At 53.7% G+C, this 229567-nt stretch carries 221 protein-coding genes, 5 tRNA genes, 2 other RNA genes, 3 pseudogenes and 1 riboswitch (1 of these 232 cut by a window edge); of the genes and pseudogenes, 131 read left to right on the top strand and 100 right to left on the bottom strand.

What is annotated here, in order from left to right; all coding sequences use genetic code 11:
- Window positions 1-214: 214 nt before the first annotated feature.
- The 12 genes from RHJ02_RS04315 (at window position 215) to RHJ02_RS04260 (ending at window position 10187) form a co-directional block, all read left to right on the top strand.
- Window positions 215-847, top strand: coding sequence for an MORN repeat-containing protein (locus RHJ02_RS04315; RefSeq protein WP_206201218.1), 633 nt, complete (start codon window positions 215-217; stop codon window positions 845-847).
- Complete coding sequence (locus RHJ02_RS04310) at window positions 817-2100, top strand: folylpolyglutamate synthase/dihydrofolate synthase family protein (protein WP_315862899.1); 1284 nt, start codon at window positions 817-819, stop codon at window positions 2098-2100. The genes RHJ02_RS04315 and RHJ02_RS04310 overlap by 31 nt, the downstream gene beginning before the upstream one ends.
- A gap of 3 nt (window positions 2101-2103) precedes the next feature.
- Entirely contained in the window at window positions 2104-2286 is a 183-nt protein-coding gene (locus RHJ02_RS04305; protein WP_302676693.1) for a hypothetical protein, read from the top strand.
- Window positions 2287-2460: 174 nt separating this feature from the next.
- Window positions 2461-2853, top strand: a complete 393-nt coding sequence (locus RHJ02_RS04300) for a Fur family transcriptional regulator (protein ID WP_206201216.1) — start codon at window positions 2461-2463, stop codon at window positions 2851-2853.
- Window positions 2854-2890: 37 nt separating this feature from the next.
- A complete protein-coding gene (locus RHJ02_RS04295) occupies window positions 2891-5248 on the top strand; it encodes a GH116 family glycosyl hydrolase (RefSeq protein ID WP_310800495.1) in 2358 nt (785 codons plus the stop codon).
- A 181-nt stretch (window positions 5249-5429) separates the two neighbouring features.
- Window positions 5430-6071 (top strand): L-threonylcarbamoyladenylate synthase, encoded by a 642-nt coding sequence (locus tag RHJ02_RS04290; protein ID WP_206201215.1) that lies wholly within the window; start codon window positions 5430-5432, stop codon window positions 6069-6071.
- A 187-nt stretch (window positions 6072-6258) separates the two neighbouring features.
- The gene (locus RHJ02_RS04285) at window positions 6259-6975 is read left to right on the top strand and encodes a DUF3782 domain-containing protein (protein ID WP_310800494.1); all 717 of its coding nucleotides are present in this window, start codon (window positions 6259-6261) and stop codon (window positions 6973-6975) included.
- 345 nt (window positions 6976-7320) lie between these two features.
- The gene (locus tag RHJ02_RS04280) at window positions 7321-7770 is read left to right on the top strand and encodes a hypothetical protein (RefSeq protein ID WP_206201212.1); all 450 of its coding nucleotides are present in this window, start codon (window positions 7321-7323) and stop codon (window positions 7768-7770) included.
- Window positions 7771-8928, top strand: a complete 1158-nt coding sequence (locus RHJ02_RS04275; RefSeq protein WP_206201211.1) for a HAMP domain-containing sensor histidine kinase — start codon at window positions 7771-7773, stop codon at window positions 8926-8928. It abuts the gene before it with no gap.
- Window positions 8925-9515 (top strand): PepSY domain-containing protein, encoded by a 591-nt coding sequence (locus tag RHJ02_RS04270; RefSeq protein WP_206201210.1) that lies wholly within the window; start codon window positions 8925-8927, stop codon window positions 9513-9515. Before RHJ02_RS04275 ends, RHJ02_RS04270 begins: the two co-directional genes overlap by 4 nt.
- A gap of 105 nt (window positions 9516-9620) precedes the next feature.
- Window positions 9621-9716: a photosystem I reaction center subunit XII gene (psaM, locus tag RHJ02_RS04265; RefSeq protein ID WP_011056052.1), complete on the top strand. Its 96-nt coding sequence runs from the start codon at window positions 9621-9623 to the stop codon at window positions 9714-9716.
- A 144-nt stretch (window positions 9717-9860) separates the two neighbouring features.
- Window positions 9861-10187, top strand: a complete 327-nt coding sequence (locus tag RHJ02_RS04260) for a hypothetical protein (RefSeq protein ID WP_149820046.1) — start codon at window positions 9861-9863, stop codon at window positions 10185-10187.
- Between the two features lie 7 nt (window positions 10188-10194).
- On the opposite strand, the gene RHJ02_RS04255 is transcribed toward RHJ02_RS04260, so the two are convergent.
- From RHJ02_RS04255 to RHJ02_RS04230, 6 genes are read right to left on the bottom strand one after another with little or no spacing between them, the layout of a single operon-like run.
- Window positions 10195-10962 (bottom strand): E3 ubiquitin ligase family protein, encoded by a 768-nt coding sequence (locus RHJ02_RS04255; protein ID WP_206201209.1) that lies wholly within the window; start codon window positions 10960-10962, stop codon window positions 10195-10197.
- A gap of 44 nt (window positions 10963-11006) precedes the next feature.
- A complete protein-coding gene (locus RHJ02_RS04250) occupies window positions 11007-11729 on the bottom strand; it encodes a DUF3120 domain-containing protein (RefSeq protein ID WP_225901652.1) in 723 nt (240 codons plus the stop codon).
- Between the two features lie 45 nt (window positions 11730-11774).
- Complete coding sequence (locus RHJ02_RS04245; protein WP_206201208.1) at window positions 11775-12461, bottom strand: phosphate ABC transporter permease; 687 nt, start codon at window positions 12459-12461, stop codon at window positions 11775-11777.
- A 6-nt stretch (window positions 12462-12467) separates the two neighbouring features.
- Window positions 12468-13421, bottom strand: coding sequence for a protein translocase subunit SecF (gene secF / locus RHJ02_RS04240; protein WP_206201207.1), 954 nt, complete (start codon window positions 13419-13421; stop codon window positions 12468-12470).
- Window positions 13418-14848, bottom strand: a complete 1431-nt coding sequence (gene secD / locus RHJ02_RS04235; RefSeq protein WP_206201206.1) for a protein translocase subunit SecD — start codon at window positions 14846-14848, stop codon at window positions 13418-13420. The genes secF and secD overlap by 4 nt, the downstream gene beginning before the upstream one ends.
- A 2-nt stretch (window positions 14849-14850) precedes the next feature.
- On the bottom strand, window positions 14851-15834 hold the full coding sequence (locus RHJ02_RS04230; protein WP_206201610.1) for an alpha-ketoacid dehydrogenase subunit beta: 984 nt from the start codon (window positions 15832-15834) through the stop codon (window positions 14851-14853).
- A gap of 183 nt (window positions 15835-16017) precedes the next feature.
- On the opposite strand from RHJ02_RS04230, the gene RHJ02_RS04225 reads away from it, so the two are divergent.
- The 5 genes from RHJ02_RS04225 to RHJ02_RS04205 all read left to right on the top strand — a co-directional run bounded on the left by RHJ02_RS04225 (window position 16018) and on the right by RHJ02_RS04205 (window position 19823).
- The gene (locus tag RHJ02_RS04225) at window positions 16018-16659 is read left to right on the top strand and encodes an L-threonylcarbamoyladenylate synthase (protein WP_302678944.1); all 642 of its coding nucleotides are present in this window, start codon (window positions 16018-16020) and stop codon (window positions 16657-16659) included.
- Window positions 16660-16759: 100 nt separating this feature from the next.
- The gene (bioD, locus tag RHJ02_RS04220) at window positions 16760-17395 is read left to right on the top strand and encodes a dethiobiotin synthase (protein ID WP_310744867.1); all 636 of its coding nucleotides are present in this window, start codon (window positions 16760-16762) and stop codon (window positions 17393-17395) included.
- A gap of 93 nt (window positions 17396-17488) precedes the next feature.
- Complete coding sequence (locus tag RHJ02_RS04215) at window positions 17489-18049, top strand: glutathione S-transferase family protein (RefSeq protein WP_206201204.1); 561 nt, start codon at window positions 17489-17491, stop codon at window positions 18047-18049.
- Window positions 18046-18504, top strand: a complete 459-nt coding sequence (locus RHJ02_RS04210; RefSeq protein WP_149820062.1) for a DUF3531 family protein — start codon at window positions 18046-18048, stop codon at window positions 18502-18504. Before RHJ02_RS04215 ends, RHJ02_RS04210 begins: the two co-directional genes overlap by 4 nt.
- On the top strand, window positions 18495-19823 hold the full coding sequence (locus tag RHJ02_RS04205; RefSeq protein WP_310800492.1) for a 16S rRNA (cytosine(967)-C(5))-methyltransferase: 1329 nt from the start codon (window positions 18495-18497) through the stop codon (window positions 19821-19823). Before RHJ02_RS04210 ends, RHJ02_RS04205 begins: the two co-directional genes overlap by 10 nt.
- On the opposite strand, the gene RHJ02_RS04200 is transcribed toward RHJ02_RS04205, so the two are convergent.
- The 3 genes from RHJ02_RS04200 to lysS all read right to left on the bottom strand — a co-directional run bounded on the left by RHJ02_RS04200 (window position 19795) and on the right by lysS (window position 22508).
- Window positions 19795-20601: a CPBP family intramembrane glutamic endopeptidase gene (locus tag RHJ02_RS04200; RefSeq protein WP_206201202.1), complete on the bottom strand. Its 807-nt coding sequence runs from the start codon at window positions 20599-20601 to the stop codon at window positions 19795-19797. The genes RHJ02_RS04205 and RHJ02_RS04200 overlap by 29 nt on opposite strands.
- A gap of 28 nt (window positions 20602-20629) precedes the next feature.
- On the bottom strand, window positions 20630-20911 hold the full coding sequence (clpS, locus tag RHJ02_RS04195) for an ATP-dependent Clp protease adapter ClpS (RefSeq protein WP_024123996.1): 282 nt from the start codon (window positions 20909-20911) through the stop codon (window positions 20630-20632).
- A gap of 76 nt (window positions 20912-20987) precedes the next feature.
- Window positions 20988-22508: a lysine--tRNA ligase gene (gene lysS, locus RHJ02_RS04190; protein WP_310453295.1), complete on the bottom strand. Its 1521-nt coding sequence runs from the start codon at window positions 22506-22508 to the stop codon at window positions 20988-20990.
- 132 nt (window positions 22509-22640) lie between these two features.
- Between lysS and ppk1 the strand changes: the two genes are divergently transcribed.
- The gene (gene ppk1 / locus RHJ02_RS04185) at window positions 22641-24839 is read left to right on the top strand and encodes a polyphosphate kinase 1 (RefSeq protein ID WP_310800491.1); all 2199 of its coding nucleotides are present in this window, start codon (window positions 22641-22643) and stop codon (window positions 24837-24839) included.
- Here the strand turns inward: ppk1 and RHJ02_RS04180 are convergent.
- The gene (locus RHJ02_RS04180; protein ID WP_206201199.1) at window positions 24836-26650 is read right to left on the bottom strand and encodes an ABC transporter ATP-binding protein; all 1815 of its coding nucleotides are present in this window, start codon (window positions 26648-26650) and stop codon (window positions 24836-24838) included. The genes ppk1 and RHJ02_RS04180 overlap by 4 nt on opposite strands.
- Window positions 26651-26688: 38 nt before the next feature.
- Window positions 26689-27462 carry a 1-(5-phosphoribosyl)-5-[(5-phosphoribosylamino)methylideneamino]imidazole-4-carboxamide isomerase gene (hisA, locus tag RHJ02_RS04175; protein WP_206201198.1) on the bottom strand — a complete coding sequence of 258 codons (774 nt, stop codon included), beginning with the start codon at window positions 27460-27462 and terminating at the stop codon, window positions 26689-26691.
- A gap of 359 nt (window positions 27463-27821) precedes the next feature.
- Here hisA and RHJ02_RS04170 point away from each other — a divergent pair, with 359 nt between their 5' ends.
- A complete protein-coding gene (locus tag RHJ02_RS04170) occupies window positions 27822-29069 on the top strand; it encodes a YcjF family protein (protein WP_206201197.1) in 1248 nt (415 codons plus the stop codon).
- Here the strand turns inward: RHJ02_RS04170 and RHJ02_RS04165 are convergent.
- Window positions 29037-29810, bottom strand: a complete 774-nt coding sequence (locus RHJ02_RS04165) for a WecB/TagA/CpsF family glycosyltransferase (RefSeq protein ID WP_255521499.1) — start codon at window positions 29808-29810, stop codon at window positions 29037-29039. The genes RHJ02_RS04170 and RHJ02_RS04165 overlap by 33 nt on opposite strands.
- A 108-nt stretch (window positions 29811-29918) precedes the next feature.
- On the opposite strand from RHJ02_RS04165, the gene RHJ02_RS04160 reads away from it, so the two are divergent.
- Window positions 29919-30485, top strand: coding sequence for a J domain-containing protein (locus RHJ02_RS04160; RefSeq protein ID WP_225901650.1), 567 nt, complete (start codon window positions 29919-29921; stop codon window positions 30483-30485).
- Here RHJ02_RS04160 and RHJ02_RS04155 read toward each other — a convergent pair.
- The 4 genes from RHJ02_RS04155 to ndhC are packed head-to-tail and all read right to left on the bottom strand — an operon-like array spanning window position 30482 to window position 32830.
- The gene (locus tag RHJ02_RS04155; RefSeq protein ID WP_206201194.1) at window positions 30482-30766 is read right to left on the bottom strand and encodes a DUF3288 family protein; all 285 of its coding nucleotides are present in this window, start codon (window positions 30764-30766) and stop codon (window positions 30482-30484) included. The genes RHJ02_RS04160 and RHJ02_RS04155 overlap by 4 nt on opposite strands.
- 29 nt (window positions 30767-30795) lie before the next feature.
- Window positions 30796-31920, bottom strand: coding sequence for a DNA-processing protein DprA (gene dprA / locus RHJ02_RS04150; RefSeq protein WP_310744864.1), 1125 nt, complete (start codon window positions 31918-31920; stop codon window positions 30796-30798).
- Between the two features lie 6 nt (window positions 31921-31926).
- A complete protein-coding gene (locus tag RHJ02_RS04145) occupies window positions 31927-32433 on the bottom strand; it encodes an NAD(P)H-quinone oxidoreductase subunit J (RefSeq protein ID WP_310800490.1) in 507 nt (168 codons plus the stop codon).
- 34 nt (window positions 32434-32467) lie between these two features.
- Window positions 32468-32830 carry a photosynthetic/respiratory NAD(P)H-quinone oxidoreductase subunit C gene (gene ndhC / locus RHJ02_RS04140; protein WP_149820086.1) on the bottom strand — a complete coding sequence of 121 codons (363 nt, stop codon included), beginning with the start codon at window positions 32828-32830 and terminating at the stop codon, window positions 32468-32470.
- Between the two features lie 114 nt (window positions 32831-32944).
- Here ndhC and RHJ02_RS04135 point away from each other — a divergent pair, with 114 nt between their 5' ends.
- Window positions 32945-33934, top strand: a complete 990-nt coding sequence (locus tag RHJ02_RS04135; RefSeq protein ID WP_310800489.1) for a carbohydrate kinase — start codon at window positions 32945-32947, stop codon at window positions 33932-33934.
- Here RHJ02_RS04135 and RHJ02_RS04130 read toward each other — a convergent pair.
- The 7 genes from RHJ02_RS04130 to RHJ02_RS04100 form a co-directional block, all read right to left on the bottom strand.
- Window positions 33876-34124 (bottom strand): hypothetical protein, encoded by a 249-nt coding sequence (locus tag RHJ02_RS04130; RefSeq protein ID WP_190278043.1) that lies wholly within the window; start codon window positions 34122-34124, stop codon window positions 33876-33878. The genes RHJ02_RS04135 and RHJ02_RS04130 overlap by 59 nt on opposite strands.
- A 272-nt stretch (window positions 34125-34396) precedes the next feature.
- Window positions 34397-35539 carry a magnesium-protoporphyrin IX monomethyl ester (oxidative) cyclase gene (gene acsF / locus RHJ02_RS04125; protein ID WP_149820092.1) on the bottom strand — a complete coding sequence of 381 codons (1143 nt, stop codon included), beginning with the start codon at window positions 35537-35539 and terminating at the stop codon, window positions 34397-34399.
- Window positions 35540-35625: 86 nt separating this feature from the next.
- Window positions 35626-35994 (bottom strand): Npun_F0494 family protein, encoded by a 369-nt coding sequence (locus tag RHJ02_RS04120; RefSeq protein WP_302678931.1) that lies wholly within the window; start codon window positions 35992-35994, stop codon window positions 35626-35628.
- Between the two features lie 11 nt (window positions 35995-36005).
- Window positions 36006-36680, bottom strand: coding sequence for a hypothetical protein (locus tag RHJ02_RS04115; protein ID WP_310438472.1), 675 nt, complete (start codon window positions 36678-36680; stop codon window positions 36006-36008).
- Window positions 36681-36853: 173 nt separating this feature from the next.
- Window positions 36854-37597, bottom strand: coding sequence for a dienelactone hydrolase family protein (locus RHJ02_RS04110; protein ID WP_310453300.1), 744 nt, complete (start codon window positions 37595-37597; stop codon window positions 36854-36856).
- Window positions 37598-37607: 10 nt separating this feature from the next.
- Complete coding sequence (locus tag RHJ02_RS04105) at window positions 37608-37793, bottom strand: hypothetical protein (protein WP_149820101.1); 186 nt, start codon at window positions 37791-37793, stop codon at window positions 37608-37610.
- A 41-nt stretch (window positions 37794-37834) separates the two neighbouring features.
- Window positions 37835-38419, bottom strand: coding sequence for a thylakoid membrane photosystem I accumulation factor (locus tag RHJ02_RS04100; protein WP_225901648.1), 585 nt, complete (start codon window positions 38417-38419; stop codon window positions 37835-37837).
- Window positions 38420-38597: 178 nt separating this feature from the next.
- Between RHJ02_RS04100 and RHJ02_RS04095 the strand changes: the two genes are divergently transcribed.
- Genes RHJ02_RS04095 through RHJ02_RS04080 form a run of 4 tightly spaced genes read left to right on the top strand, consistent with a single transcriptional unit; the run spans window position 38598 to window position 41419 of the window.
- On the top strand, window positions 38598-39359 hold the full coding sequence (locus tag RHJ02_RS04095) for a DUF4382 domain-containing protein (RefSeq protein ID WP_310800488.1): 762 nt from the start codon (window positions 38598-38600) through the stop codon (window positions 39357-39359).
- Window positions 39356-39838: a carboxypeptidase regulatory-like domain-containing protein gene (locus RHJ02_RS04090; protein ID WP_310744861.1), complete on the top strand. Its 483-nt coding sequence runs from the start codon at window positions 39356-39358 to the stop codon at window positions 39836-39838. The genes RHJ02_RS04095 and RHJ02_RS04090 overlap by 4 nt, the downstream gene beginning before the upstream one ends.
- Window positions 39796-40527, top strand: a complete 732-nt coding sequence (gene cbiM / locus RHJ02_RS04085; protein WP_310744860.1) for a cobalt transporter CbiM — start codon at window positions 39796-39798, stop codon at window positions 40525-40527. Before RHJ02_RS04090 ends, cbiM begins: the two co-directional genes overlap by 43 nt.
- Entirely contained in the window at window positions 40490-41419 is a 930-nt protein-coding gene (locus RHJ02_RS04080) for an AEC family transporter (RefSeq protein ID WP_206201185.1), read from the top strand. The genes cbiM and RHJ02_RS04080 overlap by 38 nt, the downstream gene beginning before the upstream one ends.
- 13 nt (window positions 41420-41432) lie before the next feature.
- Here the strand turns inward: RHJ02_RS04080 and petM are convergent, their stop codons facing one another.
- Both petM and RHJ02_RS04070 read right to left on the bottom strand, forming a co-directional pair.
- A complete protein-coding gene (petM, locus tag RHJ02_RS04075) occupies window positions 41433-41534 on the bottom strand; it encodes a cytochrome b6-f complex subunit PetM (RefSeq protein WP_011057256.1) in 102 nt (33 codons plus the stop codon).
- Window positions 41535-41585: 51 nt separating this feature from the next.
- Window positions 41586-41948 carry a hypothetical protein gene (locus RHJ02_RS04070; RefSeq protein ID WP_310800487.1) on the bottom strand — a complete coding sequence of 121 codons (363 nt, stop codon included), beginning with the start codon at window positions 41946-41948 and terminating at the stop codon, window positions 41586-41588.
- Between the two features lie 110 nt (window positions 41949-42058).
- On the opposite strand from RHJ02_RS04070, the gene bchD reads away from it, so the two are divergent.
- Complete coding sequence (gene bchD / locus RHJ02_RS04065) at window positions 42059-44071, top strand: magnesium chelatase ATPase subunit D (protein WP_310800486.1); 2013 nt, start codon at window positions 42059-42061, stop codon at window positions 44069-44071.
- Between the two features lie 67 nt (window positions 44072-44138).
- On the opposite strand, the gene groL is transcribed toward bchD, so the two are convergent.
- Window positions 44139-45770 carry a chaperonin GroEL gene (gene groL / locus RHJ02_RS04060; RefSeq protein WP_206201182.1) on the bottom strand — a complete coding sequence of 544 codons (1632 nt, stop codon included), beginning with the start codon at window positions 45768-45770 and terminating at the stop codon, window positions 44139-44141.
- Between the two features lie 184 nt (window positions 45771-45954).
- Between groL and RHJ02_RS04055 the strand changes: the two genes are divergently transcribed.
- The 9 genes from RHJ02_RS04055 (at window position 45955) to fni (ending at window position 53451) form a co-directional block, all read left to right on the top strand.
- The gene (locus tag RHJ02_RS04055; protein WP_206201181.1) at window positions 45955-46554 is read left to right on the top strand and encodes a CAP domain-containing protein; all 600 of its coding nucleotides are present in this window, start codon (window positions 45955-45957) and stop codon (window positions 46552-46554) included.
- A 63-nt stretch (window positions 46555-46617) separates the two neighbouring features.
- Window positions 46618-46863: a chlororespiratory reduction protein 7 gene (locus RHJ02_RS04050; RefSeq protein ID WP_206201180.1), complete on the top strand. Its 246-nt coding sequence runs from the start codon at window positions 46618-46620 to the stop codon at window positions 46861-46863.
- Between the two features lie 179 nt (window positions 46864-47042).
- Window positions 47043-47513 (top strand): SRPBCC family protein, encoded by a 471-nt coding sequence (locus RHJ02_RS04045; protein ID WP_225901696.1) that lies wholly within the window; start codon window positions 47043-47045, stop codon window positions 47511-47513.
- A 19-nt stretch (window positions 47514-47532) separates the two neighbouring features.
- Entirely contained in the window at window positions 47533-48420 is an 888-nt protein-coding gene (gene argB / locus RHJ02_RS04040; RefSeq protein ID WP_310453304.1) for an acetylglutamate kinase, read from the top strand.
- Between the two features lie 116 nt (window positions 48421-48536).
- Window positions 48537-48827 (top strand): hypothetical protein, encoded by a 291-nt coding sequence (locus tag RHJ02_RS04035; RefSeq protein WP_206201177.1) that lies wholly within the window; start codon window positions 48537-48539, stop codon window positions 48825-48827.
- A 117-nt stretch (window positions 48828-48944) separates the two neighbouring features.
- The gene (ctpC, locus tag RHJ02_RS04030) at window positions 48945-50246 is read left to right on the top strand and encodes a carboxyl-terminal processing protease CtpC (protein ID WP_206201176.1); all 1302 of its coding nucleotides are present in this window, start codon (window positions 48945-48947) and stop codon (window positions 50244-50246) included.
- A 23-nt stretch (window positions 50247-50269) separates the two neighbouring features.
- Complete coding sequence (locus tag RHJ02_RS04025; protein WP_206201175.1) at window positions 50270-51160, top strand: cation diffusion facilitator family transporter; 891 nt, start codon at window positions 50270-50272, stop codon at window positions 51158-51160.
- Window positions 51161-51216: 56 nt separating this feature from the next.
- Window positions 51217-52353, top strand: a complete 1137-nt coding sequence (locus tag RHJ02_RS04020) for a geranylgeranyl reductase family protein (protein WP_206201606.1) — start codon at window positions 51217-51219, stop codon at window positions 52351-52353.
- 69 nt (window positions 52354-52422) lie between these two features.
- Window positions 52423-53451 carry a type 2 isopentenyl-diphosphate Delta-isomerase gene (gene fni / locus RHJ02_RS04015; protein ID WP_310800485.1) on the top strand — a complete coding sequence of 343 codons (1029 nt, stop codon included), beginning with the start codon at window positions 52423-52425 and terminating at the stop codon, window positions 53449-53451.
- Here fni and RHJ02_RS04010 read toward each other — a convergent pair.
- A complete protein-coding gene (locus tag RHJ02_RS04010; RefSeq protein ID WP_206201173.1) occupies window positions 53448-54158 on the bottom strand; it encodes a DUF2232 domain-containing protein in 711 nt (236 codons plus the stop codon). The two genes, fni and RHJ02_RS04010, sit on opposite strands and share 4 nt — an antisense overlap.
- A 140-nt stretch (window positions 54159-54298) precedes the next feature.
- Here RHJ02_RS04010 and egtC point away from each other — a divergent pair, with 140 nt between their 5' ends.
- The 6 genes from egtC (at window position 54299) to RHJ02_RS03980 (ending at window position 61341) form a co-directional block, all read left to right on the top strand.
- Window positions 54299-55081, top strand: coding sequence for an ergothioneine biosynthesis protein EgtC (gene egtC / locus RHJ02_RS04005; protein ID WP_310744856.1), 783 nt, complete (start codon window positions 54299-54301; stop codon window positions 55079-55081).
- Window positions 55056-56189 carry an SUMF1/EgtB/PvdO family nonheme iron enzyme gene (locus RHJ02_RS04000; RefSeq protein WP_206201171.1) on the top strand — a complete coding sequence of 378 codons (1134 nt, stop codon included), beginning with the start codon at window positions 55056-55058 and terminating at the stop codon, window positions 56187-56189. The genes egtC and RHJ02_RS04000 overlap by 26 nt, the downstream gene beginning before the upstream one ends.
- A gap of 251 nt (window positions 56190-56440) precedes the next feature.
- Entirely contained in the window at window positions 56441-57967 is a 1527-nt protein-coding gene (locus RHJ02_RS03995; RefSeq protein WP_206201170.1) for a peptide ligase PGM1-related protein, read from the top strand.
- A gap of 35 nt (window positions 57968-58002) precedes the next feature.
- Window positions 58003-58144: riboswitch (cobalamin riboswitch) on the top strand.
- 32 nt (window positions 58145-58176) lie between these two features.
- The gene (locus RHJ02_RS03990; RefSeq protein ID WP_310800484.1) at window positions 58177-59208 is read left to right on the top strand and encodes a sirohydrochlorin chelatase; all 1032 of its coding nucleotides are present in this window, start codon (window positions 58177-58179) and stop codon (window positions 59206-59208) included.
- 74 nt (window positions 59209-59282) lie between these two features.
- On the top strand, window positions 59283-60917 hold the full coding sequence (locus RHJ02_RS03985; RefSeq protein WP_310454388.1) for a 2-isopropylmalate synthase: 1635 nt from the start codon (window positions 59283-59285) through the stop codon (window positions 60915-60917).
- The gene (locus tag RHJ02_RS03980) at window positions 60898-61341 is read left to right on the top strand and encodes a hypothetical protein (RefSeq protein ID WP_302676738.1); all 444 of its coding nucleotides are present in this window, start codon (window positions 60898-60900) and stop codon (window positions 61339-61341) included. The genes RHJ02_RS03985 and RHJ02_RS03980 overlap by 20 nt, the downstream gene beginning before the upstream one ends.
- A gap of 4 nt (window positions 61342-61345) precedes the next feature.
- Here the strand turns inward: RHJ02_RS03980 and RHJ02_RS03975 are convergent, their stop codons facing one another.
- The 7 genes from RHJ02_RS03975 to RHJ02_RS03945 all read right to left on the bottom strand — a co-directional run bounded on the left by RHJ02_RS03975 (window position 61346) and on the right by RHJ02_RS03945 (window position 70703).
- Window positions 61346-63694, bottom strand: a complete 2349-nt coding sequence (locus tag RHJ02_RS03975) for an AAA family ATPase (protein ID WP_310800483.1) — start codon at window positions 63692-63694, stop codon at window positions 61346-61348.
- A gap of 17 nt (window positions 63695-63711) precedes the next feature.
- On the bottom strand, window positions 63712-64728 hold the full coding sequence (locus tag RHJ02_RS03970; RefSeq protein WP_310800482.1) for an NAD-dependent epimerase: 1017 nt from the start codon (window positions 64726-64728) through the stop codon (window positions 63712-63714).
- A 27-nt stretch (window positions 64729-64755) separates the two neighbouring features.
- Window positions 64756-66033, bottom strand: a complete 1278-nt coding sequence (tviB, locus tag RHJ02_RS03965; RefSeq protein ID WP_190278335.1) for a Vi polysaccharide biosynthesis UDP-N-acetylglucosamine C-6 dehydrogenase TviB — start codon at window positions 66031-66033, stop codon at window positions 64756-64758.
- Between the two features lie 69 nt (window positions 66034-66102).
- A complete protein-coding gene (locus tag RHJ02_RS03960; protein WP_302678915.1) occupies window positions 66103-67257 on the bottom strand; it encodes a glycosyltransferase family 4 protein in 1155 nt (384 codons plus the stop codon).
- Window position 67258: 1 nt separating this feature from the next.
- Window positions 67259-68263 (bottom strand): EpsG family protein, encoded by a 1005-nt coding sequence (locus RHJ02_RS03955; protein ID WP_310743422.1) that lies wholly within the window; start codon window positions 68261-68263, stop codon window positions 67259-67261.
- 71 nt (window positions 68264-68334) lie between these two features.
- Window positions 68335-70293, bottom strand: a complete 1959-nt coding sequence (asnB, locus tag RHJ02_RS03950) for an asparagine synthase (glutamine-hydrolyzing) (RefSeq protein ID WP_310800481.1) — start codon at window positions 70291-70293, stop codon at window positions 68335-68337.
- Between the two features lie 5 nt (window positions 70294-70298).
- Window positions 70299-70703: a glycosyltransferase family 4 protein gene (locus RHJ02_RS03945; protein WP_310800480.1), complete on the bottom strand. Its 405-nt coding sequence runs from the start codon at window positions 70701-70703 to the stop codon at window positions 70299-70301.
- A gap of 118 nt (window positions 70704-70821) precedes the next feature.
- Here RHJ02_RS03945 and RHJ02_RS03940 point away from each other — a divergent pair.
- From RHJ02_RS03940 to RHJ02_RS03890, 11 genes and pseudogenes are all read left to right on the top strand, one after another.
- Window positions 70822-71477: pseudogene (locus tag RHJ02_RS03940) on the top strand (IS630 transposase-related protein).
- Window positions 71478-71513: 36 nt separating this feature from the next.
- Window positions 71514-72305 (top strand): FkbM family methyltransferase, encoded by a 792-nt coding sequence (locus tag RHJ02_RS03935; RefSeq protein ID WP_310821874.1) that lies wholly within the window; start codon window positions 71514-71516, stop codon window positions 72303-72305.
- A gap of 2 nt (window positions 72306-72307) precedes the next feature.
- Window positions 72308-73426 carry a glycosyltransferase family 4 protein gene (locus RHJ02_RS03930; RefSeq protein ID WP_310800478.1) on the top strand — a complete coding sequence of 373 codons (1119 nt, stop codon included), beginning with the start codon at window positions 72308-72310 and terminating at the stop codon, window positions 73424-73426.
- Window positions 73416-74150 (top strand): class I SAM-dependent methyltransferase, encoded by a 735-nt coding sequence (locus tag RHJ02_RS03925; RefSeq protein WP_310800477.1) that lies wholly within the window; start codon window positions 73416-73418, stop codon window positions 74148-74150. The genes RHJ02_RS03930 and RHJ02_RS03925 overlap by 11 nt, the downstream gene beginning before the upstream one ends.
- Window positions 74151-74246: 96 nt before the next feature.
- Window positions 74247-75320: a glycosyltransferase gene (locus tag RHJ02_RS03920; RefSeq protein WP_310821869.1), complete on the top strand. Its 1074-nt coding sequence runs from the start codon at window positions 74247-74249 to the stop codon at window positions 75318-75320.
- Window positions 75321-75531: 211 nt separating this feature from the next.
- Window positions 75532-76506: a glycosyltransferase family 2 protein gene (locus RHJ02_RS03915; RefSeq protein ID WP_310800475.1), complete on the top strand. Its 975-nt coding sequence runs from the start codon at window positions 75532-75534 to the stop codon at window positions 76504-76506.
- Window positions 76507-76714: 208 nt separating this feature from the next.
- Window positions 76715-77338: a class I SAM-dependent methyltransferase gene (locus RHJ02_RS03910; RefSeq protein WP_310800474.1), complete on the top strand. Its 624-nt coding sequence runs from the start codon at window positions 76715-76717 to the stop codon at window positions 77336-77338.
- A 42-nt stretch (window positions 77339-77380) separates the two neighbouring features.
- A pseudogene (locus tag RHJ02_RS03905) lies at window positions 77381-77759 on the top strand (nucleotidyltransferase substrate binding protein).
- A gap of 17 nt (window positions 77760-77776) precedes the next feature.
- On the top strand, window positions 77777-78109 hold the full coding sequence (locus RHJ02_RS03900; RefSeq protein ID WP_310800472.1) for a nucleotidyltransferase domain-containing protein: 333 nt from the start codon (window positions 77777-77779) through the stop codon (window positions 78107-78109).
- Window positions 78097-80061, top strand: a complete 1965-nt coding sequence (gene asnB, locus RHJ02_RS03895) for an asparagine synthase (glutamine-hydrolyzing) (protein WP_310800471.1) — start codon at window positions 78097-78099, stop codon at window positions 80059-80061. Before RHJ02_RS03900 ends, asnB (RHJ02_RS03895) begins: the two co-directional genes overlap by 13 nt.
- Window positions 80058-81323, top strand: a pseudogene (locus tag RHJ02_RS03890) (glycosyltransferase family 4 protein). The gene asnB (RHJ02_RS03895) and the pseudogene RHJ02_RS03890 overlap by 4 nt, the downstream one beginning before the upstream one ends.
- 84 nt (window positions 81324-81407) lie before the next feature.
- Here the strand turns inward: RHJ02_RS03890 and RHJ02_RS03885 are convergent.
- The 4 genes from RHJ02_RS03885 to RHJ02_RS03870 form a co-directional block, all read right to left on the bottom strand.
- Window positions 81408-81481, bottom strand: a tRNA-Pro gene (locus tag RHJ02_RS03885).
- 38 nt (window positions 81482-81519) lie between these two features.
- On the bottom strand, window positions 81520-82404 hold the full coding sequence (locus RHJ02_RS03880; RefSeq protein ID WP_310744844.1) for an alpha/beta fold hydrolase: 885 nt from the start codon (window positions 82402-82404) through the stop codon (window positions 81520-81522).
- Complete coding sequence (locus RHJ02_RS03875) at window positions 82405-83154, bottom strand: creatininase family protein (RefSeq protein WP_310744843.1); 750 nt, start codon at window positions 83152-83154, stop codon at window positions 82405-82407.
- A 9-nt stretch (window positions 83155-83163) separates the two neighbouring features.
- Window positions 83164-84414 (bottom strand): MFS transporter, encoded by a 1251-nt coding sequence (locus RHJ02_RS03870; protein ID WP_149820181.1) that lies wholly within the window; start codon window positions 84412-84414, stop codon window positions 83164-83166.
- A 531-nt stretch (window positions 84415-84945) separates the two neighbouring features.
- Between RHJ02_RS03870 and RHJ02_RS03865 the strand changes: the two genes are divergently transcribed.
- Genes RHJ02_RS03865 through RHJ02_RS03850 form a run of 4 tightly spaced genes read left to right on the top strand, consistent with a single transcriptional unit; the run spans window position 84946 to window position 86790 of the window.
- Window positions 84946-85338, top strand: coding sequence for a hypothetical protein (locus RHJ02_RS03865; RefSeq protein WP_149820183.1), 393 nt, complete (start codon window positions 84946-84948; stop codon window positions 85336-85338).
- 11 nt (window positions 85339-85349) lie between these two features.
- Complete coding sequence (locus RHJ02_RS03860) at window positions 85350-85796, top strand: hypothetical protein (RefSeq protein ID WP_149820185.1); 447 nt, start codon at window positions 85350-85352, stop codon at window positions 85794-85796.
- 11 nt (window positions 85797-85807) lie between these two features.
- Window positions 85808-86275 carry a hypothetical protein gene (locus RHJ02_RS03855; RefSeq protein ID WP_286668631.1) on the top strand — a complete coding sequence of 156 codons (468 nt, stop codon included), beginning with the start codon at window positions 85808-85810 and terminating at the stop codon, window positions 86273-86275.
- A gap of 11 nt (window positions 86276-86286) precedes the next feature.
- Window positions 86287-86790 carry a hypothetical protein gene (locus RHJ02_RS03850; protein ID WP_149820187.1) on the top strand — a complete coding sequence of 168 codons (504 nt, stop codon included), beginning with the start codon at window positions 86287-86289 and terminating at the stop codon, window positions 86788-86790.
- A 72-nt stretch (window positions 86791-86862) separates the two neighbouring features.
- Here RHJ02_RS03850 and clpB read toward each other — a convergent pair whose 3' ends face one another.
- Window positions 86863-89478, bottom strand: coding sequence for an ATP-dependent chaperone ClpB (clpB, locus tag RHJ02_RS03845; protein WP_310800470.1), 2616 nt, complete (start codon window positions 89476-89478; stop codon window positions 86863-86865).
- A gap of 227 nt (window positions 89479-89705) precedes the next feature.
- On the opposite strand from clpB, the gene RHJ02_RS03840 reads away from it, so the two are divergent.
- Window positions 89706-90284, top strand: a complete 579-nt coding sequence (locus RHJ02_RS03840) for a photosystem I assembly protein Ycf4 (RefSeq protein WP_310743412.1) — start codon at window positions 89706-89708, stop codon at window positions 90282-90284.
- A 2-nt stretch (window positions 90285-90286) separates the two neighbouring features.
- Here the strand turns inward: RHJ02_RS03840 and psbN are convergent, their stop codons facing one another.
- Window positions 90287-90418 carry a photosystem II reaction center protein PsbN gene (gene psbN, locus RHJ02_RS03835; protein WP_206201138.1) on the bottom strand — a complete coding sequence of 44 codons (132 nt, stop codon included), beginning with the start codon at window positions 90416-90418 and terminating at the stop codon, window positions 90287-90289.
- An 86-nt stretch (window positions 90419-90504) separates the two neighbouring features.
- Here psbN and psbH point away from each other — a divergent pair, with 86 nt between their 5' ends.
- The 5 genes from psbH (at window position 90505) to RHJ02_RS03810 (ending at window position 93795) form a co-directional block, all read left to right on the top strand.
- Window positions 90505-90705, top strand: coding sequence for a photosystem II reaction center phosphoprotein PsbH (psbH, locus tag RHJ02_RS03830; RefSeq protein WP_149820192.1), 201 nt, complete (start codon window positions 90505-90507; stop codon window positions 90703-90705).
- A gap of 3 nt (window positions 90706-90708) precedes the next feature.
- The gene (locus RHJ02_RS03825; protein WP_206201137.1) at window positions 90709-90942 is read left to right on the top strand and encodes a TatA/E family twin arginine-targeting protein translocase; all 234 of its coding nucleotides are present in this window, start codon (window positions 90709-90711) and stop codon (window positions 90940-90942) included.
- Between the two features lie 5 nt (window positions 90943-90947).
- Window positions 90948-91565 (top strand): aminoacyl-tRNA hydrolase, encoded by a 618-nt coding sequence (gene pth, locus RHJ02_RS03820; RefSeq protein WP_206201136.1) that lies wholly within the window; start codon window positions 90948-90950, stop codon window positions 91563-91565.
- A 73-nt stretch (window positions 91566-91638) separates the two neighbouring features.
- Complete coding sequence (locus RHJ02_RS03815) at window positions 91639-92856, top strand: ABC transporter permease (RefSeq protein ID WP_206201135.1); 1218 nt, start codon at window positions 91639-91641, stop codon at window positions 92854-92856.
- Between the two features lie 120 nt (window positions 92857-92976).
- On the top strand, window positions 92977-93795 hold the full coding sequence (locus tag RHJ02_RS03810) for a carbohydrate ABC transporter permease (RefSeq protein WP_206201134.1): 819 nt from the start codon (window positions 92977-92979) through the stop codon (window positions 93793-93795).
- On the opposite strand, the gene RHJ02_RS03805 is transcribed toward RHJ02_RS03810, so the two are convergent.
- Genes RHJ02_RS03805 through RHJ02_RS03795 form a run of 3 tightly spaced genes read right to left on the bottom strand, consistent with a single transcriptional unit; the run spans window position 93792 to window position 97337 of the window.
- Window positions 93792-94559, bottom strand: coding sequence for a TrkA family potassium uptake protein (locus tag RHJ02_RS03805; protein ID WP_206201133.1), 768 nt, complete (start codon window positions 94557-94559; stop codon window positions 93792-93794). The genes RHJ02_RS03810 and RHJ02_RS03805 overlap by 4 nt on opposite strands.
- Entirely contained in the window at window positions 94556-95605 is a 1050-nt protein-coding gene (locus RHJ02_RS03800; protein ID WP_302676762.1) for a TrkA family potassium uptake protein, read from the bottom strand. The genes RHJ02_RS03805 and RHJ02_RS03800 overlap by 4 nt, the downstream gene beginning before the upstream one ends.
- A gap of 4 nt (window positions 95606-95609) precedes the next feature.
- Entirely contained in the window at window positions 95610-97337 is a 1728-nt protein-coding gene (locus RHJ02_RS03795) for a succinate dehydrogenase/fumarate reductase flavoprotein subunit (RefSeq protein WP_206201603.1), read from the bottom strand.
- Window positions 97338-97636: 299 nt separating this feature from the next.
- On the opposite strand from RHJ02_RS03795, the gene RHJ02_RS03790 reads away from it, so the two are divergent.
- From RHJ02_RS03790 to RHJ02_RS03740, 11 genes are all read left to right on the top strand, one after another.
- Window positions 97637-98092: a GNAT family N-acetyltransferase gene (locus tag RHJ02_RS03790; protein WP_399373362.1), complete on the top strand. Its 456-nt coding sequence runs from the start codon at window positions 97637-97639 to the stop codon at window positions 98090-98092.
- Window positions 98058-99431, top strand: coding sequence for a D-alanyl-D-alanine carboxypeptidase/D-alanyl-D-alanine-endopeptidase (gene dacB / locus RHJ02_RS03785; protein ID WP_310744839.1), 1374 nt, complete (start codon window positions 98058-98060; stop codon window positions 99429-99431). Before RHJ02_RS03790 ends, dacB begins: the two co-directional genes overlap by 35 nt.
- Window positions 99432-99657: 226 nt before the next feature.
- Entirely contained in the window at window positions 99658-99933 is a 276-nt protein-coding gene (locus tag RHJ02_RS03780; protein ID WP_206201130.1) for a helix-turn-helix domain-containing protein, read from the top strand.
- Between the two features lie 8 nt (window positions 99934-99941).
- Window positions 99942-100130 (top strand): hypothetical protein, encoded by a 189-nt coding sequence (locus RHJ02_RS03775; RefSeq protein WP_310743407.1) that lies wholly within the window; start codon window positions 99942-99944, stop codon window positions 100128-100130.
- A 514-nt stretch (window positions 100131-100644) separates the two neighbouring features.
- Window positions 100645-100917 (top strand): RNA-binding protein, encoded by a 273-nt coding sequence (locus tag RHJ02_RS03770; RefSeq protein WP_149820749.1) that lies wholly within the window; start codon window positions 100645-100647, stop codon window positions 100915-100917.
- Between the two features lie 39 nt (window positions 100918-100956).
- Complete coding sequence (locus tag RHJ02_RS03765; protein ID WP_206201128.1) at window positions 100957-101508, top strand: DUF3172 domain-containing protein; 552 nt, start codon at window positions 100957-100959, stop codon at window positions 101506-101508.
- Window positions 101509-101517: 9 nt separating this feature from the next.
- On the top strand, window positions 101518-102321 hold the full coding sequence (locus RHJ02_RS03760) for an MlaE family lipid ABC transporter permease subunit (RefSeq protein ID WP_206201127.1): 804 nt from the start codon (window positions 101518-101520) through the stop codon (window positions 102319-102321).
- A gap of 11 nt (window positions 102322-102332) precedes the next feature.
- A complete protein-coding gene (locus tag RHJ02_RS03755; RefSeq protein ID WP_206201126.1) occupies window positions 102333-102713 on the top strand; it encodes a DUF1818 family protein in 381 nt (126 codons plus the stop codon).
- 30 nt (window positions 102714-102743) lie between these two features.
- A complete protein-coding gene (locus RHJ02_RS03750; RefSeq protein WP_206201125.1) occupies window positions 102744-105623 on the top strand; it encodes a GAF domain-containing protein in 2880 nt (959 codons plus the stop codon).
- Entirely contained in the window at window positions 105620-107410 is a 1791-nt protein-coding gene (gene feoB / locus RHJ02_RS03745; protein ID WP_310800469.1) for a ferrous iron transport protein B, read from the top strand. Before RHJ02_RS03750 ends, feoB begins: the two co-directional genes overlap by 4 nt.
- Complete coding sequence (locus tag RHJ02_RS03740; protein ID WP_206201601.1) at window positions 107401-108171, top strand: precorrin-2 C(20)-methyltransferase; 771 nt, start codon at window positions 107401-107403, stop codon at window positions 108169-108171. The genes feoB and RHJ02_RS03740 overlap by 10 nt, the downstream gene beginning before the upstream one ends.
- A 162-nt stretch (window positions 108172-108333) precedes the next feature.
- On the opposite strand, the gene RHJ02_RS03735 is transcribed toward RHJ02_RS03740, so the two are convergent.
- The 9 genes from RHJ02_RS03735 to RHJ02_RS03695 form a co-directional block, all read right to left on the bottom strand.
- Window positions 108334-108789 (bottom strand): NUDIX domain-containing protein, encoded by a 456-nt coding sequence (locus RHJ02_RS03735; protein WP_206201123.1) that lies wholly within the window; start codon window positions 108787-108789, stop codon window positions 108334-108336.
- Complete coding sequence (bcp, locus tag RHJ02_RS03730) at window positions 108786-109256, bottom strand: thioredoxin-dependent thiol peroxidase (protein ID WP_206201122.1); 471 nt, start codon at window positions 109254-109256, stop codon at window positions 108786-108788. The genes RHJ02_RS03735 and bcp overlap by 4 nt, the downstream gene beginning before the upstream one ends.
- A gap of 80 nt (window positions 109257-109336) precedes the next feature.
- Window positions 109337-110461 (bottom strand): hypothetical protein, encoded by a 1125-nt coding sequence (locus RHJ02_RS03725; RefSeq protein WP_206201121.1) that lies wholly within the window; start codon window positions 110459-110461, stop codon window positions 109337-109339.
- Between the two features lie 3 nt (window positions 110462-110464).
- Window positions 110465-111763 carry a hypothetical protein gene (locus RHJ02_RS03720; protein ID WP_310800468.1) on the bottom strand — a complete coding sequence of 433 codons (1299 nt, stop codon included), beginning with the start codon at window positions 111761-111763 and terminating at the stop codon, window positions 110465-110467.
- Window positions 111764-111894: 131 nt separating this feature from the next.
- Entirely contained in the window at window positions 111895-112488 is a 594-nt protein-coding gene (locus RHJ02_RS03715; protein ID WP_149820771.1) for a peroxiredoxin, read from the bottom strand.
- Window positions 112489-112583: 95 nt separating this feature from the next.
- The gene (locus tag RHJ02_RS03710) at window positions 112584-113429 is read right to left on the bottom strand and encodes an amino acid ABC transporter permease (protein WP_310800467.1); all 846 of its coding nucleotides are present in this window, start codon (window positions 113427-113429) and stop codon (window positions 112584-112586) included.
- Window positions 113430-113451: 22 nt separating this feature from the next.
- A complete protein-coding gene (locus RHJ02_RS03705) occupies window positions 113452-114246 on the bottom strand; it encodes a TlyA family RNA methyltransferase (RefSeq protein WP_310743404.1) in 795 nt (264 codons plus the stop codon).
- Complete coding sequence (locus tag RHJ02_RS03700) at window positions 114243-115865, bottom strand: ABC transporter substrate-binding protein (protein ID WP_206201116.1); 1623 nt, start codon at window positions 115863-115865, stop codon at window positions 114243-114245. The genes RHJ02_RS03705 and RHJ02_RS03700 overlap by 4 nt, the downstream gene beginning before the upstream one ends.
- 14 nt (window positions 115866-115879) lie before the next feature.
- A tRNA-His gene (locus RHJ02_RS03695) sits at window positions 115880-115952 on the bottom strand.
- Window positions 115953-115998: 46 nt separating this feature from the next.
- Between RHJ02_RS03695 and RHJ02_RS03690 the strand changes: the two genes are divergently transcribed.
- The 3 genes from RHJ02_RS03690 (at window position 115999) to RHJ02_RS03680 (ending at window position 119757) form a co-directional block, all read left to right on the top strand.
- A complete protein-coding gene (locus tag RHJ02_RS03690) occupies window positions 115999-116382 on the top strand; it encodes a DUF4359 domain-containing protein (protein WP_206201115.1) in 384 nt (127 codons plus the stop codon).
- A 188-nt stretch (window positions 116383-116570) separates the two neighbouring features.
- The gene (locus RHJ02_RS03685; protein ID WP_310800466.1) at window positions 116571-119189 is read left to right on the top strand and encodes an AAA-like domain-containing protein; all 2619 of its coding nucleotides are present in this window, start codon (window positions 116571-116573) and stop codon (window positions 119187-119189) included.
- A gap of 163 nt (window positions 119190-119352) precedes the next feature.
- On the top strand, window positions 119353-119757 hold the full coding sequence (locus tag RHJ02_RS03680) for an ATP-binding protein (RefSeq protein ID WP_255521495.1): 405 nt from the start codon (window positions 119353-119355) through the stop codon (window positions 119755-119757).
- Window positions 119758-119777: 20 nt separating this feature from the next.
- On the opposite strand, the gene RHJ02_RS03675 is transcribed toward RHJ02_RS03680, so the two are convergent.
- The 6 genes from RHJ02_RS03675 to RHJ02_RS03650 all read right to left on the bottom strand — a co-directional run bounded on the left by RHJ02_RS03675 (window position 119778) and on the right by RHJ02_RS03650 (window position 126157).
- Window positions 119778-120689, bottom strand: coding sequence for a branched-chain amino acid transaminase (locus RHJ02_RS03675; protein WP_206201112.1), 912 nt, complete (start codon window positions 120687-120689; stop codon window positions 119778-119780).
- 91 nt (window positions 120690-120780) lie between these two features.
- On the bottom strand, window positions 120781-121791 hold the full coding sequence (locus RHJ02_RS03670) for a DUF389 domain-containing protein (RefSeq protein WP_206201111.1): 1011 nt from the start codon (window positions 121789-121791) through the stop codon (window positions 120781-120783).
- A 45-nt stretch (window positions 121792-121836) separates the two neighbouring features.
- Window positions 121837-122301 (bottom strand): MEKHLA domain-containing protein, encoded by a 465-nt coding sequence (locus RHJ02_RS03665; protein ID WP_206201600.1) that lies wholly within the window; start codon window positions 122299-122301, stop codon window positions 121837-121839.
- Between the two features lie 3 nt (window positions 122302-122304).
- On the bottom strand, window positions 122305-123459 hold the full coding sequence (locus RHJ02_RS03660) for an alanine--glyoxylate aminotransferase family protein (RefSeq protein WP_302678879.1): 1155 nt from the start codon (window positions 123457-123459) through the stop codon (window positions 122305-122307).
- A gap of 34 nt (window positions 123460-123493) precedes the next feature.
- Entirely contained in the window at window positions 123494-124507 is a 1014-nt protein-coding gene (locus RHJ02_RS03655) for a type I glyceraldehyde-3-phosphate dehydrogenase (protein WP_206201109.1), read from the bottom strand.
- 87 nt (window positions 124508-124594) lie between these two features.
- Window positions 124595-126157 (bottom strand): photosystem II high light acclimation radical SAM protein, encoded by a 1563-nt coding sequence (locus tag RHJ02_RS03650; protein ID WP_310453340.1) that lies wholly within the window; start codon window positions 126155-126157, stop codon window positions 124595-124597.
- 214 nt (window positions 126158-126371) lie between these two features.
- On the opposite strand from RHJ02_RS03650, the gene RHJ02_RS03645 reads away from it, so the two are divergent.
- Both RHJ02_RS03645 and RHJ02_RS03640 read left to right on the top strand, forming a co-directional pair.
- Window positions 126372-126725 carry a DUF1830 domain-containing protein gene (locus RHJ02_RS03645; RefSeq protein ID WP_302678877.1) on the top strand — a complete coding sequence of 118 codons (354 nt, stop codon included), beginning with the start codon at window positions 126372-126374 and terminating at the stop codon, window positions 126723-126725.
- The gene (locus RHJ02_RS03640) at window positions 126722-127399 is read left to right on the top strand and encodes a RibD family protein (RefSeq protein WP_310438087.1); all 678 of its coding nucleotides are present in this window, start codon (window positions 126722-126724) and stop codon (window positions 127397-127399) included. The genes RHJ02_RS03645 and RHJ02_RS03640 overlap by 4 nt, the downstream gene beginning before the upstream one ends.
- Before the next feature lie 44 nt (window positions 127400-127443).
- On the opposite strand, the gene RHJ02_RS03635 is transcribed toward RHJ02_RS03640, so the two are convergent.
- The gene (locus tag RHJ02_RS03635) at window positions 127444-128187 is read right to left on the bottom strand and encodes an HAD family hydrolase (RefSeq protein WP_310453339.1); all 744 of its coding nucleotides are present in this window, start codon (window positions 128185-128187) and stop codon (window positions 127444-127446) included.
- A gap of 60 nt (window positions 128188-128247) precedes the next feature.
- Between RHJ02_RS03635 and RHJ02_RS03630 the strand changes: the two genes are divergently transcribed.
- The 14 genes from RHJ02_RS03630 (at window position 128248) to RHJ02_RS03565 (ending at window position 144519) form a co-directional block, all read left to right on the top strand.
- Entirely contained in the window at window positions 128248-128850 is a 603-nt protein-coding gene (locus RHJ02_RS03630) for an aminodeoxychorismate/anthranilate synthase component II (RefSeq protein ID WP_310453338.1), read from the top strand.
- A 52-nt stretch (window positions 128851-128902) separates the two neighbouring features.
- On the top strand, window positions 128903-129652 hold the full coding sequence (locus RHJ02_RS03625; protein WP_302678872.1) for an MBL fold metallo-hydrolase: 750 nt from the start codon (window positions 128903-128905) through the stop codon (window positions 129650-129652).
- Window positions 129653-129711: 59 nt separating this feature from the next.
- Window positions 129712-130683 carry an ABC transporter ATP-binding protein gene (locus RHJ02_RS03620; RefSeq protein WP_302678871.1) on the top strand — a complete coding sequence of 324 codons (972 nt, stop codon included), beginning with the start codon at window positions 129712-129714 and terminating at the stop codon, window positions 130681-130683.
- A gap of 16 nt (window positions 130684-130699) precedes the next feature.
- Window positions 130700-131503: an ABC transporter permease gene (locus tag RHJ02_RS03615; RefSeq protein WP_190278347.1), complete on the top strand. Its 804-nt coding sequence runs from the start codon at window positions 130700-130702 to the stop codon at window positions 131501-131503.
- A gap of 12 nt (window positions 131504-131515) precedes the next feature.
- Window positions 131516-133057, top strand: a complete 1542-nt coding sequence (locus tag RHJ02_RS03610; protein ID WP_302678870.1) for a Gldg family protein — start codon at window positions 131516-131518, stop codon at window positions 133055-133057.
- 225 nt (window positions 133058-133282) lie between these two features.
- Window positions 133283-134365 carry a photosystem II q(b) protein gene (gene psbA / locus RHJ02_RS03605; protein WP_181495653.1) on the top strand — a complete coding sequence of 361 codons (1083 nt, stop codon included), beginning with the start codon at window positions 133283-133285 and terminating at the stop codon, window positions 134363-134365.
- A 100-nt stretch (window positions 134366-134465) separates the two neighbouring features.
- Window positions 134466-135272 carry a hypothetical protein gene (locus tag RHJ02_RS03600; RefSeq protein ID WP_310800465.1) on the top strand — a complete coding sequence of 269 codons (807 nt, stop codon included), beginning with the start codon at window positions 134466-134468 and terminating at the stop codon, window positions 135270-135272.
- Between the two features lie 7 nt (window positions 135273-135279).
- Window positions 135280-136479, top strand: a complete 1200-nt coding sequence (gene hemW, locus RHJ02_RS03595; protein ID WP_310800464.1) for a radical SAM family heme chaperone HemW — start codon at window positions 135280-135282, stop codon at window positions 136477-136479.
- A gap of 37 nt (window positions 136480-136516) precedes the next feature.
- Window positions 136517-138445 carry a molecular chaperone HtpG gene (gene htpG / locus RHJ02_RS03590; protein WP_310453335.1) on the top strand — a complete coding sequence of 643 codons (1929 nt, stop codon included), beginning with the start codon at window positions 136517-136519 and terminating at the stop codon, window positions 138443-138445.
- Window positions 138446-138470: 25 nt separating this feature from the next.
- Complete coding sequence (locus RHJ02_RS03585; protein ID WP_206201098.1) at window positions 138471-139937, top strand: site-2 protease family protein; 1467 nt, start codon at window positions 138471-138473, stop codon at window positions 139935-139937.
- On the top strand, window positions 139938-140699 hold the full coding sequence (gene larB, locus RHJ02_RS03580) for a nickel pincer cofactor biosynthesis protein LarB (protein ID WP_310438080.1): 762 nt from the start codon (window positions 139938-139940) through the stop codon (window positions 140697-140699). It begins immediately after the preceding gene.
- 42 nt (window positions 140700-140741) lie between these two features.
- Window positions 140742-141038 (top strand): 30S ribosomal protein S20, encoded by a 297-nt coding sequence (gene rpsT, locus RHJ02_RS03575; protein WP_149820827.1) that lies wholly within the window; start codon window positions 140742-140744, stop codon window positions 141036-141038.
- Between the two features lie 5 nt (window positions 141039-141043).
- On the top strand, window positions 141044-141841 hold the full coding sequence (locus RHJ02_RS03570; RefSeq protein WP_310800463.1) for a TatD family hydrolase: 798 nt from the start codon (window positions 141044-141046) through the stop codon (window positions 141839-141841).
- Between the two features lie 239 nt (window positions 141842-142080).
- Window positions 142081-144519 (top strand): phosphoketolase, encoded by a 2439-nt coding sequence (locus RHJ02_RS03565; protein ID WP_206201095.1) that lies wholly within the window; start codon window positions 142081-142083, stop codon window positions 144517-144519.
- Window positions 144520-144557: 38 nt separating this feature from the next.
- On the opposite strand, the gene hisF is transcribed toward RHJ02_RS03565, so the two are convergent.
- Window positions 144558-145352, bottom strand: a complete 795-nt coding sequence (hisF, locus tag RHJ02_RS03560) for an imidazole glycerol phosphate synthase subunit HisF (RefSeq protein ID WP_149820833.1) — start codon at window positions 145350-145352, stop codon at window positions 144558-144560.
- Window positions 145353-145367: 15 nt separating this feature from the next.
- Window positions 145368-146027: a hypothetical protein gene (locus tag RHJ02_RS03555; protein WP_310800462.1), complete on the bottom strand. Its 660-nt coding sequence runs from the start codon at window positions 146025-146027 to the stop codon at window positions 145368-145370.
- A 123-nt stretch (window positions 146028-146150) separates the two neighbouring features.
- Between RHJ02_RS03555 and mrdA the strand changes: the two genes are divergently transcribed.
- The 3 genes from mrdA to RHJ02_RS03540 all read left to right on the top strand — a co-directional run bounded on the left by mrdA (window position 146151) and on the right by RHJ02_RS03540 (window position 151085).
- Window positions 146151-147929: a penicillin-binding protein 2 gene (gene mrdA, locus RHJ02_RS03550; RefSeq protein WP_206201093.1), complete on the top strand. Its 1779-nt coding sequence runs from the start codon at window positions 146151-146153 to the stop codon at window positions 147927-147929.
- A 77-nt stretch (window positions 147930-148006) separates the two neighbouring features.
- On the top strand, window positions 148007-148966 hold the full coding sequence (locus RHJ02_RS03545; RefSeq protein WP_310743395.1) for a M23 family metallopeptidase: 960 nt from the start codon (window positions 148007-148009) through the stop codon (window positions 148964-148966).
- 10 nt (window positions 148967-148976) lie between these two features.
- Complete coding sequence (locus RHJ02_RS03540) at window positions 148977-151085, top strand: M3 family metallopeptidase (protein ID WP_310744814.1); 2109 nt, start codon at window positions 148977-148979, stop codon at window positions 151083-151085.
- Between the two features lie 8 nt (window positions 151086-151093).
- On the opposite strand, the gene RHJ02_RS03535 is transcribed toward RHJ02_RS03540, so the two are convergent.
- A complete protein-coding gene (locus RHJ02_RS03535) occupies window positions 151094-151306 on the bottom strand; it encodes a DUF2949 domain-containing protein (protein WP_206201090.1) in 213 nt (70 codons plus the stop codon).
- Between the two features lie 201 nt (window positions 151307-151507).
- Here RHJ02_RS03535 and RHJ02_RS03530 point away from each other — a divergent pair, with 201 nt between their 5' ends.
- The 3 genes from RHJ02_RS03530 to ssrA all read left to right on the top strand — a co-directional run bounded on the left by RHJ02_RS03530 (window position 151508) and on the right by ssrA (window position 154552).
- Window positions 151508-152317 (top strand): TPM domain-containing protein, encoded by an 810-nt coding sequence (locus RHJ02_RS03530; RefSeq protein ID WP_310743393.1) that lies wholly within the window; start codon window positions 151508-151510, stop codon window positions 152315-152317.
- Between the two features lie 91 nt (window positions 152318-152408).
- Window positions 152409-154112 carry a helicase HerA domain-containing protein gene (locus RHJ02_RS03525; RefSeq protein WP_310743392.1) on the top strand — a complete coding sequence of 568 codons (1704 nt, stop codon included), beginning with the start codon at window positions 152409-152411 and terminating at the stop codon, window positions 154110-154112.
- A 54-nt stretch (window positions 154113-154166) separates the two neighbouring features.
- Window positions 154167-154552: a transfer-messenger RNA gene (gene ssrA, locus RHJ02_RS03520) on the top strand.
- On the opposite strand, the gene RHJ02_RS03515 is transcribed toward ssrA, so the two are convergent.
- Window positions 154550-156352 (bottom strand): N-acetylmuramoyl-L-alanine amidase, encoded by a 1803-nt coding sequence (locus RHJ02_RS03515; RefSeq protein WP_206201087.1) that lies wholly within the window; start codon window positions 156350-156352, stop codon window positions 154550-154552. The two genes, ssrA and RHJ02_RS03515, sit on opposite strands and share 3 nt — an antisense overlap.
- 274 nt (window positions 156353-156626) lie before the next feature.
- On the opposite strand from RHJ02_RS03515, the gene RHJ02_RS03510 reads away from it, so the two are divergent.
- Window positions 156627-157118 carry a metal-binding protein gene (locus RHJ02_RS03510; RefSeq protein ID WP_310800461.1) on the top strand — a complete coding sequence of 164 codons (492 nt, stop codon included), beginning with the start codon at window positions 156627-156629 and terminating at the stop codon, window positions 157116-157118.
- On the opposite strand, the gene RHJ02_RS03505 is transcribed toward RHJ02_RS03510, so the two are convergent.
- On the bottom strand, window positions 157115-157360 hold the full coding sequence (locus tag RHJ02_RS03505; protein WP_149820848.1) for a DUF6439 family protein: 246 nt from the start codon (window positions 157358-157360) through the stop codon (window positions 157115-157117). The genes RHJ02_RS03510 and RHJ02_RS03505 overlap by 4 nt on opposite strands.
- Before the next feature lie 143 nt (window positions 157361-157503).
- Between RHJ02_RS03505 and RHJ02_RS03500 the strand changes: the two genes are divergently transcribed.
- Entirely contained in the window at window positions 157504-158088 is a 585-nt protein-coding gene (locus RHJ02_RS03500; protein WP_206201085.1) for a GerMN domain-containing protein, read from the top strand.
- Here RHJ02_RS03500 and RHJ02_RS03495 read toward each other — a convergent pair.
- The gene (locus RHJ02_RS03495) at window positions 158058-159308 is read right to left on the bottom strand and encodes an APC family permease (protein WP_206201084.1); all 1251 of its coding nucleotides are present in this window, start codon (window positions 159306-159308) and stop codon (window positions 158058-158060) included. The genes RHJ02_RS03500 and RHJ02_RS03495 overlap by 31 nt on opposite strands.
- 103 nt (window positions 159309-159411) lie before the next feature.
- Here RHJ02_RS03495 and RHJ02_RS03490 point away from each other — a divergent pair, with 103 nt between their 5' ends.
- From RHJ02_RS03490 to RHJ02_RS03465, 6 genes are all read left to right on the top strand, one after another.
- A complete protein-coding gene (locus tag RHJ02_RS03490) occupies window positions 159412-160377 on the top strand; it encodes a hypothetical protein (RefSeq protein WP_310800460.1) in 966 nt (321 codons plus the stop codon).
- Between the two features lie 62 nt (window positions 160378-160439).
- A complete protein-coding gene (locus tag RHJ02_RS03485) occupies window positions 160440-161387 on the top strand; it encodes a F0F1 ATP synthase subunit gamma (RefSeq protein ID WP_310800459.1) in 948 nt (315 codons plus the stop codon).
- A 91-nt stretch (window positions 161388-161478) separates the two neighbouring features.
- Window positions 161479-162468, top strand: coding sequence for a glycosyltransferase family 4 protein (locus RHJ02_RS03480; RefSeq protein WP_225901691.1), 990 nt, complete (start codon window positions 161479-161481; stop codon window positions 162466-162468).
- A gap of 74 nt (window positions 162469-162542) precedes the next feature.
- Entirely contained in the window at window positions 162543-163592 is a 1050-nt protein-coding gene (locus RHJ02_RS03475; protein WP_310800458.1) for a SpoIID/LytB domain-containing protein, read from the top strand.
- A gap of 19 nt (window positions 163593-163611) precedes the next feature.
- Window positions 163612-164232, top strand: coding sequence for a hypothetical protein (locus tag RHJ02_RS03470; RefSeq protein ID WP_310800457.1), 621 nt, complete (start codon window positions 163612-163614; stop codon window positions 164230-164232).
- Between the two features lie 10 nt (window positions 164233-164242).
- Window positions 164243-165940 (top strand): hypothetical protein, encoded by a 1698-nt coding sequence (locus RHJ02_RS03465; RefSeq protein ID WP_310800456.1) that lies wholly within the window; start codon window positions 164243-164245, stop codon window positions 165938-165940.
- A 29-nt stretch (window positions 165941-165969) separates the two neighbouring features.
- Here RHJ02_RS03465 and RHJ02_RS03460 read toward each other — a convergent pair whose 3' ends face one another.
- Window positions 165970-166605 (bottom strand): TMEM165/GDT1 family protein, encoded by a 636-nt coding sequence (locus tag RHJ02_RS03460; RefSeq protein WP_310744809.1) that lies wholly within the window; start codon window positions 166603-166605, stop codon window positions 165970-165972.
- Window positions 166606-166650: 45 nt separating this feature from the next.
- On the opposite strand from RHJ02_RS03460, the gene RHJ02_RS03455 reads away from it, so the two are divergent.
- Window positions 166651-168093 (top strand): TldD/PmbA family protein, encoded by a 1443-nt coding sequence (locus RHJ02_RS03455; protein ID WP_206201078.1) that lies wholly within the window; start codon window positions 166651-166653, stop codon window positions 168091-168093.
- Window positions 168094-168098: 5 nt separating this feature from the next.
- On the opposite strand, the gene RHJ02_RS03450 is transcribed toward RHJ02_RS03455, so the two are convergent.
- Both RHJ02_RS03450 and RHJ02_RS03445 read right to left on the bottom strand, forming a co-directional pair.
- Window positions 168099-168180 (bottom strand) — tRNA-Leu (locus RHJ02_RS03450).
- A 24-nt stretch (window positions 168181-168204) separates the two neighbouring features.
- Complete coding sequence (locus tag RHJ02_RS03445) at window positions 168205-169872, bottom strand: hypothetical protein (protein ID WP_310744808.1); 1668 nt, start codon at window positions 169870-169872, stop codon at window positions 168205-168207.
- Between the two features lie 113 nt (window positions 169873-169985).
- Between RHJ02_RS03445 and RHJ02_RS03440 the strand changes: the two genes are divergently transcribed.
- Window positions 169986-170059 (top strand) — tRNA-Arg (locus RHJ02_RS03440).
- A gap of 113 nt (window positions 170060-170172) precedes the next feature.
- Here RHJ02_RS03440 and fba read toward each other — a convergent pair.
- The 5 genes from fba to RHJ02_RS03415 all read right to left on the bottom strand — a co-directional run bounded on the left by fba (window position 170173) and on the right by RHJ02_RS03415 (window position 175096).
- A complete protein-coding gene (fba, locus tag RHJ02_RS03435) occupies window positions 170173-171252 on the bottom strand; it encodes a class II fructose-bisphosphate aldolase (protein ID WP_181495590.1) in 1080 nt (359 codons plus the stop codon).
- A gap of 159 nt (window positions 171253-171411) precedes the next feature.
- A complete protein-coding gene (locus RHJ02_RS03430) occupies window positions 171412-171657 on the bottom strand; it encodes a type II toxin-antitoxin system HicB family antitoxin (RefSeq protein ID WP_206201077.1) in 246 nt (81 codons plus the stop codon).
- A gap of 2 nt (window positions 171658-171659) precedes the next feature.
- Complete coding sequence (hemG, locus tag RHJ02_RS03425; protein WP_302676816.1) at window positions 171660-173063, bottom strand: protoporphyrinogen oxidase; 1404 nt, start codon at window positions 173061-173063, stop codon at window positions 171660-171662.
- 24 nt (window positions 173064-173087) lie between these two features.
- Complete coding sequence (locus RHJ02_RS03420; protein ID WP_011056228.1) at window positions 173088-173291, bottom strand: DUF2811 domain-containing protein; 204 nt, start codon at window positions 173289-173291, stop codon at window positions 173088-173090.
- A 554-nt stretch (window positions 173292-173845) separates the two neighbouring features.
- Window positions 173846-175096: a Ycf66 family protein gene (locus RHJ02_RS03415; protein ID WP_310800455.1), complete on the bottom strand. Its 1251-nt coding sequence runs from the start codon at window positions 175094-175096 to the stop codon at window positions 173846-173848.
- A gap of 343 nt (window positions 175097-175439) precedes the next feature.
- On the opposite strand from RHJ02_RS03415, the gene murC reads away from it, so the two are divergent.
- The 3 genes from murC to RHJ02_RS03400 are packed head-to-tail and all read left to right on the top strand — an operon-like array spanning window position 175440 to window position 178848.
- Window positions 175440-176864, top strand: coding sequence for a UDP-N-acetylmuramate--L-alanine ligase (murC, locus tag RHJ02_RS03410; RefSeq protein ID WP_206201596.1), 1425 nt, complete (start codon window positions 175440-175442; stop codon window positions 176862-176864).
- Window positions 176861-177766 carry a UDP-N-acetylmuramate dehydrogenase gene (gene murB, locus RHJ02_RS03405; protein WP_206201074.1) on the top strand — a complete coding sequence of 302 codons (906 nt, stop codon included), beginning with the start codon at window positions 176861-176863 and terminating at the stop codon, window positions 177764-177766. Before murC ends, murB begins: the two co-directional genes overlap by 4 nt.
- A 5-nt stretch (window positions 177767-177771) precedes the next feature.
- Entirely contained in the window at window positions 177772-178848 is a 1077-nt protein-coding gene (locus tag RHJ02_RS03400; protein ID WP_206201073.1) for a glycosyltransferase family 2 protein, read from the top strand.
- A 1-nt stretch (window position 178849) separates the two neighbouring features.
- On the opposite strand, the gene RHJ02_RS03395 is transcribed toward RHJ02_RS03400, so the two are convergent.
- The 6 genes from RHJ02_RS03395 to RHJ02_RS03370 are packed head-to-tail and all read right to left on the bottom strand — an operon-like array spanning window position 178850 to window position 184636.
- The gene (locus tag RHJ02_RS03395; protein ID WP_310800454.1) at window positions 178850-180565 is read right to left on the bottom strand and encodes an NAD+ synthase; all 1716 of its coding nucleotides are present in this window, start codon (window positions 180563-180565) and stop codon (window positions 178850-178852) included.
- 18 nt (window positions 180566-180583) lie between these two features.
- Entirely contained in the window at window positions 180584-181294 is a 711-nt protein-coding gene (locus RHJ02_RS03390) for an NrtR DNA-binding winged helix domain-containing protein (protein ID WP_206201071.1), read from the bottom strand.
- A complete protein-coding gene (locus tag RHJ02_RS03385) occupies window positions 181291-181851 on the bottom strand; it encodes a nicotinate-nucleotide adenylyltransferase (RefSeq protein ID WP_206201070.1) in 561 nt (186 codons plus the stop codon). The genes RHJ02_RS03390 and RHJ02_RS03385 overlap by 4 nt, the downstream gene beginning before the upstream one ends.
- Complete coding sequence (locus tag RHJ02_RS03380) at window positions 181848-183161, bottom strand: nicotinate phosphoribosyltransferase (protein ID WP_310800453.1); 1314 nt, start codon at window positions 183159-183161, stop codon at window positions 181848-181850. The genes RHJ02_RS03385 and RHJ02_RS03380 overlap by 4 nt, the downstream gene beginning before the upstream one ends.
- A 23-nt stretch (window positions 183162-183184) precedes the next feature.
- Window positions 183185-184174, bottom strand: coding sequence for an o-succinylbenzoate synthase (locus RHJ02_RS03375; RefSeq protein WP_310743383.1), 990 nt, complete (start codon window positions 184172-184174; stop codon window positions 183185-183187).
- A 12-nt stretch (window positions 184175-184186) separates the two neighbouring features.
- On the bottom strand, window positions 184187-184636 hold the full coding sequence (locus RHJ02_RS03370) for a hypothetical protein (protein WP_206201067.1): 450 nt from the start codon (window positions 184634-184636) through the stop codon (window positions 184187-184189).
- Between the two features lie 158 nt (window positions 184637-184794).
- On the opposite strand from RHJ02_RS03370, the gene recJ reads away from it, so the two are divergent.
- On the top strand, window positions 184795-187047 hold the full coding sequence (gene recJ / locus RHJ02_RS03365; RefSeq protein WP_310438056.1) for a single-stranded-DNA-specific exonuclease RecJ: 2253 nt from the start codon (window positions 184795-184797) through the stop codon (window positions 187045-187047).
- Between the two features lie 290 nt (window positions 187048-187337).
- On the opposite strand, the gene RHJ02_RS03360 is transcribed toward recJ, so the two are convergent.
- Window positions 187338-188090 (bottom strand): YebC/PmpR family DNA-binding transcriptional regulator, encoded by a 753-nt coding sequence (locus RHJ02_RS03360; RefSeq protein ID WP_310438055.1) that lies wholly within the window; start codon window positions 188088-188090, stop codon window positions 187338-187340.
- A gap of 85 nt (window positions 188091-188175) precedes the next feature.
- The gene (locus tag RHJ02_RS03355; RefSeq protein WP_011056031.1) at window positions 188176-188316 is read right to left on the bottom strand and encodes a photosystem II reaction center protein K; all 141 of its coding nucleotides are present in this window, start codon (window positions 188314-188316) and stop codon (window positions 188176-188178) included.
- Between the two features lie 79 nt (window positions 188317-188395).
- Here RHJ02_RS03355 and tadA point away from each other — a divergent pair, with 79 nt between their 5' ends.
- A complete protein-coding gene (gene tadA / locus RHJ02_RS03350; RefSeq protein WP_206201064.1) occupies window positions 188396-188890 on the top strand; it encodes a tRNA adenosine(34) deaminase TadA in 495 nt (164 codons plus the stop codon).
- Here tadA and folK read toward each other — a convergent pair.
- Complete coding sequence (folK, locus tag RHJ02_RS03345) at window positions 188811-189392, bottom strand: 2-amino-4-hydroxy-6-hydroxymethyldihydropteridine diphosphokinase (protein ID WP_206201063.1); 582 nt, start codon at window positions 189390-189392, stop codon at window positions 188811-188813. The two genes, tadA and folK, sit on opposite strands and share 80 nt — an antisense overlap.
- Window positions 189393-189461: 69 nt before the next feature.
- On the opposite strand from folK, the gene btpA reads away from it, so the two are divergent.
- Window positions 189462-190352, top strand: a complete 891-nt coding sequence (gene btpA / locus RHJ02_RS03340) for a photosystem I biogenesis protein BtpA (RefSeq protein WP_149820900.1) — start codon at window positions 189462-189464, stop codon at window positions 190350-190352.
- 2 nt (window positions 190353-190354) lie between these two features.
- Here btpA and hisG read toward each other — a convergent pair whose 3' ends face one another.
- From hisG to queF, 5 genes are all read right to left on the bottom strand, one after another.
- Window positions 190355-190990, bottom strand: coding sequence for an ATP phosphoribosyltransferase (gene hisG, locus RHJ02_RS03335; protein WP_206201062.1), 636 nt, complete (start codon window positions 190988-190990; stop codon window positions 190355-190357).
- A 3-nt stretch (window positions 190991-190993) separates the two neighbouring features.
- On the bottom strand, window positions 190994-192220 hold the full coding sequence (locus RHJ02_RS03330) for an ATP phosphoribosyltransferase regulatory subunit (RefSeq protein ID WP_206201061.1): 1227 nt from the start codon (window positions 192218-192220) through the stop codon (window positions 190994-190996).
- A 6-nt stretch (window positions 192221-192226) separates the two neighbouring features.
- A complete protein-coding gene (locus RHJ02_RS03325; protein ID WP_310743381.1) occupies window positions 192227-193168 on the bottom strand; it encodes a DnaJ domain-containing protein in 942 nt (313 codons plus the stop codon).
- A gap of 168 nt (window positions 193169-193336) precedes the next feature.
- Window positions 193337-193408: transfer RNA gene (locus RHJ02_RS03320), tRNA-Gly, on the bottom strand.
- A gap of 19 nt (window positions 193409-193427) precedes the next feature.
- The gene (gene queF / locus RHJ02_RS03315) at window positions 193428-193826 is read right to left on the bottom strand and encodes a preQ(1) synthase (protein WP_149820908.1); all 399 of its coding nucleotides are present in this window, start codon (window positions 193824-193826) and stop codon (window positions 193428-193430) included.
- 143 nt (window positions 193827-193969) lie between these two features.
- On the opposite strand from queF, the gene RHJ02_RS03310 reads away from it, so the two are divergent.
- Complete coding sequence (locus tag RHJ02_RS03310; RefSeq protein ID WP_302678836.1) at window positions 193970-194209, top strand: hypothetical protein; 240 nt, start codon at window positions 193970-193972, stop codon at window positions 194207-194209.
- Between the two features lie 4 nt (window positions 194210-194213).
- Here the strand turns inward: RHJ02_RS03310 and RHJ02_RS03305 are convergent, their stop codons facing one another.
- Complete coding sequence (locus RHJ02_RS03305) at window positions 194214-194663, bottom strand: fasciclin domain-containing protein (protein ID WP_302678835.1); 450 nt, start codon at window positions 194661-194663, stop codon at window positions 194214-194216.
- Between the two features lie 162 nt (window positions 194664-194825).
- Between RHJ02_RS03305 and RHJ02_RS03300 the strand changes: the two genes are divergently transcribed.
- A complete protein-coding gene (locus RHJ02_RS03300) occupies window positions 194826-196211 on the top strand; it encodes an NAD-dependent succinate-semialdehyde dehydrogenase (protein ID WP_310438054.1) in 1386 nt (461 codons plus the stop codon).
- Here RHJ02_RS03300 and RHJ02_RS03295 read toward each other — a convergent pair.
- Entirely contained in the window at window positions 196208-198151 is a 1944-nt protein-coding gene (locus tag RHJ02_RS03295; protein WP_310743379.1) for an ABC transporter ATP-binding protein/permease, read from the bottom strand. The two genes, RHJ02_RS03300 and RHJ02_RS03295, sit on opposite strands and share 4 nt — an antisense overlap.
- Before the next feature lie 73 nt (window positions 198152-198224).
- Between RHJ02_RS03295 and RHJ02_RS03290 the strand changes: the two genes are divergently transcribed.
- From RHJ02_RS03290 to RHJ02_RS03265, 6 genes are all read left to right on the top strand, one after another.
- Entirely contained in the window at window positions 198225-198890 is a 666-nt protein-coding gene (locus RHJ02_RS03290) for a 1-acyl-sn-glycerol-3-phosphate acyltransferase (protein WP_206201055.1), read from the top strand.
- 485 nt (window positions 198891-199375) lie between these two features.
- Window positions 199376-200140, top strand: a complete 765-nt coding sequence (pflA, locus tag RHJ02_RS03285) for a pyruvate formate-lyase-activating protein (RefSeq protein ID WP_206201054.1) — start codon at window positions 199376-199378, stop codon at window positions 200138-200140.
- A 39-nt stretch (window positions 200141-200179) separates the two neighbouring features.
- Window positions 200180-202837 (top strand): bifunctional acetaldehyde-CoA/alcohol dehydrogenase, encoded by a 2658-nt coding sequence (gene adhE / locus RHJ02_RS03280; RefSeq protein ID WP_310800452.1) that lies wholly within the window; start codon window positions 200180-200182, stop codon window positions 202835-202837.
- Window positions 202834-203538 carry a lipoate--protein ligase family protein gene (locus RHJ02_RS03275; protein WP_225901641.1) on the top strand — a complete coding sequence of 235 codons (705 nt, stop codon included), beginning with the start codon at window positions 202834-202836 and terminating at the stop codon, window positions 203536-203538. The genes adhE and RHJ02_RS03275 overlap by 4 nt, the downstream gene beginning before the upstream one ends.
- A 53-nt stretch (window positions 203539-203591) precedes the next feature.
- Window positions 203592-204092 carry a hypothetical protein gene (locus RHJ02_RS03270; RefSeq protein ID WP_302676832.1) on the top strand — a complete coding sequence of 167 codons (501 nt, stop codon included), beginning with the start codon at window positions 203592-203594 and terminating at the stop codon, window positions 204090-204092.
- Window positions 204093-204102: 10 nt separating this feature from the next.
- The gene (locus tag RHJ02_RS03265; RefSeq protein ID WP_310800451.1) at window positions 204103-204990 is read left to right on the top strand and encodes a hypothetical protein; all 888 of its coding nucleotides are present in this window, start codon (window positions 204103-204105) and stop codon (window positions 204988-204990) included.
- A gap of 19 nt (window positions 204991-205009) precedes the next feature.
- Here the strand turns inward: RHJ02_RS03265 and nadA are convergent, their stop codons facing one another.
- From nadA to ffs, 4 genes are all read right to left on the bottom strand, one after another.
- Window positions 205010-205969: a quinolinate synthase NadA gene (gene nadA / locus RHJ02_RS03260; protein WP_206201049.1), complete on the bottom strand. Its 960-nt coding sequence runs from the start codon at window positions 205967-205969 to the stop codon at window positions 205010-205012.
- 72 nt (window positions 205970-206041) lie between these two features.
- Complete coding sequence (gene crtD, locus RHJ02_RS03255; RefSeq protein ID WP_310800450.1) at window positions 206042-207538, bottom strand: C-3',4' desaturase CrtD; 1497 nt, start codon at window positions 207536-207538, stop codon at window positions 206042-206044.
- 78 nt (window positions 207539-207616) lie between these two features.
- Window positions 207617-208261 (bottom strand): bifunctional phosphoribosyl-AMP cyclohydrolase/phosphoribosyl-ATP diphosphatase HisIE, encoded by a 645-nt coding sequence (hisIE, locus tag RHJ02_RS03250; RefSeq protein WP_206201047.1) that lies wholly within the window; start codon window positions 208259-208261, stop codon window positions 207617-207619.
- A gap of 23 nt (window positions 208262-208284) precedes the next feature.
- Window positions 208285-208381, bottom strand: an RNA gene (gene ffs, locus RHJ02_RS03245) — signal recognition particle sRNA small type.
- 120 nt (window positions 208382-208501) lie between these two features.
- Between ffs and RHJ02_RS03240 the strand changes: the two genes are divergently transcribed.
- The 6 genes from RHJ02_RS03240 to cobS all read left to right on the top strand — a co-directional run bounded on the left by RHJ02_RS03240 (window position 208502) and on the right by cobS (window position 217757).
- Window positions 208502-209173 (top strand): PHP domain-containing protein, encoded by a 672-nt coding sequence (locus RHJ02_RS03240; protein ID WP_225901640.1) that lies wholly within the window; start codon window positions 208502-208504, stop codon window positions 209171-209173.
- Complete coding sequence (locus RHJ02_RS03235; RefSeq protein ID WP_206201046.1) at window positions 209170-209409, top strand: hypothetical protein; 240 nt, start codon at window positions 209170-209172, stop codon at window positions 209407-209409. Before RHJ02_RS03240 ends, RHJ02_RS03235 begins: the two co-directional genes overlap by 4 nt.
- Window positions 209410-209449: 40 nt before the next feature.
- A complete protein-coding gene (locus RHJ02_RS03230; protein WP_310438052.1) occupies window positions 209450-212590 on the top strand; it encodes an FHA domain-containing protein in 3141 nt (1046 codons plus the stop codon).
- A gap of 81 nt (window positions 212591-212671) precedes the next feature.
- Window positions 212672-215509 carry a DNA polymerase I gene (gene polA / locus RHJ02_RS03225; RefSeq protein ID WP_310800449.1) on the top strand — a complete coding sequence of 946 codons (2838 nt, stop codon included), beginning with the start codon at window positions 212672-212674 and terminating at the stop codon, window positions 215507-215509.
- The gene (locus RHJ02_RS03220; RefSeq protein ID WP_310743375.1) at window positions 215398-217029 is read left to right on the top strand and encodes a pitrilysin family protein; all 1632 of its coding nucleotides are present in this window, start codon (window positions 215398-215400) and stop codon (window positions 217027-217029) included. The genes polA and RHJ02_RS03220 overlap by 112 nt, the downstream gene beginning before the upstream one ends.
- On the top strand, window positions 217026-217757 hold the full coding sequence (gene cobS, locus RHJ02_RS03215) for an adenosylcobinamide-GDP ribazoletransferase (protein WP_310743374.1): 732 nt from the start codon (window positions 217026-217028) through the stop codon (window positions 217755-217757). Before RHJ02_RS03220 ends, cobS begins: the two co-directional genes overlap by 4 nt.
- Here cobS and RHJ02_RS03210 read toward each other — a convergent pair.
- Together RHJ02_RS03210 and RHJ02_RS03205 are read right to left on the bottom strand one after the other, a co-directional pair.
- Complete coding sequence (locus tag RHJ02_RS03210; RefSeq protein ID WP_206201041.1) at window positions 217688-218401, bottom strand: ComF family protein; 714 nt, start codon at window positions 218399-218401, stop codon at window positions 217688-217690. The two genes, cobS and RHJ02_RS03210, sit on opposite strands and share 70 nt — an antisense overlap.
- Before the next feature lie 18 nt (window positions 218402-218419).
- On the bottom strand, window positions 218420-218707 hold the full coding sequence (locus tag RHJ02_RS03205; RefSeq protein ID WP_206201040.1) for a Mo-dependent nitrogenase C-terminal domain-containing protein: 288 nt from the start codon (window positions 218705-218707) through the stop codon (window positions 218420-218422).
- A gap of 560 nt (window positions 218708-219267) precedes the next feature.
- Here RHJ02_RS03205 and RHJ02_RS03200 point away from each other — a divergent pair.
- Window positions 219268-220158 carry a universal stress protein gene (locus tag RHJ02_RS03200; RefSeq protein ID WP_206201039.1) on the top strand — a complete coding sequence of 297 codons (891 nt, stop codon included), beginning with the start codon at window positions 219268-219270 and terminating at the stop codon, window positions 220156-220158.
- 59 nt (window positions 220159-220217) lie between these two features.
- On the opposite strand, the gene RHJ02_RS03195 is transcribed toward RHJ02_RS03200, so the two are convergent.
- The 4 genes from RHJ02_RS03195 to RHJ02_RS03180 all read right to left on the bottom strand — a co-directional run bounded on the left by RHJ02_RS03195 (window position 220218) and on the right by RHJ02_RS03180 (window position 222915).
- Window positions 220218-220532 carry a DUF5132 domain-containing protein gene (locus RHJ02_RS03195; RefSeq protein ID WP_190278082.1) on the bottom strand — a complete coding sequence of 105 codons (315 nt, stop codon included), beginning with the start codon at window positions 220530-220532 and terminating at the stop codon, window positions 220218-220220.
- Window positions 220533-220663: 131 nt separating this feature from the next.
- Window positions 220664-220870, bottom strand: a complete 207-nt coding sequence (locus RHJ02_RS03190) for a glycogen debranching protein (protein ID WP_206201038.1) — start codon at window positions 220868-220870, stop codon at window positions 220664-220666.
- Between the two features lie 81 nt (window positions 220871-220951).
- Window positions 220952-222127, bottom strand: a complete 1176-nt coding sequence (gene bioF, locus RHJ02_RS03185) for an 8-amino-7-oxononanoate synthase (RefSeq protein WP_310743373.1) — start codon at window positions 222125-222127, stop codon at window positions 220952-220954.
- 35 nt (window positions 222128-222162) lie between these two features.
- Window positions 222163-222915, bottom strand: a complete 753-nt coding sequence (locus RHJ02_RS03180; protein ID WP_206201036.1) for a response regulator transcription factor — start codon at window positions 222913-222915, stop codon at window positions 222163-222165.
- Between the two features lie 232 nt (window positions 222916-223147).
- On the opposite strand from RHJ02_RS03180, the gene RHJ02_RS03175 reads away from it, so the two are divergent.
- On the top strand, window positions 223148-226129 hold the full coding sequence (locus RHJ02_RS03175; RefSeq protein WP_206201035.1) for an FHA domain-containing protein: 2982 nt from the start codon (window positions 223148-223150) through the stop codon (window positions 226127-226129).
- Here the strand turns inward: RHJ02_RS03175 and RHJ02_RS03170 are convergent.
- Window positions 226126-227364: an aspartate aminotransferase family protein gene (locus RHJ02_RS03170; protein WP_206201034.1), complete on the bottom strand. Its 1239-nt coding sequence runs from the start codon at window positions 227362-227364 to the stop codon at window positions 226126-226128. The two genes, RHJ02_RS03175 and RHJ02_RS03170, sit on opposite strands and share 4 nt — an antisense overlap.
- A 156-nt stretch (window positions 227365-227520) precedes the next feature.
- On the opposite strand from RHJ02_RS03170, the gene nrdJ reads away from it, so the two are divergent.
- Window positions 227521-229567, top strand: partial view of a ribonucleoside-triphosphate reductase, adenosylcobalamin-dependent gene (gene nrdJ / locus RHJ02_RS03165; RefSeq protein WP_310800448.1) — the beginning only. Its footprint extends 2318 nt past the window's final position; 2047 of the gene's 4365 nt are visible here — the first part of the coding sequence; it begins with the start codon at window positions 227521-227523; its stop codon lies off the right edge, out of view.

The raw sequence follows: 229567 nt of genomic DNA, 5'->3' as shown, positions 1-229567 counted from the left end.
TGCTCAAGACGCTATCAAGGGAGCACTATACCACCCTTTGCGTCTCGCAAGAGAGTGTTTGACCACCCTCCTGAGGACTTGCTTATTCAAAGTGCTGCAGGCACAGAGACCGATTCCAAGACAAAGCTTTGAGTTTCCTCCCCAAGTTTGCATAGGAGACAAGCTGTGCCAGTTAGAGAAGTTGCAATTGTCCACCCTTGTGGAGTGTCCAGTAATGACTCATCTGTACAACCCAAATCCTGCTGTTATTTACCGCTGGGTGATGAGTTCTTGCCTTGTTGGTTTAGGATGTGCAACCCTGCACTTAGCTCCTGTAACTGCCCAAATTGCCGTCTATGAAGGGCGGCGTGTCACCGGGGATGTTACCATGACACTTCCCGACGGCAGCACCTACAAAGGGGAATTGCTCAATGGTCGCTTTAATGGCCAAGGTATCCTCACAATGGCCAATGGCAACCGCTATGAAGGGGAATTTCGCAATGGCCGCTACCACGGTCAGGGGGTGCTCACCTATGCCGATGGGGGACGCTACGAAGGGGGGTTTGTGGATGGCATCTTCAATGGCAAGGGCACTCTCCAACTGGCCAATGGTCAACGCTACGAGGGCACGTTTCTCAATGGTCAATACCATGGGGAGGGGGTGCTCACCTTTCCCGACGGTACCCGCTATGAGGGGCAGTTTCTAGCGGGCAAGTATCATGGAACTGGAACGCTCTCCTTCGGAGATGGCACAAGCTATGCCGGACAGTTTCGCAATGGCTTATTTGAAGGACAGGGGGTCTTTACGCTACCGGATGGCTCCCGCATTGTGGCCACATGGCGCAATGGTCGCCGCGAACCCCGCTAATCTGCTTCAATCAGGCTGTGAGTGATCCGCTGACGGCGGCGCTAAGTCCCTACGCCCGCTTTGGGGTGCGCCTTGGCCTTGAACCCATCCAAGCGCTGCTGAGTGCTTTGGGGTCTCCCCAGTTACAGGTGCCCTTGATCCACGTTGCGGGGACAAATGGCAAAGGGTCGGTGTGTGCCTATTTGGATAGTGTTTTGCGGGCGGCGGGCTATCGCACGGGGCGTTATACTTCACCCCATCTGTTGAGTTGGTGTGAGCGCATTTGTGTCGATGGTGAACCCATTGCCCCTGAGGTCTTTTTGACCTTGATTCAACACATTGAAGCGGTACTGCCACAGGTGGCTTATCCCCCCAGTCAGTTTGAAGTGATCACGGCGGCGGCATGGTTGTATTTTGCCCAGCAGCGGGTGGATGTGGCGGTGATAGAGGTGGGCTTGGGGGGGCGCTTGGACGCCACCAATGTATGTCAGCCCCCTTTGGTGAGTGTGATTACCTCCATCGGTTGGGATCATTGGCAGCGGTTGGGCAATACCTTGGGGGCGATCGCTGGCGAAAAAGCAGGTATTCTCAAGCCGGGCGTGCCAGCCGTCATTGGCCCTGTTCCCCCCGAGGCAGAGGCGGTGATTGCGCAGCGTTTGGAAGCTTTGGGGTGCCCAGCGATCTGGCCAGAACCAGCGCAGTGGTGTGCAAAGCGGCCGGGATGGGCGATTTGGAGGGGGATGGAGTACCCCTTGCCCTTGGCTGGAGAAATGCAGTTGGTCAATTCAGCGATCGCGATCGCCACGCTACAACAGTTACAATCTCAAGGCTGGCAGATTTCCCGAGAAGCGATTCAACAGGGAATGGCACAAACCCGCTGGCCGGGACGACTGCAATGGTTACAGTGGCAAGGGCGCAAACTGCTCATTGATGGTGCCCACAATGCTCCTGCCGCCGCCTACCTACGGCAATACGTGGATCAACTGGGCTGGACAGAGGTGACATGGGTGGTGGGGATGCTCGCCAATAAGGATCATGAGGGGATTCTCAAACATCTCCTGCGAGGGGGCGATCGCCTGTGGTTGGTACCCGTACTGGATCACGCTAGCGCTGACTTAGAGGACTTGAAGGCACTTGCCTACACCTGTTGCCCTGAGTTAGGGGAATGCCGTCTTTTTAAGGAGGTGACTGAGGCACTCGATAGGGCAGGCGATCGCTGTGTGGTCTGTGGCTCCCTTTACTTAATTGCTGGCGTTTTGGGAAAGAACTCATAATTGATGTGGGACACTCGCTTTCAAGGAGACACTTATTTCTACGGCACAGAGCCAAACGATTTCCTCAAAGCCCATGCCCATGACTTTGTGCCCCAAGGGCAAATTCTCTCCCTCGTCGAAGGGGAAGGGCGTAATGCCGTCTATCTTGCTCAGCAGGGATATGCCGTCACGGCTGTGAATGCCTAGGACTGGCGAAAGCCCAGCGCCTTGCTCAAGAACGGGGAGTCGCCATTACTACCTATCACTGCGATCTGCGGGATGTTGACCTTGGTGAAAATGCGTGGGATGGGATGATTGCTATTTTTTGCCATCTGCCACCGGAGCGGAACGGTAAAATCAAGGTAATGTTGTCCTATTGCTATGCCGCCGCGACGCACCCGTAGCCAAGTCATTATTCTCGATGCCCTTAGAGCCAGTGGCCGAGCGCTCTCGGCACAGGAACTATTTTTGGAACTACGGCAGCGGCAAACTCCCCTAGGACTGGCAACGGTTTATCGCACCCTCGATAGTCTGCGCATCAATGGTGAGGTGCAAGCACGGGCGTTGCCCAGTGGCGAATTGGTCTATAGCCTCGTGCAGCAGGATCAACACTACCTCACCTGTTTGCACTGTGGGGCATCGATTCAGATTAACTGCTGCCCAGTCCAGCACTTAGAAGCTGAGCTACAACAGTCCTACCATTTTGAGATTTTCTACCATACCCTTGAGTTTTTCGGTCTTTGTGCCAAGTGCCAAGTGACGGTGCAGCGCTAAAAGGGTATTCTGGATCAGATAGGTCTTCAGAAAGGGTGTGATTGAATTTGCCAACTGTACCTGGACACGGGCGATCGCCCAAGGCTGGGAAAATCCCTACCGCGTTCGCTATGCCAGCAATTTAGACGATGGCCCTTGGCATGGCATGCCGCTGGGGGGGTTTGGCGCAGGTTGCATTGGCCGTTCTTCTGCTGGGGATTTTAATTTCTGGCATATTGACGGCGGAGAGCACATTTTTGGCACCCTAGCGGCCTGTCAATTTAGTCTTTTTGAGCAGGGAGAGCAGACACAGGCCTATGCCCTAGGGACTCCCCCTAGCGATGGCCGCCTCAGCACTTGGCAATGGTATCCGGCTGGCAAAGGTATCTACGCTGCCCGCTATCCCCGCAGTTGGTTTGTCTATGAGGGGGTCTTTAAGGCTGAGATCACCTGCGAACAGTTTTCACCGATTCTGCCCCACAACTACCAAGAAACCAGTTACCCCGTGGCAGTGTTTCTGTGGACGTTTAGCAATCCCACGGATCAGCCCCTCACCCTCAGCTTGATGTTCTCGTGGCAAAATACCGTCGGTTGGTTTCGCAATACCACCCCTTCCTCTGCCATTGAAATCCGCGATGATGGCAGCCCCGTCTATACCTACATGCCCCCTTGGGGTCAAAGTGACGGCAATTTTAATGAACTGATTCAAACGGAGTCCTACCAAGGTTGGCGACTGCGCCGTACGCCCCACCCGAACCCACCCCAAGAAGGCGATGGTGAATGGGCAGCATTGGTTCCCACAGGCCTTGGTGAGTTTTTTGGCTGTAGTCGCTGGCAGCCAGAGGGGGATGGGGCACAACTGTGGCAATCATTTTCGGGGGATGGTTCCCTACCAATTGTCAATGATCCAACCCCAGCGGCAGCGGGAGAACAGGTGGCCGCCGCCTTTGCGGTGCGCTTTGCCTTGGCACCTAGGCAAACAAAACAAATTCCCGTGGTCTTGGCGTGGGACTTTCCTGTGACTGAGTTTGGTAAGGGCGTGATCTATTACCGTCGCTACACGGATTTTTGCGATCGCAGTGGCACCAATGCTATCACCCTTGCCGCCCGTGGCCTAGAGCATTACAAGGAATGGCAACAGCAGATTCGCACTTGGCAAGCGCCAATTCTCACCCACCCCGATTGGCCCGACTGGTTCAAGATGGCTCTGTGCAATGAGCTGTACGTCCTCAGTAGTGGTGGAACGCTTTGGAGTACCGCCAGCGATCGCGACCCCGTGGGGCAGTTCGCCGTTCTAGAATGCCTTGACTACCGCTGGTATGAAAGTCTGGATGTGCGGCTCTATGGCTCCTTTGCCCTGCTGCAACTGTGGCCAGAACTGGAAAAATCCGTAATGCGTGCCTTTGCGCGGGCGATTCCCACCGCTGATCCCACCCGGAGAATCATTGGCTACTTCTATCGCGGTGACCCCGAAACCGCCTACAAAGCCCCTCGCAAACTGGCCAATGCTGTACCCCACGATCTCGGTGCGCCCAATGAGCATCCTTGGGAAAGGACGAACTACACTGCTTATCAGGACTGCAATCTTTGGAAGGATTTAGCTTCTGACTTTGTCCTTTTGGTCTATCGCGACTTTTTGTTTACTGGGCAGACGGATCTCGAGTTTGCGCGCGAGTGCTGGCCGGCAGTGGTGGCGGCCTTGGCCTATTTGAAACAATTTGATCGCGATGGCGATGGCCTGCCAGAAAATGGCGGTGCCCCGGATCAAACCTACGATGACTGGAAGCTACAGGGGGTCAGTGCCTACTGTGGTGGCTTGTGGTTGGCAGCCCTCGAGGCAGCGATCGCCCTCGGCACGATTCTCCAACAACCGCAGGTGGAGACCTACCGCCAGTGGCTCAAGCAAGCTCGCCCCCGCTACCATCAACTGCTGTGGAATGGCGAGTACTACCGTCTTGATACCGGCAGTGGTTCCGATGTGATCATGGCGGATCAGCTCTGTGGTCAGTTCTATGCCCAACTCTTGGGTTTGGCGGATATTGTGCCCCCAGACTGTTGCGATCGCGCCCTGCGGAAAATTTACGACACCTGTTTTCTCGAATTTCACAATGGCCAGTTGGGTGCCGCCAATGGTCTTTTGCCCAATGGTCAACCCGAAAACCCCCACGCTACCCATCCCCTTGAAGTCTGGATAGGGATTAACTTTGGCTTGGCCGCCTTTTTGTGGCAGCGGGGAATGACCCACGAAGCATGGCGCTTAGCCGAGGTGGTGGTACGGCAAATCTACGAGAATGGTCTGCAATTTCGTACACCGGAGGCGATTACGGCCAATCGGACGTTCCGTGCCTGTATGTATCTGCGACCCATGGCCATTTGGGCACTGGCTCTCGTCAGCCGGGGATCACGAGCCACCTAAAAGTTTTGTAACCTATTTTACATTGTTTCAGTTTTCTAGGGTAATTGAAACTGCACTCCCTGCGATCGCCTTATCCGTCTCATCATCACATCTTATCTTTCCTCAATTCCCTCTAAAGGCCATAGGGTGTAGGCTCAAGATCAAGAAACAATAGCTTTTCACTGGTTCTGGAGTACGCACCATGACCCCCTTAGCGCGATCGCTAGCTGCCCATCCCACTAGCTTTGCCACTATTGAGCGCTATTTACAGCAAGAAGAAGTGATTATTTTGCCCATGGCTACCGTCTATAGCTTTGTGGTGAATGGCACCAGCCCAAGGGCAATAGCGAACCTACGCCGTCTCAAACACTTTAGTACAGAGCAACCTCTGGCTATTCTCACGCGGAGCGATCGCGCTGCTGAAGTGGCAGAACTCTCTCGAGATGCTAAAACCATGGTGGATCACTTTCCCTATCCTGTGACCATGATTGTCAAGGGTAAACCCCACCTCGATCCACAAATTATGCAGGGGTTTAACTGTGTTTATCTGGCCTGTCCCGACCAGTTCATTTACGATCTAGTGGGGGCTTTGCCCTTCTTTTTAGTGGCAGCAACGGTCAAGGTGGGAACGGAACTGATTGTCAACTTTGAGGATGCCCAAAAATACTACGGCGAGCAGGTACCGCTGATTGTGGATGGCGGCCGCTGTCGCTATGGGCGGCGGGGCACACTCGTGGACTTTACGCTGGCATACCCAACAATCATGAACTTTGGTCCTGTATCGGTGGATGACTTACGACCCATCTTGCCCCATATTATTTTGCCCTCCCATTTAATGAAGTAGATATAGTTCATTTGAGAAGCAGCCCCTTTGACTCCCCACTATGTACGACCGACCAGAACCTGAAGCGGGAGCTATGATGCAAGATCAGCCGAAATAGACTTAAAGATAGCAGGGAGGGTGTAGTCGTCCTTTTGAAGCGGAAATCTTTAGAATGGGGTTACAAGTCGTCTCATAATAGCCAATTTTAATGGAGCGAGAAGAAATTATTGCGCTCATTCAGCGTGAGCTACCGCAGCTTGTGGCTCAAGACCCCAGCTTGAGAGATTTCATCCTGCGCACGGTCTTGGACGTTTCTTTGCCTCGCCGTGAGGCAGATATCAAGTTTGACCGTATCCTCACGGAACTACAGCGCGATCGCGAGGAACAGTCACGCCGCTGGCAAGAACAGGCCAAGCGTTGGGAAGAACAAGACCGCAAGTGGCAAGAACAGGCCAAGCGTTGGGAAGAACAGGACCGCAAATGGCATGAGCAACTTGCAGAGATTCGGCGTCTTGACAAGCGGTTTGACAGTACAATTGGTGCCCTTGGTGCTCGCTGGGGAATTGCTTCAGAAACCAGCTTTCGCAACGCCCTCGCTGGCATTTTGACGGAATCCTTTGGGGTTGAAGTTTTGAACTTAACCCTCTACGACCATGAGGGTGAAGTCTTTGGCCGCCCTGATCAAGTAGAGCTAGACTTGATTATCAAAAATGGCTTAACCATTGCCTGTGAAATCAAATCTTCTATTGATAAGGCAGGGATGTATATTTTTGACCGTAAGGTAAATTTCTATGCGCAGCATCACCAGCGCCAAATTGACCGCAAAATTGTGATCTCGCCAATGGTTGATCCGCGTGCACGACCTGTGGCTGAGGCGCTAGGGATTGAACTCTATAGTTATGCCGACTCAGTGGAGGGCTTGTAATGAACGATTGAGTGATCCTGAATACTTTGGGAAGAAGCTATTGGACGAGTTGCAATATTTGCAACTGGAACTCAGTCGTCGCTGCTCGATAGGGCATTGGAGCCTTGATTGGCCGCCAGAGCTACTGGTCACTTAGAATGTCAAGTTTTGTTGCAGAATTCAACACTTCTGCGTAGTACTCTTATGTGAAATAACTAAGAAATTATATCACTAGTAAGTTGAGACTCGAAATTTTGTAACCTATTTTACATTGTTTCAATTTGTGAAGCTGCGACAATGGTGACCAATGGGCTGCCCGTTTATGATAGGGGATAGCGCGTCAACAGCCACTTCTTTAGATAACCTATGGATAATCTCAGCCAACGTTACCTACGTCTGTGCCAAGCCTATAGCCAACTGGCAGAACGCTATACCAAACTTGATATTGACCACATGACGCTGCGGGAGAAGCTCGTCCCCTTTTTGATGGCGTTCAAATATTACAAACAAATGACAGAGCAGCTCACGGCTGAAAAAGAGGCGATGCAGCGGGAACTTAATGATTTGCGCGATCGCTACCAGTTGCTCGTGAGTCAAAATGGCAATGCCCCCATCAATGAAGAACTGTTCAGTGCCCTTGCTGAAGCAGAGGAGCAGATGGGACTCATTGAAGAAACCCTCAAAGAACAGGACGCTGACCCCGACCCCAACCTCCTTCCCCTTGAAAAGCAATTGCTGGAAGAATATACAAGGGGGAGTGGTGACTTTCAAGCGCTGCTCCCGCAAGCGTTGAGTCACTCCGGGGGGACTACCTAGATGCTCTGGCCAGCCAGTGAAGAATTTGCTGCCCTCTGTCGTGCCCAATTAGAACTTGTTGTCAATAGCTTGGGTGCCTCTTCGCTGGCGGTCTATCTGAGTGAAACGCTCAACGACTCCCCCTCGTGGTCTCCCGTTGCTGTCTATCCAGAGGCAGCAGCAGCCCTGAGCTTACCAATTCCCCCAACACTGCCACCGCCAACCCAAGCAGCAGAGACCCCGTTAAGCTATCGCCCTCAACAGGTCGTTTCGTCCTTGGCCAATCAACTGATCCTGCCCCTGATGTACCAAAATTGGGTCTTGGGGGTACTGGTGGCGCAGCGGCAACACCGTCCTTGGCTGGCGGCAGAGCAGGCACAATTGCAACAGGTGGCGCAAACACTGGCGATCGCCTGCGTCTTGGATCAACGGCAACAATGGCTCAGCCACTCCCCTGCCAACCCACTGGATCAACAGCAACAGCGCTTTGATGACCTGCTCCATCAACTGCGCAATCCCGTGGCCGCCATTCGCACCTTTGTCAAGCTTCTGCTCAAACGGTTGGAACCTGATCACCAGGGGCGCCCTCTCGCCGAAGGCATTGCCAAGGAAACAGAGCGGCTCATGGCATTGTTGGAGGACTATCGCCAACAGCGCAACGAGATTCCCGCCCTCACGGGCAGCCAGCCCCTACCCCTTGCGGGTAAACCCCTCGATCTAGCTGAAACCCTCTCACCGCTGATCACCGCCGCCCAAGCCCGTGCGGAAATGGAGGGCAAAACCTTTGTCGTGGAGAGACCGCCCCAACTGCCGCCCATCTGGCTAGAGGAACGGGTGCTTCAGGAGGTTGTGGGCAATCTGCTGGATAATGCCTTTAAGTACACCCCCAAAGGCGGCACCATTGGTTTGCGCTTGACCCTCACGCCCGCAGTCTTAGAATTAACCGTTTGGGATACCGGCTGTGGGATTCCTTTGGAGGTGCAGTCACGGCTCTTTGAACGGGGCTACCGCGGGATTCAAGCCGACAGTGGGATTGAGGGCAGTGGCCTGGGGTTGGCGATCGCTCAGGATTTGCTGCGTCCCTATGGCCTCAGTCTGCGGGTCACGAGTCCCTACGAGGGCGATCGCGGTACGGCCTTTACACTGACGATTCCCTTGCCAATGAAGGTGGAACGATGAGTGCTCTGAAACAGCGTCTTGCCAAGATCAGCAGTCAGGGGCATCAATTCCTTGTGGTGATCTTTGCCCTACCCCTATTGATCTCCGCCACAACGGGAATCGCCCATCGTCTTGGGCGCAGTTGGTTTGGGCTATCTAAAGACTTTGGGCGAGCAATGATGACCCTTCATGAAGGCCGCTATCTGGGGGAATGGGGCGTGCCGCTCTATGTGTTGGTCATTGGTCTGGGCTTGCTGGGAATCATTGCCACGGGTTTGGCTCTCCTGTGGGGGCGATCGCTCCCGGCGCAGTGGTCAGCGCGGCGGCTGCATCATCTTTTGGCTGCCATTGCAGCATTGCCCTTGCTTGTGAGTGCCACGACGGGAATGGCCTATCGTCTTGGCCGCAACTGGTTTGGCCTCTCCAAAGAACAAGCGGCGATTTTCCTGAGCCTGCATCAGGGAACCTATTGGGGCGAGGTGGGGCGTCCCTTCTATGTTCTTTTGGTGGGTCTGAGTTTGTTGACACTTCTGGCCACGGGACTCTCGATGCTGACTCTCCTGCGACGGCTGCCCCACTGGCGTCCTAGGGTGACCCCGGAAACCTAGCTGCGAAATGTTACAAACTATGAGCAAGCGTTGCCAAAGGTAAGCGCCTATGGAGTAATAAATACAGCACTTGATCGCGACTGTTATTCCACAAAGGAGTTGTTCATGGCGCTGACCGATACCCAAGTTTACGTTGCCCTTGTGATTGCGCTGCTACCTGCGGTGTTGGCATTTCGGCTGTCCACTGAGTTGTACAAGTAGTTGCACCTGTCATCGCTAACTGGCTGCATAACGTCATTTCTCCAAACTAAAATTTATCAGGCGGTTCCCGATGTTGTCGGTAAGACAAAGGGGCTGCTTTTTTCTTTTTATACTGATAGACAACTCGCCGTTCATGGTTTAGTCATGGTTCACTCTCCTCGAAAAATTCCTGCGATCGCTTGGGAAGCGGGTGCCAAAATTGCAGTGAATCTGATCCTGCTCGCCTTTGCCCTAGGGGCGATCGCCAAGCTGGTGCCCTATCAACTCAGTCAACTGCAAAAGCTCCATGCCCTCGAAGCAGAAGTGGCGCAGCTGGAGGCACGAGTTAAGGAGTTGCAATTGGAACAGGAGCGCGATCGCCAACCCCAAGCACGGCAGCGCATTGCCCAAGAGGAGGCCAATTTAATTGCTGCTAATCAGCGGCGGATCATCTGGGTACAACCTAAAAACCCCAAGCAAGAACCGGACTAAGCCCAGCCTACAACAAGGCCAAGACTAAACCACAGACACCACAGAGGGCAGCACTGAGGGACGCATAAGTCATTTTCCGTTTTTGCCGCTTGTACTGCTGGCTAAGTTGATCCTCAACACTCAGGGAAATGATGAATTTTTGTCCCCGCTTTTGTGGCTTTTGCAGGCGGAGTACCCCCCCCTGATCCGAGGCCATGCCCACCACTGAAACAGGTTGCCCCAAGGGCAGCACCCACTCCTGATAGCGATAACCCAGCGTCGTCGTGCTACCAAAGCGCCAATTCAATGACAAGAACCCCAAGGAAAAGGCAAAGGAATGGGGTTTATCCGCAGGCCGCAGTTCGTCTAAGACCTGCATTGCTTCAATCTCAGCACCGAGGGGGTTTACCTCAATTTCCCCCTGATGATCTCGCAGAAAAAATAGGGTTGACTGCTCATGGCGGCCAATAATTTCCGACTGGCGTTCTCGACGATTGTGGCGATCGCTCCCCTCTTTTTCATACTCGCGGCTGATGATTGTTTTGTAATAAACACAGGGAATACGCTTCACTTCCGAGAGCAAGGGTTGAGACGTGGTGACTTGGCCAACCACCTGCACGTACTCGCGCCAACTGCCGCTACCGATTTCCTGAGCCACCTGTTGCTGGCATTGCTGTAACTCACGAATAGAGCTAGGGTTGGCCACCTTCATTGCCTTTAACTTCAGCCGATAATAGCCCTCAAGGGCAAAGAGAAAGGCCGACCCCGTTAAGCAAAGGTGAGCAATAACCCCCATGACTGGCGCTCAATCCCTCTCTGATGGTTTTAGAGAGAACTGTCTTAACTCAAGGATAATAAACCAATGGTGAGGCCAAAGAGACCATCAACAACGAGCGTACTCAAGACAGCGCCCATAAATCCCCACACAGGCAAAACAGCGGGATAGCCACGACGAATCTGGGATTCAAAGAGGGGCAGCAAACCAATGAGGAGCAAACTCAGGCTCAAGAGAACCCCCCACACTTGGCCACTAAAGGTCTGGGCTTGGGCGATCGCCTGTGCCAGCATCTCCTGAACGGAAATCACATCCCCTTCAAGGTACATGATGGCTCGCCAATGGGGGATCACATCAATCAGGTAAAAGTAGGCATCGGTGATGGCGGTGCCCAGAAAAGAACCCAAAAAAAAGAACACCCCCACCAGTTGCTGCCGCTGCCGTAGGTGCCAGAGCATGAGCGGAATGGGGAGCGCCTCAATGGGCAAGTGCCACAGGGGTTCCCAGCGCAACCATCCCCAGTAGAGCGACCCTGCCCCCCAGCACCAGCTAAATCCATAGAGCATCTCCCCCCAATAGCGGCAGTGGGGTTGGCGTTGGAGATAGAAACTAAGACCTAGAAGCAGCGGCGTCAGAGCCAAACTCAGCCAAGGCTGTGTCCGCACGAGGGGCGCTTCAATAAACACGGGAACCGACACCAAGAAGGCAGCAAAGCCAAAAAGGAACCAAGCCAGCCGTGAGCCAAGGCGCAGCGCAGGAAAAACCGAGGGGGAGGTAAGAGCAGTCAAGGGAATATCAGGAATTGTTAACTTTTATTTCTTTCCTTTAAGGTATCACAGGCTGGAACGTCGTGGTCGGGGCGATCGCCGAGGGGCTTTTGAACGCGCTTTGCGCCGCAGTGTTTCTGATAGATCAATAAAGACATCCCGCTGCAAAATGGGGTAGGTGCCAATCCAGAGGCGATGGCGGGGCAGGAAAACTTCAGAAATCAGTTCAATCTCTGCCAGATCAGGACGACGGGAGAGAACCAGCATTTCCGCTGCATCGCCGGGGCGAATCCCTCGATGTTGACGCAGTAACTTGGCCTGCACTCTGGTTTCAAAGCCGGTTTTATCACCAATCTCCAGATTCAAGCAGCGTTCACGGTTCTCGATAATCACCAGTTGCCCCTTGTCGTTCACCGTCTCCTCTTTGCCCACCAATTCTTCGGTGACATAGACATCCAAGACGCGCCCGCGCCAAAAACCCCCATAGGGAAACCGCCGATGGCGACGATTGCGAAATGAGGCCAACACTGCCGGTGCCCAGAGCCAATAGAGACCTGCAATCAGACCCAAAACCAGTTGGGTGCTATCCCCTAAAAAATTCAAACCAAAAGCAACAATGGCCACCGCCACCACAGAGAAGGTTAAGCGTCGTAGAAAGTCCTGAAGTTTGCCCCAAACATAGCGATACTGGGAACCCGTGGCCACCAGTGGCACCAATTGACGGACTTTTTCTTGGGTGAGGGGAATGAGCACAACCAGTTAGGGCGTAGGCGTTGTCTCCAGTGTATTCGTGGCGGGACGAGGCGGCTGGCGATCGCGCCACCAAGCAAGGAGGGTACTGGCAATAAAAATACTGGAATAAGCCCCCGTCGTGAAACCAATGATCAGCGCTAGGGCAAAGTAGCGCAGCGTGTCACCGCCAAAGATGAAGATCGTAATCAGGGGCAGTAGGGTCGTTAGGGTGGTATTAATCGAGCGGCCAAGGGTTTGCACAACCGCCTGATCCACCACCTCTTTAATGCCGAGGTCAGGGTTGAGCTTCAGGGTTTCCCGCACGCGATCGTAGATCACCACCGTATCGTTCACAGAAAAACCAATGATCGTGAGCAGCGCCACAATAAAGAGGCTATCAATTTCCACCCCTGCCACGAGTCCCAAAATGGCAAACACCCCCGTGGTCACCAACACATCGTGGACAAGGGCGACAAGGGCAAAACAGGCATAGTCAAACTGAAAACGCAGCGTGAGATAGATCGTAATGCCAATAAACGACACCAAGAGCGCCAGCAACCCCGATCGCAGGATTTCTTCGCCAAGGGTAGGGCCAACGGTCTCAATCTGCGTTTTCTGGGGGTCAAAGTCACCAATTTTCTGCGTGAGGGCAGCACTGAGGCGAGTGCGCTGATCCACATCGAGGGGTACCGTTCGAATACTCACCCCGTACTGATCAATAATTTGCAGGCTGCTGTTGCCTAGGCCTTGCTGATTAAGCACTTGACGCACCGCATCAATATCAATCGGCTGAGAACAGGTCTGCGTAGCGCTACAGGCCAGTTCAAATTGCAGCCGTGTGCCACCGATAAAATCCAAGCCCAAGCGCAGGGGACTCCCTAGGGACACCCAAGAGATGGCCATTGCCACAAGGCCACTGAGAATGACTACTAAGGATAACCCCCACCAGAGCGATCGCTGGCGATTGACACTAAAGCTCATCGAAAGCTCTCCAGTTTTGGACAGAACCAATTGGGCTGACGCAGACTGGGAATGCTAATGGCGTAAAACAAGAACGTGCGACTACAGGTCAGCGCCGTAAACATACTAATGCCGATCCCGATGGCAAGGGTCACGGCAAAACCGCGCACAAACCCTGTCCCCAAGGCAAAGAGGGCAGCACAGGCAATCAAGGTGGTGACATTGCTATCGAGAATACTGGCAAAGGCGCGATCGAACCCCGATTCAACGGAACGGTAGAGGGTTTTGCCTGCCCGTAATTCCTCGCGGGTGCGCTCAAAAATCAGCACATTGGCATCCACCGCCATACCAATACTGAGAATAAAGCCCGCAATCCCCGGCAGTGTCAGCGTCACCCCAAACAGCAGAAACGCCGCGTAGGTAAAGATGGCGTAGAGAATCAGGGCAATATCGGCAATCAATCCCGGCAGGCGGTAGTAGGCCACCATAAAGATCAGCACCAGCACCAAGCCCGCCAAACCGGCATAGAGGCTATCGCGAATGCTATCTTGACCCAGCGAAGCCCCCACCGTGCGGTTTTCCACCACCTCGAGGGGAACGGGCAGCGCCCCCCCTTGTAACTGAATGGCTAAATCATTGGCAGTTTGGGCAGTGAAGCCACCGGAAATCTCTGCACTGCCGCCAACAATCCCTGTTTCTGCATATTCCACCGCTACCGTTGGCGCACTAATCAGGCGATCGTCAAGAAAAATCCCCAGGCTGCGCCCCGTGCCAGCAATCTCCTTGGTCAGTTGGGCAAAAAGTTCAGCCCCTTGGCTGTCAAAACGGACAATCACACTCCAGTTCGGGGATCCCGGGGCGACGGGACTGGCAAAGGCTTCCCTGAGCATTGCGCCTGTCAAATCCGAGGGCGTGAAAAGGCGGGCGATCGCCTGCTGGCTTTTTTCAAGGGATTCACGGTTTTTGGCCAGCTTTGCCTCAATCTCCTTCAGGGCATCAGGATGATTGGCATTTTGAGCCTGCTCCGCCAAGAGTTGCGCCTGTTCCAAGAGCAGTTGCGACTGAAGTTGCCGCTCAATTTGCAATTGGGTCTCTGTGCCCGGCTTCTGGGCGGCAAAGAGCAGTTGTGCCGTCCCCTTGAGAATCCGTTCCGCCTGCTGAGGATCGGTGACCCCCGGCAATTGCACCAAGAGCTTGTCATCCCCAGCAGTTTGCACCACAGCTTCGGCAACACCCAAGCCATCAATCCGCCGTTGCACCACCCCTTGCACTGCCGCCAGCACTTGGGGCGTAATTTGGGGCACCTTATCCGTTGTTTGCACCTGCAACGTCAGTTGGGCACCCCCCCGCAGATCTAAGCCCAGTCGAGCCGGTGTGCGCACAATGACCCACGTGGCGGCCATCAGCAAGACCAAAATGACAATCAGCCAGCCGCGATATTTACCCATGGTTAGACCTGTCCCTGCACCAGCTGCTGCACGGCCGCTACAATTTGGGGCGGTTGCACAATTGTGAGATTCTCTAGGGTACCGTTGTAGGGGGTGGGAATATCTTGGGAGGAAAGGCGGACCACAGGCGCATCCAGTTCGTCAAAGTAGCGTTCCATAATCGAGGCCGAAAGCTCAGCCCCAATGCCACCGGTTTTCATGCACTCTTCGACAATCACCACCCGATGCGTTTTACGAACCGAGGCACCAATTGTCTCAAAGTCCAAAGGCTTTAGGGAAATTAGGTCAATCACTTCGGGGTCGTAGCCCTCTTTTTCAAGGGTTTTCACCGCTTGCAGCACATGGTGGCGCATCCGCGAGTAGGTCAAAATGGTAACATCTTCGCCACTGCGGACAATCTCAGCTTTATTGAGGGGCAGCAGGTATTCCTCTTCGGGAAGGTCTTCCTTGAGGTTGTACAGGAGTACATGCTCAAAGAACAGCACTGGGTTGGGATCACGAATCGCCGATTTGAGCAAGCCCTTGGCGTTGTAGGGGGTTGAGCAGGCAACAATTTTTAATCCGGGGACTGCTTGAAAGTAGGCTTCAAGACGCTGCGAGTGCTCTGCCCCCAATTGCCGGCCAACACCGCCGGGACCGCGAATCACAATCGGAATTTTAAAGTTGCCGCCAGAGGTGTAGCGCAGCATGCCAGCATTGTTGGCGATTTGATTGAAGGCCAAGAGCAAAAAGCCCATGTTCATGCCCTCGACAATGGGACGCAAGCCGGTCATTGCTGCCCCGATCGCCATGCCGGTAAAGCTATTTTCAGCAATGGGGGTATCCAATAGACGCAGTTCACCATACTTTTTGTAGAGGTCTTTGGTGACTTTGTAGGAGCCGCCATAATGTCCCACATCTTCCCCCAGCACAAACACTGTGGGGTCACGCTCCATTTCTTCATCAATGGCAGCACGAAGGGCATTAAACATTAAGGTCTCGGCCATGGTTGCGCGGCATACACTCATTAAGGACTATTTCCTAGGGTAGTTGAAACTGCACCGCTTGCGATCATGCTTATCAGACTCATCATTAAACGCAATCTATTCTCAACTCCCCCTAAAACCTATTGAGCATAGACTAGAGATCAAGGGCGCATTTACTGCCTAATGATTTTCGGAGTACCAAACATGACCACCTTGGCGCGATCGCTCCCCGCTGATACTCGCAGCTTTCAAACCATTCAAACCCACTTGCAGCAGGATCATGTCATTATTCTGCCCATGGCCACGGTCTATAGCTTTGTCGTCAACGGCACGAGTCCAAGGGCGATCGCGAAGCTGCGTCGTCTCAAGCACTTTAGTACGGAACAGCCCTTAGCCATTCTCACCCGGGGCGATCGCGCGGCTGAAGTGGCAGACCTCTCCCAAGAGGCAAAAACCCTGCTGGCTCACTTTCCCTACCCCGTCACTATGATTGTCAAGGGCAAGCCCCACCTAGACCCACAAATTACGCAGGGTTTTGATTGTGTCTATCTCGCTTGTCCCGATCGCTTTATCTACGATCTCGTGGGTGCCTTGCCCTTCTTTTTGGTGGCAGCAACGGTGAAAGTGGGGACGGAACTCATTGTCAGCTTTGAGGACGCCCAAAAATACTATGGCGAGCAAGTGCCGCTGATTGTGGATGGGGGGCGCTGTGCCTATGGACGGCGGGGAACCCTCGTGGACTTCACCCTTGAATACCCAACCATTATGAACTTTGGCCCTGTGTCTGTGGATGACTTGCGACCAATATTGCCCAACATTATTTTGCCGTCACATTTAATGAAATAGATATAATGATTGAGCATTTTCGCGTTAGGGGGGCGTCACTATTTCTCAGCATTGCCAGTCCCTACTGATTACGGGTGTGGATACCGGTGTGGGCAAAACGATGATCACGCGGGCACTGTGGTCTTACGCCCATCGCTATCGTCCCCAAGAACGCTGGGGCATTCTCAAACCAATGCAGAGCGGTACTGCGGTCGAAATTGGAGATGGTGACTACTACTGCCAAACCCTGCCCCTACAACAAACCGCCAGTGAAGTGTGTCCCCTCAGTTTTGCAGCGCCCCTAGCGCCTCCCATTGCCGCCGAGTTGGAACAGCGCACGATTGATTTAGCCCCTGTGTGGCACACCTACCAGCAGCTTCAGCAGCGATTTGATTACCTTTTAGTTGAAGGGATTGGCGGTCTAGGGTCGCCCATGACTTGGGAGTGGACGGTGGCGGACTTGGCAGCCGCTTGGAAGTTGCCGATTGTCTTGGTGGCAACGGTGCGCTTGGGGGCGATCGCCCAAATTGTGGCCAATATTGCCCTTGCACGGCAGTACAAGCTGGACATTCGCGGTCTGATTCTCAACTGTGTCACCCCCTGTAGCGACACGGATATTGCGCAGTGGACACCACCAGAATTTCTCAGCCGTTTTACCCAAGTGCCCGTGCTGGGGGTGCTGCCCTGTGGTCAACACTCCAATGAGGAGTTGGCGGAAATGGTCGCCGAATGGCCGCTGCATCTGCTTTGGCGTTGAGGACGGCGAGGCAAGAAATCATTTTGCGGCCGATCAAAGCGCATAATAAAAGTGACTTAGATTAATTGACACAACAGATCGCTGAACTGACCTATGCTAAAGCTCTATGGCGGTGCCAAATCCCGTGCCAGTATTGTTCGCTGGTATTTAGAAGAATTGGGAATTCCCTATGAATTTGTGCTGATGGATCTACAAGCCGGGGAGCAACATCAGCCCGACTTTCTCAAACTCAACCCCATGGGTAAAGTGCCCGTAATCGTAGATGGTGATGTCGTGCTCTGGGAATCGGGGGCGATTTTGCTTTATCTTGCCCAAGTTCACGGTGAATTACCTAAGGATGCGGCTGCCGCTGCCCAAGTTTATCAGTGGGTGCTGTTTGCCAATTCCACCTTGACACAGGCAATGTTTCCGCCTGAAACGCGCGATCGCCAGCTGCCGCGACTACTCAAAGGCATTGAGACCGCCCTCATGGGGCAATCCTACATTCTCGGCAATGACTTTTCCGTTGCCGATGTCGCCCTCGGGTCAGTGCTGGCCTATCTACAGATGCTCTTTCAGGTGGATTTGAGTCCCTATCCTGCGGTGGCGGACTACGTGGCTCGCTTGCAACAACGGCCTGCATTCCAGAAAGGCTTACTGGGGGCTGGGGTATGAATGTCATCTTTCGTGAGGTCGATCCCTTTGATTTATGGATTTGGGTGGAATTTGCCGCACCGCCTTCATCCGTTGAGCAGCAGTACCTTGAGGAAGTGTTTAACTCGTGGTTTTTCCTCGGGAAGCTGGGGGGATTCAATGCTGAGAATCTCCAAGTCCAGGAAACGGGGTTAGACCTCAGTTACCTAGAGTACGATCGCGCCCAAGCCGACAGTTCGATGATGGCCGTGATGCACAATATGGGCGAGTTTGAATACAACGATCGCTGGGCACGCTGCTGGTTTGACTTGGGCACCAGTGACGCTTTAGCCTTGGATGTCCTGATTAATGCCCTCAATCAATTCAGTGAGGACTATGTGCCCTTAAAAACGCTCGTGATTGGCGGTGACAACCCCGAATGGCCGATCGCCACCAGTGAACAGCGGGAAATGATTGAACAATCGGCGTGGAACTAAATGCGCGGCGTCTTGCCCTCGATGCCCTAGAACGGGTGGCCAAGGGAGCCTATGCCGATGTGGCACTTCATCAGGTGTTGCAGCAGCGGTCTCTCAAGGAAGGCGATCGCGCCCTGATCACTGAACTGGTCTATGGGACTATCCGCCAACAGCGCACCCTAGATACCCTTGTTCAGGGGTTTTGTCAGCAACTGCCGCCCTTGAAGGTACAGTTAGTGTTGCGCCTTGGCCTCTACCAACTGCGCTATCTGGATCGCGTTCCCCCCCATGCTGCCGTGGACACCAGTGTTGAACTGGTCAAAGAGATGGGTTTAGGCGGCTTTGCCAAACTGGTGAATGGGGTCTTGCGCCGTTACAGCCGCTCCACCACCGATCCCCTTGAGGCTCTCATTGCTCCCCTGCCCTTGGTCTCCCAACTGGGGTGTCGCTATAGCTTTCCCGATGAGCTGATTGCATCTTGGTTGGAGCGTTTAGGACAACAGGAGTGTATTGCCCTTTGTCAGTGGTTTAATCATCCCCCCCGCCTCGATCTACGCCTCAATCCATTGCGGACAACGACTAACCAACTGATTGCTGACTTTGAGGCAGCAGGTTATAGCCTGAAACCGATTCCCGACTTGCCCCAAGGACTCGTCCTGCCCCACTGTGGCCAACCCATGCAGTCACTCCCTAGTTATGCCGCAGGCCACTGGTCAGTTCAGGATCGGGCAGCGCAGTGGGTCAGTCATTTGCTGGCTCCGCAGCCCGGTGAAGTCGTGATTGATGCCTGTGCAGCCCCGGGGGGTAAAACCACGCATATTGCTGAGTTGATGGCTGACCAAGGCCGCGTCATTGCCTGCGATCGCACCCCCAGTCGCCTGCGGAAGTTGGCGCAAAATCGCGATCGCCTCGGCCTGAAGAGTATTGAAATTCACACCCTTGATAGTTCAACAGCAGGGGATTTTGCAGCGATGGGCGATCGCGTTCTTTTAGATGTGCCCTGCTCCGGTACAGGTACCCTCCACCGCCATGCCGATAGCCGCTGGCAACCCCTGAGAACACGCTTGGCTGAACTAGTGCCCCTGCAAGCTCAACTCTTAGCCAATGTTTGCCAGTGGGTGAAACCCCAAGGTTTGCTTGTCTATGCCACCTGTAGCCTAGAACCTGCCGAAAATGAAGCCCAGATTCAACACTTTTTAGCTCACCATCCCCAGTGGCACATTGAGCCGCCACCCCCAACCTTTCCCCTCAAAGCTACCCCCGAAGGCTGGATCACCGTGTGGCCGCAACGGCACGATATGGATGGCTTTTTTATGGTGCGGTTGCGACGCGGTAGCTAAGCCCCAAAGCCACCAAAATTAAAAGACCTACCCCCATCAGGCCAGCGATCGGGTTGCCATTGATGCCGGTTAGCCACTCTGGCGCTACCCCCGTATAGCTCACCAATTTGCCCACGTTGACACCAAAATAAGCCCAGACCAAGCCACCGTGGAGTCCCATGGGAAAGCCCAATCGTCCGCCAAAGATCCATTTACTCAAACCAAGAATCCAGCCCAACAGTGCCAAGCCGAAAAACTGCGGCCATGTGGCCAAAATGACCTCCAAGGGATGCAGATAGTGCAACGCGGCAAAGATCAGGCCATTGAGCACCAAGGCAAACCATGGTTGGTACTCTAGCTCTAGCTCCTGCAACAGCCAGCCGCGAAACAGCAATTCCTCAGCAAAGCCCACAGCAACACCGGTGAGGACGCCATCCAACAGCAGTAGCCCAAAGCGATCCGGTAGCCCCTGCCACGTTATCCAGCCCAAGAGTCCTTCGATGAGAAATAGCAGGGCAACCAAAAACATCCCCGCCAGCCAGCCCAGCAGGGTATCCCGCCCAAAGTTCCACCCCCCCTTAAGGCCATAAAACACTAGGGGCGATCGCTGTTGGTGTACCCGCCGTCCCCAGACTCGCAGCAAGAGAATAAAGATGAGGTACAACAGCCCCATATTGACAAAGCTGGCAGCACCGCCCTCTCCCCAGAGAAAATAGATGCTCAAACCGATGGGCAGCCACAGCAGCACCAGCGTTAGGGCAAAACTAACGATGCGAATCCAGAAGGGACGGCGGATCATTTGCCGCCAAAATTGAGCGAAAATTGGCCTATTCAGTCGGTTCAATGGTACTCGTCAGCCCTGCCATTTTCAGGCCTTCACAATAAAATTCGGCATGCTCAAGGGCACAGGTGATCACCAAGGCCACCCCCGTCAGGTGCGCCTCCATCATGATATCCACGGCTTGCGGTTGGGTGAGGCTCGGCACCGTCTTCAGCAATACCTCCACCACATACTCCATGGAATTGACATTGTCATTGTGAAGGAGCACACGATAGCGGGGCGCCAACTTGCGAACGGTTGCTGGTTTTTCAATGGTTTGCACTGACATTGTTGGCCATGCCTCCATTCAGTGGACATTCAGTATCAGGAATTCAGCAAATATGCTTAAGATTTTAGCAAACGGATCAAACTTGACCACTTGCCGATTCCGGACGCAACAGTGGGAAAGCAATCACATCGCGAATACTGGGGGAATCCGTCAGCAACATCACCAAGCGGTCAATACCAATCCCTAGGCCTCCTGTGGGTGGCATTCCATGCTCTAGAGCTGTGAGGAAATCTTCATCAACACTGTGGGCTTCCAAATCCCCAGCCGCTTTGCGCCGTGCCTGTTCCTCCAAGCGTTGCCGTTGATCCAATGGATCCGTTAACTCCGAAAAACTATTGGCGTGTTCGCGACCAACGATAAATAATTCAAATCGCTCCACCAGTCCCGGTTGGCTGCGGTGGGGCTTGGCCAAGGGGGAAATCTCCACAGGATAGTCAAGAACAAAGGTGGGTTGAATCAATGTCGGTTCAACAGTCTGCTCAAACACTTCGTTAAGCACTCGGCCAATCGTGTCACAGGCGTCTAAGTCTTTTACCCCTGCTTTTTGGGCTGCTTTCTTCGCCGCTGCTAGATCGCACAATTGGCGAAAATCAATCCCAGTGGCTTGCAACACTGCATCGTGCATGGTCACCCGTCGCCATGGCGGCGTCAGATCAATCGTTTCCCCTTGATAAGTCATCTTGAGCGTGCCCAACACCTCCATCGCTGCTGTGGTGATGATTGCCTCCGTCAGCGTCATCATATCGTTGTAGTCGGCGTAGGCCTGATAGACCTCAATGGACGTAAATTCAGGGTTGTGCTTGGTTGAGATGCCCTCATTGCGAAAGATGCGCCCCAGTTCATAGACCTTCTCAAAACCACCGACAATCAGGCGCTTCAGGTGCAGTTCTGTGGCAATGCGCAAATAAAGCTGCATCTCCAGCGTGTTGTGATAGGTAATGAAAGGACGAGCCTCGGCTCCCCCGGCTTCCGCCTGTAGCACCGGCGTTTCAATTTCAATAAAGCCTTGTTCATTGAGGTAGCGGCGAATGGCGGCGGTGATCAGTGCTCGCTTGCGGAACGTATCGCGTACGTGGGGGTTGACAATGAGATCCACATAGCGCTGACGATAGCGTTTTTCCACATCCGTGAGGCCGTGCCACTTGTCCGGCAGAGGCAGCAATGACTTCGTGAGCATGGTGTAGGATTCCACCACAACCGAGAGTTCACCCTTTTCTGTGCGCTTGAGGGTGCCCACAGCGCCAAGGATATCGCCGACATCCGTCAGGTGTTTCAAATCGGCAAAGGCGGCTTCCCCCATGCCTTGGCTAATGGTTTGCTTATCGAGGTAAAGCTGAATTGTGCCGCTGTCGTCCTGAAGTGTAAAAAAGGCCAGCTTGCCAAAGACGCGCCGCGCCATAATCCGACCGGCGACACTGACGCGATCGCCCACCGCTTCGCCAGCGGCCAAGTGAGCATATTTTTCTTGCAGAACTGCTGCAGTATGGGTGCGCTCCCAACGATAGGCATAGGGGTTCATGCCCTGTGCTTGCAGTGTTTTGGCTTTCTCAATCCGTGTTGCCCGAATTTCGGCTCCCGTTGCCCCCACGTCGGCCATATTGGTAGAAACTCTCCACGATTAGCAAACCTTAACCTTCTCATTGTACGCTCTGGAATCGGTACCAACGCTGCTAAAGGGGAATCGAGTACAGTGGATGCTAGTGCAACCGACAACGTAGAACAAACGGCTATGACCCCTGCGAAGTCCCCTCGCCGTAAAGTGTCTAACCCCATTGACCTCCAGAATCCGCAGTACTACTTCAACCGCTCCCTGAGTTGGCTGGAATTTAATAAGCGGGTACTCCACGAGGCCTATGACCCCCGCACACCGCTCCTAGAGCGGCTGAAATTTATGGCCATTTTCAGTTCCAACTTAGATGAATTTTTCATGGTGCGGGTGGCGGGTTTGAAGCAGCAAGTGGAAAGTGGCATTGTTCAAGGGGGAGCCGATGGCATGCCCCCAGCGGAGCAATTACAAGCAGTGCGGCAATATCTGCTACCAATCGTTACTGAGCAACACCGCTATTTCGACCAAGAATTGCGTGCTCTCTTGGCCAAGGAAGCCATTTTTCTCACCCGCTTTAATGAGTTGACCCCTGAGCAGCAGGCCTACCTCAACGACTACTTCCAAGCGCAAGTTTTTCCGGTGCTCACCCCCTTAGCAGTCGATCCGGCGCACCCCTTTCCCTATATCTCTAGCCTCAGCCTCAACCTTGCGGTTCTGATCCGTGATCCCGAATCTGGCCAAGAGCGACTGGCACGGGTGAAGGTACCGAATCGGTTTCCGCGCTTTGTTGCTCTGCCCCCGCATTTGCACTCACCCCAAGGTGCCCATTGGGTTGGGGTTCCCCTCGAAGAAATGATTGCCCACAACCTTGGGGCTCTCTTTCCGGGCATGGAGATTCAGGCCTACTTTGCCTTTCGCATTACCCGTAGTGCTGATCTTGAACTGGAAACGGACAAGGCGGATGATTTACTGATTGCCATTGAACAGGAAATTCGCAAGCGTCGCTTTGGCTCGGTGGTGCGTCTAGAGGTGCAGCGGGGCATTCCACCGCTTCTGAGGCAAACCCTGATGGAAGAGATGGATCTTGAGGAGATTGATGTCTATGAACTGGATGGTCTGTTGTGCCTCAATGATTTGTTTGCCTTTATGAGCTTGCCCCTGCCCCACTTGAAGGATTCGGAATGGCACCCCCAAGTGCCTCCCCGTTTTCAGCGGGTGGAAGAGCGGGAGTCAATGTTTGACACCACCAGTGAGATTACAACTTTGGGCACCGACTACTGGGAAGCCGTGGCCAATGAACTATTTAGCCTGATTCGGGAGGGAGATATTCTGGTGCACCACCCCTACCATTCCTTTGCGGCAACGGTGCAGCGCTTTATCACCTTGGCGGCCCACGATCCCCAGGTGCTGGCGATTAAAATGACCCTCTATCGCACCTCAGGGGACTCGCCGATTGTCAGTGCCCTGATTAAAGCCGCAGAGAATGGCAAACAGGTGGCGGTCTTGGTGGAACTGAAGGCGCGCTTTGACGAGGAGAACAATATCCTCTGGGCACGGAAGCTGGAAAAAGTGGGCGTCCACGTGGTCTATGGCGTACCGGGTCTCAAGACCCACACAAAAACGGTTTTGGTTGTGCGCCAAGAGGCGGGGCAAATTCGTCGCTATGTCCACATTGGCACGGGCAATTACAATCCCAAAACTGCTGGCCTCTATGAGGACCTAGGGCTGTTTTCCTGCCGTGACGAGTTAGGAGCGGATCTCTCGGAACTCTTTAATGTGCTCACGGGCTATTCCCGCCAACGGGATTATCGCCAGCTTCTCGTTGCCCCGGTCACAATGCGCGATCGCACGCTGCAATTGATTTACCGTGAGATTGAACACGCCCGCAATGGTCACCCCGGCCGAATTATTGCCAAGATGAATGCGATCACAGATACGCAGGTGATTCGTGCCCTCTATGAGGCGTCCCAAGCAGGGGTAGAAATTGATCTAATTATTCGTGGCATGTGCTGTCTGCGGCCGGGGGTACCGGGGGTGAGCGATCGCATTCGGGTGATTAGTATCATTGGCCGCTTTTTGGAGCACTCACGGATTTTTTACTTTGGCAACAATGGCGAGCCAGAGTACTACATTGGCAGTGCCGACTGGCGATCGCGCAACTTAGACCGCCGCGTTGAAGCCATTACCCCCATTCAAGATCCAACCATTCAACTGGAACTCAAAGAGCTGCTGGAAATTATGTTGGCAGACAATCGCCAAGCGTGGGAGCTGCAACCCGATGGCACCTACCAGCAACGACAGCCAGCCTCCGGCGAACCCGAACGCGGTACCCACCGTGTTTTAATGGCACGTACCCTCAAGGAAGTAGAAGCGAGCCGCTAGCTAGCGCCTGCATACCCTTGCGCCATGGCTCGAAAGTCTGGACTGTTTTGCAGGAGTTCTTGGTAGCTCCCGACAGCCGCCACTTGGCCATTGGCCATTAGGTACAGGCGATCGCACGCCATGACAGTGCTGAGGCGGTGGGCAATCATAATAATGGTTTTTGCACCACTAAGGGCTTGAATCGCATCCATCACTCCCGCTTCCGTTTGATTGTCAAGAGCCGCTGTTGCTTCATCCATAATGAGCACTGAGGGGTTGTGGTAAAGGGCGCGGGCAATGCCAATTCGCTGGCGCTGTCCTCCCGAAAGGCGCACCCCCCGTTCACCCACAACGGTATCTAGTCCCTCAGGCAGAGTACGGACAAACGTGGATAACTGAGCCGCTTCTACCGCCGCCCACAAAGCCGTTTCATCAATGGCCTCTGCCGGTAAGCCAAAGGCAATGTTGTGGCGCAGCGTGTCATCGGAAAGATAAATGGTTTGGGGAATATAGCCAATCTGCCGTTGCCATTGGGCAAGGTTGTGGTAAATACTCTCACCATCCACACGAATATCCCCTTGAGAAGGTTCTAGGAGTCCCAAAATTAGATCGACAATCGTGGTTTTCCCTGCCCCTGAAGATCCGACAAAGCCAATCATTTCCCCCTGTTTAATTGTGAGAGAAACCCCACAGAGGGCTGGCCGAGGGGCATTGGGATAGGTGTAGTGCAGATCAATTAGTTCGAGGCGATCGCAAAAAGGCTTGATCGTAACAGGTTCTGGCTGATGAATTTCTAGCGATCGTGCCTCTAAAATGTCATCGTAAATAATATCTACAGAAGCAGAGTAAAAAATGACACTATTCAAACTCACCATCAATCGGCTGGCCGAGGGCAAAAGTCGAAACGCAGCAGCCGCAAATAGAGAAATCAAAGGTAAGACCTGAGCCATTGACCCCTGCTGAATCAGTGTCAGAATGATAATCAGAATAATGACTGTGACCGCAAGGGTTTCAAAATAGGAGCGGGGCAGTTGGTTAATAAAATTCAAGAAGAAGTTGGCCTTGCGATCCTCAATCAGATTTTCTTCATAGACATCGAGAAAGATCTGCTCACGACCCAAAACCTTGACTTCCTTAATACCCCCTAAGCCTTGATTAATACTTTGCACCACTTTTTGGGCGTAGTGAACCCGTTGAGCACCGATTTTTTTCAGTTTTTTACGGAAGAACCTAAAGAAGAGATAAGATAGAATCGCTAGAATTGCAATGACAACTAAGGAAATAAATGGATTACTCAATATAATTACTGTAAAAATAGCAAAAACAATCAAAGATTCTGAAATAATAATTAGCAAAGGTAGTAAGTAGCCATTAAAAATATTAGTGGTTTCATTGTTGGCATTTTGAATGAGTTTTGCTGTATTATTTTGCAAGTGAAAAGTATAGGGCTTAAAGAGATAGCTGCGCAAGAGCATCACTGAAAATTTGCGCTGCTTTTCATTCAAAAACTTAAACTGAAGATAGTTGCTCCCTGCAATAAATAGGTTTTTACAAATAAAGAGGATAGCGAAGCTAATGCTGAGAATGAGCAGCCATTGATACTCTTCCTGTGGGGTTAAGGGGGCTGCACTGTGACGCCAAAACAGAAGATCATTGAGGCGACTGGGCTTTTCAATAACGGCAATAAAGGGTAGCACCAAGCCTACCCCCAAGGCTTCCCAAATACTGCCAATGAGCATCAAGACACCAATGCCTGCCAGTTGCCAGCGATCGCCCCGATCCAGTAGTCGCCAAATTTTGCCAAGGGAGCGCAGTGCAGGGTGCTTTAACATTCCGTTTTAGGGGTAACAACGCCTTGATCTTAGGCTACTTATGCCCAAGTCGTGCTTCCCAAATCTGGCGGAATATCTTGCCAGCGACCTTGACCGACAGCCCGAACCGCTTCCCGCAAATCCACTGCTTTGGTATAAAGTGCCTTACCGACGATCACCCCCGATAACCCTTGGGGACTGAGGGCAAAGAGACTGAGAATATCTGTGAGGGAACCCACGCCACCCGATGCAATGACCGGGCGATCGGTTGCCGCCAATAACTGCCGCAGTGCTGGAATATTCGGCCCTTGGAGAGTGCCATCCCGCTGAATATCGGTGTAAACCAACCCTGCTACCCCCATTGTTGCCATTTTTTGGGCAAGATCGGTGGCCAAGATCGTTGAGGTGTCTAGCCAACCCCGCGTTGCCACATAGCCATCGCGAGCATCCAGCCCTACCCAAATGCGTCCGGGGTATTCTGCGGCCAAACTGGCCACTAGCTCTGGATCCTCAAGAGCCACGGTACCCAAAATGGCACGATTGACACCTTGGAGAAAGAGATCAGCCACTGCTTGGCGCGATCGCAAGCCACCCCCCACCTGCACAGGAATTTCAAGGGAGGCGACGATCTTGGCAATCAGATCATAATTTCGCGGTTCGCCCGTTTTGGCTGCATCTAGGTCAACCACATGCAAGCGGGGAGCACCCAACCGCTGCCAGTAGAGGGCAACTTTTAGAGGATCATCATGAAAAACCTTGACCTTACCATAGTCCCCTTGCACTAGGCGCACACATTTGCCGTCAAGTAAATCAATGGCGGGGATAACATCCATTGGCGTCAGAAATCCTTATTGAAAAATTGAAAATTTGAGCGTAACTCCCATCCTAGCAGTCACAAGGGGTGAAGCGCATCGGAGGATTGCTAACATAGTCCCCTTCGTTCCTGAATTGACAAGAGCCACCCATTGAAGGCCGCGCCCTGTCTAAATTCCTGTGGCGATCGCGTGATTATGCAACAGATTTAATGGGATTCCGTTTGAACATGTCCCCCAGATCCTCGCGCAGCAGGTGGGGAAACCTTCATAGGCGGACAGAAAATTCAGGCTGCATTTCCTCGAGCCTTGGGAATTTGAGTGCTGCTCACCAGTCACGGTAAGCTAACAAACAAAGGATTTGCTTGGGGTACAAGGACATGGCTGTTGCTGCCGCCATTATTCTCTTGTTGTTGAGTGGCTGGGTGAATGACCATCCGTGGGGATGGCTGCTGATTCTTGGTCTAGGGTTGGGCTATTGGTACTGGCGGCGATCGCCCGCTGCGCCAAACCCGGCTCCCCCTCAACCTTCTCTGCATCCTCAATTACTGGAAAAGCAACTGGCAGACACGCGGAGCCTTTTGCAGGAACTTCCCATAGAGCGCCAAGCCTCCCTACAATCAGCCCACAGCCAACTCCAACAGCGGTTAGATAGCCCAACGGTTGAGGTGTGTGTTCTCGGGCAATCGGCCTATGCTCTCAATCGGGTGTACGATGCCGTCGCTACCCTACCCCTCGATAGCTGTACGTTTCAGCAGCAAACATTGGCAACGGTGCCCCAGGCAGACTTAGTGCTTTTGACCGTAACGGGTGCCCTTACCGCCAGTGAGTTTGAGATGCTGCGGGTATTGCAAGCAAGCCATTATCACGTTCTTGTGGTGTGGTATCCAGAAATGGTGCAGGAGCGCGATCGCCCGAAGGGCGCGCTTTGCGATCGCGTGGCAGTGCATTTACAGCAGCAACTGCAACAACTCCAGATTGGACAAGATCAACTCATTCCCTTTACACCCCACAATCCCCAAGAACTCACCTCCGCAGTGCTGCACTGTCTCACCCAACAGCGAGCGAATCTGGTCTTAGCCGGCACCTATCGCCGTGCCCAACAACTCCATCAACAGGCGCAATCCGCCCTCAACCAGTATCGCCAAGAACGAGCCACCCCGATCATTGAACGCTACCAATGGCTGGCAGCGGCGGCAACGGCAGTGAATCCTCTTCCGCTTCTGGATCTCGTCATGGCCGGGGGGCTATTGGTGCGCCTCACGTGGGATCTCGGTCAAATCTACCAACGCTCCTTTCGCTTGGCGGATGCTGAACCCCTTGCCAAGGAGCTATTGCGGCTAATGGTGCAGTTGGGGGCTGTGGAACTGGGCACCCAATCCCTAGGACAGTGGCTCAAGGGCAATTCCCTCACCTATTTGGCAGGGAGCTGTTTACAGGGGGCAACGGCAGCCTATGTGTTGCGCTTGAGTGGCTTGAGTTTGATCCATTACTTTGAGACTGCTCCCCAAGCAAAATCTCTGCCCTTGGTGACTCGATTGCAGCAAAGCCTTCAGTGGGCACAGCAACAGGTGGGACGCTCTCCCTTGCAAACCCTAGGACAGTCTCTTGCCTTGCCGTCGGCCTAGCCAGTAACGCAGGAGTTGAGCGGCAAAAAGCACAACAAATGCGGGATTGTTCAGCAGATAGCGTTGCCAGAGGCGGCGGGGTTCTTGCAGGAGTCGAAAGAGCCACTCCAGACCGATCGCCATCATCCAGCGAGGCGCTTGCGCCACAACGCCACTGTGAAAATTAAAGGCCGCTCCCACACCCACCAAGACAATGGGCAGAAAAGGGCTTTGGCGAGCCATCCACTCCTCCTGCTTGGGACAGCCAAGGCTGACAAGAACCAGATCAGCACCGCTATCAAGAATGCGCTGGCGATCGCTGGCCTCCTCCTCAGGGGTCAAAGGACGAAAGGGAGGCGCGTAGGCACCCACAAACTGCATCTTGGGAAAGCGCTCTCGCAGATTTCGTTGCAGCCGCTCTAACACGAGGGGTTCACTGCCATAGAGGAAAATACGCCAGCCTTCCTCTTGGGCGCGATCGCACAACGCCAGCATCAAATCCGGACCATAGACCCGCTCTGCTTGCGGAAAGCCCAAAAGCCGTAAGCCCCACACCAAGGGCATGCCGTCAGAGGTCACCAGTTGGGCACCATTCACCACCCGTTGAAAGGGCGATCGCCACACCCCCGTCATCACCACATGAACATTCGCGGCAACCACATAGCCCCCCTTGCCTTGAGCAATCCACTCAGCGATTAGATCACAGGCTTGGTTGTAGGTGGTGACATCAATCCGTGTCCCTAAAATGTGCGCCGACTCCACGCTGGGGCTACTCCGCATGTTTCACTTGATTCCAGCGTAGGACATTGGTTGCAGAACCGAAGTGAACATCCGACAATGCAAAGCAGATGTCATGTTGTGCCCTGCGGAATGAATTTAGAAGAGTGCTATCGCATTCTGGAGTTGCCACAAGGGGCGTCCTTAGCTCAAGTGAAATCCGCCTACCGACGGCTAGCACGACGCTATCATCCCGATGTCAACCCCGGCGATCGCACTGCCCATGAGAAGTTTATTCTCCTCCAACAGGCCTATGAAAAATTAGTACGAGGACTGCCCACCTTTCGGCCTACCCCTGTTAAATCAGAACCCCAATCTCGCCCACCGCAGCCACCGCCGCCTCTCTCTGCCTTTGAGATTGAACTGAAGCACGCTAGCTATCGCCAACTTCAGGAATTTCTCAAATATCGCTGCTATCAACGTGCCATATCCCTTGTGGAAGGGTTGGCCAGTCGGCTGCCTCAAGATGCCGAAGTACGCCAGTGGCAAGCCGTCACCTATCAGTGCTGGGCGAGGCAACTCATTCGCGATCGCCAACCCCAAGCGGCACGGGAATACCTGCATCGCGCGCTGAAAGCCGATCCGGATAACCGACTCCTTTGGCAAGAAGCAGAAAAGGACTTTCGTACCCTTGATCGCCTCTACGGCAAAGAAATCTAAGTCCAATCCTCCCGTTTATTGCTGCCCAGCTTGTAAACACCGCCGCGAGCGTGAATGGCACGGGTACGCTCAAACAGTTCTTCCTCCGTGAGTTGCCATTTTTCTAGCAGCTCTGCCATTAACTTCTTATTGGTTTCGGCACCGGGGAAGCCATCATAGCGAATCAGCAATCGCCCCAATTCCGCCAAGTTGTAATCACTGATGCCCTCTTGTCCCAAGCGCTCGAGGACTAACCGATCTTGGGCTTCACGGGGATGTTGTAGGTTCTGGGAGTTTGTCATTTTACCCTCCAAGATTTATTGATGAAACTTTAACGGCTAGTTTTGCGATAGCGATTCCCCGGCTGCTGCTCGACCCAACCCGTTAGCTCCAAGTGCATTAGTTCTGCCATCACCACCCCTGTTTCCAAGGGTACGCGCTGCACAATGTCATCAAAGGCAACACTATTGCTGCCTTGGCTCAGTTGTTGAATCGCCTCGAGAATCTGTTGCTGGGGGGGCGATAGCGTTGGCGGTGGGGCTGAGAAGGGTGTTGGATCGAGGGGGGGTGTATGCCCCAATTGTTCGAGGAGAGCTTCTTCTCCCAAGATAATCTGTGCCCCTTGATTCACCAGACTCAGGGCACCCTTGGCACGGTGGTTATCGAGATGCCCCGGCAGCACATAGACATCACGACCATACTCGGCAGCATAGCGAGCAGTGATCAGGGCACCGGATTTGTAGGGAGCCTCTGCAATAATCACCGCACGGCACAGACCAGCAATGATGCGGTTGCGACGGGGAAATTGGGGGCGATCGGCACCCACGCCCCTAGGATACTCGCTCAAGAATCCCCCGCGTTCACGAATCTGGTAATAAAGCGAACGATTTTCCGGTGGGTAGATCATATCCACACCCGTGGCTAAGACGGCCAGTGTGGCACCTCCAGCTTCTAAAGAGCCGCGATGCGCCGCGCCATCAATGCCTGCGGCCATGCCGGAAACAACAATAAACCCAGCTTGGGCAAGGGCATACCCCAGCTTGTGCGCCCAACGCTGCGCATATTCTGAAGGATCACGGGTGCCGACAATGGCAACAGTTGGTGTGGATTGACTGAGAATTTCTAAAATGCGAGTCCCGCCATAGTAGAGCAAGGGCGGCGGATCGGGAATTTCGCGCAGCAGTGGTGGATAGCGAGGGTCACTCAGCACCCAATGGTGGGGATTTTGCTGGCAGTGGTGCTCGTAGAGAGCTAGGGGTTGGCACTGCTGACGATAGTGGGCGATCGCCCCTTGGAGCTTTGGGCCAATTCCTTCCACCTCTGCCAAGGCAGCTAGGGGGGCTTCCCAAGCCTTTTGCAAATCGCCAAAGTGCTGCCAGAGGCGTTTGAGTAACACCGAGCCAAGGCCGGGTACCTGTGACCAACTGTACCAATAGGCAGCATCAGCGGGAACCAAGGGAGCTTAGTAGGCTTCCTGCAACTCGTAGAAGTCAGGGGTGATGTAATCTTTGCGCAGCGGCCAGCCCACCCAATCCTCGGGCATAAGGATGCGCTTCAAATTTGGGTGCCCCTCATAGACAATGCCAAACATATCGTAGGATTCCCGCTCTTGCCAGTCGGCGGTTTTCCAAATCCAATAGACGGAAGGCACACGGGCATCATCCCGAGGGACAAAGACTTTAATCCGCACCTCTGGGGGGCGATCGGCATTATCACTGAGCTTGATCAGGTGGTATGTGCTCACCAAGTCTTGGCCGGGACCCGAATCATAGGCGGCTTGGCACTGCAAATAGTTAAAGCCGTCGGCATAGAGGGCTTGGCACACCGCCAGCAGGCGATCGCGATCCACTTTGATGATTTCTACGCCAGAGGCATCGGTACCGAGGGATTCCACACTCAGGTTTTGAGACTGGAGAAGGCGGCATACAGAGCCAGCTTCAACAATGGGGGCTTCGGGGGTGTCACTCATGTTCGCTGCTCCAACCTAAAGGCAATCAACTCACTCAAGACCATTCGAGGGCACGTTTGCGCCACGCATAAACTAGAGCCACGACCAGAATGGCAATGAAAATCAAGGCTTCAATAAAGGCCAGTAAGCCCAACTGATGGAAGGCCACCGCCCAAGGATATAAAAAGACCGTTTCCACATCAAAAATGACAAAGACGAGGGCAAACATGTAGTAGCGCACATTGAACTGAATCCACGCGCCACCAATGGGTTCCATCCCCGATTCGTAGGTCGTCAAGCGGATCATCCGCCCGGATTTGGGACGCAATAGCGCAGAGGCAGCTAAAGCCAGTACGGGTACCAGACCACAGATAATCAAAAAGCCAAGAAAATACTCGTAACCACTGAGAACAAACACGGTTGCAGTGTCCCTCGATCTTGGAATTGCTACCATTTTGACACACTCCCCTAGCGATCGCTAGGCTAGGGATCAATAGAAAAAACTAAATTGCCCTATAGCGAATCATTAGCGATGTCCCAACCCACTGTCCTCTGTGCTGGCGAAGTCCTCTTTGACTGTTTAGAAGTGCCCCCTGATCCCCCGCAGTGTTTTCTGGGGGGTGCCCCGGCCAATGTGGCCTGTGGTTTGGTGAAGTTGGGGGTGAGTGCGGCCTTTTTGGGGGCTGTGGGGGACGATGCCTTAGGGGAGCAAGCCTGTGCCGAATTAGCCGCTTTGGGCGTCAATATCGAAGCAGTCGAGCGGGTCGCTGGGGTGCCGACGCGGCAAGTGCGCGTTCAATTGGTGGGGGGCGATCGCCAGTTTGTGGGATTTGCGCCAGCGGGAACTTCTGTCTTTGCCGATATGCAGTTCTCTGGCCAGCAAGTCTCGCCATCGTTCCTAGCTGGGGCACAATTTTTCGTCACCGGCACGCTCGGACTAGCCAGTGAACCCACCGCCACCACCATTGAACATCTAGTCCAGCAACTGCGGCAAAACGGTGCCTTTATTCTCATTGATGCCAACTGGCGACCAATCTTCTGGCGGGATGCGAGTGCTGCTCCTGAACGCATTCGTCCTTTTTTAGCACAGGCGCATTTCCTGAAACTGGCCAAGGAAGAGGCGGAATTATTTTTCTCTGACAGTGATCCCCAAGTTGTCTATCGTGCCCTTTGGGGGACGGCACCTGACCATGCCGTGGTTATTACTGACGGGGATCAAACTATTCACTACTGCTGGCACGAAAATCAAGGGGAATTACAACCACCCGCCATGCCCGTTGTGGATACCACTGGTGCCGGCGATGGCTTTGTTGCGGGTTGGATTGCCCAATTATTACAGGGCAGCCCGGAAACCTACCGTGACCCCCAATGGCAGGCTGCTTGTTTAGAATTTGCCACAGTGGTGGGGGCGCTCGTGACGACAAAACGGGGGGCGATCGCTGGTCAACCCACCCTTGCTGAGGTCACTCAATGGCTTCGGGATCATCCTCAAAGAAAAATACGGACGCACTCACCGCCCTAGCAGTGGTTGATGGGCTTGTCGCGATCGCTGGCTGATGTTCACGGCTAGGGATGGCTGCCGCCAAGGGACAGGCCCGCCAAAACCCCCGCACCGGCACATTCAGTTTTTCACAGGTACCACCACGCCGCCCTTCGGAATAATAGAAGCGGCAAAAGCGGCAAGTTGTGGGAGTGAGAATTGGGCTGTCCATCGCGGGGATCAACTCCGAAGTAAAATCTTTAGGCTCTCTACCTTCCATCCTATGAAATTGTCCTCAGCGACTTTTGCAGCGATCACAGGGTCAAAGAGGCCTAGGAAGCAGGTTTTAGCGATCCCCAGTGGTCAAAAGTGCTTTTAGATTCTTTTCATACTCCCGCAACACTCCGTAATAATACGGACATCAATTGTAGGAAAAGTGAAAAAAAGGTTACGCCCGCAGACGTAACCCATGGAGATCAGTATATTTTTAAGCCGCAGAGGAAATTAACGCACCGCCGCCGTTGTGGGTGCCTTGGCGGGGATCAAGAACAACTTGATCATTTGCCACACATTCGAGAGATAGAGGGGAAGTTTCTTCAGAAAACCGCCATTTTGCTTGCTAATTTCTGTCAGCTTGGCATTGTTTTCGACACACCGCTCTAACCGCTGATAAAATTCTGGATGATCGACATCGAGAATCACCGGAAAAACACGGCCTGCGGTTTCATTGGTTTTGGCAATCACCTCACGATCATACTCGCGGGCATCTAGGCCAATCGCAGCATAGAACTTCGCCCGTTGCAAATCGTTGAGGTACATTGTGGCAAAGACCGAGAGCAGGAAGAAGCGGCACCACAGTTTCGGCGGTAACCAGCAGACCATGAAGTAGCGTGCCCATTTCTTACCCGAGAGGGACAGGGGAATTTCCTTAATCTTTTGCCAGAAGGTGCGCGGCCGATCCAGCATTTGCGGCTGGGCACGCATCACGGCATCAAAGAAGTCACCGTGGCGGTTTTCATCTTGGCACCAGTTCTCAAAGAAGCGGAAGATGGGGTAGATGCGATGTTCGGGGTGCTTCTCCAGATGGCGATAGATCGTAATGTAGCGCCAGTAACCAATTTTCTCGGAGAGGTAGGTGGCGTAGAAGATGAATTCCGGTTCAAAGTAGGTGTAACTGCGGTGCTGCGTCAAAAAGCCAAGATCCAGCGATAGGTTAAAGTCGGCCATCGCTTTATTCAAGAAGCCAGCGTGGCGGGCTTCATCGCGAGACATCAGGGCAAAGCATTCCGCCAATAGGGGGTTGCGATCCTTGAGCTTGCGGCTGAGTTCTTTGTAGAGGAGAAAGCCAGAAAATTCCGCTGTGCAGGAGCGCTCCAAAAATTCAATAAATAACTGGCGGGTTTCGCCATCAATGTGATCCCAAGACTGTTCAAATTCTGCATCCCGCACAAAGTGGTGGCGGTTGTAGTCGCAGCGGAATTCCTCAAGGATGGCCTGAAGTTCTGCTTTGTTTTCAGTAATGTCCATATTGGCCATCGCTTCAAAGTCAGTGGTATAGAAGCGGGGCGTGAGGATGGTTTCCTTGGCGGGGGCTTTAATGCCCGGCCGCAGTTCTTCAAACTCTGGTTTGGCGACGGTATTAACCATAAAAAGCTGCGTCTCGCTCTTGCTAACGGCACTCATAAAGCATGGTAGCGAAAATCACCGATGCGTTACAGGTCGTTACAGAACCGTTACATTCCCCACCAGCGGCTGAGTTGATTGCGCCAGCGATCGCCCCAAGAGGCCGCCCATGTGGGTTGGCGATAACGTTGAATCAACTGTTGCCCCAAGGGAGTGAGGCGATAGCGATCGGTGAGGCCTTGGCCATCCACTTCGCGGCGCAGTAAACCGACGCGGATCAACCAGTCCAACTCTGCTTCTGCTAGGAGCACAGGCAAGGGCGATCGCGTGAATCCCGATTGAAGACCCGCTTCGCCCACAATTTCTAGGAGTGCCACACTCCGCTGCTGCATTGTCTGAAACAAGAGGGGCAAAAAGGGACTACAGCGCAGGGCGCGATCGCCCCGTTCCAAAACCTTCGGAGAATACGCGATCGCCACTGCCACCAAACCTACAGAGAATTTAAGTGGCTGGTATCAATGAAGGTTGCCCGGTCATTCACTGACGTACCAGGGGCGGGGGGTGTGCGGGGCGATTGAGCTGCGGGAGAGGTTGATGGCGAAGAGGGAGTTTCTGCCTCCTGACGACGGCGATCGGGTAAGACCACGCGCTCCATGATGAACTCAATCGTGCCCTTGCGCAGCCATCCCCGTGCTACCAAAATATCGCCGAGTCTTGCCCCTGTGGCTCGCTGATCGGCTAAGGCAACTTCAATTTGTGCGGGTGTCACCAATTCTGCTTCAACCAGATAGTTCCCCAAGCGTTTCGTGTAGCTGTCATCATGGGGACGCTGGATAAAGGGGGGCTTTTTCGCAGGTGCCTCAGTCTCTGCTGCCACGCCTGGCAGGCTGTCAAAGTCACGTTGATCCCCCGCTAGGGCAACCAAGCATTCTTTGATTTTCATCAGAATTTCCGCTGCTCGCCGGGGTTGATTTTGCTGGGCTGCCTGCTCCAAGAGCCGTGCTTCTGCCTCAATCAGCGTTTGCCGGGATGCCACTGCTGCAACTTGTAAAATGCGTGCCTGCTGCTGAAGGACAGCCATATCTCGTTCAAGAAGGGCTTTTTTGCACTGCTTGAGAACAAGGGATCCCTGCTTCAGCAGAACTTTGTGGGTAGGAGTAGTCATAGACAGCAACAGCGGGGATAAAGAACATGACTTAAAAGAATATTAAAGCTTGGCAACTGCCTTTGGCATTGTTTAGGCGATGGGGAACACGCAATCTACTTTTACTATAGCCCTTTGTATTGAACCCATTCCGCTGCAACTGCGTCAAATGTAAAGGTTCTGTAAAGATAGGGTCACTGTTGCTGCCGTAGGACGGTGTTGAAGAGTTCTTTGACTTGTTCCCACGCATCCCGTGCTGCTGCTGCATCGTAGCTATCCCGTTGATCGCAGAAGAAGCCATGATCCGCTGGATAGATGAAGATGTGGTGACGAATGCCGTGGTGGCGCAGCGCCGTTTCAATTTGCTTCACCTGTTCCATGGGAATACTTTGGTCGCGATCGCCAAAGAAGGCATAGAGCGTGCCGCGAATTTTCGGTGTGATTTCAATGGTGGGTAGGCCACCGCCGGGGGTCATGGTTGTCATCCCGGCGCCATAGAATGAGGCCGTGGCTTTAATGTCCGGTAACTGAGCCACCAGATAGGCCACATGACCGCCAAAGCAAAAGCCAATCGTACCAATGGCATCCCCATCCACATTTTCAAGGCCGCGCAGATAGGCAATGGTCGCTTGGGTGTCACTAAGGAGTTCCTCGGCTTTGGTTTGGTTTTTGTACTGCCGCCCCAAATCAATATCAGCGGCGGTGTAGCCCGTTTCAAAGCCGGGGGCAAAGCGTTGGTAAATGGCGGGGGCGATCGCCACATAGCCTTCGCGGGCAATACGTTCGGTCACATCGCGGATATGGGCATTGACGCCAAAAATTTCCTGAAAGACAATCACTGCCGGATAGCGGCCGGGGGCAACAGGCTCGGCTAAGTAGGCATCAATCAGCAGATCGCCATTGACCACCTTGACCCAACGACTGGTAATCTCCACCATCGTGAACCTCCTAGGCAGGAATGTCGAGGTCTGGAAACGTGCGCTTGAAGTCGCTAATCAATTCATCGAGTTCGGCGAGGGCGGATTCAATGTCAATGGTGAGGGTGCCATGACCGGGGAGTTCCAAGAGCTTTTTGAGGCTCTCCCGTTTCGCCAAAACAACTGCTAGACGTTCCTGTAGGGTGGGTAACTCCATCTTGTACCTCGCTATCTTGTACCTCACTGCAAAGCTCACTATTACTCTACCGTTTCGTTGGCCAGCTTCTTCCCTTTGACAGGTGGCGGGGGCACCAGTTCCACATTGATTTCATTCACAGGGCGCGGCCGCAGTTCCAGAGATTGCGATCTCGGCAGCAAATCAAACACTTCCCGAAACGTGTCATCGAGGGTTTCAAAGGGCACCACACCGATAAATTCCTGCCGCAATTGGCCTTGGCGATCGAAAATCAGGGTTTGCGGCACCCGGCCTTTGTAGTAGTAGCCCGCTTCATTGGCGGAGAACTGCGCCCCAAAGGGTAAGGCATCGACATCAATAGCGATGAAATCGGTGACGCGACCATAGTACCCCTGCAACTGGGAAATGGTGGAGGCAAACTGCTTGCAGTCGCGGCTATCGTTCACATAAAACAGCAGCAATGTGGCGCGATCGCTCTGACGCGATTTCTCTAGGGTGACCTTTGGTGGCACTAAGGAGCCATTGCCGGCGTAAAGAGCAAAGATATTCCCATCGTAGCGATCGTCTTGTAACCCCGCCCAACTCGGCGCTGTCCACAGTCCCCACAGCAGGAGGACAAGTCCTAACCAGCCCCAAACCCGTTTCATTTTTCGCTCCATCACGCTCTGTAAAGACACTATACCGCCACGCCATCCCCCTCCCGTGCATTGTAGAACCAATGCCACCCCTTCTAAGGTAGGAAGAGTGTCTTTATTGCTTTTGCCAATAGCTACAGGGGTGCTCTTTCTGGGGCTTTTTTCGGCGTGATCAGGCGTGATCAAAGGAATGAATCTATACCAACGTTTAGGGATAGTCACGATTTTCAGTACAGTGCTACTGGCCAGTTGTGCGCCCGCCTCGCAAAAGGGCACTCTCCAGCTCTATGCCAATGGTGAAGAGCGCTTGCAAACGGGATGGACAAGCAAAGATGGCTGGAAGCTCGAGCTTGACCATGTCTATTTGACGTTGGGTACGGTGACTGCCTACCAAACCCATCCCCCTTTTGATCCTGAGGCGGGCGATCGCCCCGACAGTGAAGTGACGGTTGTGTTTAGCGATCCTATGACGGTGGATTTGGTGAGTGATCAGCGTCCCCTTGTAGGCAGTGCTGCGGCGGCGGTGGGTCACTTCAATGCCCTGCAGTGGCAGACCCTCGCACCGAGTTTACAACTGGTGGGAACAGCGCAGCGGGGCAATGTCACTCTCCCCTTTGACATTACGTTGGATCAGCCCTTGGCCTTTGTTTGTGGCGACTACATTGGCGATGAACGCAAGGGAATAGTCACAGCGAACAGTTCCGCTGAGCTAGAGATTACGCTCCACTTTGATCATCTTTTTGGTGATGGCGCTGAACCAGCAACGGCGGAGATCAATCGCGACGCGGTAGGCTTTGACCCCTTTGCTGCCCTAGGCACTCCTGAGGGAGTCACGGTTGACTGGACAGGATTACAGCAAAAACTCAGCCCCCAAGAATTTCAAACACTGCTGACAGCTTTGCGGAGTTTGGGTCATGTCGGCGAAGGTCACTGTCGGGAGGTTTCCTCATGAAAACAGTTTTAGCGAGTGTGGCTACCTTAGGACTGATAGTTCCCCAAGCCCTTGCCCATGGGGTTGAGTTGCGCTACAAACCGCAACAGGTGATTCACATTACAGCGCGCTATGACAGTGGCGAACCGATGGCAAATGCTAGGGTACAGGTCTTTGCCCCCGATCGCCCCCAAGAACCAGCAATAACAGGAACCACCAATACCCAAGGGGAGTTTCAATTTGTGCCCGATCGCCGCGGTCAGTGGCAGGTGCAGGTACGTCAAGGGGGACATGGCGGCCTACTCACGATTCCGATAGCAACCGATGCCCAAGCAACGGCTGAGGTTGCTCTTACCGCCGTCCCAGAACCGCCAAGGACGGTTTCCCTGAGTCAATACACTCCCGCACAAATCACGGTCATGGTCTTGGCAGTGCTCTGGGGTGCCATTGGCACAGCTTGCTTTGCTTGGTCGCGGCGGCGGCTGCCAGTGGAGTCGTAGTCATGCACATCCCCGATGGTTTAGTGCCGCCCCTGTGGTGTGGACTGGGTTATGCCGGTAGCGGTGGTCTCCTGTGGTGGTCTTGCCGCCGTTTGCAGCGGGCAACGGTGGATCCGCTGGCGATCGTGCCGCGATTAGCTCTATTAACCGCTGCCTTTTTTACCGCCTCTGCGGTTTATATCCCGCTGCCTCCCGCCAGTGTGCACCTCATGTTCCTTGGCAGTCTGGGGATTCTTTTGGGGGAAGGGGCAATGATAGCCGTGGTGGTGGGATTATTTCTACAGGCGGTGATGTTTGGTCATGGCGGTCTGACGACTTTGGGCCTCAATGCGCTGATCATGGGGATTCCAGCGCTCCTTGCCGCTGCTGTTTTTCGGGGGCTGTGGCATCGCTGTCCGCCAAGGGGGCGATCGCTCCTCGGGTTTATCCTTGGGGCGGGGGCTGTGCTGTTGGCTGTTCTCTTATTTGGCGCAGTGATTCTCCTGAGCCTGCCAGCACCCTTGGATCAACAGCGGGAATGGCTAGCGATCGCTGCGATTGGGATTGGCCATTTGCCCCTTGCTATGTTGGAGGGAGTGGTCACGGCTTCACTGCTGGTCTTTTTGGCCAAAGTCAAGCCAGAATTCCTGTCCCAAGGCGTATGCTTTTCCCGTGAAAATTCTCCTTACCCTACTGCCGACCCTCGCTGAACTCTACGGATTAATCTTTCTGTGCATGGGCATTGGCTATGGCAGTAGCCGTTTTTTGCCACCAACGACGGGGGCTTGGCTGGCGCAAGGGTTGTTCTGGGTGGGGACGCCCCTAACGGCATTTAGTTTTATTGTCACCACCCCGATTACGGGTCACAGTACGTTGGCTCCGCTATTGGCGTGGCTAGGAATGGGGATCGGCGTCAGCTTGGCGTGGCTGTGGTTGCAGCAATATCCCGCTCACACGCGGCAGGAGCAGGGCAGTTTTCTCTTGGCGACCATGGTGGGCAACACGGGTTTTATTGGCTTTCCAATTACTTGGCGACTGCTGGGGCAAGAGCACTTCAGTTGGGCGTTGTTTTTTGATCTGATGGGGACGCTCCTCATTTCCTATAGTGCTGGCATTGGCGTGGCGGCGAGTTTTGGCGATCGCGCCATTTCCATCGCAAAACTGCTGTGGCACATTGGCCGGAATCCAACCCTTTGGTGTGTCGGCATCGGACTGCTGCTACGACAACATCCCCTACCCGCGATCGCCCAACAGGGACTTTTAACCTTGGGGTGGTTAATGGTGATTGCTGGATTGATCTATATGGGCATCTGCCTCGGTGAGGCTCCCCTCAAGCTCCGCTGGGAACGCATCATTCCCTGTCTGACGATTAAGATGCTACTGGTACCGCTCCTGTTGGGTCTCGGATTAACCCTCGTAGGCATCAGCGGCCGGCCCCGTCTAGGGATGGTACTCCAAGCTGGCATGCCCCCCGCCTTTATGACCCTAATTCTGGCGGATGTATATCACTTGGACCGGGCTTTCGCTGCCAGTGTGATTTTAACCAGCCTCTTTGCCTTAATTCTTCTATTGCCCCTGTGGCTGGTGCTCTTTGCCGGGTAGGGGCATTTGGTGGCTAATCGTCGGGAGTCAAGCGCAACAGCAGGTAGCCTGCGCCTAAACCAACCAGAACCAGGGTAAACGTAATTACCGCAGTATTGAAAATCTCTTCTGCCATAGGGCGGCCTCAGCTAACAAGAACTCATTGTAACCAATTTGGCTCCTTTGCTTACCACGGCTCCAAAACAGGTTCCCGCAGTAGCTCATGGGTACCACGATTCACGGTCAAGAACATCCCGCGGGGTGTTTTGGTCAATAGATACGTGTACTCACCATTGACGGCTTCAAAATAGTACCCTTGAGGACTCCAATCCCGCAGGGGCAGCCGAATTGATAGGCGCGGATCCTGCTTGTGTCGTGCCATATAGTAGGCGGGGCGATCGCCCCCACAGATATTCACCCAATAGCTACGAGTCTCCGTGGCCACAAAGGTACTTTCATAGGAGCGACAGGAAAGGGGGCGTGCCAGTGCCGCCAGTGGTGTCATCGTCAATAGGGCAACAGCCGCTAGGGTGGAGCCAACAAACCTCATGGTCATCTCGCCGCAATTTCTCACTCCAGTCTAGCCAAGGAGGCGGGAAAGGGTTTCACCCTCGGTAAGATAGATGATGACGACTGCTGTTTACCTTCAACAGGGATGCAATGACGCTCGCGATCGCCCCCTTTCCGATTACCGCCATTGTTGGTCAAGAAGCCATTAAGCTTGCCCTGCTGTTGGCCGCCGTTGATCCCGGTTTGGGGGGGGTGATCATTGCCGGGCGGCGGGGGACTGCCAAATCTGTTCTTGCGCGGGGTATTCATGCCCTATTGCCCCCCATTGAAGTCATTGATCAAGGGGAGATCCCAGTACCGATCATTGCCAACCCCGATCCCGAACGTCCCCAAGACTGGGATAGCCGCTTGCAGGCTTGGCGCCAAAGTCATCCCGATGTCCCTTTGACCACCAAAGTGATTCCAGCCCCCTTTGTGCAAATTCCCCTAGGGGTCACCGAAGATCGCCTCTTGGGAGCTGTGGATGTGAGTCAATCGGTGCAGCGGGGTGAAGCGGTCTTTCAGCCCGGCCTCTTGGCGGCAGCCCACCGCGGCGTGCTCTATGTGGATGAAATCAATCTCTTGGATGAACAATTGGCCAATGTGCTGATGGCCGTGCTGAGTGCTGGGCGCAACCCAATTGAACGGGAGGGGATTAGTCTGGATCACCCCTGTCGTCCCCTGTTGATTGCCACCTTTAATCCCGATGAGGGAGAAGTGCCGCCCCATCTGCTGGACCGGTTTGCGATCGCCCTATCGGCGGATACGGTTCTGGGCTTAGATGAGCGGGTTGCAGCGGTGGATCATGCCACCCAATTTGCTGATTCGCCCCAAGCCTTTTTGCAGCAGTACGATGCTGAGCTAGAGGATCTGCGCACCCAAATTATTCTGGCGCGAGAATGGCTCAAGGAGGTAAAAATTCAACGGCAGCAAATTGCCTATCTGGTCACCGAAGCCCTACGGGGCGGTGTTCAAGGCCATCGAGCAGAACTCTTTGCGGTGCGGGTGGCCAAAGCCCATGCTGCCCTGAATGGCCGCAGTGAAGTGAATGCCGAAGATCTACGCCGCGCTGTTGAACTAGTGATTGTGCCGCGAGCCACGCAACTGGAACCGCCGCCGGAGCAACCACCGCCCCCACCTCCACCACCGCCCCCGCCGGAGAATCAGCAGTCTAACCCCGAAGAAGAACCCGATGAGCCAGAGACGCCACCGGAAGAGCAGCAGGAAACGCCACCCATTCCTGAGGAATTTGTCTTTGAGGCCGATGGCACGGTCTTGGATGAGTCAGTGCTCTACTTTGCCCAACTGACCCAACGCCAAGGGAAATCGGGGAGTCGCAGCCTGATTTACTCCCAAGATCGCGGTCGCTATATCCGCCCCATTTTGCCCCGTGGCCGAGGGGGTCGAATTGCTGTGGATGCCACCCTGCGCAGCGCCGCTCCCTACCAAAAATCCCGTCGCCTACGCCAACCCCAACGCCGCGTCATTGTTGAAAACAGTGATCTGCGAATTAAACGTTTGGTACGCAAAGCGGGTGCCTTGATTATTTTTGTCGTGGATGCCTCTGGCTCCATGGCACTGAACCGCATGAATTCTGCCAAGGGCGCTGTTTTACGCCTATTGACCCAAGCCTATCAAAACCGCGATATGGTGGCGCTGATTCCCTTTCGTGGCGAGCAAGCAGAGGTGCTCCTACCCCCCACCCGATCCATTGAAGCGGCGCGGCGACGCCTTGAAACCCTGCCCTGTGGGGGTGGCTCTCCCCTTGCCCACGGCCTGACCCAAGCGGTGCGAGTGGGTTTGAATGCCAAGCAAAGCGGTGAGATTGGTCAAGTGATGATTGTGGCCATTACCGATGGTCGGGGCAATATCCCCCTGAGCCGTTCCCTTGGCGAAACTATTCCGCCGGAGACCAAGCCCGATGTCAAAGCGGAAGTACTGGAAATTGCCGCTAAAATTCAAGCCTTGGGTCTGAAGCTCTTGGTGATTGATACCGAGAATAAGTTTGTCTCCACGGGGATGGGCAAGGAATTGGCCCAGCAAGCAGGGGGTAAGTATTACCATCTGCCCAAGGCCACCGATCAGGCGATCGCCCAAGTGACGCAGAATGCCCTGCAATTTTAGCCACCAATAAAAAACCCTCCCCCCAGTTAGAGAGGAGAGAACCTAGCAAACTATTGGGGCAGTAAGCCTACATCATGCCGCCCATGCCCCCCATACCGCCATCCGCAGGAGCTGCCGGTTTCGGTTCCGGTTTTTCGACCACAAGGGCTTCTGTCGTCAGTACCATGCCGGCGATCGAACCAGCATTTTGCAGGGCAGAGCGTACGACTTTGGCAGGGTCAATAATACCGGCACTAACGAGATCTTCATAGGTGCCCGTTGCAGCATTAAAGCCATAGTTAAAGTCACCGGCACGGACATTCTCGACGACTACGGCTCCTTCAACACCAGCATTGTCAGCAATTTGAGCCACCGGGGCTGCCAAGGCACTGGCAACAATGCGTGCCCCCGTTTGTTCCTCGGGACTGAGGCTAGGCAGCAGGGCATCAATGCGACTGGCCAAGTGAAGCAAGGTCACACCACCGCCGGGCACAATCCCTTCAGCCACTGCCGCTTTGGTGGCATTGAGGGCATCTTCGAGGCGGAGTTTGCGATCCTTCAATTCCGTTTCGGTGGCAGCCCCCACTTTGATCACCGCTACGCCGCCCACGAGCTTGGCAATGCGCTCTTGCAGCTTTTCTTTGTCGTATTCGGAGTCGGTCTCGGCCAACTGCTTCTTGAGCTGTTCGACCCGCTTTTGAATATCGGCTTTATTGCCTTTCTCGGACACAAGGGTGGTGGTGTCTTTGGTCACGGTGACGGAGGCGGCTTCTCCCAGCATGGTGATTTCCACATCATCTAGGGTCAGTCCCACTTCCTCAGAAATGACTTGACCGCCCGTGAGAATGGCAATGTCTTGGAGCATTGCTTTACGCCGTTCGCCAAAGGCTGGGGCTTTCACGGCAACCACATTGAGGACACCCCGCAGTTTATTCACCACCAATGTGGCGAGGGCTTCGCCTTCTACATCTTCAGCAATGATCACGAGGGGACGACCACTGCGAGCCACTCTTTCTAGGGTGGGAATCAGATCTTGGATACTGGTAATTTTTTTGTCCGTCAACAGCAGATAGGCATTGTTGAGTTGAACAATCATCCGCTCTGGATCGGTGACAAAGTAGGGGGAAATGTAGCCGCGATCAAACTGCATCCCCTCAACAATTTCCATTTCTGTATTCAGGGATTTCGATTCTTCAATGGTGATCACGCCATCTTTGCCGACTTTGGCCATGGCTTCACCAATCATGGCTCCCACTTCGGGGTCATTACCGGCAGAGACGGTGGCCACTTGGGCAATCATATCCCCTTCAACGGGTTTGGCCACTTCGGCAATGCCCTCGACAATGGTTTTGATCGCTTTTTCCATACCGCGCTTGAGGGCAATGGGGTTAGCACCGGCAGCCACGTTTTTCAGGCCTTCACGGATCAGGGCTTGGGCAAGGAGGGTGGCAGTGGTTGTGCCATCGCCGACGACATCATTGGTTTTGGCGGCCACTTCCCGAATCAGTTGGGCACCCGTATTTTCGTAGGCATCTTCCAGTTCGATTTCCTTGGCGATCGTCACGCCATCGTTAACAATTTGCGGTGCGCCATACTTTTTCTCAAGCACCACGTTGCGCCCTTTGGGGCCAAGGGTAATTTTCACGGCATCGGCAAGGGCATTAATTCCGCGTTCGAGCGATCGCCGGGACTCTTCATGAAATGCGACTAATTTTGCCATGGGTGGCTATCCTTTAGTAACTTGGAGGTCATGATTGAGGGACTGCAAACTTAGCAGGCTTCAAGCCATTGTTTACAGTACTGTGGAAAACCAGTTGAGGGCAATGGCAGAAAATGTAGGGGATTCCGCACTTGCTCGCGTACACTGACAATAGACTGACAATAGATTAACAAGCTTCGCAGCCATGGCTGGCCGCCACCTCAATCAACAACGCCTACAGGTCTTCTTGTACGTCACCTTAATGCTCGGCATTGCCCTTGCAGCGGCCAAGGAGTATTTTTACTTGAACAATGGCCAAGGGGGGCAAGATTGGCAAATTGGTGCTCCACAGGTGGATGTCATTGCTGCTCAGCCAAAACGCTCCCTTGCGGAAATACGAGCCTTTGCCCTGCAATTGGTGAATCGCGATCGCCAGCTCAATGGACTGCCGCCCCTTGTTGCCGATGAATTACTCACAGAGGCAGCACAACGCCATGCCGAAGATATGCTCAAACGCCAATACTTTAGCCATACCAATCCCGATGGGCAATCCCCAATGGATCGCTTTATCGCCTTGGGGGGACGCGGTGGCGTCGGTGAAAATATCATGGAGCAGAAGGGCACCCCCGGATTGGTGCTCAACTATAAGCTGATTGAGCGGTTCCAAAAAGGCTGGATGTATAGTGAGGGGCACCGCCAAAATATCCTGCGGCCTGAATTTACCCGCTTTGGCTTTGGCATTGCTTTGAACTCAGCTCACGGAGAAGTCTATGCTGTACAGATGTTTGCACTGCCAGCCCAGTAAAGGCAGAGCGTTGCTGCGCGGATCATTTCCAATGTAATCAATGTCAACTTAACCGCATTCGCTATGTTCACTGAAGAGATGTATGTTGTCCTTGAATCTACTGTCAGCGATGAGACCTTTCTCACACCGATGGAGCTACAGGCCAAGCTGGTGGAGTATTTAACAGGAACCGATGTTTCCCTAACGCCGGATCTACTTGCTTTGCCCGATGTGGAAAGTCGTGCCCACCACCTCATGACAACGGGTTGTGAACTGCAATTACCCAATGGTGGCTACCTTCAGTGGTATGCCGTGCGTTTAGAAAAATAATCGTTACACAGAGTTACGAAACTCCTGCTCGGAAAATTCCGTTCTAATATAGATAAGGCTCTTGGATCAATCAAGGGTTCAGACGATTATTTATTCTTTCGTGGTGTCCAAATCGTCAGGAATAGCAGGGTAACGAGACTGTGGCCGATCGCCGTCGTCAACAAAAGAAAAAACCGCAAATGACCTACAGTTGGCCGTTGGCGGGCACCTACCAAGCCCTTAGCTCGGCATCGGTGGATTTGATCTGGCGCAAAGTGGTGAATTTGGCCGATGTGTCGTGGCATCCCTTGATTTTGCGCACCAATGTGCCCTACGGACTCGTACCCAAGCCGGGGTTTATTTTCCAAGCCATGACCCGTTGGATTCCGTGGCCGATTCAGATTTTTGTCGAACGGGTATCACCGGGAAAACTGTTGAGTATTCGCATTTTGGTCTTGCCGGGGGTAGAGGAACGGGTAACCTATCGTTTAGAATCAACGGTCTGGGGGAGTCAGATTTCCTGCTCAGTGATGTTGCGGGGGTGGCTGGCGCCGCTGATTTGGTCACTGATTCGCGATTCTGCGGCAGGGTTGGCTGCCCGCTTAGCAGTTGCGGCTGAGGAAGATCCCCCCTCTGCTCAGCCCCCCATTGATCCCTGCTTAGGTTTTTAGACGGACAAAAGAAAACTCTATGCTCAGCGATAGCGATCGCGTTCGTGTTCTCAGTGAAGCCCTGCCCTATCTCCAAGCCTTTGCCGGACGCACCTTTGTCGTTAAATACGGCGGTGCCGCCATGAAGGAGGAGCACCTCAAAGACTCGGTGATTCGCGATATTGTCTTTCTTTCCTATGTGGGGATTCGGCCGGTGGTGGTTCATGGGGGTGGCCCTGAAATCAATGCGTGGTTAACTAAGCTCAACATCGAACCCCAATTCAAAAATGGGCTGCGCGTCACCGATGCCGCAACGATGGATGTGGTGGAGATGGTCTTGGTGGGTCGGGTCAACAAGGAAATTGTCACCCTGATTAATCAGGCGGGCGGTAAAGCGGTGGGGCTGTGCGGCAAAGATGGCAACCTGATTCGTGCCCGTGCCCAAGGAGAAGAGAGCATCGGCTTTGTGGGTGAAGTCCAAGGCGTGGATACCCGCGTGATTACGGCACTAGTGGAGAAGGGGTATATTCCCGTCATCTCCAGTGTGGCTGCCGATGATACTGGGCAAGCCTACAACATCAATGCTGATACTGTTGCTGGCGAGATTGCGGCGGCTTTGGGGGCTGAGAAGCTGATTTTACTGACGGATACCGCAGGCATTTTACGGGATTATCGTGATCCGAGTACTCTCATTTATCGCCTTGATATTGCCGAAGCGCGGCAACTCATTAAAGAGGGGGTTGTCTCTGGCGGGATGATTCCTAAAGTCACCTGTTGCGTGCGATCGCTCGCTCAAGGGGTGAAAGCAGCGCACATTATTGATGGCCGGGTGCCCCACGCCCTGTTGCTAGAAATTTTTACCGATTCGGGGATTGGCTCAATGCTCGTGGGTTCCAATGCAGCCTACGATCGCGCCTTCACTGATTGAAACTTTTTGCATGAAGAAGGGCGTCCTAGGGTATGACGAGGATGTCTTAGCGTCAGGGTCTATTACCTATGAAATTCTTCTCTTTAATCTTAATTAGTAGCAGCTTAGCCACTAGCTTGAAACTGCCAGCACGCGCCATTCCCCAACCCTACCCCCCAGTGGCGGTGAATAGTTTTATGAATACCTGCATCGAGCGTGGCCGGCGATCAGCGCCCATTGTGCCCCGTTCAGTGATGAATAACATTTGTCAGTGCTCCATCAACTACATTCAAGAGCGATTGAGCTACACTGATTTTCAAACCCTTGATCCCAATGGCAGTCAACCGCAATCTCCTAGCCAACAGCGGGCACAGCGGGTTCTCGATGAAAGTGTGAACTACTGCATTCGCCAACAACTGGGGGTCTAGGCACTTTTTGACCCTGCTGCGCGTCGGAAAACTTAGCTGGCGATCGCCAACGGCCAAGGCAAGTCTTTGTGCTAGATTGGGCGTAGGCTAAAGGATCGAAAATTTAGGACGAATCATATGGGAATCACACACCGCACGCTCGTTGTCAGTACGACAGTGGTCATGACGGCATTGGTTGCTGTCACGGGTGCGGGTCTGCACTGGTCCCGTAGCCTAGCGGGTTTCCGCCAAAGTCCTAAGGAACTGGTGGATGAAGTATGGCAGGTCATTGACCGTGAATACGTTGATGCCACCTTCAATGGCAATGACTGGCGTGCCGTGCGGCGGGAGTTTCTCTCTCGGAACTACACCAAACCCGAGGATGCTTACAAAGCGGCACGGGAAATGCTCGAGAAGCTCAATGATCCCTACACCCGCTTTATGGATCCGGAGCAGTTTCGCTCCATGCAAATTGAAACCTCTGGTGAACTCACAGGGGTAGGTATCACCATTACCCAGGACGAAAAGACCAAAGAAATCACCGTGGTTTCCCCCATTGAAGGGAGTCCCGCCGCTGAGATGGGTTTAATGGCCAAGGATGTGATCCTGAAAATTGATGGCAAATCCACTAAGGGCATGGATCTCAACCAAGCTGTCAGCATGATCCGTGGCCCGGTGAATACAAAAGTGCGCCTGACGATCCAGCGGGGCGATCAAATCTTGAACTATGAGATCACCCGTGCCCGCATTGAAATTCATCCCGTTCGCCACAGCCTACGCCAAACTCCCCAAGGGCCTGTCGGCTATATTCGCCTTGTCACCTTTAGCTCCAATGCAGCAGCAGAAATGCGCGCTGCCATTCGGGAGTTAGAAAAGCAAGGCGTTGAAGGCTATGTTTTGGATTTACGCTCCAATCCGGGTGGCCTACTCTTTGCTAGCGCTGAAATTGCCCGCATGTTTCTACCGCAGGGCGATATTGTCTCTACGGTCAATCGCCAAGGGGAAGCAGAACGCTTACGTGCCGGTCGCGGCTTCTTGACCAATAAGCCCCTTGTGGTGCTCATTGATGGCGGCTCGGCCAGTGCCAGCGAAATCCTCGCAGGTGCTCTACAGGATAATGGCCGTGCCGTGTTGGTGGGAACACGCACCTTTGGGAAAGGCTTGGTGCAGTCCGTCCAGCCGGTGGGCGACGGGGCAGGGATTGCAGTGACGATCGCCAAATACTTTACCCCCAGTGGTCGTGATATTAACAAGAAAGGCATTGAACCCGATATTGAAGTCACACTCACGGAGCAGCAGCGGGAACAACTGACGCGCGATGACATTGCCACCGATCGTGATCCTCAATTTACACGGGCGCTAGCCGTTCTCAATGAACGCATCCTAGCAGAGCGACGCAATACCCAATCAGCGCGTCCTCCCCAGACAGCCAATCCTTAAGTTCACTCAGTTAGGTGAGCACCGTGGCCGACCACCGCCGACAAGCCCAGCGGGTATTGTTCTTGGCGCTAGGGGTCAATGTTGCCCTGACGGCCATTAAAGCCATTGTTGGTGTTCTCAGTCGCTCATTGAGTTTACAGGCCGATGCCCTGCATAGCTTGACCGATGCCGGGAGTAGCATACTGGGCTTAGTGGCCATGCAGTGGGCTAACCCCCATCCCGATCGCGACCATCCCTACGGTCACCAAAAGTTTGAAGCCCTCGGTGCATTGGGGATTGCCGCCTTTCTGGGCATGGTGTGCTTTGAGATTTTACAAAGTGCGGTTGAGCGCCTGCTGCATAAAAGCAGTGCCGTGACGATCACAGGGGCAGAACTGTGGATTGTGATCCTTGTCCTTGGCATGAATATCGGCCTTACTCTCTATGAACACCACATGGGGCGCAAGCTGAATAATTCCGTGCTCATTGCTGATGCCAAGCATACCCTGAGCGATGTCTGGACAACGATTATTGTTCTTTTGGGGTTGATTGGGGTGTGGACGTTCAATTGGGATTGGCTGGATGTGGTGTTGGCATTTCCCGTCGCGGCCCTTGTGTTTTGGAGTGCGTGGGAAGTTCTCAAAAGCAACATTCCTTGGCTGGTGGATGAGATGGCGATCGCCCCCGAAGCTATCCATGAGCTAGTGATGACCGTGCCCGGTGTGGTTAATTGCCATGACATTAGCTCGCGGGGAATGGTGGGACGGCAAGTGTTTATTGAGATGCACTTAATTGTCGAGGCGGAAGATATTCCCACGGCCCATGACATTACTGAGCAAATTGAAGCCCTGCTGCAAGACCGCTATGGGCCGGCTCGCATTGTCATCCACGTCGAACCCCCCGACTACGAATCCAGTCAGATCAGCTTCTCTTAAGTGATTTTTGCTATTTTTTGAGCATCTGCGCAAAGCAACTGAGGAGTGACCCTGTGGTGTACGACTGCATTGTTGTTGGTTCAGGCCCTGCGGGCGGTGCGGCTGCCTATCACTTGGCTAGGCAAGGCTGGCGGGTGTTGGTTCTGGAAAAGGAAGCTCTGCCCCGCTACAAGCCCTGTGGGGGAGGTGTGTCGCCCCAAGTGCAAGCTTGGTTTGACTTTGACTTTACTCCTGCTATCTCGCTGAAGCTGACGCAAATGGTCTGTACGTGGCAGGGTGGGGAAGCGCAAGTGCTGGAACTGCCCCCAGAGCAAGCGGTGTGGATGGTGCGCCGCGATGTGTTTGATCATTTTCTGATTCAACAGGCGCAGCAACAGGGGGCGCAGGTAGCGGCTCAAACTCCCGTTACAGGTCTAACGTGGGGGGGCGATCGCTGGCAGGTGCATACGTCCAAGGGGGATTTCACAGCGCAGTATTTGATTGGCTGTGATGGTGCCAAAGGTTCAATGGCCAAGTGGTTGGGCTTCCAACATCGTCAGCAGCGTATAGGAGCAGCCATTGAGGTTGAAGCAGCCATGCCCAATCATTCCCTGAGGGCAGCCCACTTTGACTTTGGTCGCGTTCACAATGGCTACATTTGGAACTTTCCTAAACGGGAGGGCTACTCGATTGGTGTGGGCACGTTTTCCCTAAAACGCAAGCAAAATCTGAGGGCGATCGGGGCAGCATATGCTGAAACCTTTGGCGTTGATTTCAGTCAAGTCAAGGTCTATGGCCACCCCCTCTACTGTTGGCAGCGGCACCAGCGCCTGCACACCCAAAATGCCCTCCTTGCCGGGGAAGCGGCCTGTATCGTTGATCCGTTTACTGCCGAAGGCATTCGTCCCTCGCTGTTGACCGGCATGTTGGCCGCCCAAGCCATCGATCGCGCCCTCAATGGTGATCCAGAGGCTCTCGCAGACTATTCCCGTCAAGTCCAACAGGCGTGGGGAGCAGATATGGTCTGGGCAAAACGTCTAGCAACTCTTTTTTATCGGATGCCCCACATGGCCTATGAAGTGGCCATCAAACGTCCTAGCGCCCTGCAACGGATGGGGCAAATTCTCTGCGGTCAGTTGCGTTACCGCGATGCAGCAGCCAATGGCCTGAAATTGTTGGCAGCGGGGTTGAGAGTGCCGACGGTTTTCCGTTAATGCCGATAGGGATGCTCCCTGAGCTGCCTTCTATAATGTTGGTGCAGCCTAACTTTAGGAACACGAGTGGTGAGCAGTCCCATTGAGCAGCGCAAGGCCGAGCACCTCGAGCTTTGTATTCAAGGTGATGTCAGTCATCAAGAAATCACCACCGGTTTCGAGAAGTATCGCTTTCGCCATTGTGCCCTGCCCGAACTGGACTTTGCCGAGATTGATCTGAGCGTCGAGTTTTTGGGCTGGCGACTCGCTGCCCCCCTGCTGATTTCCTCCATGACCGGTGGCACCCCCCAAGCGGGAGACATCAATCGCCGTTTAGCCCGGGTGGCGCAACAAAAGGGAATTGCTATGGGTGTCGGTTCCCAGCGAGTGCTGCTGGAGCATCCAGAGGTGGCGACCACGTTTGCCATTCGTCAAGAGGCACCCACTATCCCCCTCTTAGCCAATCTTGGCGCGGTGCAGTTGAACTATGGCTGTGGCGTCAATGAATGCCAAAAGATTATTGATCTCCTAGAGGCGAATGCCTTGATTTTGCACCTCAATCCCCTACAAGAGGCCGTCCAAACGGGGGGCGATCGCAACTTCAAGGGACTGTTGACGAAAATTGGTGTTCTCTGCCGTGCCCTGCCGGTGCCGGTGATTGTGAAGGAAGTGGGCAATGGTATCAGTGCCGACGTGGCCAAGCAACTCGTGGAGGTGGGAGTAGCCGCTATTGACGTGGCGGGGGCAGGGGGAACCTCTTGGGCTAAGGTGGAAGCAGCGCGTGCTCAGGATGGGCGTCAGCAGTACCTCGGAGAGGCCTTTGCCGAATGGGGCATGCCTACGGCGCAGTGTCTGGAGCAAATTCATCCTGCCCTACCAGATACGCCCCTAATTGCCTCCGGCGGACTTCAAAATGGCATTGATGTGGCCAAGGCCCTTGCCCTCGGTGCTGGTCTTGCCGGTTTAGCGCGCCCCTTTTTGCAGGCCGCCCATCAATCAGAGGAGACACTTGCGCAACGCATTGATTTTATCCTTGAGGAATTGAAAACCGTGCTGTTTTGTACCGGCAGTGCCACTCCCCAAGCCCTCTATCAGCGTCGCTGTCTCGAAAGGATCTAGCGGGGGTCTTCAAGGATCGTGCGCAGCCACGGGGGCGGATCCGGAATCGGATTGCCCAATCGCTCCAACAGTGTCCATGCCAAAATATGCACCACTAAGGCATACACCGTGGACTGGAAAAAGACAAGTAGCAGTGCCACGACTTGGATCAGGGTCACCGTTGGCTCCAGCAGCAGGTTGAGGTTGACCAGCACCCAATCAATGAAATTCGTGACCTGCTGATTGAAGTAAATCCAGAGGTTTTCCCCGAGCAGAATGGACACAAGACTAATCTGAAAGAAAAATCCTGCGGTGCCAATCACAGCGCCACTGAGAATTGAGCGTCCCCAGCTCTCTTTTTTTGCCCAACAGCCGCCAAAAATCACCCCCATCATGCCGTGGGGCAAGAGAAATTGCAGACTGCGGGGTGGCCCCATCAACACAGAAAGGAGCAAGGCACTGACAATCGCCGCCATCCAAGCCGCTCGGCGGTTCCAGCGTAAATACACCAAGGCAATGGGAATTGGAAAAAATAGGCGCAAGACTGGACCAATGGGCAAATAAAAGTTAATCACCCACAGCAGGGCAGCGGTACTGGCAAGGAAGGCTGTTTCTGTGATCACCAAGGTGCGCTGAATTTGCGATCGCCCCAAGGCTTGGGACTGCTCAGGGGGCACAATGGCTTCGACGTCGGGAAAATCATCCTCTAGGGAATCCGTTGGGTTCATTGATTGCAGATAACCTTTTTTCTCTACACTCTAGCAAGCTTTACTGCCAGCTCTCAAACTGGATATAGCGCCCTGAAAAATCCTTTGCTGAAAGTTAGAATCGGGGGTAAGGTATTCCTATCAAGCTTACATGTTAATTTATGTGCCGTCTTTATGCCTATATGGGGCGCAAAACGTCCCTTGCCCATGCCTTGGTGGATGCTCCCCATTCCCTGTTGGTGCAAAGTTATCAACCCCGCGAAATGACGGCGGGACGCTTAAATGCCGATGGCTTTGGGGTGGGCTGGTATGCTGCCCGCCAAGATGTGCCCCCCTTTCTTTATCGGCAAACGCTGCCCATGTGGCATGATATTAACTTTACTGAGCATTTAAGCCGCTACATTCAATCTGCCTGTTTTTTGGCCAATGTCCGCAGTGCCACACCGGGTCAACCCGTGCAGATGACGAATACGCAGCCCTTTCGCTGGGGACGCTGGCTGGGGGTGCACAATGGCTTTATCGAGAACTTTCGCCAAACCCTCTACCGCCCTATGCGCGATCGCCTGTCGGATATTTGTTACAACATTGTTGAAGGCTCTACAGACTCTGAGCACCTCTTTGCCCTGTTTTGCAATGAATTGGTGTTGAATCCGCAACTGTCACCGTTGATGGTACTGCGGCAAACACTGCAAATTGTTTTTTCCCTAGCGCAGGCAGCGCGTACCAGTGTCAGTGCCGCCATGATTCTGACTGATGGCGTCTATATTCTCGCCACCCGCTGTGCGCGGGGCACACCACCCCCCACCCTGTACTGGAGTCAGGATGCCGAGAAAATTCAACTCACCTCAGAGCCGGTAGATCAGCAAACGGAGTGGTATCCTTTACCCGAAAATAAACTGCTGTTGATGAGTTTGCAGAGTGAACCAGAGATTTATACCTTCTGAGACCTCAACCCCGTTTAATCCTTGGGATCGCGAAGCCCTTTGGCAAGCCTTTCAGAACCAGCGGCAATTTACACGCCAACTTGTGGCTGAGTTGAGCGAGGCCGTCCTTTGTGCGCAGCCCCATCCCCTCTATAGTCCCGTGGGGTGGCATTTGGGACACATTGGCTACACAGAAGCTTTTTGGCTCTTGCCGGAATCCTCAGGGGTGAGCGATCGCGATCGCTATTGGTATGCCGCCGATGGCCGCCCCAAGGCCGAACGACAGCATCTACCGCCGCGTGGCCAGCTACTTGACTACTTAGCAGAGATTCGCCAAAAGACGGGCGATCGCCTCTACAGTCTTAGCGACGAGCAGTGGCAACGGGAAGTCCGTCTCTGGTGGTGGATTTTGCAGCATGAAGCCCAACACAGTGAAACAATGCAAATGGTGCTGGCGATGCAGGGGATTTTCACCACCTTGCCCCCTCTCCTATCCTCGCCTCAGTCTTGGCAACGGATTGCCGCTGGCAGTTATGTCATTGGCAGTGAAGACCTCTTAGCCCTTGATAACGAGCAGCCAGTCCAGAGTGTCGAACTACTTCCTTTTACGATTGATGCGGCACCGCTGACCTGGCGGGAATTTCTCACCTTTGTGGAAGCGGGTGGTTATCAGCGGCGGGAATGGTGGTCCAGCAGTGGTTGGGAATGGCGCGAAGCAGAGGGGATCACAGCACCCTTTTACCCCGTTCCTGAGGATTTGGACTTACCTATGTGGGGACTCAGTTTCTATGAGGCTGAAGCCTATGGCCATTTCCAAGGCAAACGTCTCCCCAGTGAACGGGAATGGGAGATTGCTGCTCAGCAGGGACTCTTGAATCAGGGCTACGTTTGGGAGTGGACGCAAAGTCCCTTTGCCCCCTATCCGGAGTTCCAGAGCTATCCCTACCGGGGGTATTCTGCGCCCTACTTTGATGGCAAGCATTTTGTTCTAAAAGGCGGTAGTCACTGGACGCGCCCCATTCTCAAGCGACCCTCATTTCGCAATTGGTATAGCCGCACCACCCGTGAGGTGTTTGCCGGCGCCCGCTATGTTCAACTAGAAGCACTCCCGATTGAGTCTGAGGCCTAGATCTGGGTGAAGTGGGTTAATTTTGTGCCCAAGTTCCCCGTGATCCTGTGATCCTTTTCACGGGCACTCTCCTTAGGCTTCGCCAGAATCAGACTATCAACTATCCTCTTGCGAGGCATCTTATGAGAAACATTGAAGCTGAGCAAACGAAGCACCGTTCCTCAGTAAAGAAAGTTTGAACAAGATGCCCCCCAAGCGATGAGTGCGACTCAAACTCCCTAAACTAGGGACAAGGGCATAGGGGCGTTTTGATGTCAATTGCTGAGGAATTCCGCCAACTGCAAACGCGACTCTTGGAGTGCTGGGACGGGACAGAAACGTTTATTCCTGAACTACCCAAGGGTCCCGGCGGCATTGAGCGCGATATTGTGGTGGTGCCTTCCCTGAGCTTTCCCCAACCGGAGCTGGCCAAGATCACCGGCTATACCCACTACGAGGAGCGGCAACTCTATACGCTGATCCAGTTGCGGAATCCGCGTACCCGCATGATCTACGTGACGTCCCAGCCACTGCACCCCAGCATTATTGACTATTATCTGGATTTACTCCCCGGCGTACCCAGTTCCCATGCCCGCGATCGCCTGCTGCTGCTGGCCACCTACGATCGCTCCGATAAACCCTTGACTGCGAAAATTTTAGAGCGGCCTCGCCTTTTGGAGCGTATCCGTCAAGCCCTGCGTCCCAACCAAGCCTACATGGTGTGTTTTAACTCCACCCCTTTGGAGCGGGAACTGGCGGTACGCTTAGGCATTCCCCTCTACTCGACGGATCCCGACCTCCTCTACTGGGGAACCAAGGCGGGCAGTCGGGAACTTTTTGCGGCCGCAGGCATTCCCCATCCGATGGGCAGCGGTTTTTTGCAGGGGGTACCGGAACTGGTGCGGGCGATCGCTCACCTCCAACAGAAATCTCCTGAACTGCAACGGGTGGTGGTGAAACTCAATGAGGCTTTTTCCGGAGAAGGCAATGCTCTTCTTGATCTGCGCCCACTGCGCCCCCTTGGCAGCCCACACACCCCCGATCATCTACAACGGATTGAAAATAGCCTAGAGGAGATGGTCTTTCAGGCGCCTAATGAAACTTGGCTCTCCTATCGGCAGCGATTTATGGATCTGGGTGGCATTGTCGAAGCCTTTGTGGAAGGGACAGTCAAGCGATCGCCCAGTGTCCAAGGCTGTATTACCCCCAAAGGCAGTGTTGAAATCGTCTCCACCCATGAACAGTTACTCAATGCCCCCACAGGTCAAATTTTCATTGGCTGTGAATTTCCCGCCCATGCCGACTATCGCCAACAACTCCAAGAATTGGGGCAAAAGGTAGGGACGTACTTGGCACAGCAGGGGGTGATCGGCTGTTTTGGTGTGGACGTTGTTGCAACCCAAACAACAGCAGGGTGGGAGCTTTACGCCATTGAAATTAACTTGCGCAAGGGTGGTACTACGCACCCCTTCATGACCTTAAAATTCCTCACCGATGGCCACTATGAGCTAGCCTCTGGACTGTTTTACAGCAAGCACCGCCGTCCCAAGTATTACATTGCCTCCGATAACCTCTGCCAACCCCACTATCGCGGCCTCCTGCCCAATGATCTCTTGGATATGATTGCCCGCTATCAACTCCACTTTGACTCCAGCACCGAAACGGGCACTGTCTTTCACCTCATGGGGGCACTCTCGGAATTTGGTAAGCTGGGACTCGTCAGCATTGGTAACACCCCCGAAGAAGCCCAAGCCATCTACGACCAGACCATTGGCGTTCTCGATGCTGCGGCGCTATAGGTCTCTCATGTGCCCACCCCCTGCATAGACAGGGGTCTGAGAATCTCGCTACAATTGGCAACGTTCACTGTGAAGAGCAGCCTGTAGGGAAAATCCAGTGCAAGTCTGGTGCTGTGCCGCAGCTGTGATGGGGAACCCCCCTCAGCCAGAATGCCTACTTGCTGTGGTTCACTCTGTTTGCCTGCGTCGCACGGGCATGGAGTTTCAACGTGGTTGTTACGCTCAACGATTCCATTCTCAATCCCCTCGGTTTTAGCCTCGATTTACCCCCTCTCCCCCAATCTCGACCGCTTTTACTCGTCGGTCATGGGACGCGCGATCCGGAAGGTCGCCAAGCATTTTTGGACTTTGCCCAAGCCTATTATCAACTGGATCCCTGCCGGCCTGTTTTTCCCTGTTTTCTGGAGTTAACGGAACCCTCGATTTTTGAGGTGCTCAGCCAGTGTGCTGCCGCAGGCCATACAGACTTGTCAGTGCTGCCAGTTTTACTCTTTGCTGCTCGCCACAATAAGTTTGACGTTACCAATGAGTTGGATCGGGCACGGCGGGCGTTTCCGCAATTGCGCTATCACTATGGCCGCCACTATGGCATTGCCCCCGAAATTTTAACCCTGTGGCGATCGCGCCTTGAACGCTTGGACTCACCAGAATTTAATCCCCAAGGCATTGGCCGCGAAGAAACCGTTCTCCTAGTGGTGGGACGCGGCTCCAGTGATCCCGATGCCAATGGCGATGTTTTTAAGCTAGCCCGCATGCTCTGGGAAGGCAGTGGCTACAAAACCGTTGAGGTCTGCTTTATTGGCATTACCCATCCCCGCCTACCCGAAGGATTTGGGCGGGCGAATCTTTACCAGCCCCGCCGCGTCATTGTCCTGCCCCACTTCATGTTTACAGGGGCACTAGTCAAGAAAATCTATACCCTTACCGCAGAAGCCCAAGCCGCCTATCCCAGTGTTGAATACGTGAACCTACCGGAAATTGGCCTGCATCCGCAACTATTTTATCTCACGCGGCAGCGGGAAATTGAAACCCATACGGGGCAGGTGGCCATGAACTGTGAAGCCTGCAAATTCCGCTTGGTGGCAGGCCATAGCCATCATCACCACCATCATCAGGATCATGAGCACCCCTCCCACAGCCATGATCACGGGGGTCATCACCCTCACCACCATCACCATGGATCAACCGTGGACTTGGATCACTTGCCCAGTTACCACCAACGCATTTGGCAAGTTCCCTAAGCATCGCTCCCCAGCGAAAATGTTAGAGTAAATGATGACTGCTACTCTTTCTCAAGCTTAGATAGGGCTTGTCTATGCGTATTAAATATCCTCCCCAGACGGTTGACCGGGTGTTAATTTTTGATACCACCCTGCGGGACGGTGAACAGTCGCCGGGTGCCTCGCTGAATGTGGATGAAAAACTGGCGATCGCCCGTCAACTGGCGCGACTGGGGGTGGATATTATTGAAGCAGGCTTTCCCTTTGCCAGTCCCGGTGACTTTGAGGCGGTGCAGCGGATTGCTGAAACCGTGGGCACCGAAACGGGGCCGGTGATCTGTGGCTTGGCTCGTGCCACCCGCCAAGATATTGAAGCAGCAGCAAAAGCCCTCAAACCCGCCTACTATCCGCGGATTCACACCTTTATTGCCACCTCGGATATCCACCTAGAGTACAAACTGAAGAAAACCCGCGCTGAGGTACTGGAAATTGCCCCCGAAATGGTGGCCTATGCCAAGTCCTTTGTGGATGATGTTGAGTTTTCCCCTGAGGATGCCGGGCGTTCGGATCCTGAGTTTCTCTATCAAGTTTTGGAACGGGTGATTGACGCCGGTGCCACAACAATTAACATTCCCGACACGGTGGGTTACACCACCCCCGCCGAGTTTGGCGCCCTGATCAAAGGCATCAAGGAAAACGTGCCGAATATTGATCGTGCCGTCATTTCAGTCCATGGTCACAACGACTTGGGCTTGGCCGTTGCCAACTTCCTCGAAGCAGTCAAAAATGGGGCACGGCAACTGGAGTGTACGGTTAACGGCATTGGGGAGCGCGCCGGCAATGCTGCCCTTGAGGAATTGGTGATGGCTCTCTATGTGCGGCGGCAGTACTTCAATCCCTTCCTAGGCCGTCCCCCCGAATCGGAAGCACCCCTGACCAATATCAACACCCGCGAAATTTACAAAACCTCCCGCTTGGTCTCCAATCTAACGGGCATGCTGATTCAGCCCAATAAGGCGATCGTCGGTGCCAACGCCTTTGCCCACCAATCAGGCATTCACCAAGATGGCGTCCTCAAGCACAAGCAAACCTATGAAATCATGGACGCCCAGCTCATTGGCCTTGCCGATAACCAAATTGTTTTGGGTAAACTCTCTGGTCGCAATGCCTTTGCCACCCGCCTGCGCGAGCTGGGCTTTGAACTCAGTGAAACGGAACTCAATAAGGCGTTTTTGCGCTTTAAGGAACTGGCCGACAAGAAAAAAGAAATCACTGACTGGGATCTAGAAGCTATTGTTAAAGATGAAACCCAAGCCATTGATGTTCAAGGCTACCAGCTGGAATTTGTGCAGGTCTCCTGTGGCGATCGCGCCCGCCCCACCGCCACCGTAACCGTCCGTCTGCCCAGTGGTGAGGAGCTGACAGATGCCGCTATTGGCACAGGCCCTGTGGATGCCGTCTATCGTGCCATTAACCGCGTGGTGCAAATTCCCAATCGCCTCATTGAGTATTCCGTGCAGTCAGTGACCGCGGGAATTGATGCTATCGGTGAGGTGACCATTCGCCTGCAACACGGGGATCGCATTTACTCGGGCCATGCCGCCAATACAGATATTATTGTTGCTTCGGCTCATGCCTATATGAATGCCCTCAATCGTCTCTATCGCGGGCTCCAGCAGCAACGCCTCCACCCCCAGACCGCTGAGGTTCATGGTGGAACCACTCCCTAAGCCCCTTGAGCACCACGGCATCTACCCCTGCCCCATTTGCCGCCATGGCCAAATTGCCCCAATGGTGCTCATGGAAACCCATGCCTGTAACTTTTGCCGCCACATTTTTACCCTTAATCCTGAGCGCCAAACGGCTCGCCTTGAAGATGGGGCGATCGCTTTTCGCTGGCAGTGGACAGGTACAGGCTGGCGATCGCTCCACCGCCCCTCTTCTCAGGTCACCGTTGTTGGCCTTGTGTTAGCTATTTTGCTCATCATTTTACCGCCAACCCTCATCTGGCTAGCCTATGCCCTGTTTCCGCCCCTAGAAGCAGGAGTTTGGCGCTGGCTTCCCCTTCTTTGGACCGGCCTCACCTTAGCTGCCCATGCCCTACTCTTTGGGCCTGTTTTAATGGCTATTTTGTCCCCCGAAAGGGAGATGTGAGACCTTAGACAGCGAGGGGTGCCACCGCTGACTCAGCAGCACTGTTCTGATAACCTCTGAAATCTCGGTGGTTGACAGCTACACCATTGACGACAATCCCAAGCAGCTTTTGCTGTAAGCTCAGATCACAAGCCTGCAGTGCCTGAGCAAAAGCTTCGCGTCGCGTTTTCTTTAACCGCACAACCAAGAGCGCCCGCTCCACCGCTGCCAGAACCCGATGCGCCTCCGCAGCAGCCAAGATCGGCGGCACATCCAGAATCACGCAGTCAAAGGTGTCCTTAGCGCCCTCCAAGAAATCAAACCACCGCGCAGAACTCAGCAGTATCATCGGCTCTTGCTGAACCTGACCCGCCGTCAGTACCCAGAGTCTTTCCGCACGGTTTGCCAAAAGACTGAACCAGTGGGGAAAAGGCATTTCCCCTTGCAACAACTCCCCTAGGCCTGCGACATTGGGAATGCCAAGTCCTTGATGCATGCTGGGCTGACGCAAATTGGCATCCACCAGTAAGACCCGTTTTCCCATCGCCGCTGCTGCAACCGCAAGGTAAATCGCAAGGGTCGTTTGTCCTTCTTTGCCCGCTGTACCCGTTATTGCCAAAGAGCGCGGCAATCCCAACGACTCTAGCTGCGTCAACAGGAAGTAAAAACTTTCCCTAAAAGCAGGTGTGGCACTCGGCAAACGGTGCTGCAATCCCCAGAGCGTCAACGGTGTTTCTAGGCGACTAAAGGCCAATTGATCAAATGTCTTCGTCAGAGGAATCTCGCCAAGAATCGGCAAGGGAGTTTGTTGGCGAATCTGCTCCACTTCTAGGAAGCGATCATCCAACCAATCGATCACTAGAGCCAAGAATAGCCCCGACACTCCCCCCAGCATCAAAGCTATCACCAATGCCACTAATAAACGCTGGGTTACCTGATATTCTTCCTTGTTGTCAATATCTGAGAGGACTCGCCATGTGAAGTCTCGTTGCGCAATCTGCAGTTGGAGGGACTGTCGAGTTTGCAGTAATAACCTCAGAGATTCCTGTGCTGCTGCAAAACGTTGCTCAATCTTGCGGTAAGGATTGGCAAGGCGTATTACTCGCGATATCTCTGCCTCGGTGGCCTGAATTTGGTTGCTTAATTCAGCATCCGCCCTCCGCAGCGCTTCAAGCTCAATTCTAGTCTCTATGTACTTCTCGATTAGAGACCCAGAAACGGCACTTTGATAACCAATCAGCGTTTCGGGTTGACGAACTTGATCCTGATTTCTAATCGTAATCTGTCGCGCTTCCTGTCTGGCCTGCTCTAGCAGTAGTCGTTTTTCTTCCTGTAGCGCTTGCACCGTCGGTGAGTTTTCATTCACCTTGGCCTGCTCCCCAGCTAGCTTGGTTTCCGTTTCTGTTAATTTTAAGAGCAACTCCTGATAGCTTTGAGAAGCAGCTAGATTGGCGGCAGCAAGTGCTTCAGTAGGAGACAACCTTAACTGTGCTTCGAGGGAGTTAAACGTTGCCTGAGCTGACTCCAATTTTACTCTATTTTCATTTCTTGCAGAGATCAAATTATCCAAAAGACTAAGATAAGTTTCAAGATCGCTCCTGCCAGAGGTTGCAGAGGTAAACTGGGAAGCAACTAAGTCAGGTCGTACTACCCGATTCTGAAAGCGAAATTGGTTAAGTTGATCCTCCAGATCATCAATTTGACTCAGGGTCTTCTGAATTTCTTGGTTAACATAGCGCAGATTATCCGCTATTTGGTTCTGCTTTTCTTCTTCACTAAATCTTTTTAATTCTTCAACAAGGATTCCTAGGAGTGATTCTATCTTTTCTTTTTCTCTTGCAGAAAATTGGATTTCTATAATCTTTTGACTTGACTGATCTAGTAGTCTATTACCTGAGGTTAGTTTCGCTGGCTGAATTTTCAAGGATCTAATAAAAGATTGATACGAATATTTTTTTGGATCTAGATCAGGATTTGCTACTAAAAATTTCTCATAAATTGGACGCAAAACAATGTCGCTATTGAGTACCTGAACCAAAGTTGCCACATCACCTTTTGTTTCAGCTGACAAAAGGGGCAGGGATATTGGAGCAAGCTGACGGAGTGACTCTAAAGATGTTCCTGGCCGAGCGCCTGAGGATTGGATAGGTTCAACCTGCACCAACACAGAGTGTCGATAGCTTCTCAAAAAGAGGTAAGAGTATCCCAAAAAGCCAATTGAGACTAGTGCACCTGCCAATATGCCAACTGCTGAGCGCCGCTTCAGCCCGCGAAGTACTTGATCAATGGTCACTTTATCAATTGGCTGCGGCTGCCACAAACTTGCCCGAGCGGCTTCAGAGGGCAAAGACAGATGGTTATTTTCACTTGACATAGGGCAAACTCAACTCGTTAGATACCATAGTACTCACGATACCAGTGGACAAATCGCTGTACGCCTATCTCAACAGGAGTTGTGGGTTCGTAGCCTGTGTCTGCCCTAAGTTCGAGCACATCCGCGTAGGTATCGGGGACATCGCCCGGTTGCAGAGGCAGAAGATTTAACTGCGCTTTCTTCCCAAGATAGGTTTCTAAGAGTTCAATATACCGTAGGAGTTCGACGGGGCGGTGGGCACCAATGTTGTAAACACGCCAAGGTGCGAGACTAGTGGCCGGATCAGGATTTTCGCCACTCCATGAAGGGTTGGGTGTGGCAGGTCGATCCAGCACCCGTAGAATCCCCTCGACAATGTCATCAATGTAAGTAAAGTCGCGGCGATGGTTACCATAGTTAAAGACAGGCAACGGTTCATTATTCAAAATGGCTTTCGTAAACTTAAAGAGTGCCATGTCGGGGCGCCCCCATGGGCCATAGACGGTAAAAAAGCGCAGTCCAGTAGTGGGCAGGTCATAGAGGTGGCTGTAGGTATGTGCCATCAGTTCATTGGCTTTCTTGGTGGCCGCATAGAGACTCAAGGGGTGATCAACATTATCGTGAACCGAAAAAGGCAGTTTTTTATTGGCACCATAGACGCTTGAGGTGCTGGCATAGACGAGATGCTCTACCTGATGGTAGCGACAGGCTTCCAAAATGTGGATAAAACCTACAATATTACTGTCAATATAGGCCAAGGGATTCTCAATCGAGTAGCGTACACCCGCTTGCGCTGCTAAGTGGATGACCCGTTGGGGGGTAAAGTCTCTAAAGAGTTGGTTCACCCCTGTACAATCTACGAGGTCAATTTTTCTGAATACAAATTGCTCACCTGCCGTAAAAGGGCTGAGTCGCTCAAGGCGAGCTTTCTTAAGGTTGACATCGTAGTAGTTGTTCAGATTATCGAGACCAATCACGCGATCGCCCCGCTTAAGTAGTTCCAGTGCTACTGCATTGCCAATAAACCCAGCAACACCCGTCACCAAAATATCCATCTTGATTCCTCAAATGACAAAAAGTAGCTAAAGGCGACCGTCCACATCTTCCTTCGATAATACCCACTTCACATCATAAAGAACTCCCGGTGTTTTCAAGAGAGCACGAATGCCAGTACTACCCATTTCATGAAACTGCTGGTGGGCAACAGCAATAATGATTCCATCCCACTGATGAGATAACTCTTCAATAAGGGAAATTCCATATTCTCTCTTGGCCTGTTGGGGATCTACCCAAGGATCGTAAATATCAACCTCTAGGCCATAACTTTGCAGTTCTTTGATAATGTCAACGACACGTGTGTTGCGTAAATCGGGGCAATTTTCCTTAAAGGTTAGTCCCATAACAAGTACACGAGCATTAGGTAAGTCAATTCCCTTTTTGACGAGTAACTTCAGAAATTGCGCTGCTACATAAAAGCCCATGTTATCGTTGATACGGCGACCAGCCAGAATCAGTTCAGGGTGATAATTGCAAGCTGCTGCTTTGTAAGTTAGATAGTAGGGATCAACACCAATACAGTGGCCACCGACCAATCCCGGACGAAAGGGCAAGAAATTCCATTTTGTGCTTGCAGCAGCTAACACTTCTTCTGTATCAATGCCCAATAGGTGAAAAATAATAGATAGCTCATTCACAAAAGCAATATTAATGTCTCGTTGAATATTTTCAATTACTTTTGCCGCTTCGGCCACTCTAATCGAGCTTGCCTTGTGTGTTCCCGCTGGAATAATTGATGCATATAGGCGATCAACTAAATCAGCAACTTCAGGTGTTGAACCAGAGGTAACTTTTTTAATTGTGGTTAAACGATGATTATGATCCCCCGGATTTATTCGTTCAGGGCTATAACCAACAAAAAAATCTTGATTAAATTTTAGTTTGGATTCCTGCTCAAGGATGGGAACACAAACTTCTTCTGTTACACCCGGATAAACAGTAGATTCGTAGATAACTATAGACTGAGGTGATAAAATCTGACCAACACTCTTGGAAGCTTTTCTTAAAGGTTCAAGATCTGGAACTTTGTAATAATCTATTGGAGTGGGAACAGAAATAATAAAAATATTACATTTTCTTAAATCTTCGAGATAGGTTGTGTACATTAGCAAGGAACACGCTTGCAAATCAGTGTCACTGACTTCTCCTGTTCTGTCATATCCCTGCTTAAGTTCAGCGATACGTTGGCTATTAACATCATAACCAATAGTATAGTACTTCTTGCCAAATTCAACGGCCAAAGGAAGACCAACATAACCTAAGCCAATCACAGCAATCTTAAAAGTATCAGAAAAATTAAGCATCATGCACTCACCTTCGCTAATTTCGGCATCTTTCACTTTTTTGAAAAGAGTTGCAATATCCTAATAAAACTAACATGAACTGAGCAATTTGAGGTATTGAGCATTAATCTTTTTGACATCAAATAAGTCCAAAGCCATTTGATAGCTATGATACCCCATTGAAGGAATCAAACTAGGTTGTTCAATAAATTTCCGCATTGCAGTTATCAAGGCATTCACATCCCGAGGCGGAATAAGGTAACCATTATAGCCGTCAATAACCGTTTCACGGCAGCCTGGCACGTCCGTAGTAATCACTGGTCGACCCATAGCCATTGCTTCTTGCGTACTGCGGGGAACACCCTCACGGTAGGAAGGTAAGACAAACACACTAGTACTGGGTAGATACTCTTTGATATTAACAAAGCCAAACCACTCAACTATACCAAGCTCTGTAAATTCCTTAATTTGTGCTTCAGATAAGCTCCCCGGATTGCTATCTAGTCCACCAATTAACCAAAATCGAACTTGAGGATACAGAGCTTTTAAGTATTTAGATGCCTCTAAAAACTCTAATACTCCTTTTTCAATGAGTAATCTTGCAACTAAAGTAAATGTTAATGGACGAGAAAAAGGCTCGCAATACGACCATTCTTGAAGATTAACGCCTGTCCCTTTAATGATTAAAGTTTTACAAGGATTTAGGCCACATGCTTGAGTAATTTCATGACAGTCATCTTTATTTTGAAAGATAATTTTATCCGCAATAGGTAAGCATATCCTGTATAAAAAAATGAGAATGATCTTCAATTTTTTTGATTTTAATTGATGGTCAGGAGTAAATGCATAACCTAAGCCCGTGAATAATGCAGAGCGGAATTTTATACCAACAAATCTCGAGGCTAGTAATCCCCAAATAATTGGCTTCGAGCTAATAGCCAAGAGACTATCAGCATTAATTTTTTTTATTGTTTTAATAATAGAGAAGAGAGATTTAATTTCTTGACAAGGATTCATGCCATTACGAACAAGGTAAAAATGATGACATATGGCACCTATTTCACTTAGTTTTGAAATTTCTGCTTCTGTATAATCTGGAGCTAAACAATGAACCTCAGCACCTGTATGAATTAACTCTAAAATCAAATCTCTTCTGAAATTAATTAACATCTGAGCATTGTTGCAAAGCAATATCAATGACAACCCATCTAGCTTGGGTATTCCATAGTGATCTTTGATTGCCATCTTAAATAAAAGGATACATGCGATAGGGTAACCACGCGAAAGCATGATCAGCAAATTGCAGCCATACCCATAATACTAAAAAACTGTAACCAAGTACTAGAAGCATCCATCGATAAAATATTTCTCGGCTTTGAATGAGAAAGAGGTAGGGCAGATTTCCTAGAACATAGATCTGAATAGGTATTAGGTACAGCGCAAGGCGATCGGCAGCAGTTGAAGAACCTGTTAGCAAGAGTGCAAAAGAAAAAATAACTAGCCAAGATAAAGCAAGATAAACTTTTGAAGAAGTTCTAAAGAAATTATGCCCTGTATAGTATTCGATTAAAAAAATAGTTGCAGGTAAGAGATTCATGGATAGTCGAATTAAAGCACCTGAAGATGACATTCCTGCTCCGATATAGTGAACTAAAAATTTATCGCTGATGCTAGTAATCGCAATTGCACCAGATAGAGCTATCAATAATAATGCTGACACAAGTAGAATATTAATTATTTTTCCTGTTTTTAGTGAGTCAAATAAAAACATTAATATCGGCACTAATATCAGAAATATTGCTGTCTTATGAAACAGTAATGCCAAAATAAAAAACAGAATTGAATTTATTTTTTTATTGGATTCTAATGCCATTAACGCTAGTAGCTCTAAAGCGATCGCTCCTGCTTGGCGAGTATAACCCATTGCTACAACAGTCGTTAAGTATGGGAAAGCAACTGTTAAACCCAAGTAAGGATTTTTCAGTTTTTGACAAAAAGCAAATAAACAGCTTGTGTAAATCACTGCAACACATAAGTTTACAAAATAAATTTCCTGATTAAGGGCAGCAGCAATCTTATTAATCCAGTGATAGGCAGGGTCACCAAGTAGGGCTTCAAAGCCTACCCATGGCTGATATCTAGAAGCTTCTAATATATCTATATACGTCAACCAGTCTCCACCAACTTCAAATCTCAGACCAATAAAAGCGACATAAATACTAAAAAGAAATACCCAATACCACTTCGGCATTTCTATAACCGATGGTGTTAGCGTGAGTAAGAAAACAAAGAAATAGGGAAACATATGCTAGGGCTAGATATTCAGAAACAGTGCTCTAACCATGACTGAAACATTAATACTTCCCATAGTTGTCCTGCCCAGTTGCGTTTTCCTGTTTGATGCTCCTGCCAGTATTGCCAAACAAGGTCAGGGTGTAGGTAGCCCTCCTGCTGAAGACGGGTTGGGTTCAACAAAGTTGCTCCCCAGTCTCGCAGTTCAGAACGCAACCACTGAGCTAGGGGAATACCAAACCCCATTTTAGGGCGTTCAATCAAAGGCGGCGGGACATAGCGATACAAAAGTTTACGGAGTACCTGCTTGCCCTGCCGCTGTCTGATTTTCATGTCAAGGGGGAGTGTCCAAGCAAACTCAACAATTCGATGATCTAGAAAAGGAATACGGGTCTCAAGACTCACTCCCATGGCGGCGCGATCGACCTTGACAAGGATATCATCGGGAAGATATGTCAAAAGATCAAGTGCCATCATATAGGATTCAAAAGGCAGTTGATGGCTCAGTTGGTCAAGCTTTTCTTGGATTAATAATGGTTCTTGACTATTAAGGACGAACTGGGAAGGTAAATCAATCAGTGATAGAAAAGAAAGATAGACTTCTTTGTCAGAGGTCATTTCACAGAGCTTAGCCAGCTTAGCGATTTTATCCCCTATGGTTGTATATCTTAAATTCTGAGGCAGAAAGATACTAAGTCCCCCAAAAAGCTGATCCCATTGTCTAGGGGATAGTTTTTTCAGCAAAGATGCAAGGGTGCGGCGCACTGGTTTCGGCAAGCGTTCTATTTTTCCCAAAATCGCAGGGGTCAAAAGGTACCGCACGTATCCGCCAAATAGTTCATCCCCCCCATCACCGGACAAGGCAACTGTCACCTCTTGGCGCGCAATCATTGACACAAGATGGGTAGGGATTTGAGAGGAATCAGCAAAGGGTTCGTCGTAAAGGTGGGTAAGTTTGGGAATGACATCCCGCGCCTCTTGACCTGTAAGGTAATATTCAGTGTGATCGGTACCCAAGTGTTGGGCAACTGCTTTAGCATATTGGGCTTCGTTATAGGCGTCTTCATAGAAGCCAATGCTAAATGTTTTAACGGACTGGGAAGAAAGGCTTTGCATCAAAGCCACAACTGTTGAGGAATCGACGCCCCCGGACAAAAATGCGCCTAGGGGAACATCTGCTAAGAGCTGCCCTTTGAGACTTTGACACAAAAGACGCTCTAATTCAGTTGCTGCTTCGTCCTCTGTTCCTTGAAAAGGCTGGGCAAGCCCTTTAGCAATAACGCTTTCCAATAACCAATAGGCTTGGGGTGTGCCTTGAGTATTGGGTCTGAGAGATTCAGCAGACCACTGGAGATAGGTACCTGCTGGTAACTTCCAGATATGTTCATAGATGCTGTAGGGAGCCGGAATCCAACTGTAGCGGAAATACAGCGCTAAGGCATCGCGATTAATCAAGTTAGCAAAGGCTGGGTAAGCCCGAATCGCTTTGAGTTCTGAGGCAAAAACCAAGGCTCCATTGACCCAACCGTAGTAGAGGGGCTTTTCACCAATGCGATCCCTAGCTAGGGTTAATGCACGAGTCTTGCGATCCCAGAGGGCAAGGGCAAACATGCCAACTAGCTTTTCTAGGGCTGTGGTCACGCCCCAATGGCTAAAAGCCGCCAGTAGCGTCTCGGTATCGGAATGTCCGCGCCAAGGGGGGGCTGCACCAAGCGCTGTTAACTCCTGACGCAGTTCAAGGTGGTTGTAAATTTCACCATTAAAGACGAGGACATAACGGCCACACGCAGAAGCCATCGGCTGATGTCCTGCGGGGGAAAGATCAAGAATTGCTAGACGACGGTGGCCTAGGGCGATACCTGCCGCCTCATCTATCCAGACTCCCTCATCATCAGGGCCGCGATGGGAAAGGGTGCCATTCATCTTGCGGATAGTTGCTGCCCAGTCACCTAAAAAGGCAGCGTTGAGAAAACCAACTAGGCCACACATAAGCCTTAGAGGACTCCTTGAGCTTTGGCTACTACAGACTCTAGCAGATGCGCCAATTTGGGTGCTGTCACTTGAAGAGCGTAGTGCTGCTCAACTCGGCGACGGCCTGCAAGACCCATCCTAGTGCGCAAGTCAGCATTTTGAATTAAGGTTTCAAGGGCAGTTGCCCATTCTTCATTTGTAGAAGCTAAAAAGCCATGGACACCATGCTGAACAATATCAAGATTGGCTCCGACAGGAGAAGCAACAACAGGTAACCCGCAAGCCATATACTGAATCAATTTGAGGCCACACTTACCGCGCTCCCAAGGCTCATCGGGAAGGGGCATAATGCCAATATCGCACTGGGCAATGTCTTGAGCTTCTGTTTCTTCTGACCATGGAACAGAGATAACTTCAGTTTTTGGCAAGTGAAGATTATGGGTACCGATCGCGATTAACTGAATTTTATAGCCATTTCGAAAGGAGATGAGATATTTTCAAGAGGGATAGGCTATACTCAAAGCGTCATGAATGTTACTCAAGAATATGAGCTATAGCTTGGACTTACGAGAGCGGGTTGTCTCCTATATCAAGCAAGGTGGCAAAATCAGTGAAGCCACTCAAATCTTTCAGGTGAGCCGCGCCACTATCCATCGCTGGCTGAAGCGAGACGACTTAGCCCCCACAGTTGTCCCCCGTCGTCCTTGGAAGCTGGATTGGGCGGCCTTAGCAGCCGATGTTGCTGCCCATCCCGATGACCGTTTAATCGACCGTGCCCAGCGATCGAGTGGAGTCTGAGTATGGGTGGTCAGCGCGAGGCCAACGAATTGATGGAGAGCGAGCGGGGAAGCGTCAGAAAAGAGAGAGTTTAGTCGCAGGACGGTATAGACACCAGAAAGACTTCATCGCCCCAATGCTGTTTTCAGGATATTTGAATGCGTTATGTGAGTTGGTTGAGTCAGTACTGTTTGCCGGCGTTAAAGAGACCGTCGTTGTTGATGATGGATAATGCACCGATTCATCCGAAAGGGGCGATTCAGGCAGTGGTGAAAGCGGCGGGTCACGAGGTGTTATTTTTACCGAAATACTCTCCTGATTTGAATGTGATTAAGCACGACTTCAGTGCGCTGAAGCGAGCGCGGAGGTATGCAGGGTCAAACAGTTCGATTGATGAGTTGATTCGCAAGTATTGTGCTGGATAATGTCTCATTCTTTATTGGAATAGCTATATTCGAAAAATGCATGCCAAATGGCACCCAAACACCGAAGTGATTATCGATGACTTCGGTAAAGGGCGAGATTTGAGATTTGCCTGTCGCCTGGGCGAGCACATGGGGAGCCAAATCTATTGGCGTGGCACATATTCCGGCTCGCAGCTCCAAGTGTTGGCTTTATTTTTGCCGCCTGGCGGGGTGTTTATCGATTTGGGTGCCAACCAAGGCGAGTTCACCATTTTCGCGGCAGGTTTGGTTGGCAAGGAAGGGCACGTATTTGCTTTCGAGCCGTCACCCATCATACGAAAACAGCTCTTAAAAAACATTCAGTTGAACGGCTTCGAGCAAGTCAGCATTGAGCCGTTTGCTGTCGCCGACAAGCCCGGCCGTTTGTCCTTGTATTCACCAATCGGTACGTTTGATGATGGCACGATAAACGATGGATTGCCCACCCTGTATCCAAAGGCTAGGGCGGCGGCCAGCACCGCGACAGAAGTTGAGGTGACTACACTGGATGCGTGGCTATGGGAGCGGAACCTAGACCGTGTCGATGTGATCAAGATGGATATCGAAGGTGCAGAATTGCCCGCCTTACAAGGCAGCTTGGGGCTTATCCAGCGTTTTCGGCCTGTGGTGATCATCGAGCTCAACGCCGCCACTTATCGCGCTGCGGGCTATACCATGCAGGATCTGATCGCCTGGCTGTGGGCGCAGAATTACGATATTTTTAAGATTGAGGAAAACGCTGGTCTGTCGCATTTGAATCCCGATCGACTAGCAGCATTTCAAAACCTCCTTGCCCGCCCAAGAGTTTGAATATGCGAGTGCTTTTTTTTATCTCCTCCCTCTCTTCCGGTGGCGCCGAGCGTGTTGTAGCCAATCTTGCAAATTATTGGGCGGAGAAAGGCTGGGAAGTGACTGTTGTCACTTTATCCGATGGCGCGGACGATTTTTATGAACTATTACCTTCAGTGCACAGAATAAAGCTGGGTCTGCAACAAAATAGTGGCAATGTGCTGAAAGGCTTGATCAACAACCTGCGCCGTGTGTCTGCCCTGCGCCGGGTGTTGCGCCAAGTGCAACCGGATGTCGCACTGGGCATGATGGATTTGTCCAATATCCAGCTCGCGTTAGCGGCAACCGGCCTACATGGCTTGGTGACCGTCGGTTCGGAGCGTATCCATCCGCCGCAGATGCCTTTGGGTGTGGTTTGGGAAACCCTGAGATCCTATTTCTATGGACGGTTAGATGCGGTAGTCGCGCTCACCGATGAATCCGCTACTTGGCTGCGTCAAAATACCCGAGCGCGCAAGGTGCCGGTGATCCCGAATGCAGCAAGCTATCCCTTGCCGGCGCAAGCGCCATACATGATGCCGCCGGTCAAGACCGGTAATACAAAACTACTGCTGGCGGTCGGCCGTTTGAGTCGGCAAAAGGGCTTTGATCTCCTGATTGCTGCGTTTCAAGGCTTGGCGGCGGCATTTCCGGATTGGCGTCTAGCCATACTGGGCGAGGGGCCGCTGCGGAACGAACTTGCGGCGCAAATCAAGAATGCCAGGCTGGACGAGCGCATCCTGCTGCCTGGGCGGGTGGGCAATATAGGTGATTGGTACCAAGCGGCGGATCTTTATGTAATGAGTTCCCGCTTTGAGGGATTCAGTAATACCTTGGCTGAGGCTTTGGCTTATGGCTTGCCCGCGGTAAGCTTTGATTGCGATACCGGGCCGCGCGACACCATCCGTCATGAAGTGGATGGCCTGCTGGTGCCGCCTGGCGATGTGGCCGCGTTAAGTGCGGCATTGAGCCGATTGATGGGCGATGAGGCCTTGCGCCAGCGGTTTGCTGCCCGCGCCATCGAGGCACGTGAGCGATTTTCGATGGTTAGCATTGCAGGGATGTGGGAAGCGTTATTTGAGGAATTGCAACATGGAAAATAATCAGGAATCTCGCCTTGGGCGGCTTTATCGGCAAACTTATGAGGCACTTTGCGGCAAACATCCGCACTTGCGTCCTTGGCATTTTCAATGGCTGGATACGGTTTATCTGGTGCGTACCCTAAAGTTGCGGCTGCCGCAATTGACGGGACGGGTGCTGGATGTCGGATGTGGTGACAAGCCTTATCGCCCGCTGTTCGCGCAAGCGACCGAGTATGTCGGAATCGATGTTGCGGGGAGGGAGGCAGATTATATAGTTGCGCCCGATGCGGTGTTTCCGTTTGATGACGCCTCCTTTGATGTGGTGCTTGCGACGCAAGTGGTCGAGCATGTGGAAAACCTACCGCACACGCTGGGGGAGATTTCGCGTGTGTGCAAGCCGGGCGGGATGATTGTGTTGTCGTTTCCGTTTTTGTACAACGAACATGGCTCGCCCTATGATTTTCAACGCTTTACTAAGCATGGTGCAGCGCGTTTGCTGCCGTATGAGGTTCACACGCTGGAATGCCAAGGCGGGTTTGGCAGCACGGTGGTGATTTTGACCTTGAACTGGCTAGAAAATAGCTTCAACGCCAATAAGCTGACTCGGCTGCTTAAGGCGCTGACCCTGCCGCTGTGGATACCGTTTTGTCTGGTTATGAACGGCTTGGGGTTGCTGCTGGATCAAATAGACCGGACGGAGAAGTTTTACAACAATGTGTTTGTGATGTTTCGTAAACTGCTATAACGAAATCGAATGAATTTGTCTTCATTAGATCCTCGGGGGCGATCCCGTATCGCTATTTTTTTACCCTCCCTCACCGGCGGCGGTGCCGAGCGGGTGATGGTGACGCTAGCCAACGGCTTTGCGGCGCGGGGGTACGCCGTCGATCTGGTGCTGGCCAGCGCTGTGGGGCCGTATCTCAAGGATGTTGCGCCCGCCGTGCGGGTGGTGGATTTGCGTGCCGGGCGGGTCATTAAGGCCCTGTGGCCGCTCATACGCTATCTGCGGTGCGAACGGCCGTTGGCGATGCTGTCGGCCATGAACCACGCCAATGTGGTGGCAATTCTGGCCCGGCGGCTTGCGGCAGCCAGCACAAGGCTGGTCGTGTCGGAGCGCACCACCATTAGCGTGCAAGTGGCGCGTGCGCGCGGTCTTTCGGCGCGGGCGGTTTATGCCCTGGTGCCGCGGCTTTATCCCAAGGCGGATGGGATTGTTGCCGTCTCGCGCGATGCGGCGCGCGATCTGGAGCGCTTCGCCAAGCTACCTGCGGGCAGCGTCCGCGCCATCTACAACCCCTTCGATCTCGAACGCATCGCGCAGCTGGCCAATGAGCCGGCGCCCCATCCCTGGCTGGGGCCGGGACAGGCGCCCGTGGTGCTGGCGATCGGCCGCCTGACGGAGGAAAAAAACTTCACCGCGCTGCTGCAGGCCTTTGCCCAGCTCCGCGCACGGAGGGATGCGCGTTTGCTCATCTTGGGCGAAGGCGAATTGCGAGAAGAGCTGGAGCGTCTGGCCCATGCCCTAGGCTTGGGGTCGGATGTGCTGCAGATGCCGGGGTTTGTGGCCAACCCGTTTGCGTATCTCTCGCGAGCCGCGCTGTTCGTCTTGTCCTCGCGCTGGGAGGGGTTGCCGAGTGTGTTGATCGAGGCCATGGCCTGCGGCACGCCGGTGGTGAGCACCGATTGTCCAAGTGGCTCGCGGGAGATTCTGGAAGATGGGCGCTGGGGGCGCCTAGTGCCGGTGGGGGATGTAGAGGCTTTAGCCCGGGCGATGGAGGAAACCCTGACAATGCCGAGAGATCAGTTGCCTGACGTGCGTCAGCGCGCGCAGGACTTCGACCAGACGCAGGCGATCGATGCTTATCTCGATGCAATGGGTTTGCCCCCGTGGGCAGACGAGAAGGGTCGCGAGTGAAAGTCCTGCACATCATCACCAGCCTTTCCGACGGCGGTGCGGGGAGCCGTTTTGTTCCTCATGATGTGGAATGATTTTTAGTGCACATACCATGTCACTGCATTCATAGAAGCAAGAAGGAACTTTTCTAGTTGTCCCAAAAGCACATTGTTCAAGGTGCAAGCTATGTTGTGGCTCAAAATAAAAATATGGTAGTTCTTCGGGGTGTGATGTGATTAGCATTTCGGTTGTTATTCCGCTCTATAACAAGGCTCCTCACATAGATAAAGCGCTGGATAGTGTGCTGGCGCAGACTAGTCCGCCCGATGAGATCATCGTCGTCGATGATGGATCGACGGATGGAGGTGCTGAGCTTGTCGTTCCCTACATCGAAAAACACGGTGTGCGATTGATCCGCCAGGCAAATGCGGGTGTAAGCGCAGCGCGAAACTGCGGCGTCTCCGAATCAAATGCAGAGTACATCGCTTTTCTTGATGCCGATGACTTCTGGCTGGATAAACACTTAGAAATGCTTAGGAAGCTTATCGAATCGTTTCCTGATGCTTCTCTGCTGAGCACTGCTTATGTGCTCGAGCGAGGAGGCAGGCAATATCGCCCGAGTTCTTCATATGAGGATGGTTTCTTTGGCTTGGTTGACGATTTCTTCGTGCGTTATGCACATGGCCTATGCTTGATCAACTCTATAACGGCATGCGCTAAGAAACGGGATCTCTTAGAGATTGGCGGTTTTCCTGTGGGTGTGCGCCGCGGAGAGGACATTGTTTGCTGGATCAATATGGCTCTGAAGTATCCAGTGGCCCATGCGGAAGTGGTGACAGCTGTTTACTACCAAGACGCGGTCAATCGCACCGACCACCGCCTTCGTGAAACCGAGCCACCTGGCTCATTGCAGCACATAGCTGCGCTTTTGAAGACGGACTGGCTGACCGATGAGCAGCGTAAGGGGCTTGCGTTGCTCTTTGACCGCATCGCATTTTTCACCGCGGCAGGCTTTCGCGCCCAAGGGGATTGGGCGGGGCTTGCGGCTATCCGCCGGCTGGCCTGGGCCACGGGGCGATATCGCGTAGGGATGCTAGCCGCGGCGTTGCACTGGACGCCGGCCTTACTGCTACGGGCAGCGAAAACAATTCGGCATCCGCGCGTCAGGAGGAAGGCAGCTTGTGTACGAACGAAAGCAGGTGGGTAACAGATAGATCATGTGTGTGTGCAATAGAAACTGATTTGACAACTTTGAGAACTCACTTCGCGTTTGGGAAAAACTGGGCTGCCTATGCCGAGAAGGTGACGGCGGCCGAGATTGCGGAGGCCGAACGAGGGCTGATCCGCTTGCTGGGGTCAGACCGCCTGGACGGACAGCGCTTTCTCGATATCGGCTGCAGGTCGGGGAGGTGGTGGTGGTGGACCTCGACCCCGATAGTGTAGCCACCACCCAAGCGCTGCTCGATCGGTATGCCCCTCGGGGAGCCGCCTTTCGTGTGGAGGTGGTTAGCGTGTTCGATCTGCATCCTGAGGCGATGGGCGCCTTCGATACGGTCTATTCTTGGGGTGTGCTGCACCACACCGGGGACATGGAGCGCGCCATTCAGTGTGCTGCGGCCATGGTAGGGAAAGAAGGCCGGTTTGCGTTTGCCCTGTACCGGCGGGTGTGGATGGATCCCTTCTGGCGGTGGGAGAAACGTTGGTATGCGCATGCGTCCCAAGAGGTGCAGCGCCGCGCCCGCGCCATCTACGTGGCCTTGTCTCGCTTGCGCTTTGCGGTCACGGGCAGAAGTTTCACCCGATATGTCAATGAGTACCGTTCCAAGCGCGGGATGGATTTCCACCATGACGTGCATGACTGGCTGGGTGGCTGGCTCTACGAGTCGATCTCGCCTGAAGAGGTCGAGCGGCAGATGAAGATGTTGGGCTTCCGTGCGGAGCGGGTTCTGGCCAGGCCGGGGCAGTTGTGGGGGCGCAACCCTGGGTTCTTCGGCTCGGGCTGTGACGAGTACGTATACCGCCGACAGGGGGTGTTGTAGGTACGCTACCGAGTGGATTGACGTTACATGGGGAGCCGAGCAATGACAGATCCCGACATTCGCTGGAAAGAGCGCTTCGACAACTTTCAGCGGGCCTTGCGCCAGCTCACGGCAGCGGTGGGTCTGTCTCGTGTGCGCCCTCTGTCGGATTTAGAGCGGCAGGGGTTGATCCAGGGGTTCGAGTTCACCCATGAGCTTGCTTGGAATGTACTCGAGGACTATTCACGCAGCACAGTGCGCGAGGCCTTCAAGCACGGGCTGATCGAGGTTGGGGAGGTGTGGATGGACATGTATCGACAAGCGCAGCCTCTCCAGCCACACCTACAACGAGGCGATCGCACTGGCGGTGGCGCAGGCGGTGGTGGAGCGTTACCACTCGGTGTTCCTGAACCTCGGACGTCGCCTTTCGGAACTTACATGAGTGAGGAGGACTAGAGCTTGCCAGCCGCCACCATAGCGGCCATCCGCGCTATCTTAGAACAGGAACCCAAGGTGGAAAAGGCCATCCTGTTCGGTTCCCGCGCCAAGGGCATGCACCTGCCGGGGTCGGATATTGATCTGACCTTGGTGGGTGAGGGGCTGTATATCGACACCCTAGGGCGGCTGGGGTACGCCTTTGAAGAGTCTTCAATCCCGTATCAGGTGGATTTGGTTTGGCTTGCGACGGTGGATCATCCGCCCTTGCTTGAGCATATTGAGCGGCTAGGACAACTTTTGTACGAACGAAAGCCGGTGAGTAGCAGACAGGACATGAATCCATGTGCGGATTAACTGGTTTCTGGTACAAAGACGGTGTAGCGTGGGATGAGGCAGCAGCCATTGCCCGCCGCATGGCCGACACTCTGATTCACCGCGGTCCTGATGATGCGGGGGTGTGGGTGGATGAGGCAGTTGGCATCGCCTTGGCGCACCGGCGGCTTGCTATCCTAGACCTTTCGCCGGCGGGTCATCAGCCAATGGTGTCACCCTCTGAACGTTTTGTCATTGCTTTCAACGGCGAGATCTATAACCATTTGGCTCTGCGCAAGGAACTTGAAAAAACCGATGCTGGCAGTGCCTATTGGCGTGGCCATTCGGATACCGAAACCCTGCTGGCGGCCTGCGAGGCTTGGGGTGTGGAGGAGGCACTGAAGCGCAGTGTCGGTATGTTTGCTCTTGCCCTCTGGGATCGCAAGACTCGTACATTAACCCTAGCTAGAGATCGCATGGGGGAAAAACCTCTCTATTATGGCTGGGTCAAGGGGACACTGGTGTTCGGCTCGGAGCTGAAGGCAATCCGTACCTTTCCCGGTTTTGACCATAGCATTGAGCGGCGGGCACTCGCACTTTTGCTGCGCTACAACTACATTCCCACACCGTGGAGCATCTATGAGGGCATCTGGAAGCTGCCGCCAGGGTGCTATGTACAGTTTGCTGCAGGCTCCTTGCCCATTGGCAGCCGCGGCGACATCCGAACCTACTGGTCGCTGCGGAAAGTGGCGCAGTGGGGGTTGCATCATCCCTTCAAAGGATCAGCGCAAGACGCCATCGACGAACTGGAAGGGCTTGTCCGCAGTGCGGTGGCGGGGCAGATGGTGGCTGATGTGCCCTTGGGGGCGTTCCTTTCGGGGGGAATCGATTCTTCCACCGTGGTGGCGCTCATGCAGGCTCAAAGCCCACAGCCAGTGAAGACCTTTACCATTGGCTTTCATGAGGGCGACTACAACGAGGCCGAGCACGCCAAAGCGGTGGCGCGGCACTTGGGCACGGAGCATACGGAACTGTATGTGACGCCCAAAGACGCAATGGCGGTGATTCCACGGCTGCCCGCACTCTATGACGAGCCCTTTGCCGATTCATCCCAAATTCCCACTTTTTTGGTCTCTGAGCTGACCCGCCAGCAGGTGACGGTGAGCCTGTCGGGGGATGGCGGCGATGAGCTCTTTGGCGGCTACACCCGCTATTTCTGGACCCGGCGGTTGTGGCGGCGCCTGGCGATGGTGCCACGCCCACTGCGGCAGCTGGCGGCATCTGGGGTGCGGGCGCTTTCCCCCGCGGCGTGGAACAGGCTGTATGGGTTCGCAGCGCCCTTGTTGCCGCACCGCCTGCGCTTTCGGCTGCCTGGTGATAAACTGCATAAGGCAGCACGGTTATTTTCAGTGCGCCGCCCGGAGGAAATCTATCTGCGCCTAGTCTCCCACTGGGAGTCTCCCACCGAAATCGTGCTAGGTGTGACAGCAGAGCCACCCACCCCCCTTACTGATCCAGCCGCTTGGCTTGAGGATTGCGATTTTGAGCAGCACATGCTGTATCTTGATAGCATCACCTATCTTCCCGATGACATCCTAGTCAAGGTGGATCGGGCGGCGATGGGGGTGAGCTTGGAAACACGCGTGCCACTTTTGGATCACCGTGTGGTAGAGTTTGCTTGGCAGCTGCCGTTGGCAATGAAAATCCGTGGAGGTCAGAGCAAATGGCTGCTGCGGCAGGTGCTTTACCGCTATGTCCCCAAGGAACTCATCGAGCGGCCCAAAATGGGCTTTGGCGTGCCCATCGAACACTGGTTGCGTGGACCCTTGCGGGAATGGGCGGAGGATTTGCTTTCGGAGGCGCGGTTGAAACGGGAGGGTTTCCTAGCACCAGCACCGATCCGGCAACGCTGGCAAGAGCATCTCTGCGGCCAGCGCAATTGGGTGCATTATTTGTGGGATGTGCTGATGTGGCAGGCGTGGCTGCAACAATGATCGGTTACTTTAGATCCGATAGACTGCTTGGCTGGGTTTTCCCGGCAGCAATGCGCGGAAGCAATACCTCACACACAACAGTGGCAGAGGAAGATGCAGCTGAGGGGGGTGCGCCCAGAAAAGAGGCCTTCAAGGTTGCCCTGATCAGCAATGCCGCCTATTCCGTGATCAATTTTCGTCTGCCATTGATCGCGGAGTTGGTGCACAGGGGGTGCACCGTCGATGTCTTGGCGCCCACTTGGTCTCAACAAGAACGGCAAAAAGTGGAGAGTTTGGGTGCCCAGTGCCTTTGTTACCCCTTGGAACGCAAGAGTTTGAACCCCTTGGGTCATCTGCGAACATTCCTGAAGCTGGTGGGCATCTTTCGTACCAACCGTTACGATGCCTTGCTGAGTTACACGGCCCAGGCCAATGTTTGGGGAACCCTAGCCGCAGCCTGGGCAGGGGTACCGCGGCGGGTGGCGATGGTGGAAGGGTTGGGCTATGCTTTTACGGCTGATCCTGAGGGACGCAGTCCACTCAAGCGCAGGGTTTTATCCTGGGTGCTGACGCAACTGTATCGCTTGGCATTCCCCTTGGCGCATCGGGTTGTGGTGCAAAACCCGGACGATTTATGTTTGTTGCAAAAAATCTGCGGCTTACCAGCCGAGAAATTTCAATTGATACTGGGCACGGGTGTCGCGCTGGACGAGTGGCCCATGCAGCCTGCGCACCTGCAGCCATTGACTTTTACCATGGTGGCGCGGCTGCTGCGCGAAAAGGGGGTCATGGAGTTTCTGGCCGCCGCCCGGCAGGTAAAGGGGGAGTATCCGTTGATCCGCTTTTGTTTACTGGGCTCCTTGGATGACAATCCTGGCGGCTTGTCGACTGCAGATTTACAGCCTTGGCTGGAGGATGGCACGGTGGAATGGCCTGGAGCAGTAGATGTCAAGCCTTGGCTGGCGCAGACCAGTGTATTTGTGCTGCCTTCTTATTATCGGGAAGGGGTGCCGCGCAGCACCTAGGAGGCCATGGCCATAGGGCGGCCAGTCATTACCACTGATGCACCCGGCTGCCGCGAGACGGTCATCGATGGTGTCAATGGATTCTTGGTACCACCGCGGGATGTTGCAGCACTGGCAAACGCTATACGTCGCTTCATTGAACAACCCGAGCTCATTCCATCCATGGGGCGCGCAAGTCGGCGTCTGGCGGAGGAGCGGTTTGATGTGGGGCGGGTCAATGGGGTATTGCTGCCACTGTTGGGTGTGGAAAATGGGTGATGAGTTTTGAAAGCCATGCCCTGAGGCGTGTACAATAAGCCCCAGAGCTGTATCACGCGGCAGCTGGGGATTGCTAACAATGAATCGGAGCGGCGGGATTTGAACCCACGACCCCCACTACCCCAAAGTGGTGCGCTACCAAGCTGCGCTACGCCCCGTTAAGCTTTACCAGTATAACACGAGTTCAGAGAACATCCTAGTCAGTGATGGAAATTTTGCGCAACCATTTCAGACTGTGGGCATTCACCTGCTCAGGTGCTTCATCTTGAGGGCAATGGCCCACCTCTGGTAAGGCGACAAACTCCTGCACACAGGGAAATTGAGCTAGCTTCTGCCCTTCATCAATGGGTTCCCAAGGGTCGGCGGCACCCCACAGAAAATAGGTGGGGCAGGTAATCTGGGGTAGCAGGTCTTCGGGTAAGGGACCTTGGGAATAGCGAACAAAGGCTAAGAAGACCTCGGCAGCCCCCACGTCTTGGGCAGGGGTGAGTAATATCTCTACCAGTTCATCGGTGACGGCGGCAGTGTTGGCATAGGCTTGGTGGAGAATACGGCGCACAGTACGGGGTTGGGCAATTTGGCGGAAAAAGTAGGTGCCAAGGGTGCGATTGCCTAAAAGTTGCTGGAGTAGGCTGGTTCCCCAACGGCGGTACCAAGGGAGTTGCGATCGCTTGCGATCGTGGAGCTGACGCAAAGAGCAGTTCAGCAGGATCAGTTGACTGACCCATGCAGGCTGGAAAACAGCGGCCTGTAAAGCAACGACGCAGCCAATGGAGTTGCCGATTAAAACCGTGGGCTGACCAATGACCTCGCGGCAAAAGTCTAGAACCAAGGTTGCCCACGTCTCAAATGTATAGGGGATGACCGAGGGAGCGGGTTTGGCGGAGCCACCAAAGCCCAGTAAATCAATGGCATAGACTTGATGGTGAGCTGCGAGGGCAGGGATGTTTTTGCGCCAATGCAAGCTAGAGGCACCAAAGCCGTGAATCAGGAGTAGGGGGATGCCCTGAGTCCCTTGATGCCGATAGAGAATCGGGTAACCGTGCCAATGCCACGTTTGAGCTGGGAGAGAGAAAGTCATTTAGTCGGCTTGCAGAAATTGACGGTAGCGATCGCTCAACTCCTGAACAGCCCGCTCATAGAATTGCTGTCCATGCTCAGGGGTGGCCAAGCTGGAATCTGCCCCCATACGACCATCGGGATAACGGCGGCGAAAATCTGCGGCACCGTAGATGGCATGACTGGTGTTGACTTCGGGATTGAGGGGAACGCGTTTAATGGCCTCTGGATAGAGAAATTGGGTCACCGCCACTTCACTGGGGGTGGCATGGGAACCCTCGCGATCGCCATACAATTCCCGTGCTAGTTGCATCACTGAGGAACACATAAACCAATTGGCCAACTCACAGCGCACCTGATCCGCCTCGGGAATGTGCAAATCGGCTAAGACTGCATAGGTTTCCGCAAAGGCCGCCTTCACTGTCGCGATATTGCCGCCATGACCATTAATAAGAAAGAAACGTTGAAAGCCTGCCCGTACCAAGCTCACTAAATAGTCGCGAATGACGAAAATCAAGGTACTAGGACGCAAACTAATCGTGCCGGGGAAAGCCGTATGGTGTAAGGCCATGCCCACGGAAATTGTCGGGGCAACAAGGGCATGAGTTGCTTCTCCTACCCCTTTGGCGATCGCCTCGGCACAGAGGGCATCAGTACCAATGAGACCCATAGGGCCATGCTGCTCCGTGGAGCCAATGGGAATAATCATCCCCTTGGAAGTGTTGAGATAGGCTTCGACCTCTGGCCAAGTACTCAAGTGTAGTAGGGGCATTCCTGTCTCCTAAATCGCATCCTCAAGAACGGCTCGTGTATTCCGCCATGCCCAAATGCCCGCGATCGCCACCACGCCCCCCATCCCCACCATGACCACTGTGAGGCCAAGGAAGTCCGAAAGAATCCCGGCGATCGCCAAGGGCACACTGAGGGCAATATTGACAATGTTATTTTGGAAGCCAAAGACCTTACCCCGCATCGTCGCCGGCGTCCGAACTTGAATGAGGGTCTGCATGGGAATACCAATTAAAGATGCCCCCATTCCCAGCAAAATACTTAAGCCCAGACCCACCCACAGATGATGCACAAAGGCAAAGACCAGCAGGACGGCTGCCATCACCAAAAAGCCAATCAAAGGCAGCGGTCGGTGATGCAATTTTTCCCCCCATTGGCCCAAAACCCCCGCCCCTAAAATTAACCCCAGCCCTGCGGCGGCCAAGAGAAAGCCAAACTGATTAGGACGCAGGCCAATTTCTTGGGCTAAACTGACGGCCAACACCGTCAAGGCGGCAAAGACACAATAGAGGATCGTTAACTGGAGCATGGCATTCCCCAAGAGGCGATTTTTGCGCACGTAGTGAAACCCCTCCTGCAAGTCCTGCCATACATTGAGGTGGCGATCGCGCTCATGAACTGCTTCTCGGTAGCGAATCGAGGCTAAAACCAATCCCGCCATAACGTACAGCGCACCGACAACGACTTCACGGGCATAGACACCCCCTATGGCCACAGCACCACTCAGCAATGGCTCACCGATGGCAAACCCCACTACAAGTGACCCCATCATTGTTGTGATAAAGAGGGCATTCGCTGAGAGCAGATTTTCCTCCTTCACTAGCAGGGGAATCGCCGCCTGTTCTGCCGGGGCAAAGAATTGCGTAAGAATGGACTCAGAAAAGGCAATCAGGAGCAGCAGCGTAAACCGCTTCGGAATAAAGATCAGAGCAAAAACCAGTAGCCCGCGCAGAATATTGGTAATGCTCATTAGCTCCCGCTTCGGGTAGCGATCCACAAAGGTGCCCGCCGTTGAACCAAAGAAGACCGCTGGTAGCGTATTGGCAATCATTACGGCTGAGGCCTTAGAGCCGGGCAGTTCATAGCTGGCGTCATAGGAAACCGCCAGTGTAATTAGGAGGACGAGAAAAATTTTGTCCGCCAGTTGGGAGATGATTTGACCGCCCCATAACTTGAGGAAATTCTTGTTCCGCATCAGAGCAGCAAACCCTTCTGGACGGGGCTTGGGACCAGAACTTACCATTGCTGTTGCTCACTGACCATGAACACAAGTTTCCTCACCGTTACCAAAGATTGGGGCTGGCAGTCTGAATCCAATATACCGTCAGACCCTTGCCGGCGTTTGCCCTGTCTCTGTATCCTTTGAGGTTCGTTTTGGGCATTCTGAGGAGTACAGGTCGCAAAAATCACCAGATAGGAGGAAGTAAAAATACGAAAAATCACCCTTGCCTGTGTAGCATATAACACCCTACCATCTGAGAGTTAATAACCATTTAATTTTCTGCCAATAAGAAATTATCGTTTTAGAAGCAGAACTAAATCATCGTCGCAATCTGGCTTGGCTGGAGGAGCAATTGGGAAATACCAAGGAGGCGATCGCCAGCCTGACGATGGTACTGAAGCACGTCAGTTTATTGCAGACACATTACCCCAGACTTGGCTATAACTCGGCTTCCCAGCCAACCACCAAAATTATTCGGCATTTATGGAGACGTTAAAAACGGAAATTGCTGGGTCACTCTAGAATAAACTTAAGTCCCCTTGAACTCCACCCATGAGTGAACCCGTCACCCAATCGCAACTGACAGAAGTCCTCGAGACCATGAAAGCCATGCAGTCGCAACTGGCGGAACTTACCCTTGAGGTGAAAGTCGGTCACGCGGAAATCCGTGAGAAATTTAACACGATTGATCAAAAATTCCAGACTCTGGAGGCCAAGTTTGAAGAGAAACTGAACACGCTGGAAGCAAAATTTGATGAGAAATTCAACACCATAGAAGCCAAAATCGAGGCGGTTCGCTTGGAAGTGCAAACCAATCGTGAGCAGTTAGTGGACTTAGGGAAGCGTCAAGGTTCAACGGAAAACCGCCTTTGGGCACTATTAGTGGCGCTCTTTTTGATGGTGGCGGGACTATTGGCCAAGATTACCCTGTTTGACCAAGTCTAAGGATGAGCAGCATGAGTGAACCCGTCACCCAATCGCAACTGACAGAAGTCCTCGAGACCATGAAAGCCATGCAGTCGCAACTGGCGGAACTTACCCTTGAGGTGAAAGTCGGTCACGCGGAAATCCGTGAGAAATTCAATACGATTGATCAAAAATTCCAGACTCTGGAGGCCAAGTTTGAAGAGAAACTGAACACGCTGGAAGCCAAGTTTGAAGAGAAGCTGAACACGCTAGAAGCAAAATTTGACGAGAAGTTTAACACGATTGACGAGAAATTCAACACCATAGAAGCCAAAATCGAGGCGGTTCGCTTGGAAGTGCAAACCAATCGCGAGCAGTTAGTGGACTTAGGGAAGCGTCAAGGTTCAACGGAAAACCGCCTCTGGGCACTGCTAGTGGCGCTCTTTTTGATGGTGGCGGGACTATTGGCCAAGATTACCCTGTTTGACCAAGTCTAAGGATGAGCAGCATGAGTGAACCCGTCACCCAGTCTCAATTCGCAGAAGTCCTCGAGACCATGAAGGCTATGCAGTCCCAACTGGCGGAACTTACCCTTGAGGTGAAAGTCGGTCACGCGGAAATCCGTGAGAAATTCAATACGATTGATCAAAAGTTCCAGATAGTAGATGAGAAATTGAATGCTATAGAAGTCAGATTTGAAGAAAAGTTCAACACACTAGAAGCCAAGTTTGAAGAGAAGCTGAACACGCTGGAAGCCAAGTTTGAAGAGAAGTTTAACACGATTGACGAGAAATTCAACACCATAGAAGCCAAAATCGAGGCGGTTCGCTTGGAAGTGCAAACCAATCGCGAGCAGTTAGTGGACTTAGGGAAGCGTCAAGGTTCAACGGAAAATCGCCTTTGGGCACTGCTAGTGGCACTCTTTTTGATGGTGGCGGGACTATTGGCCAAGATTACCCTGTTTGACCAAGTCTAAGGATGAGCAGCATGAGTGAACCCGTCACCCAGTCTCAATTCGCAGAAGTCCTCGAGACCATGAAGGCCATGCAGTCCCAACTGGCGGAACTTACCCTTGAGGTGAAAGTCGGTCACGCGGAAATCCGTGAGAAATTCAATACGATTGATCAAAAGTTCCAGATAGTAGATGAGAAATTGAATGCTATAGAAGTCAGATTTGAAGAAAAGTTCAACACACTAGAAGCCAAGTTTGAAGAGAAACTGAACACACTAGAAGCCAAGTTTGAAGAGAAGCTGAACACGCTAGAAGCAAAATTTGACGAGAAGTTTAACACGATTGACGAGAAATTCAACACCATAGAAGCCAAAATCGAGGCGGTTCGCTTGGAAGTGCAAACCAATCGCGAGCAGTTAGTGGACTTAGGGAAGCGTCAAGGTTCAACGGAAAATCGCCTTTGGGCACTGCTAGTGGCACTCTTTTTGATGGTGGCAGGACTGTTGGCCAAGATTACCCTGTTTGACCGAGGCTACTAAAACGCTTGGTCAAAAAAAGAGGGCTGAGGGGAAAGCCCCAACCCAACCCTCTTGAATCAGTTTTAGTTGCACCTAAACAGTTGCCAGTTCCGCTTGACGCTGGAAGCTGAGGCGTTCGTTCTCGCCCACATCCACCAGAATCGTATCGCCATCGAAGAAGTCGCCCCGTAGGATAGCTTTGGCAATGGGGGTTTCCAGTTGTTTCTGGATGGCACGTTTCAGCGGACGGGCACCATAGACGGGGTCGTAACCCACTTCGGCCAAAAAGTCGATCGCCTTCTCTGTGAGGGACAAGGTAATGTGGCGATCGCTCAAGCGTTGCTGCAACCGCTGCACCTGCAATTGAACAATTTGCCGCAATTGATCCTTGCGCAGGCTGTGGAAGATGATAAATTCATCCACGCGGTTGAGGAATTCAGGGCGGAAGTGGGCGCGCATTGCCTCCATGACGCGATTGTACATTTCCCCGTAGCGGCTGTCATCGCCGGCCACATCAAGGATGTACTGAGAACCAATGTTGCTGGTCATGATGATGATGGTGTTCTTGAAGTCCACCGTCCGCCCTTGGGCATCAGTGACACGGCCATCATCGAGAATTTGCAGGAAGATGTTGAAGACATCGGGATGGGCTTTCTCGATCTCATCGAAGAGAACCACGGCATAGGGACGGCGGCGAATGGCTTCTGTGAGTTGACCGCCTTCGTCATAGCCCACATAACCGGGGGGCGCCCCAATTAACCGCGATACGGCGTGTTTCTCCATGTACTCCGACATGTCAATCCGCACCATCGCCTCTTCGGTGTCGAACATGAAGGCCGCCAAGGCTTTGGCCAATTCCGTTTTACCGACACCCGTTGGCCCAAGGAAGATGAAGCTGGCAATGGGACGGTTGGGATCCGCTAGTCCGGCACGGGAGCGCTGAATGGCTTCTGCCACTGCGGTGACGGCCTCATCTTGACCGACAACCCGCTTGTGCAGCTCTTCTTCGAGGTGCAGCAGTTTTTGGGCTTCCGACTCCACCAGTTTGCTGACAGGGATGCCCGTCCACTTGGAGATGATTTCAGCAATGTCGGCCTCGGTCACTTCATCCCGCAGCAGAGAGCGACCCCCCACTTGAATCTCCCGCAGTTTGGCTTCGGCTGCCGCCAGTTGTTTGTGGAGTTCTGTGAGTTTGCCGTACTTCAGTTCAGCGGCACGGTTGAGGTCGTAGTTGCGCTCCGCTTGCTGGATCTCGATGTTGACTTTTTCGATTTCTTCTTTGATGGCTTGGAGACGGTCAATGACCTCTTTTTCTGCTTGCCACTGGGCATTGAGGCGGCTTTGCTCCTCCTTGAGATCCGCTAGCTCTTTTTCCAGTTTCTCAAGGCGATCGCGCGAAGCTGCCGAGGTTTCTTTTTGCAAGGAGAGCCGCTCCATTTCCAGCTGCAGGATTTTGCGGTCAATCTCATCCAGTTCCTCCGGCTTGGAGGTAATCTCCATTTTCAGTTTCGCGGCGGCTTCATCGACCAAGTCAATGGCTTTATCGGGCAAGAAGCGATCGCTAATGTAGCGGGTTGAGAGCGTAGCTGCTGCCACCAAGGCGGTATCGGAAATTTTCACGCCATGGTGGATCTCATAGCGTTCCTTGAGACCCCGCAAAATCGAGATCGTGTCCTCAACGCTGGGCTGATCCACATAGACCTGCTGGAAGCGCCGCTCTAAGGCTGCATCCTTTTCAATGTACTTGCGGTACTCATCAAGGGTGGTGGCACCAATACAGCGCAGTTCCCCCCGCGCCAACATCGGTTTGAGCAGGTTGCCGGCATCCATCGCCCCTTGGGTTGCCCCGGCACCAACGACAGTGTGGATTTCATCAATAAAGAGGATGATTTGGCCGTTGGAGTCGGTGACCTCCTTGAGAACTGCTTTGAGGCGCTCTTCAAATTCACCGCGATACTTGGCACCGGCAATCAAGGCACCCATGTCGAGAGCAATCAACTGGCGATCGCGCAGGGAATCAGGCACATCCCCCGCCACAATCCGCTGTGCCAAGCCTTCAGCAATGGCGGTTTTACCAACGCCGGGTTCACCAATGAGCACTGGGTTATTTTTGGTACGGCGGGAAAGAATCTGAATCACACGGCGAATTTCATCATCACGGCCAATGACGGGATCCAGTTTCCCTTGACGAGCCAAGAGCGTCAGATCACGGCCATATTTTTCCAGCGCCGCATATTTGCCCTCTGGGTTTTGATCCGTCACTTTTTGGGAGCCGCGAATTTGCTGAATCGCTTCCCGTAGGGCTTTTTCGCTCAGGCCGACCTCCTGAAGAAGTTTTTTGCCAAAGCGATCGTCTTGGGCAAAGGCCAATACCAAGTGCTCAATCGAGATAAACTCATCGCCAAACTGTTTGCGTGCCTCTTCGGCGCGATCGAGGAGCTTGTCAAGGCTCTGTCCTAGATAGACGCCACTGGGATTACTGATTTTCGGCTGACGGTTAATGAATTCATCGGTGAGATCGCGAATGCGCTGCACCGAACAGCCAGCTTTTTGGAAAATTTGTGTCGCTAGACCCTCTTGCTCGAGCAGCGATTTCATCAGGTGTTCACTTTCGAGATTCTGGTGCTGTGCCTGCTTGGCTAGATCTGGTGTGCGGGCGATCGCGGCCCATGCTTTTTCGGTAAATTGATTTGGATTGGATGGTTGCATAGCTGACCCTTTGACCCCTTTTTCCAGTTTTTAACTATTTATATTGTATGAATTGCAAGAAAAACGCTTTTTCGGACTTCCCTACTCTACAGGTAGAATTAGCCACCCAAGAGTAGTTCTAGCCTAGCTTTTATGCAGAGGATTGTGGAGGCACAGAAATTCTTCCTTTAGGAATACCCCCAATTTCTCTTAATATGTAAAGTGCTTTAACTTTGGCAACGGAAGCTATGACGAACTCCCCTGTAACTGAGCCATCCCCGCGTCAAGAGTCGATTCTGCGCTATACGGTGCTGGGTTCCCGTCGCCCTAGTAACTACTTTTGGGCAACAGCGGTCTCCATTGGTGGCTTGGGCTTCTTTTTGGCTGGTCTTTCTAGCTATTTGCACCGCAACCTACTGCCCATTGGGAACCCAATTGATTTGGTCTTTATTCCCCAAGGTATTGCCATTGGCTTTTATGGGGTGGCGGCGCTGCTGTTGGCAACGTATCTGTGGCTGGCGATCGCTTGGGATATTGGCGGTGGCTTTAACGAGTTCAACAAAGAAACGGGCGTTGTGCGCATTTTCCGCTGGGGTTTTCCGGGGAAGAATCGCCGCATTGAGGTCAGCTGCCCCATCAGCGATGTCCAATCCGTGAGAATTGTGATTAAAGAAGGGCTAAACCCGAAACGCGCCCTCTACCTTAAAATCAAAGGTCGCGGCGAAGTCCCCCTAACGCGCGTAGGTGCGCCCTTGCCGTTGGCAGAACTCGAAACCCAAGGCGCCACAATCGCCAGCTTTTTGGGTGTCCCCGTTGAGGGACTCTAGCTTTAGTCTTCGTGATCGTCAAAAGGATCCGCTAACTCCTTGGAAGGAGGGCCAAAGGAGAGGTAGATAGAGTAGCCGGTCACGCCAATGCAGATGGCAGCGAGAGCAATGCTAAGAACTGTTGCAGGTTCCATAGAAGCGTTCTCAATGGGAGCAAGATGTGCTTCTATAATATTACGAAACATTAAAACTCTGTTCATCTCGTTCAAAAAAGGGATTTATGGCACGACGGACTTGGCTAGGGGATCTCCTGCGCCCCTTGAACTCTGAATACGGTAAAGTTGCCCCCGGCTGGGGTACCACTCCCTTGATGGCGGTCTTTATGGGGCTGTTCCTTGTCTTTTTGCTGATTATTTTGCAAATCTACAACTCGACACTCATCCTCGATGGTGTTAACGTGAGTTGGAAAGCACTAGGATAACCCATGAACGTTTTTGGTATCGGTCTGCCGGAACTGATTGTGATTCTGGTGGTGGCGCTTTTAATCTTTGGCCCTAAAAAGCTGCCGGAAATTGGTCGCAGCCTTGGCAAAACCAAGCGTGCCTTTGAGGAAGCCTCCCGTGAATTCCAAGATGAAATGAAACGGCAGACCGCTGCCCTCGAACAGGAACAGCAGGCCAAGGCAGAATCGGAATCATCGCGGGAACCCTCTGCTTAGGTGGCATGGTTCTCCAACCCTGTGTGATTGTCGGCCTTGGGAATCCGGGGGCAGAGTATGCGACGACGCGCCACAATATTGGCTTTCGTGTCCTTGACGCCCTTGCCGATCGGTATAAGGTGCAGTTGACCCCGCAGCGGCGCTTCTTGGGAGAGGTGGCCGAGGTTCCGATTCATGGTCAAAAGGTACGCCTCCTCAAACCCACTACCTATATGAATAGTTCGGGGCAGTCTCTCCATGCCCTGCTGAATTTTTATAAGCTGCCCCTTGAGCGAACCCTTGTCGTCTATGATGATGCCGATTTGCCCTTGGGGCGGCTGCGCTTGCGCTTGAGTGGCTCGACGGGCGGACACAACGGCATTAAGTCAATTATTCAACACTGTCATTCGCAGCAGTTTCCCCGCCTCAAGGTGGGCATTGCCTTTGGCGATCGCCTGCAGCAACAAACCGGGCCGCGCAATGCTGTGCCCTTTGTTTTGGGACATTTTTCGGCTGCTGAACTCGCCATTTTACCTGCTGTGCTTGACCTTGCCGTGGATGCGATTGAATTAAGTATTCAGTCTGGGGTGGAGGCAGCGATGAACCACTTCAACGGCAAAAGCATTCCCCTACCGCAATCCTGAACCCCCCACTAGAAGTCTGAGGAAAAAGAAGATCTCAAGTTAGATTAAAAACAGGTGTTTTCGGCGCAGAATCATGGACATTGCTGAAAGTGTGCGCATGGCGATCGCCACCCTCAAGGCCAATCGACTGCGTAGTGGCCTGACGATGCTGGGGATTATTATTGGCAACGCAGCGGTGATTGCCATGGTCGGCGTGGGTCAGGGGGCACAGCGCTATGCCGCCAGTCAGTTTGAATCCCTTGGTCCGAATACGCTTTTTATTGTGCCGGGGACGCCCCAAGCCCGCAACCGCACGTTTAATGTGCCGCAAACCCTTGTCCTTGAGGATGCTAAGGCGATCGCCACCCAAGTGCCCACCGTTAAGGAAGTGGCACCCCAAATTCAAGTGCAACAACGGGTTACCTATCGAGGACGCAACACGAATGTGCTGATTGTGGGGACCACCCCCACCTTTCCTTCAGTGCGCAGTTTTACAGTGGCGCAGGGGCGCTTTATCTCCGATAAGGATGTGGAACGGCATCGCCGCGTCGTCATTTTAGGCTCGGATTTGGCGAGGAAGCTCTTTATTAACGAAAATCCTGTGGGTCAGCAGGTACGGATCAAGAATCTTTCCTTTGAAGTGATTGGCGTCATGGCCGAAAAGGGTGCTTTCCTTGGCAACAATCAGGATGAGGCCGCCTATATTCCCATTACGACGATGTCTTCCCGTATTGTGGGGCAGCGCTCCCCCTATGGGATTTCCCTAACCTTTATCTCGGTATCTGCCCGTGATGAACAGAGCATTGATGCGGCTAAGTTTCAGATTACCAACCTCCTGCGGCTGCGCCATCAAATTGTTGATGAGGACGATTTTACAATTCAAACCCAAAAGGAAGCTCTGCAAATCATTGGCAATATCAGCAATGCCTTGACCTTGATGTTGGCGGCGATCGCCGGCATTTCCCTGCTGGTGGGGGGGATTGGCATTATGAACATTATGCTGGTCTCGGTAACCGAACGCACCCAAGAAATTGGCCTGCGCAAGGCCATTGGTGCCACACAGCGGGATATACTGGCACAGTTTATGATTGAGGCGATGATCCTCTCGGCTCTCGGTGGTCTCATTGGCACGGGAGTGGGCGTAGGTGGTGTGATGCTAGTGGTGATGTTGACCCCCTTGGAGGCTGGGGTTGCTCCCGTTGCTGTGGCTCTTGCTGTGGGCGTTTCGGGCAGTATTGGCCTCTTCTTTGGGGTGGTTCCCGCTCAACGGGCGGCGCGGCTGGATCCGATTGTTGCCTTGCGCAGTGTCTAAAAGTACCCTTGGGAAATTACCGATGGAAACGACAACTCTAGACTGGATTGCTGGCGGCCTTGCGATCGCCATTGTCATTGGTGGCCTGTTGATGATGTTTACCAATCTTTGGACACGGCGATGACCTTGCGGCGAGGCTTGACCTACCTGCTGTTGGTGGCGATCGCGATCGTCATGCTGCTGCCTTTGGTGTGGCTCACCAGTACCGCCTTCAAGTCTGCCAATGAAGATATTTTTGCCTTTCCGCCCCGCTGGCTGCCCGCCGAACCAACCTGGGCGAATTTTGTCACGGTTTGGCAAACGAATCCCTTTGGCCAGTACCTGTTCAACAGTACACTGGTGGCAGTCTTAACGGTGGCCTGCAATCTCCTGACCTCGGCCTTAGCCGCCTATCCCTTGGCACGGCTGTCCTTTCGCGGACGTGAGGTGATCTTTACGGCCATTTTGGCCACGATCATGATTCCCTTTCAAATCATCATGATTCCCCTGTTTATTTTGGCGGTGCAGTTGGGGCTGCGGAATACCTATCTGGGAATGATTCTGCCGAGTTTGGCCTCTGCCTTTGGCATTTTTCTGTTGCGACAGGCCTTTATGGCGGTGCCCAAGGAACTAGAGGAAGCGGCTCGCCTCGATGGCTGCTCAGAATTGGGGCTGTGGTGGTTTGTGATGCTGCCGGCCATTCGCCCTGCCCTTGTTACCCTTGGCATTTTTGTGTTTATTGGTGCTTGGAGTGATTTTCTCTGGCCCCTGTTGGTCTTGGATCAGCCAGAACTTTATACCCTGCCCATTGGCGTGGTCACCTTGGCGGGGACGTTTTCTTTGGATTGGCGACTCATTGCCGCTGGCTCGGTGATTTCAATTGTGCCCGTGTTCATTGTGTTTATTTTCTTGCAACGATATATCATTCCCTCCCAAACCACTGCTGGCCTGAAGGGCTAGCTTCCTAGGCCGCGATAGCGAATTGGCTGGCGGTGGGCATATTGGCGAAAGAAGGTTTTAATTTCCGCTGCTCGGCCAAGGGCAATCAGGGTATCCCCCGGCCCTAGGGGCAAGGTTAAGGGGGGATGGGTCACCAAGGCACCGTTCTGATGGCGGACAGCAACAATAATAAAGCGGCCTCGGCCTTTCGCTTCCACATCGGCGATCGCTAGCCCCACCAGCGAGGACTCCAAGGGCAGCGTAAACTCCTCAATCTGAAGATCGAGCTGGCTGAGTAGCTCAATCAAGTGACTGCGCTCATCCTTTTCCTCAAGAAAATCCAAGACTGTCGGGCGAGTAATGAGCTGCACCATGCGTTGGGCACTGATACTCGAGGGCAAGACCACATGATCGGCACCGGCAAAACGCAGTTTGGACTCTGTGGCTGGCAATTCACCATAGGCCAAAATTTGTAAGTTGGGATTGAGGCGACGGGCAATCAGGGTGATAAAGACATTACTGGCATCATCGGCCAAAACCGCCACTACAGTGCGAGCGCGATCCACCCCCACCGCCAACAGCTCATTTTCATCCATGAGATCGTCACCGCGATAGAAAAGGTGCCCTGACTGCTGGGCAAGCCGTAGTCGCTGCCGCTGGTTGTCAATCACGACAAAGGGGATTTGGGCAGCAGCCAAGTTCATCGCTAAGGTGCGACCAAGGGGACCATAGCCGCAAATGATGACGTGATCCTTAAGGTCAGCGAGATGAGCGGGGGTTGTCATTGGGAGTGGCGGGAGCGGGCAGTATATTTGCGAATGAGCTTGGGGGTATCTTGAGCATGCCCCAATAGAATCAATGTATCGCCCACTTCCACAAGGGGATTGGCGCGGGTCGGGAATAATTGGCCATCACTTTTGCGCAGGCCAACAATAATAAATGCCCCTTGGCCGCGTACCTCAAGTCCTGTCAAGCGCGTACCCACGTAGGGGTAATCGGCAGTAATCTCCAGTTCCTCAAGGTGAGCATCAATGTGGCTCAAGAGGTCGTTGAGGGTCTCGCGATCGCCCGTTTGCTCAAGAAAGTCAATGCGTGGCCGCCGAATCAGGTTAGTCATTTGAATGGCACCAATTTTTGTCGGCAAGACTACGTGATCCGCTCCTGCCATACGTAGCTTTGCTTCTGTGCTTGCCAAATTCGCCCGCGCCACAATCAGCAGGCTCGGATTCAGGGAGCGCGCTGTCAGCGTAATAAAGACATTGATCGTGTCATTGGGCAGCACCGTCGCTAGGGCGATCGCCCGCTCGATCCCCACCACGCGCAGCGTTTCTTCCTCCGCCGCACTCCCCAAATAGGCCAAATAGCCCAACTGTATCGCTAGATCAATGCGCTGTTCATTGACATCCAAAATCACAAAGGGGGTTTTTAATGCCGATAATTCCTGAGCCATTACCTGACCAATGCGGCCAAAGCCACAGACAATGACATGGCGGTTGAGTTTGTTGATGTCGCGGCTCGCCCGCTGAATATCCAGTAGGCGTTTGATCTCCCCTTCGGTAAACAGTTGCACCACCGCACCGATGGTATAAACCGTTGCTGCACTGCCGGCCACAATGATCAGCATGTTAAAGAAGCGTTGCGCCGGCGTAATCAGGGGTCGCACTTCACTGTAGCCAATGCCAAAGACGGTGATCACGTACATGTAAAGGGCATCGAGCCAGTTCCAGCCAAAACTGGTGTAGCCCACCACCGCCACCAACATGATCAGAACAAAGAGGGTGATGCCAATAATAAAACGGTTGAGGGCAGGGGTCGCAGGTAACCGTCGCATGGCTTTAATACTTGCGCTCTTGGGGGGGAAACATGGTGATGGTGACGGGCAGATAGTCAATCCTCATGCCGTCGCTGTGGTAGGTGGCTAGGGTGTGGCGTAGGAAGTTGACATCATCCCGCTGCGGATAGTCTTCACGGAAGTGGGCACCACGACTCTCTTGGCGAGCAAGGGCGCTGCTCAAAATCACTTCCGCAACCACGAGGATATTTGCTAACTCAAACGCCTCTAACAGCTCTGTGTTCCAGTAGCGCTGGCGATCGTCGAGACGAATCCGCGCATAGGCTGCTTTCAGCCGCTGCAATTCTTCCAAACCTCTCTGCATCAGAGCCGCGGTGCGAAATACGCCACAGTATTGGGTCATACAATCTTGAACCTGCTGCCGTAGTTGGGCAATGCGTAAATCCCCCGCTTGACTAAAGAGGTGCTGAATCTGTTGCTCCGCTGCCTGTAGATACGGCTGGGGGTCAAATTGGGGTTGGGGCAAGCTCGGTAAATCTTGGGCGATCGCCCCACCGGTACGGCGGCCATAGACCACACATTCTAGGAGGGAATTACTCCCCAAGCGATTGGCACCATGCACCGAGACACAGGCACACTCACCAGCGGCATAAAACCCGGTCACCAGTTCCGTGGCATTGGCACGCACCTGACCATTGACATTGACCGGAATCCCCCCCATTGAATAGTGCACCGTCGGACGTACAGGAATCGGCTCCACCACGGCATCTACCCCCGCCAAGCGATGGGCTTCCTCCCAACAGAAGGGAATGCGACTCATGATTGTTTCGCGACCCAAGTGGCGGACATCGAGATAAACAAAAGGCCCGCCGGCTGAGCCATCACTGTGGCTGCCGCGCCCTTCGCGAATTTCGATGGCGATCGCCCGCGAGGTAATATCACGGGGAGCCAGTTCCATGCGACTGGGGGCATAGCGTGCCATAAAGCGTTCCCCCTCGGCATTGACCAAATAAGCCCCTTCACCGCGCACCGCCTCAGAAATCAAAACCCCCGCTGGATACAACCCCGTGGGGTGAAATTGGACAAACTCCATATCCTCAAGGGGCAAGCCTGCCCGTGCCGTCATCGCTAAGCCATCCCCCGTGGAGGCAAAATCATTAGAGGTGGTATTAAAGACGCGACCATAGCCCCCTGTGGCAAAAAGAATGGCAGGTGCCCGCAGAATGTCCAGTTGACCCGTTTCAATGTGGTAGGCAACGACCCCCTTGGCCTGCTGATCCTCGACAATCAGCCGCAGCACATACCACTCACTAAAAAAGGTGACGTTGTATTTCAGGAGATTGCAGTAGAGTTCGTGGAGAATGGCATGACCAGTTTTGTCGGCTGCATAGCAAGTGCGCTGGTGCGTGTGACCACCAAAGGGACGTTGGGCAATGCGGCCATCGGGCAGGCGAGAGAAGAGCACCCCCAAATGCTCAAGGTCAATCACCACATCGGGCGCTTCTTGGGCAAGAATGGCGACGGCATCCTGATCCGCAAGAAAGTCTGACCCCTTGACGGTATCAAAGGCATGGCTTTCCCAAGAGTCTTCGCTGTCGACATTTTTCAGCGTAGCGGCAATGCCCCCTTGGGCAGCAACGGAATGGGAACGAATGGGATGGGTTTTGGACACAAGGGCAATCGGGGTCTCTGGGGCCAGGCGGCAAATTTCCAAAGCAGCACGACAGCCTGCTAAGCCACCACCGACAATCACAACGCCAAAGTCTTGCATCGTCCGTTTGTCCAGCATCTTTTCCTATACTAAGTTGGCGCTTAAGAGAGCGGCGGCGGCAGCAAAGATGAAACAAAGATAAAAACAGTAGCAAAATGATCTTGCGAGCCTCACGCTGAATCGTTAGAGTGGCAGTACAGTTCTTTTGGGGGCACAGCGGTTTCGATGCTTTTGTGCGTGTTCTCTCTCTGTGAAAAGGACTGTAATTTTATGGGAGGCAGCTGTCCTTGAGTGCATTTTTTCTTCACTATGGGGATTGTGGGGTGCGCCATTGGTGCGATCGCGATCGCGCAGCGGTCATGCACCTCATTGCTAATGTCCTCAGTGAGTTTGGCCTTTCTTGGCAACCCGAAGGCGCCGATGCCGATGTGGTTCACGTTGAAGATTACTACCACCGCCGGGGCGGACAATTTTGGGTGGTGGAGCGAGCCTCGGAAGTTGTGGGCACGATCGCCTTCTATCCCATTCAGCGGGGCGAAGCGGCTGTCGAAATTCGCAAAATGTATCTCCATCCCCGCGTACGCGGCCAAGGCCTAGGGACATTTCTCCTGCACCATCTGGAGGTAGCCATTGCAGCGGCCGGCTACCGCAAAATCTGGATTGAAACGGCCTCAATCATGACTACAGCCGTCCATTTGTACGAAAAGGCGGGCTATCAGCCGGCGACGGGTGTGGAAACGCAGCGTTGCGATCGCGTCTATGTCAAGGATCTAGTGCCCCATGGCATGGCTTCGATGGCTTCTGCCCCCTGCTAGTTTGATTGTCCTGGTGGTTTCACCTGCCGCCTTCGGTCTCTGCCGCCAAGACTTGGCTCGTGCCCTGCAACAGGAAATTCAAAATCCCCAATGGCAACGGGGTCAATGGGGCATGGTGGTGCGGGATTTAACCACGGGGGATCTTCTCTACGACTACCAAGGGGAAAAGCTCTTTCTGGTGGCCTCGAATGTCAAGCTAACGACAGTGGCTGCCGCCTTAGACTATTGGGGAGCTAATCATTTCTTTGAGACCACCCTCAGCGCGCGATCGCCCGACAGGACAACCCTGCGTCTTCAGGGCAGTTTTGACCCTAGTTTCAGCAGCCAAGACCTGCAACAAATGGCACTCCGCCTTAGCCAACAGGGCATTCGCCAGATTCCAATCTTGGAAATCGGCGGTGTAACTCCTGTGAGGATGGAACCCACATGGGCGATCGAAGACCTGACGATGGGCTATGCAGCGGTAGTGACGCGCTTTAGTCTCAATCAAAATGCCCTGAACCTAGAGGTCATACCACAACAGTTGGGGCAACCCTTAGCACTACGGCAGCCGCAGACTCATTTTCGAGTGGTCAATGAGACCCGCACCGTGACCCCCTCTGAGCCAGAATTTCTGGAAAGTGAGGTGCGCGGCCAGCAGATCATTGTGCGGGGTCAACTCCACATTGGCAGTGAACCGGCAAAACTGCGCATTCCTCTCAGTGAGTCGATCCCCTATCTTCAACAACAGGTGCAGCGGGCCTTTGCCCAAGCCGGTATTCAAGTGCAGCAAATTCGCCTTGTGGAGACAGCAGACCCCCTACCGGATGTGTTGGTGCGCCATGCCTCACCCCCCCTAGAAGCGTTAATTTTGCCGGTTCTCCAAGAGAGTGACAATTTCTATGCAGAAATGCTCCTTGCGGCTCTGGAGGCAGCACAACCCGGCTATCGCCAACGCTATTTAGAGCGCATCGGTGTCCAAGCAGCGGTTTTAGTAGATGGTTCGGGACTCTCGCGGCAAAATTGGCTGACGCCCAATGGTTTAGTCACACTGCTGCAACATATAACGCAAACAAAGGATGCCTCGCTGTGGCGGCGATCGCTCCCCCTTGCCGGACGATCCGGCACCCTGCGACAGCGCTTTCGTGATACAGCGGCTCAGGATCGTGTCTGGGCGAAAACCGGCACATTGCGGGGGGTGGTTGCCCTAGCGGGCTACGTGGAACCGTTGCAGGATCGCCCTTTCGTCTTTAGTCTTGTGGTCAATCAAGGGGGGGAGGCCACGGCTCAACTCCGTGCTGGTTTGGATCGCATAGTTGTTTTGCTGGCGCAATCGCAGAACTGTCCTCACCGCCCATAGAAAAACCCCACATCCATTCAGTAGCTCGAACTACAGCCCGAGACAGGTTCAAAACTGCAAGAGCGGGAGAGGATCGCGTACCCGTCACGTGTCTCATATTCTAAAAAAGGGTTGTATTTATTGATTCTGCTAATACCAGCTCTTTGTAACATTGAGCTTAATAAATAGGTCTTAAACGAGGCAATTGTCTATCCTAAAACTGAAGTCATCCCAGTAGGAGACCTTCATGGCTCGCCCGCTCGTCCTCACAATTACAGAAAGCTCTGAAGAACTGCAGCGGCGCCTACAACATGAAACCAATGCCCGACAGCAGGAACGCTTGCAGATGCTCTACTGGCTGAAGCAAGGACTTGTCCACAGCTGCCCACAAATTGCCCAATTGCTCCATTGCAACGAGTCCAGCATTACTCGCTGGCTGAACGCCTATCGCCAAGGAGGACTTCAGCGGTTATTGGCAGTCAAGACGCCCCCGAAGCCGCCCGCATCATCCCCCCAACAGTGATGCCACAGTTGCAGAAACGCCTACAAGACCCCAGCGGGTTTGACAGTTACAAGGCTATTGTGCAGTTGCTGCGACAGGAGCATCAGCTTGAGGTCGCCTACCCGACGGTGCATCGCATTGTGCGCAATGTTGTGCCTGTGTTTGCCCCCGAGGTCAATCCCATGGAGCGGTTGTGGCAACATCTGCGAGCAGCATGAGCATGGCAGTCCTTCGAGACCCTAGAAGCCGTGCGTCAAAACCTGCAAGCTGTATTGTTACAACTGATGGCGGCAGTGATTCGTTCTTTGACGGGCTGGTTCATTCTCATTTAATCTACTTCCCCGAAGAGAAGCAAGAGTACCTTGAATATAGCCTCTCCCAGAGCGGATTGCAACCCCCTGTTCCGAGGGATCCCTTGCGAGGGGGGTGAAATTATTTTCTACAAGACCACTGAAAATACTCAAATCCTCTCCTAGAGAGACTCCGGTGGATTCCACGAGAGAATGGGCTTGCGGCAATTTGCTGAATCTGTCGGACGCGGCTCAAACCCTGTGCAAAGGGCTGTAGGTGACATTAAGGGAGGAATTAATTTCTTTTTAACCTTGATATATTTTGGGGCTGATAGAAAACGTTAATTTTCTTTGCAAGGTGTTGGGTTCTGTAGTCTGGATCGCATGGGTAAGGGAAAGCGAGAGGCTATGATGATTGTCAAATTGCTTCTGAGTTCGGGTTATGACACTGTACATCGGCAACCTCTCCTATGAGGCGACAGAAAACGATCTTCGCGAAGTTTTTGAAAAATATGGTGCTATTCGCCGGATTGTGTTGCCGGTGGATCGAGAAACAGGCAAACGGCGTGGCTTTGCTTTTGTCGAACTGGTGGATGAAACTCAGGAGGCCGCTGCCATTGATGATCTCGACGGTGCAACATGGCTAGGACGGGTGCTCAAGGTCAACAAGGCGAAGCCAAAACAAGCAGGGGGGCAGTCAAACCCTGCCTTCTAAGGGCATACTGGTAGGGAAGTGCTGTTCACTCTTCCTGCTATGCCTCGACGTTCGCCATCCCCACCGCGTCCGCGTCCCCAAACTCGTCGGCCTCCCCAGCCAGAATCGAAGTCACCAGTGAATACCCGCACTCTGGCGGTGTTGGGAGGGGTTTTTATTATTGGCGTTGGTGTGGGTGTCACCTTTAGCAAAACCACCACCCTCAATCCTGATAACGTGGCCTCAACGCAGTTTATTGATCAGGCGGCGCCCAATCCTGATATTTGCGTGCAATTTGGTGCGAGCGCGATCGCGGTGGATACGCGGATTTTTGTCACTTTTAACCCCTTTTCGGTCTTTGTTTCCCAACCGGTGATGCAACCGGGCTGTGTGCTGCGTGCCAATAACGTTGCCCTGCTAGAACAGCGACAACTCATTACCGGTGAGCAATTGCGCAGTTGTCGGCAGCGGCTGAATACCTTTGGCTATGTGGGCAACCTTGAAGCCAATCCTGAAATCAGCTGTGTTTATCAGAGCACAACAGATAAAAACCTCTTCCTCAAACTCTCAGGCTTGGGTAATGGTGCTGCGGGTGAAACCGGTAATTTCTAGGGCGCAACAATGAAGGCGAGGAAGTGGCCACGGCTGCGCTGGCGTGCAAGTCAGGGCATACAACGCTTGGGCACAGCCTTTCTCTTGGCGGGTCAAGTCACCTATCATTTGCTGCGGGGGCGGATTCCGCTGCGCAACTCGATCGAGCAAATGGCCTTGGTGGGGCCTGCCTCCCTCAGTGTTGCCCTAATTACAGCGGCCTTTGTGGGCATGGTGTTTACGATTCAGGTCGCCCGTGAATTTATTACCTTTGGTGCCACCTCTGCGGTGGGTGGGGTGCTGGCGATCGCCCTAGCGCGGGAACTGGGGCCGGTGCTGACAGCGGTGGTACTCGCCGGGCGAGTTGGCTCTGCCTTTGCGGCTGAAATTGGCACCATGAAAGTCACTGAGCAAATTGACGCCCTCTATATGCTGGGCACGGATCCGGTGGATTATCTGGTGGTGCCACGGTTTATTGCCTGTGTGTTGATGTTGCCGATTCTCAATATCTTGGCATTGGTAACAGGGCTGTGGGGTGGGCTAGTGATTGCCGATTATCTCTACGGCATTCCCCGTGGGGTCTATATTGAGTCCATTCAGAACTTTCTGCAAACTTGGGATCTGTGGAGTTCAATTATCAAGTCAGGCATTTTTGGCGGTGTGGTGGCCATCATTGGCTGCAATTGGGGCATTACAACTACAGGGGGCGCCAAGGGGGTCGGTCAATCCACTACGGCGGCTGTGGTGATCTCGCTATTGGCGATCTTTATTCTCAACTTTTTCCTGTCTTGGGCCCTCTTTGGCGGCAGCAGTAGCCTCGTACCCACGTTTTAGAGGGCTAGTCTGTGGAACTGCGGGTGGGGGAAGGTTGGCGGGTGGGCTGGCGCAATGATCAATTCTATGCCGCTCTGGTGGGCGCTGAGGATTGGGCCACGGAACTTACTGCAGTAGAATTCAAGGCATTTGTGGATTTATTTCGCCAACTCCACGGGCAGCTTTTGGCGATCGCCCCCGAATTGATGGCAGAGGAAATGATTACCCTCAGTGGCGGCAACGATGCTGTGCATTTGGAATTGGAGGGCTATCCCCATGCCTATAGCCTGCATCTGATTGTGTTGGGCGATCGCCGGGTTGAGGGGACATGGCCTGCCCCTGTGCCCCCAGACTTTCTCCTTGCCTGCTGTGAGTTGCAGCACAGGATTGCGGAGAGGCAAAGTTTAGAATAGAAGACATCCTTCTCGGTTGCGATCGCCCCTATGACCTCTGTCAAATCCTCGAAGGTCAGCCCCGCTTTGGCGGCACTGGTTAACACCATTAAGCAACTGCAACAGCAAGAGCAAATTGGTGGACTCATTGCTCCCTTGGTGAGCTTTGTCCAAGAAATCCTCGGCATGTCCTTTGCTTGGTTGGGACTATACAATGAAGCCGCCAAACAACTCATTGGCCAAGGGGGAACCACGCCCGTTGGCGATCATCCTTTTCTGAAGCAGAAACTGACCCTTGCCGCCGGTAGTCTTCTCGATCAGGTGTTGATCAACCGCAAGCCGATTAGTTTGCCCAGTCTCAAGGAGGAACCCCGCCTAGGCGAGTTACGAGAAGCCGCCACCCGTTTGGGCATTCAAGGCACGGCCATCTATCCCATTGTCCGCCATCGTCAACCCCTCGGCATTCTCATGATCGGTTCTACCACTTGGGGCGATACCCTGCGGGGCGATGATTTGGCCCACATGAGCTTACTGGTGAGTGCCCTTGGGGCGGAATTGGAACGCTTGACCGCGGCAAAACCAGCCCCTGAAACCAAGCAAGCGGCGGCGCCCACAATGACGAGTAATGATCCAGTGCGCCATCTCCTCCAAGAGGCCAGCCGTGCCCCTAGCTTGGGTCAACGCATTGAAGCCCTGTTGCTGGCAGTGCACCAATTCTGTCAACCTCAACGTACCAGCCTCTTTTGGCGAGATTTGGAGCAACCCCTCTATCGGCGGCGCAGTTACACCGTTGGTAAACCCCAGAGCCGCGAGAGCCAGCGGCAACCCTTAGCGATTACACAGCAGGAGTTAGCAGGTTGTTATACTGCCCTTGCCAGCGGCCAAACCGTGAGTGTCAGCGATAGTCAAAGTGTGGTCAGTGCTACCGCACCCTTACGGTTAATGCAAATGCTGAATTGCCGTGCCCTTGTGGCAACCCCGATTCTGGTGGGCACGGATGTCGTGGGCTTTCTCACATTCGAGCGCAGTGAGCCTTACCCTTGGAATGACAATGAAAAGAAACTTCTCCAAGTCACCGCAGAGCTATTGGCCTTGGCAGCCCCCACTGAACGCCTCGAGCACCTCCTAGCACAGACCCAGCAGGCCCAAAGCTTGGTGAGTGAGTTGGCGCAAGCGATTTGTGATGAGCAGGACTGGAAGCGGGTGCTCCAGCATGCGGGCGAAAGGTTAGCGGCAGATTTAGGGGTGCAGTGGGTCTTTTTGTTAAGCTACAACTCCCTGACCCAAGTCTTTGATGTCCTGTTTCAGTATCCGGCGCCCCGGGGGCGCGATCGCCATCCGCCCTTCCCGCCCTTACAAAAAATGGATTGGCAACTTCTGGAAACGGCAACCACAGCCATTGCCCTTGAGGACTGTAGCCATGAACTGCGCCTCTACTCTTGGAAAGAGGTTCTCGACAAGCTGCATATCCAGTCCCTTGTGGTAGCAACCACCACCCCCGGCCATTCTTTGGAAGCACTGCTGTTAGTGGGGCGCACTGAACCAACGGCTTGGGGCAAAAGTCAGCAAACCCTTGTACAGGAGGTGGCGCGTACCCTTGGCCTCATTAGCCATCAGTGGCAACTGCAAAACACCAATACGCAGCAGGAGCAAGTGCGATCGGCGATGCTGGCGGGGTTAACGGCACTGCAACGCACCCAAAACTTGGAGCGCATTGAACTGACGGGCTTACAGCAGCTCATGAACTTAATGCAGGTACCCCTTGTGGCCTTAGTCACCTGGCGACCCGGTCAGACAGTTGGCTCGATTGTCGCGCCGCCCCCTAGCCATCCCAAATTTGCGATTCGCAACGACGCGGAAATTGCCATCTATGAGGATCCGCTGATCCACAGTGCCCTGATGGCCTCCCAAGCCGATGTCACCAGTAATCCCTACACTTGGTTGATTCAAACCACAGCAGCAGAACTAGATCCGCGTACGCGGGAATGGCTCTCAGGGCCAGACATTGGTCAAATTTTGGCGATCGCCCTACGCACTGATCCCGAATACGAACCTTCAGGGGTTCTCATTGTCGCTGATCGTCGCGATCGCCAGTGGTCAACCTTGCACCTAGAGGCCTTCATTACCCTTGTCAACCATTTGGCTTGGGCACACCGCAGTACTTCCCTCATTCAAATGCTCACCCAAGGCTGGCAAACCCTTGAAACCCTCAACTGGTACAAGCACCGTCGCCTTGAACAGGTCTATGGTCAACTTGCGAGTCTCTGCCATCAGCTGATGCAATCGGTTCAGCAACACCCTGAGGCAGCTCCCCTGCTGCGGCGGTTGGGCACGCTCCTGCAAACCCAGTTGGAATCCCTCCATCCCCTCTTGAGCCATGAGGTATGGCAACTGGACAAAACGACTGACACAGCAGGCCTAGCGGTGCTCCTCAAGCGAGTGATGGATCGCATCGAAAATTGGAAGCAGCGCAAACAACTGTGGATTCAAGTTCACAATCAACCTGTCCTCACCCTCAATGGTGACATTAGCAAGCTGGAGTTAATCCTTTATGAGTTGTTGCTTTTTGCCTGCCAGCGATCGCCCTCCCAAGGCCGCATTGACATCTGGTGCCAACAAATTGAAGGCATGGGTCAGGGGGGCAAAATGCAGTCTTGGCTGGAACTGTCAATCACCGACAATGGGGAAATAGAGCCACAGTTACTCATTAAACTGCACCAACTCGAACATCTCGACTGGCTTGCTCCCTCCAGCCTTGATCAGCCCCCCGGACGACACCTCAAAGTCTGCTTTAACCTGTGTCAACGCCTAGGCTATAACCTCGATATGTATAAATTGGAGGATGGCCGTTTCCTGAGTCGTCTGCTCATTCCCCTGAATAGTGGCGACACGGGTACCTTTGAATTGCAATCCTCACAGCCGCGCCAATGACCCCAAGCACGATCGCCCTTCTTGGCCTCCCGAACACGGGTAAATCCACATTTTTCAATCGCATTGCCGCTGCCCGTGCCCATGTAGGCAACTGGCCGGGGATTACGGTGGACTTAGCAGAAGCCGAGATTTCCCTCAATGGTGAAATGGTTAAACTGGTGGATTTGCCGGGCATCTACGATCTGGCGGGGACGGCTGCCGATGAAACCCTTGTGCGTGAGTTTTTCCAACAGGTGCCGGTGCGGCTGGTGTTGGTGATTCTCAATGCCAGTCAGATTCAGCATCAATTGCGCTTAGCCCTTCAGGTGAAGGCTTGGGGGCTACCAATGGTGGTGCTCCTGAATATGGCCGATGAAGCGCGGCAACTGGGGATTCAGATTGATACCGAGAAATTGAGCGATCGCCTTGGGGTGCCGGTGGTGGCCCTCAGTGCCAAATATGGTGGGGGGTATTGGGAGGCCTACGCAACGATTTGCCATGCCCTCAAGGAAGCACCGATTCCCCAAGCCCCGCTCTTCAAGCCAACGTTGCCAGAAATTGAACCGGGGGCGATCGCGCCCCTATTGGCGGGCACCGTTACTTTCCCCAGTCGCACCGTTCGCAGACTAACAGAACAGTTGGATCACTGGTTGCTACACCCTTTGTGGGGACTGCCCCTCTTTTTTGCGGGGCTATACCTTGTCTTTCAAGTGGTATGGGTGCTAGGGCTGGGGGTTCAAGGCTGGCTCAGTGATGCGTTTGAGACCTTTCAGGGACAGGTGCTGGCGCCATTCCTGGCGCGGCTGCCCCCCTTGCTCAGCAGTTTGCTCATTGAGGGCATCTATGGCGGTATGACCACGGTGGCAGCGTTTGTGCCCTTAGTCACCATCTTCTTTATTGTGATGGCGATCGTTGAGGATAGTGGCTACCTTGCCCGTGCCGCCTACCTGATGGATGGCCTGATGGCACGCTTGGGTTTAGATGGACGCAGTTTCGTCCTCAGCTTGATGGGCTTTGGCTGCAATGTCCCCGCCCTGATGGCCACCCGCATTATTCGCTCGCCGGGGCTGCGGCTACTGACGATGCTGATCATTCCCTTTTCCCTCTGCTCAGCGCGGCTACAGGTGTTTGTCTTTCTCATTGCCTGTTTGTTTCCCCCGCAGTGGGGGGCAGTCGTCCTGCTGTCTCTCTATGGCTGGAGTATTCTGGCGGCCTTGCTCACTGCCCTCTGTTTTCAGGGCTATTTCCCGAATACGGATCCCTTTTTGCTGGAGTTGCCCCCCTATCGCTGGCCGACGGGGCGACAGGTGATTCTGCGGGCCTGGGGCGAGGTGCGGCATTTTCTCTCGCGAGCCACGGGCTTCATTATGATAGGTGTCTTGGTGGTGTGGGCATTGACCCATTTACCCCTGAATGCAACGCCCTCAAGTCCAGAAACGTGGGCGGGTCAACTGGGGATAGCGCTACAGCCGCTTTTGGCACCGGTGGGCATTACACCTGCCCTAACGATCGCCCTGATTGTCGGCTTTGTGGCCAAGGAGATTGTGATTGGTGCGTTGGCGGTGATCTATCACCTTTCGGGTACCTCGTTACAGCAGGCGATCGCCCAAGATTTAACGCCCCTACAGGCCTACAGCTTTATGCTTTTTACTCTCCTGTACACCCCCTGCTTGAGCACCCTTGCCACCCTCTGGAGTGAATCGAAACGCGGGCAGTTTACGATTTTTGCGACCCTCTATGCCTTGGTGATGGCGTGGGTGGTGAGTGGCAGTGTCTATCAACTGGGGCACTGGTGGGGATGGGGCTAATGGCCACCCTTTGCGGCATTGGCGTAGGGCCGGGGGATCCTGAACTCATTACCCTCAAGGGTTGGCGACGCCTACAGCACGCAAGGGTGATTGCCTTTCCGGCGGGACTACAGGGACGGCGCGGCATTGCCGAGGAGATCATTTCTCCCTACAAAGACCCCCAGCAAATGTATCTGCCCCTCGAATTCCCCTATGTTCTTGCAGAAGATGTCTTAGAACAAGCATGGCAAAAGGCGGCAGAGCAAGTCTATGCCTATCTCGCTCAAGGCATTGATGTGGTCTTTGTCTCTGAGGGGGATGTCAGTTTCTACAGTACGTTTTCCTATCTGGCGGCAGCCGTCCAGAGCCTTGACCCCCATATTGCGATTGAAGTGATTCCGGGAATTTGCTCGCCTTTGGCCGCAGCGGCTAGCTTAGGGGTGCCCCTGACCTTGGGGAGCGATCGCCTAGCGATTTTGCCAGCAATGTACCACGGGGATGACCTCGAGCGGGTGTGGGCATGGGCGGAGGTGGTGGTTTTAATGAAGGTGCGATCGGTCTATGGCCACGTCTGGCATTGGCTCAAGGAACACCACCTCTTGGAACAGGCGGCAGTGGTGAGCTGGGCAACAACCCCTCAACAGCAAATCTACACCCCCCTGACGAACTATCCAGAGTTAACCCTGCCCTACTTTTCGCTGCTCATTGTTTGGCAGCGGCGCCCCATCTTGCAGAATTTCGCGAGTGCTGAAGTCAATCCTATGTACAACAGTACCCAATGATTCTTTATCGGTGCTACGGGGGTGGGCGTCTCCTCACGATAGATCAAGTGGTGTGAATTCTCTTAGCGTGTCTCTGTACCTTCATTTGCATTAGTAGCCGTTTGTTCCACTAAACGAAAGTGCGATATCGTTAAATAAGACTTAACAATCTAGCTTTGGTGTTCATGTCAATCCTAGATGTCCACTCAAATAGTCCTGTAACTGTTGGGCATGGTCGTGGGCGAGATCGGCTAAGGGGAGGTCACTGAGGGGAAAGGCTTGTACTGCACGCACTTCCTTGACATCCAAAACCTGCGGCTCACCGACAACGCGGGCAGCGATCGCGATACACACGGCATGAACACGGGGATCTCGCTTTGGGTCAGAGTAAACCCCCACTAAGCCTTCAAAGCTCTTGAGGCGCAATCCTGTTTCTTCCGCGAGTTCGCGAGCGCCGGTATCGAGAATCGTTTCTCCCCAATCCATCATGCCCCCCGGCAGCGACCATTGACCCGTATCGCGGCGTTGGATCAAAATCAGGCGATCGCCCGCTGTCAAGGCAATCACCGACACCGCCACAAAGGGATGCCGCCAAAATCGCTTTAGGAAAAAACGGACAACTCGCCAGAACCAATTCACGCTTGTAGCTGCTCCAGATCCGCCAGCACTTGCGCCACATGGGCATCGGGCTTCACCCGCCGATAAATAGCCGCAATTTTGCCCGTGGGATCGATGAGAAATGTATCCCGATAAACACCGAGATATTCCTTGCCCATGAACTTTTTCGGGCCATAGCTACCGTAGGCTTGGGCAACGCTGGTGTCCACATCGGCCAGCAGGCGAAAGGGCAAGTTAAGCTTTTGCTGAAATTTGGCGTGGGAGGCGACACTATCGGGGCTAATGCCTAGGATAACGACGTTGCGATCGCCCAAGGTGGCACTGACATCGCGGTAAGCACAGGCTTCTTTGGTGCAGCCGGGGGTATTGTCACGGGGATAAAAGTAGAGAATCACCCACTGACCTTGAAAGTCAGCCAAACGCACCCGCTTACCCGTAGCATCCGCCAGTTCAAAGGAAGGGGCGATCGCCCCAACGGTCAGGGACATTTCTGAGCAATTTCCAATGGTTGGCCATATCTATCTTCCCCCAGTTTGGCGCCTGCTGTGGTGGCCAAGGGGTGTAGCCTTTAGCCCTCAGAGATAAAGAGGCGAATGAACAGGTACAGCATGAGCTGGCGATAACGATAGAGCAGGAAGGCGATCGCCGGTGTCAGAACCACAAAAAAGCCGTAGAGGCCAACCACCGTTGCTAAATCAGTGTGCAGAAAATCGCGAGCCAAGCGAACAAAATCGTGATCAATGCCCCCTTTGCCCATCAGGTACATCTCTCGAAACACAGGATTAAACTGCAACTGCCAAGCAAAGCGCATATTAAAAAACACAATGAAAAACCCCACCATACCGTAGAGGGGACGTTCAATGGGATAGCGGCAGCCCCAACCACTGAGGGCACGGTAGAGAAAAATGACGGCAAAAATGAGTTCAAAGCCATGCCCCATCGCTACAAAGAGCATTTCATGGACTGGACTAAAGGCCACAAGGGTATAAAGCAGCGTAAAGACCCCAAGGCAAATAAGGGTCAGCCGATTGTGACGGTAGAAATAGGCCAAGGCCAGCAATACCGTATAAATAAGCAGGATGATGCCGCCCGCGCGATCGCCATGGAGAGTGACGCCACCACCGTAGCGAAAATCAAAGGCGGGAACCGCTGGATAGCCAAAGAGCCACGCCATTACTGCATGACCCATTTCGTGGACAAGGGTAATCAGCGGACTGAGCAAAAACGTCACCTGCTCTGACGTAAGAAGAAGGAGTGATAGACCCAACCCCGCCGCGATCACTTGCCAATCTTTAGTGCTGAGGGGTTGGACAGGAATGCCAAACTCTTCCTTGCGAGGAGGAGAAGGGAGGGAGAGAGTCTGACGTAGATGCTCCCCCTTGGCAAGGCGTTGTAACTCATGGCGACTGGTGAGATCAAGCACCGCTTCCCAGAGTTCATGGCTGTCTTGGCAAACCGTGATCAGGATGCTGCTGTGGGCATAGCTTGGCCAGTGGATCAGTTCGCGAGCGAGTAGTGTGAGCACAATTGCAGTCGGGACACTCGTTGGACACTGCAGGCGCAACAAGAGACATTCGCGCCGCTGGTTTACGGTCACTGCGATTTCTTTAGGGGCAAGTGCCGCTTCTAGGAGGGCTTGAATGGCCTCGAGATCTCCTGTGGCAGCCGCTGGGCGCAGGGAGGAGCGGGTCATGATCTACTCCGATTCCAGTCGGCGTAACCATTCGCGATCGATGGCTTCCGATTGGGCGAGTTCCTGCTCCACTAAATCTTGATCGGAGCGATAGATGACATCCTGTTCACGGATTTGCCGCTGCTGGGCATAGGCTTGAGCTGCCCGTACTTTGGCACGCAACTGCGGTGTGGGATTGGCCAGAATATTGGCGTAGTGGTAGCGGCGGGCATTGCGATCGCGAATGCGTTGATTTTGCCACAGTAACCAGTAGTACCGCCCCAAGGGAATACCCAAAAAGCCAATACCATAGCCCAGCAAAATCCAAAAGATGGAGGCCACAAAGGCCACCAGCCCCCCCAGTTCTTGGGCGATTGCCCCATCTCCCAAGAGGTACCACAGCATCAGCGCCCCGATCAGATTGACACAGCCCAAGCCAATGGCCACCATAATTTGCCAAGCGGGTGCCCGACTAAAGCGCCAGAGCTGTTCTTCCAAGATGGGGGGAAGCGTCTGCCGTTGACCTTTGCGAGTTTGAGCCGTCGTTTGTAACTCAGGAAAGCGATAGATCATCTGCCCTGTCTCTGTGACTTCGGGGCGACCGTTAAAGTGGGTGAGCACCGGCAGCATATACCACTCATCGTCCCCCGGATCTGTTTCTAAATCGAGATAGGGGGCAATTTGCTCTGCCGTGACTGCCCCGCCATTGTTGCGGATCACTTGGCCAATGAGTTGCCAGCGGCGTTCTTCGAGGTCGGCATTGGGATTGCCATCGCCAAAGAGGAAAGAATAGACCCCCTCAAAGAAGTTCATTTCCTCGTCATTGTCCTGTGACCGGGGGCGCGATCGCTGGGGAGAAGGATCGCCAAAGAAATACCAAAAGTCGGGAAAGACCCAAAAACTGATGCCACCGCCCCCCCAAGAGCCACCTTGGCCGCGATCCTCACCGTCTCGCCCTTGACTAGAAAGGGCAATCAAAATGATGGCGATCGCCAGAAAAATCAGAACTATCGAAACAATGAGAAAAATGCCAAAGGAAATGCGAATCAGATAGAAAACAACACCCCAAACCCGCTGCGCCACCGCCCGCAGTCGCAGTTGCCAGTATTTTGCTTGCAGGATACTGCGAAAATTTCTTGGGAAGACGTAGGCAATATCGCCACTTTCGGCCACTTGTAGCGTGCCGCCAACATCGGCAGCCAAGGCCATTAATCCTTTTTCAGCCGTTTGCAGTGGTAATCCCACCGTACCCGCCACATCCCCTGCGGTCACTCGGTACCCCAGTGTTTCTACAGCTTGCATTAGGCGGCGATCGACCGTCATGTTTGCCTCCCTTTTCGGCAAAAGGCCTCCTGTTCCACCCTAACGTTTTCCTACGGGTCTTGGCGAGACAAAAAAAGAACCCACCCCAAGGGCAGGTTCACAGCACGGATCAGTCTGAGACAGAGGGGCAATTAGCCCACCGCTTCAAAATACACTTTGGATTTGACAGGGTCAGGGTTCATCGTTTTGTCGCCGGGTTGCCAGCCAGCGGGGCAGACTTCGTCGGGGTGAGCTTGGACGTATTGAATCGCTTGTAGCACCCGCAGAGTCTCATCAACGCTGCGGCCAAAGGCCAAGTTATTGATCGTTGCGTGTTGGATAATCCCTTCTTTGTCAATGATGAAGAGACCGCGCAGTGCCACCCCTTCCTCGGTCAGCACGTTGTAGGCGGTGCTGATTTCTTTTTTCAGGTCAGACACGAGGGGATATTTGAGATCGCCCACACCACCAGCTTTGCGATCGGTTTGCGTCCACGCCAAGTGGGAGAACTGGCTATCCACAGACACGCCAAGGATTTCGGTGTTCAGTTTGGCGAATTCATCGTAGCGATCGCTAAAAGCGACAATTTCTGTGGGGCAAACAAACGTGAAATCCAAAGGATAGAAGAACAAAACAACGTACTTACCGCGATAGTCCGAGAGCTTGACGGTTTTGAACTCTTGGTCATAAACAGCAACCGCTTCAAAATCCGGGGCGGGCTGACCAACACGCAGACAGTCAGACATAGAAAACCTCGTACTCCTAACTACGACAGGTTGAATAGAGCTGTTCACATTTTTTAACAGCTATGCTTACTATATCATACTCATAACGGTTTTGATTATGAAATAGCCAATCGCTGCCACCGTTGCTCAAGGAAGCGGGAGAGCCGTGACAGAGGAAAACAGAGGGCAAAGTAGAACATCGCACCCAAGACATAGATAAAGAGCTTCCGCTGCGGATCGGTAATGGGATTGGCAAAGGTGCTCGTCATATTTTGCAGTTCGGGCACGCCAATCACCACTAGGAGGGCGCAGTCCTGCATCAGCGTAATGAAGTTATTGGTAAAGGGAGGCAGGATAATCAAAATGGCTTGGGGCAGGATAATCCGCCATAGGGTTTGCCGACCCGAGAGGCCAAGGCTGAGGCTGGCTTCCGTTTGTCCCTTGGGAACCCCCTCTAGGCCACTGCGAAAGACCTCACTCAAATAGGCACCATAGTTAAAGCCCAAGCCAAGAATGCCGTAGAAAATGTAGTTAAAAAGCGGCGACACCAAGCGGTTGCTTTGCAGCACGGTCATGACATCAAAGGCAATTTGCCGAGGATCAAAACCCCATTGACTCAAGAGCCCACCAATGCCAAAGCCCCACACCAGCAGTTGCACCAAGGTTGGGGTACCGCGCACAAATTCAATGTAAACCGTACTCAGCCAGCGCAATGGCGGGACAGGATGCAACCTCGCCCAGGTGGCGATCGCCCCCAAGATGACCGCCAAGAGCAAACTAAAGACTGAGATCAAAAACGTCGTAATTGCCGCCTGCAGGAGAAACGGCGCGTACAGTATCAACGTCTCACGAAAGTAATAAAGGTAGCCACAAAAGGCAAGAATGCCCAGCCCTAGGCACACCAAAAAGATGCCATTGAGCCATTTTGCCCAAGGAGGAATAAACGGTGCCACTTGCTGCATTCTCGAAAAGCCATCATTTTTGTCAGGATGATGATACCATCTCGTTCTCTAGGGAAGCATTCCCCACAGCATGACAAAAAAAATAAGCAAGGAATTCTTGATTGCCCGCAGGCCCTAAAATCGGCGAGGGAGTCACACCGTGGCACTGCCACCCCAACGCTTCGGCGGCGGCAATCACCTGATCCACGGCTTCTTGACGCGCCTTGGCATCGCGCACCACACCATGTTTGCCGAGGCGATCGCGCCCCACCTCAAACTGTGGCTTAATTAGCGCAATCAAGTCTCGCGGCGGCAGCAGTAATTCCCATAGGGCGGGTAAAACTTTAGTCAGGGAAATAAAAGAGACATCCACCACGCCGAGATCGGGGCGGGGCGCATCGTCAGTGTAGAGATCAGTGGGGGTTAAATAGCGCAGGTTGGTGCGTTCCCTGAGGATAACGCGCGGGTCTTGGCGCAGTTTCCAATCCACTTGGCCATAGCCGACATCAATGCCATAGACCCGTTTGGCGCCCGCTTGCAACAGACAATCCGTAAAGCCGCCCGTGGAAATACCGCCATCTAAACACACGCGATCGCGCACCACCACAGGAAAGACCCCTAGGGCATGGGCAAGTTTTTCACCCCCCCGCGAAACATAGGCGGCTTTTGCCTTCACCTGAATCGTGGCATCCACTGCCACCAGCGTGCCCGGCTTATCAATGGGGACATGGTTTACCTGCACTTCCCCAGCGCGAATCCAACGTTGTGCCTGTTGGCGGCTCTCACACAGGTGCCGCTCCACCAGAAGACTATCCAAGCGTTGCTTTCGGGGACTCATTGATCTTTTGGTGCTTTCTGCAGGGGGGCAAAGGCAAAGAGCTGGTTGACATCAAGGATTAACCCGCGCAACTGGGGTTGGGCAAAGAGGGTGGTTTCACTCTGCCACAGGGGCAAAAAGGCCACGGCCTCGGCATTGAGTTCCTGAAGCTGACGCAATAGTACCCCACGGCGTTGGGGATTAGCCTCACGGCGACTGGCAACAATGAGATCATTGGCCTCAGGGCTATAGAAAAACGACCCCCACGCCGCACTGGCACCACTTTCACAGCCTGTTTCCACAGAACCATGCTCGCAACTCAGGAAAGGTTCAAGGTAATTGTCAGCATCGTAAAAATCACCATACCAATCGAGCAAGACCAAGGGGTAAGCCCCACTGTCTAAATTGCGGTAGATCGTAGCCGAGTCAGCGCTGTCCAATTGCACCTGCACGCGATCGCCCAAATCCCGCTCTAGTGAAGCTTTAAGAACCGTTGCCGCCAGCACATTACTGGGAACATTGGCACGGTACCAGAGATTGACGACGAGGGGTTGCTGCGCTGAAATAGAGGTCTTTGCTAGCCAGTGAGCTATTTGAGCGGCGTCTCCATCTCCATAGCGATCGCGAAAAATCGGCTCACTCTCAGGAAATAAACTCGGCACCAGCGAGTACAGGGGTTCTGCTTCCCCCAAAAAGACCCGTTCCGCGAGGCGTTGACGATTGACACTGGCCGCCAAAACCTGCCGTGCTGCCAATTGATCCCAAGGGGGTTGGCGCAAATTAATGCTTAGGACGGTGACAGCGTTACCTGCCCCGGTAATGACCTGCCAGTGCTTTGTTGCTGCTTGAGTCTTGAGGGCGCGAATTTGATTGGGATCGAGCGCACCGATCGCCACATCCACTGCCCCCGTGCGAAAGGCATTGTAGAGATTAGCGCTACTGGAAAAGATTTGCAGGCGAATCCCCGTATTTTGGGGCTTGGTTCCCCAATAGTCGGCAAAGGGTTCAAGGCGTACCCCATCGGTACCGTAGGCCGCTAAACGGTAAGGGCCTGTGCCCACAAATTGCGTCGGCAAAAAGCGATCGCCCGCTGCACCATAGGCTGTCGGCGAAACGGCACACAAGCCACTAAAGGCCAGTAAATGGGGAAAAGCCACAAAGGGTTCCTTGAGGCGAATTTCCAGTAAGTCCTCCGCGATCGCCTGAATTTCTTTAACGCGCCCGGCCAAGAGGGAGGCGGGTTGGCCACCACTATTCATAAATCGCTCAAGGGAAAAGGCCATGGCGGCTGCATTAAACGGTGTGCCATCGTGGAAGCGAACCCCCCGCCGCAGGGGAATGCGGTAAGTCAGGCCATCCTCGCTCACTTCAGGTAGCGCTGTGGCCAGTTGGGGAATGAGGTCTTTGCCTTCGTAGGTATAGAGGCGATCGCCCAAATTCAACAGCAGTAGTCCCGCCAAATTTTCGTAGGCATCAGCGGGGTCTAGGGTGCGCAGGCGAGCCGTGGTACCAATGACAATACTGTCATCCCCTTGGCGAGGCTCATCACCGCCACAGGCAACCAGCAGCAGGCTCAACAACAGTACCAGACATCCCCACAGTAGCCGTCGTGTCACGGACACACCCGCTCGGTACATCATCCACTAGAATAAAGGGCGAGCGATGGGACTCGAACCCACGAATGGTGGAACCACAATCCACTGCCTTAACCACTTGGCTACGCTCGCCATGCTTCCTGAGCTAGTCCTCTAGCATAGCATAGAGAACTCTCTTATGAAAGTGCCTCTCCTTGCCCAAGTCATGGCACGCCCTCTTTGGTGGGGCGGTGGCGCCTTCTTGCTCTTGGGGATCATTGCGGCGGTTCTGACGAATCCCACCCCTGCCGACTATCAACGCCGCGCCGCAGCGGAAATCAATACCTTCCTTTTGACTCAAGTGTGTCCAGAGATCATCAATCGCGATAGCGCGATCGCCCAAGTGGCTTTGGAAGTCTGCGATCAACTGGAATCCCGCCCAGCAGAAGACATTGAACGCTACATCGCCTACAACACCCAATCCTATAACCTTGGCGTTGCCACCCTCTTTGTGACAGAGTTGCCCATTGACACCGTCTGGAGCCTCGGCCTCTTTGGTCAAATTATTCCCCTCAGACTGTAAGCTTCCTCTCTCCTTGATTTCAGCAGCAGGTGCAAAATGCAAATACCCATTTCCCCAGACCTCTGCTTGGCAGCAGGGTTGCTTTTAGAACCAGTGGCGTTCGCCAGCTAGTGAGCCTTCGGCAGGGGGCGGGAAAGACTATGCCAAAATATATCAACAACCGCAGAAACCAGTAAAACGTAATTACCATGATTGGGAAAACCCTTGGCGGGCGCTACAAATTGATTCGAGTTTTAGGGGCTGGGAACTTTGGCCAAACGTTTCTCGCTGAGGATATTCACCGTCCCATTCGTGCCAAGTGTGTGGTTAAGTACCTGCGCCCCGCCCGTACGGATGCGGCCTTTCTCCCTTTGGCGCGATCGCTCTTTCAGCGGGAGGCACAAATTCTAGAGCGGCTGGGCAGTCACGAGCAAATCCCCCGCCTCCTTGCCTACTTTGAGGAAGACAACGAATTTTACCTTGTCCAAGACTTCATTGAGGGTCAAGTCCTACGGCACGAATTGTTGCCGGGCTGTGCGTGGTCAGAGGCACGGGTGATGGCGTTGCTCCAAGATGCCCTGCGGGTTTTGGCCTTTGTGCATCAATGTGGTGTTATCCACCGCGATATTAAACCCGATAATCTGATTCGTCGCCAATCGGATCACCGCTTAGTGCTCATTGATTTTGGGGCAGTGAAGGAGATGGGGGTCTCCATTGGTGGCGGTACCTTGGTGGGAGAGACCAATCCACAGACAATTGCCATTGGCACACCAGGGTATATGGCCCCAGAGCAAGCCCAAGGGCGTCCGCGTCCGGCCAGCGATCTCTATGCCTTGGGGATGGTGGCGGTACAGGCATTGACGGGGTTGAGTCCTCTGCAACTCACCCAAGACCCCTACGGTTGTTGGTGTTGGCAAGCTGCTGAACCAGTGAGCGATCGCCTAGTGCAGTTTGTCAATAAACTAATTCACCCTTCTCCCTACGAGCGCTTTACCACGGCTACCGATGCCCTTGCCAGCCTGCAACAGGTGGAGATGCCCAAATCCTTTTGGTTTCGCCTTGGCAAATTTCTCAAAACTCCTGTTCAAGACCTCTGGCGATCGCCCGAAGGGCGCGCTGCGCGATCGCTAAAGGCAGGTGGGGGTGCTTCTACAGTGCCGCCCCATCCACTACCCGCTGTTGCCACGCTGCCGCCACAAGTCACCGACCCGAAACCAGTGTCCTCTCCAGCGGCAGCCACCGCCGCCCTTTCCAACCAAGGTCGCCATGTTTTTATCAGTCACTCCAGTGACGGCACCGATTTGCAGTTGGCCAGTGCCCTCCAAGAGGTGTTGCAAAAAGCGGGTCACCAACCCTTTATGGCCAGCCAAAGTATCCGCCTTGGGGAGGCATGGGCACAGCGGATTGATCAGGAGCTAAAGCGGTGTGATTTCTTTGTTCTGTTGCTCTCACAAACGGCGGCGCAAAGTGAAATGGTGCTTGAGGAAGTCCGCACGGTCAAACAGTTGCAAGCCCAACGGGGCGATCGCCGTCCCTTTATCTTGCCTGTGCGGGTCAATTTCCCCCTTGATATGCCCTTGAACTATGAGTTGCGGGGCTACCTGCATCGCCTACAACAGCGCTTCTGGCGATCGCCAGCGGACACCGACACCCTGCTGCAAGAGATTCTCGACTTGGTGAATGCGACCACTGCCCCTGTAGCCACCAGTAGCGATGCTGCCCAAGAAACCATTGCTGAATCTGCGCAAATTGGCACATTGGTGGGTGATGGTGCGCCTGTTCCCGTGGCTGAGCCAGAACTCCCAGAAGGGCAGGTGGAAGTGGCCTCGGCATTTTATATTGAGCGGCCACCCATTGAGCAACGCTGTCGCGAAACCCTCTTGCAACCCGGCTCCCTGATTCGCATCAAAGCCCCCCGCCAAATGGGCAAAACCTCACTCATGGCACGGCTGCTGTACCGCGCCACCCAAGAGGGCTATGGCACTGTTCCCCTCAGTTTCCAACTGGCAGATGCCCAAGTCTTCAGTGATTTAGAAAAACTCCTGCGCTGGTTTTGTGCCAGTGTCGGGCGGCGATTAGGGCTAGAAAACCGCCTCAATGAGTATTGGGATGACATTTTTGGCAGTAAATACAACTGCACTACCTATTTTGAGGAGTATCTCCTACCCAATTGCCAAAAACCGGGGACGCAATTTGAGAGTCGCCCGCTTGTCCTCGGTCTAGACGAAGTGGATCGGGTGTTTGAATATCCGAAAGTGGCCAGTGACTTCTTTGGCCTGTTGCGGGCATGGCATGAAGAGGGCAAAAACCGCGATATTTGGCGTAATCTCCGTCTAATTGTGGTTCATGGTACGGAGGTCTATATTCCCCTAGACATTAATCAGTCCCCCTTTAACGTTGGCTTAGCCATTGATCTGCCGGAATTCAACCAAGAACAAATTGCTGAGTTGTGTCGCCTCCACGGCTTGAGTCTGTCAGAGGAGCAGCTTCAAGACCTGCAGCACTTGGTGGGAGGTCATCCCTATCTGATTCGTCTGAGCCTCTATCACCTCGCCCGCCAAGATCTGACATGGCAGGAGCTAATGACCAATGCGGCCTCAGAAACGGGGTTATATCGGGATCACCTGCGGCGACAGTGGTGGCATCTCCAGCAGCAGGCAGACCTAGTGCCTGCCTTTAAGGAGATTCTGCAAGCGGACAACGGCAATATGGTTGATAGCACCGTTGGCTTTAAGCTCCACAGTTTGGGACTGATTACCCTAGAGGGAAATTTAGCTAAGGTGCGCTGTGATCTTTACCGCCGCTATTTTGGCGATCGCCTGCATTAGTTGACCAAACCATGGGCAGGGGAGACAGTGGTTGTGCTGGCAACGACTCCCTTGCTAAGCTAAAGAAGGAGGGGTTCGGTTATCCGCCAATGACTTTCAGCAGTCTCGGATCTGTATCCCGCTGCCCAGTTATGCTTCGCGGGTTGTGCCGTCTATGACGTTGATGTACGTTGCGCCTCAATGGCAAACCCTAGCATTTCCCTCAACGCTTTTTCTCCAACCCATCCTAGACATTCTACTCAGTGATCTTCCCCCCCAGTACAAAGATGAAATTAGGCTAGGCCTCCAAGAAGCCCTCGTCAATGCGGCTCGCCATGGCAATCAACTCAATCCTGAAAAGCTGGTTTTTGTGCGTTATACCTTCTTCCCCGATCAATGCTGGTGGGTGATTACGGATCAGGGGGACGGTTTCTCTCCTCCTAGTAATGTTTCTGAGACTGCTGATGAGTTATTGCCAGCCGCCGACTGTGAATGTGGTCGGGGCTTATTTTTGATCTATGCCATCTTTGATGAGGTCTATTGGAACCCGAAAGGAACCGAATTAAGTCTGTGTAAGTACCTCACCTAAGCGGATTACGAACCTTTGAGCTAGAGGGGAATGACATCAACCCAGTGACGATACTGTGGCTCCCGGCCTTCAACGATCGCCTGTAATTGTTTTTGCAGTTGGCGTGTCAGGGGGCGATCGCTCGGCAGCGTGTAGGTCTCAATGCGACTGACGGGCACAATTCGCGCAGCCGTACCCGTTAAAAAGACCTCATCGGCAATCAAAAGTTCCGTACGATCCACAGGCCGCTCAATCACCTTGACACCCGCCGCCTGCGCTAGCTCAATGACACTGCGGCGGGTAATGCCCTCAAGAATGTCTTGATCCACACTGGGGGTGATGAGTTGACCATCCCGCACCAGAAACAAATTCATTCCTGAGGCTTCGCAGACTTTCCCTTGGTCATTGAGGAGAATCGCCTCATCAAAGCCGGAGGAAACAGCCTCTGTTTTTGCCAGTGCCGAGACAATATAGGAAGTGGTCAACTTGCCCCGTAGGGGAAACGAGCGATCGCACTGCCGCTGCCATGAACTAATGCGACAGGTAACGCCTGCAGCTGACAGGTAATCGCCAAGGGGCATGCCGTAAATAAGAAAATCCTTCTCAATGTCATGGAGCCGTGGTGCAATGCCCAGCCCAGAGGTATAGACCAAAGGGCGAATATAGAAGGGCACGCTAGGTTGGTTTTTTTGCACCCATGCAACAATTTTCGACTTAATCTCGCTGGTGGGCAATTCATAGCCGAGATAGTGGGCACTGCGACTCAGGCGACGACAGTGATCCTCCAGACGAAAGAGGAGAATTTCCCTAGCGTTGGCCGGATTAGGGAGACCGCGCAAGCCTCCTAGTGCCGCTGTTCCGTAGTGAAGGGCATGGGTGGCCACGGAAATTTTGGCCTCTGCAAAGGGCACAAACTGACCGTTGAGATAGGCGTAGGGGAGAAAGTCACTCATGCGTCAATGGGAAGCGTTGACAAAGGACAGATGCAACCAAAGATCAGCTGCAGTCTCAATAGTCTAACATTTTGGCTTAACGCTCAAAAAACTAGGGCAACGGCTCCTCTGAGGTGATCTCTTCAATGCTAGACACCTGTAGGACTAAACGAAAAGGGCGATTCATCCGCTGTTGGATAAACTCTTCCATGAGTGCCACCTGTTTTGGGGTGACCGGCTCGCGGGCACGCACATTCACCCGAATCACGGGTGGGTTACTGACCCAATTCGTTTCCATACCTAACAGATCGAGGCGTTGAAATGTCAGCGTTCCTCGAGTCAGTGCCTCTCGTACTTGCTGTTGCAACCGTGCTTGTTCAATGAGCCGACTGAAGCTAATGGCGAGGGGAATCACCAACAGAGCGGTGAGGGCAGCGGCAATGGTGAGGGGACGGCGCCCTTGATGCAAAGGGATATAGCCAACAATGACAAAAACTACCATGCAGGCCAGCGTAATTCCTAGCAGGTTTGTGAAATATAGCAGCGTTGCCCCCACACTCAGACTCGTATTCAACTGCGCTATCCCAAGGCCAACGGTGCAAACGGGCGGCATGAGCGCAACGGCGATCGCTGTCCCCGCCAAGGTGTTTGAAACACGGGGTTCCGCCACCGCATAGGCACTCACGGCACCTGCGGCCACCGCAATACCCAAGTCCAGCAGATTGGGTTGGGAGCGAGCCATGATCTCACTGCCATAGACCTCAAGACCCACCATGACACCAATTGTCCAAGACATGCCAATGGCCATGAGGGTGCCGACAATCAAGGCAATCGCTGCCTCACGAAACATCTTGAAGTCGCCAATGAGAGCGGCTAAGGCCAATCCGCGAATCGGCAGCATCAGCGGTGCAATCACCATCGCCCCAATAATCACAGCGGCACTGTTGGCGAGCAAACCAAATGTGGCGATCGCGCAGGAAGTAACAATCAAGACCACATAGGGAACATTCAAATGGGATTCAGCATACAGTATCCGAATCAATTGATTGAGGCTTTCTGGCGTACGGCGGTGATAGCGGAAGGCTTGAACCTGATGCAACCAATGGGCAAGGAGTTCTTTCATGGACAACCTTGTACAGTCACTTATACGCAAGAGGTTAGATCAATGCTACAGGAACTGCCATTGATTAAACGTTGCTGCTTGGCCAACTGGATTGCCCGCTTCATCCAAAACAGTCCAAATCCAAGCATTTTCAATGCGAAACCGCCGCCCAGAACGAGAAATACGAACACCACTGTAGTTGTTGGCATAGCCTTGGCGGGCTGCTTGGGCAAGGAGGGTTGCTCGTTCAGTTTGAGCCATGGGTTCTGCCGTCAGCCGCGAAGGAAGCTGCACCAATTCCGGCCAAGAGAGTTCCCACAGGGTGAGAGCGGCTTGGTTGCCATAGTTGAGGATGGGATCGGCCTCACACCCATGGGAGAGAACGGGCTGTGACCAGTGAAACAACTGCTGTGCTAGGCTCAAGTCATCCCCAGCCGGAGCAGCTAGGAGCGATCGCCCCGTCCAGTGCTGAAAACTGGCGCAAATACGTCGTGCCTGCTGGACTGCTGGTGGCTGCAACCAAGGCTCCATCACTTAGGCCGTGGTCAATACACGACTGGCAGCCGCTACCCCAGCGCCGGGGCTAAAGTTGCTATACCCCAATTCGCCAAGCACAGCTTCAAGCGCACTGATGGCTGCCAAAATATCGCGATCGCTGACAAAACCCAAGTGACCCACTCGGAAAATTTGCCCCTTGAGGTGATCTTGACCACCCGCTAGGGCAATGTCAAAGCGTTTTTTCATTAGGCTGCGAATCTTTTCGGCCTCCACTCCTTGGGGTGCCACCGCCGTAATCGCGGGACTGGCACAGTGATCCGCCGCATAAAGGGGCAAGTTGAGTGCCTTCATAGCGGCGCGGGTGGCCTGCATCAAGCGGTGGTGGCGGGCAAAGATATTCTCTAAGCCCTCTGCTTGCATCATCTCCAGTGCGGTCTTCAGGGCAAAGAAGAGATTCACCGGTGGCGTAAAGGGGGTTGTGTTCTTGGCAGCGTCCTTGCGGTATTTCCCCAAGTCAAGATAGAACTTCGGCAACGTGGCTGTCTTGTAGGCTTCCCAAGCCTTGGCACTGACGCTGACAAACGCCAAGCCCGGCGGGATCATATACCCCTTCTGGGAACCGGAACCGACAACATCTAACCCCCACTCGTCAATGGGCACACTCACAGCGCCCAGACTGGTCACGGCATCCACAATGATCAGGGCTTGGCCGTGGGCTTTGACGTGGCGGTTGATTGCCTCTAAGTCGTTGATCACGCCCGTTGAGGTCTCACTGTGGGTAATGATCACCGCTTTGATGGTTTTGGCCGTGTCTGCCTCGAGGGCGGTTTTGAAGTCATCGGGGTTGAGGGGTTGTCCCCAAGGTGCCGTAATGCGCTCCGTTTTCAGGCCATAGGCATCGCACACCTCTGCCCAGCGATCGCCAAACTTACCATTACAGCCTACGAGCACGCGATCGCCCGCGCTGAGAAAGTTAATGATCCCGGCCTCCATTGCCCCTGTGCCACTGGCCGCCAAAATCAGCACATCATTCGTGGTTTGATGCAGCCATTTCAACCCTGACGTCACCGCCGCCATGATCTCGCTAAAGTCACCGCTGCGATGGCCAATGGGATGTTTGCTGAGGGACAGAAGAACCGACTCCGGTACCGGCGTAGGCCCCGGAATCATTAACATCGATTTATCTTGCATCGTGAGTTGCGAACCAATCCTTAAAATGAAACGACTAAGCCCAGTGAGCGGCCATGTGCTCTGCCAAGTCCAGAACCCGCTGGCTATAGCCCCACTCGTTATCGTACCAAGCCACCACTTTCACTAGATTGCCCCCCATCACCATCGTGAGGGACGCATCCAAAATCGAGGAGGCGTTGTGACCCCGATAGTCCGAAGACACCAGCTCCAATTCACTGTAGTGGATAATCCCCTTCATTGTGGTTTCCGAGGCTTCCTTGATCACTTGGTTCACCTGCTCAGCAATGGTGGGTTTTTCCACTTGAGCAACAAAATCAACCACAGAGACATTGGGGGTGGGTACCCGCAGGGCAATCCCGTTCAGCTTACCTTGCAACTCGGGAATCACCAATCCGACTGCCTTAGCAGCCCCCGTAGAGGTGGGCACAATGTTCATCGCTGCTGCCCGTGCCCGCCGCAGATCGCGGTGACTGGCATCGAGTAAGCGTTGATCCCCCGTGTAGCTGTGGGTCGTCGTCATCATCCCCTGCTGAATGCCAAAGGTTTCATGGAGCACTTTGACAATGGGGGCTAAGCAGTTGGTGGTGCAACTGGCATTGCTGACGATATCTTCACTGGGATTGTAGGTGTGGTGATTCACTCCCACCACGTATGTCGGAATATTGCCTTTACCGGGTGCTGTAATCAAGACTTTTTTCGCACCGGCACTCAGGTGCTTGCTGGCACCTTCACGGCTGGTAAAAACCCCGGTGGCTTCAATAACGAGATCAATTCCCCACGAACTCCAAGGCAGATTTTCGGGGTTGCGATCAGAGACACATTTGACCGCATGGCCACCAGCATAGATGCAGTCGTCGTCAGCACTGATTTCGGCATCTTGGAAAATGCCTAGCATCGAGTCATACTTCAGCAAATGGGCATTGGTGCGGGGATCGGAGGTATCGTTGATGCCTACAATCTCTAGCTTGCTATTGGCTTTCCGCTGTAACCAGCAACGCATGAAGTTCCGACCGATGCGCCCAAAACCATTGATAGCGACTCTAACCACCTGATCCCTTCCTCTGTTTACTAACTCATTGCCAGAAATGATCTAGGAAACATTCTAAGGGGGAATGGTCATTTTATTGCGTTTTTTTTAACGATGCACAAGACGAGTCTCCGCAAGGGGTGCTGACAATGCCGCCTCGAGAGGGGCACGGCCAAATCGCTCCTCCAGTAGATCCATGACCGTGCGGCCAAAGTCATTGGGATTGAGTCGCCAAGCCGCTAGGCACACTTCGCCAAAGACGGATCCCATGGGTTCTGGGTTCCAGAGGAGTTTCTTGGCCGTCCAAGGCATCAGGCTCATAGGGTTGTAGCCGGGGCGCAAAATGCCGTGTTCAAGGGCATATGCCTCAAGATGGGTGTGGGGTTGCAGACCAATAAAGAAAATGGCTGGCTCCACCTTGTCAGCGCCAAAGATGCCTTCTAGTTCACGGTGGTAGGCAATGGTCTGGGCGATGGTTTCGGGTCGCTCATCAATGACATTGAAGGAGTAGTTCACAGAGACGAGGGCGTTGAAGCCGGCGGCTTTCAAATCGCGGCAGTTTTGCAGCACGGTGCGCAGGTTATAGCCCATGCGCATTTTTCGCACCAATTCTTGGGAGCCACTGGTAATGCCGATTTCAAAGTAATTCATCCCCGTTTGCACCATCAGGTCACACAGTTCGGGGGTGAGGTTGTCAGCACGAATGTAGGCTGCCCAGTGAATATCATTCATGCCTGCTTTCAGGATTTCCCGCAGCAGGGCGATCGCGTCGGGGATAAATTTGCGGGCGGGGATAAACTGGGCATCGGTAAACCAAAAGTTGCGCACACCGCGATTGTAGAGCTGGCGCATTTCGGCGACGACTTCTTCAGCAGGGTTGATGCGCACCTGTTTGCCTTCAACCACGGTATAGACGCAGTAGCAGCAGTTGTGGGGACAGCCACGCTTGGTTTGCACGCCAATATAAAAGTCACCCCCCTGAAGGTAGTATTCAAATTCGGGCCAGATCGTCTCAATGTAGTCGTAGTTGCAGGCGGTTTTTTCGATGGGGGTTGGCCATTCGTGGATCAGGCGATCGCGGGGCTTTTCAACACCCGCAATGTAGCAACGCTCCCCGGCAATTGGCTGGTTCGTTAGGACTTTGTGCAGCAGCGTTTCCCCTTCACCAACGGAAACAATGGTGCCTTTGGGCAGTTGAGAACCCAATTGTTCATAAAAGACACTGACCGCACCGCCACCGACGATGGTCGTGACTTGCGGATGGTGACGCTTGGCATGGTGGAGTCCCAAACGGATTAAATTGAGGTTTCGCCAGAGTTCACCATAGTAGGCACTCATCACCCGCAGACCCCCGATCGCCCCCCGTAGCTTCACCAAGGGATTGCGGGCGTAATAGACCTCAAAGGCATGTTGCAGTGGATTGCCGCCCCGTCCCCCCACAGGGGCATAGATTTGAATATCCCGCCAAGAAAAAACCAGATGCGTGGGTTCAAAGTCATCAATCACTTGGGCAAGGGCACGACGAAAATCCAAGGGCGGTACCGTCCCCAGATCAAAAATCCGCTGCTCGATGCTTGGCAGTTGCTTGTGGATGTAGTCAGCCAGATAAACCACGCCAATGGGAAAAATGGGATTGCAGGGGAGACGGACGTAAAGGACACGCGGGGACATAGGCTAGCCCAAGATCTATGGAAACGCTAAATTCTTAATAAATCTCTATCGCTGTTTAGGTTTTAACACATTTGCGCCTTTCCAACAGGGGATCACGGGAACTCAAGGAAAGGATGAACTGTCCATCCTGTAGTTGAGTTTACAACTGGATCGAATTGGCAATGTTAGGCTAACAAGGGTAAAGACACGTCCCTATAAGAAACCATTACTTCCTATGCCGCAAATCTTTGATCCCGTCCCTAGCGATAGTTGCGATCGCATCCTCTGCTGTTATGTCAACGCCACTAGCAGAATTCAGGTGGTGCGCATTACTAATATTCCCAATTGGTATTTTGAGCGAGTCGTTTTTCCAGGACAACGGCTTTTCTTTGAATCACCGCCAGCGGGACAACTGGAGGTTCACAGCGGCACCATGGCTAGTGCCCTTCTTGCCGATACGATTCCCTGTTGTAAGCTGCAAGTGCAAGAAAGGGCAGATCATGTTTTTGTCCATGATGGCAACCCCCAGCCTTGGCTACAGTGGTATGATGAGTCCGCTGCAGCAACGGAAAAAGTGATGCTCCATTGAGTCAACCCAATAGTTATCGCCCCTACACCATTGCAGTTTTGGCCAGTAGTTTAGATGGCCGCCTTGCTCGTGCCGATGCTTTGGGTCAGCGCATTGCCTCGGCCTATGACTTTCAGCACCTTGAGCAGCAGGTGGCACAGGTGGATGCGGTACTCTTTGGGGCGACAACATTGCGTTTGGGGGGGACAGCGATGCGCCTTCAGTCTCCCCATCTGATTGCTGAGCGTGAGCACCAAGGGCGATCGCCCCAACCGCTGCAAATTGTCTGCTCTGCCCGTGGTGAATTAGACTTCAATCTTCCCTTCTTTCGCCAGCCCATTTCGCGCGCTTTGCTGACCACCGAGAAAGGCGCCAGCCGCTGGCAAGGATCCACTGCCTTTGATCACTGTTGGTCTGCTGGGGTGGCGGAGATTGACTGGCCACAGGCGTTTAGGCACATTCAAGGGGCTGGTGTACAAACCTTGGCCGTGTTGGGAGGAGGACAGCTTTTCGCCTCCCTGTTGCAGATGGCTGCCATTGACGAATTGTGGTTGACCCTCTGCCCCCTCCTCCTAGGGTCGGTAGCGCCTAGCCTCTATCCAGAGGAGATTGCCTTCTCAGGGAGGTTGACGCTCCTGAATGTCTTGCCCGTGGGCAATGAGGTTTATCTGCACTACCGCCTTAATTATGCTTGACTCATTGCGAGTAACCCTCAATCACCACTGAGTCTAATTAGTTCTCAGTCAGCACTAATCTGCATCTCCAAGGGTGAGGCAAGGATGCAATCACAGTAATTGAGCACTGGTGGCCGATGCCAACCCCACGTAACACCAATGCTGCCCGCTGCCCCCCCCTGCTGTGCCATGAGGCCATCACTATCGGCATCGCCAATAACCACGGTTTGATCGGGTCGCACCCCAAGGCGATCGCACACCCTCAGGAGTACCTGCGGATCGGGCTTCGTGGGTGGTTCATCTCCCCCCTGCCAGCATTGGAAAAAGGGCTTCAGGTGATAGGTGTCTAAAAAAGCCTCGATTTCCGACCTGCGATCGCCAGAAATAATCGCCAAGGCACAGTTCATTCCATGCAACTGTTGTACCAATTCAATCACCCTCGGCAGGGGAGGAGTTAACGCTGCTTTGGTTGTAAATTTTAGCTCTGCTGCTTCAAAGGCGGCACTCACCAGCTCTAGGGCGGCAATCCATGAAACCCCTTGGCTGGCAACAAGGGCTGCTGCGGCAATCAGATTCTCCTGCCGTGTTCCTACAGCTTGCAATCCCCCTGCATCCAAGTGCTCCCCCCTTACACCAAAGGCTTGGAGCAACAATTGCTTGAGATTGGGGAAATGATCAGCAACTGCCGCAGCGCGGGCGATCGCCAGCTCTTTCAAGTACTCAGCAACATCTGCGAGGGTGCCATCCTTATCAAACACCACCGCTGCCACAGGTTCAAAAGCGTGTCCGCGACAGGAGAGCCGTACCATTCAGAAAACCTCTGGGTAGTAGGATCATAAAGAATAAAAAAGATAGAGGACGTTGCCCCCTTGCTTATCGTTATTGATAACTACGACAGCTTCACCTACAACCTTGTGCAGTACCTAGGAGAGCTAGCGCAGGAGTTCCCAGTTGCTGCGGATCTGCGCGTCTTTCGCAACGACAAGATCACCCTCGATGAGATCGCTGCCCTCGCCCCTGCGGGTATTGTGATTTCTCCTGGTCCGGGTCGCCCTGCGGACGCTGGAATTTCTAAAGCCCTGATCCGCACCTATGCTGGCACACTACCCATCTTGGGGGTTTGCTTGGGACATCAAGCAATTGGTGAAGTTTTTGGCGGCACGGTGACGCTCGCACCAACCCTCATGCACGGCAAAACGTCAGAAATTTACCACAGTGGTGTGGGGGTGTTCCAAGACTTGCCCCAACCCTTTACCGCAACCCGCTACCACAGCCTTGTTATTGATCGTGACAGTTGCCCTGATCTATTGGAAATTACGGCTTGGACAGAGGATGGCCTGATTATGGGGGTGCGCCACCGCCACTATCCGACGCTGGAAGGGGTGCAATTCCATCCGGAGAGCATTCTCACCACCTGCGGCAAAGACCTGCTACGGAACTTTTTGCGACGGCTGTCCAGTCCATCATTGTGAGCCAGCCACTTTTCGGTACACTGAGCTGGAAATAGGAGTGTGGGGAGAGAAAATGGAACGGCGGCAGTTCTTGCGTTGGGCACAAATTGGGGCGATCGCCAGCCTGAGTGGACACTGGGCAGCCCATGCCCAAGGGGGGGGTCTCTCTCTGCAATGGTTTGGCCACACCTGCTTTCTCTTCACCGGCAGTGGTCAGCGGGTACTGGTGAATCCCTTCCGTCCCATTGGTTGCACCAAAGGATTGCGGCCTCCCCGTGTCACTGCGGATATTGTCATGATTAGCAGTCGCCTCCTGGACGAGGGTTACATCGAAGGCTTACCCGGTCGGCCTAAACTGCTTTTTCAACCCGGTTCCTATAAAGTCAATGGTTTGAGTATTCAGGGCATCCGCACCAGTCATGATCGCGTCGGTGGCTTGCGCTTTGGCGTCAACGTGGTTTGGCGCTGGCAGCAGGGGGGCATCAATCTTTTGCATATGGGCGGCATTGCCATGCCGATCACGATTGAACAACGCATTCTCATGGGACGGCCTGATGTGATGATTGTGCCAGTGGGAGGAAGTGACAAAGCCTATAGGGCTGAGGAGGCCAAGGCAGCCATTGAAGTTTTGCAACCCCGTTTGGTCATTCCTTCCCACTATCGCACGGCAGCGGCTGACCCCAATAATTGTGATCTGACGGGGCTAGAGGACTTTTTGAAAGTTATGGAGGGAACCCCGGTTCGCCGCAGTGGGGGTGCCTCCCTCAGTCTATCGGCAGCCAATCTGCCCCAAAATACCACTATCCAAGTCCTCAGTATTTGATGAGGAAAACGGCTATATTGTGTGTCAATGTTTCCCGTAGAACGAGTTGAGGAAACGCCATGATTCAGGTCGAACACCTGACCAAGGTTTACGGTACAACCGTCGCGCTGCGGGATGTCAGCTTTTCAGCGGCCAGTGGTGAGATTCTCGGTCTCCTTGGCCCCAATGGCGCAGGCAAAACCACCACAATGCGGATTTTGGCGGGGTATCTACCGGCAACGAGTGGCACAGCATCTATTGCAGGCTATGAAGTCCACACGAATCCGATGGCGGTGCGGCAGCGCATTGGCTATCTGCCAGAAAATCCCCCCCTCTATACGGAAATGACGGTGGCGGGCTATTTGCACTTTGTGGCTCGCATCAAGGGCGTCAGTGCGGGCGATCGCCCCCAGCGGGTGGAATATGCCCTCAAAAGCTGCGGCCTCTGGGATCGGCAACGCACCATTATTCGCAAACTCTCGAAGGGTTATCGGCAGCGGGTCGGCATTGCCCAAGCGATCGTTCATGATCCGCCAGCCATCATTCTGGATGAACCCACGGTGGGTCTCGATCCGCGGCAAATTATTGAGGTGCGCAACCTGATTAAAAACTTGGCGGGGCAGCATACAGTGATCCTTTCTACCCATATTTTGGCGGAAGTGAGCATGACCTGCGATCGCGCCGTGATTATCAATAAAGGCGAAGTGGCGGGCATTGGCCAACTGGATGAACTGCTGCAACGCCTCAGCAGTAGCTACACCTATGACCTCGAACTCGTGGGCGATCGCGCCGCTATTGAATCCCTCCTCCAACAGTTGCCTGCTCTGCAACAGATCACATGGGGCAATAGCACTCCCCAAGGGCGACAGCAACTTCAGGTCAGCAGTCCTTCAGAAATCGGTGCCGATCTCGCCAGTCTCCTTGTCCAAAATGGGGTGCAACTCTTTGAAATGCGCCGCTCCCGTGCCAACCTAGAGGAGGTGTTCTTGAAGCTAACGACCGATGAACCCACCGCAGAACCCAGCGATACCACCGAAGAAGCCCGTGCTTAGCGTTTCCCTCCACGGGCTGCGTGTCCTCCTTGCCAACATTCTTGCCATCTATCGCCGCGAACTCCAGAGTTACTTTAGTGCCCCCTTCTACTATGTGATTGCCGGGGTGTTCTGGCTGCTCAGCGGCCTGTTTTTCCTCGTTGTGATGACGACAATTATTAGCCAAGTGGCTCAGCAGGATTTGCTGCAACAACAGTTTGGGGCGCCGAGCCAAGCCATTGACGTTCCCAAGCTCATCCTCGAAAGTTTCCTTGGACTCCTCGGCTCCATTTCCCAAGTCATTTTGCCCATGCTCTCGATGGGACTGTACACCGAAGAACGCAAACGCGGCACCCTCGAACTTTTGGCCACCTCACCGATTACGAACTGGTGTGTGGCAACGGGTAAACTCTTGGCAGTGCTCACGTTTTATACCACGCTGTTGCTGCCCGTGATTGTCTATCAGTTTGTGGCGCTCCAGCAGAGTACGCCCCCCCTCTCCCCTTGGCTAATTCTGGCGGGCAATGGCGGATTGATTCTTTTAGCAGCAGCCATTCTCTCCTTGGGGATGTTTCTCTCATCGTTGACGGATAGCACGATCTTGGCGGCCATTTTGGGATTTGCGGTGTTGCTGATTCTCTGGGTGCTGGATGTCTTGGCTAAAAATACCGGCGGGAATCTCAGTGATATCCTCACCTACGTCTCACCCCTAGAGCACTTTACCAACCTGACACGGGGAATTTTCCGCAGCAGTAGTCTTGTTGTCTTTGGTAGTTATATTTTCCTCGGCATCTTCCTCACGGCACAGTCCATTGATGCCTTTCGTTACCAGCGCAATTAGGGGGTACCGGTCATGAAACGCTTTGCCCTAGGCTCACCCGAACGATTGACCACGGTATTGCTGTGGGCGGCGCCACTTTTGATCATTGCTGGCTTGAGTGCTGGCATCGTCACCAATCGCTGGAATTGGTTACCCTTGAGCCTTTTAGCTTTGGGGGGGATTGCCCTACTGCTGTGGCTGATCCAGCAAAGTCGCGTCTCCACAGGGTTTTGGGGGCGGCGTTCTACCCAAACCAGTACGAATGCCCTCCTGACTGTGATTGCGGTGATTGCTCTATTGGGCATCGTCAATTTTTTGGCCGATCGCTACAGTGTTGAAATCGATCTCACCGAAAACCGTGCCTTTACCCTAGCGGCAGAAACCCGTGATGTTCTGCAAACTTTGGATCAGCCGGTGCGGGTATTGGTGTTTGATGCCAATGCTGCCAGTCGCGATCGCCTGTTGTTGGAACAGTACCGCCGTCAGGCCAGCAACCAGTTTTCATTTGAGTTCATTGACCCCCAAGAGCAACCCGCCCTTGCTAAAAAGTACAACGTGACTCAAGTGGGGCAAGTGATTGTTGTGGCGGGCGAGAAAACGCAGCGCATTGATGAAGACCTTTCCGAAAGTAACCTCACCCCTGCCCTGATTCGGGTGACGAGCGATCGCACGATCCGTGCCTATTTCACTACGGGGCACAATGAACTTCCCCTCACAGGTGGCTCCGCCAGTCTCAGTGAAGTGGCTAAACTCCTCGAACAGCGAGATGTGGAACTCCTGCCCCTGAATTTGCTGGAGAAGGGCAAAATTCCTGAGGATGCGAATGTCATTGTGGTCGCTGGACCGCGGCAACCCTTTTTGCGTCTGGAGCAGGATCTGCTCAAGGCGTACCTGAATCGGGGTGGTAGCCTTTTGCTAATGCTCGATGTCGATGTCAACGCCGGTCTGGATGATTTACTGAAAAACTGGGGACTCACCCTCGATAATCGCTGGGTGATTGACGGCTCTGGTGTGGGTCAACAGGTGGGACTCGGTCCCGATACGATTATTGTCACCACCTATGGCAATCACCCGATTACTCAACGCTTTGCCCAAGGTCCGAGTGTCTTTCCCCGCGCGCAAGCCATTCGCATTGATCCTGTGAAGGATGATGACATTGTGGAAATTGCCCTCTCGGGCCCGCAAACTTGGGCGGAAACCGACTGGCAGTCGGGCAACCTTGAATTCACTGAAGGTGTAGATACCAAAGGGCCGCTGCCGATTGGTGTAGCGATTACCCGTCAGTTGAGTGATAACCCACCGAAGGAAGCCCGCTTGGTGGTCTTTGGGGATTCGGAATTCGCCACCGATGGTGTGATTGCCTACCAAGGGATTAATAGTGATCTCTTTGTCAATTCCGTGCTCTGGTTGGGCGATCGCGACCAAAAGGCACTCTCGATTCGGCCGCGCGAAACCACCAATCGCCGCCTGCAACTCAATGTCACCACCAGTCGCTGGCTAGAGATTATCAGTGTCTTTCTGTTGCCCCTTGTCGGGTTTGGCTCAGCCGTTTTTGTCTGGTGGCGGCGCCGCTAACTTTTCACTGGCGATCGCGCGAGGACACCCCTGATCCCTGAGAAATTATTAACAGAATATAAAATTTAGACACAACCCTTTACATTTTCCTGAGAGATTGGTTAATATAAGGTTACATTCCGTTGCACAACACCAGCGGGTGCTCCTAAGGTCTCTCAGGGACTCGATTTGGGAGTGTAAACGGTTTGTAACATTCATTCATCTTGTTCAACAGGACTTATCACTATGACGACTGTTTTACAACGTCGCGAGCAACTGAACCTGTGGGAGCAATTTTGTAGCTGGGTTACCAGCACCAACAACCGCCTCTATGTGGGCTGGTTCGGTGTGTTGATGATCCCCACTCTGCTCGCTGCTACCATCTGCTTCGTGATTGCTTTCATCGCTGCTCCCCCTGTGGACATCGATGGCATCCGTGAGCCTGTCGCTGGCTCCTTGATCTATGGCAACAACATCATCACTGGTGCGGTTGTCCCCTCCAGCAACGCCATTGGCTTGCACTTCTACCCCATTTGGGAAGCTGCTTCCCTTGATGAGTGGCTCTACAACGGTGGCCCTTACCAACTGATCATCTTCCACTTCTTGATCGGTGTCTTCTGCTACATGGGTCGTGAGTGGGAACTCAGCTACCGCCTCGGTATGCGTCCTTGGATCTGCGTGGCCTACTCCGCTCCTGTGGCTGCCGCTACCGCTGTGTTCTTGATCTACCCCATTGGTCAAGGCAGCTTCTCTGACGGGATGCCCCTCGGTATCTCTGGTACCTTCAATTTCATGCTGGTGTTCCAAGCGGAGCACAACATCCTGATGCACCCCTTCCACCAACTGGGTGTGGCTGGTGTCTTTGGTGGTGCTCTGTTCTCCGCCATGCACGGTTCTCTGGTGACCTCCAGCTTGATCCGTGAAACCACCGAAACCGAGTCTCAAAACTACGGTTACAAATTCGGTCAAGAGGAAGAAACCTACAACATTGTGGCTGCCCACGGTTACTTTGGTCGCTTGATCTTCCAATACGCCAGCTTCAACAACAGCCGTGCGCTGCACTTCTTCCTCGCCGCTTGGCCGGTGATCGGTATCTGGTTCACCGCTCTGGGTATCAGCACGATGGCCTTCAACCTCAACGGTTTCAACTTCAACCACTCCGTTGTCGATGCTCAAGGCAACGTGATCAACACCTGGGCTGACATCATCAACCGTGCCAACTTGGGTATGGAAGTGATGCACGAGCGTAATGCTCACAACTTCCCCCTCGACTTGGCCAGCGCTGAGTCTGCTCCTGTGGCCATGATTGCTCCTAGCATCAACGGCTAATTTCTAGAGCAACGCTAACTAGCGTTTAGTTAAAGGAACCGCCTCTTCATCGGGGGCGGTCTTTTTTTATGATGATGGTCAAAGGGTAGAGACTTTGTTAATGAATGGTTGGACATCCCTCTTGGCAGTGGCAGTGCCTCTTGTGGTGCAAGCAGCAACACCAGCTCCAGAGATCATTACGCGGGCGATCGCGATCGCTGCCGAGCAGTTTGGTGAGGAACCAGCGCAAATTAGCGTGGTTCAAGTTCAGCCCAAAGTTTGGTCTGATGGCTGTTTGGGCTTGGGGGGATTGCGGGTGGATTGTGCTGAGCGTTTAACCCCCGGTTGGGAAATTACCCTGACAAATCCCAAGGCGCCTTACCCCCAGCAGTGGGTCTATCGCAGCAATCAAAGTGGTTCCCTGATTCTTTGGGATGCCGCTGGCAGTCGGATGATCGGCACCCTCATTCAGCGCCCCCAACGCCTGAGTCCAGAGGAGTTGCCGCCCCCCCTTCCTGAGGGCGTGAGTTTTCGCGTGATTCGGCAAAGTGATGCCTCTGGGAGCCGTCTACCCGTAACGACAACGACACTGCTTTATAACGATGGTCGGATTGTGCAGCAAACCACCAATGCTCGCGGGGAAACCCTCAGCCGCACCCTACGCACAGTGACACCTGCTCAAGTCAGTCAATTTAATCAATGGTTGAGCGATCGCCGGTTTGAGCGCTTCAATGGCTTTGACTTTGTACCCACACCCCTAGAGCGACCGGTGCCTATTCATCTCGTCTCGACCCCCACCGCAACGGTGCGCTTTGCTGAAGCCAATGAATACCGCCTTGCCTCTGATTTGGTCGCTGTTTTGCGGGCATGGGAGTTATTGGTTGCCAAAGGTCGGCTGCCTGACCAGATTTCATCACAAACCAGTTAAGAAAACAATGACTAGAGCCGCATACATTCATCTGCCCTTTTGTCGGCGCCGCTGCTTCTACTGTGACTTTCCGATTACGGTAGTGGGAGATTCTCCGACGCTGGCAGAGTCACTTATCCAAGAGTATGTGGCTGCACTCTGTCAAGAAATTGCCCACACCCCTGCTGAGCCGCCACCACTCCAAACGATTTTTTTTGGGGGGGGAACACCGTCTCTAGTCCCGCCTCAATACATTGGCCAACTGCTGGAAGCCCTCGATCGCCAAATAGGCATTGCCCAAGGGGCAGAAATTTCCATGGAAATGGATCCGGGGACATTTGACTTAAAACAATTGCAGGCCTATCTCAGGGTAGGGGTGAATCGCGTCAGCTTGGGTGTACAGGCCTTTGACAATGAGCTATTGCAAGTGTGTGGCCGTAGTCACGATGTGACCGATGTTGAGCAGGCAGTTGCGATGCTTCATAGGGCGGGGGTAGCAAACTGGAGCATGGATCTCATTTCAGGCTTGCCGCAACAATCCTTAGCAGATTGGCAGTTCTCCCTCGAGCAAGCGATCGCCCTCAACCCTGCCCATCTATCCATCTACGACCTGATCATTGAACCCAAAACCGTCTTTAGCAAACGCTATCAACCCGAAGCAGACCCCCTACCCACTCAAGAGCAAGCCGCTGCCGCCTACTGCCTTACCCACAAGAGGCTAACAGCAGCAGGGTATGAGCACTATGAAATTTCCAATTATGCCCGACCGGGGTTTGCCTGTCGTCACAATCAAGTGTATTGGCGCAATCAACCCTACTATGGCTTTGGCATGGGCGCCACCAGTTATCTCGGGCATCGTCGCCTCAGCCGTCCGCGTACCCGCCGTGAATACTATCAATGGCTGCAAAGTTTACCCGAGAGCCTCAATCAAGTCAGTCCAGATGCCCAGTGGGATCGCTGGTTGGAAACCCTGATGCTGGGCTTGCGCCTCAGGGATGGCCTCTCTTTAACTGCTCTGGCGGATGAATTTCCGATGTCGTGGGTTGAAGCCCTACAAGCAGCAGCGGCAAACATGTCTCCAGAGACACTTTCTTTGACGGGCGATCGCCTGCACTTGACCCAGCCAGAAGGATTTCTGATGGCCAATACCGTCATTGTCACTCTTTGGGAGGCGATGGAGAGATCGGTTTTCCACCAACAGCAAGGGCAACCCCTACCGATACACTAGAGGTTGTCTGACCAAGAATACACTCACGGGAAGCATCATGTTGGAACAGGGAACCATTTCAATCCACACTGAGAACATTTTTCCAATCATTAAAAAGTGGCTCTACTCCGATCATGAGATTTTCCTGCGGGAACTGGTCTCCAATGCGGTAGATGCAATCCAAAAACTGCGGATGGTGGCACGTTCTGGGGAATATAGCGGCGATGTGGATCACCCGGAAGTGACGATCACGATTGACAAAGAAAACAAAAAGCTGGCGATCGCCGACAACGGCATTGGCATGACCGCCGAGGAAGTCAAAAAATACATTACCCAAGTGGCCTTTTCCAGTGCCGAAGAATTCGTTCAAAAGTACAAAGGGGAAGGGGAAGACGCAATCATTGGTCACTTTGGCCTTGGCTTTTACTCCGCCTTCATGGTCTCAGAACGGGTGGAAATTGATACCCTCTCCTACCGCGAAGGTGCTGTCCCCGTGCATTGGACCTGTGATGGTTCCACTGAATTTACCCTCTCCGATGGTCAGCGCACCAGTGTTGGGACAACCGTCACCCTAACCCTGCAAGAGGGTGAGTTGGAGTACCTAGAACCCGGCCGCATTCGTGAATTGGTGCGCAAATACTGTGACTTTTTGCCGGTGCCAATTAAGCTAGAGGGTGAGCAAATTAATAAACAAATTGCCCCTTGGAAGAGTGCCCCCAATAGCCTCACCAAAGAAGACTATCTCGAGTTTTACCGCTATCTCTATCCCTTTCAAGAAGACCCGCTGCTTTGGGTTCACCTCAATACCGACTATCCCTTTGTGGTGAATGGCATTCTCTACTTTCCCAAACTGCGCCCCGATATTGATGTCAGCAAGGGGCAAATTAAGCTCTACTGCAACCAAGTCTTTGTCAGCGATAACTGCGAAGAGGTGATCCCGCGCTTTTTGCTGCCTTTGCGGGGGGTCATTGACAGCAGCGACATTCCCCTGAATGTGTCCCGCAGTTTCCTGCAAAACGATCGCACGGTGCGCAAAATTGCCGACTACATTGCCAAAAAGGTGGGCGATCGCCTGAAGGAGCTATACCGCGAAGACCCGGCGGCCTACGTACGCTCGTGGCAAGACTTGGGCACCTTTGTCAAATTCGGTTCCATCAACGATGAGAAGTTCAAAAAGCAGGTGGAAGATATTCTCATCTACCGCACCACGGCCGAACTCATCTCCAAAGAGAGCGAGGATGTCTGGGCCAGTGAGGGGGGCATCCAAGTGGATGGCAAAACCTACACCACCCTCAAGGAGTACCTCGAGCGCAACCAAGAGCGCCAAGGCAAGCGCGTCTATTACTGCACCGATGAGGTGAACCAAGCCACCTACGTGCAACTGCTTAAAAGCCAAGGGATTGAAGTCCTGTTTATGGACAGTTTCATTGATACCCACTTTGTGCCGTGGCTGGAGCAAAATTACCGCGATGTCAAGTTTCTGCGGGTGGACGCTGAACTGGATGAAACCCTGATTGACAAGAGCAAAGAGAGCGAAATCATTGACCCAGCTACCAACAAAACCCGCAGTGAGCAGATCAAGGCGCTCTTTGAATCTGTGCTGAAAAAGCCGAAACTGACCATTCGCACCGAGGCCCTCAAGGCCGATGCCCCCCCGGCAATGATCCTGTTGCCCGAAACCAGTCGGCGGATGCAGGAGATGATGGCGATGATGCAGCAGCAACCCAATGCGCAGTTGCCAGAGGAGCATATCTTGGTTGTCAATACCGCCCATCCCTTGGTGCAAAATCTCCTCAGCCTCAACCAAGGCACGATTATTCAAACCAGCGGCACCTCAGAAACGGGTGCATTGGTCGAAAAGCTGTGTCAGTATATCTACGATTTGGCTCTATTGTCACAGCGGGGCTTTGATGCCAATGGTATGCAGCAATTTACAGAGCGTGCCAGTCAAGTTCTGACCCAACTGACCACTATGGCCACGCGCTAACGTTTGCAAACGCGGGAGGTAACGCATGATTATTACGGTAGGCCTATTGGCGGGGGCGATCGCCCTACTGGCGTGGGGACTGTACCGCAACCTGCCCTACGGCAAGCTGGGGATTGTGGCTTGGCTGCAAACCCTTGTCCTGATGCTCCCTTGGCTAGTGGTTTTTGGCAGCCTCAGCTTTGGGATTGTGATTAACTTTGCTGCCGTGCTCTTTGGGCTGGTGTTCTCGATTGTGGCCTATGTTGCCCTTGGCCGTTGGTTGCGATCGCTGGCGGCCACCGCCGAATTGCCCCTACCCTCTGCTCCCTCTGGCCGTTCGGAACTAGAGCAAGCCACCACAGAGCAGACGACCCCAGCCCAGCCTACTGCACGACCCAGCCTTCCCGCCGAAGACCTACAAGCCATTCAAAGTATCTTTAGCGTGGATACCTACTTCGCCACCGACTACATTCCCTACAAAGGGGGCGTGATCTGCCCGGGGAATCTGCGGGGAGAGGCCAAAGTGGTGCATCAGCAACTCACTGAACGCCTACAGGCCGCCTTGCCCGATCGCTATCGCCTTTTTATGGTGGCCAATGGGGAGGGCAAGCCGATGGTCGTGATTTTACCAATGACGACCGAACCAATTCGCTCGGGCAATCTTCAGAAGCTGGCAGCGGTTTTCTTGGCGGTGGCCACCCTTGGAACCTGTCTCGAGACCAGTGCCATCCTGCAGGGGTTTAGCTTACTGGGAAATCCAACCACTGGCCTCTTCCAGCGATCGCTCCCCTTTGCCTTGGGTCTCTTTGGCATTGCCGCTATACGGGAAGGGGGTCACTGGCTAATGGCCAAACGCTATCGGGCACGCTTGGGGCCGCCCATCTTTTTACCCGCGTGGCAGTTGGGGACTTTTGGAGCCATGACCCGCATTGAATCCTTCCTTGCCAATCGCAGTCAACTCTTTGACATTGGTGCAGCAGGGGCGATCGCGGCTGGTAGTGTTTCGCTGCTGCTGTTGGCCATTGGCCTTGTTCTCTCGCCCACGAGTCAGGGGTTAGAGGTGCCGACCCTCTTTTTCCAAGGCTCGATTTTGGTGGGGACGATCGCCAAGCTCTTTTTGGGGCAGCAGTTGCAAAGTGAAGTGGTGGTGGTGCATCCCTTTGTGATTTTGGGCTGGCTGGGCTTGATCATGACGGCCTTGAACTTGATGCCCGCAGGACAACTGGATGGGGGGCGGATTATTCAAGCCATTTACGGTACCAAAACCGCCAAACGACTGACGATTATTACCCTTGTGGTCTTGGGCTTGGTGGCGATCGTCAACCCCTTGGCCTTGTATTGGGCGTTGGTGATTCTGCTGTTGCAGCGGGATATGGATCAGCCCAGTCTCGATGAGATCACCGAACCCGATGATACCCGTGCTGGTCTTGGTCTGCTGCTGTTGTTCCTGATGGCCGCTACCTTGATCCCGATGGCGCCGGGGCTAGCGGGTCGCTTGGGAATTGGAGGCTAAATGCCCGACTCACTGCGGCAAATTTTGACGGCAGTTGCCCAAGGACAACTGAGCGTAGAGACCGCCTATCGCCAACTGCAACACCTGTCCTACGAACCCATTGGCGATTTTGCACGCATTGATCACCAAAGGCAGCAGCGCACCGGCTTTCCAGAGGTGATTTGGGGACCCGGCAAAACCCCGCAGCAGATTGTCGAGATTTTGCAGCGGATGCGTCCCCACTATCCCTGTGTGATGGCCACGCGCATTTCCTCCGAGGTGTTTGAGGCGCTGCGATCGCGCGTTGGTGGACTGCACTATTTTGAAAAGGCACGGATTTGCAGTACAGCCCCCATTTTGCCGCCGCAGTTTCCCCTGCCGGTGGGCTTGGTCTGTGCCGGCACAGCGGATCTACCCGTGGCCGAAGAGGCAGCAGTGACGTTGCAACTGTCAGGATTTGGGGTTGAGCGATTTTGGGATGTGGGGGTGGCGGGAATTCATCGGCTGTTGAGTGTGCGCGATCGCCTAGAGGAGATGGCCCTGCTCATTGTGGTTGCGGGCATGGAGGGGGCACTGCCCAGTGTGGTGGCGGGGCTAGTCTCGGTACCCGTGATTGCTGTACCCACCAGTATTGGCTATGGCGCGAATTTTGGCGGTTTGGCAGCGCTACTGACAATGCTCAACTCCTGTGCCCCCGGCATTGGTGTCGTCAATATTGACAATGGCTTTGGGGCGGCAATGCTGGCGGCCAAGATCTTGCGATCGCTCAGTCAACGGTTATAATGGTTATTTGTTCTTAACGTGTGATTGATCATCAGGTGACCTGTGGCTAACATCAAATCTGCCGCTAAACGTGCCCAAATTGCTGAGCGCAACCGTCTTCGCAACAAAGCCTATCGCTCGGCAGTGCGGACGCTGATTAAAAACTACTTGACGGCTATTAGTCAGTATGCTGCCGATCCCACTCCGGAAAAACTGGCGGAAGTCCAGCAGCGACTCAACTTGGCCTTTAGCAAAATTGACAAAGCGGTTAAGCGCGGTGTGCTCCATCGCAACACCGGTGCCCGTCGTAAAGCGCGGCTGACCCGTATCCTCAACAAAACGCTGCAACCGGCTGCCTAATCCCCATGTTGGTGGATACCCACGTCCATCTCAACTTTCCAGAGTACGCATCCGATCTGGACTCAGTGGCTGAACGCTGGCGATCGGCGGGAGTGGTGCGGCTGGTTCACTCCTGCGTTGAACCCAGTGAATTTCCCACCATTCAGCGCCTTGCCGCGCAGTTTCCCGAACTCTTTATGGCAGTGGGTCTCCATCCCCTAGATACAGAGCAGTGGCAGCCGGATCTCAAGGAAAAAATTGCCCGCCTTGCCGCCAGTGAACCCAAGGTGGTTGCCATTGGCGAAACAGGTTTAGATTTTTACAAAGCCACGAATCGCGAAGAACAGGAAGCGGCCTTTTGGGCACAGTTGGAGGTTGCCCACAGCTTGAATCTGCCAGTGATTATCCACTGTCGGGAGGCAGCCGCTGCCGCGCGGGATCTACTTCAACAGTTTGTGCGCGATCGCGGGCCGGTGCAAGGAGTGATGCACTGCTGGGGCGGTACCCCCGAAGAAACGGAGTGGTTTCTCGATCTGGGTCTTTTTATCAGCTTTAGCGGCACCGTCACGTTTAAGAACGCCAAACAAATCCATGCCTCGGCACAAATGGTTCCCAGCGATCGCCTACTGGTGGAAACGGATTGCCCCTTCCTTGCCCCTGTGCCCAAACGCGGCGAAAAACGCAATGAACCCAGCTATGTGCGCTTTGTGGCTGAAGCCGTCGCCCGTCTGCGACAATGTGACCTCTTGAAATTAGAACAGCAAACCACCCTCAACGCCTGTCAGCTCTTTCGCCTCCCCCTGCCCCCAGAAGTTGCCGCATAAATTGCTCAGGCATTGGGAAGTTTACTGAATTGAATCAACGTTAAAAAATCTAGCGCATTTGCGAGCCTAGCCGTTTCAGCATCCTAGGATGGGGCTGTAGGCTAAAGACGATAGTTTAGGATGTGTTTCGATTAGTAAGTAGGCAATTCGTGGATTCTTGATCAACGCCGTTAGCACTTTGATCTATATGATCTCGGTTGATTTTCTTGATACTCATGCTGACTTGACGAGGATACTGTATGGTTAGCTCTCCTCCCCGTCCCACCGAACTCACCGCTGATATTCATGCTTTTGGTTCTGCTCGCGCCACGATTCAAGGACAGCCCTTGAGTGATAGTGAAGTTGAGGCCATGGATGCCTTCTTCCGTGCCTGTAACTATCTGGCCGTGGGCATGATCTATTTGCTCGATAACCCCCTACTCAAGGAACCCCTCAAGCCTGAACACATCAAAAAACGCCTCCTTGGTCACTGGGGATCGAGTCCGGGTCTGTCCTTTTGCTACCTTCACCTCAATCGCATTATTAAAAAGTACCAACAGGAGGTGATTTTCCTAGCGGGTCCCGGTCATGGGGCACCGGGGGTTTTGGCACCTGTTTACCTTGAAGGCAGTTACACCGAGATTTACCACAACATTAGTGAGGATGCCCACGGCCTCAAAAAATTCTTCAAGCAGTTCTCCTTCCCCGGTGGCATTGGCAGCCACTGCACCCCAGAAACGCCCGGCTCGATACACGAAGGGGGAGAATTGGGCTATGTCCTCTCCCATGCCTGTGGTGCTGCCTTTGACAATCCTGATTTAATTGTGGCGGCAGTGGTTGGCGATGGGGAAGCAGAAACGGGGCCTTTGGCCACCTCATGGCACATCAATAAATTCCTCAACCCGGCGCGCGATGGGGCAGTCTTGCCGATTCTCAACTTGAATGGCTACAAGATTAACAACCCGACGATTCTGGCACGCATTCCCCATCAAGATTTGGAAAGCTACTTCCGCGGTTTAGGGTATGAACCCTGCTTTGTGGAAGGTTCCGATCGCCCCTCAATGCACCAAGCAATGGCCGCCACCCTCGATTACTGCGTGACTAAAATTAAGGAGATTCAACGGGCGGCTCGGCAAGAGGGCGTTACCACCTTACCCCGTTGGCCGATGATTGTGCTGCGTACCCCCAAAGGTTGGACAGGCCCCGCGGAAGTGAATGGCCACAAAGTGGAAGGCTTCTGGCGAGCACACCAAGTGCCCATGGCCGATGTCCACACTAACCCTGAAAACCTTAAGCTCCTTGAAAATTGGCTGCGCAGCTACCGCCCCGAAGAACTCTTTGATGAGAATGGCACATTTCGTCCTGAACTCAAAGCCTTGGCGCCAACCGGCAACTACCGTATGGGCATGAATCCCCACGCCAATGGTGGGCTATTGCGCAAGGATTTGAAAATGCCCGACTTTCGGCAGTACGGCATTACGTTTGAGAAACCCGCCCAAATTGAGGTGGAAAATACCCGTCCCCTTGGAGTCTTCCTGCGGGATGTGATGCGCAATAACATGACCAATTTCCGTGTCTTTGGTCCCGATGAAAATACCTCGAATAAGCTCAATGCCATTTACGAGGTCAGCAAGAAATTCTGGATTGCGGAATACTTTGAGGAGGACGCCGATGGCGGTGAATTGTCCCCTAATGGTCGCGTCATTGAAATGCTCAGCGAGCACACAATGGAGGGGATGCTGGAGGGCTATCTGCTGACGGGTCGCCATGGGTTCTTCTCCACCTACGAGTCCTTTGTCCATGTCATTGACTCGATGTTTAACCAACATGCCAAATGGTTGAGCATCTGCAATGAACTCTCGTGGCGGGCGGATGTTGCCTCGTTGAACTTGCTGATTACGTCCACGGTGTGGCGGCAGGATCACAATGGCTTCACTCACCAGGATCCGGGATTTTTGGATATTGTCTGCAACAAGAGTGCAAAGGTTACGCGCATTTACTTACCGCCTGATGTCAACTCACTGCTGTCGGTGGCGGATCACTGCCTGCGGAGCAAAAACTATGTGAATGTGATTGTCTCCGACAAGCAGTTGCACTTGCAGTACCTGACGATGGATCAGGCAATTATCCACTGCACGAAGGGGCTAGGCATTTGGGATTGGGCCAGCAATGATCAAGGCTGTGAACCCGATCTGGTGATGGCCAGTGCCGGGGACATTCCCACCCAAGAGGCGTTGGCGGCGATCGCCCTCCTGCGGCAGGAGTTTCCAGAGCTGAAGATTCGCTATATCAATGTGGTGGATCTCTTTAAGCTGCAACCGGAAACCGAACACCCCCACGGCCTGAGCGATCGCGACTTTGATAGTCTCTTTACCCTCGATCGCCCGATTATCTTTAACTTCCATGGTTATCCGTGGTTGATCCACCGTCTCACGTACCGCCGTCACAATCACCGTAACTTGCACGTGCGCGGCTACAAAGAAAAGGGCAACATCAACACCCCCCTTGAGTTGGCCATCAATAATGAGATTGATCGCTTTAGTCTTGCCATTGATGCCATTGATCGCCTCCCCGGTCTTCAAGTGGCGGGTGCCCATGCCAAGGAGAAATTCCGCAACATGCAAATTGAAGCCCGCAACTACGCCTACGAGTACGGTGTGGACAAGCCGGAGTTTAGCCACTGGACTTGGCCATTTTAGCTTGATCCTCTAGGTTGATGCTCTGCCCCTCTCTTCGCTTATCGGCAAGGGAGGGGTTCTTCTTGGCGCACGGGCACTTGGTGCTGATGGAGATAGTCCTTGATCTGGGCGATCGTCAGTTGGCCATAGTGTAGGAGCGAAGCCAACAGTGCCGCCTCTGCTTTCCCTTCCACAAGAGCCGCGCGAATATGCTCACAGGTACCCGCCCCCCCAGAGGCAATCACAGGAATCTCCACCCGCTCAGCGATCGCCCGCGTCAATTCGAGGTCGTAGCCCGCCTGTGTCCCATCGGCATCCATACTGGTCACCAGCAGTTCGCCCGCACCCCGTTTAGCCATTTCCACCGCCCATTCAATCGCATCTAGCCCCGTAGCTTCCCGTCCGCCGCGCACATAGACTTGCCAACGGGGGTTTTTAGGATCCCAATGGGGTTCGCGCCGCGCATCAATGGCGACAACAATACATTGGGCACCAAAGCGATCGCTGGCCTGATTCACGAGATCGGGTTGCCGCACTGCCGCCGAATTCAGGCTGACTTTATCTGCCCCGGCGCGCAATAGGTCTTTGATCATCGTCAGGGACTGAATCCCGCCCCCCACCGTCAGGGGAATGAACACCTGATCCGCGGTGCGATAGACGACATCAATAATAATGTTCCGCTCTTCATGGGTGGCCGTAATATCGAGAAACACCAGCTCATCCGCACCCGCTGCATTGTAGGCTTGCGCCAGTTCGACCGGATCGCCGGCATCGCGCAGGTTGACAAAGTTCACGCCCTTGACGACGCGACCCGCCTTCACATCCAGACAGGGCAAAATTCGTTTGGCAAGCATTTAGCCTCCTTGGGACTACTGCACAGTGACACGGCGACCCCCGCCACTGACAAAGATAATGGCGCGACCCTCCGCCATCGGTTCCCAACCGACATCAAAGCCACTGCGCCAAGCCACCGCACGGGCTGCCCGGAAACAATCAAAGCTATCGGGACGCACAAAAAAGACAAGGGAATAGCGGCTGGGGGAGAGGCGATCAATGGTACGCCGAAAGTTGGACGCGGGTTTTTCCAGCGTGCTAAAGGATTCCCCAGCGGTGCGATCGCGGGGTTCAAAAAGGGTTTGCAAAATTGGTTGCCCTTGGCTGTGCACCAGACTCAGGCGCACATCGTAGTAGCGGGTACGGTGGCGAAAGGACTCTAGTTGTTGCTGAATTTGGCGGGGATCTGCAAAGGGATTTTCTGTAATGCGCCGCAGGTGGCGATCGATGGCCTCACTGGCTTGATCCTCCTCAAGGGGCAGGGCGCGATTTTCACGACACTCAAAGAAATACACCTGCTTGCGGGTTTCGCGGGCAATGGGCGTGCGCACAAGAGCAGGAGACACCGCTGCCGTCAAGCTAGCAAAGAGGCAGACAAAGATCATCACCCCCACGGTATTGGTGAGGACATCGAGGAACGAGTCCAGATTTTGACTGGGGGCTTGGACTTGGGGACGGCAGCGCGATCGCTTCATGAAGCGGCAGTACAGAGACTTCTTCTAGGGTATCGGAATTCTTGGCCTCTGGTCTTAGCGCATCTGATAGAGTGGCAATACAGTGGCAATTAGCATAGATCACTCATCAACTCCTCGCAACTTATGGCAATGCTAAAAACGCGCCCCCCTCGTCCCCTCACCTACCAAGCCTACGATCGTGTGGTTGGCAAACAGGGGCGGGTCTTGGTATTGCTCTCGATCATGACCGTATTTTTGCTGGGGGGCATTGGGAGTCGCTTGGCCTACCTGCAAATTGTCGAGGGCGATCGCAACCGCCAGATGGCCGATGAAAACCGTATTCGCCTGATTCCCAAACCGCCGGAGCGAGGGAAGATTTTGGATCGCAAAGGGCGGATCCTCGCGGGAAATAAGTTCTCCTACTCGGTATTTCTCTGGCCCCTTGCGGCGAAAAAGCCCGAATGGCCGCAGACGGTGAACATTCTCTCGCGGGTGCTCAATATCCCTGCCAGTGAGATCGAAGCGCGAGTCAAGCAAGCAGGGGTGAATTCTCCTTCGTTGATTCGCATTGCCCAAGGGATTAGCCAAGCCCAAATCATTGCCCTTGAAGAACACCGCAATTTCTTGACAGGGGTGGAAATTGACCGCGAAGCCCTGCGCTTTTACCCCCATGGCGAAACGGCGGCTCACATCATTGGCTACATCGGCGAACTGAATGAGGAGGAACTAGCGGCTCGTCGAGATCAGGGCTACCGCCTTGGCGATGTCATGGGCAAAATGGGTGTCGAAGCCACCTACGAAAACGTATTGCGGGGGACATGGGGTGGTCAGCAGGTGGAGGTGGATGGCCAAGGCAAAGTGATTCGCATTCTAGGCCAAAAGGTGGCTCGACCGGGGAATGACATCACGCTGTCAGTGGATTTGGACTTGCAAAAAGCGGCGGAAGCAGCCCTAGGGAGTCGGCCGGGGGCGATCGTGGCCATGGATCCCCGTGATGGAGCGATTCTGGCTCTGGCCAGTTACCCTGCCTTTGATCCCAATTGGTTTGCCCGCCGCATGACCCAAGCCCAGTGGGAGGAGCTGCAACGGCGGCAGTTTCCCTTTGTCAACCGTGCCCTTCAGGGGTTTCCTCCCGCGAGTACCTTCAAAATCGTGACAACGGTGGCCGGCTTGGAGTCAGGGAAGTTTAGCCCCGATACCGTACTGATGACCTATCCTGCCCTCTACACAGGGGGCTTTGCCTTCCACGATTGGAACCGGGCGGGCTTTGGCCCTCTCGGCTTTGCCGGTGCCATGGCATGGAGTAGTAACACCTTTTTTGGTCAAGTGGCGCGCCGCATTGGACCTGAAACCCTGATTCATTGGGCGCATCGCTTTGGAATGGGGTCTAAAACCGGCATTGACTTACCCGGTGAAGCTCCCGGATTTGTGCCAACCCCCCAGTGGAAGCAAGAAACCTTTGGCGAGGGGTGGTACGACGGCGATTCCTTGATTACCGCCATTGGTCAAGGGGCCTTGCAGGTGAGTCCGCTTCAAGCCGCGGTCATGTTTGCAGTGCCTGCCAATGGGGGCTATAAAGTGCGGCCACACCTGATTGCTTCCGACAATCCCCATCGCTGGCGGCAATCATTGAACCTAAAGCCCTCTACCATTCAAGTGCTGCGCCAAGGGTTACGGCAGGTGGTGACCAGTGGTACAGGGGCTGCCCTAAATGTTCCTGAGGTGGCGATCGCCGGCAAAAGTGGTACCGGGGAAGACCCACCTCGCCCTAACCACACTTGGTTTGGTGCCTATGCCCCTGCAGACAAACCGGAAATTGTGGTCGTTGCCTTTGCCGAAAACTCTGGTGGTGGGGGTGGGTCTGTGGCAGGTCCGATGGTGCTCAAAGTGATTCAGACCTATATGAAAATTCGCGATCGCTAGCCCCTTGCGGCCAAGCAGATTGTCATTCCCCAAGGTTGCGCCTAGAATTTGAAGGAATGCGTGTGATGGGGTGAACCATGATCGAGCAGCGCGTCCTTGCCCTTGGGCTGACAATAGGTCTCTTGACAACCGCCTTGGGGACTCGCCAGAGTGTTGCTGAAACGATTCCTGCTGAACCAGAAGCGGCTGCACCGATCCTTGTCAATCCTGTTCAACCGGTGGACAGTGAGCCTCTTGTTTTTTCCACAGAACCCGTGGATCCGCCCCCTAGCAGTGAACCCCTCGAAAACCTTAAGCCCGCCCGCTCCATCCCCGTGGTGATCCAAGAGCGCTCCACAGGCTGTCAAGCGATCGTTAGCGAGGGCGTTCCCCCCAACATTTGCCAAGCCCAAGGTGCTCCACAACCCCTAGTGACCCCCACGGCTACATCACCTTCTGCTCCAGCTTCTCATCGCCCCTTGGTGGCTGCAAACCCAAGAAATTTTGTGCCATCTGCCCAAACGGCTGCACCGACCTATGTACGCCAGCCCTTTCCGGGACCGAATCCCTTGCGTTGGCTAAAGGTCAACAATGGCCAAATGCTCTTTCCCTTGCCGTTTCCGGTGCCCATTACCTCAACTTTTGGCTGGCGCATCCATCCCATTTTTGGCGATCGCCGCTTCCATTCGGGAACGGATTTGGGCGCCCCTGAAGGCACACCCGTGTTGGCGGTTTTTGATGGTCGCGTGGTTGAGTCCAACTGGCTAGGGGGCTATGGCCTCACCGTCATTTTGCAACACCCGCCAGAGCAGCACCAAACCCTCTATGCCCACCTCTCACAGCGCTTTGTCAATCCCGGTCAATGGGTGAAGCAGGGGGATGTCATTGGCCTCGTGGGTAGTACGGGCAACTCCACTGGTCCGCACCTGCATTTTGAGATCCATGAGATGACGGCTCAGGGGTTGATTCCTGTTGCCCCCGAAGCGCGGTTAGAATTGGCCTTAGCACAGTTAAAGCAGGCGATCGCCCAAGCGCGTCAGCAATCGAATCGCAGTTAGTAGGATACCGATGGTTATTGCGACTTCCCCTCACACCGATAATCCCCTCTTGCGGGGCGATGGTTTTCCCCCCTTTGATCAGATTGAGGTGAGCCATGTTGAGCCAGCCGTGCGCCAACTCTTGCAGGAACTCACCCAAGAATTAGAGACCCTCGAGCAATCCTTCACGCCCACGTGGGAAGGGCTAGTGGAACCCCTCGAACGTTTGAGCGATCGCCTCGGTTGGACATGGGGGATTGTCAGTCATCTCACCGGCGTCAAAAATAGTCCCGAATTGCGTCAAGCCTACGAAGCCGTTCAACCCCAAGTAGTGGAGTTTTACACCCGTTTGGGTCAATCGCGCCCCCTCTATGAAGGCTTTAAGGCACTGGCTGCCAGTCCAGACTTTCAGAGCTATCCCCCTGCGCGCAAACGCATTGTTGAGGCCGCCATTCGTAACGCCGAACACAGTGGCGTCAGTTTGACAGGAGCCGCCAAAGAGCGCTTCAACACCATTCAACTGGAATTGGCGGAGCTATCTACCCAGTTTTCCAACAATCTTTTGGATGCCACCAAGGCCTTTCGCCTCAAGCTCACCCAACCCGATGAAGTGGCTGGACTTCCCCCCAGCTTGCTGGCGCTGGCTGCCCAAACCGCTCGCCAAGATGGCATTGAGACCGCCACCCCCGAAACAGGGCCATGGCACATTACCCTCGACTTCCCCAGCTTTGGTCCCTTTATGCAGCACAGCCAACGGCGGGATTTGCGGGAGCAGGTCTATCGCGCCTACATTTCCCGTGCTAGCAGTGGGGAGTGGGATAACCGTCCCATTCTTGAGCGCATCCTTGCCCTGCGGATCGAAGAGGCACAGCTTTTGGGATTCAACACCTATGCTGAACTCAGCCTTGCCAGCAAAATGGCCGATAGTGTGGCCAGTGTGGAAAAGCTCCTCGAGGAACTGCGGCAAGTCAGCTATCGTGCGGCGGCGCAAGAACTGGAAGAACTGAAAGCCTTTGCTGCTGCCCAAGGGGCACCTGAAGCCACCGATCTGCAGCACTGGGATATTCCCTATTGGGCTGAACGGCAGCGGGAGGCGCTCTTTGACTTCAATGATGAGGAACTGCGTCCCTATTTTCCTTTGCCCCAAGTGCTGGAGGGCTTATTTGGGCTAGTGAAGCGACTGTTTGGGGTGACGGTGGTGCCTGCGGATGGTCAAGTACCCGTTTGGCATCCTGATGTGCGCTTTTTTGCCATCCTCGATGAAAATCATCTGACGATCGCCCACTTTTATCTTGACCCCTACAGCCGTCCTGCCGAAAAACGCGGTGGGGCATGGATGGACGATTGCCTTGGCCGTGCCAAATATCGCATTCAGGGGGAATGGCGCACCCGCTTACCCGTGGCCTACTTGGTGTGCAATCAAACCCCCCCAGTGGATGGTAAGCCCAGCCTGATGACCTTTAGCGAAGTGGAAACCCTCTTCCATGAGTTTGGGCATGGTTTGCACCACATGCTGACGCAGGTGGATGAAGCGGGGGCAGCGGGCATCAACAATGTGGAGTGGGATGCCGTCGAACTTCCCAGTCAATTTATGGAAAATTGGTGCTACCATCGGCCGACACTCTTTGGCATGGCACGCCACTATGAAACGGGGGAACCGCTGCCAGAACACTACTATGAAAAACTGGTTGCCGCCCGCACCTATCGCGCAGGCAGTGCTCTATTGCGGCAGTTGCACTTTAGTTTGTTAGATTTAGAACTGCACCATCGCTATCAACCGGGGCAAGGAGAAACCCCCCAACAAGTGCGCGATCGCCTAGCGCAGACCACAACAATCTTGCCCCCCCTGCCAGAAGATGCCTTTCTCTGTAGCTTTAGCCACATTTTTGCCGGTGGCTACGCAGCGGGTTACTACAGCTATTTGTGGGCAGAAGTTCTCAGTGCCGATGCCTTTGCTGCCTTTGAGGAAGCAGGCCTAGACAACGAGCAAGCCATTGCTGAAATGGGACGACGCTATCGCGAAACCGTGCTTGCCCTTGGCGGCAGCCAACCCCCGATGGAGATCTTCAAAGCCTTCCGCGGCCGTGAACCGATCACTGAGCCTCTCCTACGGCACCGAGGATTGTTGTCGAACACTTAGTTTGCCACTTACGGAGCCTTTGGCAGGCGATCGCCCCGCGTTTGATCCAGCCACTCAAAAATCCGATCCAACTGCTCCAAGGTAATCAATCCATACTGCCAAAGAATAATCGGCAACGATCCCCGTTGCTGTTGCCATTGCCGCACCGCCATTGCAATGCTCTCTGGTGGCAGTGCCAGTTCCTGTTCGAGATAGTGCAGTAGCTGAGAAGAGTAGGGCATCGTAGGTGAGGAGTGGCTGATGAAACAGGGATATAAGGTTTAGGTATTTAGACTTGCAGTATAGCAATGGGATTCTCAGGATAGGGTGAGTTTAACAAAAGCTGCATATTGTCTGAGAAGACGGCAGCGCTGATTGCAATGTTTCGCAGCATACCCTTAAGATAATTAAAAAAGATGCCCTATTTGTAAATTTTTATTACGATGCTTCAGCAATTGCGGCGCTTGTTTTACCAAGTTGGTTTAGGGATGGTGCTGGTTAGCCTCTGCTGGTTGGGGGCGATCGCCCCTGCCCACAGCTTCAACAATCCAGAGTTGTTGCCCGCGGAGCCAACCAATGTCGTTGACTTAGCGCAGATTCTGACACCCGTTCAAAAGGAACGGCTTGACAGCGAACTGGCAGAGTTTGAAGCCCAGACCGGCTGGAAATTGCGGGTTCTCACCCAGTACGATCGCACCCCCGGCCTCGCAGTGCGGGATTTTTGGGACTTAGACGATCGCAGTATTCTGCTGGTGGCCGATACCCGCGGTGGCAATCTTTTGAACTTCAATGTTGGCGACACCGCCTACCGCGTCCTCCAGCGCACCTTTTGGGTTGAATTGCAAACCCGCTTTGGCAATCAATACTTTGTCCGAGACAACGGCGAAGATCAGGCCATCCTGCAATCGCTTCATGCCATTGAAACCTGCCTCTCCCAAGGGGGGTGCCGTGCCGTACCGGGATTACCCCAAGAGCAATGGCTGCTCACCCTTGCCACCTCCATCTTTGGCGGCATCATTTTGGGCTTTGTGGCGCGTCCCCGCCGTGCGGATCAAAAAGTGGCTTGGACGTGGATTCTTCTTTTTTCACCGCTGTGGGGCATGCTTTTCTTTGCCTTTGGTTTAGGGCCAGTGGTGGTGCGCACCCAAGAATGGCTACCGGTCTTGCGCAATGTTGCTGGTTTTGCCCTTGGTGCCATTGTTGCCTTTTTAATTCCTGCCCCCAGTGAGCCGCCGCCCGTTCTAGAAGAGTAGGCGCCGTCAGGCTCTCAATTGGAAAATCGCGTAGGATTGAGGTTAACGACATTAGCTCTCTTTACTCTCTTTGGGTTACCCGTCCTGTGCGATGAACAGTAGCCACCCTTCTTCTCGCCACATTGTCGGCATTGTCAAAGGCCCCGGTGATAGCGGTAGCGAGTATGTTTTTATTACTGCCGATGCCCAGCCAGTGCGCATTGGTGAATTTGTCTATTATGAGTTGAGCCATTCCCCAAGTGTGGCCTCAAACTCCCATGCTGCTGCGGTTCACCAAGTCTTGGGCAAGATTACTGGCTGCCGTCTGATTGAGCATCTACCGGATCGGATGTTTGCTGATCACGAACTGAATCCCGGTGCGGTGGCTGCCCTGATTGGTTTTACCTGTGAACCGGCGGAACTCTACGAAATAACCGTAGAAGTGATGGGGGAATTTCATGAGGTCTTTGGCTTTAATAATTTGCGGCGGCTTCCCCTGCCGGGTGCCAAGGTCTATTTGGCTGACGACGCGCTGTTGCGGCATGTCCTCAATAAGAAAAAGCCAGAGGAGGTGGGGGCTGCCCATATCGGTTCACTGTTGTTGCGGCAGGAGGGTGCTGTGCCCATTGCCCTCGATGTCAAGGAACTGGTGAGTACGCATGTGGCCATCCTTGCCGGGACAGGTTCCGGGAAATCCTATACCGCAGGGGTTTTGGTGGAGGAATTGCTTTTACCGAAAAATCGCGCCGCAGTGCTGATCCTCGACCCCCATGGTGAATACCACACGCTGGCGCAGCTGAGGGGACACCCCGCTTTTCAAGGGGCGGATGGCTATCAACCTCAGGTGAAAATTATTACGCCCCAAGAGGTCAAAATTCGTGTTTCTTCCCTAGAGTTTCACGATATTCTGACGCTGCTCCCCCCGATGAGCGATCGCCAGCAGGCCATTCTCAAAAAAGCCCACGATGCAGTACGCCGCCTCTATCCCAATGGCCATTGGAGTACGCGGGACTTAATTACCGAAGTCTATGCTGTGGATCGCGTTGAGGATGAAGAGGGCAATGTCAAGCAGGGCTCCTCTGCCGATGCCTTGGCTTGGAAGCTAGAAAAAATGCAGCGCTCTGACTATTTCCATGCCAATGAGCATTTGCCCCCTTGCGAGTTGTTTGCCCCCGGCCAAGTCACCATCCTGCAAATGAATGAGATTCCCCTTGAGGAGCAGCAGGTGATTGCCACGGCAATTTTGCGCCAAACCAACCATGCCCGCATGAATACCCAAAAAGACCGCGTCTTTGAGGGGGATGAGCAGTACCTCCCCTACCCGGTGTTTATCTTAATTGAGGAGGCACACCGCTTTGCCCCTGCCCATGAACCTTCCCAATGTAAGCAGGTGCTGCGGACAATCCTCAGTGAGGGTCGTAAATTTGGCCTTGGGGTAGGACTGATTACTCAGCGTCCCGGCAAACTGGATAGCGATGTGCTCTCCCAGTGTATGAGCCAGTTTATGCTGCGGATTGTCAACCCTGTCGATCAAGAGAGCCTCAAGCATGGGGTGGAGGCCGCTGGCCGAGATTTGCTCAAAGAACTGCCTGCCCTGAGTAAGGGGCAAGTGATTATTGCGGGTGCCTGTGTGAATACGCCTGTCCTCTGTCGGGTGCGGCAACGCTTAACAACTCATGGGGGTGACACGCTGGATGCTCCTGACCTGTGGCAAAAGTATTTTGCCCAACACAAACAGTTGGATCGCATGGTGGCGATGGCAGGCCCGGCACCCCGTCCTAAACCGCGAACCATTGGCCGGCGATCGCTTGAATAATTAGCCGTTGTCAACTCCAAAAAAATGCGCTAGCTTAGGAGTAGCTCTACACAAGGGGCTGAAACGGCTTCGACGTCCTAGTGAAAGTTGGGCTGTGATGCAGGTCGAGAGTGGGCTATCTCTCGTTAATCCAGAGTCCAAACCAAAAGTAACTGCGAACAACATCGTTCCTTTCGCTCGTAAAGCTGCTGCGGTAGCCTAAGACCTCTAAACAGGTTCGAGCACTCGTTGTCCGACTCCGTTAAGGGCAGCGGGTTAACCCCAACGGATGCGCTAGGCAGTTCTCTCTGGTGGGCTGTTTAGCAAAGACTCTACCAGAGCATCCTACTGTTCGGGATAAGGAACAGTTCCCGCCTGAGGGTCAGAAAGGCTAAACCTGTGAAGGAGCAGTCGATGAATAGCTAGGGCGGACACGGGTTCGACTCCCGTCAGCTCCATCATCTTCCATGCAAAAAGTTCAAAATGCCTTGGGCGATCGCCCGTGCCATCTGCGTCCGCCACGCAGGATTCTTGAAGTTTGCGGCATCCTCTGCGCCCGTGACAAACCCTGTCTCGACAAGGGCAGAATCCATTGACGTATTGCGAATCACATAGAATCGTGCCGCCCTCACCCCGCGATCGCGAATGTTCAAGGAATTGAGAATACTATTGTGAATGGCAGATGCCAAACGACTGGAGCGTCCGGGGGCAAAGTAGGTTTCTAAACCATTGACATCGGGGCGAGCCAGACTAATAGCATTGGCGTGAATACTCACAAAGGCATTTGCCCGTGCCCGTTCCGCAATGGCGACCCGAGGAGCCAAGTCTAAGTCAATGTCTGTGGTGCGGGTCAGAATCACCTGTACCCCCTGCTGCTGCAAAAATTGGGAAACTTGCAGGCTGATATCGAGAACAATATCCTTTTCACGAATGCCGCCAATACCAATGGCACCGGGATCGCGTCCGCCATGTCCGGGATCAATGACCACCACAAACCGGCCGCGGGGGACGGGCTGATTGGGGGGCTGAGGGGTTGCTGTGGGGGGAATATCAATTGGGGTGGGCGTACTGCTCGGAGGGTCATTTGCTCCCTGAATTTGCACCACAAACGCTTCAGCTGACAGGGGACGAGGGCCAAGGATGCGAAAGTTGGGCGCTGGGGTGAGCAGAATCGAGACGGTTTGGTTATCCTCTTGGCGAAATTCAATATTGCTGAGGGGACTACCGGTAACTAGGCGGGGTTCGCGCAGATTACTGTCCAACTGTGCTTGCCGTAGGCGAATGCGATAGCGATTGCCTTCCCAGCCCACGTTATAGAAAACGGTGCGATCGCCCTGAATCAGCAACTCTCGTCCCCCCAAGTCAACGCGCTGAATCGTTGTGACAGGAGTTTGCGCACTGGCCGCAGGAATCACACTAGGGCGTTGGGACGGTGGCGGAGGTGGGGGTGTAATGGCCGTGGTTGAAGGCACAATCAAAAAGCCATCATAACGGGGCGTCACTTGCCAATCGGCATCTTGAGGGTCAATGTCGAGGGTAATTTGGACTTGGCGATTGCTCTGAGTCCGTACCTCTGCCCGGACACGATCCCGACCAAAGCGGCGCAGTTCCAAGCGCCGAGGACTAAAGTTGCGAATCAATTCACTATTGCTGAGGAGAATTTCAATGCGATCCCGACGGGGGCGGCGCAGGGTGTAACTGCCTTCGGGTAAGGGGCGATCGGCTAGCACTAGAAAACCTGTGGCATCTGCTCGCCAACTTCGCACTTGCAGCGGCCCTGTGGGCGTTACGGGAGGAGCAGAAGGAGGAGACGGTGGGGGTGGCGGCGGTAGCGAAACTGTTTGCTGCTGGGGGGTGGGCAGTTGCACCAACCAGTTATTAGCCGTGACTCCCCGAAAGCGCACCTGCTGCGGATCAATTGTAAAACCGTCCGCATATTCCACCACAATCCGCGTCGTTTGGGGGTCAAACTGAGCAACCCGCACTTGGCGAATGGCACCACTGTAGTTTTGACTGATCTGGGGGCTACCGAGAACGACACCCGGCAAGTCAATGACAAGGCGGGTCGGGTTATAGACCAACTCAGCACGGGGCTGAACAGCACGCTCCGTGCGAATTTCCAGTTGATTGGTGGCAGGGTTAAGTCGCCACAATTGTAGACGGCTGGCTGAAGCAGGCTGAGCCATGACCAGTGCAGCGGCAGGTGCCCATAGCAAACTCACTACAGCTCGAAATTGCCAAGAACGCCACGGTTGATCCATTCACGCTTCCTCCACCAGCGATGCACAATACCCTGCCAAGTTGGCTAGCCAAGCCGCTCGCTCAAACGTGCTCAGCATACTTGATCGGGGACAGGTATGTGAACTGGCACACCCTGCGATTTAGTTTTGCGCGATCGCCCTTCATCAGATTCAAATTTCAGCCGAGTTGCTTCAAGCTCACTTAGACGCCCACCGCACTCAATAAGTTCGCCGATTGCATGATCTAGCCCGTTTTGCCGTAGCTTTGCCCTAGGAAATATCTGCGGAATCCTCAATGCCCAGTGGCCGTACCCACGATCGCCTGACTTGGATCGGCATGCCCCTTGTGGGCTTCACCGCCAGTGCCCTCACCCGTGACTGGATCTGGGGGGCAATTGCCAGCAGTAGCTTTGGTATTGGCGGCTTTCTCCTCAGTCCAGACCTCGATACCCCCTCTTTACCCTACTACCGTTGGGGCTGGCTGCGGGCAATATGGCTACCCTACCAAAAAGCCTTTCACCATCGCTCCTTTTGGACCCATGGCCCAGTGGTGGGCACGGTGATTCGGTTGCTCTATCTCAGCTTTTGGTTGGGGTTAGGACTGGGTCTTGTGGCCGGGGTCGCCGCATTCACAGGCCACCTTTCCCTTGTGCAGGAATGGCTACATCGTTGGCAGGGAATTGACTGGCGCTGGGGAGTTGCGATCGCCCTTGGCCTAGAGCTATCGGCACTGCTTCATGTCACAAGCGATCTGGTGGTTTCTCGGTGGCGACGCTGGCACCGCTAATGGTGGTGCGTAGGGCAAGGCGGCGCACTAATGGAGCGATCGAGCCAACCCACTGCCTGTTGGAGATGCGCCAGTGCCTCAGCATCATTTTCCTTGAGGAGATAGACCAGAGCAGCAGCCGCCTGTTCGAGGGCGCGGGCACGGCGATTTCCCTTGAGGCGATGCCAATCTTGGGGAGCAATCCTAACCGCATCAAGGAGGGCAGTGGCTAGTTCTTCTGCACGGGGGGTCGTTTGCACCATGACTTAAACTTGATCTAAGGGGAGAACTATCCTCTAGTTTAAGCAGTGGGCAACTGCCCCTAAGGCCACAGGCACTGGAACTTTACCCTTGAATCATAGCGTCTAAGGTAGAGGCAGGTGCATCCCGCCAAGGAGAGATCGTGATGGTAGCAAAAGTCACCCGCTCCCGCCCCGCCTTGATTGTGCTGGCGGTTATTGGCCTTGCCTCGGCTGGTACAGCAGCATGGCTAACCTTGAGTCCCCCCCGGCAGGGAGATCCGGTTCCTAATCCGGCGGAAGTTGCCCAGCAGCAGGAAACTCAAATTTTTTGGGTCAAGAATGAAGGGGATAGCCTCGTTTTAGTGCCCTCTACGGTACGGATCAATACCCCGGCAACGCGGCCAGAACTCTTTATTCAATCTCGTCTGGAGCGACTTTTGGCGGGTCCTGCCAATCAAGATGTCACCACCAGCATTCCGGAAAATACCCGTGTCAATCGTGTAGAAGTCAAAGCCGATGGCATCCATGTGGATCTCTCTCCAGACTTTACCAAAGGGGGGGGAAGTGCTTCAATGCAAGCACGTCTAGGACAGGTACTGTACACAGCAACAGTGAATGATCCCAATGCGCCAGTTTGGATTTCCATTGGGGGTGAACCCCTGCGCGTCCTAGGGGGTGAGGGGCTAGAGGTGACGCAACCGATGACCCGGCAAGACTTTCAAACGGCCTTTGCCCTCCGCACCCAGTAGTGCCAAGCAAGTCCAAGAAGAATGAGACCACACCCCGACAGCCACACTTGGACTTCGACCCAAAAAGCCAGCCCTAGACAACCGATTAAACCTGCAACCGCAAGCCAGCGGGGAAATTGTGGCTCCTTCAGTTGCAGTGTGGCAAGGTTGGTAATGGCGTAGTAAATCAGCACGCTAAAGGCACTAAAAGACCACGTAGTTTTTACATTGCCAATCAGGATCAAGAGGGCAATCCCCCCACTCACCGCAAGAACGGCAGCAACAGGTTGTTTTCCTTGGGCTGGAATCTGAGCCAAAATTGCCGGTAAATCTCGCCGCCGCGCCATTGCCAACACCACACGGGAGAGGCCGAGCAACAGATTGAGCAGAATCCCGACCATGGCCGCGATCGCCCCCAGCGTAATCAGAGGCGGCAGCCAAGAGACACCCAATTCACTGGCGACAATCTCTAAAGAGGCAGCCGTAGTCAACTTTCCAGAGCCATGACTCCCCAGAACAATCAAGACAACACTGAAGTAGAGCAGGACAACAATACCAATGGCTAGGGCAATGGCTCGTGGAATGGTTCGCCGAGGAGTCTTGACCTCCTCCGCCAGCACAGCAATACGGGCATAGCCGGCATAGGCGACAAAGAGCAGTGCCGTTGCTTGGAGAAGATTCTTGAGCGAGAGTGGTTGCGATGCTGCCGACCAAAGTAGCCCTCCCTGTTGTTGGACGTGGCCAATGCCGACAAAGAGCAACAAACTGGTGAACGTGACTAGGAGAATCCCCAGATTCACTTGCGCCGATCGCCGGATGCCCAAAAGCACCACACAGGTCAAGACCGCCAGTAGCCCCAGAGCAGCCATGATTTGCCAGCGCCCGCTATTGTCCTCTAGGCCGAGCCATTGGAAGAGATAAGCCATACAGCCAAGGGCAGCAGTGGCTGCAGAAGCCGATTTGGCCAGTAAAAACATCCACCCCGCTGTAAAGCCCAAAGGGGGAGAAAGATAGCGATACCCATACTCGTAGGTGCCCCCACTCACAGGATGGGAGGCCGCCAATTGGGCACTACTGAGGCCATTACACAGCGCGATCGCGGCTGCTAGGATCAGGGCTATCAACACCCAAGGGCCAGCGAGGTCGGTGGCGATGCCTAAACTGACAAACAGCCCCGTACCAATCATGGAACCTAGACCCGTTAAAATGGCGCCCCACAGTCCTAGTTCGCGTTTGAGCATGGAGTTTCGTTCGAGAACTGAAGAACGCCTTCTAGCCTAGAGGATAGGGACGGCGATCGCTATAATTGGAGCAATTCTTAGCACGCGCGCAGGTATTAGGATCATGGCCAGTCCAGAACCTCCTAGCAACCAACCCGACGATCTCCTAGAAAACATCATTACTGATTTGGGTGAGTTGGACGAGCCTCCTGCACAGGATATTGATCTCAACTCTCTGACGGCTGAATTGGAGTCGCTCACCCTGACCGCAGAACAGCGGGCGATCGCCCAAAACCAAGCCCTACAGGAGCAAATTAGGCAGCTCACCGCAGAACTGGAAAACGTTCAACAGCAGCGAGATCAACTGAGCCAAGACCTTGTCCGCCTCCAAGAAGAAAATGCCACCTTGAGCGGCCTGCGGCAAAATCTTGAACAGGAACTGGCACAGGCGCTCATTCAGCAAGACGAACTTCAGCAGCAACTGGTGACACTGCAACTGCAAGCCTCCCAGATTCAGGAACTGCAAAGTCAAGTGGCAACCCTGCAATTCCAAGTCTCACAAATTCAAGAACTTCAAGATCAACTTGCCTCGCTGCAAACAGAAAAAACAGCTCTCGAACAGCAACTTCAGGCGGTATTGGCTGCTTCACCCCCCGCTTCTTTGGAGGATACCGCCCTTCTCGGTAATCCCCCAGACGCCGGCCTTGCCCAACAACTGGCGGAGATAACGCGGCAACTCACCCAAGTGGAAAGGGAGCGCGATCGCCTGCAAGAGGAACTTGCCCAGGCGCAAAATGAATTGCACGGTCTGCAGCACGATTTAGAGGTGCTGCGCAACCAATCCTCAACCGTTGTCCCCACTGAACTCACCCTTGCTGCCCAGGAAAATCACCGCCTGAAGCGACAACGGTGGCGGCGTGACACCGTGCTTTGGATCAGTGGCATTGCAGCAACGGTGGTTTCTGCTTTGAGCGTCAGCTTAAATCTGCCACAGCCCATTGGCCGCATCATTCCCCCTGTCGCCGCTTTGGCAGTTCCTGTGATTACAACGCTGGTTGGTAGGGGTGGGTCAAGTGAAAAGACTGCTTAGGCGATCCCCCTCTGGGCTAAAATCTTAGGGCAGGGACGCTTTGCTTAGGAGTTTAGATTACCGTGCCCAATCTCAAAGCTATTCGCGATCGCATCAAAACGATTAAAGATACCCGCAAAATTACCGAAGCTATGCGCCTCGTGGCGGCAGCAAAAGTTCGCCGTGCCCAAGAGCAGGTCATGGCGAGCCGTCCCTTTGCCGATCGCTTAGCTCAGGTGCTCTATGGCTTGCAAACCCGACTACGCTTTGAGGATGCCAATTTACCGCTATTGGCCAAGCGTCCTGTGAAGACGGTGGCGCTGCTGGTGGTGACGGGCGATCGCGGGCTGTGCGGCGGTTACAATACCAACGTTATTCGCCGTGCCAAGGAGCGTACCCAAGAACTCGAAGCCGAGGGCGTCAAGTATATTCTGGTGATTGTTGGTCGCAAGGCAGCCCAATACTTCCAGCGCCGTAATTATCCCATTGATGCCGTGTACTCTGGCCTAGAGCAAATCCCCTCCGCCAGTGAAGCGGGTCAAATTGCCAGTGAACTGCTCTCCCTCTTTCTTTCGGAAACGGTGGATCGGGTGGAACTCATCTACACCAAGTTTGTCTCCCTCATTAGTTCAAAGCCCGTTGTCCAAACCCTGCTCCCCCTCGATCCCCAAGGGCTAGAGGCGCCCGATGATGAAATTTTTCGGCTGACGACGCGGGCTTCGCATCTGGAAGTTAACCGCGAGAAAGTCACCTCAACCTTGCCCGCTTTGCCCTCCGATATGATTTTTGAGCAGGATCCGGTGCAAATTCTCGATGCCCTGCTGCCCCTGTACTTGAATAACCAGTTACTACGGGCACTGCAAGAGGCCGCCGCCTCGGAATTGGCAGCGCGGATGACGGCAATGAATAACGCGAGCGATAATGCTCAAGCGCTGATTGGAACCCTCACCCTCTCCTACAACAAAGCGCGTCAAGCTGCCATTACCCAAGAGATTCTCGAAGTGGTGGCGGGTGCTGAGGCTCTGCGCTAGGAGTTGACCTCTGAAGCTGCTTTTTGTTTCCACTTCGGTTGGCCCTCTGGGTACAGGAAAAGGGGGCGGTGTTGAATTGACGATCCTCAATATGGCTCAGGCCTTGGGCGATCGCCAGCATACCATTCACATCCTTGCCCCCGAGGGTTCCCACTTGCCAGTGGCGGCAACCATTGAACCAGTAGCGGGTGCCCTTCAAGTGCCAGCGCAGCATCAAACCCGCGATCAACCGATTACACTGCCCCCCAATAGTGTGTTAGCCAATATGTGGGCACGGGTGCGGCAGCTTCAACAGGAATTTGATGTCATTGTCAACTTTGCCTACGACTGGCTGCCCTTTTACCTGACGCCTTTTCTCAGCCGTCCTGTGGGGCATCTGGTGAGCATGGCCTCAGTTTCCGATGTCATGGATCAGGCGATCGCCCGTGTCATTGATGACTATCCGGAAACCATTAGTGTCTATACCCGTACCCAAGCCGCCACCTTCCCTTTTGGCGATCGCTGCGTGTGTTTGGGCAGTGGTCTTGATCTGTCCCTCTATGACTTTTGTGCAGAGCCAGAGGATGCCCTGTGCTGGCTGGGGCGCATTGCTCCTGAAAAGGGACTCGAAGATGCTGTTGCTGCCGTCAATGTCACCCGTACCCCTTTGAAAATCATGGGGCAACTGCAAGATATAGACTATTGGCAGCGCATTCAAGCAGATTACCCCAACGCCCCCATTGAATATCTGGGCTTTTTGCCAACACGGGAAATGCAAGCACAGCTGCGGCGCTGTCGCGCTTTGTTGCTGACCTCCCGCTGGGTCGAAGCCTTTGGCAACGTTGTCATCGAAAGCCTTGCCTGTGGCGTTCCCGTCATTGCCTACGATCGCGGTGGGCCGAGTGAAATTGTCCGTGATGGTCAAACCGGGTTTCTCATTACCCCGGATTCTGTCGAGGCCTTAATTGCTGCCATTGGCAAGATTGATCAAATTGATCGGGCGGCCTGTCGGCAGCAGGCGGAACAGGAGTATAGCTTAGCTGTTTATGGGGATAGGGTGGAGCAATGGCTACAACGGGTAGCAGCCTCCTCTCTGCCCTAAACCAGCAAATGTTGCATGGCAAATTCCGTACTCCCCTATACAATAGGCAAGGTGCTAGTGGAGATGACACCTGAATGGGCTGGGTTCTGTTCCAAGGGACAAAGCGAGGACACTCACCCTTGCTCATTTCCTTTACGATGGCCACGATCGCCAGTGCCGGCCTAGGGTTCTGGTTTTTGCGGAACCTATCCCCGACACCGATTGCTCTTTCAGAGCCAATTCCTTTACCTGACCCAATTCAACTTGAACGACCTCTGCCTCGGCCGATTTTGGATGGCCGCGATCCCCTATTAGCAACTGTCCCCAACAAAGTCCCCCAACCACCAGCGGCTGCCTCTACCCACGCCAAGGCAATCTTGCCCACAGTGCCCCCTCCTGCCCTGCAACCCGTGCCTCCGAGCCAAGGTCCTGCCCCTCAAGTGCGGGTGGCGATCGCCCGCGATCAAAGTCAACTGACCGTTGGCACCGCCGTAGCTACCGCTGTCACCAATGATCAACAGCAAGTGATGACGCAGCTTACCCCTTCCCAAGGGGTCGTGGTCACAGCCCGCGATGGCTTTTTGCTCTGGAATGGCCAACCCCTTGCCCCCTCCCTCTGGATTCGCCCCAGCAATCAACTTGCGTTTGTTGCCGGTAAATGGTATCGCGGTGTGGTGCGCCTCATTGCTCAGGGAAACACGGTTACAGCCGTCAATCAAGTGGACTTGGAACAATACCTCGTGAGTGTGGTGGGTTCAGAGGTCTATCCCGACTGGCCAATGGAAACCCTCAAAGCCCAAGCGATCGCTGCCCGTTCCTATGCCCTTGCCCAAATGTTTCAACCCGCCAGCCGCTTTTTTGATCTGGGGAACGACGAGCGTTGGCAGGTGTATCGTGGGATTGAAACCGAGTGGAACACCACTCAAGCGGCAGTCCAAGCCACACGGGGCATTGTCCTCACCAAAAGTGGACGAGTGATGGTTTCGATGTATGCAGCAACCGACGACATTGTGCGCGATGTGTTTGGCGGGCGTGGAATGAGTCAGACGGGTGCCTATGAACTGGGCAAGCGCGGCTACAACCACCTGCAAATTTTAGGCACCTACTATCCGGGGGCGGGTCTATCGCAACTGCAAACCCAATAACTCTTTGGAGGCCAAGTCCATGAAATCTCCTCTTTTAGCGACTGCCCTTGCTTTGACAACGGTGGTCTGCCTTCAGTACAGTGGGCGAGCAGATTCGCCCTTGACCTCCACCCCCTTCTACGAAGCCTATACCGATGTCCCCATGGTGATGCGAGCCAAGCGCAGTGGCCGCCTTGATCTGAAAATGTCGGAGTGGCTCTCTTCGCCGCAGGTTTCCACAGATCACAAAGCTGCCCTGATCAATGCCCTCGGCTGGGATTTCAACGGCAAAGCCAATGGTCAAGCCTACCGCGCCTATCTTGCCCTAAGACAGGGTACGACCCCTGAAAATATCCCGCTGGAAAGCCTTACCGCCGATGAGTTAATGGCTCTAGGGTATCTCACAGCAATGGACAACTACTTTCAACCACAGCGGGGGATGTCTTTTCTCAATATGGCACAGGAACGTGACCCCGAAAACTATGCGATCGCGATGGTACGCGGCCTTGTGGAAGCACAAACCCTCTTTGATGTCAGTTGGTGTCAAGTCTGGCAAGCGGTGAATCGCGTGGATGAAAATCCGCAACTGAAGCGGGATTTACGCCCGAAGGCACGGGAGATTATCCTCAAATACATGCGCTTATACCGTCGGGATTGCTAAGTTTCAGGTTATGGGGTGTATCGAAGAGTTCATTGCAAGAACGATTCAACAAAAAGGCCACCTTGCCTTTGCCAAGGGGTGGGAAAAACTGGCGATTGATAAGTGGAGGATGAATGAGTATCAAGCAGTGATCTCAGCCCTCAACCATGCCTTAGCAATGGATCCTACCATGGCAAGATGTTGGTACCTGTTGGGCATGATCAGTGGTGTTGATAGTGATTTACAACAGGCACTAGCAGCCTACGAAAAAGCGATTGAACTGAGACCTGACTGGCAAATTGGCATTGACTTTCTCAAGTGTACGAGGTACTTGATTTACGTTTATAAAGATGTAGAAGAGCTACAGGATTGCCGTCAAAAAATCAGAGAATCCGTTGCCGAGTTCTATCAAACGTTTCAGAGTTTCTCTTTAGATAAGAAACAATATCTCTCGAAGTGGCTGGGGAATGTGAACACATTTTTACTGCCCTATCAAGGGAAAGAAACCCGCGATGTCCAACAACAGTACGGGCAGATGATCTACGAAATCATGACCAGTGTGATTCCAGCCGCCAAAGAACGCCCCCCAATGCCACCAGTGAAGGCCAATGAACCTCTACGGATTGGGTTTGTTTCAGGGCACTTTCGTATGCATACGGTTTGGAAGTTGCTGCTCCACGGCTGGCTTAAACATCTTGATAAAGCACAATTTCAGCTTTATGGCTACTACGTGCGAGATGATGGCGATCGCTGTACGGAGCAAGCAAAAACCTACTGCCATCGCTTTGTCATGGGCACCAAATCACCTGCAGAATGGTTTGAGCAGATTCGTGCCGATCAATTACATCTAGTGATTTTCCCCGAACTGGGCATGGATCTGGAACTGAGCAAGATTGCCGCTCTGAAATTAGCGCCGATTCAATGTATGTCTTGGGGGCATCCCGACACCTCTGGGCTGCCGACAATTGATTATTTCCTCAGTAGTGAGTTGATGGAACCACCTGATGGCGAAACGTATTACCTAGAAAAACTGATTAGGCTAAAAAATCTGGGAATTGCCTTTAGTCCGCTGCCCCCCGACCCGCGATCGCCCATTACGCGGGAGGAATTCGGCCTCAAAAGCGATGCCGTTATCTACGGTTGCCTGCAAAGTGTCTTCAAGTATCTCCCCCAGTTTGACGACATCTATCCCGAAATTGCCGCAGCAGTGGGGAATTGCCAATTTGTCTTTATAAGCCACCTTATGACCAAAAACAGCCGCCAGCGGTTTGAAGGACGTCTAGAACGAGCTTTTGCTGCCAAAAACCTTGACTATAGGGCGTACTGCTTCTTCTGCCGCCCCTTAAACTTCTATGGTTTTACCTCAATGCTGCATTGTCTCGATGTTTTCCTAGACAGCCTTGAATGGTCAGGGGGGAATTCTACCCTTGAAGCCCTCTACTATGCCCAAGTCCCTATGGTGACCACACTAGGACGCTTTATGCGGGGGCGGCATACCGCTGGTATTCTCACACTCCTAGAGCTACCGGAATTAATTGCACCAGATGTTTCTGCCTATATTCAAAAAGCCATTGAACTGGGTCAAAGTGCTGAGTATCGCCAATTTATCCGCGAAAAAATCCAAAACAATCTGCCGAAGGTGTTCGAGGATCAAGCCGGGGTGCGCTCCCTTGAAAACTTTATGCGCGCTGCGGTGCAGGAGTTTGCCACCTCTGGTCGCCTCCTATAACCAATTGGAGTTCTAGATTCAGAAGCGGCTCAAGAAGCCCTTGGCATCCCTTGCAAGGCGGTAACAATCGCGAAGATTAAAAATAGGGCACCACCGCCCAAGGTCAATGTCCGTTCGGAGATGCGTCCAGCCATCAGGCCGCCGCCTAGAACCGCGATCGCGGCACAAATCCCGTGGCCAACAATGGCACCAAGGGCAACGCCCAAGGCATGGCTCGCGGCAGCAAGGGTAATCGTTGCAATTTGGGTGCGATCGCCCCATTCAGCAATGAAGGTGAGACTAAAGGCCTCCACAAAAGTCGCCCAAGCAGGGTTACTGCCCCAACGGCTGAGATTGGCTTCCGCCTTTTCAACGGTTTCCACTGCCGCTTCACACTCATCCTCACAGGGGCTATCCCCCATTCGCCAGCCTTGAATTAGCATCTTGAGACCAAAAACAGTGAAGAGCAAAATCGCCGCATAGAAGGTGAACTCTCGCGGTAAAAGTTGAAAGACCTTGCCCACGGCCACTGAAAGCAGTGTCATCACAATTAAAGCCGCCCATGACCCTAGGAAGACCCACCGCTTGCTGTGACGGGTCGCCAAAATCATGGCAATAAAGAAGGTCTTGTCTCCCAGCTCAGAAATCGTGATGAGGGCCAGCCCCGCAGTAAAAGCCGTTAGCATGGAAAAGAATTCAAACTTTACCATGCCTCAGATTAGCACGCTGCCATGACGACACCGAAGAATTTCACCGCCCTTTTGAATCAGGTGAATTTACCCCTTGATTGGCTTGGGCTGCGTTATGTTGAGGAGATTGTCACGACTCGCAGTGCTCGGGATGGCTACCCCGAGGTGAACCAGCGATCGCGCCAGCGGGGTGTCATGGTTGAGGTGCTCGTCGATGGTCAATTTGCCTATACAGCAACCCCAAATTTGCAACCCAGTGCTATCCATCGGGCGATTCAGCAGGCCTATCAACAGGCGAAAACCGCTGCCCATTGGCGAGTCTTTAACTTTACGCCAGCGGCACGGGGCAAGGGCAAGGGACACTATCGATCGCCCCAGCGGCAACCTTTTGACCAACTTTCAGCCGCTGAATTGAATCACTTACTCCAAGACCTTTGCCATTGGCTCAAGGTTAGTGACGACATTGTGCAAACCCGTGCCTTTGTGCAAACTGTAGAGACCACCACTCAGTGGTTGACCAGTGATGGCAGTCAAATTGAACAGCAATTTTATCAAGTGCTCACCGATATGAGCGCCACGGCTCAGGGGGCAGGGGTAGTGCAGCAGCGAACCGATCATGGTTGGTTAGCCCGCTGTTATCAAGGGGGTCTGGAATGGCTGACGACTGATCAATTGAGCGATCGCGCCCGCCACATTGGCGAGCAGGCCGTTGAACTCCTCAGTGCCCAAGAGTGCCCAGAAACAACGACAACACTGGTACTCGCCCCCGATCAAATGATGCTGCAAATCCACGAGAGCATTGGTCATCCCCTAGAGCTAGACCGCATTTTGGGGGATGAGCGCAACTATGCCGGCAGCAGCTTTATTCGCCTTGAGGACTTTGGGCAGCGGCAGTACGGCTCCCCCCTCTTGAACGTCACGTTTGATCCGACCGTTGCCGGTGAACTGGCCAGCTATGCCTTTGATGATTTGGGGGTGGCGGCTGAACGCATCTATCTCATCAAGGAAGGACGCCTCCTGCGCGGTCTGGGCAGCCTTGAAAGTCAGCAGCGAGCGGGTGTCCCTGGTGTTGCCAATGCCCGTGCCTGTTCTTGGAATCGTCCCCCCATTGACCGGATGGCGAACCTGAATATTGAGCCAGGGACACAGTCCTTTGCCGAGATCATTGGCAACATTGAGTCGGGGGTGTACATGGAGTCCAATCGCTCTTGGTCAATCGATGACTACCGTCTCAAATTTCAGTTTGGCTGTGAATATGCCAAGCGCATTGAAAATGGCCGCCTGACCCGCACACTGCGCAATCCCAACTATCGCGGTACCACCCCTGAATTTTGGCATAGCCTCATTGCGGTGGGAGATGCCTCCACCTTCGGTATTTTTGGTACACCGTTTTGTGGTAAAGGCGAACCCAATCAAGCCATTCGTGTCGGTCACGCTTCACCGGTGTGTGCCTTTGCCAATATCCAAGTCTTTGGCGGGGGTTGAATCAATGGGCGAGGTCAGACTCGAACTGACATGGGGAATTCCCGCTACATTTTGAGTGTAGTGCGTCTACCATTTCGCCACTCGCCCTCAGACTTATTACTATACCATGCTTTAGGACGACTGAGTCATCTCCAGAGCGTGACAAGCGCGATCCACAAGGGTCTGTAGGGCAGGCAGTTGCTCGGTGTGTTCTGAGTAGTACAAATTGGCATTGCCGCGATCGGTGTCCTCCCAAAACTTGGGCTGAGCCTGGCGCAGGCGATCGCAATTTTGCTGAAAGAGACGCTTAAACCCCGCCAAGCCGAGAACCGCTGCATCCTCCACCATATCCTCAACAATCCGCTGCGCAAACTGAGGTTGCTGCCGTGCCAAGTAAAAGAGGGCGAGTCCCATTTGTAGGAGGCGAACCCCTGTACTTTTGCCATAGGGGCGATCGCCATTTTGGGGTTGACGCAGTTCCGGTGGATTATCTAGGCGAAGCATTTCCTCCAAGAGTTCCAGTTGCAGTCGCTCCTCCCACTGCTGCTCGTTCACCAAGATTAAGACCTTCTTTAGCTCAGCGGCAAAGACATCAACAATGAAATACAGTGCAGGACTATTCTGTGCTAACTCATAGACTTCATTCCCGTAGGCACGTAGATAATTCACACACTTTTGGGTGAGCTGGGGGCGCTGGTAATGCACCAGACTCTCAATAAACCGCCGATAGTGAAAGGCCAAGTTATAGAGATTGCGTGCCTCGTTGTGACGACTGCCGTGTTTAATGGCAAAGCGCATCATTGTATTAAAGCGAATAATGATTAGGTCCAGCAAAATGTCATCCCCCATACTGAGAATGCGGTGGGCGATCGCGCACATCTCAGAGCCACACAGCGACGCGAGAGGAAACTGCTCCTCCTCCAAAAAGCGCACATAGGCATTCCCGAGGAGCCGAAAACACTTTTGCTCATAGAAGGTATGGTTCTCTTCAATCTGGCTAAATTGGTCAAACATCGTCTTGAAGGCAATATCCCCCATCACCGCCCCACTGAGGCGAAAGAAATAGGCTGGATAATCGGGCTTGCAACTGATGTAGTGCTGAAGCAGTTCACTGACTGCACCAATAATCTCGGCCTGCGCTCCCCGAAACGCCACATAGGCCAGCAAATCATCCAATTGGTTCAATCCCGCGATCAGGTGAGCCTGACTACGGCGCAAAAACTGCGGTTGATAGGACACCCCATCCTTGAGAACAATGCCCAGTTGACTCATGTAGTGATACTGGCGGCGGTAAATTTGCTGAGCCACACTTTCTGGCTGGATGGACTTGAGGATGTAGAAGATGTAGGGTAGGGCCGTCAAAATTGCCAAGGGCAAGAGGCCGTATACATTCAACAGGATGCTGCCGACAGGATGCCGTCCCAAGTCCTGCAAAACCTTGATGTAGAAGATATGGGCACCCCCCAAAACCAGACACCAGACATAGATCAGGCTCGTCCAGTCCTGCATGTACAGTTCAGTAATTTTGGGGATATTTTGCGCCGCAATGGAAATCACAATGATTAACGTACCGAGGGTGAGGCCGATGACCGAGAGCCACACCTCTGGGGCAAAGCCAGTATCAAAGGTACCAGCAACCAAGCCAGCAAAGAACCTTGGGGCAGTTGCTTTTAGATGAGCGAGGACAAGATTAGCACTGCTATCCAAGAGGGCAAGGGCAGCCAGACTCAGACCAAAAGCCACAAGCGATCGCGGCAGATGGGGAGTGGTCAAGAACCAGCGGTGGAGTTTCTTCAGCATCTATCCGTTTGAGTCAAGGGTCTCCGCTCCCGACTATGACACACCCGCGCGCAAATTTCCTGTCGCCCCTTTGATCTCTCTGGGAATTCATGCTAGGATAGTGTTCCTGACTTGGGCTTGTAGCTTAGTGGATTAGAGCGGCTGACTACGGATCAGCAGGTCGGGGGTTCGAGTCCCTCCAAGCCCGTTGAGTAAAGCTGAATAAAACTATAGAGCTATTATTTTTTATTCAAATCAAAAAGGGTGACCGTAGCCACCCTCTATCACGTTACTTATCGTTGCTCAGCGATCGCAGAGTGCCTAGACCACCACGGTTTTCTGAGTCACTTGTTTCAGTTCACCTTTGGCATATTTGGCAGCATAGTCATCAAGGCTGAGTTGCTTAATTTTGCTGGCATTGCCGGCGGTACCAAATTGCTGATAGCGTTCAGCACACACTTTTTGCATGTATTTAATGGAGGGCTTGAGGAAGTGACGGGGGTCAAATTCCTTGGGTGCCAAGGCGAGAGCTTCACGCACCGCAGCGGTAATGGCCAAGCGGTTGTCGGTGTCAATGTTCACTTTGCGGACACCGCTTTTGATGCCTTTTTGGATCTCTTCCACAGGCACGCCGTAGGTTTCAGGAATTGTGCCACCGTACTGGTTGATGATGTCAATTAATTCTTGGGGCACTGAGCTAGAACCGTGCATCACCAAGTGGGTGTTGGGCAAACGACGGTGGATTTCTTCCACGCGGCTGATGGCGAGGATTTCACCCGTGGGTTTGCGGCTAAATTTATAGGCACCGTGGCTGGTACCAATGGCCACTGCAAGGGCATCCACTTGGGTACGCTCCACGAAGTCCACAGCTTGATCGGGGTCAGTGAGCAGCATTGAGTGATCGAGGGCACCTTCAAACCCATGACCATCTTCGGCTTCCCCTTTACCGGTTTCCAAGGAACCAAGGCAGCCGAGTTCCCCTTCCACGGAAACACCAATGGAGTGCGCGACTTTTACCACTTCGCTGGTGACGGCCACGTTGTACTCATAGCTGGCGGGAGTTTTGGCATCCGCTTCAAGGGAGCCATCCATCATCACACTGGTAAAGCCGTTGCGAATGGCGGAGTAGCAGGTGGCAGGCTCGTTACCATGGTCTTGGTGCATGACAATGGGGATGTGGGGGTAGGTTTCCACCGCAGCCAAAATCAGGTGACGCAGGAAGTTTTCCCCAGCATATTTACGGGCACCCCGCGATGCTTGCAAAATCACGGGACTGTCGGTTTCATGGGCCGCCTGCATGATGGCTTGGATTTGCTCCATGTTGTTGACGTTGAAGGCGGGAATGCCGTAACCATTTTCGGCTGCGTGATCGAGCAGCAAGCGCATGGGTACGAGTGCCATAGGGTTATGTCCTCCTTAGTAGAGCGGATGTATCGCTTCGTTAACCTTACCGATAATCTTAGGCTATGTTTGCTCGTTTATGTTACAGGGGAGCGATCGCTGGCCTATTGAGAATACAGTCCTTTTCTATAGATCAGCCGTACCCAAAGAGGGTGAGGTTCAAAAAATCTCCCGTACGGGAACTTCAATGCCGTTAATCATGGGTACGGCAATGCCCCGCGAGACATGGAAGTAGATCCAATCCTCTAAGAGTTCGGAGAGATGCTCGCGGCATTCAAGCACTGTCTTGCCATGGGCCTTGACCCCCTCAAGGTCTGGAATTTCACCGTAAATCAGGCCATCCTCTGCATTGAAGTGATAGATAGCCCGCTCAAGAGCCGCATTCATATAGTCCGACAGCGACATCCCTAGGGCTGGCCTCCTGAAAGGTAGGCAGCAACAGCAGCAGCGGTTCGATTGCCATGTTCAACACGATCGCCCAAGGCGACACCCTCAGCATAGTTACTACACAGGAAAAGGCCGGGGGTTTGACTGAGGGCATGGGTCACCTGCTGCCACTGCTCAGGGTAGCCGACAATATATTGGGGAATCGCCCGTCGCCAAACCTTCATACCGAGTAAGCGTGCCTTGGCTGCGGGTAAATCAAGGAGGCGGCTCAAATCCTGCTGCACCTGCTGGACAATGGTTTCTTCGCTGAGGCTTGCCAAATCAGGATCCGTGGCACCGCCAATAAAACTCGTAAAGACTTGCCAACCGGCGGGAGTGCGTTGGGGAAAGAGACAGGACGACCAAATGGTGCCAAGGGTGCGGATGCCCTGACCGCGAGGAATGAGTACCCCAAAGCCGGGGCGGACACTGCGCCCGAGTCCAGCGGGGTAGGCCAAGACCACACAGGCCACGGTGGGATAGGGGATGGTAGCCAAAACACGGGCGATCGCTGGCTGAAAAGGTGCTACCAACTCTGCAGTTTGATAGGCGGGCGTTGCCAAGACCACACTGCGGGCGTGCCACGTTTGCTCACCACTGCGCAGCAGGTAGCCACCCTTGGATTCTGGGGTAATTTCCTGAACCGGGGTTTGCAGGTGAATCGGTGCCTTCAATTGTTGGGCGATCGCCCGAGGTAGCACAGCCAAGCCTTCCTTAAAGGAGCCAAGTTCCCCCGGTCGCATCTGCACACCCGTAGGCGGCTTCGGTTTAGGGGCTTGTTGACGCCGTAGGCGCAGGGCACCGGCAATGAGACTGCCACCCAGTTTTTCCAGTTGGGCAATACGACGAAAAGCAGCAGCGGCACTCAGTTGTTGTGGATCACCCGCATAAACCCCAGAGACAAAGGGCGCCACCAGCCGTTCAGCCACCTCTTGCCCCAAATGGCGACGGAAAAATGAATGAACTGATTCATCGCCACTGCCCAGATAGGGGGGCACAAACCCCAAGGCACCAAGGGCTGCCCGCACTTTTCCCCAAGGGCTGAGCAGATTTGAAGTAGCCAAGGCAAGGGGACGGGTGGGTTCTAGGGGGTAGAGGTGTCCCCGCCAGTAGATGTAGCGCGGTAGGTGGCGATCGCCCCGAATGAGTTCCGACTGCAAGCCCAGCTCAGCAATGAGTTGTAACAGGGCAGGGGTCGGTGCAAAGCTATTGGGACCCAGTTCCCAGACAAAGCCCTCCGCTGCTTGTGTCGTAATATTCCCCCCAAGGCGATCGCTGGCCTCTAGGACAACCACACTGTACTGGGGGGCGCTTTGCTGCAACCGCCAAGCCAGACTCAGGCCACTGAGGCCACCACCTACAATTGCGACATCTACCTCACTCACCCGTTTTGCTACCCTCCAACGTGTTTAGGATCGCTTGAACAACGAGTCGAGATAGACCCGTGCTGTGCGGCGATCGCATTCTCCATTTTGCAGCAAAAAGAGGGACAGTGCGGCCACAAAGACGCGATCCTGATCCCAATCGGGATGCCGCTCGAGGTAGTATTTCAGGGTCTCGTGTAGCTCCTCTGGAATCTCGGCAAGAATACTAATCGTGGCTTGAGCGTTCATACCGTGAGTTACCTCAATAAAACCAAGACAAAATTGCAGGCGCCATCAGCTCGCCCTGGGTAAACCTGTGGAAAACTCCCATAAAAGTTCTGACCAAATCCCCAGACCCCTGACTCAGAGCGGGATTTAGCCCTACATTCACAAGGTTTCAGAGCAAGTGAATCTCTATCCGTGGAACTCCATTGTCTGGGTTGTCCTAGGGTCTGTCAATCCTTGTTTTCACCCATCTTGGCGATCGCAATCCACGACAGAATCAGCGTTTCCAGACTTTTGACGCTCCTTGCGTTTTCCCCAAGGCTCCAGCAGCAGTTATCCCCAGAAATCTCTTGAAATCCGATCACACCGTCAAGGCCTGTGGAAAACTTTGCCCCAATCTGTGGAAAACCTTGGGAAAATTGGGGAATTTTTGGGGAAAGTTAGGGGAAAATTAAGGTTCTATTAAGGTTCGCTTCAGAGAAAATAAAAGCAGCAAAAGTCAGGGATTCATGACTTTATTAACTTTTGCGGGATTCGCGGAGCGATAAGTCCTGCCCTGTACCCGATGGCGTGAGAGGTCATAGACGGGCTTCAGGGGGCGGCCAGTCATCATCTTCAGGGGGAGTATGTTCTGGATTTTCGATGGTTGTCCCCTCTGACGTTGCCTCATCGTCAATATCACTACTTTCCGGAATATCCCCTAGGAGATCGGCGGCAGCGGTGCGCGATTCTGGCACTGGAGGCAGCGTTTCTGTCGGTTCAGCATCGGGAGCAGATTCAGAGGCTAGAGGCGGTTCAACCACTCCTTCAGAGGTCGCCGTCGGTTCTGGAGTCTCAACCACTGTTTCAGGAGGGGCTGGTTCTGCCACTGGCTCAGGAGTGGCCGTGGGTTCTGGGCCATCAACGACTGTCTCAGGGGGCGTCACTGCTGCCGTTTCAGGAGGGGCTGGTTCTGCCACTGCCTCAGGAGTCACCGTGGATTCTGGAGTCTCAATTGCCGTTTCAGGAGATGCGTGCTCTTCTGGTGCTTCGGCGGTCACTGTGGGTTCTAGAGCGTCAACTGTTGTCTCAGGAGGGGCTGGTTCTTCTGAAGCAGTAACCGTTGCTGGTTCTGACTCCTCTGGGGTACTGGCAGTGGACGGCTGCAGCGTTTCAACACTAGGCGTTTCTGGGGGAGTCATTTCGGCAACCCCTTCGGACGGCAGATCAGCCGGTGCGTCTGTGGGAGTGTCTGCGGTGGGGCTGGCTGTTGTTTCTGCGACTGGCACTGGTTTAGCAGATTCTTCTGGGACGGTGGCTGCTTCCTCAGTGGCTGGGGTGGGTTGTTCGGCAACGGTACTGGGGGTGCTGGTTTCCCCTGTCCACAGATCCTCTTTAATGTCGCCAGTATCCATCGGCGGTGGTGGGGTATCCACAGGAAGCTGGGGGCGATCCGGCTGTTTCTGGAGGCGATCGCGCAAGCTACTGATGAAGCCTTGCAGTTGCTCACCGATTTTTGCAAAGGTACCTTCGGGCAGCAGAGACTGGACTTTTTGCCAGAGGGCTTGAGCTTTTTGGGTGTCGGTGCGATCGCCCGGGTAGGTGAGTTGCCAGCGATAGCTGAGGGTCTGCCAACCCAACCAGAGAATTAAGGCCACTGCGGCTGCTGTTCCTAGGAGCAATCCACCGCCAATGCGATCGCCATAGATCCACAGAGTCAGGGCAAAGAATAATCCCGCGCCACTGGCCACCAGATCAAACCTACGGTACAGTTCCGGTAGGAAGAACCCCAACAGATACAAGCCTAAACTGGCGATCGCCATACTCCAAGCCAGCAAGTTCGTCAGCATTCCCAGTCCTCAGAAAGATAACGGCACACCGACAAGGCGGTATCAACCTTCTACCTTACACCGCACTGAATTTGTCTCTGCTAAAGTTTATTCTTTGTCGAACTGCTGATCCCCAAGGAAGAGGGTGCCACGGGCTGAATAAACTGTTTGCAAAAAATTTTTGGCTCAGGGTGACATATTTGCCTTGGATCTGCCAGTATTAGCCCATGAGGATTGAGGGTGACCTGCTATGATGAGCCTAAGAATTTATGCCTATTGATACTAATCTATTGATATTAATTATTGATTCAACGTATTTCTTTTTGGTGGAGCGAAGGAGTTGTTTGTGGCAAATCAGCCAGTGATGGAGTTTAGTGAGCGTCCATTCCACTTCATTGGCATTGGTGGTATTGGTATGTCAGCCCTTGCCTACATTCTCGCCAAGCAGGGCTTTAGGGTGTCTGGATCCGATTTGCGTCCCAACCGCTTGACCGAGCAACTGGCTGAGTTAGGCGTGCAGATCTTTATTGGTCAGAGTGCGGCCAACCTTGAAACGTATCCCTTTGCCCCGCTGCCTCAAGTCATCTGCTCCACCGCCATTCGTAGCGATAACCCTGAATATCAAGCGGCTCAACGGTTAGGCTGTCCCATTTTTCACCGTTCCGATGTGCTCGCGGCACTGATGCACCGTAGCCAAAGTATTGCCGTTGCCGGCACCCACGGTAAGACAACCACCAGCAGCATGATTGCCTATTTGCTGTTGCAGGCCGGGCTGGATCCAACGATTATTGTCGGGGGTGAAGTGGCGGCGTGGCAGGGCAACGCCCGCGTGGGTCAAAGTCCTTACCTTGTTGCTGAAGCGGATGAGTCCGATGGCTCCCTGCGCAAATTCCATCCCCATATTGGCGTCATTACGAATATCGAGCTTGACCACCCCGATCACTATAATTCCTTGGAAGAGGTGGTGGCCACGTTTCAGCAGTTTGCTGATCAGGCAGACATTGTGATTGGCTGTGCCGATTGTCCGAATATCCACGATCGCCTGCATCATCCGCGCCTGTTGACCTATAGCCTGCAGCGACAAGGGGCGGTGGACTACTGTGTGGATCATATTCAATACACCTCTGAGGGCACCACGGCACGGGTTTGGGAGCGAGGCACCTCCCTTGGCATTCTACAACTGAGTGTCTTAGGTGCCCACAATCTCCAAAATGCTCTGGCGGTGATTGCAGTGGGACGTTATCTTGGCATTGACTTTGCCACCATTGCTGCTGCTTTATTGGAGTTTCGCGGTGCCCGCCGCCGCTTTGAAGAACGGGGACAGGTGAATGGGATTCGCTTTATTGATGACTATGCCCACCACCCCAGCGAAATTAGTGCAACCCTAGAGGCAGCCCGCCTGCAAGTGGGGACGCAAGCTCCTTGGCAACGGGTCGTGGCCGTGTTTCAACCCCATCGCTATAGCCGCACCCAAACCTTTCTCGAGGCCTTTGGCCAGTGCTTCACCGCAGCGGATCACGTGATCTTGACGGATATCTATAGTGCGGGTGAACCCAATCCCGGCACAATTAGTGGTGCTGATGTGGCCGCCTGTGCCCGTCAGTATCATGCTGCAGTGGATTATTGCCCCACCCTTGAAGCGGTACAAACTCGCTTGGCGCATCTGCTGCAACCGGGGGATCTGGTGATCTTTCTTGGGGCTGGCAATCTCAATCAACTGATTCCGTCTGTAATGGCGGATCAAGAACAATTAAGTGTCTCTTCCCTCACTGAGGCGATCGCCCTATGACCTTGTCCTGCTTGCCCCAAACCCAGTGCCCTCTGCAACGCCACATCTCCCTTGCCGAGTTTACGACCCTGAATGTGGGGGGCTGTGCCGAATGGTTTGTGGAACCGCGTACCGTTGCTGAATTGCAGGCAGCCTACATCTGGGCGCAGGAACAGGAACTGCCAATTACGGTTTTGGGGGCAGGCTCTAATCTGCTGGTGAGCGATCGCGGTGTGGCGGGTCTTGTGATCGCCACCAGGCATCTGCGCTATCTCAACAGTGATCTAGAAACTGGACAACTGACGGTGGGTGCGGGGTATCCCTTGCCCAAGTTGGCTCACTATGCTGCAAAACTGGGCTGGCGCGGTCTGGAGTGGATTGTTGGCATTCCCGGTACGGTGGGGGGGGCAGTGGTCATGAATGCCGGTGCCCATGGTGGCTGTACAGCGGAGCGACTCGTGTCAGCGGTGATTTTGGAACCCGATGGCACATTGGCGGTGGTGGCGGCACGGGAGTTGGGCTATGGCTACCGTACCTCTTGTCTTCAAAACAGCCAGCGATTGGTGCTGCAGGCCACATGGCAGCTGGAACCGGGACATGACCCAGCCCAGGTGAAAGCAGACACCCAAAAACACCTGAGCGATCGCCTGCGGACGCAGCCCTACGATTTCCCCAACTGTGGCAGTGTCTTCCGCAATCCCCAAGAGCGAACAGCGGGTTGGTTAATTGAGCAAACGGGCTTGAAGGGCTACCAGATTGGCCGCGCCCAAGTTTCTGAAAAACACGCCAACTTTATTCTCAACTGTGGCGGCGCAACAGCGATGGATGTCTATCGCTTGATTCGCCATGTACAAGCTGCTGTTGCGGATCGCTGGTCCGTGTGGTTGCAGCCGGAAGTGAAGCTGATTGGTGACTTTGCCTAGTTGCTATGGCCATTACCCTCTGTATGATTGTACGGGATGAGGCGGCACGCTTACCCCAATGCCTTGCCAGTGTGGTTGGTGTGGTGGATGAGGCGGTGATTGTGGATACGGGGTCTCAGGATGAAACGGTGGCGATCGCCCGCCAGTGGGGAGCACGGGTCTATGAAGTTCCTTGGCAAGAGGATTTTGCTGCCGCTCGCAACATTGCCCTGCAATATGTCACTACCGAGTGGGTACTGGTTCTCGATGCGGATGAAACGCTGACACCGTCATTTGCCGCCGTACTGCCTGAGATCTGCCGACAACCGAATTGGCTGGTGGTGATATTGCTGCGGCAGGAATTGGGCGTTGTGCCCCCCTATACTTATGTGTCGCGCCTCTTTCGTCACCATCCCGACCTCTTTTTTCAGCGTCCGTACCACGAAACGATTGATGACAGCGTTCTTGCCCTGCAGCAGCGGGAACCCCATTGGCAAATTGGTCAAGTTAACCGTGTGGCCCTTGTGCACAGTGGCTACCTTGGTTCCCAGCGACAACAAAAGCAGGAACGGGCGGAGCGGATCATGCGCCGCCACCTTGAGCAGCACCCTGAGGATGCCTACCTGTGGACTAAATTGGCAGGGGTGTATCTGGCTAAAGGAGCTTGGCAGCAGGCTCAGCACTGTCTGGAGCAGGGGCTAAAGGTCAAAAGCGTCCCCCCTGCCGTTGCCTACGAACTCCACTATCAACGGGGCAATCTCTACGCCGAACGCGGTGAGTGGCTGGCAGCAATCCAAGCCTATGAAACCGCCCTCAGAACCCCCACCCCTGAGGTGATGCATCTGGCAACCTATCTGCGGCTGGCGGAGGCTCAAAAGCAATTGAAACGCTGGGGCGATGCCCTTGCCACCTACGATCGCCTGCAAGCCGTGGATCCCACCTGTGCCTTAGCCTATCAAAATCAGGGAGCCCTGCTGCTGCGTTTAGGACAACTCAGACCGGCCCTTGACAAACTGCGGCAAGCCATTCATTTACTGCAGGCTCAAAATCCCCAAGAAGCGCAACGCCTCAGCCAAGAACTGCAAGCCATGGGACTGCTGTAGCTTACCACTGGGCGGCAATCGGCATCCGCCAACCGGAACCAAAGGCGCGATCGGTCACTTTCAACCCCGGTGCCGCCTGCTGACGTTTGAATTCTGCCCGTTGAACCATGCGGCGCACCCGCTGCACTAAGTCTAGATCATATCCGGCAGCGGCAATTTCCTGATCTGACTGGTGGCGATCGATCATTCGTACCAAAATGCCATCGAGAATGTCGTAGGGCGGTAGGCTATCCTGATCCGTTTGGCCGGGTTTGAGTTCGGCACTGGGGGCTTTGGTGAGAATGTGGGGGGGAATGACAACGGCACCAGCGATCGCCAGATCGGGAATCGGATGCCCTTGGGCGGCCTGCTGATTCAGCCAATGGCAGAGTTCATAGACACGGGTTTTGGGCACATCGGCAATGGCTGCAAGGCCACCATTCATATCGCCGTAGAGGGTGCAGTAGCCCACCGCTAGTTCAGATTTATTACCCGTGGAAATAAGCAAGTGGCCAAACTTGTTGGCGATCGCCATCAGCAGCGTACCGCGAATACGGGCTTGGATATTTTCCTCGGCAACTCCACTGGGGGTACCAGCAAATAGAGGCGCCAGCACCTCACTGTAGGTCTGCATCAGGGGCGCAATCGGTAAGATCTGCGTGGCAATGCCCAGATTTGCGGCCAAGTCCTTCGCATCGGTTATCGAGTGATCGGAACTGTAGGGAGAGGGCATCAACACCCCCAGCACCTGTTGGTTGCCCAAGGCTGCCGTCGCGATCGCCGCCACCAAGGCGGAATCAATCCCGCCACTGAGGCCAATGACCACTTGTTGAAAGCCACATTTGCGGACATAGTCGCGCACCCCTAAAACCAAGGCTTGCCAAATTTCCTCAGGTTCGCCCGTGGCTGCAGGGGCGATCGCCGTTGGTTCGAGGTCTCCCTTTTCCCAGCGCACGGCTAGGTAGTCCTCACGAAACCCCTTGGCTTGGCTAACGATCTCACCCTGACGATTCACCGCTAAGCTGCTGCCATCAAAAATCAAATCATCATTGCCTCCCACCTGATTGGCATAGATTAAGGGACAGCCATATTGGCGAGCCGTATGTTCAATCAACGCCTGCCGTAACTTCGGTTTGCCAACACAGTAGGGCGATGCCGAAAGATTCACAATCAGATCTGCTCCCTGGGCCACCAATTCAGCAACGGGATTGCGCTGGTAGTGCCGCTCTCCCCAAAACTGCTCATTGTTCCAGAGGTCTTCACAAATGGTGACGCCAATTTTGAGTTGATCGCTGGCCGTCGTTAATGTAAAGAGATTCTCCGTACCGCCGGGGGCAAAATAGCGACATTCATCAAAGACATCATAGGTGGGCAATAACTGCTTCGCAAAGGCCTGCTGCACCTGTCCCCCCTTCAGCAGGGCTGCGCCATTGTAGAGGGGCTTTTCTCCCTTGACGCCAGCGGCGGGATTGGCTAGCACTGTGCCCACTAAAACCGCCACATCAGCCGGTAAGGCAGCGGCAAGGCGGTGCAGTTCTGCTTGAATCGCTTCAACAAAGTAGCGGTTGAGGAGCAGATCCTTGGGGGGGTAGCCACAAAGGGCGAGTTCAGAGGTGATCAGCAAATCCAGAGGGTGCTGGCTACGGATCTCTTGGACTGCGGTGAGAATTGCTTGGGCATTGGCTTTGAGACTGCCGACGGTGGGGTTGAGTTGCGCAATCCACAGATGCACGGCCATAGGAACTCCTCAAAAAGTTTAGACAAAAACTAGGGGCTTATCCTTAAGCGGCGCAAAGGCCTCGCGATCGAAACGGTAGAGGGTTGCCGGTCGGCCCGCGCCGCGGATCACTTTTTGGTGCGTATCCTGCAAAATGCCGAGTTTCAAAAGCCGTGAGCGGAAATTGGAGTAGTCGGAGAAGTTGGCTCCCAAAACGGTGCTGTAAAACTGGTAAAGATCATTGAGGGTGAAGTACTCTGGCAGCACATCAAAGGCAACGGGGCTGTACTCCAGCTTATTGCAGAGGCGGCGATGACCGTAGGCCAAGATTTTGCTATGGTCAAAGGCCAGTTCTGGACAGGTACTTAGGGCAAACCACTGCACGGGACATTCGCCGGCGGCAATCAGTTCCGCATCAGCAAAGCGCACCAAGGCAAAGTAACTCACAGAAAGATAGCGCTTGCCATAGGTGCCCTCGCGGGGATCTCGCGCCGGTTCGCCAAAGGTGTACAGTTGCTCCAGATAGAGGTTACGGACGCGAATTTTTTCCGCTAGGGTGCGATAGGCAGCGGCTTCAAGGGATTCCCCCTGCCGCACGAGGGTACCAGGGAGGCTCCAATACCCGGCAAAGGGCACCTGTTGTCGCTGAACCAGTAGCACAAGAAGGCGATTTTGATCCGTATCCACAGAGAAAATAACGTTGTCCACGCCAACAACAAATTCCGCAAGGGGTAAAGGGGAGGCGCTCATGGCTGGGAGTAGAGTCCTTGCTGCTGAATGTACTGGGCGATCGCCGGCAGGAGTTGTTGTTCATCCCGCTGTTGCCGATAGGTCGTCGAGGAGACCGCCGGCCCACGATAGTCAGCCAGTTCCACTTGGGGACATAGTGGCTGCACGGCTTGCCAGTCCTTGGGGTCAATGACAACACCGGGACGCTGCAAGACCAACAGTTGCACCTGTGCAAGCAGTTTCTCCGCCTGATACCACTGCGGCAGTTTAGGCAGAACATCACTGCCCACCACTAGGGTAAGGGGTTCATTCGGCCACTGCTGCTTTACCTGCTCCACGGAATGGATGGTGTAGGGGTGGCTGAGTTCGGGGTGATGCTCGACATTGGCACGGTTGAGGCTGCGCACCAAGAGATTGAGCATGGCTTGGCGATAGGGTAGGGGGGTTTGCTGCCCTTTGAAGGGATTATCGGCTGCCCACACCAGCACGCGGTCATAGCGATCGCTCAACCACTGGAGAATATCCCCGTGGGCGGCGGTGGGTGGATCAGCACTGGTACCAAAAAGGGCGATCGTCATGGATGCTGTCGCAACTGTTGAATCAGGGCTTCCAAGGCAGGGGAATAGACCACTGGCTGGGTGACATCGAGGAGCGTCTCTGGCAATTCTGCCAAACTGGCACGGTGGCGATCGCGAATTGTCGCCAAGGACTCCGGGGGAGAGAGGGGGCGCCCTGCCTTCATGACGGGTTCGAGGAGCGGTCTGCCCCAAACATTTTCCTCGCTGGCAAGGGCAAGGCAATCCCCACTGGGACGGCGATAAATTTGCTTGCGTCCGGGTAGGGTCATTTTGCCACTGGAGACCTTCATCACCCCCTGACCATTGATCTCGACTAGCTTATAGACCCCGTTGACGGGATCTCCCGTTACCAGCTTCGTGCCAATGCCATAGGCATCAATACAGGCACCCGCTGCTCGCAGGCGGCGAATTTCCCCTTCATCGAGATCCCCACTGGCAATGATTTTCGCTTGGGGCAGCAGTTGACGAATTTTCTGGGAGAGGCTAAGGAGATCCCCTGAATCAATGCGAACAGCCTTGACAACAATTTCCCCGGCCGCTTGGCGATCGGCGAGGGTGGCAACGGCAGCGAGGGTGTCGTAGGTATCGACCAACAGTGCGCCTTCGGGATAGTAGCGCAGGAAAACCGTAAAGGCATCCTGTTCTGTACCAGCAAGGGTGGCGATCGCCATCACTAGGGAATGCGCCATCGTGCCTGTGGGGGAAACCCCCAACTGCTGTGCTGCTAAGACATTCGAGGTGGCTGTAAATCCGGCGGCGAGGGCTGAGCGTGCTGCCCATAGGGAAGCTTGGGGACTAAAAGCACGCCGTGTGCCGAATTCCAGCAGATCTACCTCTTCTCCCACCAACTGTCGCAGCCGTGAAGCGCGGGTAGCCACAAGGGTTTGGTAGTTCACGATATTGAGCAGACAAGTTTCTAGCCACTGGGCTTGCCAGAGGGGGGCTTCAATCCGCAGCAGGGGTTCTTGGGCAAACACCACTGTCCCTTCCGGAACCGCCCAGACATCCCCACGAAACTCACTGTGGCTCAACAAGTCCCAAAATGCTGCAGGTGCCCGCTCAAAAACCGCTAGACTTTTCAAGTAATCAATTTGCTGCGGGGTGAATTGCACTTGTTGTAGGTATTCCAGTACCTGAGCCAACCCCATGGCCACCAAATACGTATATCCTCGGGGTAGTCGCCGCACACTGAGTTCAAAGCTAGCGGGTGTCCAAGCCAAATCCTCACCTGCGTAGGTGGCCACCATTGTCAGTTGGTAGAGGTCCGTCAGCAAACTGTAATCACTGGCGGCCAAGGTGAAACCTGTCATGGCTTTGAGAGGTGAAGGATGTTTTATTTATAGTAATTTTTACCATAATTGTCAAGGCAATCCCATATCGCTGTGTAATCCGCAAGAGTGTTCAGTAGGCGAGCCGATCGCCAGCGTTCGACGCCAAAGCCAAGGGCACGACAGGGTTGCCACGTTTCAAAGCACTGAAAAATTGCCGTGCGGGCGATCGCCCCTTCGAGGGCAGAGGAAAAGACCAGCCGTTGCGGTTCTAAACCTTGACGCAACAGGACACTCAAGCGTTCTGGAGAGCCAAACAGCGCTGGCTTAATCACAAAGCGTCCCGGCCAGCCGCGCTCTAACCAACGCTGCAATTCTCTTGCACTCACTACGCTCTCATCGAGGGCGATCGCGGTTGTCACCGTCTGAGACAGCCTCAATAGGGCTTGCCATTGGTCAGGGGGTAGCGGTTGCTCCACATACTCAATTTTGCCGTTCCCATGGCGATCGAGCCAAGCAAACCACCGCTCTGCAGTGGCCAAATCCCAACCCCCATTGGCATCAAGGCGTAATTTAGCCCCCTGAGGCAGGGCTGCCAGTAAGGTCGTGAGGATTCCTTGCTCCTCCTTTGGGGACAGGACACCAACTTTCCACTTGAAGGTGGTTTGCCCCCGCTGCCAAGGCTGCTGCCACTGCTCAAGGGCGGCTCGACCACTGCCTAAAAGGGCGCAGATTGGCCAAGGGTGAATCCTATAGGGCAATTGCCCGACACTTTGCCATGCGGTGGCAAAACCAAACTGGGCGGCGGGTAAGTCCTCAGGAATTGCGGCAATGATCTCTGGGCTGAGGTGACAAGGCAGTTGCTGACACAGGGCAATAGCGGCACTGAGGGTTTCGCTGCCCCAGCCGGGAAGGGGGGCAATTTCACCGTAGCCCACTTGACCTTGTTCATCTTCAAGGCGTAGATAAATTCCTGAGCGCGATCGCCAGACCCCCTGCGCCGTTGCCAAGGGTTCTCGAAGGAGTTCCTCATACACCCGCCATTGCCAGCGCATCCGTGCAGGCCGCTAAACCCGTTCAAGCGTTGCCTCGAGCAAATGTTTGAGCTTATGGCTGTTGTGAATCCCACTCAGCAGCGTGTAGTGATTAGCATCCAGTTGCCAGTAGTGCTCGAAGCCTGTACAGCGGTTGGCATCCCCCAGCAAAATAAACTGCTGCACGATCGCATGGGGCGTAATCCATCCCTCTCCCTCCAGCCGACCCAAGAGACTATGTTGGAGCACATAGGTAAACACCTGCTCATCCACTTCCAACTTCCCCCGCGACTGCAACACTAATTCTGGCTTAACTTGATCGGGAAAGGTGATCTTGGCGGCCATTGAAAACCAGTCATCTTGGCCGTAGGAGACGAGAATCCTCCCCGTCACCGGAATCGGCTCCTGATTTGCCTCTAACCACATTCCCTTGAGCAGCCACCGCCCCCCATCAACTAAAAACGTATGATTCACGTTTCTCATATCCCCAATGGCTGTCCTGATTGTAGCCTTCCCCAATTTTCAGTGCTAGAGAGCAGCAGCAATTTTTGGAAGTCTCTCTGGCCGCAGGGGGCGATCGCTATGATTAAAGGAATAGTCAAAGAATATCTTTGCTGCCCTTCCCTAGAAACTGAACTTCCATGCAGCGTCCTTGGCAATCCTGTTCTGCTCACCCTGCCCCCTTAGAGTTTATCGAGCAAGTCAAGAGCCTCCACCCCGATGCGGGGGCAATCACTGCCCAGTTGCTTTGGCAGCGGGGCTATCGCGATCTTCATCGGCAAGTGCCCGCTTTTTTAAATTGGCGACACTACCAACCTGCCTCTCCCTTTGAGTTTCCAGAAATGCAAGCTGCCCTAGCCCGTTTGCAGAAAGCCCTAAACAATCAAGAAAACATTGCCATTTGGGGAGACTTTGACACCGATGGGGTCACGGCCACCGCCGTTCTCTGGGAAGGGCTAAAACCCCTTTTGGGGGCGCAATTGGTGGACTTTTATATTCCCAATCGCCAGCACGACTCCCATGGTCTCTCGCGCCATGGCCTTGAGGAGCTTCAAAAAAAGGGGGTCTCCCTGATCATTACCTGTGATACGGGCTGTACCAACGGTGCTGAAATTGCCCTTGCCCGTCAGTTGGGGATGGAGGTGATTGTTACCGATCACCACACCCTTGAACCCGCTTCCTTGGGGGCTGTGGCGCTGATCAATCCGCGGCAGTTGCCTTTGGAGCATCCGCTGCGCCATTTATCCGGGGTCGGCGTCGCCTACAAATTTTTGGAAGCCGTTTATGCAACGTGGCCAGAGAAAACCCAGGGGTATGCCCTCGAAAACCTCCTTGATTTGGTGGCCATTGGCCTGATTGCCGACTTGGTTGAATTGAGGGATGAGTGCCGCTACCTTGCCCAGCGCGGCTTGGAACAACTCGGCAAGCGTCAGACCCTCCGCCCGGGGATTGCTGTCCTTTTGCAGGGCGCGTCCAAAGACACGGCTCGGCAACGGCAGATTAGTTTTACCGTCGCACCCCGCCTCAATGCTGTCAGTCGTGTAAAGGGAGATGTGCGGCCTTTGATTACGCTGTTGACTACCCAAGATTGGCGCCAAGCGCGGCAGTTGGCACAGCACATTGAAAAAGTGAATGCAGAACGGCAGCGACGCCAAAAAGAGATTGCTCAGATGGCCCATGCCAAGGTGGCTCAGTTGGACCTCTCAGCATCACGGGTGATTCTCCTCACCGATGACAGTTGGCCCTTGAGTCTTTTGGGGCTGGTGGCAAATGAGATCGTGAAAACCTATGGCCGCCCGGCAATTTTGCTTCAGACCAATCCAGAAACGGGCATGGCCGCAGGTTCAGCGCGCTCCGATGGCTTTGTGGATCTCTATGAGGCACTCCACAGTCAACGGCACTTATTTGAGGGATTTGGCGGGCATCCCTATGCAGTGGGCTTTCGGCTGAAGGTGGCGCATATTCCCCTTTTGGAAGCCGCCCTCAACCAATTCTTGGCACAAAAAGAGGGCACGGCGATCGCGACACCAAAACCCTTGAGGATTGACTTGGAAGTGAGCTTGGATCAACTCAATGAGCGATTGCTCAAGGAACTAGAAGTGCTGGCTCCCTTTGATTCTACTCACCATCCTCTCCCCCGCTTGCTGGTGCGAAATGTGAAACTTACTGACCTCAAAGATAACCAGAACAGGGGGAATCAGAACATCAGAAAATACGTCTCAATGCTGCTCCGCGATCCCCAAGGGAAGTCCTCCTTTCCTGCCAAGTGGTGGGATCATCAAGTGGCGGATTGTCCCAAAGAACGCTGTGATCTGGTGATTGAGCTAGAGCAGTGGCAAAAGTCCCTATCAGCCATCATTAAAGAGCTGCGACCCAGTGCAACCAATGTCATCCAATCGGCCTCTTTTCAGTCCCTCATGGATTATCGCGATCGCCCCCACGAGGCAAGCGGCAAGGGTCTGCGCGTCGAAACTTGCCCGACATCACGGGAAAGCTGGCGCCAGTGGATTCAGCGAGCGAAAAGGGAACAGCAACCTTTAATTCTGGCCTACTCTCTCCCTCCAGAGCAGGACGCCCTAAAAGTCTGGCAGGCATTTTTGACGTTATGCCAACAGGCCAGTCAGCAGGGAACATCTTTACAACGCGAGGAGTTGCGGGAACACCTTGGCATTGAAATGGCCACCTTGAACTATGCCCTCAATGTGCTGGAGACACTGGGGGTTCAAGTTATGCAGAGCGGAGAAGAGTTTTGGTGTGAGTGGCCACCTGAAGTGAAATCTTCCCGCCATACGGCAGTGGCCTTAGAGACCTTCACAGCAGCGATCGCCGAGGAAAATTTCCGTCGTCGCTATTTCGCCGCCGCCCCCCTCCCAGCGCTTCAGGAAACACACTAAAAACTGGCTACAACTTTTTTCAGCAGGGAACCTGAGGAACACACACGAGCCGACAGGGGAAACACACAAAGGCGGGAACACACAGGCAATCAACGTTGATTGAGAGAAGAAGAGCGATCGCTCTAAGGAGAGCCTCAGTCTGGTTACACACAACGTGCCTCGGTGCAATGCCTGCAACCGTACTTTTATGCTCCCACGGCTGCCTTTGGCTGCCCACCGTGTTTCCACTCAATTTTTTGAGTCTCAGCAGCGCAGAAATCTTTGCCAAAATCCCGTAAAACCACGGATGCCTAGACGTACATCGCCTCCATGAGGGCATCGCTCATCGTGACGTTGGTGGCCACACTTTGAATATCGTCGAGAGCTTCAAGGGCATCCATCAACTTGAGGACGCGCCGCGCGGTATCTTCATCGGTGATTTCTACCGTATTCATTGAGACCCAGCGGCTTTCGGTGTCGAGAACAGTGTAGCCGTGTTCTTTCAGGGTTTCGCTGACGGTTTCTAGGGCAGGCACGGGACAGCGCACCTCAGCTACATCCCCTAGCATTTCATAGGTTTCCACATCAGCCGCTAGGAGTGCCTCAAGGAAGGCTTCCTCATCTGTAGGGGCGGTAACAGTAACAATGCCCCACTGCTCAAACATCCAGCCCACACAGCCGGTTTCGCCGAGGTTGCCCCCTTGCTTATTGAAGGCTGCCCGCAGATCCGCTGCCGTGCGATTGCGATTATCTGTGAGGGCCTCAATCAAAAACGCCACACCCCCCGGCCCATAGCCTTCGTAGCGAATTTCCTCTAAGGGGGCATCACTCTCAAGCGTACCCGTCCCTTTGGCGATCGCCCGCTCAATATTTTCACTAGGAATCCCCGCGGCTTTTGCCTTCTCAATCGCACTGCGCAGTTGAAAGTTGCCCGCTGGATCCCCTCCCCCATGCCGCGCCGCGATAATAATCGCTCGCGATAGCCGCGCAAAGGTCTTGCCCTTTTGGGCATCCACCCGCGCCTTTTGCCGTTTAATGTTTGCCCACTTACTGTGACCTGCCATAGGGGAAACACATGCCAAAAGTCAAGAAGAACCCCGCTGAAATCAACGGGGCAAGTCAACAGGGTTATTTTGATCGAAGCTATCTTTAACGGAAACCGACAGCGGCTTGCCAAACAAAGGCCAAGGCCAAAAAGAGCACAGGAATTACCGGCAGCACATCCACGAGGGGATCAAAAATGGCGTAGGCTTCCGGGAGTTTAGCAACCAAAACTAAAGCATCAATCATGGTGTTTTCCTAAAAGAATTCAGCGATCGCAAGAGAACTGAAAAAATAGTACCATAGCCACTGCGGCAACGGGATCGCCATGCCAGACATTCTCCCTTTATCCGAAACAGACCCGCATGACTTTTGGATGCAACAGGCGATCGCCCTCGCAGCACAGGCAGGAGCTGCCGATGAAGTGCCCGTAGGCGCGGTGATTGTCAGTGCCGAGAATGAACTCATTGCCACGGGGGAAAATCGCCGCCAGCGAGATCATGACCCCACTGCCCATGCGGAAATCATTGCCCTCCGCCGCGCGGGTCAACGTCTAGGTACGTGGTATTTAACGGGCTGCCGCCTCTATGTGACCCTAGAACCCTGCCCGATGTGTGCCGCTGCCATTGTTCAAGCCCGCATTCACACCCTCATCTACGGGACGACCGATCCAAAAGCTGGGGCCATTGATTCAGTGCTGCAACTTCCGCAAAGCCCAGCGGTGTTCCACCGGATTCAGGTGATTAGCGGGGTTCAGGCGGCGGCCTGTCGGCAGCAGTTGCAAACGTGGTTTCGCCAGCACCGTCAGAGAGAACGGCAATAATGCCCGCATCCCCCACTCGCTCCCGTAGGGTTTGGATGGTGTCACCCAGTAGGGGGTGTCGCCAGTGGGGGGCGATCGCTGCAAGGGGCACAAGGACAAAGGGTCGCTCGGCCAAGCGGGGATGGGGCAGGGTGAGTTCGGCAGTGGTCATGACGCGATCGCCATAGAGCAGCAGATCCAGATCAAGCGTGCGGGATCCCCAATGCTCTTGCCGTTGGCGACCAAACTGCGTCTCAATCCTTTGCAGCGTTTGCAGAAGTGCCCAAGGGGAAAGTTGCGTTCGGGCAATCAGACAGCCATTCCAGTAGTCCGGTTGCGGGGGGCCTATCGGGGTCGTGCGATACCACGGCGAGCAGGCTAAGACATGAATCCCCGGCGTTTGGGCAAGCACTTGGACGGCTGAGCGCAGTTGTAGCAATGGCTCACCAAGGTTGCTTCCGAGGGCGATCGCCACGAGGGGGGGGTCAGACGGGGATATACTTAAGTCAGTGCATTCTGCCATTGTGCCTGTGTAGAGTGCCTGCCACTCCTCCTGTTATACCTGCACTGTTCACCTATTGCCGAAATTGTTGTGGATCTCCAGACTCTCTTTCACACTGCAACCCCCGTCATTGGTGTTGTCCACCTCCTGCCCTTACCCACCTCTGCCCGTTGGGGGGGGAGCCTGAAGGCCGTTATTGACCGCGCAGAACAGGAAGCCACAGCCCTCGCCTCAGGGGGCGCCAATGCCATTATTGTTGAGAATTTCTTTGATGCTCCCTTCACCAAAGATCGGGTGGATGCCGCCGTCGTCAGTGCCATGACCTTGGTGGTGCAGCGGTTAAAGAATCTGGTGGCCTTGCCCATTGGCCTGAATGTGCTGCGCAATGATGCCTTCAGTGGTCTGGCGATCGCTGCCTGTACCGGGGCACAATTTATCCGCGTTAATGTGCTCACTGGGGTAATGGCGACAGATCAAGGCATTATTGAAGGCCAAGCCCATCAACTCCTGCGCTACCGCCGCGAACTGGGGCAAGACATCAAAATTTTTGCCGATGTGATGGTAAAGCACGCCCAGCCGCTCCACAGTCCGAACCTCGCCACTGCGGTACGGGACACCTTTGAACGGGGACTCGCCGATGGGGTGATTCTCTCCGGTTGGGCAACGGGACATCCGCCTACTGAGGAAGATCTATCCGTGGCCGCCAGTGCCGCCAAGGGACAACCCCTCTTTATTGGCAGTGGTGCCTCTTGGGACAATGTGGAGCAATTAGTGCCCTACGTCAACGGTGTCATTGTTGCCAGTTCTCTGAAGCGCAATGGCCAGATTGAACAACCCATTGACCCCATTCGTGTCAGCCGTTTTGTCGAAGCATGGCAGCGAGCCCACCACAAGATTCAGGAACTCAATCGCGCCAATGGCAACTGCCGGGGGTCGATCAATGAACCCCTGCCAGCCATGGTTGTGCACGGCCAAAAATGAGATCAGGCGATCGCTCCTGTTAACTGCGGAACGTAGTGTCCAAGACCATTGAGGTTGAGGCGATAGCTGCGGGGATGGGCAATCAAGTAGGCTGTGCTGCTAAAAATTTGCTCTAACTCCACAAGGCCATTTTCCTTGAGGGTGCGCCCCGTCGAGACCAAATCTACAATCGCCTCTGCCATCCCCGTAATCGGCCCCAGTTCCACTGAACCATAGAGCGGCACTATATCCACGGGCAAATCCAACTGCTGGAAAAAGGCATCGGCACAGCGGACAAACTTTGAGGCGACGCGGCAATGGGGGGGCAAATCGCGGGCACTGCGGTAGGGGCTAGAGGCTTTGACGGCCACCGATAGCCGACACTGACCAAAACCGAGATCCGCTAGCTTGGCCACGTGGGGATTTTTTTCCCGCAGCACATCGTAGCCCACAATGCCCAACTGCGCTTGACCATACTGCACATAAACCGGGACATCTTGGGCACGTACCAAAAGGGCGCGGGCACGGCCATCCTGAGAAAGCACCTGAAGTTGGCGATTTCCCGGCTCGAGGAGCGCTTCAAAATTTAAGCCCACCCGTTGGAAGTAGGCAATACTATCTTTGAGTAGGGCACCTTTGGGTAGGGCGATCGTTAGCATGGCCTAAACACTCTGAATCTGCAAATAGGTTGCCCCATCACTGAGGGCTTCGATCTGCGGTGGCGCATCACTCTCAATCCAAGCAATATAGGGAATCTGGCGATCGCGGGCATAGGCGCGGATTTGTTCTGGCGTCAGATCTAGAAGTGCCAACTCCACCCGCGTCGAGCCATCCAAGCGTAGGGTTTGGGCATGGTGGAGGGCAGCAGCGAGGGCGTTGCTTGTGCGGGGAACCACCAGCCATTGACTACGGGGAGCTAAGAGGGCGGCTGGGGGAATGGCGATCGCCTGCAGGAGCGCCTCGACATTAAAGACAAAACCAATCCCCGGCACCGTGGCACCGTCCGGATGATAGATACTGAGCAGTTGATCATAGCGCCCCCCTTGAGCCACCAACCGCAGTTCCGTTTCCGTGGGAATTAAGACCTCAAAGATAATCCCCGTGTAGTAATCAAAGGACTGCACAAGGCTGAGATCAAGGGTAATCGCCAAAGACTCAGCCACCAAGCCCAACAACTGTTGCAATTCCCCAAAGCGATCGGCCACCCCTGCCACGTCAGACCACTGCGCTAAGCGTTCCCCCACTTCCCTTGGAGTGCCCCGCAGATCAAAGAGGGCAAGGGCGCGATCGCGCCAAGGGGTAGGGAGAGCCTGCAAACTCACGCGGTCTAAATTAGCCAAGCACTGGCGCACCGTTTTTTGCAGCTCCGCTGGAAAGGGACTGAGCAACTGTTGCGTCAGGTGGGCATCCCCCACCAAGAGATAGGCCTCCTCAACCGCTAGTGCCCCAAGGCACTCCTGCACCAGCCAGAGAATTTCTGCATCCGCCGCTAAACCTGTTGCCCCCAGTAGCTCCACTCCCGCTTGGAAAAATTCCTGCTGGTTGCCCAACTCTGCCACAGTTGTCCGCCGAAAGACATTGGTTTTGTAATAGAGCCGTTGGGGCAGTTGCCTGCCTGCCATACGAGTCACAGCAGCACGAGCGATCGAAGCCGTTAATTCTGGCCGCAATCCCAAGGGTTCATCACCGCTTCCTTGGACTTGAATAACTGTTTCTGGATGAACGGTTCCCCCTGCCGTCAATGTGGCCAAGGTCTCGATCGTCGGCGTAATAATTTCTTGATACCCCCAGCTTTGAAAGACGCGCTCCAAGCGCTGCTCTAGCCACCGTTGCCGTGCCACATCAAGGGGCAAAATATCGCGGGCACCACAGGCAGGTTGATACACCATAGTGAATTATTTTTTCCCAAAAAGACCAAAGAAGGAGGATTTCTTTTTCTCCGGTTTTGGCGGCTCAGTATTTTTTTGCTGTTGCTGGGCTTTACGCTCCCTCTTGCTAATTGCTTCGAGTCCCTGTATGGCCGTCACCTCTTGAGGATTCAGCTTCAGGGCTTGATTAAAGTGAATTTTGGCCATACTGAGGGAGCCTTGTTGCAGATACACCTTGCCTAGGAGAGCATTGCAGCGGGCACTGCGGGGGTCAATTTTCAGGGCATCCTTCAATTCTTTGATGGCTTCCAGATAAATGCCTTTATTAAAGAGTTCTTCTGCGCGTCGGAAGTATTGCTCTGTAAATTGCTCTGTTTTGGGAGCCTCTGTCGGCGGTGTCGTCCCTGTGGCGGCTGCTGGTGTGGCACGCACTTGGGTTTCATCTGATTTGGGTGGGGGTGCAGGCGTAGAAACCGTGGCTGTGGTTGCCTTGCCGCCTGCCGATCGCCACAGATAAATCAAATTGAGTTCACTAATTTGTTCGCTAATTTTCAGGACATTGTTTAAGTCTTTGTACTGATCTTGGGCAAGGGTATTGAGCGCCTTTTGATAGGCTTCTTCAACATTGGCAGCGTTAAAGACTTCCTGTGCCAAATCAAAGGTGGGCGTTGGCACAATATTGGCCGTTAGCAGTTGCTTTTCAAGCAAGCGCAAAATGACTTGATATTCTTCCCGCTCTTTTTCTTGGGAAAGCACCTCATAGGCAGGATTCACAAACTTGGAGAGCAAATCACTGGCCATTTTTTTGCCCGATTCATCATCACGGCTGTCGGGGTGCAGTGTCTTGGCAATTTTGAGATACCGCTTGCGAATTTCCCCGGGTGCTGCCGACAATGGAATCCCTAGGGCAGCATGGAGATCCCGTTTGGAGTTAAAGCGACCCAGACCGTGATTGATCTCGAAGGGCATAATCAGTGAAACCGCAGGGGCAGAACATCATTAGATTATACCTGCTGATAGAGGGGGTTGGTGGCCAAACAATTGGGTACCTTCATGGCTCCGCCACGCTAGCGCGAAAGGGCAGCTTTGAATCTCTGAAATGCTCCAGAGTACCGCATTTTGGTGGTTTTTAGGGAAAGCGGACGATGGGACTCGAACCCACGACGTTCAGCTTGGGAAGCTGACATTCTACCACTGAATTACGTCCGCAGTCTTGCAGTCTATAATTTTAGCACGAACTGTCCGGCTGGCGATGGTGTTCGACTGTAATAACGGTATGCACATTGCCACGGGGGGCAAAGTCCCCTTTGATTTTCATGTAGAGGGGGTCGCAGGCGGCCACGAGATCATCGAGGACTTGATTCACCGCTTCTTCGTGGGAAATGTAGCGATCGCGATAGCTGTTGATGTAAAGCTTAATCGCTTTTAGTTCCACCACCTTTTCATGGGGAATATAGCTAACGTAAAGCGTGGCAAAGTCAGGATAGCCAGAAAATGGACACTTACAGGTAAACTCCGGCAGGGTAATCTCAATGGTGTATTGCCGACCGGGACGTGGATTGGGAAATGTAATCAGTTGCCCTTCTTGAATGGCGCGTTCGCCGTACTTCATTTCTGATACTTGCATTGTTTGGTTCCAACAGCTTGAGAACGACTCAGAGATTCTCTTTAGACCATAAGTAAAGTTTATCAAGATTTAAGTTCCTAGCCCCTCGACACCAACGTTGCAGGGTGAGAATAGGGTAGAGAGGTTGTTGAGGCGAGAGTGCCATGGAACGTTATCAGCCAAATGGAACCCCTCTCTCAGAGGCCGATAAAGCAGAACTAGCCCAACTCAAACAACTGCTAGAGCGAGCGATCGCCGACGGCGTATTGACTGCCGACGAAATGGCGCAAATCAAGCGACAAATTCGCGCCGATGGCAAAGTCACCTATGAAGAGCTAGAGCTTTACCGCCAGTTTGTGGAGGAGAAAATCCGCCAAGGGCTTTTGGTGCGGGAAATTCGCTAACGCCCTAGACTTTGTAGGGGATGTTGGTGTCCTGAAAGGAGTGGGCTGGATTCAGACCCATCAAGATGACGGTGTCAATGACATGGATAATACCGTTCTCCGCTTCAATATCAGCGGCAAGGACAGTGGCGTTTTTGACTTCCAAGGGATGATCGCCATGAATCGGAATAGTGGAACCTTCGAGGGAAGTGACAATTTCCATCTTTTTCAGGTCGGCGGCTTTGTAGGCACCGGCAACCACATGGTATTTGAGAATCCGCGCTAACTGGGGAGGATTTTGCACAAGGGAGGTAATGGTGCCATCGGGCAACTTGGCAAAGGCATCATCATTGGGGGCAAACACCGTAAAAGGCCCCGGCGATTGCAGGGCTTCCACCAGATTGGCCACCTTGACAGCAGTCACTAGTGTGGAAAAGCCGCGAGTATTCACTGCAATATCAACAATGGTTGCCATAAAAGCGTGCCCCAAAACTGCGATGAAAATGCACAACAATGGTTTGCGATCGCCCCATTCATCAAGAGGATGGGGACTGTAACAAACGCTAGAATTAGCATACTGAACCCACGTCCTAGGCGCTAGCGATCGCTGGCGTCAGCCAGATAGGGAAATTTAATCATGGCAATCGCGTCGGTTAATCCCACAACCGCTGAGGTCTTAAAAACTTTTTCCCCCTTAGGGGCTGAGGAAGTGGAGAGGGCGATTGCCCAAGGGGCGACGACCTTTGAGACCTATCGTCTGACAGCCTTTGAGCAGCGTGCCCAGTGGCTAGAAAACACAGCAAATCTCCTGCAACAGCAGCGGGATGCGCTTGCTCGCCTCATGACCCTTGAGATGGGTAAACCAATGACAGAGGCGCGGGCTGAAATTGACAAATGTGCGTGGGTGTGTCGTTACTATGCCGAGCAGGGAGCAGCTTTCCTGCGGCCTGAATTAATTCCCACAGAGGCAAGCTACAGCGCGATTCATTACCAGCCCCTTGGCATTATTTTGGCCGTGATGCCGTGGAATTTTCCCTTTTGGCAGGTGTTTCGCTTTGCGGCCCCGGCCTTGATGGCGGGGAATGTGGTTCTGCTCAAGCATGCTTCTAATGTGCCTCAGTGCGCGCTGGCGATCGCCCAGCTCTTGAGGGAAGCGGGCTTTCCTGCGGGGGTCTTTCAAACCCTGCTGATTCCCGGCAGTGCCATTGCTGATCTGGTGGCGGATCCGCGTATTAAGGCAGCGACTCTCACGGGCAGCGAAGCAGCGGGCAAAAGTTTAGCCCAAGCAGCAGGTCAGCACCTCAAGAAAACCGTTCTGGAACTGGGGGGAAGTGATCCCTTTATTGTCATGCCCAGTGCCAATATCCCTCAGGCGATCGCCACCGCTGTCCAAGCCCGCATGATTAACAATGGCCAATCCTGCATTGCGGCTAAACGCTTTATTGTCCATGAGGCTGTCTATGACACCTTTGCCGAAGGCATGAAAGCTGCCTTCGAGACGTGGGTAATTGGCGATCCCTTGGAACCCACCACACAACTGGGGCCTCTTGCTACTGCCGCCATCCGTGATGAACTCCACGCCCAGGTTGAACTTGCCCTTGCCCATGGTGCCAAGGTCTTTTACCGCCGCAACCTTGATCTGCCGAGCCATTGTCAGCAGGGGTATTTCTTTGCGCCGACGATGTTGGCAGAGGTCACTCCAGATAACCCCGTGTTTCATCAGGAGCTATTTGGACCTGTGGCGATGCTCTTTCGGGTACCGTCCCTAACTGCGGCAATCGAACTGGCCAATGCCACACCCTTTGGTTTAGGCGCCAGTGCTTGGACACAGGAGAGCGATGAAGCGGAGATCCTCGTGCGGGATCTCGAAGCGGGTGCCGTCTTCATTAACGCGATGGTCAAGTCGGATCCACGTTTGCCCTTTGGCGGGATCAAGACCTCTGGCTATGGCCGTGAACTGGGACGGGCAGGACTGTTGGAGTTTGTCAATATTAAAACAGTGTGCCGCTACGGCGATACCTAACTGAGGGCATAAAATTTCCATTCGCGATCGCCCTTGAGTTCTAAAACGTACTTGTGGTACTGCATCAGGCTCTCACGGTGGCCAACACTAATGTAGTTGCGGGTGGTGCGCTGAATGTGCTCATAGACTCGTTTTTCGTTGGCTAAGTCTAGGGCGCTGGTGGCTTCATCCAAAATGGCGTAGGGGCGGTGATTGAGCAGCAGGCGGGCGATCGCCAGTCGTTGTTGTTCCCCAAGCGACAGCACATCATCCCACGCTAATTCCACATCCAGACCACCGACGCGATCCGGCAAATGTGCCAAGTTGACTTCGTTAAGGGCGTGCAAAAGCACATCGTCTGGGGTTTGGCGATCGCCACTGGGGTAGAGCAGTTGGGTGCGCAACGTACCCAGCACCATATAGGGGCGTTGGGGCAAAAAGAGCACTTCATCTACGGGGGGACGAATAATACGGCCACTGCCACTTTGCCAGAGTCCAGCGATCGCCCGCAGGAGCGAACTTTTACCCACCCCACTCGGCCCCATAATCACCACACTTTCCCCCGCCTCAAGGGCAAATGTGACATCTTCCACCAGCCGCCGTGCCAAGTTCGGTGTATCCACAGCCACGTGTTCTAGGGCAATGTAGGACTTCTCCACCAATTGAATTTGCGATTGGGGGGGCACTGGGGGCGTTGTCAAAACCTCATCAAACTCTGCCAAACGCTCAATACCCGCAATAAAGCCCGTGAGGTTCGTAAACTGGTTCACAATGATTGAGAGTGCCCCCAGCACCTGCGAGAAAGCAAAGCTGGCTTGGCTAATAGCACCAAAGTCAATCTCACCAGCAAAGTAGCGGGGAGCAACCACAGCTGCTGGCACAATCACCACAAAGTAGTTGTAGGCCGTGGTGAAAAACTCCAGATTGCGCTGCCAACCAATCAAGAGGTTAAAGTTCCGCAGCACCTCGAGAAAGCGCTGACGCACCTGCACCGACTCTTGGCCTTCACCGCGATAAAAGGCAATGGACTCGGCATTATCGCGCACATGAACCAAGCCATAACGAAAATCGGCTTCGCGCCGCAGTTGGTTAAAGTTCAGCCAAATCAGGCGTTGTCCAATCAAAACGGTCACAATCGTACCGACAATGGCATAGCCAACCAAGGTCAGCGTTAGGGTTTGGGAGATACTCCAGAGAATGCCACTAAAGGCAATGAGGTCAATAATTTCGCCCAGAATGATCAGTAGAAACTGGAGTGAGGTTTGGGTAAAGGAGCGGATATCCTCGGTGATCCGTTGATCAGGGTTATCAATCTCGCCTTGGTTTTCGATGGTGTAGTAGGCTCGATTCTGGAAATAGCGATCCAAAAAATGACGGGTGAGCCAATCCCGCCAGCGCAACCCTAGATATTCGCGCACGTAGCGATAAATGACGACAATCGGCGTCCCCACCACAAAAACGCCAGCATACACCAAGAGGAATCGCCAGTAGGTTTCAGCATTTTTCTCCGCCAGTGCCGTCTGGAAGAAGCGCCCGACAAAGCTAATGATCACGTTGAGGCCACTCACGGAGAGGGAAAGCATCAGCAGTAACCCCAAGAGTGCCCACGCTTGCCACCGAGGCAGCAGGGGTTGCCGCAGCAGCGCAAAGACGCCCAAGGGGAGAATCACCGTCCCCAGCAGAATACTACGGCTGAGGGGCTGTGCCCACAGGGATTGAATCATCTCCATGAGACCGCCGGCAATTTGTCCCATCAGTTCGGGGGCAAGGGCATTGAGGCCAAAGGTCACGGCTGCCGTCAGACCGAAGAGGAAGCCAAACATGAGGGCAATGACCAGAAAAAGCAGCAGGATAAAGATCACACTGCTGCCCCAGCGATCGCGGGGAAAGAAATAGGGTTGGGCAATCCGCAGAAACTGCCCCCAAACACGGAGATTAAAGCGATGGGTCGGCTGCGACATTGGCTTGTTCCTCGACAGTGGCAAGGGGCTACAGGCCTACTATTGTAGTGGGGGCAGCTACAGAGGAGAACGGATGCGCCATAAAAAAACGGCACCCACCACATCTCATATCTCACCGTGGCTCTATTGGGGGTTATGGCCAATTCATCGCCTATTTTTGCCCCTTTACTTTTCGCGGATTACGATTGTCGGTCGCGAGCAGTTGCCCAAGGAGGGTCATTTCTTGCTTGCCCCCAAGCACTGTAGCCGTTGGGATCCGGTGATTTTGCCCTTGGTGTGGCCTTATCCGCTACGCTTTATGACCAATGCGATCGAGTTTGGCGGGGTGCAGGGCTGGTTTATCCGTCGTCTGGGTGCCTTTGCTGTGAACCTCAACCGTCCTCAGCCCAGTAGTTTGCGCCATGTGCTGGAGATTCTCAATGCAGGTCAGCCCCTAGTGATCTTTCCCGAGGGTGGGATTGTGCCGGATCAGGTAGTACGTCCCCTGAAGCCCGGTCTTGCCCGTCTTGTCTTGCAGGCCGATCGCCCCCTGCCGATTTTTCCCGTTGGCATTGCCTACGATCCACAGCCGCAGTTTCGTGCGCGGGTAGCCCTTTGGATTGGAGCGCCCCTGTGGACGCCCGCTGAGCGCGAGGGCAACCTCAAACAACAGGCACAGGAATTGACCCAGCAACTGGAAGCAGCCTTACATGCAGCCGTGCTTGAGGCCCGCAAATGTGCGCGATCGCAGGGCGAGTAGAGCTACTTTGTCACTAATCACACAATTGGCCTAGATCAAGAGAATTTTGTAGAATAAAGACAAGATTGAACAAGTCCTCAAAAGCCTCAATCTTGATATTTTCCAAGCTTTGAGCGAGCGATCGCCCACCAATAGGGGTGTACTTAAAGACTCTTTATTAAGTTAGGCAACGTTGCGAAACAACCACCAATCCTAAAAGTTAATTAAGACAGCGGGCAAATTGTGTTTCTGCTTTTATGCTGAAATTATAGTTTTACCAAGCGCAGCACTGTACTGCTCTTTTCCCAAGAATGGAGCACGTTCAAAATGGCTACATAACAGATGTACCCCCTAGGCCGTAGGCAAGACGTAGAGAGGAATTGAAAACAGAGTTTTTGTTAACTGGGATACTTTCTTAAGCGATTAAAATTTTAGCAAATTTTTTAGAAGGTTCTCTTTAAATCCATAAACGCTATCTCAAGCAATCTGTTGTCACCGAGGTTTCAATGATGGTTTCCATACTCCCTGAAAAACAACCCGAAAAACAAAAGGTGACAGGTTACATTCACTCCGTTGAGACTTGTGGCACGGTAGATGGCCCCGGCATTCGCTATGTGATTTTTACCCAAGGGTGTCCACTGCGCTGTCTGTACTGCCACAATCCCGACTGCCGCGAACCCCATCAGGGCAAGCTCGTAACCGTGGATGAACTGATTGCCGATATTCAGCATTACCAATCCTATCTGCGCCAAGGGGGCGTAACGGTTAGTGGCGGCGAACCACTGATGCAGCCGGAGTTTGTGCGTGAAATTTTTGAGCGCTGCCACGAATTAGGATTGCACACCGCCCTAGATACGTCGGGCTATGTGGTCTTGGAGGCGGCTAAACCGGTTGTGGCGGCAACGGATCTGGTTCTGCTGGACATTAAATCCTTTCTGCCGGAGACCTATCGGCGGGTCACCAGTGTCACGATTACCCCCACCTTGGAGTTGGCCAAGTACCTAGATGAGATCCACAAACCGACGTGGATCCGCTTTGTCTTGGTACCGGGGCTGACGGATGATCCCGAAAATATTCGGGGATTGGCGCAATTTGTGGCGGGTCTGCGTAACGTGGAGAAAGTGGAGGTGTTGCCCTTTCACAAAATGGGGGAATACAAATGGCAGCAATTAGGGCTGCCCTATGAACTGTTTGATACCCCAGCAGCGAGTCCCAAAGATGTCCAACGGGCGATCGCCCTTTTCCGTGAATATGATCTCAACGTTCAATAACTTGCCCATTTAAGAAATTTCTTTCCTCAGGAGTCGCCCATGACTGCCCAAGCCTTAACTCATTCTCAACCCGTTCAAACCATTGCCGATCTCGAAGCACTCATTGAGCGCGTCCAAAGGGCACAAACCCAGTATGCTCAGTTTACCCAAGAGCAGGTGGATCACATTTTCCACCAAGCGGCCATGGCGGCCAACCAAGCGCGGATTCCCCTTGCCAAACAAGCCGTTGCCGAAACGGGCATGGGGGTTGTCGAAGATAAAGTCATTAAAAATCACTTTGCCTCGGAATATATCTACAACAAGTACAAACATGAGAAAACCTGCGGCGTAATTGAGGATGATCCCATTTTTGGCATCCAAAAAATTGCTGAACCCGTGGGGATCATTGCCGGTGTGGTGCCGGTGACGAACCCAACTTCGACGACCATCTTTAAGGCCTTGATTGCCCTGAAAACTCGCAATGGCATTATCTTTTCGCCCCATCCCCGAGCAAAGGTCTGTACGGTGGCCGCAGCCAAGGTGGTGTTGGATGCAGCAGTCGCCGCTGGCGCACCCCGCGATATTATTGGCTGGATTGATGAGCCAACCATTGAACTCTCCCAAGTCCTGATGCAGCATCCCCAAATTAAATTGATTTTGGCCACGGGTGGGCCAGGCATGGTGAAGGCCGCCTATTCCTCTGGTCATCCGGCGATCGGGGTCGGGGCGGGGAATACCCCGGTGCTCATTGATGCCACAGCCGATATTCCCACAGCGGTGAGTTCGATTCTCCTGAGTAAGGCCTTTGACAATGGCATGATCTGTGCCTCGGAGCAGGCGGTGATTGTCGTTGATGAGATCTATGACGCGGTCAAAGCGGAGTTTCAACGGCGGGGGGGCTACATTCTCTCCCCTGAGGAACGGCAGCGGGTGGCACAACTGCTCCTGAAGGATGGTCGCCTCAATCCTGCGATTGTCGGTCAATCAGCAGCCACTATTGCTGCAATGGCCAATATCCAAGTGCCGCCAGAAACGCGGGTACTCATTGGTGAAGTGAGTGAAGTGGGGTCGCAGGAGCCATTTTCCTATGAGAAACTCTGTCCCGTCTTGGCCTTGTATCGGGCACCCCAGTTCCATAAAGGGGTGGAAATTGCCGCACAGTTGGTGAATTTTGGCGGCATGGGGCACACCTCTGTGCTCTACACCGATCCCCGCAACCAAGATGACATTGCCTACTTCAAATACCGCATGCAGACGGCACGGGTTTTGATTAACACCCCTTCTTCCCAAGGGGCGATCGGGGATTTGTACAACTTCAAGTTGGATCCCTCGCTGACCTTGGGGTGTGGGACGTGGGGCGGTAATGTCACGTCGGAAAATGTCGGTCCCCATCACCTGTTGAATATCAAAACGGTGAGCGATCGCCGCGAAAATATGCTCTGGTTCCGCGTGCCGCCGAAAATTTACTTCAAACCCGGCTGCCTACCCATTGCCTTGCGAGAGCTAGAAGGGAAAAAACGCGCCTTCTTGGTTACCGATAAACCCCTCTTTGACTTGGGCATCACTGACCCGATTGTGCACACCCTCGAAGAACTGGGCATCAAGCACGACATCTTCCATGAAGTGGAGCCAGACCCGACCCTGAGTACGGTGAATCGCGGCCTAGAACTGCTGCGAGACTATCAGCCCGATGTGATTATTGCCGTGGGGGGTGGCTCACCCATGGATGCGGCCAAGGTGATGTGGCTGTTGTATGAGCATCCAGAGGTGGAGTTTGACGGCTTGGCCATGCGCTTCATGGATATTCGCAAGCGGGTGTATCAACTGCCCCCCTTGGGTCAAAAAGCCATGATGGTGGCAATTCCCACGACCTCGGGGACGGGTTCCGAAGTGACGCCCTTTGCAGTGGTTACCGACGATCGCGTGGGGATTAAATACCCCTTGGCGGACTATGCCCTCACGCCCACCATGGCGATTGTGGATCCCGACTTGGTGCTGCACATGCCCAAGAAACTCACGGCCTATGGCGGCATTGATGCCCTAACCCATGCCTTGGAGTCCTATGTATCGGTGCTCTCGACGGAGTTTACTGAGGGACTGGCATTAGAGGCAATCAAACTGCTGTTTACGTACTTACCCCGTGCCTATCGCTTGGGGGCGGCTGACCCAGAAGCTCGCGAGAAAGTTCACTATGCCGCCACGATCGCCGGCATGGCCTTTGCCAATGCTTTCTTGGGGGTCTGCCACTCGATGGCCCACAAACTTGGCTCCACCTTCCACGTGCCCCACGGCCTTGCCAATGCGCTGATGATTTGCCATGTCATCCGCTATAACGCCACGGATGCCCCCCTGAAACAGGCAATCTTTCCACAGTACAAGTATCCCCAGGCCAAGGAACGCTATGCCCAAATTGCCGACTTTCTTGAATTGGGTGGTAGCACGCCAGAGGAAAAAGTGGCGCGCCTGATTGCCGCTATTGAAGACCTGAAGGCGCAGTTAGAGATTCCAGCCACCATTAAGGAAGCCCTCAACAGTGAGGATCAAGCCTTCTATGAACAGGTGCAAAGCATGGCCGAACTGGCCTTTGACGATCAGTGCACGGGGGCAAATCCCCGCTATCCGCTGATTCAAGACCTGAAGGAGTTGTATATCCTTGCCTATATGGGGTGTCGGCGGGATGCGGCAGCCTACCATCCGGCAGAAGCAGCTTCTCAATGAAGTGGCGTTATATTCCCCCCTTTGGGGCGCCGGGAAAAGTGCAAATGGCGGTGGATCGGTGGTTGTGGCAGTCTAGCGATCGCCCCTGTCTGCGGTTTTACACTTGGTCACCGCCCGCCATCTCCCTTGGCTACAGTCAGCGGCAAATTCCAGAGCACTGGCAACATCTGCCCTGGCAGGGGCAAGCCATCGAACTGGTGCAGCGACCCACGGGGGGGCGGGCTGTTTTGCACCAAGGGGATCTCACCTACAGTCTAGTGGTGTGGGGGTTGGGGCAACGGCGGCGACAGGTTTATACCGATCTGTGTCAATTCCTGAGGGTGGGGTTTGAGCGCCTAGGGTGGCCTCTGCAGTTGGGACAAGACCCCTATTCCTCTCAAGCGCCGATCAATTGCTTTGCCCAAGCCACCGTGGCCGATTTGGTTTTACCTACGGGCGAGAAAGTCATTGGTAGTGCCCAAGCTTGGCGGGGCGATCGCGTCCTGCAGCATGGTTCAATTGTCCTGACCCCTGACCTCGATCTATGGCAGCAGGTATTTGGCAGTGTTCCCCATCGGCAGTCCCTTCCCCCTTTAGAGGTGGTGCAAACGGCTCTCTTGGACGCCTTTGAGGCGCAGTGGCAAGTGAAACTGACCCCGGAACCCTTGAGCGATCGCGAGTGGCAAGAGATTAATGCAGAAATTAACAAAGTATCAAACTAGGGCTGTGGCTTCCCCCTCTAGGCTATGATTGGCTTGTTGTCTTGGGGATTCACATGGCACGCTGGCTGACTGCGCTTATTTTAACCCTGACGCTTCTCATTACCGGTTGCGCCCCTACCCCGCCCTCTCCCTATGAGCAGGTGCAACAGGAAAGCACTCAGCGCAATGCACCACCGGCAGTGAGTCGTGAAGCCACCCAAGGCAGTGAATTTAATCGCTTCTTTCCGCCCGAGGGGAATGGCTTTGAGCGCATCTATGTCCAAGAGAAAAAGGGCTTTGCCGAGGCTAAGCTGAAAAAAGAGGGCAAAGAACTAGCGATGCTGGCCATTTCCGATACGATTAGCACCCCTGAGGCTGCCGCCAAGTTTCAAAACAGTACGATGCAGATTGCTGGCTATCCAGCAGTAGAGGTGGGAACCACACAAACGGCCATTCTGGTGGCCAACCGCTATCAGGTGAAGGTACTCTCCCGTGATCCCAGTTTTACCGCCAGCGATCGCCGCGAATGGATTGAAAAATTTGATCTTGCTGGTTTAGCCCAACTTGCCCCCTAAGGAGACCACCGTGAGCGCAGCTATCTATAAAATTGTTGATCAACTCCCCACTGGGGGCATCACCGTTATGGCCCTCAAGTCCTTGGATTTCATCATTCCCGGCCAGTGGCAAAATATCGTTGGTTTTGATAACACGATCCGCCATGTAACTGGAGAAACGGATCCTGCCTTGATCTGCCAAATTGGCGATCGCGCCGTGCGGCTCTTTAATGACAAATCCCAAGGCTATCAGCGGGCACTGTGGCTCTATCAAACCGTGGACAACACCGATGCTCTCCTAGGAGCGGCTGCCCTTGCCAACAAAGTGGGCGAGAAAATTTCCTTCCTCGGCTTCTTGGATAAAATGACGCCCAAGCCAGAGCGGGCGCAGTCCATTGATCTCAGCATTAAGCTGATTGTGGAAATTCTGGCCTTTTGTCAAATCAATGGCATTCCCGGTGACAGCCTCGGCGACTTCCTGCGTGCCCTTGCCGACTACAGTGGTGAATCCCTGATGCGGATGGCCGCCCTCATCTGCTTTGATGGCCTGATTCCCCTAGGGCCTGACTTTCTTCTCAAATGCTTGGGCACACTGCAAAGCTTGCAACCCAATGATCTACAGGAAAACCCCACCTTCAAAGCAATTGGCAGTGTCGTGCCGGGGGGCAATCCCAGCGGTCAATTGGGCTTTATTGTCGAAAGTTTTAATGCCGTGCAGGGGTGGATGCATCAATTTGTCAGCAGCCACGAGTTAACGCCGCAAAAGGTGATCAATAGTCTGCAAAGCTTTATTGAACTCTCGAAGGATAACCTCGACTACTTGGGAGCCTTTTTGGACATGAGCACCAACTACTACTACCATACGGGCGTTCAGACCCTAGCTCGTCGCCTGATTGAGCGAGCAGTTGCTGAGATTTAAGGGAGCTGACACCCTTGGTTTAGGACATTTCCAGCATGCGTTGGATGGGTTTGAGCGCCGCAAGGCGGATGTCTTCTGGTAGTTCAATCTGGGGCTGGCGATCGCGCATACACAAATAGAGTTTTTCTAGGGTATTCAGGCGCATAAAGGGGCACTCATTACAATTGCAGGTCTGATCCTGAGGGGGCGCAGGGATAAAAGTTTTCTCTGGGTTGCGCCGCTGCATCTGGTGGAGAATCCCTGGCTCGGTGACAACGATAAAGGTATCGTGATCTTGGCGTTGGCTATAGTTGAGCAAAGCCGTTGTCGAACCAATAAAATCGGCATGGCGGAGTACGGCTTCTTCGCATTCGGGGTGGGCAATCACCTGGGCCGTGGGGTAGGCGGCCTTGAGTTCGAGGATGCGTCGCTCGGAGAAGGTTTCATGGACAATGCAACTGCCGTCCCACAGCACCATCTGCCGTCCGGTTTGTGCCATGACATAGCGACCAAGGTTGCGATCGGGGGCAAAAATCAGGGGCTGATCCGCAGGCAACTGCTGCACAATTTTCACTGCATTAGAACTGGTGCAAATAATGTCACTCAGGGCTTTGATTTCAGCAGTGCAGTTAATGTAGGAAATCACCCAATGGTCAGGATACTGCGCCTTAAAAGCAGCAAAGGCGTCCGCAGGACAACTGTCTGCCAAAGAACAGCCCGCCGCCAAATCCGGCAGCAACACCAGCTTATCGGGGTTGAGAATCTTGGCGGTTTCGGCCATGAAATGCACCCCAGCAAAAACAATGACATCGGCATTGGTACTGGCGGCCTGCCGCGACAGCCCAAGGGAATCACCAATGTAATCGGCCACATCTTGAATGGCGGGGTCTTGGTAGTAGTGGGCTAGAATCACTGCATTCAGTTCCCGCTTCAGGTCTTGGATGGCCGCAATTAAATCCAACGGCAGGGACGGTTGGGGGGCAGCGAGAGTCGCAAACACAGGCAGTGGGTTCCTTTCGCAATTGGTAACGAGTCTCTCTATTATAGTGATTTTCACCAAAATAGGAATCCCTTAGGCATCATTGGCGAGCAGTTGCTGCACAAGGGCACGGGCACCATAGCTGACACCGGCCGTACCTTCCCCCGGATGCACGGAATCTCCCGCTAACCACAGGTGAGGAATCGGGGTGCGGGTGGCCAAGCCAAAGGGGCCAAAGGTGCTCAGGCGTTGACTAATGCCCCCGACAATGCCATCTAGCCGCGCGGTATAGCGCCAGAAGGTGCGGGGGGTCGCCGCTTCACAGTGGACAATGTGCTCAGGCCGCAGATCAAAGAATTCCCCGAGGTGTTCAAGAGCTGTTTGGGTGTATTGCGCCTTGGTGGCGGCATAGTCTAAGTCAGGCTGACGCCAAAAATTCGGTTCAGTAAAGCTGGAGGCAATCAGGGTACGATAGCCTCTGGGGGCACGCCCATCCTGCGGCTGACTCACAGAGACAAACAGGGAGTTATTTTCGCCAATCGGCCCTTCCGCATCGTAGAGAAACTGCAAGTGGAGTGGACAACTTTCGGGAATGGCGGCCTCTTTAACGCCAAGGTAAATCACAAAGGCACCGGCGGCCGGCGGCAGTGTTTTGAGGCGGCGGGCATAGCCAGTGGGAATGGCATCGCCAAGGAGTTGGGGCAGGTTTTGGGCAGGGACATTGGCCACAATGTGATCCGCTGCAACGCGCTGCAAGGTTTTTGTTTTCAGGTTCTCCACTTGGACAGCGACGGCACGCCCCCGCTCGACTTCAATGTGACGCACCAAATGCCGGGTGTAAATTTGACCGCCATCGCGCTGCAAGGCATTGGCGAGTAAATCACTGAGCACCTGCATGCTGCCGTGGAGATGGTAGAGGCCGTGGGGGTCTTGGGACAGACAGAGGGCGGTGGCGGCATAGAGGAGTGCGGTTTCACTGGCATCTACTTGGGAGTAGAGCTTGAGTTGAAGATCCAGAAATTGCCGCAGCCGGCGATCGCCCCCGACACCGCAAAGACGCATCCAATCGGTCACCGTCATCAGGCTAAAGGGCAACGTGAGAAGCGTCTCCGGACGCAGGGCTTGCACCAATTGCCACAGATCAAAGCCATTGCGCGGGGGTAAAATGGGCTGCCGCTGCTGAAATCGCCAACTAATGGCAAAGAGGTGTTCAAGGCCTTGCCAAAACCGCTCACTGTGGGGAAAGTGGCGTTGACGTTCCAGTTGCCAGCGATCGCGATCGCGCCAAACATTGATGGGCGTCATTTCCTGCGGCAGATACACCGCACAGGCAGGATCGCAGGGGGTTGCTGCTGGCAGAGGCATCTCCAATTCAGCAAAAATCGCCGCGTGAATCCCCCCCGGCTCAAGGCCAGCCACTTGGGTGGCGCCAACATCGAAGGTAAAACCCCGCCGCTGAAATGTGGAGGCACAGCCCCCCAGTTGGGCTGCCTGCTCAAACAGCTGAACCCGATAGCCCCGTCGTGCCAACAATGCCGCTGTGGTCAGACCCCCAATGCCGCCGCCAATGACGACCACCTGCTTTGCCATTTGTATAGTTATGTAAATTACCTGTATCTAGCACTTTAACGACGTTGAGCCAGTGCTGACAAGGAAAACGGCAAGCAACTAGCGCCGCCGCAACTGAAGCTGCTCATAGACCTGCCGCAGGGACACCCCATGATAGGCAAGGGCAACTAGCGTGTGGTAAAACAAGTCCGCTACCTCACTGGCGATCGCCTCGGGGTCATCGTCTTTGCAGGCCATCACCACTTCTACGGTTTCTTCGCCCAGCTTCTTGAGAATTTTATTATCACCGGCTGTGAACAGGCTGGAAGTGTAGGACTGTAGCTGCGGAAAGTCGCGCCGCTGACAGACCACGTTATACACTTGCGAAAGGGTATCTGCTGGTGGGTCTTCTACCCGTTGTCCGGCCTCCCCATGGCGGTGGAAACAACTGCGCTGCCCCGTGTGGCAAGCGACTTTGCCCACTTGCTCTACTGTTAACAACAGGGCATCACTATCGCAGTCGTAGCGGATACTTTTGACCCACTGGACATGGCCAGAGGTTTCGCCCTTGGGCCACAGTTCTTGGCGCGAACGACTCCAAAACCACGTACGACCGGTTTCAAGGGTTTTCTGTAGCGATTCCCGATTCATCCACGCCAGCATCAACACGGTGCCGTCCAAATAGTCTTGGACAATTGCTGGCACTAAACCCCGTTCATCGTAGCGAATCTCATCGAGGGGGAGGCTAAGGGTAGTGACAGGCATGAATCGTTCGCAGGTCTCAAGAGGGTGACCCGGAGATCACGCCTACCGCAAGCATCCCGTATTGCTGCTTCCTTCCGGACCTGACAAGGTTGAGGCGTTGCGATCGCATGATTCCGAGCCAACTTGTATCCTAGCACACCCCATCGAGGTACATAAATCGCCCTATTAGGAATCTTTATCTCTCGTTTCTTAAAGAAAGTTTATATTAAAGAGGTAACAGCGTAAGATTTGGTAATGCCTATGACCCTTGCTGCACTGATGGTGACGCAGGCTGAGACTCTCCGTGGTCTCTTTCGGATGTTGACGGCAACCAGTTGTCCCTATCGCTATAACTTTCATCTCCATACCATCTGCTCCGATGGGCAACTGACACCGCAGCAAGTGGCGCAACAGGCAATGATCCATGGCCTCAAGGGATTTGCCATTACCGATCACCATGCCCTAGAGGGCTATTTTCAGGCTCGAACCTACGTAGAAGCCTATCCAGGAACGGATCGCCCCCAAGTTTACACGGGCATTGAAATTACGGCTCAACTCTTGGGTACTGAGGTGCATATTCTGGGCTATGGCTTTGACCCCTATGCGCCGATCCTGCATCTCTATACAATGGGCACTGCCCCCCAAGGGGACTTGGCACAGGCAGAACGGGTGATTGCCGCACTCCATGAAGCAGGAGGCTTGGCGATTTTGGCACACCCGGCGCGCTATCGTTTGCCTGCTGAACAATTGATTCCTGCAGCTGTGGCGCGGGGGATTGATGGGGTGGAAACCTACTACTGTTACAGCAATCCCGATGTGTGGGAACCCACCCCTGAAACAACCGCCCTTGTGCATGCTTTGGCCGTTGAACACCAGTTGCTGGAGACCTGCGGCACGGATACCCATGGCCAAGATATCTTGGTGCGGCGATGACCGTGACTGAAATCCTGATCACCTTAGGGGCGATCGCCATCAGTTGGTTCGTGCTCCGCTGGCTGATCACTGTCCTCAAGGTCACTCTCGGTACGGCGATTAAAATTGCCCTGATTGTTTTCCTGTTGCAACTCTTTTTTGGTATTGGTCCCGATCGCCTGTGGGAGCAAGCACAGTTTCTATGGTCACAGGTGGCGAGTTATTTGCCGATGCCTTCTTTGCCCTCCTCGCAATAATGATAGGTTTCTGCGCCGGTTGAGCTTTGGCGGGCGTCTTTTGTCAGATCGGCCAGAATCCAGTAAACTGACTGGCATCAAGCCCCTTTGCCCCAAGGTCATGACTCAAACAGCATGGTTAGAACTTGTCAAATCCGTCAGTGAGCAGGGGGTTCAGCTACCCGCCAGCGGCCTCAAAATTGGCCGTGCCCCCGATAATGACATTGTCCTGAATGATCTTTCCGTCTCCCGCTACCACGCTTTCTTGGAGTGGCAAGAAGGGAAAGTTCACCTCGTAGATCTCGGCAGTAAAGCGGGCACCCATCTCAATGGCCAACCGGTTGTGCCTAATACCCCCATTCCCCTTGAAGATGGCGACTTGATAACGCTGGGCAACTCTGCTGTGCGCTTTCGCCTCATCTGGCACTACCACGACTATCAACCCCGTACCACTGAGGTCAGCAAAGAGACTGAAGTCCCTGTGATTGAAGTGCGCACCAAAACATGGCAGCAACGCTGGGGGCTACAGGAGCAAACGACGCTTTTAGGCACCCATCCCGCCTGCGATGTGGTGGTGGATACCCCTGAACTTTTGCCCTGCCACTTGAAATTACGCTTTGCGGATCAGCATTTGCAGGTGGTAGATCTCAGTGACCCGCAGCCGGCAATGAATGTGCATTTGGGAATCGGGGAGAGTTATGCCCTGATGGAATTTGTGACGCTGACCTATGTGGGGCAGGAGTTGCCCGATCGCATTGACACAGAGCGTCATGCCGTTGTCTTTAGCCCCGCGACGGAGTTGAGCACAGCAACAGTACTGGCGATTCCTGAGGCCGATGCGACATCCACTGTCCCCGTGAAGACGATTTCGCTGGTGGGATACAACACGTTCACGATTGGCCGCGATCCAAGCAATGATCTGGTGATTGAGCATCCAACGGTGTCCCGTCACCACGCCAAAATTGAGCGCCGCAATGGCGATTTCCTGCTCACGGATCTGGGGTCGAGTAATGGCACGTTTGTCAATGGCCGCGAGGTAGAAGAACCCACACTGCTGCGGGTGGGGGACAGTATTCGCATTGGTAGCGATCGCCTTGTCCTCAATGTTGATGAAACCCTGACCCAATATGCCGAATCGGGTCACATGCGCCTAGATGCCATCAACCTCAGTAAGGTGGTGGGCAAGGGAACGCAAATTCTCCACGATATTTCGCTATCGATCATGCCCAAGGAGTTTGTGGCCATCTTGGGGCCTAGTGGTAGCGGCAAGTCAACGCTCCTCGATGCCCTCAATGGACTGCGGCCAGCAACAACGGGCACGGTACTGGTCAATGGCACAAATTTCTACCGCAACTATCAGGCCTTTCAAGCGCAATTGGGCTATGTACCGCAGAAGAATATCATCCACGAGGAACTGACGATCGCCCAAGCCTTGGAATACGCGGCAAAACTACGCATGCCCCCCGATACAACCCCAGCGGAACGCCAACAGCGGGTGACCGAGGTGTTAACAGAATTGGGACTGAACCATCGTCGCGATGTGCCCATTTCCCGCCTCAGTGGCGGTCAGCAGCGGCGGGTGTGTATTGGTGCCGAATTGCTCACGCAACCCAGTCTCTTCTTCCTCGATGAGGCCACCTCTGGCTTAGATCCGGGCACGGAAGCCGACCTGATGTTTTTGCTGCGGCAGTTGGCGGATCAGGGGCGAACGATTCTGATCATTACCCACGCCACCCAAAATATTCGGGAGTGTGATCTGGTGATCTATCTAGCGGAGGGCGGCCGGCTGGCCTACTTTGGTCCTCCTGATCAACTGCTGCCCTATTTCCGAGCTACCTTTGGCGATCGCTTTAGTGGCATTAAGCTCGAGGATTTTTCTGGCATCTATCGTGCCCTAGACAAAGAGAAAAACCCCAATGCCCCCACTTCGGCAGAACTAGAGGAAGCCTACCGGCGATCGCGCCTCTATCAGGAATATGTGGTCGGGCGACAGCAGGTGCTAGCTCACATGCCCGATGAAAGTCAACGGCGCACCAAGGGCAAATCCCGTCGCAGCAGTGAACCCAAGTCGAAAATCTCCCCTTGGCAACAATTTCTCATTCTCACCCGCCGCAATCTCACAATTCTTGGCCAAGATCGCAGTAACCTGCTGCTGACCCTCTTAATAGCCCCCCTCTTGGGGAGTTTGAGTTTTGTTTCTTGGCAGCGGGATCTCTTTAATCCGGAAACGGGGAATGCGGGTCAAGCCCTGACGATGATTTTTGTCACCAGTCTGATTGCCGTCATGATTGGCGCAATGACAACGATGCGGGAATTGGTTAAGGAGGTGGAGGTTTATCGGCGGGAGCGGATGATTGGCCTGCGGCTGTTGCCCTACATTGGCTCCAAGGGGGCGATCGCCCTTGGGCTAGCTCTTTATCAAGCGGCCACTTACCTTGCGGTGACAAAGCTGGCGGTGGATTTACCGGGAGATTGGGGGGTTACTTTTGCCATGTACGTCACCCTTGCCCTTGCCATTTTTGGCGGTATGGCGATGGGTCTTTTAGTCTCTGCCTTTGCCCCTAGCCAGAACATTGTGCCGCTGCTGGTGCTGATGTTTTTAGTGCCCCAAATTATCTTTAGTGGCGGGATTCAGCCCGTTTCTTCCTTCGGGTTACCGGGGCAGATTATTAACCATCTGACGGTCATTAAGTGGCCCTTTGAGGCGATGGTCAAGCTCACAGGCATCGGGGATGACATTGCCAATGACCCCTGTTGGCGCGAACCAGAGGAGGAACGGGAAAAAATGACCGAGGAGATGCAGCGGGATTTTTGTCTGTGCTATGGTCCCGGTCTCTTTAAGACCTGTAACTTCCCCGGTATCCGCGCCAAGTATGTCCCCGAAGTGGATGAACCCGCACCGCCGCGGCCAGAGTCTCCGGGCGATCCCCCCAATGATCCAGCAGCGCTCCAAGACTATCTGCAACGGCTGCAAGCCTATCAGGCAGCCATGGATGAGTGGGAACTAAAATATTCTGAGTGGAACCGCCAACGCAGTCGTGCCATCAATGAAGCCCAAGGCATTATCAGCCGCTTCCAACGAGATCAAGGCTACATGTTTACCGTAGATGTGCAACGCCATTGGCGCGATCAAAGCATTCTCATCTTGGCAATGCTAGTGGCTTTGCCCTTCTGCCAAAAACGCCGTGACTTTAGCCGTTGATACGCTGCCATTTTCAGGGGTGGGGTTTTAGACCAATTTTTTGAATAATGGAAAAGTTATCCCCCGCCGTTTCCTGTCCCCATGCCTTCTGCCAATCTCTTACTCATTGATGGTCATTCCTTGGCCTTTCGTGCCTACTACGCCTTTAGTAAGGGGCGAGAGGGGGGGTTGCGTACCTCCACGGGGATTCCCACTAGTGTGTGTTTTGGCTTTCTTAAGACGCTGCTGGAGATTCTGGAGCAGCAGCAGCCGGATCATGTGGCCATTGCTTTTGACTTGGGGGAGCCGACATTTCGCCACACAGCCGACGAAAACTACAAGGCGGGGCGGGCAGAAACGCCCGAGGACTTTATTACCGATATTGCCAATTTGCAGGCGTTGCTGCGGGCACTGCGTCTACCCCTGTTGAGTCAGCCGGGCTATGAAGCCGATGATGTGATTGGTACGGTGGCCCATCGCTTGCGACCCCAAGGATGGCGGGTGTCCATTGTCAGTGGCGATCGCGACCTCTTTCAATTGATTGATCGCGAAGGTCAAGTACAGGTCTTGTATCTGGGGAATACCCTTGGCCAACGCAAGCAGGGTCTGGAGGTCTTTGATGCCCTCAAGGTCAAGGAAAAAATGGGGGTTTGGCCCGAGCAAATTGTGGACTATAAAGCCCTCTGTGGCGATGCCAGCGATCGCATTCCCGGTATTAAGGGGATTGGCCCAAAAACAGCGGTGCAGTTACTCAATCAGTACCCCACGCTAGAGGAAATCTACGCCCACATCAATGAGATTACGCCCCCTAGCCTAAGAACGAAGCTGATCAATGGGGAGGCCGATGCCCGCCATTCCCGCACCCTAGCTCAAATTATCCTCGATGTCCCCTTGGAACTCCCCCTAGAGGAACTGCATCTGAGTCCCTTTGACTGGCCAACGCTGGATCAGCTATTGGATCAGTTGGAATTTCGTACCCTGCGGATGCAACTTCAGGACTGGCACCTCCGCTTGGGGGGGACACTGCCGGATGTAGAGAGCGATGCGGATGCAACATGGTTTTTTGCGCCGACGGACACCCCCGATCCAGTGAATGTGCAACTCATTGAGACGCCAGAGCAACTGCAATGGCTGATCGCCCAGTTAGAAACCTGTACCGATGCGAACCATCCTGTGGCTTGGGACACGGAAACCACGGCCTTGAACCCCCGCGATGCTGCCTTGGTGGGCTTGGGCTGCTGTTGGGGCGCAGCGCCTGATCAGGTGGCCTATCTACCGTTGGGGCACAAAGAGGGGCAGAACCTACCCCTACCAGAGACCCTCGCCGCTTTGCGACCGATTCTTGAGGGCGATCGCTACCCCAAAGTCTTGCAAAATGCCAAGTTTGACCGCTTGGTGCTGCGGTTTCAGGGGATTCAATTACAAGGTGTCGTATTTGACACGATGCTGGCGAGCTATGTGATTAATCCCGAAGCCAGTCACAACCTCAAGGATCTGTGTCAACGCTATCTGCCCCTTCAAGCCCAAACCTACCGTAGTCTGGTGGGCAAAGATCAAACCCTTGCGGATCTCCCCCCTGCGGTGGTAGCGCAATACTGTGGCCTCGATGTCTATACCACCTATCTTCTCAAGGACAAACTAGAGGCCGACTTGCCCCCCCGCCTGCGCCAACTCCTCCTAGAGGTGGAATTGCCCCTCGAACCCATTCTGGCGGAAATGGAAGCCACGGGGATTCGCATTGACAGTGACTATTTGCGGCAACTCTCCCAAGAACTCGAACAGCAACTGGCAGCACTGCAACAACAAGCATGGGATGCCGTGGGACAACCCTTTAACTTGGCCTCCCCCAAGCAACTGAGTGAACTGCTCTTTGGCATTTTGGGGTTAGATACAAAAAAGACCCATAAAACGAAACTGGGCTACTCCACCGATGCCGCAACCCTCGAAAAACTGCGGGGAGATCATCCTGTGATTGAACTCATTTTGAACCATCGCACCCTCGCCAAGCTCAAATCCACCTATGTGGATGTGTTGCCAACCTTGGTGCGTCCGGACACAGGCCGTGTACATACGGAATTCAACCAAGCGGTGACCGCTACGGGGCGCCTTTCCTCCTCTAATCCCAATCTGCAAAATATCCCCATTCGCACCGAGTTTAGTCGGCAAATTCGCCGCGCCTTTATTCCCGAGCCGGGCTGGTTGCTGGTGGCAGCGGACTATTCCCAAATTGAGTTGCGCATCCTTGCTCATCTGAGTCAAGAGCCGGCCCTACTAGAGGCCTACCAAAAAGGGGAGGATGTCCATCATCTCACAGCTCAGTTTCTCCTAGAAAAAACCGACATTAGTTCCAGCGAGCGACGCTTGGGCAAAATTATTAACTTTGGCGTCATTTACGGGATGGGAGCGCAGCGGTTTGCCCGTGAGGCCGGAGTGAGTGTGGCCGATGCTAAGGTGTTTATTCAGCGGTTTTACGATCGCTATCCACGCGTCTTTGACTATTTGCGGCAAATGGAACGGCTTGCCCTCAGCCAAGGCTATGTGGAAACCATTTTGGGACGGCGGCGCTATTTTGAATTTCAGAGTTCTGAACTGCAAGCCCTGCGGCGCAAGCCTTTAGAGGCGCTAGCCGATGTCGATCCCAGTAAACTAAAAATGAGCAATTACGAGCGGGGGCTATTGCGGGCGGCAGCCAATGCCCCGATTCAAGGTTCCAGTGCCGATATTATTAAGTGTGCGATGGTGAAACTGGCTCCCCTACTTTCCCCTGAAGAAGTCCGCCTGCTGCTCCAAGTCCACGATGAATTGGTGTTGGAGATGACCCCTGAAGCGTGGGAACAACTGCAAACTACAATTCCCGAAGTCATGAGTACAGCAGTACCCCTGAGTGTGCCCCTTGCGGTGGACATTTACGCGGCGGCCAACTGGCTGGAGGCCAACTAGGTTTGTTGATGCGGCAGCAACGCCACTGGCAAGTTTATTTCTGGCAAATTCTCCTCTGCCTTGTTTTGGGGGCGATCGCCCTCTCCTTGCCGGCCGACGCCCAAACGATTCGCCCCTACATTGACCGTGCCATGGATCAAATCAGTGAATTCTATCTTGACAATGGGATGCACTTCATTGTCATGGAGCAACACCAAGCCCCGATAGTGTCATTTCTCACCTACGTGGATGTAGGGGGCGTTGATGAACCGGAAGGCCAGACCGGTGTGGCGCACTATCTGGAACACTTGGCCTTTAAGGGCACCCGCCGCATTGGGACGACGGATTATGCCGCTGAAAAAGAAAAACTTGCCCAACTGGATCGCCTCTTTGAGCAACTGCAAGCCACGACGGATGAGCGGCAACGTCAGGCATTGATTACAGAATTTGCCGCTGTGCAGCAGGCTGCCGATCGCTATGTGATTCGCAATCAATATGGCCAAATTGTCCAGCAGGCCGGGGGCGTGGGTCTCAATGCAACCACATCTGCCGATGCCACCCGTTACTTCTACAGTTTTCCCGCCAACAAATTGGAACTGTGGATGTCCCTAGAGTCGGAACGCTTTTTGGAACCCGTCTTTCGCGACTTCTATCAAGAAAAGGAAGTCATCCTTGAGGAGCGGCGGCTGCGCACTGAAAATTCCCCCACTGGCCAACTCTTTGAGGCCTTTTTGGCCACCAGCTTTCGTCAGCATCCCTACCGCCGACCCGTCATTGGCTACCGTGAGGATATTCAAAACCTGCGCCGCGCCGATGTGGAACGGTTTTTTCGCCAGTATTACACACCTGACAAAATGACCATGGTGCTTGTCGGAGATGTTGATCCCCAGAAGGTGAAGGAATTGGCCAAGGTTTATTTTAGTCGCTATCCCAAGGGCACGGGCAAAACCACAGCCATTCCCCCCGAACCGCCGCAAACGGAATCTCGGCAGATTACCCTCGAATTGGCCAGTCAACCCCTCTATATTGAAGCCTATCCCTGTCCACCTTTGAGGGATCCCGCGTACCTCACCTATGAAATTTTGACACGTCTCCTCAGTGGCGGTCGCACCTCCCGTCTCTACCGTTCCCTTGTCCTAGAGCAAAAATTAGCCCTCAACGTGCAAGCCTACGTGGGGTTTCCCGGCAATAAATACCCCAATCGCTTTCTCATCTACGGGGCACCGGCGCCGGGTCAAACGACGGCTGCCCTTGCGGCAGGTATTGCCCAAGAACTCAAGGCACTGCAAACAACACCCGTGACGGCGGCAGAGCTGGATCGGGTAAAAGCGCAACTGCGGATGGAACTGCTGCAAAACCTAATGTCCAATGAGGGGATGGCCAAGCTCTTGGCGGAGTATGCTGTAAAAGGCGGCGGCTGGCAGCAACTCTTTGCCCGTTTAGAGGCCATTAATGACATTACCCCTGCCGACATTCAGCGGGTGGCTCAATCCCTGCAACCCCAGCAGCGGACAGTGGCGCAAATTCAAACCCGTTCATGAAGACCCTTTGGATGGAATGGTTGGGGGCGATCGCCTTCTATACCTGTTTGCCCATTCCCCCTAACTGCCCCATGCAATTGGCGGGAGCTGCCAAGTGGTGTCCTTGGGTGGGGCTACTGTTGGCAATGCTTCTCTGGGGGGCGCAGTGGCTGCTGGCATTTTTGCACGTTCCCCCCCTCGTGGCCAGTGTCTTGGTTGTGGCACTTTGGCTAGGATTAACTGGGGGATTGCACTTGGATGGTGCCATGGACACGGCCGATGGTTTAGCCGTCAGGGATCAACAGCGGCGCCTTGAGGTGATGGCGGACAGCCGCACGGGTGCCTTTGGCGTCATGGCAGGACTCGTCATTTTGCTCTTAAAAGTAGCGGCCTTGAGCAGTTTAGAGAGGGGTCAGGTCTTGGTGTGGGTATTGGTAATCGGGCGCCTTGCTCAGGTGTGGGCGATCGCCCGCTATCCCTATTTGAAACCCCAAGGCACGGGTCAGATCCATAAAGCCAGTAGTGCCTTTCCCCGCGATTTTTGGCCGAGTGGTTTACTGGTGCTGTTACTCAGCTTCCTGCTACCGCTTCCCTTCGGACAATTGCTTTTTGGTTTGCTCCTCATCCTCTTGATCCCGGCATGGTTTCAGTGGCAGTTGGGCGGTCACACGGGGGATACCTATGGTGCGGTTGTTGAGTGGACAGAAGCCTTGATGTTGGTTGCCTTCACGGTGGAATCGACCAGTTGATCCGGCAGCGCCACGGCCACGGTGATGATCCCCAAGACCTTGTAGCCAGCCCCCCGTAATACTGCGGCTGCAGTTCGTGCCGTTGTCCCCGTGGTATAAATGTCATCGCACAAAAGGAGCCAGCGCCGTCGCTGCAGCCCCTGCCCTAGGCGAAAGGCATTCTCAAGATTGGCTTGGCGTTCTGTGAGTGAAAGCTGAAACATGAACTGGGTTGCTCTTTGGCGGATTAGTCCCACTGGGGCAAGGGGTAGCTCAAGGGCACGGCAAAACCCCTCAGCAATGAGCGCTGCTTGATTAAAGCCCCGGCTCTGCAATTTATCGCGATGGAGAGGAATAGGCACAATCTGCAACGGGAGGCGTTGGGCGATCTTTGCTTCCAACCAACTCAGGGCTAACCATTGGCCAAAGAGGGTACCTAGTTCGGGGTGATTGTTGTATTTCATGGTGGCGATCGCCCGCTTGAGGTCTTGCTGATAATACCCCCAGGGAAAAAGGGGGAGACTGCCCCGCCAGTAGCGTTGGCGTTGGCGCACTTCCCATGACCTCAGCCGCCGTTCACAATCCCTACAGATCGTTTGGGGACTGGCTCGACCACAACAGGAACAGGGCTGTTGCCCCAAAAAGGAGGTGAGCGATCGCCACACCAGCACACCCCCTAGGCACTAACAGTAGGCACTAATATCCTCATGGCACTCATCCGCCAAATAGCAGAGGGCACGGTAGCGCAACACCATCAACTCCTCATAGAGAGGATTTAGGTGGCACAGGGGCGGAATGTGAATATGCCATTTTGCAACCACGATATCGCGTTCAAAGGGACACTGGGCGGGGATCAAGCGGCATAGACGATGGGCAAGCTGGCGATCGTGCACTTCTAGATGCTCTAGCCACTGCCGGACAGGCCACAAAATTGTGCGGAGCATGCGTTGCCCCAACGTCAAAATTGTCATCAACTCAACACCTCAACTCAATCATTGAAGTTGGCAGCGAAATCTCCCCTTCCTCAACTGTTTAAGAAGGCAATTTCAGTTACTTAAAACCCTCTCTTGAGAAGGGCAAATGTGTCGCTGCATTCGATGGGAAAAAAGTCGTTGCGATTCTGATTTAACAGCTCTTAGCGAGGAGCGAAATCCCAGAAACATCTCAATGAAAATCGCATCACGATAGACAATCTCCTTGTTTCACAGGGATTTAGTAGTAATGGATACATTATTGAATTTAATGATGACTCTGTACCCATCCCTATTTTAGTGACTCCTGTTGAAGTTGACGATGGGGTTTTCCGAAAAGTTGCCCCTAAGCAACCGTTTTCTTCTCTATCAGTTGTCTGTATAGGGTCGCGCAACTGCCCCCAAGACTTTGGCAGTGTCCTTGCCATTTGCCAGCAGCGACCCCTGCGGCTTGCGAGGGGGTAATTATTTTATTCCTTAAAAAGAGAAAAGAACTGAGTAGCGCGCCTCCCCCTTCTAAGGTAATCTGCAATTAGAGTTTGGCATTGGGGAGCACTGGCATGTTCAAGAACATATTGATTCCAACAGATCTCCATGATGGTCTCCCCAAACTGACCCACTACCTTGAGGCACTGAAAACAGCGGGTGCTCGCAAGTTGATCTTCTTCCATGCCCGCCCCATTGACGAGGATGGCGATAAGCCTCGGCTGCGGGAAAAAAAGCTGCAACAGGCACGCGAATTACTCAAAATCGATGCCGCAAAAGTTCCAGCGGATCTTAAAGCAGAAGTGATCATCGAAAACCGCCGCCCCGCCGATGCCATTCTGGACACCGTTGAAAAGCATCAAATTGACTTGGTGCTGGCCAGCCGTCCCATTCGCAATCTCTTGGACGAGAAGCTCTTCGGCAGTACAACCATTGAGGTGCTGCAACGGATTAAAGTGCCAGTGATGATTATGCGCCCGCAACTGTTGTGGGTGATGACAACCGCAGAACTGAATCTCCGCTGTCAAAATCTCTTTCGCCACCTACTAGTGCCCTACGACCACAGCCCCTCTGCCCAACATCTTGTTCAAAAACTGCGGGAAGGCGTGCAAAAGCGCGATCAAACGAGCATTGCTGCACTGACCTTCTGCTGGATTATCAGCGATGCTGGCAAAGGGGAACTGGGAGTTGGCGAGCAACGTCCGAAGGCTGAAAAAATTCTTGCCGAGCTAAAGCAAGAATTCACTGGCTATGGCCTGAGCATTGAAACCGAGATTCGCTTTGGTAGTCCGGTGGTCGAAGCACAATTGGCAGCCCACGATCGCGACATCTATGGGATTGCCGTTTCCTCTGGTTCCGTCGGTAAAATTTGGGAATTATCAATCCCTAGTTTTGCCGGGGAGATCATTCGCCGTTGCGTCTTTCCCGTGATCTATTTCCCGCCCGCTGGTCGCTCATTAAAATAAAAAAGATGGGGCAGCAGAACTACCCCAAAGGCATTTCAATTAGGCACTAAAAGTAAAACTTAGCTAATCGTCACTTGGCGGGGTTCCTCAGGCGCGGCGGCCTTTGCTGCTTTTTGCTCCATCATTTCTGAGCGGGCTTCGGCAACCAAGTCTTGGAAAGACTCACTGGCTTCAGCGACAGCCGTCTGTGCCTTTTCATAGGCTTCAAACGCCCACATCAAGCCTGATTTTGCCGCATTGCGAGCTTGCTCTGCCAAGTTGTGACCAGTCATTGAGTCAACGGCACCCACAACGGGGGCAACAGCAACAGCACCCACCCCAAGGGCAAGCACGGTAAGTGGTTCTAAACCAAGTAACAGGGCTTCAAACTCCATTCTGCGGCATCCTCCAAAGGAAAAGCAATGATGAGCACATCGCACCCATGATAGCAAAGGTGCAGAGAGGGCAACGTCCCCACTGGCTTAATCGCTCCACTGAGATTCTTATGCAGGGCTGAGCCAAAAGATTAGCAGAGCTTGAGGGCAGTACTGGGAACCTCATCCCAAGAGGCCACCGTACGCAGACGCACTTGCCAACCGGCGGCTTTTTGTTCTGTTGTTAAGTTTTTCTCAAAAGACTGCACACACTCCCTCGCCTGAGCTTCATCACGACAGGCAATACAGGCATAAAGCAGGCCAGAGGGATCAATTTGCTCGCTTACCCAAATCCTCATCGCTCACTCCTTGGCGCAGTTTGCCGATTTCACAGAACTATCTCCAGCCTAGGCGAAATACACCGAGACCGTCAGCCCTTCTTAACAGCACTTTAACAACTCAGCCAATGCTGCCAGCAATTGCGCAATGTGCTCAGGGGTGTGATCGGCTCTTAGGGTGATGCGCAGCCGACTAAAGGGCACGGTCGGTGGCCGTACCGCCGCCACCCAACATCCAGCCTCTTGTAATTTCTGACCCCATTGGAGAACAGTGGCTGGATCGGGAGCAGGCAAGCAAAAGATGGGGGTCGGTAGCGGACGGGGCAAAACGGGGCAACCCAATTCTTGCAGTCCTTCTTCGAGTTGTTGAATGCGCTCCTCAAGGGCTTGGCGTAGGGAAGGCTCTGTTTGTAGTTGCTCAAGGGCAGCAAGGGCAGCAGCAGTGTCCGCCGGTGAGAGTCCAGTGCTATAGATCCATGTGCTGGCACGGTGTTGCAGATAGGAGATCAGAGCTTGGGAGCCAGCAATGTATCCCCCTAAACTGCCAAGGGCTTTGCTGAGGGTACCCATTTGAATGACGATCGGACTCGATTGCCCCAAGGCGACTAAGGTACCGGCACCGTTGGTTCCCAAGACCCCTGTGCCGTGGGCATCGTCCACTAGCACCATGGCTGTGTAGGTCTCGGCTAGCGCCAATATCTCCTCTAGGGGGGCGACATCCCCATCCATACTGAAGACACCATCCGTGAGGATCAGACAACGGCGGTATTGGCAGCGATGGGTTTCTAGGAGTTGGACAAGGGCAGCGACAGCGTTGTGGGGGTATTCATAGAACGTCGCATGACTGAGACGGGCACCTTTTTTGAGACAAGCATGGTTGTAGGCATCCCCAAGCACCAAGTCCCGTTGATCCACAAGGGCAGCAATGGTACCGAGATTGGCGGCAGTACCCGAACTAAAGACTAAGGCAGCTTCTGTGCCTTTCCACTGGGCGATCGCCCGCTCTAGTTGTTCATGAAGACAACGTTGACCACTCAGAAGGCGAGACCCGGTCGCCCCAGTACCCCATTCGTCAATCGCCTTAATGGCGGCTGCTTTCACCTGCGGATGGTTGGCCAGACCCAGATAGTCATTGCTGCAAAAGTTAATCAATGGTCGGGGCGGCTCGCCAACACTCACCACTGCCCCCGGTGCGCTACTGAGAAGGGGTTGGCGATACCAATGGGCACGGTGCAGGGCATCTAGGGCAGGTTCTAGCCACGCAAAGGGATCGCTCATTTGAGAGAGAATATTTTAGGAAGACTGGACAAAGTCTAAACCAATACGTGGCGGGGCGATCGCGGGGGACGGGAATGGGGTTTATTGCCATTCTGCTGGTAGCGCCCATTCAATGGCTCAAGGTGCAGTCGATAACCGACATTGCGCACGGTTTGAATTAGGCGCGGCTGCTGCGGATCCACTTCGATTTTCTTACGCAAAGATAAGATATGCGTATCCACGGTGCGAGGGTTGTCAATGCTCTCTGGCCAAGCTCGCCGCAGCAATTCCTGACGACTCAAAGGTGTGCCCCCCATTTGCGTCAGAACATAGAGTAGGCTAAATTCCTGCGGTGTCAAATCCACTGGCACATTGCGTACCACCACTCGCCGCTGCACTAAATCGACTTGTAACTCACCCAAGTTCAGGACACTGGGTAAACAGGGGCGTGCTCGCCGTGCCAAGGCCTCGACTCGGGCAAGAAATTCCTGCATCCCAAAGGGTTTGGCCAAGTAATCATCGGCACCCGCCCGCAGCGCCGTCACCACATCCGCTTCATCCTCATGGCCAGAAAGAACTAAAATCAAAACAGTGTTTTGGTAGTGAAGCCAGCGGCATAATTCCAAACCATTGCCCTCATTCAAGTCCAGATCGAGAACAACCAAATCGGGATGTCGCAGTTGAAATACTTCCTGCCCCTGTTGACAACCACTGGCAAGATGAACGATGTGCCCCACTTGCTGTAGGTGCCAGCCAAGGAGGGAACGCAGGTGGGGGTTACTTTCAATAATTTCAACGTGCATCAACATCAATACATCCCCACAACAACGGCGGAGTACAGGAAAAAGAGATTTCTTCTACATGTCTGGGAGAAGGTGCAACAGAGTGGCAATGTCTGGATGAATTGGATGCTAATTTAGCAAATTTAATCCCAATGATTTCGTAACGACTAATACTTTAGGGTTTTTTCTTGTTCCTGTAATAGAAAATTCTTACTCTGGCTCTAGTGACAAAATGAAGTGGGGTTTCTAAACAAGCGGTATGGCAGTGCCCATTCTCAACCTTTTAGCGGCTGATGGTTCACGACAGCAAATTCAACTGGGGCGCGATCGCCTGCTTATCGGTACCGACCCCCAAAGCCAAGTGATTCTCGTCGGTGAGGGGATTTCCCGCCACCATGCCTTGATTATTCCCACGGAGACGGGTTATCAAGTGGCGGATCTCGGGAGCGCCAGCGGCACTTTTTTGAATGGTACGAAGCTGCGGCCACGCACCCCTGTGGCGCTGAAGGCGGGCGATCGCCTACAAATCGGTGAGTTTGAAGCCATTTTTGATCCAGATGGCATAGCAACAACGGAACTGCCGGGCACGGTGGTGATGGGGGCTGCCAGTACGCCGATCTTGCAGGTGGCGACGCCCCAGTGGTTGCAGGAGTTTCCGCTGCTGAAGGAGGAACTGGTTCTCGGTCGGGATCCGAAGGCGGACATCACCATTGACCATCCCTTTGTGTCCTTTCACCATGCCAAGCTGGTGCGATCGGGAGAGCATTACAAAATTATTGACTTGGGCAGCAAAAATGGTCTCCACTGGCGCGGAAAAACGATTAGCGAACATGCCTTGGCACCGGGGGATGTGATCCATGTGGGGGAATTCCTGCGGCTGACCTACTTGTTGATGCCCGCCACGGAGGTTGTGGAGCAAACGCGCCCCCTCCAACTGCGCGATCGCCAGCAGATTCGGATTGGCCGTGACCCCAGTAACGATATGGTGCTGGATCATCCGGTCGTCTCGCGATTTCATGCCCGCCTCTACCTTCAGGAAGGACAGTGGTACATTGTCGATCTCGACTCTGCCAACGGCACCTTCATCAATAACCAGCGCCTTGAACCCCGCAAACCTATGCCTTTACCCACGGGGGCCTTGGTGCGCATTGGCCCCTATAGCTCGCTGTTTACCCCCGATGAAACCATTGTTCCCCACAACGACAGTGGCAATCTGCGCCTCGATGCCATCCACCTCAGCAAAACCACCGCCAAGGGGGCAAAGCTGCTGCAAGATATTTCCCTTTCAATTTTGCCCCGCGAGTTTGTCGCGATTGTTGGCGGCAGTGGTGCCGGTAAATCAACGCTCCTCGATGCCCTCAACGGCTTTCGTCCTGCTACGGCGGGTACGGTACTCGTCAACGGCTATGATCTGTACCGCTACTTTGGCACCTATCGCACCCAGATTGGCTATGTGCCTCAGGATGACATTATCCACAGTGAGCTAACGGTGGCTCAGGCCTTGGACTATGCGGCACGACTGCGCTTACCTGCTGATTTTAGCGATCAAGAGCGACAGGAACAGGTGAACCGCGTCCTTGCGGAATTGGAGTTAACATCTCGCCGCAATGTACTGGTGAAACAACTGAGTGGCGGTCAGCGCAAACGAGTGTCGATTGGTGTGGAATTGCTCACCCGCCCCAGTTTATTTTTCTTGGATGAGGCCACTTCTGGCTTGGATCCGGGCACGGAAACCCAGATGATGCGGCTGTTGCGGCAGTTGGCAGATCAGGGGCGAACAATTTTACTGATTACCCATGCCACTAAAAATGTGATGCTCTGCGATTTGGTGGTGTTTTTAGCACGGGGCGGCCACCTTGCCTATTTTGGGCCACCGGATCAAGCCCTCAACTATTTTGATGTCCAAGATTTTGATGAAATTTACCTCAAGATTGAGAGCGAACCTAATCCAGCCGTATGGCAGCAGCGCTATCGCCAGTCTCATCTGTATCAAACCTATGTGGTGGAGCGGCAGCGTCCCCTCAACGTGGATACGGGGGCAACCCGACAAGTCCAACCCCAACGCCAAAAAGCAACGATTCCCCAAGTGGCACCGTGGCGGCAGTGGTGGATTCTCACTCAGCGAAACTTGGCCATTTTGCGACAGGATCGGGCGGCACTCATTCTCATGCTCTCCCTCGCGCCGATTTTGGGAGCCTTGGATTTTGTCCTCTGGAAGCCAACGATTCTCGATCCGGATCAGGGGGATGCGGGGCAGGCATTTACGATGGCCTTTGTTACTGTGCTGATTGCGGTGATGGTGGGCAGCCTAGCGACGATGCGGGAAATTGTTAAGGAGTTGGAGATCTATCGCCGGGAGCGGATGGTGGGGTTGGGGCTGTGGCCCTATATTTTCTCCAAGCTTGGCCCAGCAGTGGTGCTGGCACTGTACCAAGCAGCGGTTTTTTTGGCGGTGAAGTTTTTGGCGATCGATCTGAGCCTCGGTATTGGGGCGATCGCTGGCTTGTATCTAACGCTGTTTCTGGCCACCTTTGGTGGCATGGTGATGGGGTTATTGGTCTCTGCCCTCTCGCCGACGCAAACCGTGGCTCCCTTGTTAACGATTCTCTTTTTGGTACCCCAGATTACCTTTGCTGGAGCAATTATTCCTCTGAAGGATCTAGGGGGCGTGGGCAATTTGATCAGCGATGTCACCCTGACCCGCTGGAGTTATGCCAATGTGGTGTCCCTGTTCGGCTTTGGTCAGGATGTGGCGCGGGATGCCTGCTGGCAGCAATCCAAATCTGAACGGGAGAAACTCAGTCCTGAAGCCCTAGAGCAATGTCCGTGTTTTGATGATAACCTCTTTCAACGTTGCCGCTTTCCCGGCGTGCGCAAGGAGTACCACCCCGCTGTAGATGAACCCGAACCCCCACAACCTCCGGAACCGGGTGATCCACCGCCACTGCCCAATTCGGTCTTAGAGTTTGATCAGGCCTATCGCGATCGCGTCGAGGAATACAATCAACGGGTCAAAGACTATCAGAGGGCCATGGATCGCTGGCAAGACCAATTTGCCCTCTGGAAAGAGCAGCGGGGGCGGGCGATCGCCAGCGGTGAAGCTCTTATTGATCGCTTTTGGAGTCTTCAGGGGCACACGTTCAACGCCAATGTCACCGTCAATAACCTGCGCTTAGGGGGCATTATTGCCCTCATGCTGGGACTAGTGGGGGTTTTTCAAAAACGCAAGGATGTGCTTTAGGCTGCTAAGTGGGCAAAGGCTCGGCTCACTGCCCCTAAGGCCATATCAATCTCGGCAGCACTGACAATGAGAGGAGGGACAAAGCGCACCACCTGCGGCCCCGCGGGCACCAGCAATAGCCCCTCAGCAAGGGCAGCTTTGACGACTTCAGCAGCGGTGAGGGGGGTGTCGGGTTGCAGTTCCAGACCGTTGATCAGTCCCCAGCCGCGCACCTCAGCAATGAGCTGAGGATAGGTTGCTGCTAGTTCGCGTAGTCCTGTCCGCAGTTGCTGCCCGCGATCGCGCACATTTTCGAGGAGATTCTCTTTTTCAAGGGTTTCACAAACCGTGAGCGCTGCTGCCGTGGCCAAGGGGTTACCGCCAAAGGTACTGGCATGATCCCCCGGCTGAAAGACAGCACAAAACTCCTTGGCAATCATGGCACCAATGGGAACTCCCCCCGCTAGGCCTTTGGCCAAGGTGAAAATATCGGGTTCAACACCGAGGGTTTCATAGCCCCACAGGGAACCCGTGCGCCCCATACCCGCTTGTACTTCATCAAAAATCAGGAGAATGCCTTTTTCGGTACAGAGTTGGCGTACCTGCTCAAAGTAGGGGCGATCGCCAGGACGGACTCCCCCTTCTCCCTGTAACGGTTCCAACAGAATAGCGGCCACTTGGGGCTGGGACTGATCTAGTTGCTCAACAAGAGTCTGCAATGCCGCAAAATCGTTGTAGGGAACATAGGCGAAGCCGGGCACCAGGGGGTCAAAGTGTTGTTGGTATTTTGGTTGACCCGTAGCAGTAATCGTGGCGAGGGTGCGTCCGTGGAAGCTAGCCTGTGCCGTAATGATGATCGGGTTGGCAATGTGGCGAACGGTATGGGCATATTTGCGCGCCAGTTTAATGGCGGCTTCGTTGGCTTCGGCACCGGAATTGCAGAAAAACACGCGATCGCCACAGGAGTGATCCACAAGCCACTGCGCTAGCGCCCCCTGTTGAGGAATGTAATAGAGATTGGAAACATGGTGCAGGGTTTGCATTTGCCGACTGACCGTCTCCACCAAGGCCGGATGGGCATGACCCAAGGTACAGGTGGCAATCCCCGCCACAAAGTCCAGATAGCTGCGGCCTTGATCATCCCAAACGCGGCAGCCTTCACCGCGCAGCAGCGCAATGGGAAAACGACCATAGGTGGTCATCACCACTTGGTCAAAGGCATCGGTACTGAAGGACGTTGGGGGAGCAGCAACCATTGACTCTGGACTCAAAGCAAAAACTTCCTGCTATCTTAGCATCTCCCTCTCGCTGTGGCAGGGGAGTTACGGGTCGCTCTAGAATTAGTGCTTATTGACCCCCAAGGATTGCTTCGGTACACTACACCTAGTATTCCGCCATTGAGTCCTGCCCCTATGGTGCAAAATCCTCCCCGTCCTCAAACTAGCTTCCCCGCTACGGCTCCCACCGCCTATCCCGTGTTTTACCGCACCTACAGCCGCCAAAATGAAGCGGGTGAGCGGGAAAATTGGCAACAGGTGTGCGATCGCACCCTGCAAGGACTACAGGAAGTGGGGCACCTCACTGCAGCAGAAGTTGCCCTTCTTCGGGAAATGCAGCAGGCGCTAAAGGCGTTGCCCTCTGGGCGCTGGCTGTGGGTCGGAGGAACGGATTGGGTGCGCCAGCCCGAGAACTTTTCCGGTGCCTACAACTGCACCAGCACCAATGTCGTGGATTGGGATTCCTTTGGCCTGATGATGGATCTGGCCATGCAGGGCTGTGGCACAGGGGCGATCCTAGAGCAGAAATACATCTCCCAGTTGCCGCCGATTTGCAATCGCCTTGAGGTGACTGTCATTGGTCAAATTGGTCAAACCCCCAAGGAAGCGCGTCAAGAGCAAACAACTGTAATACTCACGGGGCAGACCTGTCACATCAAAGTGGGGGATAGCCGCCAAGGGTGGGTGAAGTCCTACCAAACGCTGCTTGAACTCGCCAGCAACCCTCAACTCGGTGGTTTAGTTCAGGTGACGATTGACATTAGTGATGTGCGTCCCACCGGTGAGCGGCTCAAGGGGTTTGGGGGAGTTGCCAACCCAGTAAAGCTGCCAGACCTCTACCATCGCTGCGCGGCACTGTTGAATGCGGCGGTGGGTCGCCAGTTGACCTCTGTGGAGTGTTGTCTGCTGATTGATGAGGCAGCCGTTGTGGTTGTTGCTGGCAATGTGAGGCGTTGTTTGCCTGAGGATGCTTTGGTACACACAAGCAAGGGACTGATCCCGATCAAAGACATCCAAGTGGGGGACTGGGTGCAAACGCCCTTAGGGTTTCGGCAAGTAACCCAGAAATTTGACCAAGGCTACCAAGAGGCTTATGAAGTAATAACCAATGGTCCCTTGCTGCGAGCTACCCTAAACCATCGGATTGCAACTCTTGCGGATGTTTCAGGGGGAATTCACTGGAAATTTGTCAATGCCTTAAACCCGGGCGATCGCCTGCTTCACAACACTCAAGTTTTACCCGGTACAGTTACTCATTTGCCATCAGACTTGACTGATTCTCGACCACGCGGTAGTCATACTTCTCAAGCAATCACTATTCCAGAACTGACGGCTGATGTTGCTTGGTTAATTGGCTTTACCCACGGGGATGGTTATGTTAGCTTGGGACGCAACAAGTACAACAAACCCTTTGGTAGCATTTGTTGGGTTTACAACAGTTTAGATTCCAAGCTTGCTCAGCAGATTCATACTAAAATCAACTGTGCTCTTACTCTCTTCGGTGTACAAGCCAGACAAGAGTGTATTGAAGGTGAGAATACCTTGCGATCGCGAGTAACCTCTATTCATCTTGCAGAATACTTTCACCGCTATATTAAGCAACCTAAACAACCGTTAGAAGTCCCTAGCTTTATCTTGCAGGGAACGGTTGAGGTGCGTTGCGCTTACTTAGCAGGTCTAGTGGATAGTGACGGTTCTGCCTGTGGGCGGCCACCTTACCTATTAACGACTGTATATCCTAAATTTGCTCGTCAAGTTAGCGCTCTTTTATCTAGTTTGGGAATTGCTACTCGAATCGGTGTCACACTCCCCCAAAAAGAGCATTGGCAACTCAAATATCACCTTAAACTACCGGCTTTTAAGGCTCGCTACAACAGTCTCATTGCACCGTATTCCTTGAAAGGCCAAATTCATCAAGGACAGGAAGCCGATGGCTTTACAATTCCTGCAACTATGATGCGGGAAACCTATACCTATAGCCAAATGCAGGAAATGGGTTTTGAAGGTTCCCGAAGCGTGGATACCAATTACAAGAGGTATATTGCTGAAGCTGAAGTTAGTCTTGATATTCCCGTAACAGTAAAAGAACTAGGCAGCTATGACTATGTTCAGACCTATGATATTGAGGTCGAAGATGCCCACTGTTTTTACTGTGATGGTTATCTGATGCACAACAGCGCTG

The sequence above is a fragment of the Thermosynechococcus sp. TG215 genome (assembly GCF_031583455.1).
Lineage (GTDB): Bacteria > Cyanobacteriota > Cyanobacteriia > Thermosynechococcales > Thermosynechococcaceae > Thermosynechococcus.
Note: the sequence above shows the minus strand (reverse complement) of the source record. Positions and strands in the feature narration are given on the sequence as shown.

Coding starts and splice junctions, on each gene's coding strand:
- RHJ02_RS04315 (WP_206201218.1), top strand. CDS start 215: ATGACTCATCTGTACAACCCAAATCCTGCTGTTATTTACCGCTGGGTG.
- RHJ02_RS04310 (WP_315862899.1), top strand. CDS start 817: ATGGCGCAATGGTCGCCGCGAACCCCGCTAATCTGCTTCAATCAGGCT.
- RHJ02_RS04305 (WP_302676693.1), top strand. CDS start 2,104: ATGTGGGACACTCGCTTTCAAGGAGACACTTATTTCTACGGCACAGAG.
- RHJ02_RS04300 (WP_206201216.1), top strand. CDS start 2,461: ATGCCGCCGCGACGCACCCGTAGCCAAGTCATTATTCTCGATGCCCTT.
- RHJ02_RS04290 (WP_206201215.1), top strand. CDS start 5,430: ATGACCCCCTTAGCGCGATCGCTAGCTGCCCATCCCACTAGCTTTGCC.
- RHJ02_RS04285 (WP_310800494.1), top strand. CDS start 6,259: ATGGAGCGAGAAGAAATTATTGCGCTCATTCAGCGTGAGCTACCGCAG.
- RHJ02_RS04280 (WP_206201212.1), top strand. CDS start 7,321: ATGGATAATCTCAGCCAACGTTACCTACGTCTGTGCCAAGCCTATAGC.
- RHJ02_RS04275 (WP_206201211.1), top strand. CDS start 7,771: ATGCTCTGGCCAGCCAGTGAAGAATTTGCTGCCCTCTGTCGTGCCCAA.
- RHJ02_RS04270 (WP_206201210.1), top strand. CDS start 8,925: ATGAGTGCTCTGAAACAGCGTCTTGCCAAGATCAGCAGTCAGGGGCAT.
- psaM (WP_011056052.1), top strand. CDS start 9,621: ATGGCGCTGACCGATACCCAAGTTTACGTTGCCCTTGTGATTGCGCTG.
- RHJ02_RS04260 (WP_149820046.1), top strand. CDS start 9,861: ATGGTTCACTCTCCTCGAAAAATTCCTGCGATCGCTTGGGAAGCGGGT.
- RHJ02_RS04255 (WP_206201209.1), bottom strand. CDS start 10,962: ATGGGGGTTATTGCTCACCTTTGCTTAACGGGGTCGGCCTTTCTCTTT.
- secF (WP_206201207.1), bottom strand. CDS start 13,421: ATGAGCTTTAGTGTCAATCGCCAGCGATCGCTCTGGTGGGGGTTATCC.
- secD (WP_206201206.1), bottom strand. CDS start 14,848: ATGGGTAAATATCGCGGCTGGCTGATTGTCATTTTGGTCTTGCTGATG.
- RHJ02_RS04230 (WP_206201610.1), bottom strand. CDS start 15,834: ATGGCCGAGACCTTAATGTTTAATGCCCTTCGTGCTGCCATTGATGAA.
- RHJ02_RS04225 (WP_302678944.1), top strand. CDS start 16,018: ATGACCACCTTGGCGCGATCGCTCCCCGCTGATACTCGCAGCTTTCAA.
- bioD (WP_310744867.1), top strand. CDS start 16,760: ATGATCACGCGGGCACTGTGGTCTTACGCCCATCGCTATCGTCCCCAA.
- RHJ02_RS04215 (WP_206201204.1), top strand. CDS start 17,489: ATGCTAAAGCTCTATGGCGGTGCCAAATCCCGTGCCAGTATTGTTCGC.
- RHJ02_RS04210 (WP_149820062.1), top strand. CDS start 18,046: ATGAATGTCATCTTTCGTGAGGTCGATCCCTTTGATTTATGGATTTGG.
- RHJ02_RS04200 (WP_206201202.1), bottom strand. CDS start 20,601: ATGATCCGCCGTCCCTTCTGGATTCGCATCGTTAGTTTTGCCCTAACG.
- clpS (WP_024123996.1), bottom strand. CDS start 20,911: ATGTCAGTGCAAACCATTGAAAAACCAGCAACCGTTCGCAAGTTGGCG.
- lysS (WP_310453295.1), bottom strand. CDS start 22,508: ATGGCCGACGTGGGGGCAACGGGAGCCGAAATTCGGGCAACACGGATT.
- ppk1 (WP_310800491.1), top strand. CDS start 22,641: ATGACCCCTGCGAAGTCCCCTCGCCGTAAAGTGTCTAACCCCATTGAC.
- RHJ02_RS04180 (WP_206201199.1), bottom strand. CDS start 26,650: ATGTTAAAGCACCCTGCACTGCGCTCCCTTGGCAAAATTTGGCGACTA.
- hisA (WP_206201198.1), bottom strand. CDS start 27,462: ATGGATGTTATCCCCGCCATTGATTTACTTGACGGCAAATGTGTGCGC.
- RHJ02_RS04170 (WP_206201197.1), top strand. CDS start 27,822: ATGGCTGTTGCTGCCGCCATTATTCTCTTGTTGTTGAGTGGCTGGGTG.
- RHJ02_RS04160 (WP_225901650.1), top strand. CDS start 29,919: ATGAATTTAGAAGAGTGCTATCGCATTCTGGAGTTGCCACAAGGGGCG.
- RHJ02_RS04155 (WP_206201194.1), bottom strand. CDS start 30,766: ATGACAAACTCCCAGAACCTACAACATCCCCGTGAAGCCCAAGATCGG.
- RHJ02_RS04145 (WP_310800490.1), bottom strand. CDS start 32,433: ATGAGTGACACCCCCGAAGCCCCCATTGTTGAAGCTGGCTCTGTATGC.
- RHJ02_RS04135 (WP_310800489.1), top strand. CDS start 32,945: ATGTCCCAACCCACTGTCCTCTGTGCTGGCGAAGTCCTCTTTGACTGT.
- RHJ02_RS04130 (WP_190278043.1), bottom strand. CDS start 34,124: ATGGACAGCCCAATTCTCACTCCCACAACTTGCCGCTTTTGCCGCTTC.
- acsF (WP_149820092.1), bottom strand. CDS start 35,539: ATGGTTAATACCGTCGCCAAACCAGAGTTTGAAGAACTGCGGCCGGGC.
- RHJ02_RS04115 (WP_310438472.1), bottom strand. CDS start 36,680: ATGACTACTCCTACCCACAAAGTTCTGCTGAAGCAGGGATCCCTTGTT.
- RHJ02_RS04110 (WP_310453300.1), bottom strand. CDS start 37,597: ATGGTGGAGATTACCAGTCGTTGGGTCAAGGTGGTCAATGGCGATCTG.
- RHJ02_RS04105 (WP_149820101.1), bottom strand. CDS start 37,793: ATGGAGTTACCCACCCTACAGGAACGTCTAGCAGTTGTTTTGGCGAAA.
- RHJ02_RS04100 (WP_225901648.1), bottom strand. CDS start 38,419: ATGAAACGGGTTTGGGGCTGGTTAGGACTTGTCCTCCTGCTGTGGGGA.
- RHJ02_RS04095 (WP_310800488.1), top strand. CDS start 38,598: ATGAATCTATACCAACGTTTAGGGATAGTCACGATTTTCAGTACAGTG.
- RHJ02_RS04090 (WP_310744861.1), top strand. CDS start 39,356: ATGAAAACAGTTTTAGCGAGTGTGGCTACCTTAGGACTGATAGTTCCC.
- petM (WP_011057256.1), bottom strand. CDS start 41,534: ATGGCAGAAGAGATTTTCAATACTGCGGTAATTACGTTTACCCTGGTT.
- RHJ02_RS04070 (WP_310800487.1), bottom strand. CDS start 41,948: ATGAGGTTTGTTGGCTCCACCCTAGCGGCTGTTGCCCTATTGACGATG.
- bchD (WP_310800486.1), top strand. CDS start 42,059: ATGACGCTCGCGATCGCCCCCTTTCCGATTACCGCCATTGTTGGTCAA.
- groL (WP_206201182.1), bottom strand. CDS start 45,770: ATGGCAAAATTAGTCGCATTTCATGAAGAGTCCCGGCGATCGCTCGAA.
- RHJ02_RS04055 (WP_206201181.1), top strand. CDS start 45,955: ATGGCTGGCCGCCACCTCAATCAACAACGCCTACAGGTCTTCTTGTAC.
- RHJ02_RS04050 (WP_206201180.1), top strand. CDS start 46,618: ATGTTCACTGAAGAGATGTATGTTGTCCTTGAATCTACTGTCAGCGAT.
- RHJ02_RS04045 (WP_225901696.1), top strand. CDS start 47,043: ATGACCTACAGTTGGCCGTTGGCGGGCACCTACCAAGCCCTTAGCTCG.
- argB (WP_310453304.1), top strand. CDS start 47,533: ATGCTCAGCGATAGCGATCGCGTTCGTGTTCTCAGTGAAGCCCTGCCC.
- ctpC (WP_206201176.1), top strand. CDS start 48,945: ATGGGAATCACACACCGCACGCTCGTTGTCAGTACGACAGTGGTCATG.
- RHJ02_RS04010 (WP_206201173.1), bottom strand. CDS start 54,158: ATGAACCCAACGGATTCCCTAGAGGATGATTTTCCCGACGTCGAAGCC.
- egtC (WP_310744856.1), top strand. CDS start 54,299: ATGTGCCGTCTTTATGCCTATATGGGGCGCAAAACGTCCCTTGCCCAT.
- RHJ02_RS03995 (WP_206201170.1), top strand. CDS start 56,441: ATGTCAATTGCTGAGGAATTCCGCCAACTGCAAACGCGACTCTTGGAG.
- RHJ02_RS03985 (WP_310454388.1), top strand. CDS start 59,283: ATGCGTATTAAATATCCTCCCCAGACGGTTGACCGGGTGTTAATTTTT.
- RHJ02_RS03980 (WP_302676738.1), top strand. CDS start 60,898: ATGGTGGAACCACTCCCTAAGCCCCTTGAGCACCACGGCATCTACCCC.
- RHJ02_RS03975 (WP_310800483.1), bottom strand. CDS start 63,694: ATGTCAAGTGAAAATAACCATCTGTCTTTGCCCTCTGAAGCCGCTCGG.
- RHJ02_RS03970 (WP_310800482.1), bottom strand. CDS start 64,728: ATGGATATTTTGGTGACGGGTGTTGCTGGGTTTATTGGCAATGCAGTA.
- tviB (WP_190278335.1), bottom strand. CDS start 66,033: ATGCTTAATTTTTCTGATACTTTTAAGATTGCTGTGATTGGCTTAGGT.
- RHJ02_RS03960 (WP_302678915.1), bottom strand. CDS start 67,257: ATGGCAATCAAAGATCACTATGGAATACCCAAGCTAGATGGGTTGTCA.
- RHJ02_RS03955 (WP_310743422.1), bottom strand. CDS start 68,263: ATGCCGAAGTGGTATTGGGTATTTCTTTTTAGTATTTATGTCGCTTTT.
- asnB (WP_310800481.1), bottom strand. CDS start 70,293: ATGTGTGGCCTAGTTGGTTTTCTCAACGCTGCCTTTTTAGGTGACTGG.
- RHJ02_RS03935 (WP_310821874.1), top strand. CDS start 71,514: ATGCATGCCAAATGGCACCCAAACACCGAAGTGATTATCGATGACTTC.
- RHJ02_RS03930 (WP_310800478.1), top strand. CDS start 72,308: ATGCGAGTGCTTTTTTTTATCTCCTCCCTCTCTTCCGGTGGCGCCGAG.
- RHJ02_RS03925 (WP_310800477.1), top strand. CDS start 73,416: ATGGAAAATAATCAGGAATCTCGCCTTGGGCGGCTTTATCGGCAAACT.
- RHJ02_RS03920 (WP_310821869.1), top strand. CDS start 74,247: ATGGTGACGCTAGCCAACGGCTTTGCGGCGCGGGGGTACGCCGTCGAT.
- asnB (WP_310800471.1), top strand. CDS start 78,097: ATGTGCGGATTAACTGGTTTCTGGTACAAAGACGGTGTAGCGTGGGAT.
- RHJ02_RS03880 (WP_310744844.1), bottom strand. CDS start 82,404: ATGACTTTCTCTCTCCCAGCTCAAACGTGGCATTGGCACGGTTACCCG.
- RHJ02_RS03875 (WP_310744843.1), bottom strand. CDS start 83,154: ATGCCCCTACTACACTTGAGTACTTGGCCAGAGGTCGAAGCCTATCTC.
- RHJ02_RS03870 (WP_149820181.1), bottom strand. CDS start 84,414: ATGGTAAGTTCTGGTCCCAAGCCCCGTCCAGAAGGGTTTGCTGCTCTG.
- RHJ02_RS03865 (WP_149820183.1), top strand. CDS start 84,946: ATGAGTGAACCCGTCACCCAATCGCAACTGACAGAAGTCCTCGAGACC.
- RHJ02_RS03860 (WP_149820185.1), top strand. CDS start 85,350: ATGAGTGAACCCGTCACCCAATCGCAACTGACAGAAGTCCTCGAGACC.
- RHJ02_RS03855 (WP_286668631.1), top strand. CDS start 85,808: ATGAGTGAACCCGTCACCCAGTCTCAATTCGCAGAAGTCCTCGAGACC.
- RHJ02_RS03850 (WP_149820187.1), top strand. CDS start 86,287: ATGAGTGAACCCGTCACCCAGTCTCAATTCGCAGAAGTCCTCGAGACC.
- clpB (WP_310800470.1), bottom strand. CDS start 89,478: ATGCAACCATCCAATCCAAATCAATTTACCGAAAAAGCATGGGCCGCG.
- RHJ02_RS03840 (WP_310743412.1), top strand. CDS start 89,706: ATGACGAACTCCCCTGTAACTGAGCCATCCCCGCGTCAAGAGTCGATT.
- psbN (WP_206201138.1), bottom strand. CDS start 90,418: ATGGAACCTGCAACAGTTCTTAGCATTGCTCTCGCTGCCATCTGCATT.
- psbH (WP_149820192.1), top strand. CDS start 90,505: ATGGCACGACGGACTTGGCTAGGGGATCTCCTGCGCCCCTTGAACTCT.
- RHJ02_RS03825 (WP_206201137.1), top strand. CDS start 90,709: ATGAACGTTTTTGGTATCGGTCTGCCGGAACTGATTGTGATTCTGGTG.
- pth (WP_206201136.1), top strand. CDS start 90,948: ATGGTTCTCCAACCCTGTGTGATTGTCGGCCTTGGGAATCCGGGGGCA.
- RHJ02_RS03815 (WP_206201135.1), top strand. CDS start 91,639: ATGGACATTGCTGAAAGTGTGCGCATGGCGATCGCCACCCTCAAGGCC.
- RHJ02_RS03810 (WP_206201134.1), top strand. CDS start 92,977: ATGACCTTGCGGCGAGGCTTGACCTACCTGCTGTTGGTGGCGATCGCG.
- RHJ02_RS03805 (WP_206201133.1), bottom strand. CDS start 94,559: ATGACAACCCCCGCTCATCTCGCTGACCTTAAGGATCACGTCATCATT.
- RHJ02_RS03800 (WP_302676762.1), bottom strand. CDS start 95,605: ATGCGACGGTTACCTGCGACCCCTGCCCTCAACCGTTTTATTATTGGC.
- RHJ02_RS03795 (WP_206201603.1), bottom strand. CDS start 97,337: ATGCAAGACTTTGGCGTTGTGATTGTCGGTGGTGGCTTAGCAGGCTGT.
- RHJ02_RS03790 (WP_399373362.1), top strand. CDS start 97,637: ATGCACCTCATTGCTAATGTCCTCAGTGAGTTTGGCCTTTCTTGGCAA.
- dacB (WP_310744839.1), top strand. CDS start 98,058: ATGGCATGGCTTCGATGGCTTCTGCCCCCTGCTAGTTTGATTGTCCTG.
- RHJ02_RS03780 (WP_206201130.1), top strand. CDS start 99,658: ATGGCTCGCCCGCTCGTCCTCACAATTACAGAAAGCTCTGAAGAACTG.
- RHJ02_RS03770 (WP_149820749.1), top strand. CDS start 100,645: ATGACACTGTACATCGGCAACCTCTCCTATGAGGCGACAGAAAACGAT.
- RHJ02_RS03765 (WP_206201128.1), top strand. CDS start 100,957: ATGCCTCGACGTTCGCCATCCCCACCGCGTCCGCGTCCCCAAACTCGT.
- RHJ02_RS03760 (WP_206201127.1), top strand. CDS start 101,518: ATGAAGGCGAGGAAGTGGCCACGGCTGCGCTGGCGTGCAAGTCAGGGC.
- RHJ02_RS03750 (WP_206201125.1), top strand. CDS start 102,744: ATGACCTCTGTCAAATCCTCGAAGGTCAGCCCCGCTTTGGCGGCACTG.
- feoB (WP_310800469.1), top strand. CDS start 105,620: ATGACCCCAAGCACGATCGCCCTTCTTGGCCTCCCGAACACGGGTAAA.
- RHJ02_RS03740 (WP_206201601.1), top strand. CDS start 107,401: ATGGGGCTAATGGCCACCCTTTGCGGCATTGGCGTAGGGCCGGGGGAT.
- bcp (WP_206201122.1), bottom strand. CDS start 109,256: ATGTCCCTGACCGTTGGGGCGATCGCCCCTTCCTTTGAACTGGCGGAT.
- RHJ02_RS03725 (WP_206201121.1), bottom strand. CDS start 110,461: ATGACCCGCTCCTCCCTGCGCCCAGCGGCTGCCACAGGAGATCTCGAG.
- RHJ02_RS03720 (WP_310800468.1), bottom strand. CDS start 111,763: ATGACGGTCGATCGCCGCCTAATGCAAGCTGTAGAAACACTGGGGTAC.
- RHJ02_RS03715 (WP_149820771.1), bottom strand. CDS start 112,488: ATGTCTGACTGTCTGCGTGTTGGTCAGCCCGCCCCGGATTTTGAAGCG.
- RHJ02_RS03710 (WP_310800467.1), bottom strand. CDS start 113,429: ATGCAGCAAGTGGCACCGTTTATTCCTCCTTGGGCAAAATGGCTCAAT.
- RHJ02_RS03705 (WP_310743404.1), bottom strand. CDS start 114,246: ATGAGTCCCCGAAAGCAACGCTTGGATAGTCTTCTGGTGGAGCGGCAC.
- RHJ02_RS03700 (WP_206201116.1), bottom strand. CDS start 115,865: ATGATGTACCGAGCGGGTGTGTCCGTGACACGACGGCTACTGTGGGGA.
- RHJ02_RS03690 (WP_206201115.1), top strand. CDS start 115,999: ATGAAAGTGCCTCTCCTTGCCCAAGTCATGGCACGCCCTCTTTGGTGG.
- RHJ02_RS03685 (WP_310800466.1), top strand. CDS start 116,571: ATGATTGGGAAAACCCTTGGCGGGCGCTACAAATTGATTCGAGTTTTA.
- RHJ02_RS03680 (WP_255521495.1), top strand. CDS start 119,353: ATGTACGTTGCGCCTCAATGGCAAACCCTAGCATTTCCCTCAACGCTT.
- RHJ02_RS03675 (WP_206201112.1), bottom strand. CDS start 120,689: ATGAGTGACTTTCTCCCCTACGCCTATCTCAACGGTCAGTTTGTGCCC.
- RHJ02_RS03670 (WP_206201111.1), bottom strand. CDS start 121,791: ATGAAAGAACTCCTTGCCCATTGGTTGCATCAGGTTCAAGCCTTCCGC.
- RHJ02_RS03665 (WP_206201600.1), bottom strand. CDS start 122,301: ATGGAGCCTTGGTTGCAGCCACCAGCAGTCCAGCAGGCACGACGTATT.
- RHJ02_RS03660 (WP_302678879.1), bottom strand. CDS start 123,459: ATGCAAGATAAATCGATGTTAATGATTCCGGGGCCTACGCCGGTACCG.
- RHJ02_RS03650 (WP_310453340.1), bottom strand. CDS start 126,157: ATGTCCCCGCGTGTCCTTTACGTCCGTCTCCCCTGCAATCCCATTTTT.
- RHJ02_RS03645 (WP_302678877.1), top strand. CDS start 126,372: ATGCCGCAAATCTTTGATCCCGTCCCTAGCGATAGTTGCGATCGCATC.
- RHJ02_RS03635 (WP_310453339.1), bottom strand. CDS start 128,187: ATGGTACGGCTCTCCTGTCGCGGACACGCTTTTGAACCTGTGGCAGCG.
- RHJ02_RS03625 (WP_302678872.1), top strand. CDS start 128,903: ATGGAACGGCGGCAGTTCTTGCGTTGGGCACAAATTGGGGCGATCGCC.
- RHJ02_RS03620 (WP_302678871.1), top strand. CDS start 129,712: ATGATTCAGGTCGAACACCTGACCAAGGTTTACGGTACAACCGTCGCG.
- RHJ02_RS03610 (WP_302678870.1), top strand. CDS start 131,516: ATGAAACGCTTTGCCCTAGGCTCACCCGAACGATTGACCACGGTATTG.
- psbA (WP_181495653.1), top strand. CDS start 133,283: ATGACGACTGTTTTACAACGTCGCGAGCAACTGAACCTGTGGGAGCAA.
- RHJ02_RS03600 (WP_310800465.1), top strand. CDS start 134,466: ATGAATGGTTGGACATCCCTCTTGGCAGTGGCAGTGCCTCTTGTGGTG.
- hemW (WP_310800464.1), top strand. CDS start 135,280: ATGACTAGAGCCGCATACATTCATCTGCCCTTTTGTCGGCGCCGCTGC.
- htpG (WP_310453335.1), top strand. CDS start 136,517: ATGTTGGAACAGGGAACCATTTCAATCCACACTGAGAACATTTTTCCA.
- RHJ02_RS03585 (WP_206201098.1), top strand. CDS start 138,471: ATGATTATTACGGTAGGCCTATTGGCGGGGGCGATCGCCCTACTGGCG.
- larB (WP_310438080.1), top strand. CDS start 139,938: ATGCCCGACTCACTGCGGCAAATTTTGACGGCAGTTGCCCAAGGACAA.
- RHJ02_RS03570 (WP_310800463.1), top strand. CDS start 141,044: ATGTTGGTGGATACCCACGTCCATCTCAACTTTCCAGAGTACGCATCC.
- RHJ02_RS03565 (WP_206201095.1), top strand. CDS start 142,081: ATGGTTAGCTCTCCTCCCCGTCCCACCGAACTCACCGCTGATATTCAT.
- hisF (WP_149820833.1), bottom strand. CDS start 145,352: ATGCTTGCCAAACGAATTTTGCCCTGTCTGGATGTGAAGGCGGGTCGC.
- RHJ02_RS03555 (WP_310800462.1), bottom strand. CDS start 146,027: ATGAAGCGATCGCGCTGCCGTCCCCAAGTCCAAGCCCCCAGTCAAAAT.
- mrdA (WP_206201093.1), top strand. CDS start 146,151: ATGGCAATGCTAAAAACGCGCCCCCCTCGTCCCCTCACCTACCAAGCC.
- RHJ02_RS03545 (WP_310743395.1), top strand. CDS start 148,007: ATGATCGAGCAGCGCGTCCTTGCCCTTGGGCTGACAATAGGTCTCTTG.
- RHJ02_RS03540 (WP_310744814.1), top strand. CDS start 148,977: ATGGTTATTGCGACTTCCCCTCACACCGATAATCCCCTCTTGCGGGGC.
- RHJ02_RS03535 (WP_206201090.1), bottom strand. CDS start 151,306: ATGCCCTACTCTTCTCAGCTACTGCACTATCTCGAACAGGAACTGGCA.
- RHJ02_RS03530 (WP_310743393.1), top strand. CDS start 151,508: ATGCTTCAGCAATTGCGGCGCTTGTTTTACCAAGTTGGTTTAGGGATG.
- RHJ02_RS03525 (WP_310743392.1), top strand. CDS start 152,409: ATGAACAGTAGCCACCCTTCTTCTCGCCACATTGTCGGCATTGTCAAA.
- RHJ02_RS03515 (WP_206201087.1), bottom strand. CDS start 156,352: ATGGATCAACCGTGGCGTTCTTGGCAATTTCGAGCTGTAGTGAGTTTG.
- RHJ02_RS03510 (WP_310800461.1), top strand. CDS start 156,627: ATGCCCAGTGGCCGTACCCACGATCGCCTGACTTGGATCGGCATGCCC.
- RHJ02_RS03505 (WP_149820848.1), bottom strand. CDS start 157,360: ATGGTGCAAACGACCCCCCGTGCAGAAGAACTAGCCACTGCCCTCCTT.
- RHJ02_RS03500 (WP_206201085.1), top strand. CDS start 157,504: ATGGTAGCAAAAGTCACCCGCTCCCGCCCCGCCTTGATTGTGCTGGCG.
- RHJ02_RS03495 (WP_206201084.1), bottom strand. CDS start 159,308: ATGCTCAAACGCGAACTAGGACTGTGGGGCGCCATTTTAACGGGTCTA.
- RHJ02_RS03490 (WP_310800460.1), top strand. CDS start 159,412: ATGGCCAGTCCAGAACCTCCTAGCAACCAACCCGACGATCTCCTAGAA.
- RHJ02_RS03480 (WP_225901691.1), top strand. CDS start 161,479: ATGGCTCAGGCCTTGGGCGATCGCCAGCATACCATTCACATCCTTGCC.
- RHJ02_RS03475 (WP_310800458.1), top strand. CDS start 162,543: ATGGGCTGGGTTCTGTTCCAAGGGACAAAGCGAGGACACTCACCCTTG.
- RHJ02_RS03470 (WP_310800457.1), top strand. CDS start 163,612: ATGAAATCTCCTCTTTTAGCGACTGCCCTTGCTTTGACAACGGTGGTC.
- RHJ02_RS03465 (WP_310800456.1), top strand. CDS start 164,243: ATGGGGTGTATCGAAGAGTTCATTGCAAGAACGATTCAACAAAAAGGC.
- RHJ02_RS03460 (WP_310744809.1), bottom strand. CDS start 166,605: ATGCTAACGGCTTTTACTGCGGGGCTGGCCCTCATCACGATTTCTGAG.
- RHJ02_RS03455 (WP_206201078.1), top strand. CDS start 166,651: ATGACGACACCGAAGAATTTCACCGCCCTTTTGAATCAGGTGAATTTA.
- RHJ02_RS03445 (WP_310744808.1), bottom strand. CDS start 169,872: ATGCTGAAGAAACTCCACCGCTGGTTCTTGACCACTCCCCATCTGCCG.
- fba (WP_181495590.1), bottom strand. CDS start 171,252: ATGGCACTCGTACCCATGCGCTTGCTGCTCGATCACGCAGCCGAAAAT.
- RHJ02_RS03430 (WP_206201077.1), bottom strand. CDS start 171,657: ATGTCGCTGTCGGACTATATGAATGCGGCTCTTGAGCGGGCTATCTAT.
- RHJ02_RS03420 (WP_011056228.1), bottom strand. CDS start 173,291: ATGAACGCTCAAGCCACGATTAGTATTCTTGCCGAGATTCCAGAGGAG.
- RHJ02_RS03415 (WP_310800455.1), bottom strand. CDS start 175,096: ATGCTGACGAACTTGCTGGCTTGGAGTATGGCGATCGCCAGTTTAGGC.
- murC (WP_206201596.1), top strand. CDS start 175,440: ATGGAGTTTAGTGAGCGTCCATTCCACTTCATTGGCATTGGTGGTATT.
- murB (WP_206201074.1), top strand. CDS start 176,861: ATGACCTTGTCCTGCTTGCCCCAAACCCAGTGCCCTCTGCAACGCCAC.
- RHJ02_RS03400 (WP_206201073.1), top strand. CDS start 177,772: ATGGCCATTACCCTCTGTATGATTGTACGGGATGAGGCGGCACGCTTA.
- RHJ02_RS03395 (WP_310800454.1), bottom strand. CDS start 180,565: ATGGCCGTGCATCTGTGGATTGCGCAACTCAACCCCACCGTCGGCAGT.
- RHJ02_RS03390 (WP_206201071.1), bottom strand. CDS start 181,294: ATGAGCGCCTCCCCTTTACCCCTTGCGGAATTTGTTGTTGGCGTGGAC.
- RHJ02_RS03385 (WP_206201070.1), bottom strand. CDS start 181,851: ATGACGATCGCCCTTTTTGGTACCAGTGCTGATCCACCCACCGCCGCC.
- RHJ02_RS03380 (WP_310800453.1), bottom strand. CDS start 183,161: ATGACAGGTTTCACCTTGGCCGCCAGTGATTACAGTTTGCTGACGGAC.
- RHJ02_RS03375 (WP_310743383.1), bottom strand. CDS start 184,174: ATGCGCTGGCAATGGCGGGTGTATGAGGAACTCCTTCGAGAACCCTTG.
- RHJ02_RS03370 (WP_206201067.1), bottom strand. CDS start 184,636: ATGAGAAACGTGAATCATACGTTTTTAGTTGATGGGGGGCGGTGGCTG.
- recJ (WP_310438056.1), top strand. CDS start 184,795: ATGCAGCGTCCTTGGCAATCCTGTTCTGCTCACCCTGCCCCCTTAGAG.
- RHJ02_RS03360 (WP_310438055.1), bottom strand. CDS start 188,090: ATGGCAGGTCACAGTAAGTGGGCAAACATTAAACGGCAAAAGGCGCGG.
- RHJ02_RS03355 (WP_011056031.1), bottom strand. CDS start 188,316: ATGATTGATGCTTTAGTTTTGGTTGCTAAACTCCCGGAAGCCTACGCC.
- tadA (WP_206201064.1), top strand. CDS start 188,396: ATGCCAGACATTCTCCCTTTATCCGAAACAGACCCGCATGACTTTTGG.
- folK (WP_206201063.1), bottom strand. CDS start 189,392: ATGGCAGAATGCACTGACTTAAGTATATCCCCGTCTGACCCCCCCCTC.
- hisG (WP_206201062.1), bottom strand. CDS start 190,990: ATGCTAACGATCGCCCTACCCAAAGGTGCCCTACTCAAAGATAGTATT.
- RHJ02_RS03330 (WP_206201061.1), bottom strand. CDS start 192,220: ATGGTGTATCAACCTGCCTGTGGTGCCCGCGATATTTTGCCCCTTGAT.
- RHJ02_RS03325 (WP_310743381.1), bottom strand. CDS start 193,168: ATGCCCTTCGAGATCAATCACGGTCTGGGTCGCTTTAACTCCAAACGG.
- queF (WP_149820908.1), bottom strand. CDS start 193,826: ATGCAAGTATCAGAAATGAAGTACGGCGAACGCGCCATTCAAGAAGGG.
- RHJ02_RS03310 (WP_302678836.1), top strand. CDS start 193,970: ATGGAACGTTATCAGCCAAATGGAACCCCTCTCTCAGAGGCCGATAAA.
- RHJ02_RS03305 (WP_302678835.1), bottom strand. CDS start 194,663: ATGGCAACCATTGTTGATATTGCAGTGAATACTCGCGGCTTTTCCACA.
- RHJ02_RS03300 (WP_310438054.1), top strand. CDS start 194,826: ATGGCAATCGCGTCGGTTAATCCCACAACCGCTGAGGTCTTAAAAACT.
- RHJ02_RS03295 (WP_310743379.1), bottom strand. CDS start 198,151: ATGTCGCAGCCGACCCATCGCTTTAATCTCCGTGTTTGGGGGCAGTTT.
- RHJ02_RS03290 (WP_206201055.1), top strand. CDS start 198,225: ATGCGCCATAAAAAAACGGCACCCACCACATCTCATATCTCACCGTGG.
- pflA (WP_206201054.1), top strand. CDS start 199,376: ATGATGGTTTCCATACTCCCTGAAAAACAACCCGAAAAACAAAAGGTG.
- adhE (WP_310800452.1), top strand. CDS start 200,180: ATGACTGCCCAAGCCTTAACTCATTCTCAACCCGTTCAAACCATTGCC.
- RHJ02_RS03275 (WP_225901641.1), top strand. CDS start 202,834: ATGAAGTGGCGTTATATTCCCCCCTTTGGGGCGCCGGGAAAAGTGCAA.
- RHJ02_RS03270 (WP_302676832.1), top strand. CDS start 203,592: ATGGCACGCTGGCTGACTGCGCTTATTTTAACCCTGACGCTTCTCATT.
- crtD (WP_310800450.1), bottom strand. CDS start 207,538: ATGGCAAAGCAGGTGGTCGTCATTGGCGGCGGCATTGGGGGTCTGACC.
- hisIE (WP_206201047.1), bottom strand. CDS start 208,261: ATGCCTGTCACTACCCTTAGCCTCCCCCTCGATGAGATTCGCTACGAT.
- RHJ02_RS03240 (WP_225901640.1), top strand. CDS start 208,502: ATGACCCTTGCTGCACTGATGGTGACGCAGGCTGAGACTCTCCGTGGT.
- RHJ02_RS03235 (WP_206201046.1), top strand. CDS start 209,170: ATGACCGTGACTGAAATCCTGATCACCTTAGGGGCGATCGCCATCAGT.
- polA (WP_310800449.1), top strand. CDS start 212,672: ATGCCTTCTGCCAATCTCTTACTCATTGATGGTCATTCCTTGGCCTTT.
- cobS (WP_310743374.1), top strand. CDS start 217,026: ATGAAGACCCTTTGGATGGAATGGTTGGGGGCGATCGCCTTCTATACC.
- RHJ02_RS03205 (WP_206201040.1), bottom strand. CDS start 218,707: ATGACAATTTTGACGTTGGGGCAACGCATGCTCCGCACAATTTTGTGG.
- RHJ02_RS03200 (WP_206201039.1), top strand. CDS start 219,268: ATGTTCAAGAACATATTGATTCCAACAGATCTCCATGATGGTCTCCCC.
- RHJ02_RS03195 (WP_190278082.1), bottom strand. CDS start 220,532: ATGGAGTTTGAAGCCCTGTTACTTGGTTTAGAACCACTTACCGTGCTT.
- RHJ02_RS03190 (WP_206201038.1), bottom strand. CDS start 220,870: ATGAGGATTTGGGTAAGCGAGCAAATTGATCCCTCTGGCCTGCTTTAT.
- bioF (WP_310743373.1), bottom strand. CDS start 222,127: ATGAGCGATCCCTTTGCGTGGCTAGAACCTGCCCTAGATGCCCTGCAC.
- RHJ02_RS03180 (WP_206201036.1), bottom strand. CDS start 222,915: ATGTTGATGCACGTTGAAATTATTGAAAGTAACCCCCACCTGCGTTCC.
- RHJ02_RS03175 (WP_206201035.1), top strand. CDS start 223,148: ATGGCAGTGCCCATTCTCAACCTTTTAGCGGCTGATGGTTCACGACAG.
- RHJ02_RS03170 (WP_206201034.1), bottom strand. CDS start 227,364: ATGGTTGCTGCTCCCCCAACGTCCTTCAGTACCGATGCCTTTGACCAA.